Origin of the sequence: Microbacterium sp. LMI13-1-1.1, from assembly GCF_040815625.1 — a bacterium.
Taxonomy (GTDB): domain Bacteria; phylum Actinomycetota; class Actinomycetes; order Actinomycetales; family Microbacteriaceae; genus Microbacterium; species Microbacterium forte.
In genome coordinates this window covers 1-224,945 of the sequence record NZ_JBFPNL010000001.1, presented here as the reverse complement: position 1 = coordinate 224,945, position 224,945 = coordinate 1, and the positions used below count along the sequence as shown (strand labels likewise).

210 protein-coding genes, 2 tRNA genes and 2 riboswitches (1 of these 214 running past the window's edge) are annotated in these 224,945 nt (G+C 68.4%); of the genes, 96 read left to right on the top strand and 116 right to left on the bottom strand.

The annotated features are described in order from the left end of the window. A protein-coding gene (locus tag MRBLMI13_RS01060; RefSeq protein WP_367821052.1) for a glycosyltransferase crosses the window boundary here: on the bottom strand, positions 1-614 show its 5' portion. The gene continues 460 nt to the left of window position 1, outside the view; the window shows 614 of its 1,074 coding nt (coding positions 1-614); it begins with the start codon at positions 612-614; its stop codon lies beyond the left edge, outside the window. A gap of 109 nt (positions 615-723) precedes the next feature. Here MRBLMI13_RS01060 and MRBLMI13_RS01055 point away from each other — a divergent pair, with 109 nt between their 5' ends. Beyond that, the gene (locus MRBLMI13_RS01055) at positions 724-2,484 is read left to right on the top strand and encodes a DUF4012 domain-containing protein (RefSeq protein ID WP_367821054.1); all 1,761 of its coding nucleotides are present in this window, start codon (positions 724-726) and stop codon (positions 2,482-2,484) included. Positions 2,485-2,627: 143 nt separating this feature from the next. Next, entirely contained in the window at positions 2,628-3,209 is a 582-nt protein-coding gene (locus tag MRBLMI13_RS01050; protein WP_367821056.1) for a hypothetical protein, read from the top strand. A 230-nt stretch (positions 3,210-3,439) separates the two neighbouring features. Here the strand turns inward: MRBLMI13_RS01050 and MRBLMI13_RS01045 are convergent, their stop codons facing one another. The 6 genes from MRBLMI13_RS01045 to MRBLMI13_RS01020 all read right to left on the bottom strand — a co-directional run bounded on the left by MRBLMI13_RS01045 (position 3,440) and on the right by MRBLMI13_RS01020 (position 9,341). Next, positions 3,440-4,894 (bottom strand): LCP family protein, encoded by a 1,455-nt coding sequence (locus MRBLMI13_RS01045; protein WP_042541966.1) that lies wholly within the window; start codon positions 4,892-4,894, stop codon positions 3,440-3,442. After that, positions 4,891-5,358, bottom strand: coding sequence for a 5-(carboxyamino)imidazole ribonucleotide mutase (gene purE / locus MRBLMI13_RS01040; RefSeq protein ID WP_367821346.1), 468 nt, complete (start codon positions 5,356-5,358; stop codon positions 4,891-4,893). The genes MRBLMI13_RS01045 and purE overlap by 4 nt, the downstream gene beginning before the upstream one ends. A 109-nt stretch (positions 5,359-5,467) precedes the next feature. Next, the gene (locus MRBLMI13_RS01035) at positions 5,468-6,592 is read right to left on the bottom strand and encodes a 5-(carboxyamino)imidazole ribonucleotide synthase (RefSeq protein WP_042541967.1); all 1,125 of its coding nucleotides are present in this window, start codon (positions 6,590-6,592) and stop codon (positions 5,468-5,470) included. 89 nt (positions 6,593-6,681) lie between these two features. Next, on the bottom strand, positions 6,682-7,236 hold the full coding sequence (locus tag MRBLMI13_RS01030; RefSeq protein ID WP_367821059.1) for a PH domain-containing protein: 555 nt from the start codon (positions 7,234-7,236) through the stop codon (positions 6,682-6,684). Positions 7,237-7,293: 57 nt separating this feature from the next. Next, complete coding sequence (locus MRBLMI13_RS01025; RefSeq protein WP_367821061.1) at positions 7,294-8,055, bottom strand: biotin--[acetyl-CoA-carboxylase] ligase; 762 nt, start codon at positions 8,053-8,055, stop codon at positions 7,294-7,296. A 2-nt stretch (positions 8,056-8,057) separates the two neighbouring features. Then, on the bottom strand, positions 8,058-9,341 hold the full coding sequence (locus MRBLMI13_RS01020; RefSeq protein WP_367821063.1) for a CDP-glycerol glycerophosphotransferase family protein: 1,284 nt from the start codon (positions 9,339-9,341) through the stop codon (positions 8,058-8,060). Positions 9,342-9,492: 151 nt separating this feature from the next. Here MRBLMI13_RS01020 and MRBLMI13_RS01015 point away from each other — a divergent pair, with 151 nt between their 5' ends. Next, positions 9,493-10,518 (top strand): glycosyltransferase, encoded by a 1,026-nt coding sequence (locus MRBLMI13_RS01015; protein WP_042542184.1) that lies wholly within the window; start codon positions 9,493-9,495, stop codon positions 10,516-10,518. 25 nt (positions 10,519-10,543) lie between these two features. Here the strand turns inward: MRBLMI13_RS01015 and MRBLMI13_RS01010 are convergent, their stop codons facing one another. Genes MRBLMI13_RS01010 through MRBLMI13_RS01000 form a run of 3 tightly spaced genes read right to left on the bottom strand, consistent with a single transcriptional unit; the run spans position 10,544 to position 14,903 of the window. Beyond that, on the bottom strand, positions 10,544-11,980 hold the full coding sequence (locus MRBLMI13_RS01010) for a CDP-glycerol glycerophosphotransferase family protein (RefSeq protein ID WP_367821065.1): 1,437 nt from the start codon (positions 11,978-11,980) through the stop codon (positions 10,544-10,546). Next, positions 11,977-13,230 carry a CDP-glycerol glycerophosphotransferase family protein gene (locus tag MRBLMI13_RS01005; protein ID WP_367821067.1) on the bottom strand — a complete coding sequence of 418 codons (1,254 nt, stop codon included), beginning with the start codon at positions 13,228-13,230 and terminating at the stop codon, positions 11,977-11,979. Before MRBLMI13_RS01005 ends, MRBLMI13_RS01010 begins: the two co-directional genes overlap by 4 nt. Positions 13,231-13,283: 53 nt before the next feature. Then, the gene (locus MRBLMI13_RS01000) at positions 13,284-14,903 is read right to left on the bottom strand and encodes a S1C family serine protease (protein WP_367821068.1); all 1,620 of its coding nucleotides are present in this window, start codon (positions 14,901-14,903) and stop codon (positions 13,284-13,286) included. A 100-nt stretch (positions 14,904-15,003) separates the two neighbouring features. Here MRBLMI13_RS01000 and MRBLMI13_RS00995 point away from each other — a divergent pair, with 100 nt between their 5' ends. Further along, positions 15,004-16,203 carry an aminotransferase class I/II-fold pyridoxal phosphate-dependent enzyme gene (locus MRBLMI13_RS00995; RefSeq protein WP_367821070.1) on the top strand — a complete coding sequence of 400 codons (1,200 nt, stop codon included), beginning with the start codon at positions 15,004-15,006 and terminating at the stop codon, positions 16,201-16,203. A gap of 13 nt (positions 16,204-16,216) precedes the next feature. Here MRBLMI13_RS00995 and MRBLMI13_RS00990 read toward each other — a convergent pair whose 3' ends face one another. After that, positions 16,217-17,029 (bottom strand): carbon-nitrogen hydrolase family protein, encoded by an 813-nt coding sequence (locus MRBLMI13_RS00990; protein ID WP_367821072.1) that lies wholly within the window; start codon positions 17,027-17,029, stop codon positions 16,217-16,219. 78 nt (positions 17,030-17,107) lie between these two features. Here MRBLMI13_RS00990 and MRBLMI13_RS00985 point away from each other — a divergent pair. Beyond that, positions 17,108-17,181, top strand: a tRNA-Met gene (locus MRBLMI13_RS00985). A 144-nt stretch (positions 17,182-17,325) separates the two neighbouring features. On the opposite strand, the gene MRBLMI13_RS00980 is transcribed toward MRBLMI13_RS00985, so the two are convergent. Next, positions 17,326-17,793 (bottom strand): hypothetical protein, encoded by a 468-nt coding sequence (locus MRBLMI13_RS00980; RefSeq protein WP_367821074.1) that lies wholly within the window; start codon positions 17,791-17,793, stop codon positions 17,326-17,328. 4 nt (positions 17,794-17,797) lie between these two features. Beyond that, the gene (locus tag MRBLMI13_RS00975; protein ID WP_367821076.1) at positions 17,798-19,117 is read right to left on the bottom strand and encodes a hypothetical protein; all 1,320 of its coding nucleotides are present in this window, start codon (positions 19,115-19,117) and stop codon (positions 17,798-17,800) included. 222 nt (positions 19,118-19,339) lie between these two features. Between MRBLMI13_RS00975 and MRBLMI13_RS00970 the strand changes: the two genes are divergently transcribed. Continuing rightward, positions 19,340-19,930 (top strand): hypothetical protein, encoded by a 591-nt coding sequence (locus tag MRBLMI13_RS00970; RefSeq protein WP_367821078.1) that lies wholly within the window; start codon positions 19,340-19,342, stop codon positions 19,928-19,930. 102 nt (positions 19,931-20,032) lie between these two features. On the opposite strand, the gene MRBLMI13_RS00965 is transcribed toward MRBLMI13_RS00970, so the two are convergent. Continuing rightward, positions 20,033-22,930 carry a UPF0182 family protein gene (locus tag MRBLMI13_RS00965; protein WP_309687253.1) on the bottom strand — a complete coding sequence of 966 codons (2,898 nt, stop codon included), beginning with the start codon at positions 22,928-22,930 and terminating at the stop codon, positions 20,033-20,035. A gap of 46 nt (positions 22,931-22,976) precedes the next feature. After that, entirely contained in the window at positions 22,977-24,071 is a 1,095-nt protein-coding gene (locus MRBLMI13_RS00960; protein ID WP_367821080.1) for a YlbL family protein, read from the bottom strand. Between the two features lie 116 nt (positions 24,072-24,187). Here MRBLMI13_RS00960 and MRBLMI13_RS00955 point away from each other — a divergent pair, with 116 nt between their 5' ends. Further along, positions 24,188-25,603: a zinc-dependent metalloprotease gene (locus tag MRBLMI13_RS00955; protein ID WP_367821082.1), complete on the top strand. Its 1,416-nt coding sequence runs from the start codon at positions 24,188-24,190 to the stop codon at positions 25,601-25,603. Between the two features lie 789 nt (positions 25,604-26,392). On the opposite strand, the gene MRBLMI13_RS00950 is transcribed toward MRBLMI13_RS00955, so the two are convergent. Together MRBLMI13_RS00950 and nudC are read right to left on the bottom strand one after the other, a co-directional pair. Further along, a complete protein-coding gene (locus MRBLMI13_RS00950; RefSeq protein WP_367821084.1) occupies positions 26,393-28,114 on the bottom strand; it encodes an ATP-dependent helicase in 1,722 nt (573 codons plus the stop codon). Further along, positions 28,111-29,010, bottom strand: a complete 900-nt coding sequence (gene nudC / locus MRBLMI13_RS00945) for an NAD(+) diphosphatase (RefSeq protein ID WP_367821086.1) — start codon at positions 29,008-29,010, stop codon at positions 28,111-28,113. Before nudC ends, MRBLMI13_RS00950 begins: the two co-directional genes overlap by 4 nt. A gap of 63 nt (positions 29,011-29,073) precedes the next feature. On the opposite strand from nudC, the gene MRBLMI13_RS00940 reads away from it, so the two are divergent. Next, the gene (locus tag MRBLMI13_RS00940; protein WP_367821088.1) at positions 29,074-30,405 is read left to right on the top strand and encodes a phosphotransferase; all 1,332 of its coding nucleotides are present in this window, start codon (positions 29,074-29,076) and stop codon (positions 30,403-30,405) included. Here the strand turns inward: MRBLMI13_RS00940 and MRBLMI13_RS00935 are convergent. Both MRBLMI13_RS00935 and MRBLMI13_RS00930 read right to left on the bottom strand, forming a co-directional pair. Further along, positions 30,351-33,800 carry a UvrD-helicase domain-containing protein gene (locus MRBLMI13_RS00935; RefSeq protein WP_367821090.1) on the bottom strand — a complete coding sequence of 1,150 codons (3,450 nt, stop codon included), beginning with the start codon at positions 33,798-33,800 and terminating at the stop codon, positions 30,351-30,353. The two genes, MRBLMI13_RS00940 and MRBLMI13_RS00935, sit on opposite strands and share 55 nt — an antisense overlap. After that, the gene (locus MRBLMI13_RS00930; RefSeq protein ID WP_367821092.1) at positions 33,797-37,033 is read right to left on the bottom strand and encodes an ATP-dependent helicase; all 3,237 of its coding nucleotides are present in this window, start codon (positions 37,031-37,033) and stop codon (positions 33,797-33,799) included. The genes MRBLMI13_RS00935 and MRBLMI13_RS00930 overlap by 4 nt, the downstream gene beginning before the upstream one ends. 186 nt (positions 37,034-37,219) lie before the next feature. Here MRBLMI13_RS00930 and MRBLMI13_RS00925 point away from each other — a divergent pair, with 186 nt between their 5' ends. The 3 genes from MRBLMI13_RS00925 (at position 37,220) to MRBLMI13_RS00915 (ending at position 37,987) form a co-directional block, all read left to right on the top strand. Further along, complete coding sequence (locus MRBLMI13_RS00925; protein ID WP_042541981.1) at positions 37,220-37,444, top strand: DUF3107 domain-containing protein; 225 nt, start codon at positions 37,220-37,222, stop codon at positions 37,442-37,444. A gap of 7 nt (positions 37,445-37,451) precedes the next feature. Then, complete coding sequence (locus MRBLMI13_RS00920; protein ID WP_367821094.1) at positions 37,452-37,739, top strand: hypothetical protein; 288 nt, start codon at positions 37,452-37,454, stop codon at positions 37,737-37,739. A gap of 89 nt (positions 37,740-37,828) precedes the next feature. Next, positions 37,829-37,987: a hypothetical protein gene (locus MRBLMI13_RS00915; protein ID WP_367821096.1), complete on the top strand. Its 159-nt coding sequence runs from the start codon at positions 37,829-37,831 to the stop codon at positions 37,985-37,987. On the opposite strand, the gene MRBLMI13_RS00910 is transcribed toward MRBLMI13_RS00915, so the two are convergent. Further along, positions 37,984-38,697 (bottom strand): ferritin-like fold-containing protein, encoded by a 714-nt coding sequence (locus MRBLMI13_RS00910; protein WP_042542188.1) that lies wholly within the window; start codon positions 38,695-38,697, stop codon positions 37,984-37,986. The two genes, MRBLMI13_RS00915 and MRBLMI13_RS00910, sit on opposite strands and share 4 nt — an antisense overlap. 167 nt (positions 38,698-38,864) lie before the next feature. Here MRBLMI13_RS00910 and MRBLMI13_RS00905 point away from each other — a divergent pair, with 167 nt between their 5' ends. Next, positions 38,865-40,388 (top strand): DEAD/DEAH box helicase, encoded by a 1,524-nt coding sequence (locus tag MRBLMI13_RS00905; protein WP_056376187.1) that lies wholly within the window; start codon positions 38,865-38,867, stop codon positions 40,386-40,388. A 97-nt stretch (positions 40,389-40,485) separates the two neighbouring features. Here MRBLMI13_RS00905 and MRBLMI13_RS00900 read toward each other — a convergent pair whose 3' ends face one another. Beyond that, a complete protein-coding gene (locus MRBLMI13_RS00900; protein ID WP_309687219.1) occupies positions 40,486-41,361 on the bottom strand; it encodes a PHP domain-containing protein in 876 nt (291 codons plus the stop codon). Positions 41,362-41,448: 87 nt separating this feature from the next. On the opposite strand from MRBLMI13_RS00900, the gene MRBLMI13_RS00895 reads away from it, so the two are divergent. Genes MRBLMI13_RS00895 through MRBLMI13_RS00885 form a run of 3 tightly spaced genes read left to right on the top strand, consistent with a single transcriptional unit; the run spans position 41,449 to position 44,833 of the window. Then, positions 41,449-42,471: an endonuclease/exonuclease/phosphatase family protein gene (locus MRBLMI13_RS00895; RefSeq protein WP_367821099.1), complete on the top strand. Its 1,023-nt coding sequence runs from the start codon at positions 41,449-41,451 to the stop codon at positions 42,469-42,471. Between the two features lie 37 nt (positions 42,472-42,508). Further along, a complete protein-coding gene (locus MRBLMI13_RS00890; RefSeq protein WP_367821101.1) occupies positions 42,509-43,930 on the top strand; it encodes an aminopeptidase P family protein in 1,422 nt (473 codons plus the stop codon). Between the two features lie 9 nt (positions 43,931-43,939). Continuing rightward, entirely contained in the window at positions 43,940-44,833 is an 894-nt protein-coding gene (locus tag MRBLMI13_RS00885) for a phosphotransferase (RefSeq protein WP_367821103.1), read from the top strand. A gap of 172 nt (positions 44,834-45,005) precedes the next feature. Here the strand turns inward: MRBLMI13_RS00885 and MRBLMI13_RS00880 are convergent, their stop codons facing one another. The 3 genes from MRBLMI13_RS00880 to MRBLMI13_RS00870 are packed head-to-tail and all read right to left on the bottom strand — an operon-like array spanning position 45,006 to position 47,124. After that, positions 45,006-45,659: an alpha/beta family hydrolase gene (locus MRBLMI13_RS00880; protein WP_367821105.1), complete on the bottom strand. Its 654-nt coding sequence runs from the start codon at positions 45,657-45,659 to the stop codon at positions 45,006-45,008. Continuing rightward, on the bottom strand, positions 45,659-46,378 hold the full coding sequence (locus MRBLMI13_RS00875) for a DUF4870 domain-containing protein (protein WP_367821106.1): 720 nt from the start codon (positions 46,376-46,378) through the stop codon (positions 45,659-45,661). The genes MRBLMI13_RS00880 and MRBLMI13_RS00875 overlap by 1 nt, the downstream gene beginning before the upstream one ends. After that, complete coding sequence (locus MRBLMI13_RS00870) at positions 46,378-47,124, bottom strand: general stress protein (RefSeq protein WP_367821108.1); 747 nt, start codon at positions 47,122-47,124, stop codon at positions 46,378-46,380. Before MRBLMI13_RS00870 ends, MRBLMI13_RS00875 begins: the two co-directional genes overlap by 1 nt. 99 nt (positions 47,125-47,223) lie before the next feature. Here MRBLMI13_RS00870 and MRBLMI13_RS00865 point away from each other — a divergent pair, with 99 nt between their 5' ends. The 4 genes from MRBLMI13_RS00865 to MRBLMI13_RS00850 are packed head-to-tail and all read left to right on the top strand — an operon-like array spanning position 47,224 to position 50,630. Further along, on the top strand, positions 47,224-48,489 hold the full coding sequence (locus MRBLMI13_RS00865) for a magnesium transporter MgtE N-terminal domain-containing protein (protein ID WP_042541990.1): 1,266 nt from the start codon (positions 47,224-47,226) through the stop codon (positions 48,487-48,489). Continuing rightward, the gene (locus MRBLMI13_RS00860; RefSeq protein WP_042541991.1) at positions 48,489-49,034 is read left to right on the top strand and encodes a DUF1003 domain-containing protein; all 546 of its coding nucleotides are present in this window, start codon (positions 48,489-48,491) and stop codon (positions 49,032-49,034) included. Before MRBLMI13_RS00865 ends, MRBLMI13_RS00860 begins: the two co-directional genes overlap by 1 nt. Then, entirely contained in the window at positions 49,031-50,149 is a 1,119-nt protein-coding gene (locus MRBLMI13_RS00855) for an Mrp/NBP35 family ATP-binding protein (protein ID WP_309687198.1), read from the top strand. Before MRBLMI13_RS00860 ends, MRBLMI13_RS00855 begins: the two co-directional genes overlap by 4 nt. 7 nt (positions 50,150-50,156) lie before the next feature. Further along, complete coding sequence (locus tag MRBLMI13_RS00850) at positions 50,157-50,630, top strand: YcxB family protein (RefSeq protein WP_367821111.1); 474 nt, start codon at positions 50,157-50,159, stop codon at positions 50,628-50,630. 6 nt (positions 50,631-50,636) lie between these two features. Here MRBLMI13_RS00850 and MRBLMI13_RS00845 read toward each other — a convergent pair whose 3' ends face one another. Together MRBLMI13_RS00845 and MRBLMI13_RS00840 are read right to left on the bottom strand one after the other, a co-directional pair. Further along, positions 50,637-51,209 (bottom strand): hypothetical protein, encoded by a 573-nt coding sequence (locus tag MRBLMI13_RS00845; protein WP_079112538.1) that lies wholly within the window; start codon positions 51,207-51,209, stop codon positions 50,637-50,639. Positions 51,210-51,250: 41 nt separating this feature from the next. Beyond that, entirely contained in the window at positions 51,251-51,637 is a 387-nt protein-coding gene (locus MRBLMI13_RS00840) for a translocase (protein ID WP_042541994.1), read from the bottom strand. An 89-nt stretch (positions 51,638-51,726) separates the two neighbouring features. Here MRBLMI13_RS00840 and MRBLMI13_RS00835 point away from each other — a divergent pair, with 89 nt between their 5' ends. Further along, the gene (locus tag MRBLMI13_RS00835; protein WP_042541995.1) at positions 51,727-52,362 is read left to right on the top strand and encodes an O-methyltransferase; all 636 of its coding nucleotides are present in this window, start codon (positions 51,727-51,729) and stop codon (positions 52,360-52,362) included. Between the two features lie 90 nt (positions 52,363-52,452). On the opposite strand, the gene MRBLMI13_RS00830 is transcribed toward MRBLMI13_RS00835, so the two are convergent. The 3 genes from MRBLMI13_RS00830 to dapE all read right to left on the bottom strand — a co-directional run bounded on the left by MRBLMI13_RS00830 (position 52,453) and on the right by dapE (position 54,995). Then, positions 52,453-52,626, bottom strand: a complete 174-nt coding sequence (locus tag MRBLMI13_RS00830; protein ID WP_079112537.1) for a DUF3117 domain-containing protein — start codon at positions 52,624-52,626, stop codon at positions 52,453-52,455. A gap of 96 nt (positions 52,627-52,722) precedes the next feature. Then, positions 52,723-53,940, bottom strand: coding sequence for a hypothetical protein (locus MRBLMI13_RS00825; protein WP_367821113.1), 1,218 nt, complete (start codon positions 53,938-53,940; stop codon positions 52,723-52,725). Further along, positions 53,922-54,995, bottom strand: coding sequence for a succinyl-diaminopimelate desuccinylase (gene dapE, locus MRBLMI13_RS00820; RefSeq protein WP_367821115.1), 1,074 nt, complete (start codon positions 54,993-54,995; stop codon positions 53,922-53,924). The genes MRBLMI13_RS00825 and dapE overlap by 19 nt, the downstream gene beginning before the upstream one ends. A gap of 65 nt (positions 54,996-55,060) precedes the next feature. Between dapE and dapD the strand changes: the two genes are divergently transcribed. Both dapD and MRBLMI13_RS00810 read left to right on the top strand, forming a co-directional pair. Then, positions 55,061-56,014, top strand: coding sequence for a 2,3,4,5-tetrahydropyridine-2,6-dicarboxylate N-succinyltransferase (dapD, locus tag MRBLMI13_RS00815; RefSeq protein ID WP_309687181.1), 954 nt, complete (start codon positions 55,061-55,063; stop codon positions 56,012-56,014). A 227-nt stretch (positions 56,015-56,241) separates the two neighbouring features. Further along, positions 56,242-57,657, top strand: a complete 1,416-nt coding sequence (locus tag MRBLMI13_RS00810; RefSeq protein ID WP_367821117.1) for a DEAD/DEAH box helicase — start codon at positions 56,242-56,244, stop codon at positions 57,655-57,657. 98 nt (positions 57,658-57,755) lie between these two features. Here MRBLMI13_RS00810 and MRBLMI13_RS00805 read toward each other — a convergent pair whose 3' ends face one another. From MRBLMI13_RS00805 to MRBLMI13_RS00775, 7 genes are all read right to left on the bottom strand, one after another. Continuing rightward, positions 57,756-58,226 (bottom strand): SRPBCC family protein, encoded by a 471-nt coding sequence (locus MRBLMI13_RS00805; protein WP_367821119.1) that lies wholly within the window; start codon positions 58,224-58,226, stop codon positions 57,756-57,758. A gap of 11 nt (positions 58,227-58,237) precedes the next feature. Further along, complete coding sequence (locus MRBLMI13_RS00800; protein WP_153302153.1) at positions 58,238-59,557, bottom strand: citrate synthase; 1,320 nt, start codon at positions 59,555-59,557, stop codon at positions 58,238-58,240. Between the two features lie 144 nt (positions 59,558-59,701). Then, the gene (gene dapC / locus MRBLMI13_RS00795) at positions 59,702-60,814 is read right to left on the bottom strand and encodes a succinyldiaminopimelate transaminase (protein ID WP_367821122.1); all 1,113 of its coding nucleotides are present in this window, start codon (positions 60,812-60,814) and stop codon (positions 59,702-59,704) included. Positions 60,815-60,817: 3 nt separating this feature from the next. Next, entirely contained in the window at positions 60,818-61,138 is a 321-nt protein-coding gene (gene fdxA / locus MRBLMI13_RS00790) for a ferredoxin (protein ID WP_042542002.1), read from the bottom strand. 9 nt (positions 61,139-61,147) lie between these two features. After that, on the bottom strand, positions 61,148-61,624 hold the full coding sequence (locus MRBLMI13_RS00785) for a histidinol dehydrogenase (RefSeq protein WP_367821124.1): 477 nt from the start codon (positions 61,622-61,624) through the stop codon (positions 61,148-61,150). Between the two features lie 35 nt (positions 61,625-61,659). After that, entirely contained in the window at positions 61,660-61,974 is a 315-nt protein-coding gene (locus tag MRBLMI13_RS00780) for an AzlD domain-containing protein (RefSeq protein WP_367821126.1), read from the bottom strand. Beyond that, the gene (locus tag MRBLMI13_RS00775; protein WP_367821128.1) at positions 61,971-62,681 is read right to left on the bottom strand and encodes an AzlC family ABC transporter permease; all 711 of its coding nucleotides are present in this window, start codon (positions 62,679-62,681) and stop codon (positions 61,971-61,973) included. The genes MRBLMI13_RS00780 and MRBLMI13_RS00775 overlap by 4 nt, the downstream gene beginning before the upstream one ends. 93 nt (positions 62,682-62,774) lie before the next feature. Here MRBLMI13_RS00775 and MRBLMI13_RS00770 point away from each other — a divergent pair, with 93 nt between their 5' ends. Continuing rightward, on the top strand, positions 62,775-63,323 hold the full coding sequence (locus MRBLMI13_RS00770) for a helix-turn-helix domain-containing protein (protein WP_367821130.1): 549 nt from the start codon (positions 62,775-62,777) through the stop codon (positions 63,321-63,323). Between the two features lie 3 nt (positions 63,324-63,326). On the opposite strand, the gene MRBLMI13_RS00765 is transcribed toward MRBLMI13_RS00770, so the two are convergent. The 4 genes from MRBLMI13_RS00765 to typA form a co-directional block, all read right to left on the bottom strand. Then, positions 63,327-64,964, bottom strand: a complete 1,638-nt coding sequence (locus MRBLMI13_RS00765; protein WP_367821132.1) for an MFS transporter — start codon at positions 64,962-64,964, stop codon at positions 63,327-63,329. Between the two features lie 28 nt (positions 64,965-64,992). Next, the gene (glsA, locus tag MRBLMI13_RS00760; protein ID WP_367821134.1) at positions 64,993-66,006 is read right to left on the bottom strand and encodes a glutaminase A; all 1,014 of its coding nucleotides are present in this window, start codon (positions 66,004-66,006) and stop codon (positions 64,993-64,995) included. A gap of 172 nt (positions 66,007-66,178) precedes the next feature. Further along, positions 66,179-67,063 (bottom strand): phospholipase, encoded by an 885-nt coding sequence (locus MRBLMI13_RS00755; RefSeq protein ID WP_052493020.1) that lies wholly within the window; start codon positions 67,061-67,063, stop codon positions 66,179-66,181. 163 nt (positions 67,064-67,226) lie between these two features. Further along, positions 67,227-69,140, bottom strand: coding sequence for a translational GTPase TypA (typA, locus tag MRBLMI13_RS00750; protein WP_042542007.1), 1,914 nt, complete (start codon positions 69,138-69,140; stop codon positions 67,227-67,229). A gap of 101 nt (positions 69,141-69,241) precedes the next feature. Between typA and MRBLMI13_RS00745 the strand changes: the two genes are divergently transcribed. Beyond that, entirely contained in the window at positions 69,242-70,027 is a 786-nt protein-coding gene (locus MRBLMI13_RS00745; protein WP_367821137.1) for a CPBP family intramembrane glutamic endopeptidase, read from the top strand. A 15-nt stretch (positions 70,028-70,042) separates the two neighbouring features. Here MRBLMI13_RS00745 and MRBLMI13_RS00740 read toward each other — a convergent pair whose 3' ends face one another. The 13 genes from MRBLMI13_RS00740 to MRBLMI13_RS00680 form a co-directional block, all read right to left on the bottom strand. Continuing rightward, the gene (locus MRBLMI13_RS00740) at positions 70,043-70,606 is read right to left on the bottom strand and encodes a PH domain-containing protein (protein ID WP_367821139.1); all 564 of its coding nucleotides are present in this window, start codon (positions 70,604-70,606) and stop codon (positions 70,043-70,045) included. A gap of 2 nt (positions 70,607-70,608) precedes the next feature. Further along, a complete protein-coding gene (locus MRBLMI13_RS00735; protein WP_367821141.1) occupies positions 70,609-72,282 on the bottom strand; it encodes a dipeptide ABC transporter ATP-binding protein in 1,674 nt (557 codons plus the stop codon). Then, complete coding sequence (locus tag MRBLMI13_RS00730) at positions 72,279-73,223, bottom strand: ABC transporter permease (RefSeq protein WP_309687133.1); 945 nt, start codon at positions 73,221-73,223, stop codon at positions 72,279-72,281. The genes MRBLMI13_RS00735 and MRBLMI13_RS00730 overlap by 4 nt, the downstream gene beginning before the upstream one ends. After that, positions 73,216-74,142, bottom strand: a complete 927-nt coding sequence (locus tag MRBLMI13_RS00725) for an ABC transporter permease (RefSeq protein ID WP_309687130.1) — start codon at positions 74,140-74,142, stop codon at positions 73,216-73,218. Before MRBLMI13_RS00725 ends, MRBLMI13_RS00730 begins: the two co-directional genes overlap by 8 nt. Positions 74,143-74,244: 102 nt before the next feature. Beyond that, complete coding sequence (locus MRBLMI13_RS00720; protein ID WP_309687127.1) at positions 74,245-75,918, bottom strand: peptide ABC transporter substrate-binding protein; 1,674 nt, start codon at positions 75,916-75,918, stop codon at positions 74,245-74,247. Between the two features lie 225 nt (positions 75,919-76,143). Then, the gene (gene gcvP, locus MRBLMI13_RS00715; protein ID WP_414685946.1) at positions 76,144-78,975 is read right to left on the bottom strand and encodes an aminomethyl-transferring glycine dehydrogenase; all 2,832 of its coding nucleotides are present in this window, start codon (positions 78,973-78,975) and stop codon (positions 76,144-76,146) included. A gap of 61 nt (positions 78,976-79,036) precedes the next feature. Further along, positions 79,037-79,414, bottom strand: coding sequence for a glycine cleavage system protein GcvH (gene gcvH / locus MRBLMI13_RS00710; RefSeq protein WP_042542013.1), 378 nt, complete (start codon positions 79,412-79,414; stop codon positions 79,037-79,039). Further along, the gene (locus MRBLMI13_RS00705; protein ID WP_367821146.1) at positions 79,411-80,595 is read right to left on the bottom strand and encodes a glycine cleavage system aminomethyltransferase GcvT; all 1,185 of its coding nucleotides are present in this window, start codon (positions 80,593-80,595) and stop codon (positions 79,411-79,413) included. Before MRBLMI13_RS00705 ends, gcvH begins: the two co-directional genes overlap by 4 nt. Before the next feature lie 234 nt (positions 80,596-80,829). Continuing rightward, positions 80,830-80,924, bottom strand: a riboswitch (glycine riboswitch). A 126-nt stretch (positions 80,925-81,050) separates the two neighbouring features. Beyond that, positions 81,051-81,887 (bottom strand): ATP-binding cassette domain-containing protein, encoded by an 837-nt coding sequence (locus tag MRBLMI13_RS00700; protein WP_367821148.1) that lies wholly within the window; start codon positions 81,885-81,887, stop codon positions 81,051-81,053. Continuing rightward, positions 81,884-82,747: an ABC transporter ATP-binding protein gene (locus MRBLMI13_RS00695; RefSeq protein ID WP_042542016.1), complete on the bottom strand. Its 864-nt coding sequence runs from the start codon at positions 82,745-82,747 to the stop codon at positions 81,884-81,886. Before MRBLMI13_RS00695 ends, MRBLMI13_RS00700 begins: the two co-directional genes overlap by 4 nt. After that, positions 82,744-83,679, bottom strand: a complete 936-nt coding sequence (locus MRBLMI13_RS00690; RefSeq protein ID WP_367821150.1) for an ABC transporter permease — start codon at positions 83,677-83,679, stop codon at positions 82,744-82,746. The genes MRBLMI13_RS00695 and MRBLMI13_RS00690 overlap by 4 nt, the downstream gene beginning before the upstream one ends. A 37-nt stretch (positions 83,680-83,716) precedes the next feature. Continuing rightward, the gene (locus MRBLMI13_RS00685) at positions 83,717-84,712 is read right to left on the bottom strand and encodes an ABC transporter permease (RefSeq protein ID WP_042542018.1); all 996 of its coding nucleotides are present in this window, start codon (positions 84,710-84,712) and stop codon (positions 83,717-83,719) included. Between the two features lie 39 nt (positions 84,713-84,751). Further along, a complete protein-coding gene (locus MRBLMI13_RS00680) occupies positions 84,752-86,446 on the bottom strand; it encodes an ABC transporter substrate-binding protein (protein ID WP_309687114.1) in 1,695 nt (564 codons plus the stop codon). A 245-nt stretch (positions 86,447-86,691) separates the two neighbouring features. Between MRBLMI13_RS00680 and MRBLMI13_RS00675 the strand changes: the two genes are divergently transcribed. Genes MRBLMI13_RS00675 through MRBLMI13_RS00645 form a run of 7 tightly spaced genes read left to right on the top strand, consistent with a single transcriptional unit; the run spans position 86,692 to position 94,025 of the window. After that, a complete protein-coding gene (locus MRBLMI13_RS00675) occupies positions 86,692-87,408 on the top strand; it encodes an NUDIX hydrolase (protein ID WP_042542020.1) in 717 nt (238 codons plus the stop codon). Further along, on the top strand, positions 87,405-88,742 hold the full coding sequence (gene nadA, locus MRBLMI13_RS00670) for a quinolinate synthase NadA (RefSeq protein ID WP_367821153.1): 1,338 nt from the start codon (positions 87,405-87,407) through the stop codon (positions 88,740-88,742). The genes MRBLMI13_RS00675 and nadA overlap by 4 nt, the downstream gene beginning before the upstream one ends. After that, positions 88,739-90,250, top strand: coding sequence for an L-aspartate oxidase (nadB, locus tag MRBLMI13_RS00665; protein ID WP_367821155.1), 1,512 nt, complete (start codon positions 88,739-88,741; stop codon positions 90,248-90,250). Before nadA ends, nadB begins: the two co-directional genes overlap by 4 nt. After that, complete coding sequence (nadC, locus tag MRBLMI13_RS00660; RefSeq protein WP_367821157.1) at positions 90,250-91,101, top strand: carboxylating nicotinate-nucleotide diphosphorylase; 852 nt, start codon at positions 90,250-90,252, stop codon at positions 91,099-91,101. Before nadB ends, nadC begins: the two co-directional genes overlap by 1 nt. A gap of 5 nt (positions 91,102-91,106) precedes the next feature. Continuing rightward, positions 91,107-92,246 (top strand): cysteine desulfurase family protein, encoded by a 1,140-nt coding sequence (locus MRBLMI13_RS00655; RefSeq protein WP_367821159.1) that lies wholly within the window; start codon positions 91,107-91,109, stop codon positions 92,244-92,246. 37 nt (positions 92,247-92,283) lie between these two features. After that, positions 92,284-93,231, top strand: coding sequence for a glycosyltransferase family 2 protein (locus MRBLMI13_RS00650; protein WP_367821161.1), 948 nt, complete (start codon positions 92,284-92,286; stop codon positions 93,229-93,231). A 20-nt stretch (positions 93,232-93,251) separates the two neighbouring features. Next, a complete protein-coding gene (locus MRBLMI13_RS00645) occupies positions 93,252-94,025 on the top strand; it encodes an SDR family NAD(P)-dependent oxidoreductase (RefSeq protein WP_367821163.1) in 774 nt (257 codons plus the stop codon). 7 nt (positions 94,026-94,032) lie between these two features. Here the strand turns inward: MRBLMI13_RS00645 and MRBLMI13_RS00640 are convergent, their stop codons facing one another. Beyond that, positions 94,033-96,078, bottom strand: a complete 2,046-nt coding sequence (locus MRBLMI13_RS00640; RefSeq protein WP_079112518.1) for an ABC transporter ATP-binding protein — start codon at positions 96,076-96,078, stop codon at positions 94,033-94,035. A 171-nt stretch (positions 96,079-96,249) separates the two neighbouring features. Between MRBLMI13_RS00640 and MRBLMI13_RS00635 the strand changes: the two genes are divergently transcribed. After that, a complete protein-coding gene (locus tag MRBLMI13_RS00635; protein ID WP_367821166.1) occupies positions 96,250-97,728 on the top strand; it encodes an MDR family MFS transporter in 1,479 nt (492 codons plus the stop codon). Between the two features lie 28 nt (positions 97,729-97,756). Here MRBLMI13_RS00635 and MRBLMI13_RS00630 read toward each other — a convergent pair whose 3' ends face one another. Next, the gene (locus MRBLMI13_RS00630; RefSeq protein WP_164481686.1) at positions 97,757-97,900 is read right to left on the bottom strand and encodes a hypothetical protein; all 144 of its coding nucleotides are present in this window, start codon (positions 97,898-97,900) and stop codon (positions 97,757-97,759) included. A gap of 97 nt (positions 97,901-97,997) precedes the next feature. On the opposite strand from MRBLMI13_RS00630, the gene MRBLMI13_RS00625 reads away from it, so the two are divergent. Then, positions 97,998-98,579, top strand: coding sequence for a 1-acyl-sn-glycerol-3-phosphate acyltransferase (locus tag MRBLMI13_RS00625; RefSeq protein ID WP_367821168.1), 582 nt, complete (start codon positions 97,998-98,000; stop codon positions 98,577-98,579). A gap of 10 nt (positions 98,580-98,589) precedes the next feature. Here MRBLMI13_RS00625 and MRBLMI13_RS00620 read toward each other — a convergent pair whose 3' ends face one another. After that, a complete protein-coding gene (locus tag MRBLMI13_RS00620) occupies positions 98,590-98,811 on the bottom strand; it encodes a hypothetical protein (protein WP_309687087.1) in 222 nt (73 codons plus the stop codon). Positions 98,812-98,880: 69 nt separating this feature from the next. On the opposite strand from MRBLMI13_RS00620, the gene MRBLMI13_RS00615 reads away from it, so the two are divergent. Further along, positions 98,881-99,414 carry a DUF6328 family protein gene (locus MRBLMI13_RS00615; protein WP_079112515.1) on the top strand — a complete coding sequence of 178 codons (534 nt, stop codon included), beginning with the start codon at positions 98,881-98,883 and terminating at the stop codon, positions 99,412-99,414. Between the two features lie 20 nt (positions 99,415-99,434). Here MRBLMI13_RS00615 and MRBLMI13_RS00610 read toward each other — a convergent pair whose 3' ends face one another. Further along, positions 99,435-99,977, bottom strand: a complete 543-nt coding sequence (locus tag MRBLMI13_RS00610; protein ID WP_042542032.1) for a Dps family protein — start codon at positions 99,975-99,977, stop codon at positions 99,435-99,437. A 97-nt stretch (positions 99,978-100,074) separates the two neighbouring features. Here MRBLMI13_RS00610 and MRBLMI13_RS00605 point away from each other — a divergent pair, with 97 nt between their 5' ends. From MRBLMI13_RS00605 to MRBLMI13_RS00595, 3 genes are all read left to right on the top strand, one after another. Continuing rightward, positions 100,075-100,614 carry a GNAT family N-acetyltransferase gene (locus tag MRBLMI13_RS00605; protein ID WP_367821171.1) on the top strand — a complete coding sequence of 180 codons (540 nt, stop codon included), beginning with the start codon at positions 100,075-100,077 and terminating at the stop codon, positions 100,612-100,614. A 76-nt stretch (positions 100,615-100,690) separates the two neighbouring features. Beyond that, positions 100,691-100,990, top strand: a complete 300-nt coding sequence (locus tag MRBLMI13_RS00600) for a Fe-S cluster assembly protein HesB (protein ID WP_367821173.1) — start codon at positions 100,691-100,693, stop codon at positions 100,988-100,990. A gap of 134 nt (positions 100,991-101,124) precedes the next feature. Continuing rightward, positions 101,125-101,469 carry a LysR family transcriptional regulator gene (locus MRBLMI13_RS00595; RefSeq protein WP_367821175.1) on the top strand — a complete coding sequence of 115 codons (345 nt, stop codon included), beginning with the start codon at positions 101,125-101,127 and terminating at the stop codon, positions 101,467-101,469. Between the two features lie 3 nt (positions 101,470-101,472). Here the strand turns inward: MRBLMI13_RS00595 and MRBLMI13_RS00590 are convergent, their stop codons facing one another. From MRBLMI13_RS00590 to MRBLMI13_RS00580, 3 genes are read right to left on the bottom strand one after another with little or no spacing between them, the layout of a single operon-like run. Further along, positions 101,473-103,137 (bottom strand): ABC-F family ATP-binding cassette domain-containing protein, encoded by a 1,665-nt coding sequence (locus MRBLMI13_RS00590; protein WP_367821177.1) that lies wholly within the window; start codon positions 103,135-103,137, stop codon positions 101,473-101,475. Between the two features lie 49 nt (positions 103,138-103,186). Then, on the bottom strand, positions 103,187-103,723 hold the full coding sequence (locus MRBLMI13_RS00585; protein ID WP_367821179.1) for an isochorismatase family protein: 537 nt from the start codon (positions 103,721-103,723) through the stop codon (positions 103,187-103,189). 5 nt (positions 103,724-103,728) lie between these two features. Continuing rightward, positions 103,729-104,292 (bottom strand): alpha/beta fold hydrolase, encoded by a 564-nt coding sequence (locus MRBLMI13_RS00580; protein ID WP_367821181.1) that lies wholly within the window; start codon positions 104,290-104,292, stop codon positions 103,729-103,731. Positions 104,293-104,540: 248 nt separating this feature from the next. Between MRBLMI13_RS00580 and MRBLMI13_RS00575 the strand changes: the two genes are divergently transcribed. Next, on the top strand, positions 104,541-105,647 hold the full coding sequence (locus MRBLMI13_RS00575; protein WP_367821348.1) for a N(5)-(carboxyethyl)ornithine synthase: 1,107 nt from the start codon (positions 104,541-104,543) through the stop codon (positions 105,645-105,647). A gap of 137 nt (positions 105,648-105,784) precedes the next feature. Here the strand turns inward: MRBLMI13_RS00575 and MRBLMI13_RS00570 are convergent, their stop codons facing one another. Both MRBLMI13_RS00570 and MRBLMI13_RS00565 read right to left on the bottom strand, forming a co-directional pair. Beyond that, entirely contained in the window at positions 105,785-105,940 is a 156-nt protein-coding gene (locus MRBLMI13_RS00570; RefSeq protein WP_153302151.1) for a hypothetical protein, read from the bottom strand. Positions 105,941-105,980: 40 nt separating this feature from the next. Next, positions 105,981-107,747: a GNAT family N-acetyltransferase gene (locus tag MRBLMI13_RS00565; RefSeq protein WP_311879464.1), complete on the bottom strand. Its 1,767-nt coding sequence runs from the start codon at positions 107,745-107,747 to the stop codon at positions 105,981-105,983. Positions 107,748-107,831: 84 nt separating this feature from the next. Between MRBLMI13_RS00565 and MRBLMI13_RS00560 the strand changes: the two genes are divergently transcribed. Both MRBLMI13_RS00560 and MRBLMI13_RS00555 read left to right on the top strand, forming a co-directional pair. Next, positions 107,832-108,611: an alpha/beta fold hydrolase gene (locus MRBLMI13_RS00560; RefSeq protein WP_367821184.1), complete on the top strand. Its 780-nt coding sequence runs from the start codon at positions 107,832-107,834 to the stop codon at positions 108,609-108,611. A gap of 76 nt (positions 108,612-108,687) precedes the next feature. Continuing rightward, positions 108,688-108,978: a hypothetical protein gene (locus tag MRBLMI13_RS00555; protein ID WP_367821186.1), complete on the top strand. Its 291-nt coding sequence runs from the start codon at positions 108,688-108,690 to the stop codon at positions 108,976-108,978. A 63-nt stretch (positions 108,979-109,041) separates the two neighbouring features. On the opposite strand, the gene ychF is transcribed toward MRBLMI13_RS00555, so the two are convergent. Further along, complete coding sequence (gene ychF, locus MRBLMI13_RS00550) at positions 109,042-110,115, bottom strand: redox-regulated ATPase YchF (protein ID WP_042542040.1); 1,074 nt, start codon at positions 110,113-110,115, stop codon at positions 109,042-109,044. A 49-nt stretch (positions 110,116-110,164) separates the two neighbouring features. Further along, entirely contained in the window at positions 110,165-110,914 is a 750-nt protein-coding gene (locus MRBLMI13_RS00545; protein WP_367821189.1) for a class I SAM-dependent methyltransferase, read from the bottom strand. A gap of 59 nt (positions 110,915-110,973) precedes the next feature. On the opposite strand from MRBLMI13_RS00545, the gene MRBLMI13_RS00540 reads away from it, so the two are divergent. Then, the gene (locus MRBLMI13_RS00540) at positions 110,974-111,567 is read left to right on the top strand and encodes an exonuclease domain-containing protein (protein ID WP_367821191.1); all 594 of its coding nucleotides are present in this window, start codon (positions 110,974-110,976) and stop codon (positions 111,565-111,567) included. A gap of 44 nt (positions 111,568-111,611) precedes the next feature. After that, positions 111,612-112,964, top strand: a complete 1,353-nt coding sequence (gene rmuC, locus MRBLMI13_RS00535) for a DNA recombination protein RmuC (protein WP_367821350.1) — start codon at positions 111,612-111,614, stop codon at positions 112,962-112,964. Between the two features lie 4 nt (positions 112,965-112,968). On the opposite strand, the gene MRBLMI13_RS00530 is transcribed toward rmuC, so the two are convergent. Both MRBLMI13_RS00530 and glpX read right to left on the bottom strand, forming a co-directional pair. Next, a complete protein-coding gene (locus MRBLMI13_RS00530; RefSeq protein WP_042542043.1) occupies positions 112,969-113,265 on the bottom strand; it encodes a hypothetical protein in 297 nt (98 codons plus the stop codon). Between the two features lie 157 nt (positions 113,266-113,422). Next, positions 113,423-114,409, bottom strand: coding sequence for a class II fructose-bisphosphatase (glpX, locus tag MRBLMI13_RS00525; RefSeq protein ID WP_042542044.1), 987 nt, complete (start codon positions 114,407-114,409; stop codon positions 113,423-113,425). Positions 114,410-114,591: 182 nt separating this feature from the next. Between glpX and fbaA the strand changes: the two genes are divergently transcribed. Beyond that, positions 114,592-115,620 (top strand): class II fructose-bisphosphate aldolase, encoded by a 1,029-nt coding sequence (fbaA, locus tag MRBLMI13_RS00520; protein WP_042542045.1) that lies wholly within the window; start codon positions 114,592-114,594, stop codon positions 115,618-115,620. A gap of 60 nt (positions 115,621-115,680) precedes the next feature. On the opposite strand, the gene MRBLMI13_RS00515 is transcribed toward fbaA, so the two are convergent. The 3 genes from MRBLMI13_RS00515 to MRBLMI13_RS00505 form a co-directional block, all read right to left on the bottom strand. Beyond that, a complete protein-coding gene (locus MRBLMI13_RS00515; RefSeq protein WP_367821194.1) occupies positions 115,681-116,220 on the bottom strand; it encodes a DUF6264 family protein in 540 nt (179 codons plus the stop codon). Positions 116,221-116,504: 284 nt separating this feature from the next. Continuing rightward, positions 116,505-117,305, bottom strand: a complete 801-nt coding sequence (locus MRBLMI13_RS00510; RefSeq protein WP_367821196.1) for an IclR family transcriptional regulator — start codon at positions 117,303-117,305, stop codon at positions 116,505-116,507. Beyond that, complete coding sequence (locus MRBLMI13_RS00505) at positions 117,298-118,377, bottom strand: 4-hydroxy-3-methylbut-2-enyl diphosphate reductase (RefSeq protein ID WP_197066103.1); 1,080 nt, start codon at positions 118,375-118,377, stop codon at positions 117,298-117,300. The genes MRBLMI13_RS00510 and MRBLMI13_RS00505 overlap by 8 nt, the downstream gene beginning before the upstream one ends. A 54-nt stretch (positions 118,378-118,431) precedes the next feature. Here MRBLMI13_RS00505 and xseA point away from each other — a divergent pair, with 54 nt between their 5' ends. The 5 genes from xseA to MRBLMI13_RS00480 are packed head-to-tail and all read left to right on the top strand — an operon-like array spanning position 118,432 to position 122,734. Further along, positions 118,432-119,724, top strand: coding sequence for an exodeoxyribonuclease VII large subunit (gene xseA / locus MRBLMI13_RS00500; RefSeq protein WP_367821198.1), 1,293 nt, complete (start codon positions 118,432-118,434; stop codon positions 119,722-119,724). Positions 119,725-119,755: 31 nt separating this feature from the next. Then, on the top strand, positions 119,756-119,995 hold the full coding sequence (locus MRBLMI13_RS00495) for an exodeoxyribonuclease VII small subunit (protein ID WP_042542048.1): 240 nt from the start codon (positions 119,756-119,758) through the stop codon (positions 119,993-119,995). Next, entirely contained in the window at positions 119,992-120,630 is a 639-nt protein-coding gene (locus MRBLMI13_RS00490) for a DUF4245 family protein (RefSeq protein ID WP_079112505.1), read from the top strand. Before MRBLMI13_RS00495 ends, MRBLMI13_RS00490 begins: the two co-directional genes overlap by 4 nt. A 2-nt stretch (positions 120,631-120,632) precedes the next feature. Next, positions 120,633-121,322, top strand: a complete 690-nt coding sequence (locus tag MRBLMI13_RS00485; RefSeq protein ID WP_042542050.1) for a carbonic anhydrase — start codon at positions 120,633-120,635, stop codon at positions 121,320-121,322. Next, positions 121,319-122,734, top strand: a complete 1,416-nt coding sequence (locus MRBLMI13_RS00480) for a class II fumarate hydratase (protein ID WP_079112504.1) — start codon at positions 121,319-121,321, stop codon at positions 122,732-122,734. Before MRBLMI13_RS00485 ends, MRBLMI13_RS00480 begins: the two co-directional genes overlap by 4 nt. 64 nt (positions 122,735-122,798) lie before the next feature. On the opposite strand, the gene MRBLMI13_RS00475 is transcribed toward MRBLMI13_RS00480, so the two are convergent. The 4 genes from MRBLMI13_RS00475 to MRBLMI13_RS00460 all read right to left on the bottom strand — a co-directional run bounded on the left by MRBLMI13_RS00475 (position 122,799) and on the right by MRBLMI13_RS00460 (position 127,745). Continuing rightward, positions 122,799-123,005: a YbdD/YjiX family protein gene (locus MRBLMI13_RS00475; protein WP_042542052.1), complete on the bottom strand. Its 207-nt coding sequence runs from the start codon at positions 123,003-123,005 to the stop codon at positions 122,799-122,801. Next, positions 123,005-125,236 (bottom strand): carbon starvation CstA family protein, encoded by a 2,232-nt coding sequence (locus MRBLMI13_RS00470; protein ID WP_367821202.1) that lies wholly within the window; start codon positions 125,234-125,236, stop codon positions 123,005-123,007. The genes MRBLMI13_RS00475 and MRBLMI13_RS00470 overlap by 1 nt, the downstream gene beginning before the upstream one ends. Positions 125,237-125,378: 142 nt before the next feature. Continuing rightward, entirely contained in the window at positions 125,379-126,761 is a 1,383-nt protein-coding gene (locus tag MRBLMI13_RS00465; protein ID WP_309687019.1) for a PhoH family protein, read from the bottom strand. Positions 126,762-126,965: 204 nt separating this feature from the next. Next, entirely contained in the window at positions 126,966-127,745 is a 780-nt protein-coding gene (locus MRBLMI13_RS00460; RefSeq protein WP_042542055.1) for an isoprenyl transferase, read from the bottom strand. 97 nt (positions 127,746-127,842) lie between these two features. Here MRBLMI13_RS00460 and trhA point away from each other — a divergent pair, with 97 nt between their 5' ends. Next, positions 127,843-128,574 carry a PAQR family membrane homeostasis protein TrhA gene (gene trhA, locus MRBLMI13_RS00455; RefSeq protein WP_042542056.1) on the top strand — a complete coding sequence of 244 codons (732 nt, stop codon included), beginning with the start codon at positions 127,843-127,845 and terminating at the stop codon, positions 128,572-128,574. 15 nt (positions 128,575-128,589) lie between these two features. Here the strand turns inward: trhA and MRBLMI13_RS00450 are convergent, their stop codons facing one another. Then, positions 128,590-128,874 (bottom strand): hypothetical protein, encoded by a 285-nt coding sequence (locus MRBLMI13_RS00450; RefSeq protein WP_056376082.1) that lies wholly within the window; start codon positions 128,872-128,874, stop codon positions 128,590-128,592. 69 nt (positions 128,875-128,943) lie between these two features. Between MRBLMI13_RS00450 and MRBLMI13_RS00445 the strand changes: the two genes are divergently transcribed. Together MRBLMI13_RS00445 and greA are read left to right on the top strand one after the other, a co-directional pair. Beyond that, positions 128,944-129,330, top strand: a complete 387-nt coding sequence (locus tag MRBLMI13_RS00445) for a DUF4307 domain-containing protein (RefSeq protein WP_042542058.1) — start codon at positions 128,944-128,946, stop codon at positions 129,328-129,330. Between the two features lie 95 nt (positions 129,331-129,425). Then, on the top strand, positions 129,426-129,914 hold the full coding sequence (gene greA, locus MRBLMI13_RS00440; protein WP_042542059.1) for a transcription elongation factor GreA: 489 nt from the start codon (positions 129,426-129,428) through the stop codon (positions 129,912-129,914). Positions 129,915-130,005: 91 nt separating this feature from the next. Here greA and ilvA read toward each other — a convergent pair whose 3' ends face one another. Both ilvA and MRBLMI13_RS00430 read right to left on the bottom strand, forming a co-directional pair. After that, positions 130,006-131,235, bottom strand: coding sequence for a threonine ammonia-lyase (ilvA, locus tag MRBLMI13_RS00435; RefSeq protein ID WP_079112502.1), 1,230 nt, complete (start codon positions 131,233-131,235; stop codon positions 130,006-130,008). Then, a complete protein-coding gene (locus MRBLMI13_RS00430) occupies positions 131,232-132,428 on the bottom strand; it encodes an AI-2E family transporter (protein WP_079112501.1) in 1,197 nt (398 codons plus the stop codon). Before MRBLMI13_RS00430 ends, ilvA begins: the two co-directional genes overlap by 4 nt. A 79-nt stretch (positions 132,429-132,507) precedes the next feature. Here MRBLMI13_RS00430 and MRBLMI13_RS00425 point away from each other — a divergent pair, with 79 nt between their 5' ends. Together MRBLMI13_RS00425 and MRBLMI13_RS00420 are read left to right on the top strand one after the other, a co-directional pair. Next, complete coding sequence (locus MRBLMI13_RS00425; RefSeq protein WP_367821206.1) at positions 132,508-133,770, top strand: winged helix-turn-helix domain-containing protein; 1,263 nt, start codon at positions 132,508-132,510, stop codon at positions 133,768-133,770. Next, a complete protein-coding gene (locus tag MRBLMI13_RS00420) occupies positions 133,767-134,252 on the top strand; it encodes a hypothetical protein (protein WP_042542062.1) in 486 nt (161 codons plus the stop codon). The genes MRBLMI13_RS00425 and MRBLMI13_RS00420 overlap by 4 nt, the downstream gene beginning before the upstream one ends. 72 nt (positions 134,253-134,324) lie before the next feature. Here MRBLMI13_RS00420 and MRBLMI13_RS00415 read toward each other — a convergent pair whose 3' ends face one another. The 3 genes from MRBLMI13_RS00415 to MRBLMI13_RS00405 all read right to left on the bottom strand — a co-directional run bounded on the left by MRBLMI13_RS00415 (position 134,325) and on the right by MRBLMI13_RS00405 (position 137,537). Further along, positions 134,325-134,891 carry a LemA family protein gene (locus tag MRBLMI13_RS00415; protein ID WP_042542063.1) on the bottom strand — a complete coding sequence of 189 codons (567 nt, stop codon included), beginning with the start codon at positions 134,889-134,891 and terminating at the stop codon, positions 134,325-134,327. A gap of 88 nt (positions 134,892-134,979) precedes the next feature. Then, entirely contained in the window at positions 134,980-136,293 is a 1,314-nt protein-coding gene (locus MRBLMI13_RS00410; RefSeq protein ID WP_367821209.1) for a D-arabinono-1,4-lactone oxidase, read from the bottom strand. Beyond that, the gene (locus MRBLMI13_RS00405; protein WP_367821211.1) at positions 136,290-137,537 is read right to left on the bottom strand and encodes an amino acid deaminase/aldolase; all 1,248 of its coding nucleotides are present in this window, start codon (positions 137,535-137,537) and stop codon (positions 136,290-136,292) included. Before MRBLMI13_RS00405 ends, MRBLMI13_RS00410 begins: the two co-directional genes overlap by 4 nt. A 349-nt stretch (positions 137,538-137,886) precedes the next feature. Here MRBLMI13_RS00405 and MRBLMI13_RS00400 point away from each other — a divergent pair. Further along, positions 137,887-137,959: transfer RNA gene (locus MRBLMI13_RS00400), tRNA-Leu, on the top strand. 13 nt (positions 137,960-137,972) lie between these two features. Here the strand turns inward: MRBLMI13_RS00400 and MRBLMI13_RS00395 are convergent. The 11 genes from MRBLMI13_RS00395 to MRBLMI13_RS00345 form a co-directional block, all read right to left on the bottom strand. Continuing rightward, on the bottom strand, positions 137,973-138,695 hold the full coding sequence (locus MRBLMI13_RS00395) for a DedA family protein (RefSeq protein ID WP_367821213.1): 723 nt from the start codon (positions 138,693-138,695) through the stop codon (positions 137,973-137,975). Next, complete coding sequence (locus MRBLMI13_RS00390; protein WP_367821215.1) at positions 138,692-139,489, bottom strand: cation-transporting ATPase; 798 nt, start codon at positions 139,487-139,489, stop codon at positions 138,692-138,694. Before MRBLMI13_RS00390 ends, MRBLMI13_RS00395 begins: the two co-directional genes overlap by 4 nt. 283 nt (positions 139,490-139,772) lie before the next feature. Further along, entirely contained in the window at positions 139,773-141,242 is a 1,470-nt protein-coding gene (locus MRBLMI13_RS00385) for an NAD(P)/FAD-dependent oxidoreductase (RefSeq protein WP_042542206.1), read from the bottom strand. A 39-nt stretch (positions 141,243-141,281) separates the two neighbouring features. Then, positions 141,282-142,559, bottom strand: a complete 1,278-nt coding sequence (locus tag MRBLMI13_RS00380; protein ID WP_367821217.1) for a S8 family serine peptidase — start codon at positions 142,557-142,559, stop codon at positions 141,282-141,284. Positions 142,560-142,570: 11 nt separating this feature from the next. Further along, positions 142,571-143,113, bottom strand: a complete 543-nt coding sequence (locus MRBLMI13_RS00375) for a DUF501 domain-containing protein (protein WP_042542067.1) — start codon at positions 143,111-143,113, stop codon at positions 142,571-142,573. 69 nt (positions 143,114-143,182) lie between these two features. Then, positions 143,183-143,743: an FtsB family cell division protein gene (locus tag MRBLMI13_RS00370; protein ID WP_309686965.1), complete on the bottom strand. Its 561-nt coding sequence runs from the start codon at positions 143,741-143,743 to the stop codon at positions 143,183-143,185. Between the two features lie 53 nt (positions 143,744-143,796). Then, positions 143,797-145,077, bottom strand: a complete 1,281-nt coding sequence (gene eno / locus MRBLMI13_RS00365; RefSeq protein WP_042542068.1) for a phosphopyruvate hydratase — start codon at positions 145,075-145,077, stop codon at positions 143,797-143,799. Between the two features lie 100 nt (positions 145,078-145,177). Continuing rightward, the gene (locus MRBLMI13_RS00360) at positions 145,178-145,837 is read right to left on the bottom strand and encodes an O-methyltransferase (RefSeq protein WP_079112496.1); all 660 of its coding nucleotides are present in this window, start codon (positions 145,835-145,837) and stop codon (positions 145,178-145,180) included. A 49-nt stretch (positions 145,838-145,886) separates the two neighbouring features. Continuing rightward, entirely contained in the window at positions 145,887-146,819 is a 933-nt protein-coding gene (locus tag MRBLMI13_RS00355) for a CPBP family intramembrane glutamic endopeptidase (RefSeq protein ID WP_367821221.1), read from the bottom strand. A gap of 37 nt (positions 146,820-146,856) precedes the next feature. Further along, positions 146,857-147,876, bottom strand: coding sequence for a DUF1648 domain-containing protein (locus MRBLMI13_RS00350; protein ID WP_367821223.1), 1,020 nt, complete (start codon positions 147,874-147,876; stop codon positions 146,857-146,859). Then, complete coding sequence (locus MRBLMI13_RS00345; protein WP_079112493.1) at positions 147,873-148,223, bottom strand: GntR family transcriptional regulator; 351 nt, start codon at positions 148,221-148,223, stop codon at positions 147,873-147,875. Before MRBLMI13_RS00345 ends, MRBLMI13_RS00350 begins: the two co-directional genes overlap by 4 nt. A gap of 99 nt (positions 148,224-148,322) precedes the next feature. On the opposite strand from MRBLMI13_RS00345, the gene MRBLMI13_RS00340 reads away from it, so the two are divergent. Together MRBLMI13_RS00340 and MRBLMI13_RS00335 are read left to right on the top strand one after the other, a co-directional pair. After that, entirely contained in the window at positions 148,323-148,793 is a 471-nt protein-coding gene (locus MRBLMI13_RS00340; protein ID WP_042542073.1) for a PaaI family thioesterase, read from the top strand. 49 nt (positions 148,794-148,842) lie between these two features. Beyond that, entirely contained in the window at positions 148,843-150,069 is a 1,227-nt protein-coding gene (locus tag MRBLMI13_RS00335) for an APC family permease (RefSeq protein WP_367821226.1), read from the top strand. A 23-nt stretch (positions 150,070-150,092) separates the two neighbouring features. Here the strand turns inward: MRBLMI13_RS00335 and MRBLMI13_RS00330 are convergent, their stop codons facing one another. Together MRBLMI13_RS00330 and MRBLMI13_RS00325 are read right to left on the bottom strand one after the other, a co-directional pair. After that, positions 150,093-150,896: an AraC family transcriptional regulator gene (locus tag MRBLMI13_RS00330; protein ID WP_367821228.1), complete on the bottom strand. Its 804-nt coding sequence runs from the start codon at positions 150,894-150,896 to the stop codon at positions 150,093-150,095. 2 nt (positions 150,897-150,898) lie between these two features. Further along, entirely contained in the window at positions 150,899-151,132 is a 234-nt protein-coding gene (locus MRBLMI13_RS00325; protein WP_042542076.1) for a hypothetical protein, read from the bottom strand. A 102-nt stretch (positions 151,133-151,234) separates the two neighbouring features. Here MRBLMI13_RS00325 and MRBLMI13_RS00320 point away from each other — a divergent pair, with 102 nt between their 5' ends. After that, positions 151,235-151,759: a VOC family protein gene (locus tag MRBLMI13_RS00320; RefSeq protein WP_367821230.1), complete on the top strand. Its 525-nt coding sequence runs from the start codon at positions 151,235-151,237 to the stop codon at positions 151,757-151,759. On the opposite strand, the gene MRBLMI13_RS00315 is transcribed toward MRBLMI13_RS00320, so the two are convergent. The 4 genes from MRBLMI13_RS00315 to MRBLMI13_RS00300 all read right to left on the bottom strand — a co-directional run bounded on the left by MRBLMI13_RS00315 (position 151,728) and on the right by MRBLMI13_RS00300 (position 155,916). Beyond that, positions 151,728-152,540, bottom strand: coding sequence for an SGNH/GDSL hydrolase family protein (locus MRBLMI13_RS00315; protein WP_367821231.1), 813 nt, complete (start codon positions 152,538-152,540; stop codon positions 151,728-151,730). The genes MRBLMI13_RS00320 and MRBLMI13_RS00315 overlap by 32 nt on opposite strands. Before the next feature lie 181 nt (positions 152,541-152,721). Continuing rightward, complete coding sequence (locus MRBLMI13_RS00310; protein WP_367821353.1) at positions 152,722-153,972, bottom strand: histidine--tRNA ligase; 1,251 nt, start codon at positions 153,970-153,972, stop codon at positions 152,722-152,724. Positions 153,973-154,037: 65 nt separating this feature from the next. Next, positions 154,038-154,715: a MazG family protein gene (locus tag MRBLMI13_RS00305; protein ID WP_367821355.1), complete on the bottom strand. Its 678-nt coding sequence runs from the start codon at positions 154,713-154,715 to the stop codon at positions 154,038-154,040. 34 nt (positions 154,716-154,749) lie between these two features. Beyond that, positions 154,750-155,916: a Na+/H+ antiporter NhaA gene (locus MRBLMI13_RS00300; RefSeq protein WP_367821233.1), complete on the bottom strand. Its 1,167-nt coding sequence runs from the start codon at positions 155,914-155,916 to the stop codon at positions 154,750-154,752. 86 nt (positions 155,917-156,002) lie between these two features. Here MRBLMI13_RS00300 and MRBLMI13_RS00295 point away from each other — a divergent pair, with 86 nt between their 5' ends. Further along, positions 156,003-158,690 carry a phosphoenolpyruvate carboxylase gene (locus tag MRBLMI13_RS00295; protein WP_367821235.1) on the top strand — a complete coding sequence of 896 codons (2,688 nt, stop codon included), beginning with the start codon at positions 156,003-156,005 and terminating at the stop codon, positions 158,688-158,690. 150 nt (positions 158,691-158,840) lie between these two features. Beyond that, complete coding sequence (gdhA, locus tag MRBLMI13_RS00290; protein WP_042542082.1) at positions 158,841-160,211, top strand: NADP-specific glutamate dehydrogenase; 1,371 nt, start codon at positions 158,841-158,843, stop codon at positions 160,209-160,211. Between the two features lie 73 nt (positions 160,212-160,284). Here the strand turns inward: gdhA and MRBLMI13_RS00285 are convergent, their stop codons facing one another. From MRBLMI13_RS00285 to MRBLMI13_RS00275, 3 genes are all read right to left on the bottom strand, one after another. Then, positions 160,285-161,718, bottom strand: coding sequence for an APC family permease (locus tag MRBLMI13_RS00285; protein ID WP_367821237.1), 1,434 nt, complete (start codon positions 161,716-161,718; stop codon positions 160,285-160,287). A 158-nt stretch (positions 161,719-161,876) separates the two neighbouring features. Beyond that, positions 161,877-165,011 (bottom strand): aminotransferase class III-fold pyridoxal phosphate-dependent enzyme, encoded by a 3,135-nt coding sequence (locus tag MRBLMI13_RS00280; protein ID WP_367821239.1) that lies wholly within the window; start codon positions 165,009-165,011, stop codon positions 161,877-161,879. Continuing rightward, positions 165,008-165,634 carry a gamma carbonic anhydrase family protein gene (locus MRBLMI13_RS00275; RefSeq protein ID WP_140036551.1) on the bottom strand — a complete coding sequence of 209 codons (627 nt, stop codon included), beginning with the start codon at positions 165,632-165,634 and terminating at the stop codon, positions 165,008-165,010. Before MRBLMI13_RS00275 ends, MRBLMI13_RS00280 begins: the two co-directional genes overlap by 4 nt. A 154-nt stretch (positions 165,635-165,788) precedes the next feature. On the opposite strand from MRBLMI13_RS00275, the gene MRBLMI13_RS00270 reads away from it, so the two are divergent. Continuing rightward, complete coding sequence (locus MRBLMI13_RS00270; protein ID WP_367821241.1) at positions 165,789-166,670, top strand: SDR family oxidoreductase; 882 nt, start codon at positions 165,789-165,791, stop codon at positions 166,668-166,670. 10 nt (positions 166,671-166,680) lie between these two features. Here the strand turns inward: MRBLMI13_RS00270 and mfd are convergent, their stop codons facing one another. Next, positions 166,681-170,244: a transcription-repair coupling factor gene (mfd, locus tag MRBLMI13_RS00265; RefSeq protein ID WP_367821243.1), complete on the bottom strand. Its 3,564-nt coding sequence runs from the start codon at positions 170,242-170,244 to the stop codon at positions 166,681-166,683. A gap of 80 nt (positions 170,245-170,324) precedes the next feature. On the opposite strand from mfd, the gene MRBLMI13_RS00260 reads away from it, so the two are divergent. The 7 genes from MRBLMI13_RS00260 to MRBLMI13_RS00230 all read left to right on the top strand — a co-directional run bounded on the left by MRBLMI13_RS00260 (position 170,325) and on the right by MRBLMI13_RS00230 (position 175,884). Next, positions 170,325-170,888, top strand: a complete 564-nt coding sequence (locus tag MRBLMI13_RS00260; protein WP_056376032.1) for a GNAT family N-acetyltransferase — start codon at positions 170,325-170,327, stop codon at positions 170,886-170,888. 46 nt (positions 170,889-170,934) lie between these two features. Next, positions 170,935-171,798 carry an Fpg/Nei family DNA glycosylase gene (locus MRBLMI13_RS00255; protein WP_079112483.1) on the top strand — a complete coding sequence of 288 codons (864 nt, stop codon included), beginning with the start codon at positions 170,935-170,937 and terminating at the stop codon, positions 171,796-171,798. Positions 171,799-171,852: 54 nt separating this feature from the next. After that, positions 171,853-171,998, top strand: a riboswitch (FMN riboswitch). Between the two features lie 72 nt (positions 171,999-172,070). Beyond that, entirely contained in the window at positions 172,071-173,105 is a 1,035-nt protein-coding gene (gene ribD / locus MRBLMI13_RS00250) for a bifunctional diaminohydroxyphosphoribosylaminopyrimidine deaminase/5-amino-6-(5-phosphoribosylamino)uracil reductase RibD (RefSeq protein WP_367821246.1), read from the top strand. After that, positions 173,105-173,734 carry a riboflavin synthase gene (locus MRBLMI13_RS00245; RefSeq protein ID WP_042542089.1) on the top strand — a complete coding sequence of 210 codons (630 nt, stop codon included), beginning with the start codon at positions 173,105-173,107 and terminating at the stop codon, positions 173,732-173,734. The genes ribD and MRBLMI13_RS00245 overlap by 1 nt, the downstream gene beginning before the upstream one ends. Continuing rightward, positions 173,731-174,999 carry a bifunctional 3,4-dihydroxy-2-butanone-4-phosphate synthase/GTP cyclohydrolase II gene (locus tag MRBLMI13_RS00240; RefSeq protein WP_042542090.1) on the top strand — a complete coding sequence of 423 codons (1,269 nt, stop codon included), beginning with the start codon at positions 173,731-173,733 and terminating at the stop codon, positions 174,997-174,999. Before MRBLMI13_RS00245 ends, MRBLMI13_RS00240 begins: the two co-directional genes overlap by 4 nt. Continuing rightward, on the top strand, positions 174,996-175,469 hold the full coding sequence (ribH, locus tag MRBLMI13_RS00235; RefSeq protein ID WP_056376023.1) for a 6,7-dimethyl-8-ribityllumazine synthase: 474 nt from the start codon (positions 174,996-174,998) through the stop codon (positions 175,467-175,469). The genes MRBLMI13_RS00240 and ribH overlap by 4 nt, the downstream gene beginning before the upstream one ends. A 55-nt stretch (positions 175,470-175,524) precedes the next feature. Continuing rightward, on the top strand, positions 175,525-175,884 hold the full coding sequence (locus MRBLMI13_RS00230; RefSeq protein ID WP_079112480.1) for a Fe-S protein: 360 nt from the start codon (positions 175,525-175,527) through the stop codon (positions 175,882-175,884). 16 nt (positions 175,885-175,900) lie between these two features. On the opposite strand, the gene MRBLMI13_RS00225 is transcribed toward MRBLMI13_RS00230, so the two are convergent. Beyond that, positions 175,901-176,986 carry an ATP-binding protein gene (locus MRBLMI13_RS00225; RefSeq protein ID WP_367821249.1) on the bottom strand — a complete coding sequence of 362 codons (1,086 nt, stop codon included), beginning with the start codon at positions 176,984-176,986 and terminating at the stop codon, positions 175,901-175,903. A gap of 108 nt (positions 176,987-177,094) precedes the next feature. Between MRBLMI13_RS00225 and MRBLMI13_RS00220 the strand changes: the two genes are divergently transcribed. Further along, positions 177,095-178,147 carry a DUF998 domain-containing protein gene (locus MRBLMI13_RS00220; RefSeq protein ID WP_367821251.1) on the top strand — a complete coding sequence of 351 codons (1,053 nt, stop codon included), beginning with the start codon at positions 177,095-177,097 and terminating at the stop codon, positions 178,145-178,147. A 60-nt stretch (positions 178,148-178,207) separates the two neighbouring features. Here the strand turns inward: MRBLMI13_RS00220 and MRBLMI13_RS00215 are convergent, their stop codons facing one another. Further along, positions 178,208-178,585: an SHOCT domain-containing protein gene (locus MRBLMI13_RS00215; protein ID WP_367821252.1), complete on the bottom strand. Its 378-nt coding sequence runs from the start codon at positions 178,583-178,585 to the stop codon at positions 178,208-178,210. Between the two features lie 44 nt (positions 178,586-178,629). Beyond that, the gene (locus MRBLMI13_RS00210) at positions 178,630-178,887 is read right to left on the bottom strand and encodes a hypothetical protein (RefSeq protein ID WP_367821254.1); all 258 of its coding nucleotides are present in this window, start codon (positions 178,885-178,887) and stop codon (positions 178,630-178,632) included. A gap of 206 nt (positions 178,888-179,093) precedes the next feature. Here MRBLMI13_RS00210 and MRBLMI13_RS00205 point away from each other — a divergent pair, with 206 nt between their 5' ends. From MRBLMI13_RS00205 to MRBLMI13_RS00180, 6 genes are all read left to right on the top strand, one after another. Then, the gene (locus tag MRBLMI13_RS00205) at positions 179,094-181,616 is read left to right on the top strand and encodes a LuxR C-terminal-related transcriptional regulator (RefSeq protein ID WP_367821256.1); all 2,523 of its coding nucleotides are present in this window, start codon (positions 179,094-179,096) and stop codon (positions 181,614-181,616) included. A 63-nt stretch (positions 181,617-181,679) separates the two neighbouring features. Beyond that, on the top strand, positions 181,680-182,804 hold the full coding sequence (locus MRBLMI13_RS00200; RefSeq protein WP_367821258.1) for an AI-2E family transporter: 1,125 nt from the start codon (positions 181,680-181,682) through the stop codon (positions 182,802-182,804). A 15-nt stretch (positions 182,805-182,819) separates the two neighbouring features. Further along, entirely contained in the window at positions 182,820-184,277 is a 1,458-nt protein-coding gene (locus tag MRBLMI13_RS00195; RefSeq protein ID WP_367821260.1) for a hypothetical protein, read from the top strand. Between the two features lie 173 nt (positions 184,278-184,450). Further along, on the top strand, positions 184,451-185,698 hold the full coding sequence (locus MRBLMI13_RS00190; RefSeq protein WP_414685940.1) for a DUF2252 domain-containing protein: 1,248 nt from the start codon (positions 184,451-184,453) through the stop codon (positions 185,696-185,698). A gap of 9 nt (positions 185,699-185,707) precedes the next feature. Next, on the top strand, positions 185,708-186,472 hold the full coding sequence (locus tag MRBLMI13_RS00185; protein ID WP_367821264.1) for an ion channel: 765 nt from the start codon (positions 185,708-185,710) through the stop codon (positions 186,470-186,472). Next, positions 186,469-188,091 (top strand): MFS transporter, encoded by a 1,623-nt coding sequence (locus tag MRBLMI13_RS00180; RefSeq protein ID WP_367821266.1) that lies wholly within the window; start codon positions 186,469-186,471, stop codon positions 188,089-188,091. The genes MRBLMI13_RS00185 and MRBLMI13_RS00180 overlap by 4 nt, the downstream gene beginning before the upstream one ends. A gap of 25 nt (positions 188,092-188,116) precedes the next feature. Here the strand turns inward: MRBLMI13_RS00180 and MRBLMI13_RS00175 are convergent, their stop codons facing one another. Then, the gene (locus MRBLMI13_RS00175; RefSeq protein ID WP_414685945.1) at positions 188,117-189,100 is read right to left on the bottom strand and encodes a LacI family DNA-binding transcriptional regulator; all 984 of its coding nucleotides are present in this window, start codon (positions 189,098-189,100) and stop codon (positions 188,117-188,119) included. Between the two features lie 160 nt (positions 189,101-189,260). Between MRBLMI13_RS00175 and MRBLMI13_RS00170 the strand changes: the two genes are divergently transcribed. From MRBLMI13_RS00170 to MRBLMI13_RS00150, 5 genes are all read left to right on the top strand, one after another. Continuing rightward, complete coding sequence (locus MRBLMI13_RS00170; RefSeq protein WP_309686878.1) at positions 189,261-190,178, top strand: sugar ABC transporter permease; 918 nt, start codon at positions 189,261-189,263, stop codon at positions 190,176-190,178. Positions 190,179-190,224: 46 nt separating this feature from the next. Further along, positions 190,225-191,070, top strand: a complete 846-nt coding sequence (locus MRBLMI13_RS00165) for a carbohydrate ABC transporter permease (RefSeq protein WP_056376478.1) — start codon at positions 190,225-190,227, stop codon at positions 191,068-191,070. A gap of 68 nt (positions 191,071-191,138) precedes the next feature. Beyond that, positions 191,139-192,497, top strand: coding sequence for an ABC transporter substrate-binding protein (locus tag MRBLMI13_RS00160; RefSeq protein WP_367821271.1), 1,359 nt, complete (start codon positions 191,139-191,141; stop codon positions 192,495-192,497). Between the two features lie 64 nt (positions 192,498-192,561). Then, entirely contained in the window at positions 192,562-194,304 is a 1,743-nt protein-coding gene (locus MRBLMI13_RS00155; protein WP_367821273.1) for a glycoside hydrolase family 35 protein, read from the top strand. A 36-nt stretch (positions 194,305-194,340) separates the two neighbouring features. Continuing rightward, positions 194,341-194,706: an HNH endonuclease gene (locus MRBLMI13_RS00150; RefSeq protein ID WP_079113930.1), complete on the top strand. Its 366-nt coding sequence runs from the start codon at positions 194,341-194,343 to the stop codon at positions 194,704-194,706. Positions 194,707-194,711: 5 nt separating this feature from the next. Here MRBLMI13_RS00150 and MRBLMI13_RS00145 read toward each other — a convergent pair whose 3' ends face one another. Both MRBLMI13_RS00145 and MRBLMI13_RS00140 read right to left on the bottom strand, forming a co-directional pair. Further along, on the bottom strand, positions 194,712-195,236 hold the full coding sequence (locus MRBLMI13_RS00145; RefSeq protein ID WP_367821275.1) for a GAF domain-containing protein: 525 nt from the start codon (positions 195,234-195,236) through the stop codon (positions 194,712-194,714). Then, positions 195,233-195,730: a metallophosphoesterase family protein gene (locus MRBLMI13_RS00140; protein ID WP_367821277.1), complete on the bottom strand. Its 498-nt coding sequence runs from the start codon at positions 195,728-195,730 to the stop codon at positions 195,233-195,235. The genes MRBLMI13_RS00145 and MRBLMI13_RS00140 overlap by 4 nt, the downstream gene beginning before the upstream one ends. 147 nt (positions 195,731-195,877) lie before the next feature. On the opposite strand from MRBLMI13_RS00140, the gene MRBLMI13_RS00135 reads away from it, so the two are divergent. Next, entirely contained in the window at positions 195,878-197,338 is a 1,461-nt protein-coding gene (locus MRBLMI13_RS00135) for an MFS transporter (RefSeq protein WP_056376002.1), read from the top strand. A 67-nt stretch (positions 197,339-197,405) separates the two neighbouring features. On the opposite strand, the gene MRBLMI13_RS00130 is transcribed toward MRBLMI13_RS00135, so the two are convergent. Then, the gene (locus MRBLMI13_RS00130) at positions 197,406-198,437 is read right to left on the bottom strand and encodes a S66 family peptidase (protein WP_367821279.1); all 1,032 of its coding nucleotides are present in this window, start codon (positions 198,435-198,437) and stop codon (positions 197,406-197,408) included. A 93-nt stretch (positions 198,438-198,530) separates the two neighbouring features. Here MRBLMI13_RS00130 and MRBLMI13_RS00125 point away from each other — a divergent pair, with 93 nt between their 5' ends. Then, a complete protein-coding gene (locus tag MRBLMI13_RS00125; protein WP_079112468.1) occupies positions 198,531-198,737 on the top strand; it encodes a transcriptional regulator in 207 nt (68 codons plus the stop codon). Between the two features lie 78 nt (positions 198,738-198,815). After that, the gene (locus MRBLMI13_RS00120) at positions 198,816-200,699 is read left to right on the top strand and encodes an ABC transporter ATP-binding protein (RefSeq protein ID WP_367821281.1); all 1,884 of its coding nucleotides are present in this window, start codon (positions 198,816-198,818) and stop codon (positions 200,697-200,699) included. Positions 200,700-200,850: 151 nt separating this feature from the next. On the opposite strand, the gene MRBLMI13_RS00115 is transcribed toward MRBLMI13_RS00120, so the two are convergent. After that, the gene (locus MRBLMI13_RS00115; protein WP_367821283.1) at positions 200,851-202,713 is read right to left on the bottom strand and encodes a phosphoenolpyruvate carboxykinase (GTP); all 1,863 of its coding nucleotides are present in this window, start codon (positions 202,711-202,713) and stop codon (positions 200,851-200,853) included. Positions 202,714-202,822: 109 nt separating this feature from the next. Between MRBLMI13_RS00115 and MRBLMI13_RS00110 the strand changes: the two genes are divergently transcribed. After that, complete coding sequence (locus MRBLMI13_RS00110) at positions 202,823-204,265, top strand: XRE family transcriptional regulator (protein ID WP_079112465.1); 1,443 nt, start codon at positions 202,823-202,825, stop codon at positions 204,263-204,265. A 21-nt stretch (positions 204,266-204,286) separates the two neighbouring features. Here MRBLMI13_RS00110 and MRBLMI13_RS00105 read toward each other — a convergent pair whose 3' ends face one another. Together MRBLMI13_RS00105 and MRBLMI13_RS00100 are read right to left on the bottom strand one after the other, a co-directional pair. After that, positions 204,287-205,333: a winged helix DNA-binding domain-containing protein gene (locus tag MRBLMI13_RS00105; RefSeq protein WP_367821286.1), complete on the bottom strand. Its 1,047-nt coding sequence runs from the start codon at positions 205,331-205,333 to the stop codon at positions 204,287-204,289. Positions 205,334-205,367: 34 nt separating this feature from the next. Next, positions 205,368-206,816: a glyceraldehyde-3-phosphate dehydrogenase gene (locus MRBLMI13_RS00100; RefSeq protein WP_042542109.1), complete on the bottom strand. Its 1,449-nt coding sequence runs from the start codon at positions 206,814-206,816 to the stop codon at positions 205,368-205,370. A gap of 202 nt (positions 206,817-207,018) precedes the next feature. Between MRBLMI13_RS00100 and MRBLMI13_RS00095 the strand changes: the two genes are divergently transcribed. Beyond that, entirely contained in the window at positions 207,019-207,390 is a 372-nt protein-coding gene (locus MRBLMI13_RS00095) for a DMT family transporter (RefSeq protein WP_056375989.1), read from the top strand. Then, complete coding sequence (locus MRBLMI13_RS00090) at positions 207,387-207,710, top strand: DMT family transporter (protein ID WP_367821289.1); 324 nt, start codon at positions 207,387-207,389, stop codon at positions 207,708-207,710. The genes MRBLMI13_RS00095 and MRBLMI13_RS00090 overlap by 4 nt, the downstream gene beginning before the upstream one ends. 218 nt (positions 207,711-207,928) lie before the next feature. Here the strand turns inward: MRBLMI13_RS00090 and MRBLMI13_RS00085 are convergent, their stop codons facing one another. Beyond that, positions 207,929-208,459, bottom strand: a complete 531-nt coding sequence (locus MRBLMI13_RS00085; RefSeq protein ID WP_079112461.1) for a hypothetical protein — start codon at positions 208,457-208,459, stop codon at positions 207,929-207,931. A gap of 66 nt (positions 208,460-208,525) precedes the next feature. On the opposite strand from MRBLMI13_RS00085, the gene MRBLMI13_RS00080 reads away from it, so the two are divergent. Both MRBLMI13_RS00080 and MRBLMI13_RS00075 read left to right on the top strand, forming a co-directional pair. After that, the gene (locus tag MRBLMI13_RS00080; protein WP_367821291.1) at positions 208,526-209,110 is read left to right on the top strand and encodes a TetR/AcrR family transcriptional regulator; all 585 of its coding nucleotides are present in this window, start codon (positions 208,526-208,528) and stop codon (positions 209,108-209,110) included. A 136-nt stretch (positions 209,111-209,246) separates the two neighbouring features. Then, positions 209,247-211,268 carry a primary-amine oxidase gene (locus MRBLMI13_RS00075; RefSeq protein ID WP_367821293.1) on the top strand — a complete coding sequence of 674 codons (2,022 nt, stop codon included), beginning with the start codon at positions 209,247-209,249 and terminating at the stop codon, positions 211,266-211,268. Between the two features lie 79 nt (positions 211,269-211,347). On the opposite strand, the gene murQ is transcribed toward MRBLMI13_RS00075, so the two are convergent. After that, positions 211,348-212,283: an N-acetylmuramic acid 6-phosphate etherase gene (gene murQ / locus MRBLMI13_RS00070; protein WP_367821295.1), complete on the bottom strand. Its 936-nt coding sequence runs from the start codon at positions 212,281-212,283 to the stop codon at positions 211,348-211,350. After that, positions 212,273-213,199: a BadF/BadG/BcrA/BcrD ATPase family protein gene (locus MRBLMI13_RS00065; RefSeq protein ID WP_367821297.1), complete on the bottom strand. Its 927-nt coding sequence runs from the start codon at positions 213,197-213,199 to the stop codon at positions 212,273-212,275. Before MRBLMI13_RS00065 ends, murQ begins: the two co-directional genes overlap by 11 nt. 79 nt (positions 213,200-213,278) lie before the next feature. On the opposite strand from MRBLMI13_RS00065, the gene MRBLMI13_RS00060 reads away from it, so the two are divergent. Continuing rightward, complete coding sequence (locus tag MRBLMI13_RS00060; protein ID WP_042542116.1) at positions 213,279-214,133, top strand: MurR/RpiR family transcriptional regulator; 855 nt, start codon at positions 213,279-213,281, stop codon at positions 214,131-214,133. An 11-nt stretch (positions 214,134-214,144) separates the two neighbouring features. On the opposite strand, the gene MRBLMI13_RS00055 is transcribed toward MRBLMI13_RS00060, so the two are convergent. Next, positions 214,145-215,251, bottom strand: a complete 1,107-nt coding sequence (locus tag MRBLMI13_RS00055; protein WP_042542117.1) for a DUF998 domain-containing protein — start codon at positions 215,249-215,251, stop codon at positions 214,145-214,147. Between the two features lie 112 nt (positions 215,252-215,363). Here MRBLMI13_RS00055 and MRBLMI13_RS00050 point away from each other — a divergent pair, with 112 nt between their 5' ends. Continuing rightward, positions 215,364-216,320 carry a helix-turn-helix domain-containing protein gene (locus MRBLMI13_RS00050; protein ID WP_367821300.1) on the top strand — a complete coding sequence of 319 codons (957 nt, stop codon included), beginning with the start codon at positions 215,364-215,366 and terminating at the stop codon, positions 216,318-216,320. A gap of 45 nt (positions 216,321-216,365) precedes the next feature. On the opposite strand, the gene MRBLMI13_RS00045 is transcribed toward MRBLMI13_RS00050, so the two are convergent. Beyond that, positions 216,366-216,758, bottom strand: coding sequence for a hypothetical protein (locus tag MRBLMI13_RS00045; RefSeq protein WP_052493024.1), 393 nt, complete (start codon positions 216,756-216,758; stop codon positions 216,366-216,368). Positions 216,759-216,974: 216 nt separating this feature from the next. Here MRBLMI13_RS00045 and MRBLMI13_RS00040 point away from each other — a divergent pair, with 216 nt between their 5' ends. The 7 genes from MRBLMI13_RS00040 to MRBLMI13_RS00010 all read left to right on the top strand — a co-directional run bounded on the left by MRBLMI13_RS00040 (position 216,975) and on the right by MRBLMI13_RS00010 (position 223,468). After that, a complete protein-coding gene (locus MRBLMI13_RS00040) occupies positions 216,975-217,766 on the top strand; it encodes a MoaF C-terminal domain-containing protein (RefSeq protein ID WP_309686819.1) in 792 nt (263 codons plus the stop codon). A gap of 25 nt (positions 217,767-217,791) precedes the next feature. Continuing rightward, on the top strand, positions 217,792-218,181 hold the full coding sequence (locus tag MRBLMI13_RS00035; protein WP_367821303.1) for a nuclear transport factor 2 family protein: 390 nt from the start codon (positions 217,792-217,794) through the stop codon (positions 218,179-218,181). Positions 218,182-218,219: 38 nt separating this feature from the next. Then, on the top strand, positions 218,220-219,389 hold the full coding sequence (locus tag MRBLMI13_RS00030; protein WP_367821305.1) for an ABC transporter substrate-binding protein: 1,170 nt from the start codon (positions 218,220-218,222) through the stop codon (positions 219,387-219,389). Positions 219,390-219,462: 73 nt separating this feature from the next. Further along, positions 219,463-220,323 (top strand): branched-chain amino acid ABC transporter permease, encoded by an 861-nt coding sequence (locus MRBLMI13_RS00025; RefSeq protein ID WP_042542122.1) that lies wholly within the window; start codon positions 219,463-219,465, stop codon positions 220,321-220,323. Further along, a complete protein-coding gene (locus tag MRBLMI13_RS00020; protein WP_367821307.1) occupies positions 220,310-222,082 on the top strand; it encodes an ABC transporter permease subunit in 1,773 nt (590 codons plus the stop codon). Before MRBLMI13_RS00025 ends, MRBLMI13_RS00020 begins: the two co-directional genes overlap by 14 nt. Continuing rightward, positions 222,079-222,771, top strand: a complete 693-nt coding sequence (locus tag MRBLMI13_RS00015; RefSeq protein ID WP_042542124.1) for an ABC transporter ATP-binding protein — start codon at positions 222,079-222,081, stop codon at positions 222,769-222,771. The genes MRBLMI13_RS00020 and MRBLMI13_RS00015 overlap by 4 nt, the downstream gene beginning before the upstream one ends. A 46-nt stretch (positions 222,772-222,817) precedes the next feature. After that, positions 222,818-223,468, top strand: coding sequence for an HAD-IA family hydrolase (locus MRBLMI13_RS00010; RefSeq protein ID WP_367821309.1), 651 nt, complete (start codon positions 222,818-222,820; stop codon positions 223,466-223,468). A 305-nt stretch (positions 223,469-223,773) separates the two neighbouring features. On the opposite strand, the gene MRBLMI13_RS00005 is transcribed toward MRBLMI13_RS00010, so the two are convergent. After that, positions 223,774-224,945: HNH endonuclease signature motif containing protein (locus MRBLMI13_RS00005; RefSeq protein ID WP_367821311.1), on the bottom strand; the 1,172-nt coding region annotated here is incomplete at its 5' end.

Sequence of the window (224,945 nt, the reverse complement as noted above, 5' to 3'; positions counted from 1 at the left end):
GAATCGGCGGAGCCCGTGAGCACCAGATAGCCCGCGGGCAGAGAAAGGGCGGCTCGTCGTGCGGTCGCGTCGAACGGGACCACGAGGCCGCACGGGGCAGCACCGGGGATGACGCGGATCCGTCCGCTCAGCTTCGCTATCTCCGCCAGGCGCGCGCCGACGGCGTGCGAGGGCACGACGACGGCATCCGCGTGCTTGACGGCTCGCTTCAGCATCGCCCGCTGCCAGGCGACGGCGGACTTCGAGAGAGAGTCCGGCTCTTCCCACGCCTGCAGATCCCACAGCGTCACGGTCGTCTGGTCGTGGTCGTGCAGGCGATCGTGCCGCACCAACGGGGCCATCAGCGTCGGCGAGTGGATGAGACCTCCGCCGACTCCTCGCACGATCCCCAGCTGCCACGATGCCGCGAGCTCGCGGCGCGCGAGCGACAGTCTGCGCACATCCGCGAGACCGGGGATCGGCACCTCGACGCCGGAGGGGACGATAGCCTCGACATCGCACCCGGAGGGGGCTGTCGAGATCAGCGCCGCGGTGAGGTCGGATGCCGCCGATGCGTGATCCGCGTGCACGACATGCGTCAGCTGATCCAGAACCACGCGCAGCCGAGCACCCATGCGATAACAGTAATCGCCCGACCGGCCTGAACCTGGGAGCGTGACCGCGAGCGACGAGGATCGGACAGCTCCGCACCCCCGATATGTCGCTTCGTGCTTGAATGCAGGGGTGAGTGACGGACGCCTGCCTGTACGACGTCGGTGGTTGCGGTGGACCATCGGCGTGATCGTGATCTTCCTCGTGCTCGCGGTCGGCTGGGTCGCCATCCGCGGCATCGGTGCGGTGAACAACCTGCAGGAGGTCGCGGCGTCGTCATCGACGCTCAAGCAGGCGATCGGCCAGGGCGACCTCGAGAAGGCAGCATCGCTGTCCTCCCGCATCGCCCACCATGCGGAGTCGGCCCACGACCTGACGTCCGACCCGATCTGGCTCGGATTCGGCCTGCTGCCGTGGCTCGGTCCGAACTTCTCGGCGGTGAGCGAGGTCGCCGAGATCGCCGACGACGTCGCCTCGGATGCTCTCGTCCCCGTTCTGGAGGCCGCTGATTCACTCGACCTCGCGAGTCTCGGACTCTCGGGCGGCGCCATCGATCTGACGCCTTTCGCGCAGATCGAGCCCTCTCTCGCCGAGGCCAGCACGACGCTGACCTCGGCCGAGACACGTGCCCTCGGCATCGACGCGGACGCGACCCTGCCCCCGCTCGCCGATGCAGTGCGCGAGATGAGGACGACCGTCACGCAGGCCGCCACGGTGGTCGGAGCGCTGCACGGCGCGTCCGCGCTGCTGCCGAGCATGCTCGGCGCGGAAGGACCCCGGAACTACGTGCTCGCGATGCAGAACAACGCCGAGCTGCGATCGTCCGGTGGCATCATCGGTGCGATCGCGCTACTTCACGCCGAGAACGGCCGGATCACACTCGTGCAACAGGCCTCCGTCCCGGACTTCCCCGCCCTCGAGACGCCGATCCCGCTCAGCGAGTCGACCGTCGCCCTCTTCGAGGATCGTCCGGGTCGCTATATGCAGAACCTGACGAGCATCCCCGACTTCACCGAGGCGGGACCCGCGATCGCGAAGCGATGGCAGGACCGCTTCGGTCAGCCGGTCGACGGTGTCATCGCGGTCGACGCCGTGATGACCGAGAACCTCGTCGCAGCCACGGGACCGCTCGCGTTCGGGCCGTTCACCGCCACCGAAGACACCGTGGTCGACCTGCTGCTCTCCGAGATCTACGCCGCGGTGCCCGATCCTCTCGCACAGGACGAGATCTTCTCGCAAGCGGCAGGAGCGCTTCTCTCCGCCGCGCTGACCGAGGCGGATCCGAAGGATCTCGTCGCCGCTCTCTCCGCGTCAGCCGACGAAGGGCGCATCCGCATCTGGAGCGCGCATGAGGACGAGGAGGCGATCCTGTCGGCTTCTTCTCTCGGCGGGGCGCTGCCGGAGGACGACACTCAGACCCATGTGGGCGTCCTGTTGAACGACACCACCGGCGGCAAGATGGACTTCTATGCCGATGCCACCATCACGACCTCGATCGGCACCTGTGATGGCGAGCAGACCACGCAGGTGACTGTGACCTGGACGAACGATGCACCTGCCGACGCCGGGACATCCCTGCCGCCCTACGTGACCGCTGACGGGTTCTACGGAGTACCTGCCGGGTCGACCCGGACGCTCGTGACCGTGTACGGCCCCGAAGGTGCGACTCCGTCTCACATCGACCGCGACGGAGATGAGGTGGGCGTGCAGACCGCTCTGCTCGGCTCCCGATCGGCGGTTCAGCAGGAGGTCCTCCTGGCCCCGGGGGAATCGTCGAAGATCACCGTCGAATTCCAGGGAACCGGGGCTGGAGAACGACTGACGGTGGTCGACCACACGCCCATGGTGAACAGTCCGGAGACAACTCGCGAGCAACTGCGCTGCGCCTCGTGACTTTCCCGATTCCATGATGTAGTGTCAATCCCACTGGGGAATATCTGAGTTCTGCAATTCTGTCGTGGGGACAGGAAGAACTCACGCAGTCGGATGCAGGGGTGTATTCGAAGGCGATTCCGCGTGTATTTCTGGGGAGAATCATGCTGAAGAAACTGGCTGCCATCAGCCTTACCGCTGGCGTACTCGTGCTCATGGCACCTGCTGTCGCCTCTGCCGCGCCGGTCGTTCCGACCGAGTCGGACTCGTACGCGGGCACACCGCGCGTGACCGTCGATGATCCGATCATCGACATCTGCGAAGTGTCCACTGTCGCGTTCGGCGCAGGCTACTTCCTGCCGTCCGAGAACGTCGGCGTGTCCGTCTCCGGCCTCAACGCCGGCGACTCGGCCGTCTCGGGCAACACTGCGGCCGCCGACGGCAGCCTCGTGGTCACGTTCCGCCCGCCGTCCGACGGAGAGGGCTCCTATGCCCTGGCCTTCAGCGGTTCGCGGTCGTACACGGCGACCATCACGGTCTCGCACGGCCATGACTCCGCCGTGAGCTGCGACCACGACCCCGGGGTCGCATCCGCGGGCACAGAGCTTCCGCTCACCGGCGGTGGGCTCGAGCTCGCGCTCACGGGCGGCAGCGTGTCGCCGTGGGTCCTCGGAGGTGGGGCAGCCGCACTCGTGGCCGGTGGAGTGCTCGTCGCGACAGGCGTCACTCGCCGCAAGCGCGCCTAGATCAGATTCCCGCTCTCAGCGGGAGTCGACTGGACGACGGTGATCCCTCCCCCTCCGATCACCGTCGTCTGGTGAATCCGGTCATGCACCGGAGGCCCACGGCCACCACCTTCACTCTCAGGTGGTGGCCGTGGGCTCACTCATGCGTTCCTGAGTGATCGAGCCACGCCGATCCGCGGCATCGCGACCGGCTACCACCGACCACGGGTCGACGATCACGGCACGGCCGATCACGGCGTCGGGGTCGGGGTCTCCGTCGGAGGATGCAGCGTCTGCTGCATCATCTCGTGAATGAACCCGTAGTCCGGAGCGTGCTCGTCTACACCCTGCTCGGGGGTGAGCTCGACCGTGGTGACAGGCTGCTCACGAGCCTTGGTCATCAGGTCGAAGAACTCGGGCAGCTTGTCCTGAGGCAGATCGGTGCTGATCAGCGCTGTTCCCGCAGAAGCCACCTCGTTGAACCGCGTGAGCACGGTCTGCGGTGTGAACTGCGCGAGAATCGCCTCCTGCAGTTCGCGCTGGCGCTTCATGCGGTCCCAGTCGCTCGTCGTGTAGCGCGATCGCGCATACCACTGGGCGGTGTCGCCGTCCATATGCTGCTGACCGACCTCGATCCAGCCGATCGCCCACGCATCCACGTCGTAGGGGTCCGTGCCCTCGGGCGGACCGCCCTTGGGAAGCCGTTCCGTGACATTGATGTCCACGCCGCCGAGCGCGTCGACGAGCGCCGCGAAACCGTGCATGTCGACGAAGACGTAGTACGGGATCTCGATGCCGAGAACGCCCTCGGCCGCATCCTTGGTGGCCTCGATGCCCGCATCGGAACCGTGCGCCGCGGCGTCCGGATACAGCGAGGCGCCGTTGTCGTCGCGGCAGATCTCCGCGGCGTTGCGCACGTGGTTCATCCAGCCGTTCCATCCGCATGAGCTCGAGCTGTGACCCTCGAAGCCGTTCGGGTACAGCGCCTGCATCGGGCTTCCCTCGCTGAAGGGCGCATTGGGAAGCTCACGCGGGATGCCGGTGATCGTGACGGCGCCGGTGGTCGCGTTCACCGAGACCACCGAGATGCTGTCGAACCTCATCGAGTCGCGGCCCTCACCGCTGTCCGCACCGAGCAGCAGGATGTTGTAGTACCCCTCGCTCGGCGGCAGACTCGGCCCGCTCTGGCCGAAGATCGTGTTGATCGTGCCCCGCGCGGTGCCGACATAGGACGCGGCGTATCCGGTGCCCGTTCCGACGAGACCGAGCAGAAGAAGGGCGACGAGAGGGATCGCGAATTTCGAGGGACCGGGGACTCTGATCAGTCTGACGAGACGCAGCACGTCGAAGGTGAGCACCACCCAGAGCACGAGGTAGGCGATCAGCAGCACCTGAACGAGCGTGAGGACGACCGCCGAGAACCAGCCGCCACCGACGGTGAGCCACAGCAGCACCGGCCGCGCGAACAGCGCCAAACCCGCGCCCACGATCACGAGGAACCACGCGAGCAGCGTCGCTCCGAGACCGATGCGCCCGAGCCGGCGATTGCCGGCCAGCACCTGAGCAGAACCGGGCACGAGCAGGTTCAACAGCACCAGCCACCAGCCGCGCTTGGTCATCATCCCTGGATCCGCGGTGTTCGGATGCCGCAGGGGGCGGGTCTCGATCAGCGGTCGCGCCGACCCTCGCGGCGGCGCAAGGGTCACAGGGCCCCCTTCAGCCGATCGTTCTTCTCCTCGACCTGCGCTTCGAGATCGAGCGCGTACGCCTCGATGCGATCGGCGAGGTCGTCGTCGGAGGTGCCGAGAATACGTGCGGCGAGGATACCCGCGTTGCGCGCTCCCGCGATCGACACCGTCGCGACAGGGATGCCGGCGGGCATCTGCACGATCGACAGGAGCGAGTCCATCCCGTCGAGGTAGGCGAGAGGCACGGGGACGCCGATGACCGGCAGCGCCGTCATCGAGGCGAGCATCCCGGGAAGATGTGCGGCACCACCGGCGCCTGCGATGATCACTCGGATGCCGCGACCGCGCGCTTCCCTCGCGTACTGCATGAGCTTGTCAGGGGTGCGGTGCGCCGAGACGACCTCCACCTCGTGCGGGATCGCGAAGTCCGTCAGCGACTGAGAGGCGTCGCTCATCACGCGCCAGTCGGAGTCGGATCCCATGACGACGCCGACGAGGGGCGCGGTGGAGGAGTGCAATGGCTCAGTCACCCACTCAGGCTACGGTCTGGTGCTGGGAGAAACCCCGAACGGCACACCCCTCGACGCACCCTCAGTCGAAGTGAGCCGCTGCCGCACGGGCCACGTACACCGCATCGTCGAGGTCGTCGCCTGTCACGTTCACGTGTCCGACCTTGCGGCCAGGACGCGGGGCCTTTCCGTAGGTGTGGATCTTGGCCGACGGATGCGCCTCCATCGCTCCGGCGAAGCGTTCGCCGAGCGAGCCGCTCTGCGGCCCTCCGAGGATGTTCACCATCACGGACCAGGCGGCGTGAGGCGCGGTGTCGCCGAGGGGCAGATCGGCGACCGCACGCAGATGCTGCTCGAACTGTCCGGTCACGGCACCGTCCTGGCTCCAGTGGCCGCTGTTGTGCGGGCGCATCGCCAGCTCGTTCACGAGGATCCGCTCGTCGTCGGTCTCGAAGAGCTCGACCGCGAGCATGCCCGTGACCCCGAGTCCTTCGGCGATCGACCGCCCGATCTCTTCGGCGACCTGGGCGAGACGGTCGGTCGCATGCGGCGCCGGCGCGATCACCTCGGCGCACACGCCCTCGCGCTGCACGGTCTCGACGACCGGATAGGCGACGATCTGGCCGCTGGGACGGCGGGCCACCTGCTGCGCGAGCTCACGAACGAATCCGACCAGCTCCTCGACCAGCAGAGCCTCGCCGTCGGCGAGCCCGTCGAGCCAGTCCTGAGCCTCGCTCGCCGCACGGACGACGCGCACGCCCTTGCCGTCGTAGCCACCGCGCGGCGTCTTCACGACACCCTGCCCATCGTGCTCATCGAGGAACGCCTGCAGCTCGGACGCATCGCGAACCGGCGCCCAGTCGGGCTGAGGAACGCCGAGTTCTTCGAGCCGCGCCCGCATGAGGAGTTTGTCCTGGGCGAACTGCAGAGCATCGGGTCCGGGGTGCACCGCGACGCCCTCGGCGACGAGAGCCCGCAGCACCTGCTGAGGGACGTGCTCGTGGTCGAAGGTGACGACGTCGACGTCTGCGACGAACGCGCGGACGACCTCGAGGTCGTGATAGTCGCCGACCTCGGTCGCGGCGAGCTGCGCCGCCATCCCCTCGTCTTCAGCGAGCACCCTCAGGTCGAGTCCGAGCTCGACCGCCGGAGCGATCATCATCCGAGCCAGCTGGCCTCCACCGATCACACCAACGCGCAGCGCCATGGGCCGCCTCCATTCGTCCTGACCATTCTCGCGCATCGGCGCGCACGCCGTTCACTCGTCGCGCCTACCACGGCCAAGCGAGGCTCTGCTCAGAACCCCGTGGTCCCGTCGTTGCCCGCCTGCGCATCGCGGTGCGCCAGGATCTGACTGACCTCGATCTGATCGGCCAGCGTCTCGTGCACGAGCGTCACGTTCGGGACGTTGGCGAGGCGCAGCGGCGCGTCGACCCCGTTGGACAGGGTGATCGTGCCGACTCCCCACATCCGCTGGATCACGCCGCGGCGGACGCCGATCGTATAGCCGCGAGCGTGCGACATCTCCTGCCTGTTGCGCGCACCGATGCCGTGGTTCACGATGACCCGCCGCGTGGTGAGCGTCACCGAACGCGAGTACCAGACGACCCAGGGCACGACCACCAGCAGGAGGACGATCGCTGCGGCCGCGCTCAGCAGCATCCAGTTCTCGAACGGCGCCGGGAGATTGTCATAGAAGAAGGTCGTGGCCCCGAACACCGCGACCAGCACCAGCGCGGACCAGAACAGCCTCCGGGCGTGTGCGCGGAACCGAGCGATGAGCAGTTCTTCGGCGGGCGCACCCGGCGGTGGCATCGTCGGCCTTCCGCCGAGAGTCACGGGCTGAGTCACCCCTCCATTGTGCCCGTAACCGCCGACATCGCCGCTCGCGCGCCGGGCGTGTCAGGGTCACGCCGGCCGGACGTGCACCACATCGCCCGCGGAGATCGGCCGCTCAGCGCCCTCCGCCAGCACCAGAAGTCGACCGTCGGCATCCAGTCCTGTGGCTGTTCCGACGAGCACGGAGTCGCCGGGGAGCAAGACCTTCACGTCAAGACCGATCGTCGCGCAGCGCTCGCTCGCCGCGGCATGAAGGCCGCTCGAGACGGCATCGCCCGCTGCGGCAAGGTCGGCGACCAGCTGGTCGAGCGCTCGCAGATAGGTGGCGAGCAGGCGATCGGCGTCGACCTCGACGCCGATCACGGCGAAGGAGGTCGCCGTCGGCACCGGCAGCTGAGACGCTGTCATCGCCGTGTTCACACCCGTTCCCACGACCACGGCATCCTGTGTCGCCTGCGCCAGGATCCCGCAGATCTTGCGACCGTCGACCAGCACATCGTTCGGCCACTTGACTGCCACCGCGTGGTCGGGAAGCTGCTCGGCGATCGCATCCGCCATCGCCACCCCGGCCGCGAGCGGGATCCAGCCGCGCGCATCGGCCGACGGCAACCTCCGCAGCAGAACGGAGACGGCAAGCGACGCGCCCGGCGCGGCCGTCCAGGAGCGGCCGAGTCGACCGCGACCCGCTGTCTGGTTGTCGGTGAGGAGCACCGACAGGTGCGGGCTCGAGAACGACTCGCGCGCGCGTTCGCTCAGGACCTCATTGGTCGAGCCCGCGTCGGTCAGCACCTCGAGATGCGAGGCGACTGCAGCGGTGAGCGGAAGGTCCATCGTCAGACCTCCTCTTCGTCGGCCTCTTCGTCGTCGTCGTCCTCGTCGCCGCGCACCGCCCCGACCTCGTGCGCCTGCCACTGATGCCACTCCTTCATGAGGCGCTCGATCGCGGCGTGGAACTTCTCGGTCGCGGCACCCGGCGTCGTGTCGCCGAAGTAGTGCTGCACCCACATGCGCAGCCTGGCGATGGCCACCTCGTCGGCACGGACGCGTTCGACCTCGGCGACGATGTCCCCCGCAGCGTCCGCGCTGAGCCACTCGCAGTCCGACAGGTAGCCGTTGGTGTCGATCGACGCACGCTCGTCTGCCGGTCGCGTGATCATCAGCGGCTTGCCCACGGCCAGGCGGTCGTAGACCATCGCCGAGATGTCGACGACTGCGACATCGGCGGCAGCCAGCTGCCATCCGAGCTCCGCCCCGTTGTCGTACACGTGCTGGGCCGTGGGGTCGGCGGCGTTCGCCGCCGCGATCGCCGCGATGATGCGACGGTGCGCTGCGCCGTACTCGTCGTCGACGACCCCGCTTCGGGGGTGCGGCCGGTAGATCACGCGGTGACCGCGGGACGCGAGCAGCGTCGTGACCAGGGTCTCGCCATGCGTGGCGATCGACCCGTAGTGCGCGCTCGGGCGGTCGCCTTCCCACGTCGGGGCATAGAGCACGACCGTGCGCTCGTCGGGCACGTACGGGAGCGTCCCCGAGTAGTGGTCGGCCTGCGGGCGGCCGATCTCGATCGTGCGCCGATCGATGTCCCAGTCCCAGAGCGTCCGCGACAGACGGTCGCGTGCGGCCTGCCCGGCGACAAGCGCATAGTCATACGCCTTGTACTGATTCGTGGTCATGTACATCTTGTCGGACTCGCCGTGGTTGATGAACACGTGCCAGCGCCTGCCGTAGCGGAACATCTGGAAGTTGCGGGTGTTCTGGTTCACGTACAGGACGACGCGGATGTCCTGCGATGAGATGAACTTCTCGAGGTCACGGATCGTGGGGACGAAGGCGACCGGGGGGCCGTCCTCGTCGAGCAGCTTGTCGGCACCCGTCGCCGAACGGGACAGCACGACGACCGGCCACCGCTTCGACAGCTCGGCGAGCGGGCGGTACCACTGCCGCATCTGGTACATGTTCACGTCGCCGTCGGCGAAGTACACGGCCACCTGGTAGTGCTCCGGCTGGTGCGGTTCGCGTTCGGCGAGGCGCCGTCGCACTCGCTGTACAGCCTTGCGCGAGGCGAGCGCCCGCTTCAGCAGACGGTAGGCCTTCTTCACGTCGGACACTGCACCCATCCCTCCAGGATACCGAGTACGAGGGGTCGAGCCGACGGCTTCCCCGAGACCCTCGCTGTCTCGAATCAGCGAACGTCCGAGCAGTGCATGCCATGATCGTCATGTGCCTGACAACGACATCGCCACCCCCGAGAACGGAGTGTCGTTCGTCATGCCCGTGCTCAACGAACGCGCCTACCTGGAGCACGCGATCGCCTCCGTGCTGGCGCAGGAGCTGAGCGTTCCGGCCGAGCTCGTGCTCGCGCTCGGGCCGTCCACCGATGGCACGACGGAGCTCGCTCAGCGTCTCGCAGCGGAAGACGACCGGATCCGGCTCGTCGACAACCCCGCCGCGCACATCCCGGTCGGATTGAACGCGGCGATCCGGGCCAGCCGCTTCGCGACGATCGTCCGCGTCGACGCGCATTCCGAACTCGCTCCCGGGTACGCGGCGCTCGCGCTGCAGACCCTCGAGCGCACGGGCGCTGCCAACGTCGGCGGCGTGATGCGCGCTGACGGCCGCACACCGTTCCAGACGTCGGTGGCGCGCCTCTACAACTCGCCGGTCGGTCTCGGTGGCGGCGCATATCACGGTGGCACTCACGAGGGTGAAGCCGAATCCGCGTACCTCGGCGTCATGCGCCGGACGGTGCTCGAAGAAGTGGGGCTCTTCGACGAGTCGATCCGCCGCGGCGAGGACTGGGAGCTCAATCTCCGGATCCGCCAGGCAGGGCACCTCGTCTGGTTCGACCCGAATCTCTCCGTGACCTACTGGCCACGCGAGAGCTGGCTGCGCCTCGCGCGTCAGTTCCGGGCGACCGGAGCGTGGCGCGGCGAGCTCGTGCGCCGATACGGGCGCCGCAACGGCATCCGCTTCTTCGCTCCCCCTGCGTTGGTGGTCCTCGTCGCCGTCGCCGTCGTCACCGGGATCCTTCAGCTCACCGGCGTCCTCACCGGAGTGCTGTCGCTGATCGTCTCGGCCGTCGTCTATCTGCCGCTGGTGGCGTACCTCATGCTGGTGATCGTCGTCGCGTGCCTGCCCGGCGGGGGCGGCCCACGGCAGAGGCTCTGGACGCTGCTCGTGCTGCCGACCATGCACCTCTCGTGGGGCCTCGGCTTCCTCGGCGGCGTGCTGCGCGGTGCTCGCGACACCGTCGACGCATCGCGTCTCGGCACCCGCAACACGCCACTCCCCTAGCGCACCGCCGGCGGTGCGGGTCGAATCACCTGGTGACGTACCCCTGGTCGAGGATGCGCGCGACGACCCGCTCCGCCGAGTGCCCGTCGTCCCGCGAGTTGAACTGCGCCCGCCAGGCGGCATAGCGCTCGGCGTAGACGCTCTCATGCGCGCTGTCGGCGAGCGCGGTGACGAGTTCGTCTTGGGAGTGCACGAGCGGCCCCGGCGCTCGCGTCGCGAGATCGAAGTAGAACCCCCGGAGCTCTCCTCGGTAGTGATCGAGGTCCGGCACGAGGAAGAACATCGGCTTTCCCGTGACGCTGAAATCGAACATCACCGACGAGTAGTCGGTGATCAGGACGTCGGCCGCGAGCAGGAGCTTCGAGGTCTCGGGATACCCGGTGACATCGATGACACGGGCACCGGCTCGATCCCGCCCGGTGTCGATCGTGCGCGAGTGACCACGCACGAGCACGACGGAGTCCGTCTGCCTGGCGAGCTCCTCCGGGTCGATGAAGTCGACCATCTCGGTCAGATCATCGCGCCACGTGGGGGCGTACAGAAGCACCCGCTCGCCGTCGGCGATGCCGAGGTCGCCGCGGATGCCGGCGGCGTCACCGGTGACGAGTGCGTCGTTCCGCGGATACCCCTCGACCCAGATCGGTCGTCCGAAGAACGCGTATGCCTTGCGCAGAATGCGCTCCGAGTAGGTGTTCTGCGCCAGAAGCACGTCCCAGCGGCGCGACTCCTTGACGACGGCCGCCATGCGGCGAGGGTCGAATCCGGGTCGGTGCAGCGCGAGCCGTTTCAGCGGAGTGCCGTGCCAGGTCTGCAGCACCTTCTGCCCCGGCTTGCGGACGAACCTGCGACGCAGCCAATCGTTGACGACCAGCAGCCGCGACGCTGCACGGGCCCGCCACCACTCCGGGCTGCCCTCGACGACCGCGATCGCCCCGTCCGGAACCGCCACGGACAGGTCGACGACACTCCAGTAGCGCACGACATCCGGTGCCTGCGCGAAGAGGGCGCGGTCGATCGCCTGAGGGTTGCAGCCGACGGTGCGGCCGTAGAAGCTCTCGAAGAAGACCGCGTTCTCGGTGGCTCCGGGATGCGCGACATATCGCCCCTCGAGGGTCGCCTGCCCCTCACTCGTCTCATACGCAGGGTCGATCGGCGCAGCGATCCGCACTGTCGCGCCGTCGACGGCGATCCGCACACCCGCCAGCACCTCCGGGGCGATGAGGAGATCACCGAACTCGGCACCCGCGATGCGCAGCTCGTAGTCCCCCGTGGGAAGCGGCAGCTCCGGGCCGCCCCACCGCGACGCGCGCAGCGGGAACGTCGCCTTCCAGGTCTTCCCTCCGCCGGTGACCCGAGCGTCGACACGGGCCCGCGGCCCGATCAGCTCCGCCGTGGTCGGGCGCTGACCGGCGCCTGCGATGACCAGCGTCTCTGCCGCCTCATCGATCCTGGCCGTGGTCATGCTGCTCCCTTCGGCGCGGGGATCCCCCGCGCACGGATTTTCTCGTAGACGCGCCGGGTGTTGCCTCCGTCGCGGAAGGCGTGCATCTCCGCGCTGAGCGTACCGGAACGCTCGGACTGCGCGGCGAAGACGTCGTCATCGTCCAGCAGCGCCGACAGCTGCGGCAGAAGCGCGTCCCAACTCGTCGGGGCGTCCTCGCCCGCGACGTCCTGGAATCGGCCGTAGAAGCCTCTCGTGCGGGCATAGTCCTCGGCGTCAGGGGCGAGGAAGAGCACCGGCATCCGCAGAAGCCCCACGTCATATGCGAGCGACGAGTAGTCGGTGACCAGGACGTCGACCGCCGGCAGCACGGGCGTGACATCGGAGAGCACTCCGGATCCGAGCATCCTGACCCGTCGGCTGGGCAGCGGAGGCGCGTACCCGCCCTCGCCGAGCGGGTGGGAGCGAACGAGCAGCACAGCGTCACTCTCTTCGAGCACCCGGATGATCTGCACCCACTGGGCAGCCGTCGGGACCGCCGGGTCGTCAGCTCCGTCACGCCATGTCGGCGCATAGAGGATGATCCGAGAGCCGGTCGGCAGTCCGCCGAGCGCACGGTCCAGAACGTCGGATGCCTTCGCCCGACGCTCGATCGGGTCACTCGACGACAGCACGTCGACACGCGGCTCGCCGGTGACGACGACTCGGCCGTCACCGAGCGCGAAGGCCGACTCGAGACGCCCCCTCGAACGGTGCGACGCGGCCGGCAGCACTCGGATGCGCTGAGCCGCACGCCGGTAGAGGATGCCGATGAGGCGGCGCAGGACCGGAGCCCCGGGGATGTCCGGGACCTGAGTGGTCGCGGGCGAGTCCAGACCGATGCGCTTGAGCGGGATGCCGTGCCACAGCTGCACGACGAAGGCACCGGACACCGCATAGCGGTTCACGTCGCCGAGTCCATGCGTCACCACGACGACGCCGGCGCGCGCCGTGGCCCACCAGCCTCGCAAGCTGTCCTTGCGCGTCGTGCGGATGCCGAGCGCCGCGGCGTCGCTGTCCTCCCGCTCGGAGGACGTCAGCCACACGGTGTCGTGCCCTTCGGCCGCGACGAGGCGCTGCAGGGCGAGAGCCCCGTCTCCGACGCCGGCCCCGCACCCGAACACCCAGCGCGTGCCACGAGGGATGACGAGCGTGCCGGCGCGCCCTGCGAGGTAGAGCGGTATCCGAAGCAGCTTGGCCGCATTGCCGGAGCCGAAAGAGAAGGACGCCACCCCGCGAGCCTATCGCGGGGTGACGCCCTTCTCGGTGAGCGGGATCGCCCGAGTCAGCCGGCGAGCTCGCCCAGGGTGACCTCGATCTCGTATTCCTTGCCTCCACGGATGTAGGTGACCTTGGCGTCGCTGCCCGCGGCGGCCGCGCGCACCTGCGCCGTGAGGTCGCTGGCGCTCGTGATGGGCACTCCGTTGAAGGCGGTCACGACATCGTCGGCCTTCAGCCCGCCGGCCGCGGCAGCGCCGCCCCCGGTGACCTCGGCGATGTACGCCCCCGAGACGTCGGCGTTCTCGACGCTGGCGGCGTCTCTGACGGACGCTCCGAGCAGGCCGTGGCTGGCCGCACCATCGGCGATGATCTCCTCCGACACGCGCTGGGCGATGTTGGCGGGAATCGCGAACCCGATTCCGATCGAGCCCGACTCCTCCGAGCTCCCGGAACTCGCGATCGCGACGTTGATGCCGATCAGCTCGCCCTTGGCGTTCACGAGCGCACCACCGGAGTTCCCGTGGTTGATCGCCGCATCGGTCTGGATCACGGCGATCGAGATCGATTCCGAGCTCTGCTGCGAGGTGTTGCCAGGCAGGTCGAACTGGAAGGGGCCTTCGCCCTCTTCGGGCGTCTCCTGCTCGTTCTGCGGAGCATCCTCCGACGACGAATCGGGGAGAGCGGACGACGCGATCTGGATGCTGCGGTTCAGGGCGCTGACGATGCCGGTCGTGACCGAGTTCGACAGACCGAGCGGCGCTCCCAGAGCCACCGCGGTGTCACCGACGTTGAGCTTCGACGAGTCGGCGAAGTCGATCGGAGTGAGATCCGTCGCATCCTCGAGCTTGATCACGGCGAGGTCGTAGATCGGGTCGGTCCCGACGACGGTCGCCGAGAAGATGCGGCCGTCAGAGGTGGTGACCCGGATCGTCGGATCGGCCACGGCACCGCCGAGGGTCACCACGTGGGTGTTCGTGAGCACGTAGCCGTCGTCGCTGATGATGACGCCCGACCCGCTGCCACCCTGGTCGGAGCCCGCCACCTCGATCGTGACGACCGACGGGAGTGCCTCGGTCGCGACGGCGGTGGTCTCGTTGACCGACCCGGGGTTGTTGACGGTGATGGTCTCGGGGCCCTGCGCGACGCCCGTCGACCCCTGATCCGAGATCCCGTTGAGGATCGCTCCGCCGCCGAACCCCGCGACGCCGCCGACGAGGGCGGCCGCGAGCACGATCGCGGCGAACTTCACTCCGGCGCGGGGCTTCGTCTCCTTGACCTTCGTGGAGCCATCGACCGGCTGGCCGGGCTCGGCCGCGGTGTGGAGACCGAATGCTGCACCGGGCGACGTCGCGGTCGGGCCGCCGACGGGTGCCTGGTGCTGTCCGGCCTGGGGTCCTGGCTGATGCTGTCCTGCCTGATGTCCGGGAGCTCCGAAGTAGGGCTGGGGCACCGTCTGGGCCGCGGGTGCGACCGGGGCGCTCGGAGCCTCGAATGCCGGTGCCGGCGACGACGCGAACGTCGGGGGGACATGGTGTCCCTGGTACGGCCCCGGAGCGGCGACGGTGCCTGGGGTCTCAGCGGCGGCATCCGTCGTCGAACGGTCGACGACCTCTGCTGCCTCGGTGGACGGCGCTGCGTCATTCGACGCAGGTGCCGAGTGGTCCTGGGTGCTGTCTTCGTTCATGGTGTGTGCTCCTTCAACAACGCCCTCTTAGAGTGACGCCTGTATCTGTGCGTTTCGTATGGCGAAGATGAGTTTCACCTATGGCCTTAGCCTGTTCTTCATGAGTGTCATCCCCGGAGCATGGCGGCGCACGGCAGCGGGAGCCGGTCTGCTCGCACCAGACGGAAGCGTCGCGCCCACCATCTTCGCAGAGATGTCCGCTGCTGCGGCTCGAACCGGTGCGATCAATCTCGGGCAGGGGTTTCCTGACGAGGACGGCCCCGCGGAGGTGCTCGCGGCTGCCAGGGAGGCGATCTCCCGCGGGATGAATCAGTACCCGCCCGGCAGAGGGACCCCCGATCTGCTCGACGCCATCAGCGAGCACCAGCGTCGCTTCTACGGACTGGACGCGGACCCCTCGCGCGAGGTGATCGTGACGGCCGGCGCGACAGAGGCGCTGACCGCGACTCTGCTCGCCCTCATCGACAGCGCGGACGACGAGGTCGTCGTCTTCGAGCCGTACTACGACTCCTATGCGGCCGCGGTCGCTCTCGCAGGTGCCCGACTGCGCACGGTGCCGTTGAGAGCCCCCGACTTCCAGCCGGATCTCGAGCGCCTGGCGGCCACGGTCTCCGACCGCACACGCATCATCCTGATCAACGATCCCCATAATCCCACCGGTGCCGTCTTCGATCGCGAGGTGCTCGCGGAGGTCGTCCGTCTCGCGGAGCTGCACGACGCGATCATCGTCACGGACGAGGTCTACGAGCATCTTGCGTTCACAGGTCCGCACACCCCGATCGCGACGCTCCCCGGCGCCGCAGAGCGCACGCTCACGATCTCGTCTGCGGGCAAGACGTTCTCGGCCACCGGCTGGAAGATCGGATGGGTGCACGGCCCCGCGGAGCTCATCACCGCGGTGCTGACGGTCAAGCAGTACCTGACGTATGTGAACGGCTCGCCCTTCCAGCCGGCCATCGCGGTGGGTCTGCGGCTCGGAGACGACTTCTTCGCGGGTGCCGCGGCGACGCTGGCGCACAAGCACGAGATCCTCGGCGAGGGACTCCGTGATGCGGGGTTCACCGTGTTCGCGCCGCAGGGCGGCTACTTCACCGTCGCCGACGCGTCAGCGCTCGGCGGAGCGGATGCGGCCGAATTCTGCCGCGCGCTCCCCGAGCGCGCGGGAGTGGTGGCGATCCCGCTGACTGCCTTCGTGTCGGAGGCGCACCGAGCGGACTACGCCGGACTGGTGCGCTTCGCGGCGTGCAAACGCGTGCAGATCCTCGAGGAGGCGGCGACGAGGCTCGTGTCGAGCTTCTGACCTCTCGGCCGAGTCAGCGCGGTCCGACGGCGTATCGGCGCACCCGCAGCGAGGGGTTCACAGCGCGCACGTGCTCGATGGTCGCCCGCTCGATTGCCGCGACCGCGATGCCCTCGGTCGTTCCCACCCCGGCGAGCACGACCCCCTGCGGATCGACGATCTGCGAGTGACCGACGCCGATCGGGGTCGGATGGTCGGCGGCGATCACATACGCGGTGTTCTCGATCGCTCGCGCTGCCAGGAGCGTCGTCCAGTGATGCTCCTTGAGCGGACCGCGCACCCATTCGGCCGGCACCACGAGGGCGTCGGCGCCGGCGTCGATCAGGGTGCGCGACACCTCGGGGAAGCGCAGGTCGTAGCAGGTCAACAGCCCGAAGCGGATGCCGGCGAGCTCGAAGGTGGCGGCCCCCAGATCGCCTGCTTCGATCCAGTCCGACTCGGTCTGGCCGAACGCGTCGTACAGGTGCTGCTTTCGATAGCTCGCGAGGATCCCGTCACCGCGCACGGCGACCACGGTGTTGTGGACATGCTGGGCGTCCGAGGCAGTCTCGACGAGACCCGCCACGATCACGACGCCGTGGTCCGCCGCGAGCGCCGTCAGCGTCGACACGAAATCACCGTCGAGACTCTCCGCATTCGCCGCAAGGGACTCGTCCATCGGATCCACGAAGTAACTCGAGTACTCGGGGAAGACGATCAGCCGCGCACCCCGCGCCGCGGCATCCGCCGTCAACTCCGCGATGCGGTCGCGATTGCCTTCTCGCGACGACGTCGGCGCGAACTGGCAGACGGCGACGGGAACGGCGGCGGAAGCGGTCTCGGTCATGCTCACATCCTCCCCCATCGCGCCTGCCGCGCCTCGATTCGCGGACTCCTGATTCCCGTGTTAGGCTATAAAACGTGCCGCGGGGTGGAGCAGTTCGGTAGCTCGCCGGGCTCATAACCCGGAGGTCGCAGGTTCAAATCCTGTCCCCGCAACGAGAATGCGACACAAGAAAAGCCCTTGATCGGGAGAAATCCTGATCAGGGGCTTTTTCGTATGCGTGCATCCACCGGCAGCCCTCGCGGCCGACGCTCATCGAGAGCGATCGGCCGCGAGGCGTCTGCGATGACTACGAGACGTCAGCGGTAGCTGCGCGTGAGTTCGGGACCGGTCGGCTCGACGAACTTCACTCGGATGCTCTCGAGCGCGGGCGCGCCATCCGAGATATAGCTCATCACCACGCGATCCCTATTCGCGGTCCCGCCGTCGGGCAGGATGAGCACACGCGCGACCGAGAGCCCGTCGACGAAGGCGTCCTCCGACCCGCCACCCACCCGGCCCTGTTCCCAGGTGCGGAACACGCCTGCCGCGGGCGAGCTGTCGCGTCGCACTCCCTCGGTGATGGTGGTGCGTGCCATCCTGTCGAGGAACGCGAGATTGTCGAGAACCATGTCGACATCGTTGAGCACGGCCTCGTCGAAGCGGTCCGGGTAGTCGATCTCTATGCGCGCCTGCACATCCTTCCCCTCGAACGGCACCGAGCCGTTCATGGCGCCACCGCCGGGTCCGCCGTCGAGGGTGATCGGGCCGAGATGACGACTCTCCATCAGCTCACACCCCCAGGTTCGCGCTGAGGATCTCTTCGGCGAGGAGGCGCGAGACCTCCTGCGAAGCCGCCGCATCCGACGAGAAGTAGTCCTCGACCGTCGCGTCGAACAGCTGGTGACCTCGGGCATACTCGGCAACGGTGAGGGCAAGACAACGCGCCGTCAGCGCATAGAGATCACTTGCTGCGTAGTGGGTGCCGTTCGAGGAGCGTCCGACCCCGGCGTTGCGCGGAGTGGGGTTCGCACCCGGCGCGCTGCCGAGCGTCGCTGCGGCGCTGGCAAGCTCCGTATCGATCCTGCCCATGCTGTTCGATACCACGGTCGCGTTGCTCCTGTCCATGCTCATGGTGCCGTCGCCGACCGGATACGGCCCGAGCGCGAATGCGTCCAGATTGTACGTGGCGTTGTCGGATCGAATGATGCTCGCGGCTTCGGTCATTGCGTCGTTGAGCTTGTTCTCCTGAGCCTCGAGCGCCTCATCGAGCTTCGTCAGTGCTTCGTCGAGCGACTCCAGGATGTCAAGATAGGTGTTGCCGGAGATGACGACGTCGCGGGCGATCCCCTGCACGCCGCTGCTCACCGCTCCCGCGATACCTGCGAGCACCGCCGCTGCGGCCACCGTCCCCGTACCCGCTGTCACCACCGCGGACACGACCCCCGCTACCGCCCCGACGACCGTGAGCACAAGGGTGCCGTTGGCGGCTGCCGCGTTGCCCGCCTTCTGATCCCAGGCGGCGCGGGCACTGTCGCAGATCGACACCACGTCCTGTCGTGCGGCGGGCCACATGGCGGCCTGAGCACTGTAGTTGAGTTGGAGGATGACGCAGGCGTCGCCCAGACCGTGTGTGACGGACTTGAACTGGATGTAGTACTTGTCTATGAAGGCGGGCTTGAAGCTGCCCTCGATCTTGTTGGCCATCATCTCGTGCACCGAGTCGTTGGCGGTCCCGATCGCGCCGGTGTTCTGAACCGATGCGCCCGCGCCGGATGTGCCGAGGATGGCCGCCGCCGCAGAGGTCGCACTCGCCGGAGCATCGCAGGCGTCGCCTCCGTCGGGCAGGTCCAACCACTTGGAGACCCGCGAGTCGATCGCCGCCCGGATCTCATCGAACGCGGGTGCGACCGAGTGGTTCACGCCGTTGCCGTCGCCGCCGCCCTCCCCAGCGGCGTTCGGCCGATTGTAGAAGTTGAGCATGAAGCCCCACTTCGCGTAGATCTGGTCATTACCCCAGTTCGGGTGAAAGCCCTGATCCGCCATGAAACAGTCGATCGCAGCGCGCTTCATCTTGCCGATGATGTCCGGCAGCTCCGAATAGTCAGGCATGTCTCGATCCCCCCCAGTCTCGATTTCGATGAGTGCCGTCCGTATGTCCCTCTCGAATCATCGGGGCACCTTCTCGGAGAGACCAATCGAATGCCCGGCTGCTTCGCTCGCGGCAGCACGACGACCGCCTCACACGCGGCGCCCTGGTTAGACTGTCCAACCGGACGGCGCGACCATCGATCGCAGTGCGGTCCGCGGACGACAACGACCCGGAGGTCCACAATGACGCAGACGCCCGACAACGCCGCGGGGAACCGTCGCGCGCCCGCATCCGGCTCATCACGGCGCGCGCTCATCGGCATCTGGACCGGTGCCGTGGCGCTGCTGCTCTCTGCCGCGCTGATCGTGCTCTTCCTACCGATCGCTGCTCTGCTCCCCATCGCAGCCGCAGCTGCGTGTCTGGCGATCGCGGCTTTCCTGCTGGGCGTTCGAGGTGCGCGCTCTGCGGTGACCCGCGCGGGAACGGCAGCCGTCATCGTCGCAGTGGTCGCGCTCGTCGTCGATCTCATCCTGATCGTCGTGATGGCCGTCGGCGTCCTCGGCGGCAACGGCCTCAATCAGGTCGAGGTGCGCGCCACAGGCGGACCCACCTTCACGGTCTCGTTCACCGATGACACACAGTCATACAACGAGGAGTGGGCTTCCAGCGGCTGGAAGCAGTACACGACCACCGGGGATTCGGCGGAGATCGCCGTCACCGCTCCGGACGACGACTCCGACTCGACCGTGAGCTGTCAGATCCTCTGGAACGGCGAGCTGGTCGTCGAGCTGAGCGGCACCGGCGCCGTCACATGCCGCTACGACGCGGACTGACCGAGCCGCCTTCTCACGCGGCGACTTCCGAACCGCGGGCGATCTGGCCGGATACGACGGATGCCGCCCCTCGAGAGGAGCGGCATCCGGCACTGCAGAGGGTTACTCCCCCGCGCCCTGTTCCAATCCGAGCAGCGTGTTCACAGCATCCGTGAGCCGCTTGTCGGCCTCGGCGAACTTGGTCAGGTCGCCTTCCTTGAGCGCTGCCTCGCGGTCGGTCAGCGCCTGCTGCGCGGCCGCGAGGGCCTCGGCTTCGGCGTCGGTCGGCACGGTCGGCTCGGTCGGGACCTCACCGGTGTCCGGATCCGGTTCGGTCGGCTCGACCTGGTCGTCTCCACCGGCCGCGCCCGCGTCACCCCCGAAGAGGGTGTCGAGCGCCGCGGTCAGCGTGTCCTCGAAAGCGACCTTGTCTCCGAAGGCCACGAGGACCTTCTGCAGACGAGGAAGCTTCGTGCCCTCGGAGGACTGCACGTAGACCGGCTGCACATAGAGCAGACCGCCACCCACGGGAAGCGTCAGCAGGTTGCCGTAGAGCACCTCGGACTCTCCCTGCTGCAGCAGGTTGAGCTGCGGCACCACGGCGGTGTCGGAGTTGTAGGTGTTCTGCACCTGGCCGGGGCCGGGCACCGTCGTATCGGTGTCGATCTCGAGCATCCGCAGCTGACCGTAGCCTTCGGCCTTGACGCCCGCCTCGGATCCTGCGTCCGAGTCGACGGCGAGGTAGCCCATCAGCACGTCGCGGTTGCCACCGCTTCCCGTCGCCGACGGGATGAACGTCGAGAACATCGAGAACCGCGGGGAGTCCTGCCCCGGCATCTGCATCGTCAGGTAGTACGGCGGCTGCAGGACCGCGTCGCTGCGCGGGTCGTTGGGCGTCTGCCAGCGGTTGTCCTGCTGCGCGAACGAGCCGGCGGTGTCGATGTGGTAGATCCCGAGGATGTCGCGCTGGACCTTGAAGAGGTCGGTCGGGTACCGCACGTGGCTCATCAGATCAGCCGACATGTCGCTCACCGGCTTCAGCGTCGACGGGTAGATGTTCTGCCACGTCTGCAGCACCGGATCCTCGTCGTCCCAGGCATACAGCGTCACCGAGCCGTCGTACGCGTCGACCGTGGCCTTGACCGAGTTGCGGATGTAGTTGATGTCGTCGATCGCGAGCGTGGGCGACGGGAGGTTCGAGTCGGCAATGGCCTCCGACAGGCTCACGTTCGTCGAATACGGGTAGGTCGCGCTCGTCGTGTAGCCGTCGACGATCCAGACCACGCGTCCGTCGACCACGCTGGGGTACGGGTCGCTGTCGAGCTCGAGATACGGTGCGACCTTCTGCACACGCGTCTTGGGGTCGCGGTCGTAGAGGATCTGGGAGTCCTCGTTCACCAGGTTGGAGAACAGGATCTGCTCCGACTGGAACTTCAGAGCGTAGAGCAGCTTCGTGAAGGTGCTGCCGATCTGCGGTCCGCCGTCGCCCTCGAACGTGGTCTTGGTCTCGGTCGAGCCGTCCTTGCCGCGCGGGTAGTCGATCTCGACGGGGTCGGTGCCGTCCGGCGAGCCGACGATCGAGTACTCGGGCGAGTTCTCGCCGAAGTACACGCGCGGCTCGAACTTCTCCTGCTCGGTGAGGAATCCCGCGGACGGGATGCCGCGCTCGAGGAACACCGGCTCGCCGTCGGACGTGCGCTGGTTGCCCGCTGCGACCACCAGGCCGTAGCCGTGCGTGTAGACGGCGGCACGGTTGTTCCAGTTGCTGACATCGACGCCTTCCATGTCGAGGTCACGGACGGACACCACGGTGTCCTGCATCTCGCCGTCGATCTCATAGCGGTCGACATCGAGGTTCTGCTGGAACTGGTAGTACCCGCGGTACTGCTCGAGCTGGCGCACGGCCGGGCTGATCACGGCGGGGTCGACGATGCGGATGGATGCCGTCGTCTCGGCATCCTCACGCAGCTGGCCGGCCTCGGCGTCGGTCTCGGCCTCGAAAGGCGTCGTCTCGAGGTCGGCGACCCCGTACGCCTCCTTCGTGCCGTCGATGTTCCGCTGGTAGAACTCCGCCTGGTACGCGTTCTGGTTCGGCGCCACCTGGAAGGTGGTCACCGCCCACGGGAAGCCGACGCCCACGACGAGCGAGGCGACGATCAGCAGCGCCGTCGCGGCGAGGGGGAAGCGCCAGCGACCGATGATCGCCGTGACGAAGAAGAGGATCGCGACGATCGCCGCGATGATCGTGAGGATCGCGAGACCGGGGATCGTCGCGTTGACACCGGTGTACGCAGGACCGACGATGCGGTCGTCCTGGGCGACGAGGGTCTTGTACCGGTCGAGCCACAGGCTCGCCGCCTGCACGAGCAGGTAGAGACCCGCGATGATCGCGAGCTGGATGCGGGCGGGCTTCGAGATGCGCAGCTCGCCCTGGCCGATCCGGACGGAACCGTAGAGGTACGACACGAGGGCGGTCACGATGAGGGTGAGCAGCAGGACCGCCGACACGAAGGCCAGGAGGATCGAGTAGAAGGGCATCGCGAACATGTAGAAGCCGGTGTCGACGCCGAACTGCGGGTCGACGGTGTCGGTGGCGACGCCGTTCACCCAGAGCCAGACGGTCTTCCACTGGCTGGCCGCGGAGAAGCCCGCGAACAGACCGAAGAAGATCGGCATGCCCCACATCGCGAGGCGGCGCAGCGGCTCGATGACCTCCTGGTATCTGTCCAGCTGCGAGCTGAGCCGCACGTAGACGGGGCGCAGCCGGTACGCGAGCTGGATGGCCACGAACAGGGGCACTGCCATGCCGAGGAATCCGACGACGAACATCACCGCCGTGGCGATCCACTGGGTGGTGAGAACTCCCTCGAAGCCCACCTGGTCGAACCAGAGGTATTCGGTGTAGAGCGACGCGAAGACGAAGAAGGCGGCGATCAGCGCGGCGATGATCGCCAACGAGATGCCGAAGATTCGTCGCGAGGTTCGGGGAGTGGCCGGGTTCGGTGCAGAAGTCGAGGTCACCGTCCCATCCTAGGCACGCCTTACTGTGCTGCGGCTGTCATCCCTGTCACGGGGAGGTCACGACGTCGCATGACGGCAGGGATCCGACGTCACCGTCCTCGGCGATCACATCGAGCGCGGCGAGCGATTCCTCCAGGCTCGACGTGCTGATCACGGTCAGGCCGTCGGGGATATGGCCGGCGACCTCGTCGCAGTTCGTCGACGGTGCGAGGAAGTACTCCGCGCCCGCATCACGAGCGCCGTAGAGCTTCTGCCGGATGCCGCCGATCGGTCCGACCGTGCCGTCGGCTTCGATCGTGCCGGTGCCCGCGACGTTCTTCCCGCCGTTGAGCTCTCCCTCGGTGACGGTGTCGATGATGCCGAGTGCGAACATCATCCCGGCACTCGGGCCGCCGACGTTGTCGAGCTGGAGCGTCACATCGATCTCGAAGTCGTAATCCGTGCGCAGGGTCACGCCGATCAGCCACGTCGTCACGTCGCCGTCGGTCTGCTTCGCCGGCGTCACCTCGACGACCTGCTCTTCGCCGCCGCGCTGCACGGTGAGCTCGACGGGCGCACCGGCAGCATCCTGGATCGCCTGACGCAGTTGCTTGGCCGAGGCCACTGCGGTGCCGTCGACGGCCGTGATGACGTCTTCCGCCTCGAGAGCGCCCTCGGCCGGCGCATCCTCGACGACCTCCTGCACGACGACCTCGGCTCCGGTGTCGTAGCCGAGCTCGTTGAGCGCCGCGGCTGTCGCCTCGTGCTGCGAGTCGACCATGAGCGTCGCGTTGCGTTCGTCCCGCTGCTCTGTCGTGACACCCTCGGGGAACACCGAGTCGAGAGGGACCACCGCTCGGGAGGAGTCCATCCAGGCCAGCGCGAGCTCGAACCAGCTCGGTGTGCGCTCGCGGTTGCCGACGACCTGCACCGTCGTGAGGTCGAGCGATCCGGCGGTCTCGAACGTCTCGGTGCCTTCGACCTGGATGAGGGGAACCTGCTCGCCGTCTGCGCCGGCCGCAGTGCCGAGGGTGTCGTAGACCGGGCCGGGACGCTGGATGACGTACGGCGTCGGGAGGAAGGTCAGCACGACGAGCGCGATCAACGCGACGACCAGCGCCCAGACGCCAAGTCCGAGCCTCACAGGCCGGGTTCGATCCACAGGTTCCTCCGTCGTTCGCGGGCGGCGTACAGCGATCTGCCCGCTTCGGGGTCTCGCGGCCGATCCTGTGACTAGCGTAGATGCCACGGCTTTAGGCGTGCTGAGAGGCGAGCGACATGTCAGACAACGACCCGACCCCCGAGGACTTCCAGGAGTTCCTCCGACGAATGATGTCCGGCCAGGGTGCCGGCGACATCGACCCCGAGGCGCTGCAGAACGCCTTCGCGGGCATGGATGGAATCCAGTTCGACCCGGCGATGATGCAGACCATCATGTCGCAGCTGCAGGGAGCGTTCGGCGGCGACGCCTGGGAGAACGCGCTGCGTCAGGCGCTGCACATCGCCAACCGCGACGGCCTCGGCATCACCGACGGTTCGCGGAGCTCGCTCGTCGACTCGTTCGCACTCGCCGATCTGTGGCTCGGCGAGGCGACGACGATCTCCGAGCTCAGCGAGGCGCCCAAGGCGATGACACGCGGCGAATGGGTCGAAGCGACCCTCCCGGTGTGGAAGGAGATCGCCGGCCCGGTGTCGACGAGCATCGCCGATGCGCTCACCAGCGCCCTCAACACGCAGGTGCCCGAAGAGATGCGCGACGTCGTGCAAGGCGCCGGCAAGCTCATGCGCGGTCTTGGCGGCTCGGTGTTCGCCGCCCAGTTCGGGCAGGTGCTCGGCAACCTCGCGCTCGAGGTGGTGTCGGGCGGAGACGTCGGCATCCCCGTGCTTCCGGCCGGAACCGCGGCTGTCATCCCGCAGAACCTGACGGCGTTCGGCGACGGTCTCGAGATCCCCGAAGACCAGATCACCCTCTACCTCGCGACCCGCGAACTCGCCTACGCCCGGCTGTATCGCCATTCGAAGTGGCTGCACCTGCACGTCATGGCCCAGATCACCGACTTCGCGCGCGGAGTCACGGTCGATGTCGATGCACTCGAAGACGTCGCGAGCCGCCTCGATCCCTCGAACCCCGAGGAGCTCCGCGCGGCCATCGAGGGCGGTGCTCTGCTGCCCACGCAGACGGAGGCGCAGCGCGAGGCCCTCGCGCGTCTCGAGAACCTCGTGGCGACGATCGACGGCTGGGTCGACGTGGTGACGGCTCAGGCCACGTCTCGCCTCCCCGATGGGGCACGGATCGCCGAGGCGGCCCGCCGTCGCCGCGCGGTCGGCGGTCCGGCCGAGGACGCTCTCGGCGCGCTCGTCGGCCTCAAGCTGCGGCCTCGTCGTCTGCGCGAGGCCTCGGCCATGTGGCAGGCGGTGACCGACGCCGTCGGCATCGCAGGACGCGACGCGCTCTGGGACTACCCCGACCTCATGCCCACCTCGGAGGACATCGACGACCCGTCCGCGCTCATCGCGCGACTTCAGGCGAGCGCACGAGGCGAGCAGCCCGTCGCAGATGAGTTCGACGAGGCCCTGGCCCGTCTGCTGGACGGCGACGACTTCTCGAGCGAGCAGCCGGAGAGATCTGACGCCTCGGAGGATGAGCAGGACTCCGACGGCGGTGACGGCCCGGGAGGCGATCGCCCGGTGTGAGCGGGGGCGGGAGCGGGGTGCGCTGACTTTTCCACGGATGCCCGAGACTCCCCCATCGGAAGTTCGGCTTTGCGCAGAATCGAGGGATGTCTCCTCTGACACCCAAGACCATCACCCGCCTGGATCCCGCCGTTCCGCTGCTCTGGCGAGACGGTGAGACACTGCAGATCGGCATCGAAGGCACGCTGCGCATCGCGGCGTCCGAGCCGTGGGTCGAGCGACTGATCGGTCGGATGGCTGCCGGGTTCCGGCGCACGGCCTTCGATGTGGTCGCGCACGCCGCGGGTGCACCGCGCGCGGAGGCACGGATGCTTCTCTCACGACTCGAACCGCTGCTCGTCGACGACGCCCCGGCGCCGAGGGCCGCATGGGTGGAGAGCATCGACGTCGCCGACGCGCGCTGCGACTACCGCATGCGCGAAGCACTTCTCGACGAGGGGATCGCCGCTGGGGCGCGGGAGAACCCCGCCGACATCGGAGTCGTGCTCGTCGAAGGCGCAGCAGCCGCCCTGCACTTCGCCCGCTACCTTCGCGACGACACCTCGCATCTCCCCGTGGCGCTCGAGCGAGGGCGGACGACCGTCGGCCCCCTGGTGGTGCCCGGCGAGACCCCCTGTCTCACCTGCCGCGACGAGCACGAACGCGAGCGCGACGACGCCTGGCCGCGGATGCACGCGCAGCTCATCGGGCGAGCGTCGGGTCCGATCAGCGTCGCTCGGATCGCGGACGCGGCGACGCTCGTCGCGCGGCTCCTTGCGGAGTCGTCATCAGCGGGCTCGTTCGTCGACGTCAGCGGCGATGGCCGGCGCGAGTGGCGTTCGGTGACGTTTCATGCAGAATGCCGGTGCCGCGCGCAGTCGTTCCCATCTCTGCCAGGAACCGCGACGGCGCCCGCTCCCCTCGCCCCGCTGAGCGCGACCACGACAGCGAGAGAGTACGCGCGGCCCGCGTGACGCCGACGTAGGCGAGGCGGCGTTCCTCGTCGATCGCCTCGAAGCCGGTGGCGTACGAGATCGGAAGCGCGCCTTCTGCCCACCCGGCCAGGTGGACGTGCGGCCATTCGAGACCCTTGGCGGCGTGCAGTGTCGAGAGCGTCACGGTGCGCATCGTGGGCTCGTGCTGGTCCTTCGCCCGTGCCATGAGCGCATCGCTGAAGGTGCGCAGGTTCTCGTCCGGCCCCGCATCCTCGGCGAGACGCAGAATCGCGCGGCGAGCCTCCCACCCGTCGCGCTGCGCGCCACCGGCCGCGGGTGGCTCGTCGGAGAGCCCCAGCTCGCGGAGGACTCGCTGAACACCGGGGAGGAACCCCTGCTCCGTCGGGGCGACGGCGGCGGCCCTCAGCGCCAGGATCGCCTGACGCACCTCCGGCATGGCGAAGAACCGCATTCCGCCCAGCACCGAGGTCGGGATCCCCTCTGCGGCGAGCGCCTGCTGCAGCACCGCCGACTGGGCATGGGCGCGATAGAGCACTGCGATCTCCGAAGGCGACGCCCCGGATTCGATCCGCGCCGCCACGGCAGCGGCGATCCCCTCGGCCTCGTCGCGCTCGGAGTCGTAGGCCGTGACCGTGGGTGATTCCGCGTTGAACGTCTCTCTCGCCGGGATGAGCTCGAGCGCGCCCGGCCGCCCCTTCATGAGAGCATTGGCCGCTTCGAGGATCGGCGCCTGCGAACGGTAGTTCGTCTCGAGCCGCACGACCGTGGCATCCGGATGACGTCGCTCGAACTCGAGCAGGAAGCGCTGTTCCGCGCCGGCGAACGAGTAGATGGTCTGGCTCGCATCGCCGACGACGCAGATGTCCTTGCGGTCTCCCAGCCAGAGTTCGAGCAGTCGGTTCTGGAGCGGAGAGACGTCCTGATACTCGTCGACCGTGAAGTGGCGATACTGCTCGTGCACGGAGGCGGCGACGCGCGGCTCCGCTTCGAGCATCCCGGCGCATGCGAGCAGCACGTCCTCGAAATCGAGTTGGCGCCGCTCGTCCTTCAGCGCCTCGTAGCGCTGCTGCAGCTCGACGAACTGCGCGGAGTCGATCCCGCTCACCGTGCGACCGAGCAGCGAGTGCTGTTCGACCGAGAGCATCGACACCTTGCGCCATTCGATCTCGGAGGCGATGTCGCGGAGGGTCGCAGTGCTCGGGCGCAGACGCATCGAGTCCGCAGCCTGGCCGAGCAGTCTCACCTTGTTGTCGATGATCGACGGCGCGGGCGAGCCGGCCAACGTCGGCCAGAAGAAGTTGAGCTGGGCGAGCGCCGCGGCATGGAACGTGCGCGCGGCAACCCCCTCGACACCGAGAGCGCGCAGGCGTCCCCTGAGCTCTCCCGCGGCCTTCGCGGTGAAGGTGACCGCCATGACCCGAGACGGCGAATACGCCCCGGTGTCGACACCATGGGCGATCCGATGGGTGATCACACGCGTCTTGCCCGTTCCCGCGCCGGCCAGCACGGCGACGGGACCACGCAGAACGGATGCCGCCTCCCGCTGTCGATCGTCGAGGGCTTCGAGCGCGCTCACGCGCGCTCCTCGAACCACTCGAGGATGAGTGCGCGCGCGATCGATGCGGGCCCAGGCAGACCGACCGGTCCGTCGCCTGCGAGAGCGGACCCGATCTCGTCGCGAGAGAACCAGCGCACGTCGATGATCTCCTCGCCGTCCGGACGCAGCACGTGGTCGTCCAACGCCACCGCACGGAACCCGAGCATGAGCGAGCGAGGGAAAGGCCAGGGCTGAGACGATACGTAGCGCAGTGAGGCCAGTCGGACGCCCGATTCCTCCTCGAGCTCCCGATGCACCGTCGACTCCAGCGACTCGCCCGCCTCGGTGAATCCGGCGAAGCAGGAGTACATCTGTCCGCCCCAGTTCGCGTTCGCCCCGAGCAGGAGCTGTTCGCCGTCCGAGCTCTCGACCGCGACGATGACCGCAGGGTCCGTGCGGGGGAAGTGCTCGCGACCGCAGACGAGGCATCGGCGCGACCATCCGGCCTGCCGCAGCTCGGTCGCTCCCCCGCAGCGGGGGCAGAACGGCGCGTCGCGCAACCAGCCGCCGAGCGCGAGGGCCTCGATGAGCAGCTCTGTGTCGCCGGAGCCGAGACGCGCGCCCAGGTCGCGAAGGCCCAGCCAGACCTCATCCGGGGCGGTGTCGACGGTGTCGCCCTCCGGCGGCAGCACCGCGAGAAGCACAGCGGTTCCGTCACCGTCGCGCCCGAGGAGCGCCCAGGTGGCGTCGACGATCTCGGAGGCCGGCACCCGCAGCAGGGTGGCCGGATCGAGATCGGCGCCCGAGATGCGCACCCGACCATCGCGCACGGCGATCACCCTCGTCGCCTCCTCTGCGCGGAGTCGATCGAGGATCCCTGGCTCGATGCGCAGATCCGCTGCGCGGTCGAGGGAAGTGCTGCTGTCGGCGATCATCGGCTCCTCTCTCACGGGCGTGGCGGAAGCGGGACCGCCCCCACGTCCACCTACCCTGGAGGCATGGGACGCTCTCCATTCACTCTAGCCGCGGCGGTGACTGCCGCACTGCCCGGCGCCGAGGTGACCGGGGCGCGCGCGCTCAGTGCCGACGGCGACGGCCGCTTCGACTCCGCCGTCGCCACGCTCGCCGACGGACGCGAGCTCGCGATCCGCGTGGCAGACGACGACGAGACCTCTCGGGAGCTCGCCGCCGAGGCCCTCGCCCTCAGAGCACTGACGGCCGGTGCGCGGGCGATGCTGCCCTTCAGAGCTCCCGAGTACATCGGCGAGACCCGGCTGGCGGACGCACACGCACTGGTGACCGAGCTGCTGCCCGGTTTCCAGATCGAAGCCGCGATGGTGCCAGCGGGCCGGGGCGCCGCCGAATCGATGGGCGCGGCGATCGCCGCCGTCCACGCGCTTCCCACGTCGGTCGTGCGCGGCGCCGGTCTGACCACACGGTCTGCTCAGGAGAGTCGCGACGAACTCGCTCGACTGGTCGACGCCGCGGCATCGACCGGGCGCGTCCCCGCTCGACTCACGGTGAGGTGGCGCGACGCCATCGCCGACGACGACCTCTGGCGTTTCGAATCGACGGTCGTGCTGGGTGGAGTGCAGTCCACCTCGTTCATCTTCCGCGACGACCCGGAGCTCGGCCCCGAGGTCACCGGACTCGTCGGGTGGCATTCGCTGGCTGTGGGCGACCCGGCGATCGACCTCTCATGGCTGTCGACCGCCCCTGATGCCGCAGATGACGTCCACGCGTCGTATGCTCGCGCCGCCGATCGCGGCCCGGACGCAGCACTCGAGGTGCGCGCTCGGCTGCTCGCCGAGCTCGAGTTCGCCCGCTGGCTGGTGCATGGGGACTCGCTTCACCGACCCGACATCGTCGACGATGCCGCCGCTCTCCTCGAGGCGCTCGCAGACGGACTGCACAGCGACGATCTCGGCGTGATCGCATCGCGCAACGAGGGTGTCGAGTCTGCTCTCGATGCGCTCGACCGGGTTCCGTCGAGCGCCGTCTCCGGGGTCGACACATCGATGCAGACCGACGCGTACAACCCGGACGACCTCTGGCGCGACGACAGCGACGCCCAGAGCACGAGCGATCTCAGTGAGACGGCGGATGCCGCCCATCGCCTCCAGGTGGGTGGCCTCGAGACCGAGGACCTGTCCGGGGTGCGAGACCAGCGCTCGGAAGACCGCGGTGCGGAGCGGCGCACGACCGGCGATGCTCATCATGCCGACACGCCCGAGAAGGCGGATGGCTCCGACGAGGGGTCGCCGGAAGATGAAGCTCAGCGGGCCGCCCGAGCAGCGCTCCAGCGCTGGAAGAGCTCCGGCTCGGAGTAGACCCGGTCACCGCGGATGACGAGGTCGTCTGCGACGTAGTAGAGCGCGACATCGATCTCATCGAGCGGCACGCCGAATCGGCGGTGATAGGCGAGGCGATACAGCGCGAGCTGCAGCATCCGCTCTTCCCGCTCCTGGGGTGTGCGCGGGGCCTTGCCCGTCTTCCAGTCCACGATCTCGATACGCCCGCCCCGATCCTCGCGTCGGTAGACCGCATCGAGCTTGCAGATGACGATATGGCCCTCATCGCCCGGCAGCGCGCCGCCACCCAGCGCGAAGTCGATCTCGATCTCGACCGCGATGGGCTTGAGGGATCCCCACTCGCTGGCCTCGAAGATCTCCTGCAGAGTCGAGAGGTCTGCGGCGTCGGCCGACGACACCTCCGCTCCGCCTGCGCTCTCCCCGAAGGAGAGGTCGTCTTCGTCTACCTCCCAGAGTGCCTCGTCGACGCGCTGGCCCACGCCGACCAGTTCGCTGCGCCGCTCGACCCAGGCATGGAACAGCGTGCCCAGGCGAGTCTGCCGATAGGGTCGCTCGGGCATCGGGCGGACGAGGGAAGACACCGTGCCGGCGAAGTCGGTGACGTAGTCCTTGAAGCGGGAAGCGGGCACGCGAGTCGGGGGTGGTGCATCGACGCCGCGCACTCGTGCGGCACGCTCGGCGAGCAGACGGACCAGCTCCTGGGAGGCCACAGGTTCGCCCTCGGCGGCAGCGCGCACAGCTGCGGCCGCGGACTCGACGATGCCTCGCCGAGCACCGAGTGGGTCGAGCGGCCAGGTGAGCGTGGCACCCGGACCTTCGTAGGGGTTCTCGTCAGGATCCACGGGCTCGATCGGCCTGCGACCGAGCACCTCCATGGCCTCGATCAGGTACGGGCTCGGCGCCTTCGGCTGCTTCTGCCCCGCCCAGTGCGCTCCGGTCAGGAGCAGGTGGCTGCGTGCCCTGGTGACGGCGACGTAGGCAAGTCGACGCTCCTCCTCTTGCTGATACTCGCGATAGGAGTCCTTGAAGACGGTGATCGCGCCCGGCCCCGTCTTGCTCTTGCTCGTCAGAGATGCGATCCCGGCCTTCAGCCGCTTGGCCGGATCGAGCTCCTCGTCAGAGGGGGCGATCCAACTGAACGTCGGCAGCGCCGCGCTGTCGCCGCGCAACGCGAAGGGCAGCACCCCGAAGCCGAACCACCCCGAGGTGTCCGTCGGTCGCGACGGCAGTTCCCCCTCGACCATGCGCACCACGGCGACCGCATCCCATTCCAGGCCTTTGGAACCGTGGACGGTCAGAAGCTGAACCACTCCCGGCTCCGGCGGCTCCGGGCGCGGCACCAGTTCATCCGTGCTCTCGGCCTTCTCGAGCCAGGCGAGGAGGCTCGAGATCGTCCCGCGCTCGTCGGCGGCGAGGAACGACCTGACCTCGTCGGTGAACGCACGCAGCTGGGTGGCGGCGATACGAGCAGGCCCCCTCGTCTCGTTCGCAGCGAGCTCGATGTCCAGACGCAGTTCGAGCTCGATGAGCCTCAGCATGTCGGGAAGCGGCAGCGACGAGGCTCTGCGAAGACGTTCGAGCATCTCCCCCGCTGCGCGTATGCGAGAGCGACCCTCCGGTGTGATGCCCGACAGAAGGCGGTAGTCATCGCTGAGGCCGCGGAGCACATCGACGGCGTCGATGATGGACAGCGCCTCGTCCGCGCCTCGTGAGGCGCGGATACGCTTTCGGAGTTCGTCGTCCAACGGCAGCAGACCGCTGTCTCTCCGCGAGAGCTCCGCTGCAAGCCCCTGCAGCGCGGCCATGTCGGCGACCCCGACCGAGAATCGAGGGCCGACGAGGAGTCTGATCAGAGCTGAGCCGGCGGTGGGATCGTGCAGCACCCGCAGTGTCGAGACGACATCGACCACCTCGGGCGTGGCCAGGAGACCACCGAGGCCGAGGATCCGGTGGGGAATGCCCTGCGCGGCCAGGGCCGCCGCGAAGGTCTGCATGTGGCGCTTCGACCTGAACAGCACCGCCCCGGTGTGCGGCTTGGCTGGGTCGTCGTGTGCTGTACGACGCGCGGCGAACCACTCGGCGACCGCGCGCGCTTCCTCATCGACCGTGAGCGGGAATTCCACCTCGACCGCCCCGGGGCCCGCGCCCGGGCGGGCCTCGAGGGGTGGCACGTCCAGCCCAGGTCTGCGAAGAGGACCGAGGATGCGGTTGGCGACGCCGAGGATGCTCCGGTCGTTGCGCCAGCTCGTCATCAGACTGTAGTTCCCGACCGTCTCCTGCTCGGAGAAGGTCCGCGCGAAGGCGTGCAGGTTGTCGGCGCTGGCGCCTCGCCATCCGTAGATCGACTGGTGGGGATCGCCCACCGCCATCACGGCGGAGTCTCGGAAGAGCCGTGCGAGGAACTGCGTCTGGATCACAGAGGTGTCCTGGTACTCGTCGAGCAGCACGACCTGATGCTGCTGTCGGAGATCTTCGCGCACATCGGGTGACGACTCGACGATGTCGTAGGCGCCGCTCACCTGGTCGGCGAAGTCCAGCACACCACGTCGCTCCTTCTCGGCGATGTAGTCGCGGACCAGCACCGACAGAGCGGGAAGAGCGCGAAGATTCGCCACCGCGGTCGCGACATCCGCATTGCTCGAGTACGGCTCGAACGCCTCGGCCTGACGCAGCGCGATCCGGTCCGCGCGGTCGAGGTCGACCCTGTGGTCGAGCGAGTCACCGGCCAGTCTCTGCACCGCATCGACCACTCCCGCCACAGATCGGTCTATCTGCTCCAGCTCGGGGAGGTCGGCGCGCAGCACGACGTCGCGCACCAGCATCCAGGACGCCGCCTGACTGAGCATGGCGACGTCGGACTCGCGGCCGATGCGCGCCGCGTGCTCGCGCACGATGCCGTCTGCGAACGCGTTGTACGTCGACACCTTCGGACGGATCAGCAGGTCCTCGGCCGACAGGGGGGCCGAGTCGCCCGCGGTGCCGAAGCGCTGGGCGAGTTCATCGAGCACCTGCGATCGGACGACCTCGCGCTGACGGCCGTTCGCTGCTTTCGACACGCGATCGAGAGCGTGGCTCGCCACGATCTCGGAAAGGTGCGGCAGCAGCCCCCTTCTTCCGTATTCGTCGATGAGCGCCAGCCTGGCGCCGATCCGCTCGGCGAGCTCACCGGCGGCCTTGCGGGTGAAGGTCAGCCCGAGAATCTGATCGCGGCGCACGTGCCCGTTCGCTACGAGCCAGACGACACGACCGGCCATCGTCTCGGTCTTGCCGCTGCCCGCTCCCGCGACCACGAGCGCAGGTGCGGGTGGCGATTCGATCACCCTCTGCTGCGCCTCCGTGGGCGCCGGGAGGCCGAGCGCGGCGGCGACGTCCAGTGCAGAGATCCCGTGCCCCGCTCCCGTCCACGCACTCACGCGCTCACCGCGGCGACGGTGTGGATGCGGCACGGCTGGACCCGCCACTGGGTGTCTGCGCAGTGCGCCTCGACGTGCGCGGTGAAGCTGGACGCCGACATGCCTCGCGCAGCCTCGGCGATGCGTCCGAGGAACTGCACCCGCTCTTCGCCGGCGAGGGTGTGCTGGTGTGCGACGCGGAAATCGCTCCCGGCAAGGGTCTTCGCGACCAGCACGAGCCGCGCTCCGGCCAGCGCCGCCGGATCCGCTCCCTCGATGAGCCCCTCCTGGACAGCCACCTGGTACGCGGCGAGCTGCGCGTGGTCTGCGACCTTCTGCTCGCTCTCCGGCTCGTACTTGCCGGTCTTCAGATCGACCACCACGACGCGTTCTCCTCCCTGCGCATCGGCCATACGCGTCCATCTCTGCCCTCGGGCCTTCGCATGCTCCCCGCCCCCGGCGGTGTACGCCTCGACCCTGTCGATGAAACCGTGGACGATCGCGTGGTGCGGGTGGGGGTCGTCCGGTTCGGTGCTCACCGGGCGGACAGCAGGCGGGACGCCGATCTCCTCCGGAACCTCGACCGCGAATCGGAACTCGACCTCGCCGGCGATCACGCGGCCGCCTTCCTCTGCCACGTCCGAGAGATAGCTGTGCAGTCGATCGATGTACAGGTCGGCTCGACGACGCTCCTTCCTGCCGATCCAGGCCGTCTCGAAGTCGAGCTCGGGCCAGTGCTGGGCCAGAACGTCGCGAAGGCGATCCAGTTCCCCGTCGGGCACCTGCTCCATCGCTTCATGGATGATGGTGCCGATACCCGCCGACGGCGGCATCACGGTGTCGCCGCCGAGCGCGGAGACCGCCCAGTTCAGCTCGCATTCCTCGAACGATTCCATGCGTGACGGCGACACCCGAGCGGCATCGACCGCGAGGTCGTGCAGTGGGGCGTCGGTCGTCGGCGGAGCCACGCCGTACCACTCGGACGGGTCCGCGCCCGGCACGCCCTCTCTCGCGAGCACCGCCAGCTGCGTTGACGCGTGCTCTCGCGCGGCCGGGGAGGTCGAGGTCGTCAGCACCCGGCGATGACGGGCGACGAGCCCGCGCAACGTGAGCGGATGCTCCGCCGATGCATGCAGCTCGGGCGGATCGGGCGGCGGGAGGAAACCGAAGAACGGGCTCGGCGTCAGGTCGTCGTCGTCGACCGCGGTGACCAGGAGCCGGCGGCGCGAGCGAGAGATCGCGCGCACGAAGAGACGCAGTTCGTCATGGAGTGCCGCACGGCGCCGGTCGAGGGTCTCGGGCGGGTGCTCGACGGTTCCGGTGCGGGCGGCGAGCAGCGCATCGGCGAGGCGCCAGGTCTGCAGCATCCCGCCACGCAGACGCACGTTCGGCCAGATGCCGTCCTGCACTCCGGCCACCACGACGGCGTCGAACTCGGTGCCGAGCGCTGTCGCAGGTGTGAGCAGGGTCACCCGTCCCGGCCGATCGGGACTCGACAGGGAGTCTTCGGGCACCTCGCTGTCGAGGATGTCGCGCACGAACGCCTCGGGCTTCTCATTCGGGGTGCGTTCGACGAACCGCTTCGCCGCACCGAACAGGGAGACGAGGGCGTCGAGGGCTCTCGCGGTCTCCGCACCGCTGGGCTGCAGCGACATCTCGCGCCACGCGACCTGGAGCTTGCGCCCGTCGACTGCCCTGGACTGATCCCAGACCCGCCACAGAAGATCGTGGATCGTCTCGCCGTCAGCCGCCGCGGTGGCGACCTCGGCGATGGTCGAGGCGAAGCGCGCGGCCAGGCGGGATTCCTGCGCATCGATGAGAGTGAAGTGGTCGGGCGCGGCCAGCGCCTGGCGCAGCAGCTCCCGAGCCGGCGTGGACCCGCCGAGGTCGAGCTCGATATGACGCAGACGTGCCCGCAGACGCCGGAGACCGATCGCATCCATGCCGCCGAAAGGAGTGCGGAGCGCCTCCTCCCAGTCCTGGGAGGTCCGTTCGTCAGGTGCGGTGAGGGCCAGGCGCACGATGCCGACGATGTCGCGCACGATCGGCTCGGAGCCGAGGGGCCGCTGCACACCCGCGGCTCTCGTCGGGATCTCGCGTGCCGCGAGCTCGGACTCGAGGTGCGTCACCTGCCGGGTGTCGTGCGCGATCACCGCGATGCGATCCCACGAAACACCGTCTGTGAGATGCCATTCGCGCATGACGCCGGCGATGCGGTCGAGCTCTTCGTGCGGCGACGGCGCGATGAAGGTGCTGACGTCGGTGGGGGCGCCTGATTCCTGTGCGTCGAGCGGTTGGGGGGCGCGTCGGTGGTCGATGCGGCCCGACGCCCCGATCGCCTGAGTGACGGTGCGGGTGAGCGCGGTGAGAGCGGGCGCCTGCCGATGGGGCCTGTCGAGGACGTGCACCTCGCCGAGCGCGGCGGCGAGCTGAGCGAACAGCTCCGGGCTCGCACCGCGGAAGGCTCCGGAGGAGATGTCAGGGTCGCCGAACGCGAGCACTGCCGTGCCTCGCGCGCGCAGCGCCTCGACCATCGCGATCCCGCCCCGTGTCAGCTCCTGCGCGTCGTCGATCAGCACCACCCTGAGATCCGCGAGGGGCCCCAGGACAGTCGACTCGGCCGTCTGCAGGATCGTGCGCGCCTCGGCGAGCAGATCTGCGGCGTCACGGTGGGATGCCCGCGCCAGATCGAGCACCGCGCGGTACTCGACGAGGAAGTCGGCGACGGCCGACCAGGCCGCATCGTCGGCCGCGCGCAGCTCCCCGGGGTGCGCGCCGAGCTCGACGCACTCGGCGAGGAACGCACGAAGCTCGGAACGGAAGCCCTTCGATGCGCGAACCGCGGGGCTCAGCGCCTGCGGCCATACGATGCGCTCGTCTTCCGCATCGCCCGCGAGCAGCTCGGCGATCAGACGGTCCTGGTCCGCCCCTGTCAGCAGGGCCGGCGGCTCCGCTCCTGCGCGCACCATCGCTCCGCGCACGACCTGAAAGGCGAACGATCCGAGCGACCTGGCCAGCGGGCCGGGGGTGGCCTGACCGATTCTGACTCCGATGCGGTCGCGCAACGCGGTGGCTGCCTGCCTGCTCGGCGTGAGCACGAGGAGCTGCTCGGGGCGCATCCCGACGGTGTCGAGCAGATGCACCACACGCTCGGTGAGAGTGCGGGTCTTGCCCGTTCCGGGCGCCCCGATGATGACAGCGGATGCCGACGCCTCTGCGCCGATCACGGCGTTCTGCGCGGCGTCCTCTGTCATGTCCTCCACGCTACTGCGGCGCACGGACATCGCCGCTCGCCGCCGTCTCGCGACGCTGTGCGCTCAGGGCGAAACCCACCCGATCGGCGGATCCCGTCGTCTCGCCGCCCGGTAGAGTTGGGCGCAGTCGTCGACCTCCGAGGTCGACTCGACCACAGCATCGTCGACTGGAATACAGGAGTACGCGTGGAAATCCGCATCGGCATCATCAACACCGGCCGCGAGCTCAGCTTCGAGACCGCTTCGAGCGCGGACGAGGTCCGCGCACAGGTCTCCTCGGCTCTCGAGCAGAACACCTCTCACCTGAGCTTCGCCGATGTGAAGGGCAACTCCTACCTGGTTCCGACCGCGAACCTCGCGTACATCGAGCTCGGCACCGAGGAGTCTCGTCGCGTCGGCTTCTTCGCCTGACGCCACGATGTACATCCTCCTCGCTCTCGTCGGAGCGTGCGCGCTCGGCATCGCGGCCCACTACATGATCGGTGGCCGGGAGCTGCGCGGGGTCGCACTGACGCCCGCGATGGCAACGGCCCTCGCCGCGCTCTTCTATACGGGCCTGCAGTGGCTGGGCGTCGGAGAGGACAGCATCTGGCTGTGGCTCGCGAGCGTCGTCGGATCCGTCGCGGTCGCCGCAGGCCTCACGGTCGCGATCGTCGCGTCGCGCCGTCGGTCGGACGCATCGGCCAGGGCCGCGCTCGGCATCTGAGCATTCACGAGCGAACGTCGCACGCTGCGGTGGATCCGCGTCAGCGTCGGCGTGCTGATGCTCGGCCTCGTGGTCAGCGGTGTCATGTCGTGCCGCTCGCGCTCATCGCCGGCAGCATCCGGGGCATCCCGCTCGGCTGGCAGCTCATCGACATCTCGTTCGGCGTGGTGGGCGCAGTCCCCGCCGTCGTCGCCTGGCGTCTGACCCGGCGGCTCGAGCGGATGCGCGCGCAGACCGCTGCGGGCTAGGAAGCCAGCCCCATCGCGTCCATGCGACGCGCGTGCGCGCCCATCAGCTCGGTGTAGACCAGCTCGACGCGGTCTTCGCTCATGGCCGCGAGTTCGGGCTGACGCAGGGCTGAACGGCACACCAGGATCGTGTCGCCGACCAGGCGGCGCGCCCACATCGACAGGAGCGATCGCCACTCCCCGTCGCCGTCGATGGTCTCCTGGATGATCGCGACGATCTCGTGACGGGCATCGTCCTCGCCCAGGATGGCCGCCACCCGCTCGCCGGTCTCCCCGTAGCTCGAGGCGAGCGCGAAGTAGAAGTCGTCGAGCATCCCTGCGGTGATGTAGACGGCCAGCAGCGTCTCACGTGGACGCGCCCCGATCGTCTTGCGACGGAATGCATCGAGATTCTCGCGGAACGGGAGCATGAGCTGCGTCGGATCGTCACCGCGCTCGGCGATCAGGTCGACGATGGCCCGATGCTTCGTGAGAGCGGCGCCGGCCGCGCGAGACAGGGATTCCTTCTCGGAGAGCTCGGGCGTCGCCCTGATCAGTCGGGTGAGCGTCTCGAAGTAGCCCAGCTGCAGGTACGCGGCCTGTCCGAGGAATCGTGGCAGCTCCGGCGCGAGTTCGGCGAAGTCGACGCGCGTCGCTGCGCCTTGATCCCCTCGACTGCGCAACGTCAGTGTGCGCCGGGGCGTCCTTCGCTTCCAGAACCAGTTCACCACGGGGTTCACAATACTCGGACGAGAGGGGCCTTCCGGGCGCCGCCACCCCCTCGGGTAGGCTGTCGGTGTCCCCGCCGTCGGAGCGGGGCCCGCGCCTGTGGCACAAAGACGGCGTGGATCCGTGAACGTGGCGATCCTCGCAGGTCGCCGGACAGGCACTCTGAACATTGACAACCTTCGCTGATCTCGGAATCGATCAGGACATCATCGACGCACTCGCCGCCAAGGGCATCGTCGACGCCTTCCCCATTCAGGAGCAGACCATCCCCCTCGGCCTCCCCGGCCAGGACATCATCGGCCAGGCCAAGACCGGCACCGGCAAGACCTTCGGATTCGGCATCCCTGTCGTGCAGCGACTGGGGCTCAACCCCGAGCACGGCGTCAAGGCGCTCATCGTCGTTCCCACCCGCGAGCTCGCGGTACAGGTGTACGAAGACATCGACCTGCTCACGAGCAACCGCTCGACCAGCGTCGTCGCGATTTACGGCGGCAAGGCCTACGAGGGTCAGATCGACCAGCTCAAGGCCGGCGCGCAGATCGTCGTCGGCACGCCGGGTCGTCTGATCGACCTCGCCGGCCAGCGCCTTCTCGATCTGTCGAACGCGACCGAGGTCGTGCTCGACGAGGCCGACAAGATGCTCGACCTCGGCTTCCTCGCCGACATCGAGAAGATCTTCCAGAAGGTCCCCGCGGTGCGGCACACGCAGCTGTTCTCGGCGACCATGCCCGGCCCGATCGTCGCGCTCGCTCGTCGGTTCATGTCGAACCCGATCCACATCCGTGCCAGCGACCCTGATGAGGGCCTCACCCAGGCGAACATCAAGCACCTCGTCTACCGGGCTCACTCGCTCGACAAGGACGAGATCATCGCGCGCATCCTGCAGGCCGAGGGCCGCGGCAAGACCGTCATCTTCACGCGCACCAAGCGTGCCGCGCAGCGTCTGGTCGACGAGCTCTCCGACCGCGGATTCAACGTCGGCGGCGTGCACGGCGACATGGGCCAGGATCAGCGCGAGCGCTCGATGGCGGCCTTCAAGGCCGGCAAGCGTGATGTGCTGGTCGCGACCGACGTCGCCGCCCGCGGCATCGACGTCGATGATGTCACCCACGTGATCAACCACACGATCCCCGACGAGGACAAGACGTACCTGCACCGCGTCGGCCGCACCGGTCGGGCGGGCAAGACCGGTATCGCCGTGACGTTCGTCGACTGGGAGGACCTGCACAAGTGGGCGCTGATCAACCGCGCCCTCGAGTTCGGCCAGCCCGAACCCACCGAGACGTACTCGTCCAGCCCGCACCTGTTCGAAGACCTCGACATCCCCGCCGGCACGAAGGGCCGTCTGGTGTCTGCGCCCAAGACGCAGTCGGTGAAGACCGAGCGGGCTCCGCGCCCCGAGCGTGCGGCAGACGTGGCTGCAGAGGGCACCGACGAGGGCGGCACCCGTCGTCGTCGGCGTCGTCGGGGCGGTTCGACCCCGGTGGGTTCCACGTTCGCAGAAGGCGCCTCCGAGGCTCCCGCCGACGACTCGCAGTCCACGACGTCAGCCGACCGCAGTGCCGAAGGCGCCGGCACCCACGACGGCGCAGGCAAGGAGCACCACGACGGCAAGCCGGCTCCGGCGCGCCGTCGCCGTCGTCGTCGCGGCGGTTCGGGCGGAGCGGGAGCGGCTCCGGTCTCCGGAGCCTGATCGACCTCAGAGGGGGCGGATGCTGCAGCAGCGGCATCCGCCCCCTCTGCCGTCTCCCCGGGCACACCGCACCAAGCGGTCGACGGAACGCCCGGCGTCAGGCGTAGCGCGGTGCGGTTCCGCTCGCGCGCTCGATGAGCCGCTGCACCATCTCGTCGGAGGTCGTGTTCTCGCCCGGCAGGTTCGGTTTTCCGGTGCCGTGGTAGTCGCTCGAGCCCGTGATGATCAGGTCGTGCTTCGCCGCGATCGCATGCAGCGCCTTCTTGCCCGACGCGGTGTTCTCGCGGTGGTCGATCTCGAAACCGCCCAGACCGGCGGCGATCAGCTGCTCGATGAAGTGCAGGGGCATCATGTGGTCGCGGCCGACGGTCGCGGGGTGCGCGATGATCGCCACTCCCCCGGCATCCGTGATCAGACGCACCGCGGTGAGCGGATCCGGAGCGTAGTGCGGCTCGTAGTAGCCCTCACGCGGATGCAGGATCCCGTCGAACGCCTCGGTGCGATCGCGGACGATTCCCCGAGCGACGAGAGCGTCGGCGATGTGCGGGCGGCCGACCGTCGCGTCGAGCGTGGTCTGGGCGAGGACGTCGTCCCAGTCGAGGTCGTAGTCGCGACCGATGCTGCGGACGATCCTCTCTGCTCGGCCGATCCGATCGCCCCGGATCCGATCGGTCTCGGCTGTGAGCGCCTCGTCGAGCGGGTCGAACAGGTAGCCGAGCACGTGCACGCTGCGCCATTCGTGCTTCGCCGAGAGCTCCATGCCGGGGATGAACGTCATCCCCAGTCCTGCGGTGGCCGCTGCCGCCTCGTCCCACCCGGTGCTGCGGTCGTGGTCGGTCAGCGCCACGGTGCGCAAGCCGTATGCGTGCGCCTGGCGCATGACCTCAGCGGGCGTCTCTGTGCCGTCCGAGTGATTGGAGTGCATGTGCAGGTCGGACGGACCGGCGAAACGGCGTGAGGGAGCGGAGGCCATGCTCCGAGCGTACCGACGACCGCGGACGCCGGTCGCGCATGCCGTCGCTCTAGGGACTTCACAGGGGGGACTTCTAGGCTGGAGGGGATGTTTCGACTACTGGGGATCCTCTTCACCGTGCTGTTCGCGATCGCGACGGCAGTCGTGGTGTGGCCGCAGTTCTTCCATCTCGAGCAGACGTTCCCCTTCGCTCAGATCGTCGCCGCCCGTGGAGTCGTGCTCGCAGCATTCCTCGTCATCGCCGCGCTGTCACTGCTTCTCCTCTTCGCGAAGCCATTGCGTGGCTTCGCGGCATCGGTCCTGATCGTCGCGCTGCTCGGAGCCGGGGCGACCGGAGCCATCGGCTTCCTGCGCGGGTTCGGCGCAGACACGCTCCCCGCCCCCACCGAGTCGAGCCTCCGCGTGCTCACCTGGAACACCGCCGGCGACGAGGTGTCAGCCGAGGAGATCGCCCGTGAGATCCTCGATCGAGGCGCAGATATCGTCGCGCTCCCCGAGACCACGGAGGAGGTCGGCGAACAGGTCGCTGTGCTGCTGCGCGATCAGGACCACCCGATGTGGGTGCACCACGTGCAGTTCAAACCCGACGTCGTCGACGGCCCGAAATCGTGGCACACGACCGTCCTGGTATCCCCCGACCTCGGCGAGTACTCCGTGATCGCGTCGTCGGAAGACGGTTCGAACAACACCGGCTCGGTTCCCAGTGCGGTGCTGATGCCGGTCGATGGCGCAGGTCCGACCATCGTCGCCGTGCATGCCGTCGCACCGCGCATGGACGACATGGCGCAGTGGCAGAGCGATCTGCGCTGGATCGCCGATCAGTGCCCCGCGGGCGACTTCATCCTCGCCGGAGATTTCAACGCGACGATCGACCACATGGCGGGCCTCGGGGTCGACGGCGGCGACATGGGCTACTGCCGCGACGCAGCGACCCGATCGGGCAACGGCTTCAGCGGAACCTGGCCGAGCTCGCTGCCGGCTCTGCTGAGCACGCCGATCGACCACGTCATGGCATCGCCCAGCTGGACGGCGACCGGATCGGTCGTGATCGGAGGCGGGGGTGGCAGCGATCACCGCGGCCTGGTCGTGCAGCTCGAGCCCGCAGGCTGACATCCCGCAGTCGTCACGCAGGTGACAGACTGGAGGGATGAGCACCGCAGAACGCGACACGATCGCAGAGCCGACGACCGAGACTCCCGTCGAAGCCACCACCACGAACCGGAAGCAGCCCTTCCCCCGCGGGTTCCTCGACACGATCTCGACCGGATGGGCCGAGCGCCCCGAGTCGATCCCCGCGCCCCGCGCACAGGCGCCGTTCGCTGCCGTGCGCCGCGCAGCCGTCTCGGCAGCATTCCCCGGCAAGCGCCTGGTCATTCCTGCCGGGTCGCTCAAGCAGCGCAGCAACGACACCGACTATCCGTACCGCGCCCACTCGGCCTTCGCACACCTCACCGGCTGGGCATCGGACGCCGAGCCCGACTCGATCCTCGTGTTCGATCCCACCGACTCAGGCCACGACGTCACGCTGTATTTCCGCGAGCGCGCGGACCGCACCACGACCGAGTTCTACGCGGATGCCACCGTCGGGGAGTTCTGGATCGGCCCGCGCCCCTCGCTCGCCGGGGTCGCCGCAGACCTCGATGTCGCGACCGAGCACCTCGCGGAGTTCACGAGCGCTGACGGCGAACTCGTGCTCGACGAGGACGCCGACCTCACCCGGTTCGTCTCGGAGCTTCGTCTCGTCAAGGACGAGTACGAGATCGCCGAGATGCGCCGGGCCGTCGACATCACCGCCCAGGGCTTCGAAGACGTCATCCGTTCGCTCCCCGACGCGATCGCGCACGCTCGGGGCGAACGGGTCGTCGAGGGCGTCTTCCATCGCCGCGCCCGCGAAGACGGCAACGGCGAGGGGTACGACACGATCGCCGCATCGGGTCCCCACGCCTGCTACCTGCACTGGACCCGCAACGACGGCACCGTGGTCCCCGGCGATCTGATCCTCGTCGACGCCGGGGTCGAAGCCGACAGCCTCTACACCGCGGACATCACCCGCACTCTCCCCGTCTCCGGCACCTTCAGCGAGGTCCAGCGCCGGGTCTATGAGACCGTGCGCGAGGCCGCGGACGCCGCCTTCGCCGCGGCACGGATCGGCGTGCGGTTCCGCGAGGTGCACGAGGCCGCCATGCGCGTGATCGCCGCCCGCGTCGCCGAATGGGGCCTGCTGCCGGTGAGCGCGCAGGAGGCGCTGGACGCAGATGCCGGCGGACAGCACCGTCGCTACATGGTGCACGGCACGTCGCACCATCTGGGCATCGATGTGCACGATTGCGCTCAGGCCCGTCGAGAGATGTACTACGACGGCATCCTCGCGCCCGGCATGGTGTTCACGATCGAGCCCGGCCTGTACTTCCAGATCGACGACCTCACCGTGCCCGCGGAGTACCGCGGCATCGGCGTGCGCATCGAGGACGACATCCTGATGACGCAGGACGGTCCGGTCAATCTGTCCGCCGACATCCCCCGCACCGCCGACGAGGTCGAGGCCTGGATCGCTCGCGTCCAGAGCTGAGCCCGCTGCATGCACGAGGGCGAGCTCGCACTCACCGAGGAGACCGCTGCGCGACTGATCGCGCAGCGGTTTCCCGCGCTCGCCCACCTGCCGGTCGAGCGCATACGCACCGCGGGCACCGTGAACACGATCACCCGGATCGGCGACGAGTTCGCGGCGCGGTTCCCCCTCGTCGTCGAATCGGCAGAGGCACTCGCTGCTGAGGCCGCGGCGATGGAGGAGCTCGCAGACGTCTGCGCGGTGCCTTCGCCTCGCTCTCTCGGCATCGGCATGCCGACGGCAGAGTATCCGTCCGCATGGTCGGTGCAGACATGGGTGCCTGGCGACACAGCGTGCCGAGACCTTCACGCGACTTCTGATGCCCTGGCGCTCGACGTCGCCACGCTGATCGCGTCGCTACGGGCCGCCGATGTGCGCGGGCGCGAGTTCGACGGTCAGGGGCGTGGTGGCGTCCTCGCAGATCACGACGAGTGGGTCGCACTCTGCATCGAGAGAAGCGCTCATCTGGTCGATCCGGCCCGGGTGCGACGACTGTGGCGGGCTCTGCGCGATCTGCCGCGCTCCGGTCAGGATGTGATGAGCCACCGCGATCTCACCCCGTTCAACCTGCTGGTCGCGGGCGATCGCGTTGTGGGCGTCCTCGACGGCGGCGGCTTCGGCCCTGCTGATCGCGCTCTCGATCTGGTCGCCGCCTGGCATCTGTTCGACGCGTCTCGCCGATGCATGGTGCGCGAGCGCGTCGGAGCGTCGGATGTCGAATGGCAGCGGGGCGCCGGGTGGGCGCTGCAGCAGGCGATGGGACTCGGCTGGTACTACGAGGACTCGAATCCCGCGATGAGTGCTCTCGGACTCTCCACGGTGCGCCGTCTGCTCGACGACGCAGAGCTGATGTCGCTCACGTGATGCCTACGCCGGCGGATCCGCAACGATCTCGACCTTGAATCCCTGGTCGTTCTCGACCCACCCGGCGTAGTGATCCGGGCCGCCTGCAACCCCAATCGAGTCAGCAGCCAGTGCCAGCTTCGCGAAGCCTCGTCGAGATCGGGCACCCAGATCTCGAAAGGGTGCAGACCCCTCATCCGGGGTGCACGAACTCCGCGACGAAGGGTGCGAGCGACGCGCCGATCTCCGATGCGGGGCGCTTGCGTCCCTTCACCTCGAAGGTGTGCCCGCCGCCGTCGATCCAGATGATGCGCGCGTTCTGGCAGGTCGCGACGACCTCCTCGAACTGCACCAGCGGCTGGATGAACGGATCGTTCGTGCCCTCGATGAACAGCTGCGGAACGCCGATGGCCGGAAGGTGCTCGGCGCGCGGCTTCTCGGGCTTGCCCGGCGCGTGCAGCGGGTATCCCAGGTACGCGAGACCGTCGACGGAGAGCCCCTGCGCGACGGCCATCGACGCCATCCGCCCGCCGTACGACTTGCCGGTCGCCCAGATGGCCGCATCCGGGTCCTGCTCACGCGCGAACGCGACCACGGCGTTCCAGGTCGCGATCGCATGGGTCGCCGGCCCTGGCATCCGGCGTCCCTGCTCGACGTACGGGAAGTTGAAGCGCAGCGTGGCGTGTCCACGGGAGGCGAGCTCTTCGGCGAAGCCCGTGAGGAAGGGGTGGTCTTTGCCGGTGCCCGCGCCGTGCGCGACGATCACGGTCGATCCGCTGTCCCCTGCCGACCAGTCAGCCGAGATGGCGACCGGTCCGGCGGGCAGATCGACGAGGATCTCGACCATCAGGCGCGAAGGTAGGGAATCGCGAACGGTACGCGCATGACTCTGCCGCCGGACGCCTTCACCATGCCCATGATGACCAGGACGACGTGGAAGGCCGACAGCGCGAAGTAGATCGTGATCGGGATGCCGATGGGGTAGAACCCGCTCGACGGAGAATCGGCCGTGAGTGAGAACAGGATCACGAAGTGCGAGATGAGCAGAACCGTCGACACCAGCAGGTATGTGAGCCCCCAGTTCGCGGCCGCCCGTGCGTTCTCGCCGGCCACACCTCCGAAGCGACGCGATGTCCCGCCGCTGACGGCCATGGCGATCCCCGATGCGAGGCCGCCGACGAACGGGAACGGGATCAGGATCAGAAGGCCGAGAGCCCATGGAAGAAGCCCGCGCGGCGGTACCGCGGCGGGATAGGTCCCCGCGGGGTAGCCCTGTGCCGGATAGCCGGGTGCCGGATAGCCGGGTGCCGGATGCCCCTGGGAAGGAGGCATCTGCGGCGGGGCGTAGCCGACGGGCTGCTGAGGCGCCGGAGCCTGGCCGGGAGCGGCGGGCGGCGCGTACCCCGGTGACTGCGACGCGGGCTGCTGCGCATATCCCGGAGGCTGCGGCGGCGCGTAGCCGTACACAGGCGCCGGTGCAATCGGGCCATGGGCGGGAGGCACGGGAGGTACTGCGGGGTGTGCGGGTGTCGCCGACGGGTCGGACGCGCGGTCTGCGTCGGACATCAGACGGTTCCCGCCGAGGTGGGCGGGAGGCCGGGCTTGCCGGGGTCGGGCGTGTCGATCGGCGGTGCGGCCGGATCTGCGGGGCGCGGCGGAACAGTCGGCTCTTCGGGAGCGGCTTCAGGTCCGCCGAGCGGCGGGGTCGGGCCGGGAGTCGGGTCCTCTGGCGAGACGGGAGGCGCTGCCGGAGGCGCAGGCGCAGGAGCGGGCTGGCCACCCGGAGCGATGCGCTCGCCGTACCTCGGCGGCTCGTCCAGATCGACGGGCGCACGCACCGGTGCAGGCTTGGCCGCCCCCAGGGCGAGACGCGCCTTCGCGAGTGACGTGGCCTGCACCCGCACCTCGTAATGGTCTGCGGCGAACTGCGTGACGCTCGCGAAGTCGCGGCGTCGGCGCACGATCGCATAGGTGACGAGGCTGAGGAGCATTCCGAGCGCGACGCCGATGAAGACGAACCCGACGAAGAGCTGGATCGGCACCTCGGGGTTGCCGATCACGAGGATCGCGGAGAGGAAGAGACCGATGAGCACGCCGTTGATGGCCCCCGATCGTGCCGCGGCGGCATAGCCGAGTCGCCCCGTGATGCGCTCGACCGTCCGGACGCTCTGCCCGATGATCGCGATGTCTCGGGCCGGCACCTCCTGGGCGATCAGTTTCGACACCGTCTTCTGGGCGCCTTCGTAATCGCGGGTGGAGGCGACGATCTCGCCCTCATCGCGGCTGTCGGCTGGACGGTTCAGCATGCTCATCCCGCCATTGTTCCATGCCTTGTGGTGACAGGGCCGGGAGTGTGTCGTGCTGCGGCCCCGCGGGGGCCGCGGGAGGGCCCTGCGCACTACGCTGGACGAGTGAGCACACAACGGGTATTCGCCGCGCGCCTGGCAGGCTGCGCCGTCTTCGATCCCGTCGGCGACCGGCTCGGCAAAGTCCGAGATGTCGTCATCGTGTACCGAAGTACGGCTGCTCCGCGTGTCATCGGCCTCGTCGTCGAGATCCCCGGGCGACGACACGTCTTCCTGTCGATAGGACGAGTGACGTCGATCCGTGCAGGCCAGGTCATCAGCACCGGACTCATCAACGTGCGCCGCTTCTCGCCGCGCGCCGGAGAGGTGCGGGTTCTCGCAGAGCTCTTGGGCCGACGGGTCAGCCTCGTCGACGGCACCGGCACTGCTGTCATCGAAGACGTCGCCATCGAGCCGAACCGCCTGGGCGAGTGGGCCGTCAGCCAGCTCTTCCTCCGTCGCCCGAAGACCAGCGCCTCGCCGTTCGCCAAGGGCCCGACGACGTTCGCCGCCTGGAACGAGGTCACCGAGCAGCACTCCCCCGGCGAGTCCCAATCGGCCGAGCAGCTCGTCGCCTCCTACTCCGAGCTGCACGCCGCCGACCTCGCGAACACCCTGCTCGATCTGCCGCAGCAGCGAATGATCGAGGTCGCAGAGGAGCTCTCCGACGATCGGCTCGCCGACGCACTCGAAGAGATGCCCGAGGACGACCAGGTGCACATCCTCGACCGCCTCGGCGACGAGCGAGCCGCAGACATCCTCGACCAGATGGAGCCGGATGACGCCGCCGACCTCCTCGCCCAGCTGCCGCCCAATCGCCTCGAGCAGCTGCTCGAGCTGATGGAGCCGGAGGAGGCCGAGGACGTCAGGATGCTGCTGCGGTACGGCCCTGACACGGCCGGCGGTCTCATGACGCCCGAGCCGATCATCCTCTCCGCCGATGCGACCGTGGCCGAAGCGCTGGCCCTCATCCGGCGTCACGAGCTGCACCCCGCCCTTGCTGCAGCCGTGTTCGTGACCCTGCCGCCCTTCGAGACGCCGACGGGCAGACTGCTCGGAATGGTGCACTTCCAGAGGATGCTGCGCTACCCGCCGCACGAGCGTCTCGGCGCGATCATGGACGACAGCCTCGACCCCGTGCGCGTCACCGCATCGGCTGCGGAGGTGGCCAGGATGCTCGCGAGCTACGACCTCGTCTCGCTTCCGGTGATCGACGCCGCCCATCGTCTGGTCGGCGCCATCAGCATCGACGACGTCCTCGACTATCTGCTGCCCGACGACTGGCGCACACATGACAGCGACGAGCCGTCGATCCCGAAGGAGGTGCGCTGATGCCCCGCTCCCGCTCGCGCTCCCCTCAGCTCGACGCCCCTCTGGGCCGCGGCACCCCTCGGCAGCGGCCGACATCGCGTGACCGCTTCGGCCGCTTCACCGAATGGGTCGCCCGTGCCATGGGCACCCCGGCGTTCCTGCTCATCCTCACCCTGTTCTGTGTGCTCTGGATCTGCTGGAACACCCTGCTACCCGACCACCTGCGCTTCGACGATGCCGCGCTCGGCTTCACGGCCCTCACCCTCATGCTCTCGCTGCAGGCGTCGTACGCGGCCCCCCTGATCCTCCTCGCGCAGAACCGCCAGGACGACCGCGACCGCGTGCAGATCGAGCAGGATCGCCAGCGTGCCGAACGCAACCTCGCCGACACGGAGTACCTGGCCCGAGAGATCGTCGCGCTGCGGATGTCGCTCGAAGAGCGCAACAACCAGGTCGTGACCCGGGATGTGCTGCGCCACGAGCTCAAGTCGCTGCTCGCCGAGCTCGGCGAGCAGGACGAGGAGCCGAGCGAGCGACGCCCCCGCGGCCGCTCCACATCATCATGAGCTCAGCCGACTCCGTCCGAGCGGCCGTCGCCGCTGTCACCGACCCCGAGCTTCGCAGACCCATCGGCGATCTCGACATGGTCAGGGATATCAGTGTCGATGGAGCACACGCGCACGTCGCGATCGTGCTCACGATCGTGGGCTGTCCCGCAGCGGCTCGCATCGAAACCGATGTCCGCGCCGCGGCCGCTTCGGTGCCCGGCATCGCCGAGGTGGACGTCGAGGTCGGCGTGATGACGCCGTCAGAGCGCAAAGCGCTCACCGAGAAGCTGCGCGACGGGCGGCCTCCTCGCCAGATGCCCTTCGGCCCGGACTCACTCACACGGGTGATCCTCGTCTCGAGTGGCAAGGGCGGCGTGGGCAAGTCCACTGTGACGGCGAATCTCGCGGTGGCGCTCGCGGCTCAGGGCCTCTCGGTCGGCCTCGTCGACGCCGATGTGCACGGCTTCTCGATCCCGGGCCTCCTCGGCATCCCTGCGGGAACACAGCCCACACGCATCGACGACCTCATGCTCCCGCCCGTCGCCCATGGCGTGAAGACCATCTCGATCGGCATGTTCCTCCGCGACGGGGAGGCTGTGGTCGCCTGGCGCGGACCGATGCTGCACCGCACCGTGCAGCAGTTCCTGACAGACGTGTTCTTCGGCGATCTCGACATCCTGCTCATCGACATGCCTCCTGGCACCGGTGACATCGCCATCTCGATCGGGCAGCTGCTGCCCCACGCCGAGGTGCTGGTCGTCACGACGCCGCAGGCGGCAGCATCCGACGTGGCGATCCGCAGCGGGCTGGTCGCTCGCCAGACCGGGCAGCGGGTGATCGGGGTGGTCGAGAACATGGGAGCCCTCACGCTTCCGGACGGCACCGTCGTCGATCTGTTCGGTTCAGGAGGCGGTGCAGCCGTGGCCAGTGCGCTGTCGGAGACGCAGTCCGTGCCGCTGCTGGCATCGATCCCCCTCAGTCCCGCGCTGCGTACGGGAGGCGACGAAGGGGTGCCCGTGGTGCTCAGCGCCCCCGACGATGCGGCGGCCGTCGCGATCCGCGAGCTCGCAGGTTCCCTCGCCACTCAGGGGCGCGGCCTCGCCGGTCGTTCGCTGCCGATGACCCTGGGCTGAGACGATCGTGGCTCTCACCGTCGACGAACAGCTGCTTCGGGGCATGGCACGCGACGCCGCGATCTACGCCCTCACCCGCCCCGTCGCGATCGTGATGTGGATCGCCCTCGTCGCGGCATTCGTTGTCAGCATCCTCAACCTGACCGCCGTGCGCGGCACCCAGGGGCTGGCGGGTCTCCTGCCCGTCGCGAGCATCGCCCTCATGGTCTACGCGGTCGTCATGACTGTCGTCGGCGCCAGACGCGCCGTTCGGGCCGCCACCCCTCCCGGCAGCGCGGTGTGGCTTCGGCTCGATGACACCGCTCTGCACGTCGGCGCCGGCAGTCGGTCGTCGGACATCTCGTACAGCACCTTCCAGAGCGTTCGTGCCGGCAGGCATGCCGTGCTCTTCAAGCTTCGAGGCGCGTCTGCGATCACGGCGATCCCCCGTGCGCTGCTGTCCGATGACGACATCGCGACTCTCCGGGCCAGGATCGGTTGACTGCGATCAGGTCTGGGGCGGCCTCGGAACGCGGCGTGTGATCAGGCGCCTCAGCAGGATCACCAGAGGAAGAAGCACCGCGAGGGGTGGACACATCACCGCTCCGAGAGCAAGCAGAGTCCCCACCGGGTAGTCGTTGCCGCCGGTGCGGCCCAGTCCGATGCTGCCGTCACCGATCGAGTCGCCGGCGACGAGGAATCGCCCGTCGTACGTGTCGAGCGAATCCCGGCAGTCCACCAGGTGAGTGCCCGCCTCGGCCGCGGTGAACTGGGCGGACTGCACGAACCCGGTCCGCGGCGTCATCCACCACAGCACATCGTCCCAGCTCACCGCGGATGGGCCCTGCTGCGGACGCTCGGCGCCGTCCGGCCCGATGACGCTGCAATCCATGGTGCCGAGCGTGGCGGAGATCCCGCTGGTCCAGATGCCGACCCGAGCCCCGGGGTCGAGGTCGACCGTCATCGTCTGCCCGATCGGGAGATCCTCGGCGCTCTCGATCGACCGCACGATCGGCAGCACCCAGAGGGCCCAGATGAGGACTCCGGTCACGGCGCAGATCGCGGCGGCGAAGAACGCCATCCGGTCTCTGGTCCGAAGCCGACTCTCGTCGACCGTCCGCGTCACGTGGCTTCGGGATCGAACGGGGGCGGACTCGCCACCGAGAACTCCGGTCGCACCCTCGGCGTTCGCACCGGCTTCACCGTCGGCTCTGCGACGACCGCTTCGGCCCTGGCGGGCCCGGGCGCCGCGTCGTCTTCGAAGAGAGCGTCGCGGATGATGCGCCTGGGGTCGTACTGCCGAGGATCGAGCTTGCGCCAGTCGACGTCATCGATGTCGGGGCCCATCTCGTCGCGGACGCGCGATTTGGTGTCACGGAGGAACTCGCCGGCACGCCGAGCGAGCTTCGCGACGCTCTCGGCGTAGCGGGGCAGCCGCTCCGGTCCGATGAGCAGCGCAGCGATCAGACCGATGAGCAGCAGCTTCTCGAAGGTGATCCCGAACTGCATGTGTCCAGGCTACCGCCGCGCCTGCCGTTGTGCCGCGCACCGAGCGCATACGCTGGGAGAACACATATCTCAGTCGGGAGAATCAGTCAATGAGCGAGAACGATGCGAACGCACGTTTCATCCGCGAGTCGATCGTGGAGCCTTCGCCGATCGCCCGCGCGCGTGCGCACGCCATCGAACTCGGCGCTTCGCCGATCAGCGCGGCCGTCGGCTCGCAGATCGCGGTGCTCGCCGCGGCGACAGGTGCCAGGTCGATCGTCGAGATCGGCACCGGAGCCGGTGTCTCGGGCCTCTGGCTGCTGCGAGGGGCGCCGCAGGCCGTGCTGACCTCGATCGACAACGAACCGGAGCATCTGGCCGCGGCTCGTCAGGCGTTCTCCGACGCTCGGGTCGCCCCGACGAAGGCTCGGTTCATCACCGGTCGCGCCGCCGACGTGCTGCCGCGCATGAACGAAGCGTCCTATGACATCGTGCTCGTCGATGCGGACCCGGAGAACGTCATCGACTACGTCGAGCACGGGCTGCGGTTGGTGCGCACCGGCGGGATGGTCCTGGTCCCCCGGATTCTCGGTGGCGGCCGCGTGGCCGACCCCGTGCAGCGTGACGAGGTGACCTCGGCCTATCGCTCGCTCGTGCAGGAGACCCAGGAGTCCTCAGCGGTGCTCGCGACCGTCTCGAGCTCCGGTGAAGGCCTGCTGCAGCTGATCAGCGTCGGTGAGGGCTGAGCCGACGACACCCCGCACACACGGAAGAGGGCGACGGATCGATGATCCGTCGCCCTCTTCGTGAATCCGCGTGCGCGAATTCGAGTTCTCTCAGGCGGGCTTCACGACGGCTGCCAGCACGTCGTGGAGTTCCTTCGCCTCTGCGTCGTTCACGGAGACGACCAGACGGCCGCCTCCTTCGAGCGGGACGCGCACGATGATGAGTCGTCCTTCTTTTACGGCCTCCATGGGTCCGTCTCCGGTCCTCGGCTTCATCGCTGCCATCGTGGGCTCCTTTTCCTCCGGTGGTATGCGATCAGTTTATCGGGTGTTACCGGAACCTGGATGTCCCCTATGAAGAAATGCATCAAGCCTTAACATTCACGGCACCTGCCAGAACGTGTTCCCCAACGCGTAGATGTGGTAGATCCAGAGCCACTGACCCAGCAGGCAGACCGCCAGAACCCCCAGCCGCCAGACGCGCGAGCGCGGCACCGCGAGTGCTCCCCAGGCAGGACTCAACGGCAGGAGCAGCCGGAAAGTGCTCGACTGCGGGAAGAAGACGGCGAGCAGATAGAGAAGGTAGCTCACGCTCCAGAGCCTGAGATCGGGTCCGAGCGCGCGCACCTGGGGCAGATAGAGCAGAGCCGCACCCGCCGCCACGACGAGGAGCGCCAGAGCGACGGGGCCCCACGCGCCGGGAAGCCCCCACTGGGCGAACCAGAACTGGGACGCCTGGATCCAGCCTTCGAACGGCACGAAACCCTCGACGCCGCCGACGAGCCAGTTCCTGCGCCAGGCGAGCTCGGTCGCGAGGTACGCGCCGGGGTCTCCGGTGACGATGCCCGCGATGACCTGCCACGAGAAGCCCGCGATCGTGGCGAGGGCGCCGAGCGCCACGATGTGCACGATCTCCCGCAGGGCGAGCGGGTCGTCTCGGCGGTGCCACCAGCGGAGGATGCCGTGCAGACCGAGGTAGAGCGCGAATGCGAGGATCCCCGGTCTCGTGAACGCCATGACGGGGATGAGAAGGTAGAGCCAGACGTAGTTCCTGCGCACCGTCGCGTCGAGCGCCAGGAACAGCAGGAGGAGGAACAGCGTCTCGGCGTATCCGACCTGGAACATCGCCGCGACAGGCCCGGAGGCGAAGAACACCACCGACCACATCGTCGCCCGCGCGCCGATGCGCTCACTCAGCAGTCGGTGCAGCGCGAGGCAGGCGAAGTAACCGGCCACGAACGACAGCAGGAAAGCGCCCATCCCCCACGAGCCGAACACGAACCCGACCGTCTTGGCGGCGAAAGCGAACACCGGCATGAACGCCCAGGCGTTCTCTGCGACCTCACCGGACTCGGTGAGGGGAAGAGAAGACGGATATCCCTCTTCGGCGACGAGCCAGTACCACTGCGCATCCCACCCGACGATGAAGTCGGCGAGCCCCGGCTCCGCCCCGAACCTCGACAGCGACGTCGACAGGGTCGCCGCCGCGATCATCATCGCGGTCGTCACAGCGCGCGCCGCGAGATAGATCAGGGCGATCCGCAGCGCCAGCGGTGCGGCCGCCCACCGACGGGTCGCGGTCAGCGCGAACTGAGCCATGCGCGCAGTCCTCGCTCGACGGCGTCGATCTGCGCGAGCGGAACGCGCTCCTCGTCATGATGCGCGAGGTGCGGGTCCCCGGGTCCGTAGTTCACGGCGGGGATGCCGAGGGCCGAGAAGCGAGCGACGTCGGTCCATCCGTACTTGGGCCGCGGCTCGGCGCCGACGGCAGTCACGAAGTCCCGGGCGATCGCGGCATCGAGACCTGGCCGCGCGCCTTCGGCGGCATCGGTGATCTCCACGTCGAAACCGGCCAGCAGGTTGCGGATGTGCGCTTCTGCATCCGCCGCCGACTTGCTCGGAGCGAACCGGTAGTTCACCTCGACCTCGCACGCATCGGGAATCACATTGCCCGCGACCCCTCCCGTGATCCGGACGGCGCTCATGCTCTCGCGATACAGCAGTCCGTCGACCGCGATCTCCTTCGCACGGTACTCGGCCAGACGCGCGAGGATCGGGGCCGCCCGATGGATGGCGTTCTCTCCTATCCAGGCGCGGGCGGCGTGCGCGCGCACGCCGGTGGTGCGCACGATCGCACGCATCGTGCCGTTGCAGCCGCCTTCGACCTCACCGTTCGACGGCTCACCGAGGATCGCGAAATCGGCCCGGAAGAGGTCAGGCCGCACCGCAGCGAGGAGAGCGAGCCCGTTCTTCGACGCCTCGACCTCCTCGTTGTCGTACCACATCCAGGTGATGTCGACCGTGGGCTCGGTGAGCTCGGCCGCGAGCTTGAGCTGCACCGCGGTGCCGCTCTTCATGTCGACGGTCCCTCGACCCCAGAGGTGGGCGACACCGTCGATCTCGAGGTCCTTCGTCGGCACGTTGCCGTTGATCGGCACAGTGTCGATGTGCCCTGCGATCGCCACCCGCTGGGCTCGTCCGAGGTTCGTGCGGGCGACGATCGTGTTGCCGTGACGGATCACCTCGAGGTGGGAGTAGACGGAGATCGCCTCCTCGATGGCGTCCGCGAGCGTCTTCTCGTCACCCGAGACACTCGGGATGTCGCAGATCGCACGGGTCAGGTCGACAGAGGACGCTGTCAGATCGAGCATCATGCACCCAGCCTACTTACCCCGACATCTGTGCGATCGTCCACGCCCGCTCGCGATACCGTGGAGGCATGACTGAGGCGCGCACCGTGTGGGGTACCGGACTTTCGACGACCGCCGGCGACGGCACAGTTCTCGACGCGTGGTTCCCCGGGGTGCTCACCGAAGCCCCGTCGGCCGAAGACGCCGAGGCCGCACTCCTCGCGCTCGAAGCGCTGGCAGGTCCCGACGAGCGACGCAACGTCACCGTCGAGACCGTGCAGCTGCACATCGATCTGGATGCCGCACCCACGTCGACAGTCGACGCCTATCTGCGACTGCACGCGCTCTCACACCTGGTCGTGCGGCCGAACGAGCTCAACCTCGACGGCATCTTCGCCCACCTGCCGAACGTGGCCTGGACCAACGCCGGCCCCGTGCACCCCGATGATGCCGCACGACTTCGCCCGTTGCTGCAGCGGGCAGGGATCCAGGTGCAGGGGCTCGATAAGTTCCCCAGACTCACCGACTACGTGCAGCCGGCGGGCGTGCGCATCGCTGACGCCTCGCGCGTCCGCCTCGGCGCCCACCTCTCCCCCGGCACGACGGTCATGCATGAGGGCTTCGTGAACTTCAACGCGGGCACGCTGGGTGCGTCGATGGTCGAAGGACGCATCTCTCAGGGGGTCGTGGTCGGCGACGGCAGCGACATCGGCGGCGGCTCGTCGATCATGGGCACGCTCTCGGGTGGCGGCGCACACCGCGTCTCGATCGGCTCGCGCACACTGTTGGGCGCCAACGCGGGAATCGGCATCTCGCTCGGCGATGACTGCGTCGTGGAAGCCGGACTCTACGTGACGGCGGGCACCAAGGTCGTGCTCCTCGACGCTCCGGCAACCCCTGACGGCGGCAGGCAGACCGTCAAGGGCGCTGAGCTGTCGGGCCAGAACGGCCTGCTGTTCCGCCGCAATTCGCTCAGCGGAGCGGTTGAGGCCGTGCGGCGCGCGGGTGTCGGCGTGACACTCAACGAGGCGCTCCACGCCTGAGCGACGCGCTGTGCGGGAGCGCGTCCCAGGCTTCTCCCCCTGACGCGTGATAGTGTCGAATCGACGATCCTCGCACTGCGAGTCGTCTGCGTCGTCGACACGCTCCCGCGCCACTTGCCTGGTTCTGGCCATTTCGAACGGCGAAACGATGCGCGATCCCGCGCCGTCGCCCACCCTTCCGCACCCGGCCCGTTGGTACGTGCGTGCATTCTGACGGAGATACCTTTATGACTTCCTTCCTCGATCTCGGCGTGCCCGCCGACCTCGCCGCCGTCCTCACCAAGGACGGCAAGACCGAGGCGTTCGCGATTCAGCGCGACACGCTTCCCGATTCCCTCGCCGGTCGTGACCTCCTCGGCCGCGGCCGCACCGGCAGCGGCAAGACGATCGCGTTCGCCCTCCCCCTCGTCGCCCGCCTCTCCGCGTCTTCGCGCAGCAGCCGCCCCGGTCACCCGCGTGGTCTCGTGCTCGCGCCGACCAGGGAGCTCGCCACGCAGATCGCAGCGACCATCGCACCGCTCGCCGAGGCCAAGGGCCTGCGCGTCACGACCGTCTTCGGCGGCGTCAGCCAGCGCCCGCAGGAGCAGGCGATGCGCAACGGCGTCGACATCGTCGTCGCGTGCCCCGGCCGTCTGGAAGACCTGATGAAGCAGCGGGTCGTGCAGCTCGACGCCGTCGAGGTCACCGTCCTCGATGAGGCCGACCACATGGCCGACCTCGGGTTCCTCCCGGGCGTCACCCGCATCCTCACCGCCACGCCGGCCGGCGGCCAGCGTCTGCTCTTCAGCGCGACCCTCGACCGCGGCATCGACACGCTCGCCCGCCGCTTCCTGTCGAACGCCGTCAGCCACGAGGTCGACGAAGAGAGCGTGCCCGTCGGCGAGATGACCCACCGCGTGCTGGTCGTCGACTCGACCGACAACAAGACCGAGCTCGTGCGCGAGCTCGCGTCAGGCACCGGCCGGCGCATCCTCTTCACCCGCACGAAGCACCAGGCCAAGAAGCTCGCGAAGCAGCTCACCGCGGCCGGCATCCCGGCCGTCGACCTGCACGGCAACCTGTCGCAGAATGCGCGTGAGCGCAACCTCGGCGCCTTCTCGGCACCCCCCGAAGACGGCGGCGTGCGCGTCCTCGTCGCCACCGACGTCGCTGCCCGCGGAGTGCACGTCGACAACGTGGATCTCGTCGTCCACGTCGACCCGCCCATGGAGCACAAGGCATACCTGCACCGTTCAGGTCGCACTGCTCGTGCCGGAGCCGCAGGAACGGTCGTCACGGTGGTGCTCCCCGAGCAGCGCCGCGATGTGAAGGATCTGCTGCGCAAGGCAGCGATCAGCGCCGCTCTCGAGCCCGTCACGACGGCCGCCGTCAGCGAGCTGGTTCCCGAGCGCGCCGCACACGTGCGTCCTGCTCCCGTCCAGGCGCAGCAGCGCCAGGCGCCCAAGCAGCGTCCCGCGGGCGGCGAGCGCAACTCGGCCGCCAACCCGCCGTCGCGTCGCAGCCGTCGTCCCCGCTCTGGCCAGAGTGGTCAGGGTGCGCCGGCAGCGCAGACCGGTTCGCGACAGGGCGGCCAGGGCGGCTCTCGCCAGGGCGGTCAGTCGCGCAACCAGGGCGGCCGTGGCTGGAGCTCGCAGGGTCGCTGAACCCCGCTGCAAGAGAGGCGGGTGCGCCGATGCTCAGGCATCGACGCACCCGCCTTTCTGCGCCCCGACGAACCCGGAGTGTGCGCAGGCAGCCGTGATCAGCGTCCTATCGCCGCCAGCACCTTCGGATCCGAGCAACCGCGGACGAACCCGGCGAGGCGACGACGGATCTCGAAGCCGAGCACTCGAACTCCGATCCATTCGGCGAACGGTGCGAGCCACGCGGGGCGGCACGAGAAGTTGTACTTCCACACAGCCAGCGTGCCCTCCGGCACCTCGGTGAACCGCCAGCCGCCACCGAGCTTGGTGAAGAACCAGGGCCCCCGCTCCATCACCATGCCCACGTTCGTGGGTGGGGCGTACGACACGTAGCGGCTGACCATCGAGAGACCGAACCGCTGCCGGGTGAAGGTGCGCACACCCTTGGCGGGGGCACCCGCGTCGTCCATGAGGTGCTGCTCACTGATGAAGCGGTCCCAGCGTCGCCGCACCGCTCCCGTCGTCTGAGACACCGCGAACGCCGTCGCGGGGTCCACCGGCACGACCGCTTCGGCGCTGACGACAGGCATCGTGCTCGGCGTCAGCGAGTCTGGAAGGTGCGCTCGGGAGATCCCGTGTAGAGCTGCTGCGGGCGGCCGATCTTGGTCTGCGGGTCGAGCTGCAGCTCACGCCACTGCGCGAGCCACCCGGGGAGACGACCGATCGCGAACAGCACGGTGAACATACGCGTCGGGAAGCCCATCGCCTTGTAGATCACACCGGTGTAGAAGTCCACGTTCGGGTAGAGACGACGCTCCTTGAAGTAGTCGTCGGCGAGAGCGAGCTCTTCGAGTTCCTGAGCGAGGTCGAGAAGCGGGTCCGTGACGCCGAGCTCGGCGAGCACCTCACCGGCTGCTTCCTTGACGAGCTTGGCGCGGGGGTCGTAGTTCTTGTAGACCCGGTGCCCGAAGCCCATGAGCTTCACGCCCTCCTCCTTGTTCTTCACCCGCTCGACGAAGCGAGACACGCTCTGGCCGGAGTCACGGATCTGGCCGAGCATCGTGAGGACGGCTTCGTTCGCACCACCGTGCAGCGGGCCGGACAGCGCCTGGATGCCCGCAGAGATCGATGCGAACTGGTTCGCACCGGTCGAGCCGACCAGACGCACGGTCGAGGTCGACGCGTTCTGCTCGTGGTCCTCGTGCAGGATGAGCAGCAGCTCGAGGGCCTTCGACATGACCGGATTGACCTGGTACTCCTCGGAGTGCACGCCGAAGTTGAGCTTGAGGAAGTTCTCGACGAAGCCGAGGGAGTTGTCGGGGTAGAGGAACGCCTGGCCGATGCTCTTCTTGTGCGCGTAGGCGGCGATGACCGGCAGCTTCGCCAGCATCCGGATCATGTTCAGCTCGACGTGCTCCGGGTTGTGCGGGTCGGTCTGACCCTCATAGTAGGTCGAGAGAGCGGCGACGGCCGACGACAGCACAGACATCGGGTGCGCAGTGTGCGGCAGCGCCGAGAAGAACCGCTTCAGGTCTTCATGCAGCAGCGTGTGCCGACGGATCTTCTCATCGAACTCCGCGAGCTCGGCGGCGGAGGGCAGCTCACCGTAGATGAGGAGCCAGGCGACCTCGAGGTAGCTCGTCGATCCGGCGAGCTGCTCGATCGGATATCCGCGGTAGCGCAGGATGCCCTTGTCTCCGTCGATGAAGGTGATCGCGGACTTGGTGGACGCGGTGTTGACGAAACCGTAGTCGAGCCCTGTGTAGCCGGTCTGCCGCGTCAGCGTCGAGAAGTCGATGCTGTCGGTGCCCGCCGTGCCTCGCACGAGTGGGAACTCAGCGGTCGTATCGCCGATCGTCAGCTTCGCTGTCGCCTGCTGCTCTGCCGCTGCGCTCACGCGGGCCTCCTCATGGATCTTCATCAAGTCGGATGTGGCGATGTCACGGCGCTGAGCACCAGGTCTGTTCGAGATCATCGATACACAACCGAATCGCCTTTACAGCCTAGTAGGCACACAGGCCTACTGTGACAACCGACAAAAGAACCCGCAGTCTGAGGCGAGAACCTACACGGCTTGTTCGCGCAGGCGCCGGGCGCCCTCGGCGATCCGTTCGGAAGGAGCCGTCAGCGCCAGCCGCACGTGCTCGTTCGAGAACGCGCCGTAGAACGGGCCGGGACCCGCGAGGATGCCGAGATCCGCAAGCCTCTCGATGCTCGTCCAGGCATCCTGCCCCTCGGTCGCCCACAGGTAGAGGCCGGCTTCCGATCCATCGATCCGGAACCCCGCAGCTTCGAGCGCCGGCCGCAGGATGTCGCGCCGCCCACGGTAGAGCTCCTTCTGAGCCGCGACGTGCTCGTCGTCACCCAGAGCCACGGCCATCGCGTGCTGCACCGGCTCCGGTGGCATCAGCCCCAGGTGCTTGCGCGCGGTGAGCAGCTCGCCGACGATGCGCGCGCACCCCGCCACGAAAGCGGCCCGGTAGCCGGCGAGATTCGACTGCTTGCTCAGCGAGTAGACGCTGAGCAGATTCGCCCTGCTCCCACCCGTCACGCGCGGGTCGAGGACCGAGGGGATCGGCTCGGTCGCCCACTGGCCGTCCCACCCGAGCTCGGCGTAGCACTCGTCGCTCGCGAGCACGGCCCCCAGCTCCCGAGCGCGCAGAACCGCGGCGGAGAGCTCCTCCACCGTCCAGGTGCGACCGTCGGGGTTGCCCGGCGTGTTGATCCAGATGAGCTTGGTGCCCTCGGGCCAGTCGGCAGGATCGTCGGAAGGCAGCGGCGTGGCCCCGACGACGCGGGCACCCACCTCGTAGGTCGGGTATGCGATTCGGGGATGCACGACGATGTCGCCGGCGCCGAGACCGAGCAGGGTCGGCAGCAGGGCCACGAGCTCCTTCGAGCCGATCGTGGGCAGGACGTTGTCGACCGTGAGGTCGACCACTCCCCTGCGGCGGGCGTACCACGCGACGATCGCCTCACGCAGAGCGGGAGTGCCGACGGTCTGCGGGTACGCGTGCGCGTCCGTCGCCTCCGACAGAGCTCGGCGGATCAGCTCGGGCGTCGGGTCGACGGGCGACCCGACGGACAGGTCGACGATCCCCTGCGGATGCAGGGCAGCGCGCTGACGATAGGGAACGACCGCATCCCACGGATAGTCGGCGAGATCCCGAACGCTCACCGACTACTCGCCCTGTGGCGGGAGAGCGGCGATGATCGGGTGATCGTGCGCGATGACGCCGACCTTGGCGGCACCACCCGGAGAGCCGACCTCGTCGAAGAACTCGACGTTGGCCTTGTAGTAGTCCTGCCATTCATCCGGCAGGTCGTCTTCGTAGTAGATCGCCTCGACGGGGCAGACGGGTTCGCACGCGCCGCAGTCGACGCATTCGTCGGGGTGGATGTACAGCGAGCGTTCGCCCTCGTAGATACAGTCAACGGGGCACTCGTCGATGCAGGCGCGATCCTTGACATCGACGCACGGGAGAGCGATCACATACGTCACTCGACCAGTCTACGACTCGCCGCCGGTCCGATCGCCCAGAGCGGGGGCACGCCGAGCACTAGGCGCTTCGCCGTCGGACGCCGCAGACGACACTGCAGGCGCAGGCGCAGGCGCATCGGTGCGCGCGGGAAGCCGGGAGAAGGACGGCCATGCCACGGCGAGAAGCACGAGTCCGGCGACGAGATAGGTCCAGATGCGACCGCTGAGCGTGTCTTCGACGACCACCGACCCACCAGGGCCGACGCCGGAGATCAGCATCAGCATGCCGAGCATGCCGAGCCCCGCGGCGAGAGTCGCGCCCCGGTCGTGGGTGAGCGCCCGGATCGCGACGAGGATCGCCCCGCACGCGACCGCTCCCACCAGCAGCCCCACGGGCACCGGTCCCCACATCAGGCTGTGTCCGATCGTTCCCGCGACGCCGAAGACGCCGCCGACGAGAGCCGCGGCGATCCAGGAAAGCACCCGGGAGATCCATCCAGTACGCACGAGTCGATCCTACGCGCGCCGAGGATCTGCTCGACTCAGGCAGCGAGGCCGAGAAGCCTCAGGACTGCGGCGACGACCGCAGCGGCGAACACCACGACCAGGAACGACTGACGCAACCACAGGAGACCGGCCGCGACGAGCAGAGCGGGGACCCGTGCATCGACGACCACGGCCTGCCCGGCTCCGAGAGTCTGCACAGCCACGAGTGCGGCGAGGAGCGCCACGGTCAGCAGGTCGGAGATGCGAGCCGGTCGTGGCGCCTCGAGCACGCTCGGCGGAACGAGGTAACCGCTGGCCTTGAGCGCCAGGCAGATCACCGCAGCGAGCAGGATCCCGCTCCACACGCTCATCGGTCGACCTCCCCGGAGCCGGCCGTGGAGCCGTCGACTCGTCCCAGCCAGTTGAACCAGCCGACGACGATCGCGACGACAGCCGCGACCAGCACGGGCAGACCGGGCATGATCAAGGGCGTGAGCGACGCGGCCACGACAGCTGCGGCCACACCGACCGCGATCGCCTGGCGCTCCTTGAGGCGCGGCCAGAGCAGAGCCAGGAATGCAGCGGCAGCGGCAGCATCCAGCCCCCAGGTCTTCGGGTCGCCGAGCACGTCGCCGACCAGAGCGCCGATCAGCGTCGTGATGTTCCATCCGATGAAGATCCCGATGCCGGTCACCCAGAAGCCGACCTGCCTCAGACGAGGATCTCTCTGCGAGATGGCCACTGCGGTGGACTCGTCGATCGTGAAGTGCGCCGCCGCGACTCGGCGGGCGGGCGTGGTTCCGACGATCTGAGACATCCGCATGCCGTAGGCGACGTTGCGCACCCCGAGCAGCGTCGCCGAGGCGATGGCCGAGGGAAGCGCCGACACGCCTCCGGCGGCGAACACGCCGACGAATGCGAACTGCGATCCGCCCGTGAACATCAGCAGGCTGAGCACGCACGCCTGCCAGACATCCAGACCGGATGCCACGGCGAGCGCGCCGAAGGAGACGCCATAGGCGCTGGTCGCGAGAACCACGCCCAGCGCCTCGCGCCAGACTTCGCGCTCAGCGGTCATCGCGAGATCGTTCGCTGCAGTGAACACATGATCATCATTCTGAACAACGCCTCACGGATAGTCAAGCGAACGATCGTTTGACATACTGAACAGATGGAGGATCTCCGCACCCGCATCGCCCGTACCGTGCGCAACGAACGTGAGAGAGCCGCGCTGTCCGTCTCCGAGCTCGCGCGTCGGGCGGGGATCTCGAAGGCGACTGTCTCGCAACTCGAATCAGGCTCCGGCAATCCCAGCGTCGAGACGCTGTGGGCTCTGGGTGTCGCGCTCGGGGTGCCTTTCGCCGTGCTCGTCGACCAGCAGATCAACGCGCCGACGCTCATCCGCGCCGACGACCTCGCCGGTGTGCCGTCGTCAGCGGCGGCGTACAGCGCGACGCTGCTGTCTGCGAGCCCGCCGGGCGCCCGCAGGGATGTGTACCTGATCCAGGCGGAACCCGGTGACCCGCGGCGCTCCGATCCGCATCATCCGGGCACCACCGAGCACGTGGTCCTCATCTCGGGCCGAGCTCTGATCGGGCCGACGGACGACCCTGTGCTGTTGAACCCCGGCGACTACCTCTCGTACGCCGGAGACGCACCGCACGTGTTCGAGGCGATCGTCGCCGGTACACGCGCGGTTCTCATCTCCGAACTCCGCTGAGCATCATTCCGGCCCCGGACCCGAGCCCGAGACCGGTGACGGGTCGGGGATCTCCTCGGGCTTGTACTTCGGAAGCCTCGATGCGGGCAGGATCGCCACCGCGCTGAGGCCGGCGAGCAGGAGCAGCCCGAGTCGCAGCGTGCCCAGGCGAGACTCCTCGTTGACGGCCACCGCCGCGTCGATCTGCTCGGGGGTCGCATCGGTCTGCTCGAGGGCGGCGCGGAGGTCGTCGTTGCTGACGAAGTTGAGGTTGTCCATGTCGACCTGCGCGACGAGCGAGGGCGACAGCTCGGGATGCTCGACGACCGCACGACCGATGCTCAATCCGAGGAGCGATACGAGGAGCGCGCCGGCCAGAGCGGTGCCGACCGCGGAGGCGAGGTTCTGCGTGGTGCCTCGGAGCGAACCGACATCCCCCGCGAGCTCGGCGGGCGCCGAGGTGACGAGCACGTTGAACACGAGCGTCACGAGCGCGCCCTGGCCGATGCCGAAGACGATCAGCCCCAGGATCGTGGGCAGGGTCTCCCAGTTGTTGTTGACCACGACGGACAGCCAGACGAGCGCGACCGTGGTCAGGATGAACCCGAAGACGCCGATCACCCGCGGCGGGTAGCGCTTGTAGAAGCGGACGACGAGGGTGGCCGTGATGAAGACCGTCAGGTTGAAGGGCATCATCGCGAGGGATGTGTCGAAAGGCGTCCTCCCCTGCACGATCTGGATGTACAGCGGGATGGTGAAGTTCACGCACGCCTCGAGAGCCACGACGATGAACATCGCGTAGACGGCCGCTCGCTCCTTCGAGGAGTCCAGGATGCTGAGGTCGATCAGCGGCACCTTGCCCTCGGCCATACGCCTCCGCGTCCACACGAAGAAGCACTGCCCGAGCACGATTCCCACGACCACGAAGGCGGGAGCTGGCGAGAGCCCCAGGATGCTGAAGGGCGCAGCCTCCGTCGCGGCGACGGCACCCCACCCGTTGAGGTTGTTGAAGCCGAGGGTGAGGAGGACGATCGCCGCACCGATGAGCAGCGACGCCACGAGGTCGATGCGGATCGACGCGTCGCCGCGATCGCCGCGAAGCGTGAAGCTGAAGGCGAACACCACGACCGCGATGCCGAACACGATGAAGAACATCGGACGCCATCCGACGAGCGTTCCGAGGGTGCCGCCGATCAGGAAGGCCGTGACCCCCGAGATGGCCCTGGCCGAGCCGATCGCACCGATCGCGGTCGCCTGTTGCGCTCCGCGATAGTTCTCGGCGATCAGCGCCACGATCGAGGGCACGATGATCGCCGCAGCAGCGCCGGCGACCGCCTGCCCGGCGATGGCCCAGCCCACGCTCGGCGACACGATCATGAGCACCGAGGATGCGGCGAAGAGGCCGATCACGATCCGGAAGATGAGCACCCACCCGATGCGCTGGCCGAGCTTCGCGCCGGTCATCACCAGTGCGGCCACGGCGAGCCCGTACATCACGATCGTCGTGCTGGCGACAGTCGGCGGCACGCCGAACTCGCTGACCATGCCGCCGAGCGAGATCGGAAGGGCGGCCACGTTGAACGACATGAGCACCTGGGCGAGGAAGAGGCTGACGAGCGGCATCCAGGAGGTCTTCGTGGGAGCCGGAGCGGTGTGTGTCATGACAGGGTCCTCCGAACGGTGAGAGGGGTCAGTCCGTCGAGCGAGGGGTCGCCGACGGCGCGGAAGCGAACAGGTTCAGGCCGAGTGCGCGCGAGAGGTGGCCGATCGCGAGCTGCGACCGCACAGAGTTGCCGGCTCGGTCGAGGCGAGGTGAGAATCCGGCGACCGCCCCCTTGCCGGGGGCGACAGCCACGATGCCTCCGGCGACCCCCGACTTGGCCGGCAGGCCGATCTCGAACAGCCACTCCCCCGAAGTCTCGTAGAGGCCGGTCGACGCCACCACGGCGAGAGTGTCGCGACAGACGTCCGCCGAGACGACGCGCTCACCCGTGATGGGGTTCACGCCGCCGTCTGCGAGCGTCGCGCCCATCACCGCGAGGTCATGAGCGGTGACGCTGAGCGCGCACTGACGCGTGTAGACGTCGACCACGTCATCCGGGTCGCCGGTCAGCCGTCCGTAGCTTCGCAGCAGCCACCCCATCGCTCGGTTCCGCTCGTTCGTCTCCGCCTCGGACGCATAGACGACCCCGTCAAGACTCAGCGGGCGTCCGGCGAAGGCCGACAACCCCTCCCGGACGCGCTCCCACTGCTCGACGGACGTCTGCCCCGGCATCAGCGCCGTGGTGGCGATCGCACCGGCGTTGACCATCGGATTCATCGGATGCCCCGCGTTGAGCTCGAGCGCCATCAGCGAGTTGAAGGCGAGCCCCGTATTGTTGACCCCCACGATCTCGCGCACCCGCTCGTGGCCGTGCTCCCGGATGGCCAGCGCGTACACGAACATCTTCGAGATCGACTGGATCGAGAACGGATGCAGCGCGTCTCCGGCGTCATGCAGGCCGCCATCGACCTCGATGACCGCGAGACCGAACAGCTCGGGGTCGGCCTCCGCGAGCACGGGGATGTAATCGGCGACTGCACCCGTGCGGTCGTCCGCATAGCGGCGGTGGGCTTCGCGCACGAGCTCGTCGACGCGGTCCCACCCCGGCAGGGCGCCGGTCGACACCTGCTGTGGGATGTCTGTCAATGCCGCGACGTCCATGCGTTCTCCTCCGAGTCCACGACCCCCCAGCCGTCACCGCTCACCGTAGTGGCAATGCCTCGCTCTGCCTAGAGCACGGAGCGCCGGTTTCAGGCTGCGCCCTGAAACGCCGAGACCCACCGCCGCACGCATGCGGGGTGGGTCTCGGTGGTGCCGGTCGGGCGGCGGAGGCTCAGTACCAGTTCACGGACTGGGAGTGCCCCCACGCGCTGCAGGGGGTGCCGTACACGGAGGAGATGTATCCGAGACCCCAGCGGATCTGCGTGGCCGCATTCGTCTGCCAGTCGGATCCGGCAGACGCCATCTTGCTTCCGGGCAGAGCCTGCGGAATCCCCGTCGCGCCGCCCGAGGCGTTGTACGCCTGGTAGTTCCACCCGGATTCTTTGGTCCACAGCGAATCCAGGCAGGAGAACTGGTCGGCGCCCCACCCGTACTGACCTGACGCGATGTCGCGCGCCGCGGCCTTCGCGCCGTCGACGGTGTTCGTCTGAGCGAGTGCGGCGGCTTCAGCGGCCGCCTGCTCGGCAGCCGCATCCGCAGCGGCTTTGGCCTGCTGAGCCGCCACGTAGGATTCCTGCAGGGCGGCCGTCTCAGCGACGATCTCGTCCGTGCCGGTGACTGCATACGCAGTGAGGCTCGTGAGCTGCCTGTTCGAGAACTCATCGCGGTCGGCGAGCTGATCGACCCAAGCGGTCACGTCGGAGGTATCGACCGAGGAGGGTGCCGCGCCGAGGTCGAGGCCCGATGCCGCGACCTCGGCGTTCAGCGCCTCGGCTGCAGCAACGGCGTCCTGAGCGGCGACCATCGTCAGGGCTGAGTCGTCGGCGCTCTTCGCCGGCTGCTCGGTCTCGCCGGTGACGAAGGACGTGACGCCGGCGACGGCGTCCGGCACCTCGGCGCCAGCCGCGGGCGCCGACACCATGCCGACGGTCAGGGCGAGGCCGAGCACACCGCCGGTGATCGTTCCGAGAATCAGCTTGGGGCGACGTGCCGTGATCGCGTTGCGGGCTGACGCCGCCGCGTGGGCGCGCCGAAGCGCACGGGTGTTCTGAAGCATGGGTTCGACTTTCGGGTCGTCGTACGCCCGTCACAGGACACTCATCGGGAGATTGCCCCAGGCGCAAGGTAACGATTCTGCAACGGCCCGCCTGGACGTTTCGTGAGAAAAGGGCCCTGTACAGCCGTTTTCGGCGGTACAGGACCCTTCTCTTAGACGATTCTCAGGAGCCGGCGTCCTGACGCTTCAGGCGCGCGGTGTCGCGAGCACGCGTGTTGGCGTCGAGGTTGACCTTGCGGATGCGGACGACCTCGGGCGTGACCTCGACGCATTCGTCGTCACGCGCGAACTCGAGGCTCTCCTCGAGGGTGAGCTGGCGCGGAGGGGTCATCGACTCGAAGGTGTCGGAGCTCGCCGCACGCATGTTGGTGAGCTTCTTCTCCTTCGTGATGTTGACGTCCATGTCGTCGGCACGCGAGTTCTCGCCGATGACCATGCCCTCGTAGACCTCCTGAGTGGGCTGCACGAAGAACGACATGCGCTCCTGCAGGGCGATCATCGCGAACGGGGTGACGACACCCGAGCGGTCGGCGACGATCGAGCCGTTCTGGCGGGTCGTGATCGACCCTGCCCACGGCTCGTAGCCGTGCGAGATCGCGTTGGCGATTCCGGTGCCGCGGGTCGTGGTGAGGAACTCGCTGCGGAAGCCGATCAGACCACGAGACGGGACGATGAACTCCATGCGCACCCAGCCGGTGCCGTGGTTCGTCATGTTCTCCATGCGGCCCTTGCGGTTCGCGAGCAGCTGCGTGATCGCGCCGAGGTGCTCCTCAGGAGTGTCGATGGTGAGGTGCTCGAACGGCTCGTAGGTCTTGCCGTCGATCTTCTTCGTGACCACCTGCGGCTTGCCGACGGTGAGCTCGAAGCCCTCGCGACGCATGTTCTCGACCAGGATGGCGAGCGCCAGCTCGCCGCGGCCCTGGACCTCCCAGGCGTCGGGGCGTCCGATGTCGACCACCTTGAGCGAGACGTTGCCGATCAGCTCCTTGTCGAGACGGTCCTTGACCATTCGAGCGGTGAGCTTGTGGCCCTTGACCTTGCCCATCAGCGGCGATGTGTTCGTGCCGATCGTCATCGAGATGGCGGGGTCGTCGACCGTGATCGCGGGAAGCGGGCGGACGTCCTCGGGGTCGGCGATGGTCTCGCCGATCGTGATGTTCTCGAAACCGGCGATGGCGACGATGTCGCCGGGGCCGGCGGACTCGGCGGGGTAGCGCTCGAGCGCGCGCGTCTTGAGCAGCTCGGTGATACGTGCGTTCTGGTGCGTGCCGTCCGCACGGACCCAGGCGACGGTCTGGCCCTTCTTCAGCGTGCCGTTGAAGACGCGGAGAAGCGCGAGACGGCCGAGGAACGGGCTGGAGTCGAGGTTCGTGACCCAGGCCTGCAGCGGGTGCTCGTCGTCGTACTCCGGAGCGGGAACATGCTCGAGGATCGCCTCGAAGAGCGGCTCGAGGTCGTCGTTGTCGGGCAGCGATCCGTCGGCCGGACGGTTGCGCGACGCGGCGCCGGCACGGCCGGACGCGTAGACGACGGGGACGTCGAGCAGAGCGTCGACGTCGAGGTCGGGCACGTCGTCGACGAGGTCGGACGCGAGGCCGAGCAGCAGGTCGTGCGCCTCTTCCTCGACCTCGGCGATGCGAGCGTCGGGGCGGTCGGTCTTGTTGACCAGGAGGATGACGGGAAGCTTGGCCTCGAGAGCCTTGCGCAGCACGAAGCGGGTCTGCGGAAGCGGGCCCTCGCTGGCGTCGACGAGCAGCACGACGCCGTCGACCATCGACAGGCCGCGCTCGACCTCTCCACCGAAGTCGGCGTGGCCGGGCGTGTCGATCACGTTGATCGTGATCTCCTTGCCCTGAGCATGCTTGCCCTTGTAGGTGATCGCCGTGTTCTTGGCGAGGATCGTGATGCCCTTCTCACGCTCCAGATCGTTGGAGTCCATCGCGCGTTCATCGACGTGCGCGTGTTCGCCGAAGGAGCCCGTCTGACGCAGCATGGCGTCGACGAGGGTGGTCTTACCGTGGTCGACGTGAGCGACGATAGCGACGTTGCGGAGGTCAGAACGGAGGGCGTGCGCCATGCAGATGTCCTAAAGAGTGTGGGGTTTTGTCGAGAAGCCGACGTTCCAGACTACCGTATGCCGACGACTCGTTCCTGAGCGCTCGAAGTACGATCGGGAGCGTGACCGTCGTCGACCTCTCTCCCCCGCCCTCGCGCGCTCGTCTGTGGTGGGAGATCGCCATCGTCCTCGCCCTCGGACTCGGTCAGTCCGCGGTGTATGCGATCGTGCAGCTGGCCTACCGGCTCACCGACGAGACGCCGCTGGCCGATCAGACCGCGACCCTGAATCCGTCCCGGAGCGACAGGGAGATCTTCGACCTGATCTACCAGGTCCTGTCGATCGGGTTCTCCCTCGTCCCGGTGCTGCTCGTCTGCTTCCTGCTGTGGCAGTCGTCCAGACCGCATCTGAGCAGGCTGGGTCTCGACGGCACCCGGGTCGGAGCGGATGTGGGCCGCGGGATCCTCCTGGTGGCAGCCATCGGCATCCCCGGTCTCGGTCTGTATCTCGCCGGTCGTGCCCTCGGACTCTTCGTCGCGGTGAACCCCGCGGGGCTCGACAGTCACTGGTGGACCATCCCGGTCCTTCTCCTCGCGGCAGCGCGCGCATCACTCCAGGAGGAGTTCGTGGTGCTCGGCTACCTCTTCGCCCGACTCCGGCAGCTGGGCTGGGGGTCGTGGGCGATCATTCTCACCACCTCCGTGCTGCGGGCGAGCTACCACCTCTACCAGGGTCCCGGAGCGTTCATCGGAAACCTCGCCATGGGGCTGCTCTTCGGATGGCTGTTCCAGCGCAGCGGACGGCTCATGCCGTTCCTCGTCGCGCACTTCCTGATCGACGCCACGGTGTTCGTCGGCTACCCCTGGGCGGCGGCCACCTGGCCGACGCTCTTCGGGCTTCCCGGCTGACGCAGCTCCGCGCGATCAGGCGTTCGCGATGAGGATCGACGTCACGGCCCAGATCACGATGACGCCGAGCGCGATGAGCGCCTGAGAGTCCCAGGTGCGGCGGATCGGCGCGTCCGCTGTCGAGGGGGCCGCCTGCCAGCGGTCACGGATGTCGGTGAGCTCGCGGAGGCCGGCCGGCGCCTTGGCCTCGTCGTCCTCGCGCACCTGGCGCCGAATCGGACGCGCTCTCGCAGGCCCCCCGTAACTCGAGAGCTCCGTGCCGTCCTCGAGCGAGAAGACGAGCTGCCAGCGCAGGTCGATGTCGCGGACGCGGCTCCAGCCGAAGGACGTCCGGCGCAGCATGTTCTGCACCATCGCTCCCTCGCCGTCGACACGCACGACCGAGACGAAGGCGATCTCGTACACGACCCAGAGACCGAGCAGCACCCAGGGGGCGAGCAGCAGCATCTGCCCCCATCCCGCGCGCACGACCGCATCGCCGAGCAGGAAGATCGCGAGCAGCGAGCAGAGGACGAGGGAGACAGGCCCGGAGGCCGCACGGAATCTCCGTGCGGCCTCCGGTCGAGGTTCGGTGCTCACTCTCAGTGACCGCCGAGGGTGATCGATGCACCCGGGATCGCCTTCAGCAGGCGATCCGTGTACTCCTGCTGCGGGTTGGCGAAGATCTCGTCGACGGTGCCCTGCTCGACGATCTTGCCCTTCTCCATGACGCACACGAGATCGCTCGAGACACGGACGACGGCGAGGTCGTGCGTGATGAACAGATACGTGAGCCCGAGCTCCGACTGGAGTTCGGCGAGCAGCTGCAGCACCTGATCCTGCACCAGGACGTCGAGCGCCGAGACGGCCTCATCGAGGACGATGATGTCGGGCTTGAGCGCCAGCGCACGCGCGATGGCAACACGCTGACGCTGTCCGCCCGAGAGCTCGTTCGGGTACCGGGTGGCGAGCACGCGGGGCAGCGAGACCTGGTCGAGAAGCTCCTCGACCCGCTCACGCTGAGACGCGCGGTCGCCCACGCCGTGGATCTGCAGCGGTTCGGCGATGGTGTTGCCGATGTTGCGCAGCGGGTCGAGCGAGCCGTACGGGTCCTGGAACACCGGCTGCATACGCCGACGCAGACCGAACGCCTGGGCATTCGACAGCTTCGACACATCCTGGCCGTCGATCTCGATGGTTCCACTGGTGGGTTCCTCGAGCTTCAGCACCATCTTGGCGACGGTGGACTTGCCCGACCCCGACTCGCCGACCAGCGCGAGCGTCTTGCCGCGAGGGATGGCGAACGACACGTCGTCGACCGCCCGGAACGCCTCGCTGCGGAAGCCGCCCTGACGGATCCGATAGTCCTTCGTGAGCCCCGCGACCCGCACCGTCGGCGGGATGTCCGCGAGATCCTCGAGCGTCTCGATACCCCGGTCCTCCACCACCGCCTGGATGCGCTGCGACGCGACACTCGGCGCGGCAGACACCAGGCGCTTGGTGTACGGGTGCTGCGGGTCCTCGAGGATCTGCCTGCTGGGTCCTGCCTCGACGATGTTGCCGCCGTTCATCACGATGATCTTGTCCGCACGCTCGGCCGCAAGGCCCAGGTCGTGCGTGATCAGGAGCACCGAGGTGCCCTTGTCGCGTGTGAGCGAGGCCATATGATCCAGGATCACGCGCTGCACCGTCACATCCAGAGCCGAGGTCGGCTCGTCGGCGATGAGCAGCTTCGGATCGGCCGCGAGGCCCATCCCGATCAGCGCACGCTGACGCATGCCTCCCGAGAACTGGTGCGGGAACTGGTGCAGACGCTTCTCGGCATCCGCCAGCCCGGCCTGCTGCAGCACCTCGACCGTGCGTGCCTTCGCGGCCTCGCGCCCCTGGGCGATGCCGTTCGCACGGATCGCCTCCTTCACCTGGAAGCCGATGCTCCAGACAGGGTTGAGGTTCGACATCGGGTCTTGAGGCACGAAGCCGATGTCGCGTCCGCGGACGGCCTCGATCTCGCGACGGTTGAGCGTCGTGAGCTCGCGACCTTCGAGGGTGATCGACCCGGCGGTGACCTCGCCGGTTCCCGGGAGCAGGTTCACGATGGCCGTGGCCGTCGTGGACTTGCCCGAGCCCGACTCGCCGACGATAGCGACGGTCTCGCCTGGCATGACGTCGAAGCTGACTCCGTGGAGCACTTCGCGCAGGCCGCCCTGCGTGCGGAAAGCGACCGTGAGGTCGCGGATGCTCAGCAGCGGGACCTGCTCGGTGATTCGCTCGCTCATCGGCGTGCCCTCGCCTTCGGGTCGAGGGCGTCTCTGATGAGCTCGCCCAGAGTGACGAACGCGAGCACCGCGAGGGTGAGCGCGATCGACGGATAGATGAGCGCCATGGGAGCCACTCGCAGCGAGGCCTGGGCCTTGCCGATGTCCAGCCCCCACGACATCACACCGCTGCCGAGGCCGACCCCGAGGAACGACAGAGTCGCCTCCGCGACGATCGCGGCCGCGAGGCCGAGCGTCGAGACCACGAGCAGGGGCGCGATCGCGTTCGGGACGACATGATTCAAGAGGATCTTGAACTTCGACTGCCCGAGGGCCTGCGAGGCCATGACGAAATCGGCCTGGCGTACGCGGAGCACCTCGGCTCGCACGACACGGGCGGTGGATGCCCACGCGAACCCTCCGATCGCGAACGCGAGCGTCCACACCGAACGGGAGTCGCGGAACACGGTCATCACGACGACGGCCGCGAGGATGTACGGGATCGCGAAGAAGATGTCTCCGATGCGCGAGAGGACCGAATCGAGCCATCCACCGTAGAAGCCCGCGAGTGCGCCCATGATCAGTCCGAGGATCGACGAGATCACCGTGGCGATCAGGCCGACCGCAAGAGAGGTCTGCGAACCCCAGACGATGCGGGCGTAGATGTCGCAGCCCTGGAACGTGAACCCGAGCGGATGCCCGTCGGTCGGCCCGCCGTTGCTGTTCGACAGGAAGCAGTCGTCGTTCGGCGGCGTGGACGTGAAGAGCGTCGGCCACAACGCCATCACGAGGAAGAACAGCGCCAGCACGATCGAGAACCAGAACAGCGGACGGCGACGCAGATCGAGCCAGGCGTCGCGCCAGAGGTTGCTGGGCTTGTCGGAGATGCGGACGGCGTCGACCGCGATCGACTCCGTCTCGATGGGGGCGACGTAGTGCTTCTGAGAGATGGGATCAGGCATAGCGAATCCTCGGGTCGAGCAGACCGTAGAGCAGGTCGATGAACAGGTTCACCAACACGTACAGGATGACGAACACGGTCACGAACGAGACGACCGTGGGCCCCTCACCGCGCTGGATCGCCTGGAAGAGCGTGTTTCCCACACCGGGGACGTTGAAGATGCCCTCGGTGACGGTGGCACCCACGAGCAGCACACCGAAGTTGGTGGCGGAGTTGGTGATCACCGGGATCAGGGAGTTGCGCAGCACGTGCACGGGCAGCACGCGATTGCGCGAGAGTCCCTTGCTGTAGGCCGTGCGAACCCAGTCCTGGTTCAGGGTCTCGATGACCGAGCTCCGCATCAGACGCATACTCACCGCGTAGAGACTGAATCCGAGCACGATGGCGGGGAGCCAGAGCCCACCCCAGTCGTTGTCGGCACCGACCGTTGGCTTGAACCAGCCCCATTGGATCGCCAGGAAGTACTGGGCGAGGAACGCGACGACGAAGATCGGAATCGCGATCGCGACGAGAGCGATGATCAGCGAGACGTTGTCGAAGAGCTTGCCCTTGCGCAGCGCCGAGATCGTGCCGATGATGATCGCCAGGGTGAACTCGATGCCGATCGCCATCACAGCGAGACGCCCCGTGACGGGCAATGTCGCGGCGAGCACCGCAGAGACGGGGCGACCGGAGTAGGTCATGCCCAGATCACCCTGGAACACACCGGTGATGTAGTACCAGTACTGCACGAGGAACGGCTCATTCAGGTGGTACTGCTCGCGAAGCTGTGCCACGACCGCCGGGCTCGGCGTCTTGTCGCCGAACAGGGCGAGGATCGGGTCGCCGGGCATGGCGAACACCAGGAAATAGATGAGCAGGGTGGCTCCGAAGAAGACCGGGATCACCTGCAGAAGACGTCTCAGAATGTAACCGAGCATCCGCTTGTCCCTTCTTTGAGGGGTGAGAAAGTCGCGTGGACACAAGCCTGTGAGGCGGTGACGAAGAATCGTCACCGCCTCACAGGTGAAGTGCCGTCAGACTTACTCGCCGGCCTTCGTGATCGCGTAGTACAGCGGAACCGAGTTCCAGCCGAACGTGACGTTGTCCACGCTCTCGCCGAAGCCGCCGGTCACGTTCGAGTACCACAGCGGGATCGCGGGAAGATCCTTGAACAGGACCTCCTGCGCCTTGGTGAAGTCCTCGATCTGCGCGTCGGCGTCGGGGTTGCTGATACCGGCCTTGATGAGGTCGTCGAACTCGGGGTTCGAGTAGTCACCGTCGTTCGAGCCGGCGCCGGTCGCGTAGAGCGGTCCGAGGAAGTTGTACAGACCCGGGTAGTCGGCCTGCCAGCCCGAGCGCGCAGCCGTGGTGATGCTGCGGTCGTTGATCTTCGTACGAAGATCCTGGAAGGTCGGGTACGGGTCGCCCGATGCCTCGATGCCGAGCGTGTTCTTGATGCTGTTGCTCACCGCGTCGACCCAGGCGTCATGCCCACCGTCGGAGTTGTAAGCGATCTTGAACTCGCCGTCCCACGGCGAGATGGCGTCGGCCTCGGCCCACAGCTTCTTCGCCTCGTCGGGGTTGTACTCGAGGACCTCGCTGCCGGGAACCGAGTCGGACCAGCCGTCGATCACCGGGGAGGTGAAGTCGGCTGCCGGGGTGCGGGTGCCCGAGAAGATCGTCTCGGTGATCTCTTCGCGGTTGATCGCCATCGACAGCGCCTGACGACGCAGCTGGCCCTCTTCGCCGCTGAAGTGCGGGAGGAACTGGCCGATCGTGAACGACTGGAAGACCGCAGACGGCTGGTTGACGGCGCGATCGCCGAGCTCGTCCTGGAAGACAGGGAGGGAGCCGGTCGGGATCGCGTCGATCACGTCGACGTCTCCACCCTGCAGGTCGGCGTATGCCGCTTCCTGCGTGGCGTAGAACTTGATGGTCAGACCGCCGTTGGCCGCCTTGCGGGGGCCGTCGTAGTCGTCGTTGCGCACGAGGTCGATCTGCACGTCGTGCTGCCACGCGTCTTCGCCGTCGATCATGTACGGGCCGTTGCCGATCGGGAACTGGCCGAAGGCCTCCATGTCCTCGAAGGCGGCGTCGGGCAGCGGGTAGAAGGCCGAGTATCCGAGACGCAGAGCGAAGTCGGAGGCCGGCTTGTTCAGCGCGATCGTGAAGGTGTAGTCGTCGACCTGCTTGAGGCCGGCCATGTCGCCCTGCGCGCCGAAGACATCGTCATCGGGGTTCGCGGGGTCACCGGCGTCGTTGATGAAGCCCTCGATGTCCTCGAAGAAGTAGCCCGAGAGCTGAGCGTTCTCAGCCTGAGCGCCGTAGTTCCACGCCTTGATGAAGTTGTCGGCGGTGACTTCTTCACCGTCGGTGAAGGTCAGGCCTTCCTTGATCTTGACGGTGAGGTTCTGCGGGTCCTCCGTGGTGATCTCCTCAGCGACGTCGTTGACGGGCTTGCCGTCGGCGTCGTAGTAGATCAGACCGGCGAAGATCTCGTCGAGGATCTTTCCGCCACCCACCTCGTTGGTGTTGGTGGGGATCAGCGGGTTCTCGGGCTCCGAGCCGTTCGTCGTGATGATGGCGTCCGCGTCACCGGTTGCACCGGATCCGCCGTCGCCGTCGTCGCTTCCACCGCTCGCGCAGCCCGCGAGCGCCAGGGCGCCGATCGCGAACAACGCAGTGCCCGCAAGGGCGATCTTGTTGCGCTTCACTTTGTGTCCTCCTGTGGACGGGTATTCATCAGACTGCGCGCTCATCGTCGAACGCGTAGGGATAGTTGACTGTAACCCGCGATTCAGGGGACTCCGCTCTCGGCTAATGAACCGTTACTGAGTGGTGATCAACTGAAACATCCCTGAAACACGCGGAAATGCACGGAAACGAGCGACGGCGTCGCGTCCGGATGGACGCGACGCCGTCGCTCGTCAGGATTCGTCTCAGGCGAACGCCTCGATCGGCGGGCAGGCGCACACGAGGTTGCGATCGCCGTACGCCTGATCGATGCGGCGCACCGGCGGCCAGTACTTGCCTGCCACGAGAGCGTGCACCGGGTAGGCCGCGTCCTCTCGCGTGTAGGCGTGGTTCCACTCCCCCGCGATCAGCGAGACCGCGGTGTGCGGAGCGTTGACCAGCGGGTTGTCGTCCGCGGGCCAGCGCCCGGCGGCGACGGCATCCGCCTCGGCCTTGATCATGATCATGGCCTCGATGAACCGCTCGATCTCGCCGAGGTCCTCGGACTCCGTGGGTTCCACCATGAGCGTGCCCGCGACGGGGAACGACATGGTCGGTGCGTGGAAGCCGTAGTCGATGAGTCGCTTCGCCACATCGTCGACCGTTACTCCGGTCTCCTCTCGGAGGGGCCGCAGGTCGAGGATGCACTCGTGCGCCACCCGACCGTCTTCTCCCGCGTACAGCACCGGGAAGTGCTCGCCGAGGCGCGCTGCGATGTAGTTCGCCGACAGCACGGCCGCTGCGGTCGCATGGCGGAGGCCGTCCGCCCCCATCATCCGCACGTACGACCAGGAGATCGGCAGGATGCCGGCCGACCCGTACGGCGCGGCGGACACGGCGCCACCCTCGAAGACGAATCCGCCCGCATGCTCCGCGCGCTGAGCGAGCGGGTGCGACGGCAGGTACGGAGCGAGGTGCGCCTTCGCAGCGACGGGGCCGACGCCCGGGCCCCCACCGCCGTGCGGGATCGCGAACGTCTTGTGCAGGTTGAGATGTGAGACGTCGCCGCCGAGATCGCCGAAGCGGGCGTAGCCGAGCAGCGCGTTGAGGTTCGCGCCGTCGACGTAGACCTGTCCGCCGGCGTCGTGCACGGCGGTCGTGATCTCCACCACGTCCTGCTCGTACACGCCGTGGGTCGACGGGTAGGTGATCATCAGAGCGGAGAGCTCGTCGGCGTGCGCCGCGATCTTCGCCCGCAGGTCGCCGAGGTCGACGTTGCCGAGCTCGTCGCAGGCCACGACGACGACCTTCATTCCGGCGAGCACCGCCGACGCCGCGTTCGTGCCGTGCGCGGACGACGGGATCAGGCACACGGTGCGCTGGGTGTCGCCGTTCGCGAGGTGGTAGCCGCGGATAGCGAGCAGGCCCGCGAGCTCACCCTGCGAACCCGCGTTCGGCTGCAGCGACACGGCGTCGTATCCGGTGACCTCGGCGAGCCACGCCTCGAGCTGCGTGATCATGTCGAGGTACCCCTCGACGTCGGATGCCGGGGCGAACGGGTGGATGCCCGCGAACTCGGGCCACGTGATCGACGCCATCTCGGTCGCCGCGTTGAGCTTCATCGTGCACGAGCCGAGCGGGATCATGCCGCGGTCGAGCGCATAGTCGCGGTCGGCCAGGCTCTTGAGGTAGCGCATCATCGCGGTCTCGCTGCGGTGAGCGTGGAAGACCGGATGCGTGAGGTAGTCGTCCTGACGGAGCAGGTCGGCGGGAAGGCCGCCCTGCGATCCTGAGCCGAAGAACCCGAAGGCGCGCTCCCGTGCTCCACCGAACACCTGAGCCACCTGGTGGAGCTCGGCGACCGTCGTGGTCTCGTCGACCGAGATCCCGATCGTGTCGTCGTCCGCGGCGTGCAGCAGGATGCCGAACTCGTGGTGAGCCTGCTCCGCATACTCCGCCGCGCGCCCGGGCACCCGCACCTGCAGGGTGTCGAAGAACGAGTCGTGGACGATGTCAGAGCCTGCGTCGACGAGCCAGTCGCGCAGCATCACGGTCTTGGCCGCGACCTCCCGAGCGATCGCCTTGAGCCCGTCGGGTCCGTGGTACACCGCGTACATCGATGCCATGACGGCGAGCAGCACCTGCGCGGTGCAGATGTTGCTGGTCGCCTTCTCCCGGCGGATGTGCTGCTCGCGGGTCTGCAGAGACAGTCGGTACGCCGGCTTGCCGTCCGCATCGACCGAGACGCCCACAAGGCGCCCCGGCAGCTGCCGCTCGAGTCCTGCACGCACGGCCATGTAGCCCGCGTGCGGCCCTCCGAAGCCGATCGGCACGCCGAAGCGCTGCGTGGTGCCGACCGCGACATCCGCACCGAGCGAACCGGGCGACGAGATGAGGGTGAGAGCGAGCAGGTCGGCTGCGACGACGGCGAGCCCGCCTGCGAGGTGCGCGGCGTCGATCACGGCGCTCGGGTCCCAGACGCGCCCTGAGGCGCCGGGGTACTGGACGAACACACCGAAAAGCTCGGAGGGTAGCTCCTCGCCGGCGGCGAAGTCGACCGTCACGAGCTCGATGCCCACGGCCTCGGCGCGGGTCTCGAGCAGCGCCTTGGTCTGCGGGAACGCATCTGCGTCGACGGCGAAGACGTTCGACGCCTTCTTGGATGCGCGACGTGCCAGCAGCATCCCCTCGACGACAGCGGTCGACTCGTCGAGCATCGACGCGTTGGCCGTGGTGAGACCGGTGAGCTCGGCCACCATGGTCTGGAAGTTGATGAGCGCCTCGAGACGACCCTGCGAGATCTCCGGCTGGTACGGCGTGTAGGCGGTGTACCAGGAGGGGTTCTCGAGCACGTTGCGCTGGATCACCTGAGGGGTGACGGTGCCGTAGTAGCCGAGGCCGATCATCGGCCGGTTCACCGTGTTGCGAGCGGCGATCGCCCGCAGCTCGGCGAGCGCCTCGGTCTCGCTCGCCGCGCGCGGGATGACCGAGTCCGTGGAGGCGGGGGTGAAGATCGAGGCGGGTACGGCCTGGCGCATCAGCGCCTCGACGGGGCTCCAGTCCTCGAGCTCAGACTCGACGCCGAGGGCATCGAGCATCTGACGCTGGGCGGCGGCGGTGGTTCCGATATGACGATCGGCGAAAGAGACCACTGGTCGATCAGCCCTCCGTGAGAGCGACGTACGCGTCGCGGTCCATCAGGCCGTCGAGCGCACCGGCACCGACGGAGACCTTGATGAGCCAGCCTCCGGCGAACGGCTCGGCGTTCACGAGCGAGGGGTCGTCGACGACGGAGTCGTTGATCTCGACGATCGTGCCCGTGACCGGGGCGTAGAGCTCGCCGACCGACTTGGTCGACTCGATCTCGCCCACGACCGAACCGGCGGTGACCTCGGTGCCGACAGCCGGGAGCTCGACGAAGACGACGTCTCCGAGCTTGTCGGCCGCATAGTCGGTGATGCCGATGGTCACGGTGTCGCCGTCAGCGGCGATCCACTCGTGCTCGTCGGTATAGCGCAGTGCGTTGAGGTCGGTCATTTGGTCCTCCGGTAGAAAGGCAGAGCGGTCACGGTCGCGGGGATCCTGGTTCCCCGCACATCAAGGAATACTGCGGTTCCCGCCGCAGCGGAAGAAGGGGCGACGTAGGCCATTGCGATCGGATGGCCGAGTGTCGGGCTCAGGGCGCCACTCGTGATCTCACCCAGGACGACACCGTCTGCGTCGACCACGGAGTAGCCCGCCCGTCCGGCGCGCTTGCCCTCGGCGACGAGACCGACGAGAACCGGAGCGTCGGATGCGGCATCCACCGCTCCCTTGCCGATGAAGTCCTCTTTGTCGGACACGACGACGCGACCGAGCCCGGCCTGCGACGGCTTCGTCTCGCGGGAGAGCTCGTGGCCGTAGAGCGGCATGCCCGCTTCGAGTCGGAGAGTGTCGCGCGCGGCGAGGCCGGCGGGCACGAGTCCGTGCTTCTGTCCGGCTTCGGTGAGTGCGTCCCAGAGTGCAGGGGCATCGGCGACACGCACGAGCAGTTCGAAGCCGTCTTCGCCGGTGTACCCGGTGCGGGCGAGGAGAAGCGGCGCCCCCAGGAACATCGCGTCGGCCCACGCGTAGTACTTCTGCTCCCCCCACGGAGTACTGAGGTCGGTGATGCCGGCCGTCGACGAGACGATCGCCTCGGATGCGGGGCCCTGCACGGCGAGCAGCGCGTACTCGTCGGAGACGTCCTCGACGTCGACCCCGCGATCTCCGAGGAAGCCCTCGAAAGTGCGGTCCTCCCCTGCGGCGAGCGGCGCACGTTCACGTTCGATCCGCGAGGGGAACGAGCGCACTCGTGACGCGAACGCCGAGTCGACGAATCCGCGGTTGCCCGCGTTCGCGATCACGAGGAAGCGGTCCTCGGCGAGCCGGTAGACGATGACGTCGTCGATGATCCCGCCGTCGTCCGCGAGCATCAGCGAGTACTTCGCCTTGCCCACGGGCATCGCGGAGAGTCGTCCGGCCAGGGAGTAGTCGAGGAACTCGCCGGCGAAGTCGCCGGTGACCAGGAACTCGGCCATGTGCGAGATGTCGAAGATCCCGGCGGCCTGCCGCACGGCGTGGTGCTCGGCGAGGTCGGATGTGTAGCGCACCGGCATCTGCCAGCCGCCGAAGTCGGTGAACGAGGCGCCGAGCGCCTCATGGCGCTCACGGAGCGGGGTGTAGCGAGGGTCGGACATGGAGTTCTCCCGGGCTGGGTCGGGCGGAACAGCGCAGACGCCGTTCCTCGGAACTCCCCCTCTGTCATGGGCCTGAGAGCTTCGCCCAGAGACTGGGCTTTCACCGTCGGCGGACCGCCGGCGAAGAGACGGAGACGCGCAGAATGCATGTCGCCAGGGTTTCGACTCGGGCGCCTCCGGCGGCCTCGCTCAACCCGATTTCTCGCTTCGCTGGAAATCGCTTTTCAGAGTGGCCGGAACCGCGCGGTACGCGTACCTGAGAGATTGGCGGGGAGGCTTGCTCCTTCGGTGCCCGGCTGCGTTCGCCGGGGCTCTCCCGCGTGGGTCATTCGGCCTGTCTTCACTTGTGGGATCAGTCTAGCGGGTCGTGTGCTCCGAGACGGATGCCGTTCCGGTCGCCCTTCGTGCCGCGCGAACGAGTGGCCGGCGGCACGAAGGGGGACCGGGACGGATGCTCAGCGACCGGCGAGCTCCGCCCTGACCTCATCCCGGAGGCGGCCGAGGTTCTCGGGCTCCGGCGCCGCCCCGAGGAGCGTCTTCGTGTACTCGTGCTGCGGATTGAGGATGACCTCGTCAGCGGGCCCGCGCTCGACGACGTCGCCCTTGTAGAGCACCATGATCTCGTCGCTGAAGTGCCGAGCCGTCGCGAGGTCGTGCGTGATGTAGAGCACGCCGAGATTCTCCTCCCGCTGCAGGTCGGCCAGCAGGTTGAGCACGCCCAGCCGGATCGAGACGTCGAGCATCGAGACGGGCTCATCGGCGACGATGAAGCGTGCCCCCGGCGCGAGCGCCCGCGCGATCGCCACACGCTGACGCTGACCTCCGGACAGCTCATGCGGGCGGCGCTCGGCGAAGCTCTCGCCGGGTGACAGCCGCACGCGCTCGAGCAGCTCGATGGCGCGCGCACGCACTTCCCCACCGGAGAGCTTGGGGTGGTGGAGCCTGATCGGGCGCTCCAGGTGGTGGACGATCGTGTGGAAGGGGTTCAGCGAGGCGAAAGGATCCTGGAAGACCATCTGCACCTGCGAGCGGTAGTCCTCGACTGCGCGGCCCCGCATGCCCGCATCCTTGCCGTCGAGCAGGATCTGCCCGCTGGTCGGAGTCTCGAGCTTCATCAGCATCCGCGCGATGGTCGATTTGCCCGACCCCGATTCGCCCACGAGGGCGATCGTCTTGCCCGCTTCGATCGTGAACGAGACGTCCTTGACCGCGTGGAGGGTCGATGTCTTGAGCCCGGATCGCAGGGTGAAGTCCTTCACCAGGTTGCGGGCTTCGAGGGTGGGAGCACTCATCGGATCTCCTCCTGACTGGGCTGGTTGCCGGTGCGGACGAAGTCTCCGCGCTCGCCGGTCAGACTCGGGAAGCTCGACAGCAGCTTCTTCGTGTACTCGTGCTGAGGCGTGCGGTAGATCTCCTCGGCGGTGCCCTCTTCCACGATCTGGCCCTGCAGCATCACGGCGATGCGGTCGCTGATCTCGATCAGCATCGGCAGGTCGTGCGTGATGAAGATCACTGCGAACCCGAGCCGCTCGCGCAGCCGCATGATCTCGCGGATGATCCCGCGCTGCACCACGACGTCGAGCGCGGTGGTGGGCTCGTCCATGATCATGACCTGCGGATCCAGTGCGAGCGCCATGGCGATCATCATGCGCTGACGCATGCCGCCGGAGAGCTCATGCGGGAAGCTCGTGAGCCTCGACGGGTCGACCCCGACCAGAGTCAGCAGCTCTTCGGCCCGAGCCTGCTTGTCCTTCTTGGACATTCCGGGACGATGCGTGTCGAAGATGTCGAAGATCTGCGCCTTGACGCTGATCACCGGGTTGAGCGAGTTCATCGCCCCCTGGAACACCATCGAGATCTTGTCCCAGCGGAACGCGCGCAGACCGTCGCCGTCGAGCGCGACGATATCGATGTCGTGCCCGTCGCGGTCGTGGAACACGATCTCGCCGCTCGTCATGAGCGCTGGCGCCTTGAGCAGCCGGTTCATGCCGTAGGCGAGGGTGGTCTTGCCGCAGCCCGATTCGCCGGCCAGCCCCAGGATCTCTCCTCGGTTGAGAGTGAGCGAGACGTTGCGAACCGCCTTGACGGGCGGGTCCACCTCGTACTCGATCGACACGTTGCGTGCGGTGAGCACGGCATCCGGAGCGCTCATACAGCGACCCCTTTCGTCTTGGCCGCCTTGCGCACGCGTCGAGCGGCGTCGGGTGCATTGCGCAGCTTGGGGTTGATGACCTCGTCGATCGCGAAGTTGATCAGGGCGAGACCCGCACCGAGCATCGCGATCATGACACCCGGAGGCACGAACCACCACCACGCACCTCGTCCGAGCGCCTGACCCGACTGCGCGTCGTTGAGGATGGTGCCCCAGGTGATCGAGGAGTTCGGTCCGAGGCCGAGATACGAGAGGCCGGCCTCACCGAGGATGGCGAAGATGATCGCGAACAGGAACTGGGCCGTGAGCAGCGGCAGCAGGTTCGGCATGATCTCGACCAGGATCACCCGGAAGGATCGCTCCCCGGCGACTTTGGACGCGTAGACGTAGTCGCGGGTGCGCAGCGATCGCGTCTGCAGCCGGAGCACGTAGGCGGCCCCGGCCCAGGAGGTGATGCCGAGCACGAAGGCGACGAGCTGCCAGCTTCGCTGCGGGACGAAGGACGAGATCACCATCACGAGCGGCAGGCCGGGGATCACGATCATCACGTTCGTCAGGAGCGCGAGAGTGTCTTCACGCCATCCGCCGAGGTAGCCGGCGAGAACGCCGAACAGCAGGGACAGGATGATGGCGATGCCGCCCGCCACCACGCCGACCAGGAGCGAGCCCTGGGCGCCGATGGCGAGCTGGGCGAACATGTCGTTGCCGAGCTTGGTGGTGCCGAGCCAGTGCTCCGGCGACGGCGGGAGCAGAGCCGGGTTGTCGGTGCTCCGCGGGTTCTGCGAGAACATCGGCGCGATGATCGCGAACAGGACGATCGCGATCACGATCGTCGCCCCGGTGATGAACTTCGGCGAGGTCGTCGGGAGCACCCTCCGGCGCTTGCGTCCCCGCTGCGTGGCCAACGAGATCGTGCTCGCAGGCTGGGTCATGGGCTGATCCTTGGTGATCAGGACTGCGTTCTCGGTGTCAGACATTCTGGCGCGCCCTCGGGTCGATGAATCCATAGACGAGGTCCATGATGAAGTTGGCGGCGAGCACCGTGATGGTGATGACGAGGAAGAGCCCCTGCATCAGCGCATAGTCGTTGTTCGTGACCGCCTGGAACATCAGCTTCCCGATGCCCGGGTAGGTGAACACCTGCTCCATGACGATGGAACCGGCCACCACGAAGCCCAGGGTGATCGAGAAGCCGGCGATCGACGGGATCGCGGCGTTGCGTGCCGCGTAGGTCGTCATGATGCGACGAGGACGGAGCCCCTTGGCCTCGGCCGTGAGCACGTAGTCCTCGGCCATGGTCTGCACCATCATGTTGCGCATGCCGAACATCCACCCGCCGACCGATGAGATGACGATGGTCAGCGCGGGCAGGATCGCGTGCGAGAGCGCGTCCGTGAAGAACGCCCAGGTCGGTTCGGGGCCATCCGGGAAATCGAACACGTCGTAGCCCCCGAAGATCGGGAACCAGCCGAGCCCGACGGCGAACACCGAGACGAGGAGCAGCGCCATCCAGAAGTACGGGATGGACTGCAGCACGGTGGTCGCCGGGATCAGGTGATCGACCCAGGTTCCGCGCTTCCATCCGGCCCAGGCGCCGAGCACGACGCCGAGGATGAAGGAGATCACGGTCACCGTGCCGACGAGGATGAGCGTCCAGGGCAGGGCCTGCCCGATCAGCTCACTCACCGGGGCCGGGAACTTGGTGACGGAGATGCCCAGGTCGCCCTGGAACATGCGTCCCCAGTACGCGATGTACTGCTCCCAGAGAGACGAGTCGTCGCCGCCGAGCAGCAGCTTGATGTTGCGGATCGTGGTCTCGGAGACCTCGCCGCCCGCTCGCTGCATCTTGGCGATCATGATGTCCGCCGGGTTCCCCGGCATGAGCCGGGGAAGCAGGAAGTTGAGTGAGATCGCGGCCCACAGCGTGAACGCGTAGAACCCGATTCTTCGTGCATAGAACTTCATGTCACTGACCGTGCTTCCTGCTCCCCCGTCTTCATGTGCTTACTTGACCGGCTCGAGCTGCGTCAGGACGTAGCCCGCCGCGATCGCTCCCCAGGACGGCGGGAAGGCGTAGAGGTCCTCCTCCGTCGGCCATCCCGTGAAGTCCTTCGTGTTGTAGAAGGTCTGGGTCGCGTTGATCACGAGCGGGATGTAGGGCAGGTCACGGACGATCTCGGTCTGGATCGTGCCGTACAGCTCCTTCTTCTCCGCCTCGTCGTTCGTGCTGACGGCGGCCTGGATCGCCTGGTCCACGACCGGGTTGCTGTAGCGGCTGAAGTTCCAGCGGCCTGCCGGCACCTCAGTGCCGACCGCAGCCGTCGACTCGACGGCCGTGCCGCCGAACCAGTCGCGGTAGATCTGGAACGGGTCGGCGACCGAGGTGCCGATGACTCCGCCGACGATGAGCTGGAAGTCGCCGCCCTGACGGGCGTCGGAGAACTCCTGCCACTGCACGGTGGATGCCGTGACCTTGATGCCGGCCGCCTCCGCCTGCTCGGCGATCAGCTTGGCGGCGTCGTTGTAGTCGGTCCATCCGTCGACCGAGATCAGGCTGAGCTCGACGGGCACGCCGTCCTTCTCGTAGATGCCGCTCGATCCCTTGGTGTAGCCGGCGGCCTCGAGGATCTCGCCCGCCTCATCGGCGTTCGCCTCCTGAGGGCTGACCTCGTTGGCGGAGTCCGCGACCCACTTCTCGTCGCGCGGCAGCAGTGCGAAGGTGGGCGAGATGTCGCCGGTCAGGCCGACGAACGCCTTGTCCTTGATCGCGGTGCGGTCGATCGCGACGTTGAGCGCCTGGCGAACGGCCACGTCCGTCTGGGGACCGGTGCAGCCGAGCTCGGTGTTCGAGCAGGTGTACAGCACGGTCGGGTCCTGCGGGGTGTTGATCCAGTCGATCGCTCCGTTGCCCGTCACGTCGTCGGGGTTCGGGATGAACATTCCGGTCCAGTCGAGCTTGCCCGCGGCGAGCAGGTCCTGAGCGGTCTGGTTGTTGTCGACGGCGATGTACTGGACCTTCTTGACGCCGAGCTCGTCGGCATCGCGGAAGTTCTCGTTGGCCACGAGCGTGTACGACTCACTCGTCGTCTTGTCGACCACGTAAGCGCCCGAGCCGACCGGCTCCTCGTTGGCGAAGTTCGCGAAGTCGGTGACCTCCGACCACACGTGCTCGGGGAGGATGTAGGTCGAGCCGAGTCGCTGGAACTCGGTCGTGTACTGCGCGGTCGTGTAGGTGAGCACGACGGTGGTGTCGTCGGTCGCCTCGGCGGAGACGAGGCCGTTGCCCTCGGGGTTGTTCGCCTCGTAGGTGAACGAGAACGCGACGTCGGCCGCGGTGAGCGGCTCTCCGTCGCTCCACTTGAGGTCGGGCTTGATCGTGATCGTGATCGCCGTGCCGTCCTCGTTGTACTCGAAGGAGTCGCCGATCAGGCCGACCGGTTCGGCATCCGCCGTCTTGTTGTAGAAGAACAGCGGCTCGTAGATCGGCCCGAGCGCACCGTGGAGCACGGTCGGTGCGAACGGATTGTAGTTCGCGGTGATGGGGGTCTGACTGCCGGCCCACACGCGAAGAGCCCGGTCGCCGTCGCCACCGCTCCCCTCGTTGCCGCCGCCTGCGCCACAGGCTGTCAAACCCAGGGCGAGGACGGATGCCCCCGCCACAGCGGTGAGCGCGATCTTGCGCCTTCCGTTACGGATCATTCTGTATTTCCTCTCGGTGCTGCACTGCAGGAGGGATCTCCGGGATGGAGCCGAGTCCCAGATCGGAACCCGCGACAGATCCCCGCGAAGGGATTTGTTAGGACAGTAACCTAACAAATCGCTTTCATAGCGACAAGAGGTCAGAACGCTGGTATATAACGTTTCGGCCTCAGGAGTCATCGGGTCACGGAGGTGCACTAACAGTCCCGATGACACTAAGATCGGATCAGGAGGTTAAGGTACTTATGACCCAAAGCGGAGGGATCGACGTCGCCGTGTCGACAGTGATCCTCACTCTTCGGCGCACCGATGACGGTTCGGCGGTGCTGGCGCTGCCTCTCGTGCTGCGTACGCGCGAGCCCTTCGCCGACCAGTGGGCCCTCCCCGGAGGGTGGCTCACCGAGACCGAATCACCCGTCGACGCCGCAGCTCGAACCCTTGCGGAGACCACCGGACTGACCCCGAGCTATCTCGAGCAGCTCTATGCGTTCGGGGCGGTCGACCGCTCCCCCACGCGCGTCGTGTCGATCGTGTACTGGGCGCTGCTCCGCCAGGACGACGTCGACGCGCAGAGCTCGGCACACCGCGCATCGGGTCGCGCCCCCGAGAACGTGCGCTGGTTCGGGCTCGACGAGCTGCCAGCGCTGGCCTTCGACCACGCGAAGATCGTCGAGTACGCCCTGTGGCGGCTGCGGAGCAAAGTCGGCTACAGCCGTGTCGCGCATGGTTTCCTCCCCGCCGAATTCACTCTGGCCGACCTTCGCGAGGCCTACGAGGCGATCCTCGGCAAGAACCTGGATCCCGCCAACTTCCGCCGTCAGGTCGAGTCGGCCGGCAACCTCCTGCCCACAGACCGCTTCCGCACCGGCAACCACCGCCCCGCCCGCCTGTACCGCTACAACACCGATGTCGAGCTCGCCGATCACGGCCCGCTCGGCCCTGAGGAGACGAGCACCCGATGAGCATCACCTTCGTTCCGACACCGGCCGTGCAGCCGTTCGACGCCTCCGTCGACCACGCGATCCAGTCGATCGTGTCGGGCGCTTCGACCGACGCGACGTGCACGACCGACCTCGCCGCCGGCCCCTGGGACTTCGACTCCCGCCCCGGCTACGGCCCAGGGTCGTCGATGGGCGACGTCATCCCGACCGGAGCACCGCGTCAGGGCGAGCTCCCCGCCGCGTACCGGGAGGCGAGCGAAGCCGAGATCGACGAGCGCATCCGCACTGCGAAGGCGGTGCTGGGCGACCGCGCCGTCATTCTCGGGCACTTCTACCAGCGCGAAGAGGTCGTGCGTCACGCCGACTACGTGGGCGACTCCTTCCAGCTCGCGACCGCGGCGAAGGAGCGGCCGGATGCCGACGCGATCGTCTTCTGCGGCGTGCACTTCATGGCCGAGACGGCCGACCTGCTCTCCGGCCCCGACCAGGCCGTGATCCTGCCGAATCTCGCAGCCGGATGCTCGATGGCGGACATGGCGGACATCGACCAGGTCGAGGACTGCTGGGAGCAGCTCGCAGAGGTTCTCGGCGACCTCGACGCGCAGGACGAGGACGGCCGCGTGCCGGTCATCCCCGTCACGTACATGAACTCCTCCGCCGCGATCAAGGGCTTCGTCGGCCGACACGGCGGAATCGTCTGCACCTCGTCGAACGCGCAGACCGTGCTCGAGTGGGCATTCGAGCGCGGGCGGCGGGTGCTGTTCTTCCCCGACCAGCACCTCGGACGCAACACCGCGAAGGCGATGGGCGTGCCTCTCGAGCAGATGCCGATGTGGAACCCTCGCAAGGCTCTCGGCGGCTCCTCCGCATCCGAGCTCGTCGACTCCCGGGTGATCCTCTGGCACGGGTTCTGCTCGGTGCACCGTCGGTTCACCGTCGACCAGATCGACCAGGCGCGGGCCGAGCACCCCGGTGTGCGAGTGATCGTGCACCCGGAGTGCCCCATGGCGGTCGTCGACGCGGCCGACGAGGCGGGCTCGACCGACTACATCCGGAGGGCGATCGCCGCTGCGACCACGCCGACGACCTTCGCGATCGGCACCGAGATCAACCTCGTCCGCCGCCTCGCCGCGCAGTTCCCCCAGCATGAGATCTTCTGCCTCGACCCGGTGGTGTGCCCCTGCTCGACGATGTACCGCATCCACCCCGGGTACCTCGCGTGGGTGCTCGAAGAGCTCGTCGCGGGTCGCACGCCGAACCGGATCACGGTGACGGCTGATGTGGCCGACCCCGCCCGCATCGCTCTCGAGCGGATGCTGGCGGCGAAGCCGCCCGTGGTGACGAGCGCACGATGAACGTCGTCGTCGTCGGCTCGGGGATCGCCGGATTGACCGCGGCGCTGCATGCGCGAGAGGCAGGGCACTCGGTCACCCTCGTGACGAAGGGAGCGATCGGCGACGGCTCCACGGGGTACGCGCAGGGCGGCGTCGCCGGGATCTACGGCACCGGCGACTCTGCGGCGCAGCACGCGGCCGACACGATCGAAGCGGGGGCAGGCCTCTCGGATGAGATCGCCGTCGGGGTTCTCGTGCGCGACGGCGCGGCTCGGATCGCCGAGCTGATCGCCCGAGGCGTCGCATTCGACCGGTCGCCGGACGGCGAGCTCCTGCTCGGACGCGAGGCTGCTCATCGTCACGCCCGAATCGTGCACGCCGGCGGCGATGCCACCGGAGCGGCGATCGCCCAGTCGTTGGTGGCTGCTGTTCGCAGCACCGACGTCACCGTGGTCGAGGGCGCCTTCCTCGCCGACGTGCTCGTCGAAGACGGCATCGCGCGCGGCATCCGCGTGGTGGTCGACGGCGTGGCCTCCGACCTCTCAGCAGATGCGGTGATCCTCGCGACCGGCGGTGCCGGTCACCTCTATGCGCACACCACGAACCCCCTGGGAGCCACCGGCGACGGCATCGCTGCAGCTCTCCGTGTCGGCGCGGCTGTCGCGGACCTCGAGTTCGTCCAGTTCCATCCGACGATCCTGGGCGAAGGCCCCGCCTTCCTCGTCTCCGAAGCCGTCCGCGGCGAGGGCGCGACCCTGATCGACGCGGCCGGTCGTCGGTTCGTCTTCGACAGCCACCCCGACGGGGAACTCGCTCCGCGCGATGTCGTCGCACGCGCGATCGCCCGCCAGGCAGCCTGGCAAGGCTCCCCCGTACGTCTCGACGCGACGATGATCGGAAGACTCCGGCTCGCACATCGGTTCCCGACGATCGATCGGGTGACACGCGAACGCGGTTTCGACTGGGCTTCCGAGCCGATTCCCGTGACACCGGCAGCGCACTACCTCATGGGCGGCATCGTCACCGACCTCGACGGCCGCACATCCATCCGGGGCCTCTTGGCCGTGGGCGAGGTGGCGCGCACGGGCGTGCACGGAGCGAACCGCCTCGCTTCGAACTCCCTGCTCGAGGGTGCCGTCTTCGGCGCTCGCGCGGCAGCGGCACTCGAGGCTCCCTGGCAGCATCCTCCGATGACCGTGCGTGGCGGACAGGCGAACGGCCCGACGCACGGCAATGGCCGCGGCTCAGACGTGGACGATCACGGCACTGCATTCAGTCGGGCAGCACTCCAGCGACTGATGTGGGACCACGTGGGTCTGCTGCGCTCGGAAGACGGTCTCCGGTACGCCCTGATCACGCTGCGTCGCTGGCTCGCCACCGCTCCCGATCCGACCACCGTCGCCGAGCGCGAGGACGCGAACCTGCTCCTGCTCGCCGACGCGACGGCATCCGCAGCTCTCGCTCGCACCGACTCGATCGGTGCGCACTTCCGCGAATCCGTCGCCGCACCTCTCCTGGAGACCGTCTGATGCTCACTCCCGCCCACATCACCCGCGTCGTCGGCGCTGCGCTCGAGGAGGATGCTCCCTGGGGCGACCTCACCAGCACGACTCTGCTGCCCTCGGACGCCACCGCCACCGCCGACCTGGTCGCTCGAGAAGCAGGGATCTTCAGCGGGGGCGAGGTCTTCGCGACTGCGTTCCATCTCACCGATCCGAGCATCTCGGTCGATGTGCACGTGGGCGACGGCGACGCGTTCGCGGCGGGTGACGTGCTCGCCTCGGTGTCGGGACCCGCCCGCGGAATCCTCACCGCCGAGCGCATCGCACTCAACTTCACTCAGCGGATGAGCGGCATCGCGACGGTCACGGCCGCATACGTGCGCGCGATCGAGGGAACGTCGGCACGCATCGCCGACACCCGGAAGACGACCCCGGGGCTCCGCGCCTTCGAACGACATGCCGTGCTCTCGGGAGGCGGACACAACCACCGCCACTCCCTGTCCGACGCGGTGATGGCCAAGGACAACCATCTCGCGGTACTGAAGCGCTCGGGAGTCGACCTCGCCACCGCCCTGCGCGACGCCCTCTCGCGCCTGCCCCACACCACCCACGTGGTCGTCGAGGTCGACCGGCTCGATCAGATCACGGCTGTGCTCGACGGCGGCGCGCACACCGTGCTGCTCGACAACTTCTCGGTCGACGATCTGCGCGCAGGAGTGACTCTGATCGGCGACCGCGCGCAGGTCGAGGCCTCGGGCGGGGTGAATCTCGACACGGTCGGCGGCATCGCGGCGACGGGAGTCGATGTGATCTCGGTCGGCGCATTGACGCACTCGGCCAGGGCGCTCGACCTCGGCCTGGACGTGCGGATCGACTGACGCAGATGCTCTATCTCGACCACGCCGCGACCTCCCCGGTCCGTCCGGAGGTGCTCGACGCGATGCGGCCGTTCCTCGCCGGGGTGTTCGGCAACCCGTCGAGCCATCACACATACGGCGAGGCTGCGGCGAGCGCGCTCGACGAGGCACGCGCACGGGTCGCGCGGGTGCTCGGGATGCGCTCCGGAGATGTGATCTTCACCTCCGGAGGAACAGAATCGAACAACCTCGCGGTGAAGGGAATCGTGCTCGCGGCTCTCGCGCGCGGCCGCGGGCATCTGGTCGTCTCGCCGATCGAGCACGAGTCGATCCTCGAGTCCGCCGACTATCTGCATCGCTTCCATGGGGTCGAGGTGTCGGCCGCTCCGGTCGACGCCCTCGGCAGGATCTCCGCTTCTGCACTGACGGAGACCATGCGTGAGGACACCGCCCTGGTGGCGATCGGACACGCCAACAACGAGATCGGCACGATCCAGGACGTGCCCTCACTCGCCGCGGTGGCCCGTGATGCCGGCGTACCGCTGCACGTCGACGCCGTGCAGTCGGCGGGGTGGCTGTCACTCACCGATCTCGGGGCGGATGCGATAGCGGTGGCCGGGCACAAGCTCGGGACCCCCAAGGGGATCGGAGTGCTCGGCGTGCGCGGGCGCGTCGCTCTCGAACCCCTGATGCACGGTGGCGGGCAGGAACGGGGTCGCCGATCCGGCACCGAGAACGTCGCGGGGGCGGTAGCACTCGCCACGGCGCTGGAGCTCGCCGAAGCGGAGCGCGACGAGGTGAACGCCCGGCTCAGCGCATCCACGGGACGATTCATCGAGGTGGTTCAGTCGCTCGTGTCGCAGGCGTCGCTCACCGGTGATCCGGTGGCACGACTTCCCGCGACGGCGAGCTTCACGTTCACCGGTGTCAGCGGCGAGGCCGTTCTGCTCGAGCTCGAGCGGCGGGGAGTCGTGTCGTCGAGCGGCTCCGCCTGCGCTGCCGGAAGCGACGAGCCTTCGCATGTGCTCCTCGCGTGCGGGGTGTCTCCTGCGGTCGCACAGACCTCGGTGCGCTTCACCTTCGGACGCGAGGCGCTGCCCTCCGATCTGCCCGAGCGACTCGGCGCGCTGGTGGCCGAGTCGGTGAGGGCGGTCGCCCACCCCTGAACGGCGAGAGCTGCGCGTGCGGCCATAGACTCGGCTGGTGACCGCCACCGCCCCGATCGTGACTCTGATCGTCCCCGGCCGCGACATCGGCGCCTTCGCTCTGGCCGCACTCGACTCGCTGCGCGCGCAGTCCGAGACGCGGTGGCGCGCTCTCCTCATCGACGACGGCTCCGTCGACGACACCGGCGAGATCTTCGCCGCAGCCGCCGCGTCGGATCGGCGGTTCCGAAGCCTGCGGCACGAGGCGTCCCGGGGGCTCGGCGCTGCGCGCAACGTGGGCCTCGAGCTGGTCGACACCCCCTTCGTGGGGTTTCTCGACGGCGATGACGAGCTCACCTCGACGGCGCTCGAGCGCCTCCTCGGCACCCTCGCCGAGACCGGCAGCGATTTCGTCGCGGGCGCGTATGTGCGATCGCGCTTCGACGGCGAGAGCTATGTCGCCGGGCGGGTGCAGCCATGGGTGTCGGCGGCGACGTCTCCTGCACGGCTGGGCACCACGATCATGGAGCACCCCCGCGCGAGCGCCAACATCGTCGCGTGGTCAAAGGTCAGCCGCACCGACTTCTGGAGCGACCTGAGGTTTCCCGAAGGCGTGGCGTACGAAGACCAGGTGGTCGCGCAGCTGATGTACACCCGCGCCCGCGCCTTCGATGTCATCCCCGACACCGTCGTGCGGTGGCGTCTGCGGGCCGACGGCACCTCGATCACGCAGAGCCGAGCGCAGCTCCCGGTGCTGCGCGACTACCTCGACGCTCTGCGCGGGGGAATCCGCGTGCTGCACGAGGCGGGCGCCCGCGCCGCCGTCACGGCCCGACTCGAGCTGATCCTCGCAATGGATGTGCCTCCGCTGGTCGAGATCGCGCGCACTCACGCCGATCCCGCGTACTCGGCGGAGATCGACGCGTTCGTCGCCGAGATCGAAGCGCTCCCCGAGCACGCCGACGTCCGCCCCGACCCCGCCCTCACCGCCGCCCTGGCGTGGTGAGGCTCGCCACCAGGAGACCGATGAACCAGTACCTCGCCGACCTCTTCTCGCTCGAGGGCCGCACCGCCGTCGTCACGGGCGGCAGCTCGGGCATCGGACGCGGCATCGCGACCGCACTCGCGAAGGCCGGGGCCGCCACGGTGATCGTCGCGCGCGGCGAAGCCCGGATCGCCGAGACCGTCGCCGAGCTCACGAGCGCCGGATGCCGGGCGGCCGGAGTCGTCGGAGATCTCGGCTCCCGAGAAGGGATCCGCGCCCTCGCCGAGGCCGCCACCGAGCCGTTCGGCGAGCCGGACATCCTCGTGAACTCCGCAGGGATCAACATCCGCCCGCCGTTCGCCGAGATCACCCAGGACGACTGGGATGCGACGATGACCGTCAATGCGCTCGCCCCGTTCCTGCTCGGACAGCGCTACGCCACGGGCATGGCCGAGCGCGGCTTCGGGCGCCTGATCCACATCAGCTCGCAGCAGGCGCATCGTGCCTTCGTCGGCAGCGGCGTCTACGGAGCGTCGAAGGGAGCGGTGGAGTCGCTGATGCGCTCGGAGGCCGAGGCATGGGGCGGCACCGGAGTCACGAGCAACACCCTGGTTCCCGGATTCGTGCTCACTCCGCTCAACGCACGCTTGCAGGAGGATCCGGAGCAGATCGCGGCGCTGGCGGCCCGGACGATGATCGGGCGCAACGGACTGCCCGCCGACTTCGCGGCGGCCTCCGTGTTCCTCGCGGGCGTCGGCTCGAGCTATGTCACCGGGCAGTCGCTGTTCATCGACGGCGGCCTGTCGGTGCACTGACCGCGTCTCACCCTTCGGCCGGGTACACCCGCTCGTCCGCGCGAGGCATATCGAGCAGCGGAACCGGCGCGGTGAGCGCATCGACCGCATCCGCTCCGGCCGAATCCTCCGGCGCCCGGTCCGCTCTGCGGTCGGCCAGAGCGGCACGCATGCCTCCCGTGACCGCCGTCTCGATGACCATCTCCGTGTCGAGCACGCGTGATGCGGCGACCTGCTGCGCGGCGAGCTCGGCATAGAGACCGCCCAGAGCGAGGAGTTCGGCATGCGTTCCCGACTCCACGATCAGACCCGCCTCGACGACGTGGATGACATCTGCGCCCATGATCGTCGAGAGACGGTGCGCGATCGTGAGCGTCGTGCGCCCCTTCGCGGCCTCGTCCAGTGCCTCCTGCACGACCCGCTCCGACACGGTGTCGAGAGCGGAGGTGGCCTCGTCGAGCAGAAGCACTGGCGGATCCTTCAGCAGCACACGCGCGATCGCGATGCGCTGCTTCTCACCGCCCGAGAGACGGTATCCCCGTTCCCCGACCACCGTGTCGTAGCCGTCTTCGAACCCGCTGATGATGTGGTGGATGTTCGCCGCGGTGCAGGCCGCGATCATCTCCTCGTCGGTCGCCTCCGGGCGGGCGTAGAGCAGGTTCTCGCGAATCGTGGCGTGGAACAGGTAGGTCTCCTGAGACACGATGCCGACCTGATCGATGATGGACTCCTGCGTGAGGGTCTTCACGTCCGCGCCCGCGAAGAGCACGGCGCCCCCGTGCGCCTCGTACAGCCGCGGAGCGAGGTACAGCACCGTCGTCTTGCCGGCGCCGGACGGACCGACGAATGCCACGTGCTGTCCTGGTTCGGCGACGAATGACACGCCCTGCAGAGTGGGTCGAGCGTCGGGCGCCGCATCCGGGTAGCGGAAGACGACATCCGCGAACTCGATCCGTCCGCGCGGCCCCGGGGCTTCGGCGACGGTGATCGCATCCGGAGCGTCCTGGATCTCGGGGACGAGGTCGAGGTATTCGAAGATGCGCGCGAACAGCGCGGATGATGTCTGAAGGTCGAGCGACACCCGCATGAGTCCCATCAGCGGCTGCAGAAGACGCGCCTGGACGGTCGTGAAGGCCACGACGGTGCCGGCGGTGATGGCGCCGCTGCCGCCGGCGATGAGGTAGCCCGAGACGAGGTAGATGACGGCGGGCACGCTCGCCATCAGCACCTGGACGACGGCGAAGAAGCCCTGGCCGCTCATCGCTCGCCGCACCTGCAGCGTGACCTGATTGCGATTCTCGGCCTGGTATCGCTGGGACTCCGTGCGCTGGCGGTTGAATGCCTTCGACAGCAGCATCCCCGAGACGCTCAGCGTCTCCTGCGTGATGGAGGTGAGCTCCGAGAGGGACTCCTGCGTCTCTCCCGCGATGCGCGCACGCACCTGGCCCACGCGGCGTTGGACGATGATCAGGAACGGCATCAGCACGACGGCGATCAGGGTGAGACGCCAGTCGATGAGGATCATCGCGACGAGCGACGCGATCACGGTGACGACATTGCCCAGGATGCTGGTGACGGTGTTCGTCAGCACCCCTGAGACGCCCCCGACGTCGTTCTGCAGGCGGGACTGGATCACGCCCGTCTTCGTCCGGGTGAAGAATCCGAGTTCCATCGCCTGCAGGTGCTCGAACAGGCGCACACGGAGGTCGCCGGTGACGCTGTTGCCGACCGTCGAGGTGAGCCAGGTCTGAGCAACACCGAGCACGGCCGAGACGAGGAAGAATCCGACCATCGCCGAGACGAGCCAGATCAACAGCTGCAGCTGCGGACCCCCGCCGTCGACCGGGAAGAGGGCGTCGTCGAAGATGCGCTGGACGATCAGCGGAGGGATCACCGCGATCGCGGCGCCGATGACGACCAGCACGCCGGTCCAGAAGATGCGCCATCGGTAGGGCCGGAAGAGGGCGATCACTCTGGCGCCCAGGCCGCTGATCCGCGGCGCCTCTGCGTTGAGCCGACGCTGCGCGGTCTCATCCACCCCGCGGAATCCACCGCGTCCGCCACCCATGCTCATCTCGCCAGCGTAGTCAGCGAGGTCGACATCGGGACCGATCCGGCGCGGCTGAGCCTCCGCTGAGAGCGGATTCGCCCGGATCCGGAATGGAATGTCCGAAGCTGTGGTTACGCTGAATGTCCAACGCGCACTCGCGCGCCTTCCCTCTTTCTCTCGTGCCCAGGAGGCCGTATGTCTGCCGTCGACACCGGTTCGATCACCACGCCCCCGGCTGCGGCGAGCGGTGAGATCGCTCGCAGCGACATGCGCGTGATCTGGCTGCTTCTCGTCGCCGCGTTCGTCGCCATCCTCAACGAGACGACGATGGGGATCGCGATCCCGCATCTGAACGCCGATCTGGGCATCCCGCCCGAGCTCGGCCAGTGGCTGACGAGCGCGTTCATGCTGACCATGGCCGTCGTGATCCCGACCACCGGGTTCATCCTGCAGCGCTTCACGACCCGCCAGGTCTTCATCGCGGCGATGGTCTCGTTCTCGCTCGGCACGCTGGTCGCCCTCGTGGCGCCCGGCTTCGGCGTCCTGCTCGTGGGTCGAGTCATCCAGGCCGCCGGCACCGGAATCATGATGCCGCTGCTCATGACCACGATCATGAACGTGGTCCCTCCGCAGTCGCGCGGTCGCATGATGGGCCGGGTCGGCCTCGTCATCTCGCTCGCTCCCGCGATCGGCCCGACGCTCGCCGGCGCGGTCCTCGAGACGCTCCACTGGCGCGCGCTGTTCGCGATCATCCTGCCGATCGCCCTCATCTCGCTCTTCATCGGGGTCAAGTGGATGACGAACCTCGGAGAGACGCGCAAGGTTCCCCTCGACGTGCTCTCCATCCCGCTCGCGGCACTCGGCTTCGGCGGCATCGTCTTCGGTCTCAGCCAGTTCGGCGGCGAGGGCGGATCCGGCGAGACCAGCGGCGTGATCGCACTCGTCGTGGGTGCCGTCGCCCTCGCGCTGTTCGTCTGGCGTCAGCTGGTGCTGCAGCGCATCGATGACGCTCTGCTCGATCTGCGGGTGTTCCGCTCCGTCAACTTCACGTTCGCTGTCATCATCATGGCGATCCTCGCGCTGTCGATGTTCGGCACGCTGACGCTGCTCCCGCAGTACCTGCAGAACGTCGCCGGACTCAACGCTCTCGAAGCAGGTCTCATCCTGCTTCCCGGCTCCGTGCTGATGGGTCTGCTCGGCCCCGTCATGGGCCGCGTGTACGACGCTCGTGGAACGCGCCCGCTGCTGATCCCCGGAACGATCCTCGTGTCGGCAGCGCTGTTCTACTACTCGACCGTCGGAGAGCACACCGTGTGGTGGGTGCTGATCATCGTGCAGGCCGCGATGTCGATCGGGCTCGCGATGTCCTTCACGCCCCTGTTCTCCGCATCGCTCGGATCACTGCCGCGCTCGCTGTACTCGCACGGCTCCGCGGTGCTGAACACTCTCCAGCAGGTCGGCGGGGCCGCCGGCGTCGCCGTCCTCACCGTCACCTATTCCGCCATCCTGCACGCAGGAGAGGCCGAGGGACTGGAGACGGCCGCGGCTGGAGCACCTGGCGCTCGGATGGCGTTCCTCATCGCCGCGATCATCTCGCTCGCCGCCGTCGCGCTGAGCGCGTTCGTCCGCAAGCCCGCAGACGATGTGGCCGACGCGATGCATGGCGGGCACTGACCGTCGCCGCTGCGGCGGCGTCTGATCGCTACTGCGTCTTCGGCGCAGGGAAGTGGCAGACGCCGCCGCTGCAGTACCCGGCGGCGTCGTCATCGAGAAGGTTCGGAGTTCCGGTCAGCGGCTGAAGCACGGTCGGTGCGTCCTGCTCTGCGGAGTCCTGTGTCTTGGCCATCATTCGATCGTACGCCCGTGGCGACGAGATGGCGCGAAACGGCCCTCCTTCGCCCGACGACAGTGGCTCACCAGGAGTTCTGCCCTACGGTTGAAGAGTGCTCAAACGACTCCTCGCCCGCCTCTTCTGGGCAGTCAGCCGCTGGACCCTCACGGCCGAGGCAACGCCTGTGCGACCCACCATCCTGATCGGTGCGCCGCACACGTCGAACTGGGACTTCGTCCTCATGCTGGCGATCGCGTGGCGGCTCGACATCGAGGTGCATTGGCTCGGCAAGAACAGTCTGTTCCGGGGGTGGCGGGGGCCGATCATGCGGAGCATCGGCGGCATCCCAGTCGATCGAGCCGACCCGGCACGAGTGGTCAACGACGTCGTCGCGCAGGTGCATTCCGGCAGCGTCTTCGGTCTCGTCATCACGCCCGACGGCACTCGCGGGGGCAACGAGTACTGGAAGTCCGGCTTCTACCGCATCGCAAGTGAGACCGGGATGCCGGTGACGCTCGGATTCGTCGACCGCACCACGATGACCACCGGTCTCGGGCCCACCCTCGAGCTGACGGGGGACGTCGCCGCCGACATGGACAGGATCCGCGCGTTCTACGCCGACAAGGCAGGTCTGCGTCCGGAACGCCGAACCACACCCCGACTGCGCGAGGAGCAGGCCGCCGAAGACAGCTGAGTGCGTCGAGTCAGTCGGAATCCTCGTCGGCGATCTCCGAGCGCGTCTCGGAGCGGGCGTATTCGAGGTCCTCGTCCGAGAGGGTCTCCTTCATACCGACCACCGCACCCGTGATCGTCCGGATCTCCTCTCGAGTCCGTTCGTTCAGCTGCGGCGCCGACTCGCCGAGCACGTCGACCCGCGCCTCGAGCGACAGCGCTGACCACCATTCCCGGATCGGGGGAAGCGTCATCATGGTCTCCTTCTCGGTCGACACACAAGTGGCTGGACAGGATCCGAGGCCTCCCGCGAGACTGGCCGGATGGAACCCGATGACCACCCCACGCGCTCCGCGGAGCTCGACGACCGCCGTGACGGGCGCGATGAGACGCGCAACGAGCGAGCAGACCGCAACTGGGAGGAGCTGCTGCAAGAACTGCGCGTGATGCAGACGGGCACCCAGATCCTCACGGGGTTCCTGCTCGCCGTGGCATTCACTCCTCGATTCGAGGACATGGACGAGTTCCAGCGAGACGTGTACGTGGTGCTGGTGGGGCTCGCCGCGGTGGCCACGATTCTGGCGCTGGCACCGGTGGGGATGCATCGAGCGCTGTTCGGCCGCCGCCGCAAGCCCGAACTCGTGCGGGTTGCCGCTCGCATCGTGAAGATCGATCTCGTGGCGATCGCCGCGCTCACGATCGGCGTCACGACCCTCATCATCGATTTCACCGTCGACCGCTCCGCGGGGCTCATCGCGCTCGTGTCCTCATGCGTGGCTGTGCTCCTCCTGTGGCTCGTCCTCCCCCGCCTCGTGCGGCGCGAGGCCGAGCGAGGCGGGGAAGGCGACGAGACCTGACACGAGGTTCCCCGCAGAGGTCAGCGGCCGGCCGGGGTGCGGTTCTCGGCGCTGACCATCCATGCGAACTGCTCGAGGCTCTCGAGCACCGCGTGCAGGATGTCGGCGGATGTGGGGTCTTCTTCGTCGACCGCGTCGTGCACGTCGCGGATCGTTCCGACGACGGCATCCAGACGCGCGGTCACGAGATCGATGGTGTCGGTCGTCGAGACCTCGCCCATCGGGAACGCAGGAAGCGACGTCGACTCGGCGATCGTGTCGGTGCGCCCGTCGGGCACGGCGTGCAGCGCGCGCATGCGCTCCGCGACCGTGTCGCTGAACGTGCGCGCGGCGTCGATGATCTCATCGAGCTGTCGGTGCGTGTCCCGGAAGTTGCGGCCGACGACGTTCCAGTGCGCCTGCTTGCCCTGCAGCGAGAGCTCGATCAGGTCGACGAGCACGAGCTGCAGATTGGCGGCGAGCGTCGTGGATGCCGTGAATCCCTTCTCGGCGTTCTGTCGTCTGGTCGTCTTCGCTCCGCGCTTGGATGCGGTGCCGGTCTTGGACGCGGTCTTCTCAGCCATGGAGTCCTCCTGGGGTTGGGAACTGCGAGGCTAGCTCCGCGGCGCGCCCGGATCGAGGGGGTTGACAGTCTCCCCGGTCTCATCAGATCGTGGCGCAGTGACGAAATCAGAGAGAGCACAGACGGACTTCGACGAGAACGCATCGGACGTGGTGATCGGGCCCGTCTCTGAATCGGATGCGGGCGAGGTGCTCACCCTTCAAAGGGCGGCGTTCGTCTCGGAGGCGCAGATCTACGGCAGCGCCGACATGCCTCCGCTGACCCAGACCCTGCCCGAAGTCGAGGCCGAGCTGCGGTCGAGCAGGGGGCTGACAGCCCGCCAGAACGGCCGTCTGGTGGGAGTGATCCGATTCGTCGAAGCCGACGGAGTGCTGCTGATCGGCCGGATAGCGATAGCCCCCGACATGCAGGGCGAGGGCATCGGACGCACGCTGCTCGACGCGGCCGAGCGTTCGTCGACGGCCCGTGAAGCCGAGCTCTTCACCGGCAGCCTGAGCGAGGCGAACATACGTCTCTACAAGGCGTGCGGCTATGAAGAGGCGGAGCGGGTGCCCCAGGGCGACGGAACCGAGCAGGTGTTCCTGAGAAAACCTCTGCATCAGGTGGGAGACCCCTCCGAACCGGGCGCGTCGGGTTGAATCGCCCCAGGGTGTGCGGAATCGTAGCCCGGACACGTCGCACCCGCGGCGTGACCGCAACCGGAAGGAGAGTCTCGTGCTCACCCTCACCGATAACGCCACCGCAATCGTGAACACCCTCGTCACCCGTCAGACCGACGCCACCGACGCAGGCCTTCGCATCCATTCCACGCCTACTGCCGGCCCGGACGGGGGCGCACGCCTAGCGGTCCTCGTGACCCCGGACCCCGAGCCCGACGACCGGGTGGTCGAGGTCGCCGGCACCCGACTCTTCCTCGACGAGGCCGCTGCCGCAGCGCTCGATGACAAGGTGCTCGACGCCGGTGTCGACGACGAAGGCTCTGTGTCCTTCGCGGTTCTCCCGCAGGTCGCCTGAACGACAGGATCACCGGATGCCGCGGCTCATCGAGCCGCGGCATCCGTGTACGTGTGGGGCGGCCGCGCATCCGCCTCGCGTAGGTTAGGTGGGGACCCGCGACCGTCGCGGATTCAGAGAGATCGTTCACCCGCATGAAGCTGGCATTGCTCCGTCGCTACGTCGTCGCCGCCGAGACGCTGCACTTCCCCCGAGCCGCCAAGCAGCTGGGCATCCCCCTGGCATCGCTCTACACCTCTCTCGACAAGCTCGAGGACGAGGTGGGACACACCCTGATCAATCGCGAAGGGACACCGAGGCTGACGAGCGTCGGCGAGCTGTTCCTCGTCGCGGCTCAGGCGACTGTGGCCGCTGCTCCCCCGCCCGCGCCGAAGACGGTGGGCCCGGCCGGCGGCAAGGCCAAGGCGTCGAAGGGCAAAGGCCGTGCGCCCGTCGTGAAGGGGCAGCCGAAGCCCTACAAGAAGCGTCAGGGGCGCTGAGCCTCAGACCTCGCTCACCTGGCCGTTCTCGACGCTCCATCGACGGTTCGTCTGCACGGCCTCCAGCATCCGCCGGTCGTGAGTCACGAGCAGCAGCGTGCCCGTGTACGACTCGAGCGCCTGCTCGAGCTGCTCGATGGCCGGCAGATCGAGGTGGTTCGTGGGTTCGTCGAGCACCAGCAGGTTGACTCCGCGCGCCTGCAGCAGCGCCAGCGCCGCCCGGGTGCGCTCGCCCGGAGACAGGGCGCCGACGGGGCGGGTGACGTGGTCGGCTCTGAGGCCGAATTTGGCCAGCAGGGTGCGCACCTCCGCCGATGTCAGCTCGGGAACGAGAGCCTCGAACGCGTCCGCGAGCGCCGCGTCACCGGTGAGCAAGGATCGGGCCTGATCGATCTCGCCGATCTGTACGCTGCTCCCGAGACTCGCCGTCCCCTCGACCGGCTCCTGCCGCCCGAGAAGAGCTCGCAGCAGCGTCGACTTGCCGGCACCGTTCGGGCCGGTGATGCCGATGCGGTCGCCGGCATCGATCTGCAGCGAAAGCGGCCCCATGGTGAAGGTCCCCTGCCGGAACACCGCACCGCTGAGCGTGGACACCACACTGCTCGATCGAGGCGCCGAACCGATCGTGAACTCCAGCTGCCACTCCTTGCGGGGCTCCTCGACCTCGTCGAGGCGCGCGATCCGGCTCTCCATCTGACGCACCTTCTGCGCCTGCTTCTCGCTCGACTCGGCTGACGCCTTGCGCTTGATCTTGTCGTTGTCCGGCGACTTCCTCATCGCGTTGCGCACACCCTGGCTCGACCACTCGCGCTGGGTGCGGGCACGCGAGACGAGGTCGGCCTTTTTGTCGGCGAACTCGTCGTACTTCTCCCGCAGGTGCCGGCGCACGACGGCTCGTTCTTCGATGAAGGCGTCGTAGCCGCCGCCGTAGAGGCGATTCGATCCCTGTGCGAGATCGAGCTCGAGCACACGAGTCACGCTGCGCGCCAGGAACTCGCGGTCGTGGCTGACGAGCACGACACCGCCACGGAGTCCGCGGACGAACGACTCGAGTCGATCGAGCCCATCGAGGTCGAGATCGTTGGTCGGCTCGTCGAGGAACACGATGTCGAAGCGCGACAGCAGCAACGCCGCGAGCCCGACGCGAGCAGCCTGACCACCCGACAGCCCCGTCATGAGCGCATCAGCCGCGACACCGCTGCCGCTCGGGAGCCCGAGGTCGGCGAGCACGGCAGGGATGCGGTCGTCGAGATCGGCCGCCCCGCTTGCGAGCCACCGGTCGAGCGCCTGAGAGTAGGTGTCGGCCGGGTCTGTGCCCGCCGGCGCGAGCGTCGGGTCTCCGAGCGCCGCCGCAGCCGCATCCATATCTCGCGTCGCCGCCGCGCACCCGGTGCGACGCGCGATGTACTCCGCGACCGTCTCACCTTCCACTCGCTCGTGCTCCTGTGGCAGCCACCCGACGAACGCGTCGGTGGGTGCGAGCGAGATCGACCCTCCCATCGGCGCGTCCACCCCGGCGAGAAGGCGGAGAAGCGTCGATTTGCCCGCTCCGTTCGCCCCGACGACGCCGATCACGTCGCCAGGAGCGACCGTCAGATCGAGCCCCTCGAAGAGGATGCGGTGGCCGTAGCCGCCTGCCAGGTTCTGGGCGACGAGGGTGGCGGTCATCAGACCATCATCTCAGGCGGCGAGGGAATCTCAGACTCGGGTCGGGTCGTCAGAGAACGACCTGATCGTGCGTCGCGATCCCGAACTCCTGCTCCGGATACCGCAGTCCCGAGAAGTACATGTTGGTGTGTGCGACGATCTGCTCGCCCGAGATCGGCACGCCGTCCCATTCGGTGTCGACCGTGGTGTGCGCGTCGCTCACGAGCGTGACGTCGTACCCCTCGGCTGCTGCGCGCTGCATGGTGGTGCGCACGCAGAAGTCGGACTGCGCGCCGGTGATCACCAGACGCGTCGCACCCAGCTCGTCGAGCGTCGCTCGCAGGGTCGTGTCGGCGAACGAGTCCCGGTATTCCTTGCGCACCAGGGGCTCGCCCTCTGCGCGATGCAGCGGAGCCGCCAGCTCCCATTCAGGCGTGCCCACGCCGACGGGGTCGTGATGCACCCAGACGACGGGCACGCCGGCTGCGCGAGCTCTTTCGACCAGGGCTGCGGCGCGGGAGAGCACCCCCTGTTCGTCGAAGCACCCGGGGGTCACTCCGGCCTGCAGATCGATCGCGAGGACGACGGTGCGGCCAGATGCTGCCATCGGAGTCAGTCCCAGTCCAGGTATTCCTCGATGATCACGCCGGTCTCGATCGGGTGGTGCATCGGGAACAGGTGGTCGCCCGCGATCGTCTTGATGCTCGACCGGTCAGGGATCGTCGCCTGCAGTGCTTCTGCGTTCGCTGCGGGGGTGTCGGTGTCTTCGGTCCCCTGCACGATGAGCACGGGGATCGCCGGTGCGACCGCGATGTCGACGTCCTCGACACCGAGCAGCAGCAGGCCGTTGGCCCGGTCGCTGTGCGCTGACACCAGCGCACGTGCGATCGTGCCGCCGAAGCCGTGACCGCCGACCCAGGTGTCTTCGATGCCCACGTGATCGATCACGGCGATGGCGTCCTCGACGCGCTCGTCGAGCGTCGCCTCGGACTCCGACCGGTGTCCGATCCGCAGCACGTGGAAGCCCGCCTCCTCGGCGAGGTAGTGCGCGGCGACGCCCAGAACGTCGGCGGCGAGCCCCTGCTCCTGGATCAGAACCAGCTTCACGGGGCCGTCTCCCTCGTCCACGAAGGGGATGGCGCGGCCCTCTGGATCGAAGATCTGGGTATCGGTCATGGGCGCGCGGCTCCTCGTTCGAGTGTCAGGGATCGACATCAAGCGTAGCCCGAGCAGGATGCGGAGATCGGCCCCGCGCGACGCCCCGCCGCCCAGGGGCATAGAGTCAGGGCAGGAGCTGACCCTGGTTCCCCGAAGATGGGAACCCGTTGTCCGACACGACACGCTCGTCCGCAGTTCGCACGTCACCCTCGACTTCGACCGCGACCCAGGGGCTTCTGACCCTCGGTGTGCTGGCGAACTCCTCGATGGAGAACGAGCGGCGCCTCCCCCTCCATCCCCGCCATCTCGACCGCATCGACGCAGACATTCGTGCTCGCATGATCGTCGAGCGCGGCTACGGCACCGACTTCCAGCTCGAGCCCGGCTACGTCGAAACCCGCGTGGGACGCGTCGCCGATCGCGCCGAGGTGCTCGCCTCCGCCGACGTCCTGCTGCTGCCCAAACCGCAGCTCGCAGACGTCGCCGAGCTCGCCGAGGGGCGGATCCTCTGGGGCTGGCCGCACTGCGTGCAGGATGCGGCCCTCACGCAGACCGCGATCGACAGCCGCCTCACACTGATCGCGTTCGAGGCCATGAACCACTGGACCTCACAGGGCGACATGAGTCTGCACGTCTTCCACAAGAACAACGAGCTGGCCGGTTACTGCTCGGTCATCCATGCTCTGAGCCTCGTCGGTTCGACCGGCGACTACGGGCCGCGACTTCGCGCCGTCGTCATCGGTTTCGGCGCGACGGCACGAGGTGCAGTGACCGCACTGAACGCGCACGGAGTCCACGACATCGAAGTCCTCACGCAGCGCGGGGCAGCGGCGGTGGGCTCCCCCATCCACAACTCTCATCTCACTCAGCTCAACACCGACGACGGGCCCACGCACCTCAGCACAGTCGAGACGGAGGACGGCCCCGTGCTCCTCCCCGATTTCCTGGCGACCTACGACATCGTCGTCAACTGCACCCTGCAGGACGTCGCAGCGCCGTTGACGTATCTGCGGACCGAGGACCTCGACCGATTCGCATCGGGCAGCCTGATCATCGACGTCTCCTGCGACGAGGGCATGGGCTTCGAATGGGCCATCCCGACGTCGTTCGAGGCGCCGATGTTCACGGTGGGTCAGGGCGTGAACTACTACGCCGTCGATCACAGCCCGTCATACCTGTGGAATTCCGCCACGTGGGACATCAGCGAAGCGCTGCTGCCCTTCCTCCGCACCGTGCTCTCGGGTCCCGAAGCATGGGCTGAGAACTCGACGCTCACACGCGCGATCGAGATCCGCCAGGGAGTGATCCAGAACCCCAGCATCCTGAGCTTCCAGGGCCGAGACGCCACATACCCGCACCCCCTCGTCGCGTAGCAAGGGTCCGAGCTTCGCAGACGGCGACGGCAGCCGCCGTCACCGGCCCGAGGCGAGATCAAGACGGTGCGCGTGGCCTTGCGCGACTACGCGTGCCAAGCACGCGCCACGGCCTCACCCCAGCCTCAGACGCCTTCTCACTCGGAGTGATCGCTGCGGTCTTCGAGGTCGGGTTCCGTCCGCAGCACATCGGCGATCTCCTCCTCCGGTCGCGGCGCGACGGTCTCGTCGAGTTCGAGTTCCGGGACCGACGGCTCGTCCGGGGCGGGTATGTGCACGTTGTGATCAGACACGGCGAAGTCCTTCGGTCGGCAACACGGCTAGCGTACGCCGCTAGATGTGCCGTTTCAGCCCGACGTGGGCAGTCTGATATCCGAGTCGGGTATAGAAGGCGCGAGTCCGATCCCGTGCTTCGTCTGTGGTCACCTGCGCCAGTCGCGCGCCCCGCGCGCGACCGAATTCGTGTGCCCACTCGAGCATCGCCGTGCCCAAGCCCCGTGACCGCTCCCCCGGCGCAACCCGCAGTCCCTCGATCTGCAATCGGGTCGAACCACCGCGCGAGAGGCCGGGGATGACGGTGAGTTGCATCGTGGCGACCATGTGGTCGGCACTGTCGCGGACAACCCCCAGATAGTGGGAACTGTCGCGAGCGACCGCGCTGAAGGCGGCTTCATATCGCTCGAGCTCGACGCTCTCACGGTCCGAGCCGAATTGATCATCGAGCAGCAGCGCAGCGATGGCCTCGATGTCATCGCGGCTCGCACGCTCGAGCCGGAAGGTCCGGTCGGCGACCTGCAGTCGCCCACGGACAGAGGACCGCGCGTCCGCCTGCAGTCTGGCCACAAGCAGGTCGAGCCACCCGCCGACGTTAGCGCGAGCCTCAGCGGTATCGGGATAGCGGCATCGCAGGTGCAGGCCCGACTCATCGAGGATGAACCACAGCATGACGCCGTCGGTGTCGGTCGCCGCGCTGACATACTGGGCGTCGAGCGCGACGGAGTCGATTCGCACAGGCAGCCTGCGCAGGTCCAGCCATGAGATCGCGAACATCCCAGGCGCTACGGGCATGCCACCCCACGGAGCGAGTACGTCGGCGAGCGGCCACGCACCGAGTTGCACCGCCTCTTTCACCGCGGCCGCCGCCGCGCGCGGCTCGGCGACGTCCGACTCGAGGACGGAGTTGGTGATGAACCAGCCGACCGAGTCATGCCACGTGTCCTCGAAGCGGCTGTGCACGGGAAACACGGCTCGAAGCGGGGTGCCCGCCAACTCGCGCGTCACCGCGGTCATCGCGACCACCGCGCGTGCGAGGGTCGAGACGCCGTCGTCACGCGCCTGCACGGCAAAGGCTGCGGCGTCGTCGACGTCGAACACATCGCGCACTTCCACGCGCTCACGATGCGGCTCGGGCGTGCCGAGCGGCAACGGGAACTGCGGCATCACACCGCCGCTGTCCTCGATGATGGCTTTCCATCGCTGACGAACGTGGTCCGGCGCAGCATCCCGATCGAGCAATGCTTGCGTGTGTTCGACGAACGCCGGCGCCGCCCCCGGCATCGGTGTCGCGCCTGCCCTCTCGGCGTCGAGCGCAGACAGCAGGTCGCGCGCGATCACCAGCATCGACCACATGTCGACGTGCGCGTGGTCCGCCGCGATCACGACCGTGAGCCCCGCAGCGGTCTCCAACACGCACAGGCGATGCGAAGGATGCTGGTACGGCGAACATGCCGCGTCGAGGATGTCCCGCAAGGCATCGTTGACAGCCTGGCCGGGGGCCACCTGATGCTCGACCCAGCTTCCGGGGCCGATCTCGATCTCGTGAAGCACGGGATCGCCGTCAGCACCGGGCGCGAATGCCGATCGCAGCGTGCCGTGGCGAGCGACGACAGCCAGCCAGGCATCGGCGATCGACTCGCGTCGAGTCGCTGCAGGCAGCCGGAAGGACAATGCCATCCACGAGCCGGATCGGTCGCCTGCTCCGACATGGAGTCGCTGATCGAATGACACGGGGATGCGTCGCCCGAGCCCAGACGCGCTCACGTCGTACCCCCAGAGCCGTCCGAACGGGAGGCGGAGGTGCGTGACGTTGGTCAGTCGCATGGGCAGTACCTTAGCGGCCCCAGATAACCTGAAAACTCCACGACTGCCCGAGCCGACGCGGTGAGTCCCCGATCGAGGAGCCCGATGCCCACTTTCGAGGTGCCCGGAGCCGAGCTGGCTGTGTCCTTGAGCGATGAAGGCGGACACCCGGTGGTCCAGCTGCACGGTCTCACGTCGAGCCGTGCCCGCGATCGAGTGCTCAATCTCGATCTGGGTCGAGGGCTCAGCGGAACACGACTGCTGCGATACGACGCACGCGGCCACGGCAGGTCGACGGGGCGAAAGGTCCCCGAGGACTACCGCTGGCACAACCTCGCCGAGGATCTTCTGCGATTGCTCGATCACTGGTTCCCGGGCGAACGCGTCCATGGAGTCGGCCCGTCCATGGGCGCCGCGACTCTCTTGCACGCCGCGTCGCTCGAGCCTGACCGCTTCACCGGGCTCACGCTCATGGTGCCGCCCACCGCGTGGGACACCAGACCCGATCAGGCCGCGAACTACCGAGCAGCGGCTGCGCTCATCGAGTCTGACGGTGTGGAAGCATTCCACGCCGCCACGCGGGTATCAGTTCCGCCCCCGGCCACCGTCGGCGCCCCGGAGACATGGCCCGACGTCGCCGACGCTCTGTTGCCGTCGTTGCTGCGCGGCGCGGCCCTCAGCGACCTTCCTGCCCCTGAGGCCGTCGCGCAGATCGATGTGCCGACGACGATCTTGGCGTGGGTCGATGATCCCGGCCACCCGTTGTCGACCGCCGAATTTCTCGCCGCACTGCTCCCGAATGCAACTCTTGCGGTCGCTCGCACCCCGGGAGATGTCGAAGCGTGGCCCGAGGTCTTGCGTCAGGACGTCGAGCGTCGCGGCTAGACCAGCTGTTCGCGCCGAGTGATACCTTCATGCGGTGAGGCCAGAGTTCCGGGATACCGCAAACGCGGCTTTCGTCGTGACCATCGTCGTGGACATGCCGATCACCAAGCTCCATGCGCTGGACGTCATCGCTTTCGCGTCGGACAGTGCCATCAGAGACGCACGCACCGCGTCCCCTCGGGTGCCGCTTTCGCCCGACGCCTGGGCGGAGGTGCAGATACCACGCTTCGCCGATCCGCCGCCGATCGCCGTCGACGTCTGCTCCGATGCGAGCTTCGACATCGCGCGGGCTGCCGCCGACCGCCTTGCGGAGGCATTGGTGCAGGTCGGCTGGACCGTGCGCGCTCTGCGTGGCGACGAGATCTGATTCGCGACGCGCGGCGTCGTACGAGCCGCCCTCAATCTCCTCAGCACTCGGGCCGGACCCCGCTCAGTTATTGAAGCGGAACTCCACGACGTCGCCGTCCTGCATGACGTAGTCCTTGCCCTCGAGGCGGGCCTTGCCCTTGGATCGGGCTTCGACGACGGAGCCGGTCTCGACGAGGTCGTCGAACGAGACGATCTCGGCCTTGATGAAGCCCTTCTCGAAGTCGGTGTGGATGACGCCGGCAGCCTGCGGCGCCTTGGATCCCTTGGGGATCGTCCACGCGCGAGCCTCTTTGGGGCCAGCGGTGAGGTAGGTCTGCAGACCGAGGGTGTCGAAGCCGATGCGGGCGAGCTGGTCGAGACCGGACTCGTCCTGGCCGGTCGACGCGAGCAGCTCTGCGGCATCCTCGGGGTCGAGGTCGATCAGCTCGGACTCGATCTTCGCGTCGAGGAAGATCGCCTTCGCCGGAGCGACCAGAGCGGCGAGCTCCGCCTTGCGGGCATCGTTCGTGAGCACGCCCTCGTCGACGTTGAAGACGAAGATGACCGGCTTGGCCGTGAGAAGCCCGAGCTCGCGGATCGGGGTCAGATCGATGCCGGCGACAGACAGCAGCACACCGCGCTCGAGGGCGTCCTTGGCCGCGTGGGCGGTCTCGAGGACGACGGGCTCGATCTTCTTGCCGCGCACCTCCTTCTCGTACCGCGTGATCGCCTTGTCGACGGTCTCGAGGTCGGCGAGCATGAGCTCGGCGTTGATGGTCTCCATGTCGGATGCCGGGTTGACCGCGCCGTCGACGTGCACGACATCGTCATCTGCGAAACCGCGCACGACCTGAGCGATCGCATCGGCCTCGCGGATGTTGGCGAGGAACTTGTTGCCGAGTCCCTCGCCCTCGCTGGCACCGCGCACGATACCGGCGATGTCGACGAACGACACCGCTGCGGGCAGGATGCGCTCGCTGCCGAAGATCTCGGCGAGCTTGTCGAGACGCGGATCGGGAAGATTCACCACCCCGACGTTCGGCTCGATCGTCGCGAACGGGTAGTTCGCCGCGAGCACGTCGTTCTTAGTGAGAGCGTTGAAAAGGGTGGACTTGCCGACATTGGGCAGGCCGACGATTCCGATAGTGAGAGCCACGGGGGTCGAGTCTACCTGGCGCAGATGCGCAGCCCCTCCGGGATGCCGGTCAGGCGCGCACGGCGCGGAACGCGTGCGTCACGTAGGGGAGGTCGATCGTCGACTCGTCCTCGAGCCCCAGCTCGTCGAACAGGTCGTCCATCTGTCGCGTGATCTCCGCGCGTTCGTCGGCGGGAGCGGTGATGAGGTAGCTGCGTGAGAGCGCCATCTGGTGCAGCTTCGTCCTGCTCATCGGGCGGGTCCACTCCCACTGCTGCTTGTCGACGTGCGTGAAGGGAGCCTCGATGCGCGGACCATCGGACCCGGGGCCGTTGACCATGCTCTCGGCCGGGCTGCTGTGCATGATGTCCGTCAGGCGACGAACCCACTCCACGCGCTCGTCGCGGATGTTCCAGATCAGCCCGAGGACTCCCCCGGTGCGGACGACTCGTCCGAGCTCGGCAGACGCGGCTGCCGGCTGCACCCAGTGCCACGCCTGACCGAGCACGACGGCGTCGAGGCTCGCGTCGGGCAACGGCATCCGCTCGGCGGTCCCTTGGAACGTGGGAACACCGGGAACGCTCAGACGCAGGGTCTCGAGCATGGTGGCGTCCGGGTCGACGGCCACGACCTCGGCGTCCGGCGCCTGAGCGAGCACGCGAGTGAGCTTGCCCGTGCCAGCGCCGACATCGGCGATGCGACGAGAACCGTGCGGCATCGGCTCGAGCATCCACGCGACCGCTTCGAAGGGATAGTCGGGTCTCCCGGCCTCGTAGTTCGCGGCTTCGGCGCCGAAGGATGTCGCTCGCTCGGTACTCATGTCGCCAGCCTACGGCGAGTCATCCGGGAGCGTCTCGGATGCCGGGAGAGAGTGGGGATGTGCCACTGGACTTCACCGCTATCGACTTCGAGACGGCGAATTCCAGCCCCGCCTCCGCCTGCTCCGTCGGCCTCGTGCGTGTGCGCGATGGCCGGATCGTCGCGACGGCCGGATGGCTGATCCGCCCGCCCGCCGGGCACGACGAGTTCCAGGAGTGGAACACGAAGATCCACGGCATCCGGGCGCACGATGTGCGGGACGCCGCGAGCTGGGCGGATCAGTTCGACCGCCTGTGCGCCTTCGCAGGTGCAGACGTGCTCGTGGCGCACAACGCGGGCTTCGACCTCAATGTGCTCCGCCGCGCGTCGGAGGCCACGGGTGGCGATTGCCCGCCGTATCGCTCGCTGTGCAGCCTGCAGGTGGCGCGCAAGACCTACGAGCTCGAGTCGTACCGTCTTCCGAAGGCCGCCGAGGCCGCCGGCTTCACCGGATTCTCGCACCATGATGCGCTCGCTGACGCGCTCGCCTGCGCGCACATCATCATCGATGCCGCCCGCCGGCACGGCGCGTCCGACGTCTTCTCCCTGGCCGATGCGCTCGCGCTGCGTGTGACCGATCCGGTCGTCGCCACTCCGGAGCGCGCGGTCGCCTGAGTCGCACCGGACGAATGTCCGTGGCCGAGCGCATCATGGAGCACATGGATGCTCTCACGCTCGTTCTCCTCCTGGCCGCGCTCGTGGCCGGCGTCGCAGTGGGCTGGTTCCTCCACGGCTCGCGCGGTGCGGCGGATCTCGCCCGCATCGAGGCGGAGCTCGCCGCCGCCCGAGACGATCGCGACCGGCAGTACGACCTGTATCGGGATGCCGTCGAGCACGCGCGACTCGAGCAGCGCGCCGAGGCGCAGCGTGTGCAGCAGCAGAATGCGGTGCTCACGGCGCTCGCCCCCGTTCGCGAGAGCCTGCAGCAGATGCAGCAGAAGGTCTCGGCCATCGAGCAGGAGAGGCATGCGCAGTTCGGTTCCCTCGCGGAGCAGCTCAGGCGCGCGCAGGAGTCCGACGAGGCGCTGCGATCGACCACCGAATCGCTCGCCGGGGCGCTGCGGTCGACAGCCACGCGCGGCGTCTGGGGCGAGACCCAGCTGCGCCGCGTCGTCGAGGCCGCAGGGCTGATCCGTCACGTCGACTTCGACCTGCAGTCGACCATCTCGTCAGACCGCGGCCAGGGCCGCCCCGACATGGTGATCCGCCTGGCCGGCGGCACGTCGATCGCGGTCGACGCGAAGGTGCCGCTCGACGCCTATCTCGAGGCCTCGGCGCTGCCGGTCGGCGATGCGCACGAGGCCCAGCGACGCGCGCACATGCAGAAGCATGTGAAGGCGGTGCGCGCACACATCGACGCACTCGCGAAGAAGGCCTACTGGTCGGGTCTCGACGCGAGCCCCGAGTTCGTCATCTGCTTCCTGCCGAGCGAGTCGCTCCTCGCGGCGGCCATCGACGAAGACCCGACGCTGCTGGACTACGCCTTCAGCAAGCGGGTGGCGCTCGCATCGCCCGTGAACCTGTGGGCGGTGCTCAAGACCGTCGCCTACAGCTGGACGCAGCAGGAAGTGTCGACCGAAGCACGAGCGCTGTTGAACCTGGGAACGCAGCTGTACGACCGGCTCGGGGTGCTCGCCGGTCATGCCGATGATCTTCGCCGCGCGCTCGAGCGCACGGTCGACAGCTACAACAGGTTCGCCGGCTCACTCGAGAGCCGGGTGCTCGTGACAGCTCGGCAGTTCCCGGGCATCAGCTCGTCGACACTCGACTCGGTCGCACCCGCGGTCACCGCGCAGACCCGACGCTTCACCGCGCCCGAGCTCATGATCGACTCGGAGAAGGAACTCGACTCGAACGTCGGCATCCGCAACGCCGACGGCGAGGCATCCGAGGAGCCGGGTTCACCGATTCAGGCCGACGTCGGAGACGTCCGCTCTCGTCTCGGCAACGGAGAGTCGGTGCAGACGGGCTCGGCCTTCGGAGCGATCGACCCCGAAGAGCCCCGGAACTGAGAAGTCAGGCGACGCCCGGCACGCCGCTGAGAAGAAGGATGACGAGACCGCTGGTCACGACGAAAGCGCCGATCATCCACCAGGAGCTGACTTCGTGCCCCTCATCGAGGCGCTTTCGGAACAGCACGTCAGCGCGACGAGCGGGGTCTGCGACAGCGGTCTTGACCACAGGCGGCGCCGGAGTCCCCGTCGGAAGAGGCACACCGGCCTCATCGACATTGATCCGCATGATGCGACCGGTGGGCGTCGTCACGATCTTGGTCGGCGCGGCCTTGGAACCATTCGTGTGCTGCGTTGTCATCGGTCTGCCCTCCTGTGCCTGCGGTGCCTGGCGGCTCCGTCGACGGCGACAAATCCAGTGACAATTGTGACACGGACGCGCGAGAAACCTCGGCTCGGCGCTGCGCACGGCGGTACCGGGTCGGTAACGATGACCGGTTCCGCTCAGATCTCAGAGATCAGAGCCACTTCGAGACGAGGTGCTCCGAGGCGATCCTCCGAAGGGTTCCCGACGCACCGCGCAGCACGACGCTCTCGGTGTAGATGTACCCGTGCTCACGGCGGACGCCGGCCACGAGCTGCCCATCCGTGACACCCGTGGCAACGAAGATCGTGTTGTCTCCGCGCACGAGGTCGTTGGCTTCATAGACCTTGTCCATGTCGAGTCCGGCATCGATGCCGCGCTGGCGCTCGTCGTCGTCGCGAGGCCAGAGTCTCCCCTGGATGTGCCCGCCGAGCGCCTTGATGGCACACGCCGTCACGATTCCCTCAGGGCTGCCTCCGACGCCCACGCACATGTCGGTGCGGGCGGCGTGCCTGGCCGCGTTGATGCCACCGGCGACGTCACCGTCGCTCATCAGTCGCGTGCCGGCCCCGGCATCCCGGATCTCCTGGATCAGCTGCTCATGACGCGGGCGGTTCAGCACCGATACGACGATCTCGTCCACCGGCTTTCCGAGGGCCCCCGCGAGCTTGCGGATGTTCTCACCGATCGGAAGACGGATGTCGACCACTCCGACGCCGGCGGGTCCCGTGACGAGCTTGTCCATGTAGAACACGGACGACGCGTCGAGCATCGAGCCCCGGTCGGAGACGGCGATGACGGAGAGCGCGTTCTGGCGCCCCGCGGCTGTCAGCGACGTGCCATCGATCGGGTCGACCGCGATGTCGCACTCGGGGCCAGTGCCTGTGCCGACCTCCTCGCCGTTGAAGAGCATCGGCGCGTTGTCCTTCTCGCCCTCGCCGATCACGACACGACCCTGGAAGGCGACGGTTCCGAGGAACGCACGCATGGCATCGACGGCTGCGCCGTCGGCCGCCTCCTTCGCGCCACGACCGATGAAGGGGACGGCACGGATGGCGGCTGCCTCAGTGGCCCGCACCAGCTCCATCGCGAGATTTCGATCGGGACGAAGGGGGCTCAGATCCGCTGTAAGACTAACCATGCGGTCAGCCTAACCATCGGGCGGGCGTGAAACGCCTGTTTTCGGTCAGGCGGCGACGAAGGAAGTGCGATTCTTAACGTGGGCGCAGGAGGAGGTGGTCGGCCGATCCGCTCCGACAGCATCCGACAGTCAGCCCCGATAGAGTGACTGCTGTCCCGGCTTCCCAAATCGCAGGAGTTCTCATGCCCGTCGCCACCCCGGATCAGTACGCCGAAATGCTCGACCGCGCGAAGGCCGGCGGCTTCGCGTACCCGGCTTTCAACGTCTCCAGCTCGCAGACGATCAACTCGGTCCTCCAGGGCCTGACCGAGGCAGGTTCCGACGGAATCATCCAGGTCACCACCGGTGGAGCGGACTACTTCGCCGGCCACACGGTCAAGGCACGCGCGACCGGCGCACTCGCCTTCGCCCGCTTCGCGACCGAGGTCGCGAAGAACTACCCGATCACCGTCGCGCTCCACACGGACCACTGCCCGAAGGATGCCCTCGCCGGCTTCGTCGAGCCGCTGATCTCCGCCTCTGAAGAAGAGGTCAAGGCCGGACGCAACCCGATCTTCCAGTCGCACATGTGGGACGGCTCGGCTGTCCCCCTGGCGGAGAACATCGAGATCGCCAAGGATCTCCTCCCCCGCATGAAGAACATCAACGCGATCCTCGAGGTCGAGATCGGCGTCGTCGGCGGCGAGGAAGACGGTGTCGCGCACGAGGGCTCCAACGACGCGCTCTACACGACCTTCGCGGACGTCGACCAGGCCGTGCAGGCTCTCGGCCTCGGCGAGCAGGGTCGCTACATCGCCGCTCTCACCTTCGGCAATGTCCACGGTGTGTACAAGCCCGGCGGAGTGAAGCTGCGCCCCGAACTCCTCGGCGAGATCCAGCAGCAGGTCGCCGCGAAGTACAACACCGGCCCGAAGCCGCTCGACCTCGTCTTCCACGGCGGCTCGGGCTCGACCGATGACGAGATCGCCCTCGCGGTGGCCAACGGCGTCATCAAGATGAACATCGACACCGACACGCAGTACGCGTACACCCGTGCGATCGCGGACTACATGTTCAAGAACTACGACGGCGTCCTGAAGGTCGACGGCGAGGTCGGCAACAAGAAGCAGTACGACCCGCGCGCCTGGGGCAAGATCGCCGAGACGGCCATGGCCGCTCGCGTGGTCGAGTCCACGCGTCAGCTCGGCTCGTACGGGCAGTCGAAGAGCTGATCCGTCCCGAATGACAGATGCCCCCGGCCGATCGGCCGGGGGCATCTGTCATTCAGACGGTCACTGGCCGGCTGTCCTCGCGACGAAGTCGATGAAGGCGGGATCGTTCATCAGCGGGATCGAGGCGCAGACGGACGCCACGAGCAGAGTGATCGCCGCGCCGGCGAGCGGCACCCACCAGGAGCGCTTGCCGGTGCGAAGCCGACGGATCGAGAAGAACGCGGTCAGCGACCAGCCGACCGCCAGGACGATCGCCGCGATCGTGCCCCAGGTCCTGCCCTGCGCGAAGTTCGTGAACTCTCCGTCCACACCGAGCACGCTCATCATCTGATTCATCGCCGTGGAGAAGTCGAGGTACGACAGGCCTGTCATGACGACGTTCACCAGGCCGTAGGCGAGCAGGGCGATCGTCACGAATCGGTCGACCGGACGCGGACGCGCGGGGGCCGAACCGGTCGGGGCGCTGCCAGTCTGAGCGGGCCGGCTCGAGGGTGCACCGACCTCGGCGGTCGGAACCTCGCCCAGCGGAGGCAGCCCGGCTGCCCTGCGCTGCTCGTCGAGGGTCGCGATTTCGCCGTACTGGGGCCGCTGGTCCGTCATCCCAGCATGCTAGTCCGATCGACTAGGAGGTGTTCCCAGGGAGCGTCTGAACCGCCCGCACATGATGGCGGCCCCGGAGGAGTGGGGACTCCTCGGGGCCGCGGACTCGGAACGCTGGGGACGTTCGTCATCCAAGTGGATCGAGGAACGCTGGGGACGTTCCACCACCAGTAGCGCCGATTGCACAGACGACTACTTCTCACATGTTATGGAAAGCGTGTGCCCGAGCACCAGTGGCACTTCTTCAGATAGTGAAGAGACGCAGGCGCTGTAAGCGGCGAGCGTCAGAACGACGTCGCGAGACGGGAGGCACTGCCGCCCAGCGCTTCTGCACCCAGCTGGAGCGACAACCGCCGTGCCACCAGTCGGAGCTTCTCGACGAGGCCGCGATCGAGCCGCGGATGGCCTACCGGAAGCGAGACGGCGAGCGACGCTCTGATGTTCGGAGCGGTCACCGGAACGGCGACACAGGCATTTCCGATCGCGTACTCCTCACAGTCCACGGCGAATCCGCGGGAACGCTCGAGCGCCGTCAGCAGAGCCTGTGGGTCCCGTATCGTGCGGGGCGTGAGCTGCTCCAGCGGGTGGCGCGAGAGATAGTCCATCCGCTCATCGCGACTCAGGTCTGCGAGGATCTGCTTGCCGAGCGCTGTCGCGTGCGCGCTCGAGTCGAGACTGACCGACAGGTCGATCCGCGGGCTGCGAGCAGCATCCACGATGTCGACGAGGTGCAGCTCACCATTCTCGTAGCGGGAGAGGTAGGCGGTGGCGCCCACCTCTTCGGTGGCGCGGCGCAGCGCCGCGCGGACATGGGCGAAGAACACCCCGCCCGCATCGGACCGCGACCGGAATGCGGGAAAGTTCTCGCCGAGGACCAGTCCGTCGGGCTCGCTCACGAGATACCCCTCATGCACCAGCGTCCGCACGAGGTTGTACGTCGTCCCGGGAGTGAGACCCGTTCGCGCCGCGAGACTCTTGACCGGCACGGGTCGTGGCGAGTTCGCCACGATGTCGACCAGCCGGAGCGCACGCTGAACCGAGCCGATCAGCGTCGGTGCCGCCTCAGTGGCGCCACTGTCACGCATTCCCACCGGAGGAACGACCTCCCAGCGCACGCGCATCGCGCTGGCCCGCGGCATCCTGCCGCAGTTCCTTCGGCAGCGAGAACATCAGGTCCTCTTCCGCCGTCTTGACCTCTTCGACGTCGCGGTAACCGGCTCCTTCGAGCGCCTCGAGCACCTCGTGCACGAGAACCTCCGGAACGGAGGCACCGCTGGTGACGCCCACCGTGGCGACGCCGTCGAGCCACTCCTGCTTGACCTCTTCGGCGTAGTCCACGCGATACGCGGCCTTCGCGCCGTACTCGAGTGCGACCTCGACCAGGCGCACCGAGTTCGACGAGTTCGACGAACCGACGACGATCACGAGGTCGGCGTTCGCCGCGACCTTCTTGATGGCGACCTGACGGTTCTGCGTCGCGTAGCAGATGTCATCGGACGGCGGGTTGTGCATCTCGGGGAACCGCGCACGCAGGCGATTCACCGTCTCCATGGTCTCGTCGACCGAGAGCGTGGTCTGCGAGAGCCAGACGACCTTCGAGGGATCCTTCACCTGCACGGTGTCGGCTTCGGCCGGCGAGTTCACGATGGTCACGTGCTCGGGGGCTTCACCCGCAGTGCCTTCGACCTCTTCGTGGCCCTCGTGGCCGATGAGCAGGATCTCGAAGTCGTCGCGGGCGAAGCGGACGGCCTCGCGGTGCACCTTCGTGACCAGAGGGCAGGTCGCGTCGATCGCATGGAGTCCGCGGTCGGATGCCGCCTCGACGACGGCAGGTGAGACGCCGTGCGCGCTGAAGACGACGTGCGCACCCTCGGGAACCTCGTCGACCTCCTCGACGAAGATCGCACCCTTGTCCTCGAGCTCGGTCACCACGTGGATGTTGTGCACGATCTGCTTGCGCACGTAGACAGGGGCGCCATAGCGCTCGAGCGCCTTCTCGACGGCGACCACGGCGCGGTCGACCCCGGCGCAGTATCCGCGCGGAGCGGCGAGCAGAACGCGCTTGTTCCCGACGACCGGGTTATCCTGAAGCCGCCCGGCCGCCCCACGTACTCGTGGAACGCGCGGAAGGGGCAGATGAACGGCAGTCGAGGTCACTCTTGAATTCTACCGTCGACAACCTGAGCAGGAGCGGGAAGGTGCACTGAGCGGATGACGGTCTTCGAAGCCTCGACGGGATCCGGCGAGACTCCCCCGGCGGATGCGGTCGCTCCGCGCGACTCATCGGCCGATGCTCCGACATCGGTCGCACGCCTCAACGCCACGATCCGCGACTTCGTGGCCCGGTGGAACACCGTGTGGGTGGAGGGCGAGATCACGTCCTGGAACGTCCGCGGCGGCAACATCTTCGCCCGTCTCAAGGACACCCGCTCGGATGCGCAGATCTCGATCCGGGTCTGGTCGAGTGTGCGCCCGCGGATCCCCGGTGACCTGGCAGTGGGCGATCATGTCGTGGCCGCGGTCAAGGCCGACTACTTCGTGAAGGCCGGCGACTTCAGCTTCGCCGTCTCCGCGATGAAGCACGTCGGTCTCGGCGACCAGCTCGAGAAGCTCGAGAAGCTCCGTCTGCAGCTGCGCCAGGAGGGACTGTTCGATCCGGCACGCAAGAAGCGCCTGCCCTTCCTCCCGCACGTGATCGGTCTGATCACCGGCGAGAAGTCCGATGCCGAAAAGGACGTGCACCGCAATGCGGAGCTCCGCTGGCCGCAGGTGCGGTTCCGCACCGAGTACGCCGCCGTGCAGGGCGACCGGTGCGTGCCGGAGACGCTCGCGGCGCTGGCGCGTCTCGACGCCGACGCCGATGTCGACGTCATCGTCATCGCCCGGGGCGGTGGCGACCCGCAGACGCTTCTCGGATTCAGCGACGAGCGTCTCGTGAGGGCCGTGGCGGCAGCATCCACGCCGATCGTCAGCGCGATCGGCCATGAGAACGATCACCCGCTGCTCGACGACGTCGCCGATCTGCGCGCCTCGACTCCCACGGATGCCGCGAAGCGCATCGTCCCCGACGTGAGCGAGCAGCGGGCGTTGATCGCGCAGCTGCGCTCGAGAGCGACGACGAGGCTCACGCAGCGGCTCTCGCACGACATCGCGCAGCTGGAGCAGTTGCGCTCGCGCCCCTCTCTGCGCTCTCCCGACCCGATCATCGAGTCGCGTTCCCAAGACGTGTGGCTGCTGCTCTCGCGCGGCCGCGACACGATCAGGCGCCAACACGATGCGGCCGGTCGCGCGACCAGCGAACTTCGGGCCTCGCTGAGGGCGCTCTCTCCTGCAGCCACTCTGTCGCGCGGCTACGCGATCGCCCACCTCGACGGCGGAGTGATCCTCCGAGACGCCGCGGACGCGCCGGCAGGCAGCGGCCTGACGATCACCGTCGACCGCGGCTCGATCGCGGCGCGCTCCGAAGGCGAGATCGAGGAAGCGCCGGTGCCTCGTTCCGGCTGAGGGTGTCGTGCGCACCGCGTAGGATGGAGGCGTGAGTGCGCTGAATGACACCCCCGTGGACACCCTGTCATTCGAGGCCGCTCGCGATGAGCTCGTGAAGGTCGTCTCCGAACTCGAACAGGGCGCTCCGACGCTCGAACAGTCGCTCGCACTCTGGGAGCGCGGCGAGGCGCTCGCTGCTCGCTGCGAAGAGTGGCTGCTCGGAGCGAAGCGCCGCCTCGAGGCCGCGCGCGCCACGTCGACCGGCACCGCCGAGGGAGACGAATCGTGAACAAGCCGGCTCCCATCGTCGCCGAGCTCGGGCGTCCGGAGACTCCCGAGGAGACCGCCGCACGCAAGGCCGCCTCGAGCAAGGCCTACCGCTCGAGTCAGACCGTGCGCAGTCTGGTCGCCGCGCTGATCGTCACCCTCGCCATCGTCGCGGTGATCGTGCTGGCCGTTCCGCGCGGAGAGCCTGCGACCACGCAGAAGATCGACGTGGTCGGCATCGCCGCCGACGTGGAATCCACCATGGATCGCCCGGTGATCGTGCCCGATCTGGCGGACTTCTGGCGGGTCAACACCGCCGAGCTCACGAGCGCCGCCACCGTGGTCTGGGACGTCACCCTGGCGCCGTCCGCCGAGGACGAGCGCGGATTCATCAAGCTCGCGCAGGCCTTCGACGCCGACTCATCATGGGCGCCTCAGCGTCTCAACGGCACCGCGCCCACCGACACGACGTCGATCGGCGGACTGGAATGGGATGTCTACGACCTCGGCGATGCCGGCGCGAAGCAGAACATCACCTACGCCATCGGCACCCAGGCGGGTGACGACTACCTGCTGCTCTACGGCTCGCGTTCCGCCGATTCCACCGCGGAACTCGCCGAGTCTCTCGTCCCCCAGATCCGCGACCTCTCGGAGTGACCATGACCCACGCGCTCACGCCCGCTGCTGCCTGGAAGCAGATGCAGGACGGCAATCGGCGATTCGTCGCCGACGCACCTCAGCACCCGAACCAGGACGTGGCTCGACGCAAGCACCTCGCTGAGGCACAGCATCCGGTCGCGACGCTGTTCGGCTGCTCGGACTCGCGCCTCGCCGCAGAGATCATCTTCGACCTCGGACTCGGCGACCTGTTCGTCGTGCGCAACGCCGGCCAGGTGATCGGCGAGTCCATCGTCGCGAGCCTCGAGTATGCGGTCGCCGTGCTGAACGTGCCTCTGATCGTCGTCCTCGCGCATGACTCGTGCGGTGCCGTCCGCGCTGCCATCGACGGAACGGCCATCGACGCCGCGCCCCTGCCGCCGCACATCTGGAAGCTCATCGCCCCGATCGTCCCGGCGGCCCGCAAGGTGCTGGCTGAGAGCGGCGGCACCACCGTCGCCGAGATCGACGCGGAGCTCGTGGGCGAAGAGCACCTGCGCAACACGGTCCGGGACCTGCTGCAGTCGTCCGAGGTGATCTCGCAGGCTGTCTCCGACGGCCGTCTGGGCATCGTGGGCGCCAACTACCGTCTGGCCGAGGGCACTGCGGTGCCCGTCATCACGGTCGGAATCGACACAGACGGAAACGACACCGAGGGGCACGGCCCCGCAACCAAGGAGGGTTCGGAATGACCGACCAGCACAGCGGCGCAGACGCGCAGGGGTACCGCATCGAGCACGACACCATGGGCGAGGTGCGGGTTCCCGTGAACGCGCTCTATGGCGCACAGACGCAGCGCGCCGTCGAGAACTTCCCGATCTCGGGCAAGGGCCTGGAGTCCACGCAGATCGCCGCGCTCGCGCGCATCAAGAAGGCCGCTGCACTCGCGAACAAGGAGCTGGGAACCCTCGACGGGGCCATCGCCGACGCGATCGCCCAGGCCGCCGACCAGGTGGCCGCCGGTGCCCACGACGGTGAGTTCCCGGTCGACACCTACCAGACGGGCTCCGGCACGTCGTCGAACATGAACATGAACGAGGTGCTCGCCACTCTCGCCACCCGCATCCTCGGTGCGAACGTGCACCCGAACGACCACGTGAACGCCTCGCAGTCCTCGAACGACGTGTTCCCGACCTCCGTGCACATCGCCGTCACGCAGGCGCTCATCGACACGCTCATCCCCGCGCTCGACCACCTCGCCGTCGCCTTCGAGGCGAAGGCCGAGCTGTGGAAGGACGCGGTGAAGTCCGGCCGCACGCACCTCATGGACGCTACCCCGGTCACGCTCGGCCAGGAGTTCGGCGGCTACGCCCGTCAGATGCGCCTCGGCATCGAGCGCGTGCAGTCTGCACTCCCCCGCGTCGCCGAGGTTCCGCTGGGCGGCACCGCCACCGGCACCGGCATCAACACGCCGCTCGGATTCCCGCAGAAGGTCATCGAGCTGCTCGCCGCCGAGACCGAGCTGCCGATCACCGAGGCGAAGGACCACTTCGAGGCGCAGGCCAACCGCGACGGACTCGTCGAGGCCTCGGGCGCGCTGCGCACGATCGCGGTCTCGCTGACCAAGATCAACAACGACCTGCGCTGGATGGGCTCGGGCCCCAACACGGGTCTCGGAGAGCTGCACATCCCCGACCTTCAGCCCGGCTCGTCGATCATGCCGGGCAAGGTCAACCCGGTCGTCCCCGAGGCTGTGCTGATGGTCTGCGCGCGAGTGATCGGCAACGACGCGACCGTCGCCTGGGCCGGCGCGTCCGGGTCCTTCGAGCTGAACGTCGCCATCCCGGTCATGGGCACGGCGGTGCTCGAGTCGATCCGTCTGCTCGCGAACGCCTCGCGCGTGCTCGCCGACAAGACCGTCGACGGACTGCAGGCGAACCTCGACCGCGCGGCGGCATTTGCCGGCATGAGCCCGTCGATCGTCACCCCGCTCAACAAGCTCATCGGCTACGAGGCAGCGGCGAAGATCGCCAAGCACTCGGTCGCGAAGGGCATCACGGTGCGCGACGCCGTGATCGACCTCGGATACGTCGAACGCGGCGACCTGACGCTCGAGCAGCTCGACGAGAAGCTCGACCTGCTCTCGATGACCCACCCCGGTTGATCGTCAGGCTCTGAACACGGATGCCGCAGGGACTCGGTCCCTGCGGCATCCGTCGTCTACGGCGTCAGCAGCAGCGGGCACCCGGGTCGGCATCCTGCTGCGCGTAGTGCGCCCTCCAGAACTCCCGCTCACTGAGCGGCTCTCTCTCGGGATGCCGCTCGCGCTCGTGCGCGACGTAGGACGCGTACCGCGACTGCCCGGTCACGCCGTTCACGTACCAGGCGACCGCGTGCCAGGCCCGCCGAACATGGTCGGATACCACGGCGGCCATCAGTGCCCCCTCGTGGGCTGAGCGGACGCAGGGAGGGCGTTCCACTGCTTCTCGACGGCGCGTTCCTCCGACGAGGCGATGAGACCGGCCGGTGCGAAGCGGTGCGACGGCACCTCCGGGTCCTCCTGGTCGATGACGGGCCCGGGGCGCACGGCCTGAATGACCTTGATGATCGAGATGGTGATCACGATCACCGACAGCACGAGGAACGTCACCGACAGGATGCCCTGGATCATGGTGTTGCGGACGACCGCTTCCATCGCGGCGACGCTGGTCGCCGTGCCGAAGGAGGTCTCCCCCGCCGCGAGAGCGTCGCGGAAGGCGACATGGTTCGCGAAGTAGCCGACCTGCGGCACGGTCGAGAAGATCTTCTGCAGCGAGGCCGTCACCGTCACGACCGTGACGAATGCCAGCGGCAGCGCCACCACCCAGAGAACCCTGAAGGTGCGTCTGCGCGCCACGATCGTGAGCACCACGGAGAGGGCGATCGCCGCCAGCAGCTGATTGGCGATGCCGAACAGCGGGAACAGGGTGTTGATGCCGCCGAGAGGATCCGTGACCCCCATGATCAGCACTGCGCCCCACCCCGCGACCATGACGGCCGTGCAGATCCAGGCGCCCACCCGCCACGAGGTGTCCTTGAAGCGAGGGAAGACGTTGCCGACCGAGTCCTGCAGCATGAAGCGCGCGACGCGGGTGCCGGCGTCCACCGCAGTCAGGATGAACAGCGCCTCGAACATGATCGCGAAGTGATACCAGAACGCCATCATCCCGGTGCCGCCGATCCACTGCTGCATGATGTGTGCGAGGCCGAGAGCCAGCGTCGGCGCGCCGCCCGTGCGGGAGACGATCGATTCCTCCCCCACCGCCTCTGCCGTGCTCGTGAGCATCTCGGGTGTCAGGTTCACCCCGGTCAGGCCGAGACCGTTGACGAACGCGACCGCGCCCTCGACCGTGCCGAGCGTCGCCGCCGGCGAGGAGTTCATGGCGAAGTACAGCCCGCGGTCGATGGAGATCGCGGCGACGAGCGCCATGATCGCGACGAACGACTCCATGAGCATCCCGCCGTAGCCGATGAAGCGCGTCTGCTTCTCCTTCTCGATCATCTTCGGCGTCGTGCCCGACGCGATGAGCGCATGGAATCCGCTCAGCGCCCCGCAGGCGATCGTCACGAAGAGGAACGGGAAGAGCGCCCCTGCCCAGACCGGCCCCGTCTCGCCCGCGGCGAACTCGCTGAAGGCCGGGACGGTGATCTCGGGCCGCACGAACAGGATCGCGACGGCGAGCGCCACGATCACGCCGATCTTCATGAACGTCGAGAGGTAGTCGCGCGGAGCCAGCAGCATCCACACGGGCAGCACCGCCGCGATGAAGCCATAGACGATGATGCCCCACGCGATGGTCGTCCGGTCGAGCGTGAAGATCGCCTGACCCCAGTCGGTCTCGGCGACCATGCCGCCGCCGATGATCGCGGCCATCAGCAGCACGAAGCCGATGATCGACACCTCGGTGATCTTGCCGGGGCGGATCCATCGGAGGTACGCCCCCATGAACAGGGCGATCGGGATCGTCATCGCCACGGAGAACACGCCCCACGGGCTCTCCCCGAGGGCGTTCACGACCACGAGGGCGAGGATCGCCGTGATGATGATCATGATGAGCAGCGTCGCGATGATCGCCGCCGTTCCACCGAATCGGCCCAGCTCGTCGCGGGCCATCTGACCGAGAGAGCGTCCGCCTCGCCGCATCGAGAAGAACATCACGAGGTAGTCCTGCACCGCACCCGCGAGCACGACTCCGACGATGATCCAGATCGTGCCGGGAAGGTAGCCCATCTGGGCGGCCAGCACCGGACCTACGAGTGGACCGGCGCCCGCGATGGCGGCGAAGTGGTGGCCGAACAGCACCCGACGATCCGTCGCGACGTAGTCCTTGCCGTCCGCCTTGTACTCGGCGGGAGTCGCTCGCCGGTCGTTCGGCTTGACCAGGTTCCGCTCGGTGAACTTCGAGTAGAAGCGGTAGAACACGAGGTAGGTGCAGACCGCCGCGAACACGAACCAGATCGCGTTCACCGTCTCGCCCCTGACGATCGCGAGCATCGTCCAGGCGATGCCGCCCAGCAGCGCGATCGCCACCCAGAGCACGATCTTCAGCGGTGTCCACCGCGGCTTCTCGTCCACCGCCACGGGCGGCAGCTGGTCATCTTCCACGGTCTTCGTCGCATCACTCATCGCGCATCACTCCATCGTCTGCGTTCGGTGCCACGAGCGTATGCCGACGTCAGCGCGGAGGGAAGCGAATCGCCGACGCGTCCTCCGGAATACACGACAGCGGATGCCGTGAGACCACGGCATCCGCTGTCGAAGAGTCAGCTCAGCTGAGCTCGCCTCCCTCCAGAAGCTCAGTCACGAGGGCGGCGATCGCGGAGCGCTCCGAGCGCATCAGGGTCACGTGGGCGAAGAGGTCGTGTCCCTTGAGCGTCTCGATGACGCTGGCGATGCCGTCGTGGCGTCCGACGCGGAGGTTGTCGCGCTGACCGACGTCGTGGGTCAGGATCACTCGGGAGTTCTGCCCCATGCGGCTGAGCACCGTCAGCAGCACGTTGCGCTCGAGCGACTGCGCCTCGTCGACGATCACGAACGCGTCGTGCAGCGACCGACCGCGGATGTGCGTGAGCGGAAGCACCTCGAGGATGCCCCGTTCGACGATCTCCTCCATGACGTTGCCCGAGACCACCGAGCCGAGCGTGTCGAAGACCGCCTGCCCCCACGGGCCCATCTTCTCGCCCTGGTCGCCGGGGAGGTACCCGAGCTCCTGGCCCCCGACGGCGAACAGCGGTCGGAACACGATGATCTTCTTCTGCTGCTGCCGCTCGAGCACCGCCTCGAGACCCGCGCAGAGCGCCAGTGCCGACTTTCCGGTGCCCGCACGCCCGCCGAGCGAGACGATGCCGATGTCGGGGTCGGTGAGCAGGTCGATCGCGATCCGCTGTTCGGCGGATCGCCCGTGCATCCCGAAGATGTCGCGATCGCCGCGCACGAGCTTGTACTCGCCGTCGCCGGTCACCCTGCCGAGGGCGGATCCGCGCTCGGAGTGGATGATGAGCCCGGTGTTGACCGCCAGGCCTCTGGCGTCTTCACTGATGCCCACCTCGCTCTCGTACAGGTCGCTGATCTCATCGCCCGACAGGTCGAGCGTGGTGATGCCGGTCCAGCCCGAGTCGATGGCCTGCTCGGCGAGGTACTCCTCGGCGCGAAGTCCGAGGGACGCCGCCTTGACCCGCATCGGAAGGTCTTTCGAGACGATGGTGACGTCCTGCCCGTCCTGCGCGAGGTTCATGGCGACGGAGAGGATGCGGGTGTCGTTGTCGCTCAGCCGGATCCCGGCGGGGAGCACCGACGAGTCGGTGTTGGCCAGCTCGACGCGGAGCGTGCCGCCCTCGCCCACCTCGACCGGGAAGTCCAGACGACCGTGCTCGATGCGCAGGTCGTCGAGGTGACGCAGCGCCTGACGGGCGAAGTAGCCGATCTCGGGGTCGTGGCGCTTGCCCTCGAGCTCGGTGATGACCACGACCGGGACGACCACCGAATGCTCGGCGAACCGGAAGAAGGCCTGAGGATCACTCAGCAGGACGGACGTGTCGAGCACATACGTCCGGAGATCCTGATCAGGATCAGCGGACGCTGCTCGCGTCGTCGTCTTACGGGTGGACTGCTGCGCTGTGCCTGTGGACTGCTGCGCTGTACGTGAGGTCACGACCCACTCCCGACCCGGGGAATCCCGGTTTGTTCGAACGAGTCGACCAGGGGGTCACGAGTCGTCAACCTGAGGCCGACCCGACGGGCGCCTTGCCCGATGCCTAGAAGCTACGACCAGGTGCCGACATTCGCCTGGCTCGACACGCCACCAGTTCGTTACGTGTTGATTAACGGGACGTGACCGACCCCCCGATGCACCGTCTCAGCGGCCGAAGCGCCGATCGCGGTCGGCGAAGTCGCGAATCGCTCGCAGGAAGTCGACCTGGCGCAGATCCGGCCCGAGCGCCTCGACGAAGTAGAACTCGCTGTGCGCGCTCTGCCACAGCAGGAAGTCGCTCAGTCGCTGCTCGCCGCTCGTGCGGATGACGAGATCGGGATCCGGCTGGCCGCCGGTGTAGAGATGTTCGCCGATCATCTCGGGTGTGAGATGCGCGGCGAGGTCTTCGATCGTCCCTCCGGACGCCTGATGCGCGGTGACGATGCTGCGCACGGCGTCGACGATCTCGTTGCGGCCGCCGTAGCCGACCGCGAGGTTGACGTGCAGCCCCGTGTGGTCGCGCGTGCGCTCCTGTGCGTCGTCGAGCACTCTCGCGAGCTCCGCGGGGAGGATGTCCGAGCGGCCGACGTGCTTCACTCGCCAGTTGCCCTCGCGCGACAGAGCCTCGGCGAGCTCCGCGATGATCTCGATCAGGTCGGCCAGCTCTGCCGAGTCGCGCTTGAGCAGGTTGTCACTCGACAGAAGATAGAGCGACACGACGCGGATGCCGAGCTCGTCGCACCATCCGAGGAACTCCCGCATCTTGGCGGCACCGGCCCGATGCCCCTCAGCCGGAGTGTCATAGCCCAGCTGACGCGCCCAACGCCGATTGCCGTCGATCATCATTGCGACGTGGTGCGGAACCGACTCGGGGTCGAGGTGTCGGCGAAGCCTGCTGGTATAGAGCCGGTACAGCGGCCCCCGCCCCTGAACATCGCGTGACATCACCTCCCTACGCTATCGTGTCGGCGGTCTGGGGACCGAGGATCGATCCTCAGGATATGTACGCTCGGCTGCATGATCGCCCGCATAGAGTGAGGGCGTGAGCACACCCGACTCCTCGGTACCCGACGTCCCCCAGCTGCCCCTCCTGGAGGATGCCGCGCACGACGTCGCCGCTGCCGAGATCAAACCCACCTGGCGAGGCTGGCTGCATGCGGCCACCTTCCCGATCGCCATCGTCGCCGGTGTGGTGCTGATCGTCGTCGCCCAGGGTGGCGCCGCGAAGTGGGCTGCGGCGGTGTTCATGGCGTCATCGCTGCTGCTGTTCGGCAACTCGGCGCTGTATCACCGGATCGACTGGAGTCCGAAGGTCAAGATGATCCTCAAGCGGATCGACCACGCGAACATCCTGCTCCTGATCGCCGGGACGTACACCCCGCTCGCCGTGCTGGCGCTCCCCCCGGGCAAGGGCGCGCTGCTCCTCGTCTTCGTCTGGTCGGGTGCGCTGGTCGGCATCCTGTTCCGCGTGTTCTGGATCAATGCCCCTCGGTGGCTGTATGTCGCGCTCTACCTGCTGCTCGGATGGGCGGCGGTGATGTACCTCGCCGACCTGTTCGTCGCGAACGCGACCATGATGGCGCTCGTCATCGTCGGCGGCCTGCTCTACACGGGCGGCGCGATCGTCTACGCGCTCAAGAAGCCCAACCCATGGCCGGGCCATTTCGGCTTCCACGAGATCTTCCACCTGTGCACGGTGCTCGCGTTCCTGTGCCACTGGGTCGCGTGCCTGCTCATCGCGCTGGCGCCGCTGTCCCCGTCGCTCGGGGCCTGAACCGCTCCGGTCCGGTCAGCGCTTCTCGGGGTCGTCGTCGCCCTCGCGGACGATCGGCAGATCGGCATCCGTCTCGGTCGCCTCGTCGGCCGCGAGCGCGGCCTCTTCGGCATCGAGCTCGTCCCTGACCTCTTCGCGGTAGCGCACCCGACGGATCCGACGGTTCATGTCGAGGATCAGCAGGATCACCGCGATGAGGATGATCACCACGGCGGCGAAGCCGACGAATCCGGGCGTGACCAGCTCCGGTGCCACGGTCATCGTGGGCGTCGGCATCGGGGTCTCGGTCAGAGCAAGCATGGAGTCTGCCTTTCATGCGCAGGTCGCATAACCTGGAGTTACCAGCCTAACGACCGGAAGACCCACCCCGTGACGACCGCACAACAGCTCGACGACCGCTATGGCCGCACCCGCACCCGACGGGGTCCGTGGATCATCGTCATCGCCATCGCCGCGCTTCTCGTCGGCGCGTTCGGCTGGATGATCGTCACGTCGCAGATGAACGCCGTCGACTCCGACGACCTCGGCTTCGACCTGGTCGACGAGCACAGCGTCACCGTGCGCTTCCAGATCACCGGAGTGCAGGGCAAGGACGTGGCCTGCGTCGTCGAGGCGCTCGACGAGGAGTTCGGAGTGGTCGGCTGGAAGGTCGTCGAGATCCCTGCGGGAGACACGCATTCGCAGGCGCTCTCGGCCACGGTTCCCACCGTCTCAGCCGCGACGACAGGTTTGGTGAACAGCTGCTGGGTCGCCTAGACTCGTGCCAGACAGATGACGCCCTGGCACGTGCCGGGGCGTCTTGGCATATCCCCCGCGGAACGTCGCCGGGTACCTACCGAAGGAGCTTCGTCATGTCTACTGACGCTCAGGTTCCCTTCCTCACGCAGGAAGCGTATGACCGGCTCGTCGCCGAGCTCGAGCACCTCTCCACCACCGGTCGCGAAGAGATCGCCAAGCGCATCGAAGCGGCCCGCGAAGAGGGCGACCTCAAGGAGAACGGCGGCTACCACGCCGCCAAGGACGAGCAGGGCAAGCAGGAGGCGCGGATCCGCACCCTCGAGAACCTCCTCAAGACGGCCAAGGTCGGTGAGGCGCCCGCGAGCCGCGGCATCGTCGAGCCCGGCACCGTCGTCACCGCGATCGTCGCCGGCGGCGAAGAGGTCTTCCTGCTCGGCAGCCGCGAGATCGCCGTGGGCAGCGACCTCGACGTCTACAGCGAGGCCAGCCCGCTCGGACAGGCGATCCTCGGACTCAAGGTCGGCGAGAAGTCGTCCTACGAGGCTCCGAACGGCCGCGCGATCTCGGTCGAGATCGTGAACGTCGACACCTACACGGGCTGACACCGGTCAGCATCGGGCTCGTGCCCTGACATGCAGATGCCCCGTCCGACTGGACGGGGCATCTGCATGTCAGGGCTGAGTGCGCGTCGCGTCAGTCCGGCACGACGATCGGCTGGAAGCCGGCGTGACGGAGCGTGTCCAGGGTGTGCTCGGAGTGCTCGGCACCGCGCGTCTCGACGCTGAGCTCGAGGAACACCTCGCTGATCTGCAGGCCGTGCCCGTGCCGGGTGTGCATGGCCTCGATGACGTTGGCTCCCGCCTGGGCGATGAGCTCCGAGACTCGCGCGAGCTGACCGGGGCGATCGGGCAGCGGGATGCGGATCGTGAGATAACGGCCCGAGGCCGCGAGGCCGTGGGAGACGACACGCTGCAGCAGCAGCGGGTCGATGTTGCCTCCGGAGACGACGGCCATGGTCGTGCCGCTCGCCTTCACCTTGCCGGCGAGGATCGCGGCGACACCCACCGCTCCGGCGGGCTCCGCGATCACCTTGGACTGCTCGAGAAGAACCAGAATGGCGCGCGCCAGGTCGTCGTCGGTCACGGTGACGACCTCGTCGACGAGGTCCTTGATGATCTCGAACGGTATGGCTCCCGGTCGCGCGACCAGGATTCCGTCGGCGATCGTCGGCTTCGTCTCGATGTCGACGGGGTACCCGGCCTCCAGCGAGGGGATCATCGCCGCGGCGTTCTCGGCCTGTACGCCGATGATGCGCACCGTGCGCCCGAGTTCGGCAGCCTTAGCCTTCACCGCGGCCGCGACGCCGGCGATGAGGCCCCCGCCGCCGATTCCCAGCACGATCGTGTCGACATCGGGAGCGTCCTCGAGCAGCTCGAGTCCGAGTGTGCCCTGCCCGATGACGACGTCGCGGTGGTCGAACGGATGGATGATCACTGCCCCCGTGCGTTCGGCGAACTCCGCGGCGAGTCGCAGCGAGGTCGCCACGGTCTCTCCCTCGAGCACGACCTCGGCACCGTAGCTCCTCGTCGCCAGCAGCTTGGGCACCGGAATGCCCAGGGGCACGAAGATGGTCGCCTGGATTCCGAGCGTCTGAGCCGCGAGGGCGACGCCCTGTGCATGGTTTCCGGCGGACGCTGCGACCACGCCGCGTGAACGCTCCTCGGCGCTCAGCTGCGAGAGGCGGTATGCCGAACCACGGATCTTGAAGGATCCCGTTCGCTGCAGGTTCTCCATCTTGAGCACCACCGGTGCGCCGAGCACGTCCGACAGGGCGCGCGAGGGCAGGGTCGGCGTTCGCGTGATCACCTCAGCCAGACTCTGAGCGGCGTTCTCGAACTCGGTCAGGCTGGGGACTGCGCTCATCGATTCCTCCGTGTGCGCTCGCGCGGCACTGTGCTCCAGATAAGGTCTGCGTTCGGTTTATCGCCGGTGCGCCAGGCGCCGGTGCTGACTGTCACCGCGGCGACGTTGACGAAGGCCGCGAGAGGCACCGCGAACAGCGCGCCGGGGATGCCGCCGACCATCGAGCCCCCGGCGACCACCAGGACGACGGCGAGCGGATGCACCTTCACTGCCGAGCCCATGAGGATCGGCTGCAGGATGTGACCCTCGAGCTGCTGCACGCCGAGCACGACGGCCAGCATCGCGAGCGCGATCCAGGGGCCGTTGTAGACCAGCGCGAGCAGTACCGCGATCGCGCCGGTCACGACGGCACCGACGATCGGCACGAACGAACCGAGGAAGACGAGCACGGCGACGGGGATCGCCAGCGGTACGCCGAGCAAAGCGGCGCCGACGCCGATGCCGACCGCATCGATCGCGGCGACGAGCAGTTGGGTTCGGGCGTAGTTGACGATCGTCGCGAAGCCGTTGCTCGCGGCGGCGTCGGCGGCGGGGCGCGCAGCGCGCGGGAAGAGGCGCAGCGTCCACTCCCAGATGCCCCGGCCGTCGGCGAGCAGGCAGATCAGGATGAAGAGCGAGAGGACCGCACCGGTCACGACGTGCGCCGCGGTCGTGCCGACTGCGAGCGCACCGTTCAAGAGCGTCTGAGTCTGCTCGTTGACGACCTGGAGGGCCTGGTCGATGTATCCCTGGATCTGCGAGTCGCTGAGGTGCAGCGGTCCGGTGAGCAGGAACTGACGGAACTCGTCGACCGCCTGCGCACTGCGCTCCTGCACGTCGGGCAGCTGCGCACGGACCTGCCAGATCACGAGCCACATGAGCAGGGACACGATCGCGAGCGTGCCGATGATCGAGAGGGCGACGGCCAGCCAGCGCGGGAAGCGGTGGCGCAGCATCCACTGGAATCCCGGCCACAGCAGGGCCGTGATCAGGATGCCGACCATGAGCGGGATCACGAGGAGCTTCAGCTCGATGACGAGCCAGATGAATCCGGCGACCACCGCGGCGATCAGCAGAATCCGCCACGAGTATGCCGCCGTGACGCGCAGCCCTCGGGGGACCGCCTCGTCGGCCTCGGTGGTCACCGTGCGATCAAGGGAGACGGGGCGCGGACGGAAGAGGTCTCTCAGCCGCGGACGCTGCTCTTCGCTCATCGCCCAAGTCTACGGCGCAGCCGCCGACCGTCGTGACGGGCCGGGCGCGGATGTCGGCGCTCGGCGCTACCCTGACGAGGTGACCGACACCCTCAGCGCCGCCCAGGCCCGTCGCATCGCGCTCGCCGCGCAGGGCTTCTCTCGTGCACGCCCGGCCTCGGTGTCGGCCCGGCACATCCACCGCGTCATGGATCGTCTCGGAGTGCTGCAGATCGACTCGGTCAACGTGTTCGCACGGTCGCACTACATGCCGCTGTTCTCGCGCCTGGGTGCCTACGAACCGGCGCTCTTCGATCGCGTCTTCCATTCGCGCACGACCCATTACGTCGAGTACATGGCTCACGAGGCGACGTTCATCCCCATCGAGGACTGGCCTCTGTGGCGATTCCGCATGGATCATTTCCGCGCCAGGTGGGCGGCGCCCGACTCATGGATGAGCACCAACACGCGCACCCTCCGCTGGGTGCAGGACGAGCTCCGAGCCAGGGGGCCGCTGCGACCGGCCGACCTCCGCGACGACGCTCCTCGCGAGCGTGGCACATGGTGGGATTGGGATGACGTGAAGCTCGCCCTCGAGCACCTGTGGCGCACCGGCGACGTGGCGATCAGCGGTCGAAAGGGCTTCGAGCGCACGTACGCGCTCGCCGAGCAGGTGATCCCCGACGCCATCCTGTCGCAGCATGTGCCCCGGGAGGACGCGATCCGCGAGCTCACCCGGCGCGCGGCACGATCGTCGGGGGTCGCGACCCAGTCGGACCTCGCGGACTACCACCGCATCCGCGACCGAGCGGCGGTGTCGCAGTCGATCGCGGATCTGGTCGACTCAGGCGAGATCCTCCCGGTCTCCGTGCGCGGCTGGGACCGCGGCGGTTGTCCGCTGCCCAGCTGGAGGCACCGCGACGCCGTGCTGCCGCGCAGGATCGACGCCGCCGCGCTCCTGACGCCTTTCGATCCCGTGGTCTGGTTCCGTGACAGGGCTCTGCGCGCCTTCGAGCTCGATTACCGGATCGAGATCTACGTTCCTGCCGAGAAGCGGCGATACGGGTACTACTCGCTGCCCGTGCTCGTCGGCGACCGCATCGTGGCGCGTGTCGATCTCAAGGCCGACCGCGCGACGTCGACGCTCCAGGTGCAATCGGCCTGGTGGGAGCCTCAGGGCCAGCCGGGCGCGGATGCCGAGAAGATCGCCGCTGAGCTCGCCCTCGCGGCGGCATGGCAGGGACTGGCGCACGTCTCCGTCTCGCGCTGGGGCACCGCGTCCGAGGCTCTGCATGCGGCGCTGTCCGGTCGCGCAGACGCATCCGTGCGTCGCCATGTGCACGCCAGAGAGGCATCCGGGTGAATCGCCGCCTCGCGTGGACGATCGGGGGCGGTGTCGCCGCGCTCCTGGTCGCGGGGGCAGCCGTGTGGCTCTGGCAGGCGTCGAGCGACATCCCCTCGGCACGGACCACGCCGACCGCGACGAGCTCGCCGACACCCGATGCCGATCCGCGGGCTCTGGCGCAGCGGGCGCTCGACGATCACCTCGAGGACTGCACCTCTGCCGAGCTCACCGACGGCGTCGTCCCCGAGGGGTGCGGGATCAGGATCCCGTGGGGCACCGAGTTCGCCGCGGTCGACGACGTCCGCTTCCGCGTCGAGCGGATGCCGGTGCTGGAGCTGACCGATGACGGATTCATCGCCGAAGGCGGCATCCTCGTCGCGACCGTGTCGGGCACCGGGCAAGACGGCAGTCCGCGAACCGAGACCTATCGCACGGACTCGTGGACGCTCCGCGGCGACGCGAGCGTCGAGGATGGGGACGTCGATCTCGACGTGTGGTGAGCAGCGCTCCGAGTCAGCGTCCGAATACGCAGAAGGCCCGATGCGACGATGCGCATCGGGCCTTCCCGCGGGTCAGAACTGCACGCGCGGCGGCTCGGAGATCGCGCCGCTGTCGGCGACCTCGAAGAACTCGCGTTCGGTGAATCCGAGCCCCTTCGCGAAGAGGTTGTTCGGGAAGACCTTGATCTTCGTGTTCAGCTCGCGGACCCCGCCGTTGTAGAAGCGGCGCGCGGCCTGGATCTTGTCTTCGGTGTCGACGAGCGCCTGCTGCACCTGCAGGAAGTTCTGGCTCGCCTGCAGCTGCGGATAGGCCTCCGCGACCGCGAAGAGGCTGCGAAGCGCCTGCTGGAGGTGCCCCTCTGCGATTCCCGCCTCACCCGGGCTGCCGGCCGAGAGCGTCTCCGCTCGCGCACGAGTGACGTTCTCGAAGACCGCCTTCTCATGCGAGGCGTAACCCTTGACCGTCTCGATGAGGTTGGGTATCAGATCTGCCCTGCGCTTCAGTTGGACCGTGATGCCACTCCACGCCTCGTCGACGCGGACGTTCAGCTGCACCAGCGAGTTGTAGGTCGCCCAGAGGTAGATTCCGATGAGCAGAATCACACCGACGACGATCAGTACCGGCACGAGCCATTCCATCAGAGGCCCACCCTTCCTCGTGTTTGTCTCATCCTATCGGCGCAGCCTGCGCGTCGACTGGGTGCGGCGGTCAGGCGCATAACCCGGATCATGCGCCGAGAACCCGATCGAGGTATCGATTGGTGAACCGACGCTCGGGGTCGAGCCGGTCGCGCAGCGCGGTGAAATCGCCGAAACGGGGATAGCGCTCCTGCAGCTGCTCGGCTGTCTGCGTGTGCAGTTTGCCCCAGTGCGGGCGCCCGCCGTGCTCGAGCATGATCTGCTCCACGGCCTCGAAGTAGGCGGACGGGTCGGCGCGCCAGTAGCGGTGGACCGCGATGTATCCGCTCGCCCTGCCGTATGCCGTCGACAGCCACCTGTCGTCCTCCGCCGCGAAGCGCACCTCGATCGGGAACTCGATGCGCCACCCGCGTCGCTCGATGAGGTCGCGGACCGCGCGGAACGCCGCCACCACGTTCTCGGCGGGCACCGCGTATTCCATCTCACGGAACCTGACAGTACGGCTCTGGGTCAGGACTCGATGCGAGAGCTCTGTGTACCGCCGGTCGCCCGTGAGCTTCACCGCAAGCCTGTTGAAGGGCGGGGTGATGGCCGGCATCGCCTGTCCGGTCGCGCACACCGCTCGGTACACGCCGTTCGAGAGCACCGTCTCGTCGATCCAGCGCCCCAGGACGGGAAGCGGCTGCCGCCTCGTCGACTCCGGCACCCTCGTCTGTCTCTTGGTCAGGGCGATGTCGGTGTGCGGAAACCAGTAGAACTCGAAGTGGTCCGATGCCTCGACCCTGTCGTGCAGGGCCTCGAGAACGTCGTCGAGCGGTTCCGGCTCATCGATCGCCTCCATGAGGAAGATCGGCACGCACTGCAACGTCACCTCGACCAGGATGCCGAGCGCGCCCAGACCCAGCGCGATCGCGGGGAGCAGGTCTGCGTTCTGTCCCTCGTCCACCCGGAGGAACTCCCCTGCGGCGGTCACCAGCGTCGCGCCGACGACCTGCGTCGCGAGGCCGCCGAAGCCGGCGCCGGTACCGTGCGTCCCCGTCGAGATCGCACCCGAGATGGATTGCCGGTCGATGTCGCCGAGATTCTCCATCGCGAGGCCGAACGGTGCGAGGAGCGACGGGATGCGGTGCAGTCGTGTGCCCGCGAGCAGCGTCGCTCGTCCGGTGGCCGCGTCCGCCGACACCAGGCCCTGCATGTCGTCGAGCTCCAGGAGCACGCCGGGAGCGACGGCGATGCCCGTGAAGCTGTGTCCCGCGCCGACCGCCTTCACCGTGAGCCCCTGCGCGACCGCGGCGCGGACCGCGCGCTGCACGCCTTCAGGGGTTCGCGGGCGCTCGACGCGCAGCGGTGTGACCTGCGCAGACCTCGCCCAGTTCTGCCAGGTGCCCCCGATCCGGGTCACAGGAACGCCTTCCCCTCGCCGCGATACGTCGGAAGCTCGTCGACGATCTCATCGCCCGAGACGAGCTGGTAGCTGTCGATGCGCTCGGCAGGCTCGCCGCTCTTCGCGTGGCGGAACCAGACACGGTCGCCCACCCCGAGCCGCTCGGCCTCGCGGCCCTGCAGCGGTGTCTGCACCTCGCCCGCGGCCTCGCGGGACAGCGTGCGCAGCCCCTGCGGCCAGACGGGCAGCGGTTGCCGCGACGCGACAGCGGGGCCGGAAGCGATCCATCCGCCGCCGAGCACGGTTGCGATGTCGGCCGCGGGGCGCCGCACCACGTCGAACGCGAAGGCGGACGCCGGTGCGGGGCGGAATGATCGATAGCCGTCGAAGAGATGCCCGCCGAGCAGTCCGCTGCCCGCGCTCGCCTCGGTCAGCGATTCGTCGCTGCCGGTGAACTCGAGCGAACCGGTTCCGCCTCCGTTGAGGAATTCGAGCGATGCGACCTCTGACAAGGCGCCGACGATCGCGGCTCGACGCTCACGCAGCTCGGATCGGGAACGCGCCTGCATGAGACGGATCACCGGCGCATCCGCTCCGGCGTTGTCCCCCTGGCCCGCGATCTGAGCCTCGTACATCTGAAGTCCGACGAGCCGGAACCCGGGGCGGCGCACGATCTTGCGTGCGAAGGCGGCGACCTCGCCCGCGGTGAACAGAGCAGACCGTCGCACCCCGATATGGCCGAGCGTGACGGATCGCAGTGATGCGTCGGCGTCGACCGCGACCCGGATGTCCGGGCGGCTGCCTGCGGGCGCGACGCTGTCGATGATGTCGAGGTGCGCCGGATCGTCGACCATCAACGTGATCCGTTGCGCCGCCTCCTCGGATTCGAAGAGCTGTGCGAGTCCCGCACGGTCGACCGTCGGATAGCCGACGACGATGTCATCGTGCGTCTCGGCGAGCCACAGAGCTTCGGCCAGCGTGAAGGCGAGGATCCCTCTGAACCCGGGCAGCTGCAGCACGGCGTCGAGCACCGAGCGCACCCGCACGGACTTCGACGCGACGCGGACCGGCAGTCCGCCCGCGCGAACCAGCAGATCCAGGGCGTTGTAGCGCAGAGCTTCTCGATCGATCACCGCCACGGGAGCCGGCAGATGGCCGGTCGCCGCAGACAGGCGCGGCCAGTATCGTGACGGGTCGAGCCACTCGGGGGAAACGGCGTTTCGTTCCTGATCGGGGCTCAGATCGGCGGTGAGGTCGAGCACTCCCCCACCCTATGGGGTGGGCGGACTCGGATTCAGTCTTTCTGAGATCGAGTTGCACTGCCTGTCGCGACCCGTATCTGGAAATCCCGATACATCAGCGGCGATCGTCGTAATGAACAGCATGGATCGCCGTCTTGATCTCTGAGGCCGCCATTCGCGGCGGTCTCACCGGCCATGCCCGGCCGGTCGCCGGGGGGCGGCGATGCTGTCTGATCAGCATCACGGGGAGGCGGGTGCGGGGGGCGCCCGCCTCCCCTCGCGCGGCTCGGGCAGCACGGCGAGCGTGGCACCGCGTCTGTCGTGCACCCAGATGCGACCCCCGTGTACTCTGAGCCAGTCACGGCATGAAGCCCCCGTAGCCCAATGGCAGAGGCAGGCGACTTAAAATCGCTTCAGTCTGGGTTCGAGTCCCAGCGGGGGCACGTCGTGCTCTGCTCAGTCCTCCACGAGCCGGTCCGCGAGATCGCGCGGATGCGTGCTCCGCGCCTTCGAGGCACGTGCCTCACGGACGCGTCGGACGATGAGCACGGCGAACGCGATGGCGAGCGCGGAGTACACGGCGTAGTCGAGGTAGCCGAGCAGGTGCTCCAGCTGTTCGTGCTGAGTGCCGAGCAGCACACCGACCCCGATGAGCAGCGTGTTCCACAGGCCGCTGCCCACGATCGTGTACACGCTGAAGCGGGTCAGGTTCATGCGAGTCGCGCCCGCGGGAATCGAGATGAGGCTGCGCACGCCGGGAACCATCCGCCCGACGAGCACCGTCCACCCGCCGCTTCGCCGGAACCAGTGCACTCCGCGATCCAGGTCCGCACGGCTGACCAGCTTGGTGGCGGAGAGGAGCCGTACCGCCCGATCGATGCCGATCGCCGCACCGAGCCAATAGAGCAGGAGTGCGCCGATCCACGACGCCACAGTGCTCCAGACGATCAGCCATCCGAGGGTGAGCTCGCCGCTCTGGCTCAGATAGCCCGCGAAGGGCAGGATCACCTCGCTGGGAATGGGCGGGACGAGCACCTCGAGGAACACCAGCACACCCACCCCGATGTCGCCGAGCTGGGTGAGAACGTCAGCGGCGAATCCGGTGAGGCCGGAGAACCCGTGATCCGACGCCGACGGGGCGGCGGTCATGCTGGCGGCGCTCATGCCGGCGGTGCTCATCGACCGAACAGATCGCCGATGCCCGGAATGCCGAGATCACCGAGCCGCTGTCCCCATTCGCTCGCCGTGTCGCCGAGGCCCGAGACGGTCTCGCCCGCCGACCCGAGAACCCCTTCCGCCGCTCCCGCAAGCTCCTCGCCGCCGAGGCCGCTCGCGATCGCCTCGACGTCGACGCCCTGAGCGAGGGCGTCGAAGTCGACTCCGAGACCGGCAGCCTGCTCGAGGAGAGGAGCGGCGACGGCACTGCCGACCGCGCCCACCGCGACGACCCCCAGCGCGCCCACCGCGGCTCCGCCGACCGCACCGGCAGCACCGAACCCGCGCACGCGCGAGAGGATGCCGCGCATGCGCCCCGGACGCGCCGCCTCGGACCGACCGGCGGCGCGGGCGAGATCATCGGCCGATGACGATGCCGGGCGCTCGCCCGGAGCGAGTTCTGCGTTCATGCGCTCCTGCACCTGCGCCCGCTGCGCGGGAGTCAGGCGCGCGAAGGCCTCGCGATGGATCTGCTCCACGCGGTGCGGATCAGCAGTCTCGAGCAGGTAGTCGTACCGCGCGATGGCTGCCCGGTCGGCATCCGACACTGCACCGCGCGCGCCGGCCGCAAGCGGCGAGTAGGGATCCCGGCCCGACGGACGCGCGGGCGGGGGCGAGTAGCGATCGGTTCCGGCCTGACGCCCGACCGGTGAAGACGGCGTCGCTGCCTGCGAACCGGTGCGATCCGTGCGGGATCCGTTCTCGTCGAGATCGAGGGCGCGAGCGGCCATCCCGAGCAGTCGGTTGAGTTTTCCCATGGTGACGGTTCCTTCGTGGGTGTGGACGACCACGGAACTCGACAGCGGGGCAGTGAGGGTCCATGGTCGTCCGCGGATACGGACGCCAGGTCTCCTCCACCCTCACGGGCCGGTGGGCCGGAACACGACTTCGTGTCCGTAATGACGACGCCACCGCAGACGGGAGTACTCCCCTTGCGCTGCCGAGGCTAGCAAGCGCGCCTATGAGGCCGGTGCAAGACACGCCCTCGCGGGAGACGACGAACGCCCCGACTCCGAAGAGTCGGGGCGTTCGAGGGGATGACTACTTGGCGGCAGCCGTCGCAGCGGTCTTCTTCGCGGCCGGCTTCGTGGCGGCGGTCTTCTGACCTGCCGGCTTCTCGTCGGCGGCCTTGTCGGAGGCAGTCGCCTGAGCGGCCGGAGCCGTGACGGCGGGAGCCGGAGCGTCAGCGGCCGGACGCGGGCGTGCAGCGAACTCCTCGAAGACGTAGCGCGGGTTCTGCACCGTCTCGAGGTTCACCAGGTCGCGGCCGAGCCACAGGTTGTTCCACCAGCCCCAGACCACGCGGAACTTGCGCTCCCACGTCGGCATAGCGAGACCGTGGTAGCCACGGTGCGCGACCCAGGCGACGAAGCCCTTGAGCGCGATCTTGCCGGACTGGAAGACACCGTTGTAGAGCCCGAGGCCGGCGACGGCACCGAGGTTCTTGTGGAAGTACTCCTTCGGGTCCTCACCACGCAGCACGGCGACGAGGTTCTTCGCGAGGAGCTTCGCCTGACGCACGGCGTGCTGCGCGTTCGGCACGCAGAAGCCGCCGACGCCACCACCCGAGAGGTCGGGAACGGCCGAGACGTCACCGGCGGCCCAGGCGCCCTCGACGAAGGCCTCGGGCGTGCCGACACGGAGGTCTGCGCGGGTCTGGATGCGGCCGCGCTCTTCGATCGGCAGATCGCCGCCGCGCACGACGGTCGGGTTCGCCATGACACCGGCGGTCCAGACGATCAGGTCGGTGGGGATGACCTCGCCGGTCGACAGCTCGACGTTGCCGTCGACGGCGCTGGTGAGCTGCGTGTCGAGGTGCACGTTGGCGCCTCGCTTCGCCAGGTCCTTGAGGACCCACTCGCTCGTCGGCAGCGACACCTCGGGCATGATGCGGCCCATCGCCTCGATGAGGTGGAAGTGCGTGTCTTCGAAGCTGATCTGCGGGTACTTGCCCACGAGCGACGACGCGAGCGAACGGAGCTCTGCGAAGACCTCGATGCCGGCGAAGCCACCACCGACGACGACGACCGAGAGCAGACGATCGCGCGCGGGTCCGGCGGGCAGCGAGGCCGCCTTGTCGAAGTTCGACATCAGGCGATCGCGGATCGCGACCGCCTCTTCGATGGTCTTCAGACCGATCGCGTTGTCGGCGATGCCGGGGATCGGGAAGGTGCGGGAGACCGCGCCAGCGGTCACCACGATCTGGTCGTACGAGAACTCGTACGGCTCTCCCACCGGAGGGGTGATCGTCGCGACCTTCTCAGCGTGGTTGATGCCCGTCACCTTGGCGGTGAGCACGTTCGTTCGCTTGAGGTGACGACGGTGCGCGACCACCGAGTGGCGGGCTTCGATCGAGCCGGCGGCGACCTCGGGAAGGAACGGCTGGTACGTCATGTACGGCAGCGGGTCGACCATGGTGACGTCTGCTTCACCCTTGCGAAGGTGCTTCTCCAGCTTCCACGCCGTGTAGAAGCCTGCATAGCCTCCACCGACGATCAGAATCTTGGGCACAGTGCTGTTCTGAGGCACAGGGGGACAACTCCTCGGGAGTCAGGGATGTGGCGTGCGAGCGCGCGCCGATCGGATGCGCCGGGCAGCTGCGGTGAGGCCAAGCGCTATCAGGATACCAGGGACTGTGAGCGCGATGAGCGGCAGGGTACCGTAGCGCAGCGAATCAGCGCTGGGAAGCAGCGGTGAACCGGGCTCGGTCGGCGCGTCGGCATCGGGCAGGGGCGGCACCTCGACCGGCGCGGCGGTGGGTTCGGGCTGCGGAACGCTCTCTGCGCGTCGGAACAGGCGGACCCACTCGGCGAGGTCGCCCATCGGATTCTCGGAGACCTTCGGCACGTCCGCGGTGATCGCCGCGTCGGCATCCACCAGCCCGTAGCCGTAGAGAGGATCGGGGAGGTCAGCCATGCCCGGCACCTTGATCGCGGTCTTGATGATGCGATTGATGACGTTGGCGGCATCGAGCTCGGGGTGCGCAGACCGGACGAGCGCCGCGATGCCCGCGACGATGGGCGCCGCACCGCTGGTGCCGCTCCAGGGCACGACGGTGCCGTCGGCCGAGACGCCCCGCAGCCCCTCACTGGGCGCGGCGATCCCGATGGTGATCCCCTGGGTCGACGCCTCGATGCTCGCTGTCCCCGTCTGGTCGACTCCGCCGACCGTCAGCACGCCGGGTATCGTCGCGGGAGCGCCGATGATGTTGGTGCCGCTCCCCCGGTTTCCCGCGGCGACGACCACCACCACGTCATGCTCGAATGCGTAGAGGAACGCGTCGTCCCAGCTCCTGTCCCAGTCCAGCGTGTTCGTGGTGAACGAGAGGTTGATGATGTCGGCCCCATGGTCGACCGCCCACCGCATGGCCTTAGCGACCTGCTCGGTGAACGGCACTGCGGCGGCGGCGCCGAAGCCCACGGAGATCGACAGCAGATCGGCCTCGGGGGCGACTCCGATCATGCCCTTGCCGTCGGCGGAGCCGCGTCCGGCGGCGAGCGAGGCCACCCACGAGCCGTGATTGCCGTCGATGGCACCCACCGGGGTGCGGCCGTCGGGGGTTCCGGTGCCGGACACGTCGGTGCCACCGACGACGGCGTCATCGAACACGCCAGGGACCTTGCCGATCCCGGTGTCGATGACGGCGATCGTGACCCCGTCGCCGCGAGTGGTCTGCCAGGCGTCGCGGATGCCGGCTCCGTCGAGCCAGTACTGAGCGGCGCGATCCGGATCTGCGGGGTCGTCCGGCACCGGCGGCGGGGTCGCTGCCGCGCCGAGGAGCAGGACGGATGCCACGATCGTCGCCATCGCGACGCCGTTGCGCAGCATCCGCGGCCGCCTCATGCGGTCGATGCCTCGACGTCACGCAGGGCCGCACCAGGGTCGTCGCACCGGCACTTCTCCGGCGACCACGTCGAGCGCTCGAGCGCCGCGTCGCCGATCGGGTTCACGCCGGGACCTGCCGCGAGAGCGTGACCGGCCAGAGCATGCAGGCACTTGACGCGCGACGGCATGCCGCCGGCGGAGATCCCATCGATCTCGCCGACCTCGCCGAACTGCGCCCGGTCGGCGAGGTACGCCTCATGCGCGGCGAGGTACGCCGCGGCGACGCCCTCGTCCTCGGCGAGCAGCGCGGAGAGCTCGGGCATGACCTGCGTGGCCTCGAGGGTCGACATCGCGGCCGTCGCGGCCGGATGCGTCAGGTAGTAGAACGTGGGGAACGGTGTTCCGTCCGGGAGCCTGGGCGTCGTGGCGACGACCGTGGGGTTGCCGCACTCGCAGCGGGCTGCGATTCCCACGACGCCACGGGCGGTCCTGCCCAATTGGGCCGACACCACGGCGAGCTCGGCGGTCGTGGGGGCGGGGAATGGCGGCGTGGTCACCTATCCAGCGTACGGGAGCCGACCGGGAGGATGCTCTGAGCGCGCTCCCCGCTCGGCGGCGCCCGACGGTCAGCGGCTGACGGCGGCCGTGTCGCTCAGCCCCGCGGACGTCAGCGTGCGCAGCAGCTGCGGCATCCAGTCGGAGGGCGTCTCTTCGAGGGTGTCGCTGACCGGCCCCTGCTGCTGCGGGAGCGCTGCGGGGTCGAGATCGTTGTCGATCAGATACACGACCTCGCCGGGCTTGACGTAGTACAGGCGCTCGCGCGCCTGGGTGGTGATGTAGGCCGGGTCGCTCCAGCGCTCACGCTCTTTCTCGAGCGCCGCGATCTGGTCTTCGGAGACCTGGATCGACTGCTCCAGAGCCGAGATCTTCTGCCGCTGGTCGATGAAGGTGCCCAGCGTCGGCACCAGCACCCATGCCCCGAGCACGACGAGCGACAGCATGATGACCGAGAACGCCGAGAGGCGGATGCCGGAGGCCCACTCGCGCACGTCGACCCGACGCTCCTGGGAGCCTCGATTCGCGGCTCCCCTGGGCCGACGGGCGGACGGACGCGGGGTCGACTTCGCCGCCTGCGTGGTGCGGGATGCGCCCGAAGACGCCGAAGGAGGAGCCGGTCTTCGTGCCACGGCTCCTCCTCCGTACGTGCCGCTCATGCGGCGTGTGTCTGTCTCTGCTGTGTTCAGCCCTGGTAGCGCGGGAACGCGGAACGGCCGGCGAAGACAGCCGCGTCGCCCAGCTCCTCCTCGATGCGCAGAAGCTGATTGTACTTCGCGACGCGCTCGCTGCGAGCAGGCGCACCAGCCTTGATCTGACCCGCGTTCGTCGCGACCACGAGGTCGGCGATCGTGGTGTCCTCGGTCTCACCCGAACGGTGCGACAGCATGGCGGTGTAGCCCGAGCGCTGCGCGAGGCTGACCGCGTCGAACGTCTCGGTGAGCGTTCCGATCTGGTTGACCTTGACGAGCAGCGAGTTGGCGACGCCGCGCTTGATGCCGTCGGCGAGACGGGTCGGGTTCGTGACGAACAGGTCGTCGCCGACGAGCTGGACCTTCGAGCCGAGAGCGTCGGTGAGGAGCTTCCAGTTGTCCCAGTCGTCCTCAGCCAGCGCGTCCTCGATCGTGACGATCGGGAAGTCGTTGACCAGGCCCTCGTAGTACTCGATCAGCTCGGGGCCGCTCCAGTCCTTGTTGTCGAGGCGGTAGACGCCGTCCTTGAAGAACTCGGTGGCTGCGACGTCGAGGCCCAGCGCGATGTCGGTGCCCGGCGTGAAGCCGGCCTTCTCGATCGCCTTGACGAGGAAGTCGAGACCCTCGCGGTTGCTGGGCAGATCGGGGGCGAAGCCGCCCTCGTCGCCGAGACCCGTCGCGTAGCCGGCGGCCTTCAGCTCGCCGCGCAGCACGTGGTAGGTCTCGACGCCCCAGCGGAGCGCCTCGGAGTAGGTCTCGGCGCCGATCGGGGCGAGGAAGAACTCCTGCATGTCGATGCCGTTGTCGGCGTGCTCGCCGCCGTTGATGACGTTGAAGAGCGGAACGGGCAGCAGGTGCGCGTTCGGGCCGCCCAGGTAGCGGAACAGCGGCAGGTCTGCGGAGTCGGCCGCGGCCTTGGCGACCGCGAGGCTGACGCCGAGGATCGCGTTGGCGCCGGTGCGCTGCTTGTTGTCGGTGCCGTCGGTCTCGATCAGGATCGCGTCGACGATGCGCTGCTCGCTCGCCTCGACACCCTCGAGCGCCGGGCCGAGCTCGTCGATGATGGCGTCGACCGCCTTGAGGACGCCCTTTCCGCCATAGCGGCTCTTGTCGCCGTCGCGGAGCTCGTACGCCTCGAATGCGCCGGTGGATGCACCGGACGGGACGGCCGCCCGCTGGACCACACCGTCGTCGAGGAGCACCTCCACCTCAACGGTCGGGTTACCGCGCGAGTCGAGAATCTCGCGTGCGCCTACAGCCTCGATCAGTGCCACTGATGTGCTCCTTGCTCAGAGAAAAGGTTGTGTGGAGCGTCGTCGATCCGCGCCCAGTCTAGCCCGCCCGCGCTCGACCTCCCGGGTCCGTCTCGGCGGCTCACACCACGACGGCGAGGGCGAAGCCGTCCCAGCCCTTGGCGCCGACCGTCTGCAGGGCGGTCGCGTCGAAGCGGGGATCCTCCCCCAGCATCCGCAGCGCGTCTCTGGTGCCGACGACCTTGGAGTCGGTCGAGTCCGCACGGACGATCTCGCCCTCCCGTCCGATGTTGTCGAGCACGATCACGGTTCCCGGATGCCCCAGCTTCGCCGCCCAGTCGAGGTAGACGGTGTTCGACTCCTTGTCGGCATCGATGAAGACCAGGTCGAAGCCGCCCACCAGCGTCGGGAGCACGTCGGCACCCCGGCCGATCCGGATGTCGACACGCTCTCCGACCCCGGCGGCATCGATGCTCGCCCGCGCGACGGCGGCGTTGTCGGCTTCGGCCTCGACCGTGACGACGCGGCCTTCCGGCCCCACGGCCCGAGCGAGCCAGATCGTCGAATAGCCCCCGAGCGTGCCGATCTCGAGCACGCGGCGAGCGCCGCTGATGCGCGCGAGGAGGTTGAGCATCTTGCCGCCGACGGGCGCGACCTCGATCTCGGGGAGACCGGCGTCGCGCTGGGCCGACAGCGCCGACTCGAGGTGCGGATCGTGACCCACGAGCAGCTCGGCGAGATAGGCATCGGCGTTCGACCAGGCTGCGGGAGTGGAATCCATGCCCTCAGCAAACCGTGACGATTCGGGAGCGTCAAGAGGGTTGCGGAGGCTACCCCGCGCGCGGAGCGGACAGCAGTCGGCCGGGTGCGTCCGCGAGCTCGGGCTGTTCACGGAACTGCCCGGTGACGACGAGGACGGCGATGACCGCTGCCGCGACGATCCACCCCGCGAGGCCGAGCGGACCGGCGAGCGCGAGATCGGGCTGCGATGCGGCGAAGATGACGATCAGCCCGGCGGCGGCGTTGAGGGAGCCATGGGCGAGCACAGCCGGCCAGACCGAGGCGGAGCGCAGGCGCAGCCAGCCCAGGAGGACACCCCAGGCCATGCAGCCACCGATCATGAAGAGCACACCGGTGATGTCTGTGCGTCCGAAGTTGTAGCCCAGCAGGATCAGCGGGCTGTGCCAGGCGCCCCAGATCGCTCCGCTGAGGAGCAGCGTGGGCCAGGTGCCGAGCGGACGCAGCGCGGGCACCAGCCATCCGCGCCATCCGAGCTCTTCGCCGAACGCCAGCACGCTGTTGAGGAGTGCGCCGAAGGGGATCATCACGATCTGCGAGATCACGACGACCTCGATCGGCGGCATCGGCGCACCGGCGGGGAGCGCCTTCGCGACCTCTGCGGAGAACGCGGCGAAGGTCAGGTCGAGCTGCACGAACCCGAGCGCTGCCGCGAGCACGATGCCGAGGGCGACGAGAAGGGGCGGTACGAGCCAGCCGGCCACCATCAGCCAGACGACCCGCTTCGCCGGATGCAGCGGCCACAGCCCGAGGAATCGCGCCCGCTCGCCCCTCGACGGGATTCGCATCGTGAAGGTGACCACCAGTGCGGCGATCGCGGGGGTCAGCATCATCACCGGCAGGAGGAACCAGGTGCTCGGCTCGGCGAGTCCGTCGCCCAGCCAGAGAGGGAGGGCGACCACCCACGCGAGTCCGCACGCGAGTGCGACGAAGACGATGATGGCTGCGGCTCGGATGCGAGTCATGGGTTCTCTCCCTGTTCGGGTTCGCCGAGGGGCGTGGTCATCGGGATGCGGCCGAGGCCAGGACGGATGCCGCAGTGGCCGCGTCGTCGACGGTGACGACGAAGACGCGGCCGTCGGTGCGAGTGACTTCGAGGGCCTCTCCGGTGCGCAGGACGAATCCTCGCCGCCCGTCCGTGCCGAAGCGGTAGCCCCAGCCTCCGAACTCCGCGAAGGGGTTGACCTGAACCGCCCGGGTGCTCGCGATCTCCGTGGCGGGGATCTCGAGTCGTGGCCAACCCGCTGCCGAGCGCACCCGGAGACCCGCGGCGCTCGCGCGGACCCGGAACGAGAGACCGCTCGCCACGAGGATCACGAGGATCAGCGCGATGACCGCGACGATCCATCCGGCAGCCACGCCCCGTGCAAGGAGCAGCACGCTCATCGCGATCGTGAGGAAGACGCCGATCCCCAGGACCACCTGACCGCTCCGGGCGATGCCGACGGTCTTCATCCATACGGCGCGTTCATGATCGGCGAGCGGCAGGGGCTCCGCCGGTGGCTCGGATGCTGCGGGCGCGAACTGCACCTTCGGCTGCAGGAACCACCCGGCGGCGGCCAGCCCGGCTGAGACCACGAAGAAGACCGGGACCCACGGCGTGATGTCGGCGGCCTCGGCCGCATCCGAAAGGCCGCGCTGAGCGGCGGTCGAGACGACGGCGAGCATCGACATCATGCCCGCGATGCCGAGGCTTGCGGCTCCGAGCAGACGGGCGGTCGTCGACCACTGCGGTGGTGCACTCGACGTCGATGCACCGTGCGCGGGCAGTCTGTGCGAGAACAGGGCGATGATCGCGAACAGCACGATCGTCCCGCCGCCCAGACCGATGAGCAACGCCAATGGCGTCCACCGCGGCCCGAAGCCGTCGACCCCGTCGAGGCCCCAGTGGACCGCGGCCGGATCGGGGATCTCGGGCAGCCAGGCGACGACGACGACTGCGGCGAGCGCGATCAGGGCCGCGGGGACGATCACCCCCACCCACCAGAACGCGGTGCGGGCTCGGCGGATCTCGGCGGTCATGCTTCGGTCTCCTTGATGAGGGCGGCCAGGGTGGGGGGCGAGAGGCCGAGCGACGCCGCACGGGCCACGAGGGCGGCGATGTCGTGGGAGAGCTCGGCGAGTGGGGCGGCGGCCGGGGACACGACGGCTCCCCTGCCCCGTCGCAGATCGATCAGTCCTTCGTCTCGCAGCTGCTGGTAGGCGCGGAGCACCGTATGCAGGTTGATCTCGAGCGCATCCGCGAGCTCGCGGGCGGAGGGGAGTCGGTCGCCCGGCGTGAGCCGCCCGGCGAGGACGTCGGCGCGGACGGACGCCGCCACCTGATCGAAGAGCGGCCGAGCACTGTCGGGATCTATGCGGATCAGCATCCCGCCTCCTCTCTTCTACTAGTTCTACACAAACTATAACAACTGTTCGAACCCTCCAGTGATCTTTGTGGCGATCCCGGCATCATCCACACTGACTTCATGCGCATCACTCCCCGACGCCTCGCCATCGGCATGAGCCTGTGGATACCCAATCTCTTCAGCGGCATCCGCATCCGCCGATTCAGCGAGGACTGGACCCACGCGACCGTCGAGCTGCATGTGAACGTCTTCACACGCAACTACGTCAAGACGGCGTTCGGCGGCTCGATGTCTGCGATGACCGACCCGTACTTCTTCATGCTCGTGATGCACCAGCTCGGACGCGACTACGTGGTGTGGGACACCCGCGGCGAGATCGAGTTCCTCAAGCCCGGCCGCGGGATCCTCACCGCCGAGTTCGAGGTCAGCAGGGAGCGGGTCGAGGAGATCCGCGAGCGCGCGCACGGCGGCACGAAGGTGCTCGAGTGGTTCGAGACCGTGATCACCGACCGCGACGGCGATGTCGTCGCGAAAGTGCGACGCGAGGTGTACATCCGCGAGAAGAAGCGTGTGACCGCGGCTCGCGGCTGAGCAGCGAGGAAGTCACCGCGAATTCACCCTCGCATGACACGATGACGGGATGCCCCTCGCACGCCGCCTGAGACTCGGCGACGCCGTCGCCATCGGACTCGGCTCGATGATCGGTGCGGGCGTGTTCTCGGTGTGGGCGCCCGCGATGGGCGTCGCCGGCAGCGGCATCCTGATCGCCCTGGCGATCGCCGCGATCGTCGCCTACTGCAACGCCACCGCGTCGGCACAGCTCGCCGCAGCGCACCCCGTTGCCGGCGGCACCTATGCGTACGCCAGGGCAGAGATCGGTCCGTGGTGGGGTTTCGTGGCCGGCTGGAGCTTCGTGATCGGCAAGATCGCGAGCTGCGCCGCGATGGCCATGACCTTCGCCGCCTACGCGGCACCCGAGGGCTGGCAGGTACCGGTGGCCGTGGCAGCAGTCGTCGCGCTCGCAGCCGTCAACTGCTTCGGCGTCACGCGAACCGCGCTCGTCACCCGGGTGCTCGTCGCGTGCTCCCTGCTGGGGCTCGCGCTCGTCGTCGCGACCGGACTCGGCGGATCGTCTACGGCGACCCCCGCCCCTCTTCCCGATGCCAGCGCGTACGGCGTGCTGCAGGGCGCAGGACTGCTCTTCTTCGCGTTCGCAGGGTACGCGCGCATCGCGACCATGGGCGAAGAGGTCGTCGACCCTGCCCGGACGATCCCGCGCGCCATCGCCCTCGCGCTGGGCGGTGCGGTCGTCGTCTACACGCTCGTCGCGATCACGGTCGTCCTCGTCCTCGGTGGCGACGCGGCGACGAGCACGACGCCTCTGGCCGATGTCGCAGCGTCCACCGGGTGGCAGGCTCTCGCTCCGGTCATCCGCATCGCGGCGGCGGCGGCCTCGCTCGGCGCTCTGCTCGCGCTGCTCACCGGCATCGGGCGGACGACCCTGGCCATGGCCCGCGAGCAGGACCTGCCGCGGTTCCTCGCGAAGGTCGACGAGCGCTGGCAGGTGCCGCGTCGTGCCGAGATCACGATCGCGCTGATCATCGTCGGGATCGTGGTCATCGCCGACCTTCGCGACGCGATCGGGTTCTCCTCGTTCGGGGTGCTGCTGTACTACCTCATCGCGAATGCCGCGGCGTTCCGACAGCAGGCGGCTGCTCGCCGCTATCCCCGCGCGTTGCAGGTCATCGGAGCTCTGGGCTGCCTGCTGCTCGTGAACACGCTGCCCGTCGTGGCCTCGGCGATCGGAACCGCGGTCGTGCTCGTCGGCGTGCTCTACCGGATGACTCGCCTCAGACCGTCGCGGTGATCACATGCGCGCTGTCGCGGTGATCACATGCGCGCAGTCTCGTCCGGGGACTGCTCGGACGCTCCTGCACGGTAGGTGCGAGGGGCCATGCCGAGGATGCTGCGGAAGTCACGTGTGAGGTGCGCGTGATCGGCGTATCCGAGGTCTGCCGCGAGGCCCGACAGCTCGATCCCCGGATCGAGGCGCAGCCGCTCGGCGGCCTCCTGAAGGCGACGCCGGCGGATCATCGCCGCCGGTGAGACGCCCACGTGTCGGTGGGCCATCCGCTGCAGTGTGCGCACCGACACGGCCAGGCGCATCGCCGCCTCTTCGACGCTGTCGGCGGCATCATCACCCATGAGCACGTCGACGAGCGCGTTCGCGTGCCGTGCGGATTCGTCGACAGCCCCGACCCGGCGCACGAGCCAGTCGGAGAAGACCGCGACGGCGCGTTCGCGGCGCCCCTCCCCTGTGCTCATGGCGGCACCGATCGCATCCGCCAGGTCAGGCGCGTCGATGATCGCCTCGGTGTCGACGAGCGCAGCCGGGTCGTCGACGAGCGCTGCCACAGCCGCTGGCCGCAACAGTGCGCCGACCGCCCAGCTGGTTCCGCGCAGGTCGCGATGCGATGCCCGTGTCGTCGCGCCCGACAGAGTGACCACGCCCTGCTCGACCACGAGGTTGAGCGCCGGGTAGCCGACGATCTCCTGCCGCGATGACCGGCCGGGCTCTATCGACCACTCCGGGATCCAGAACCACACGGCGAGATCCCGCGCGCCCGCCGCGGGCGGCAGCCGATGGAACTCGGGCAGCCGGGCCGGGTAGAGCACTCCACGCGTCGGACGCATGTCTATTCGTCGCTCGGACGAGCTGTGGGAGGCCCCGCGACACGCGGGGCCGGCGCCGGGACCGGGTCGGCAGACGGCCACACCACGAGCAGGAACGCCGCGATCGGCCCGAGGAACACGGTCAGCACGAACCATGCGAGCGCAGACCTGTTCCGCGTTCGGGCGAACCCGCCGGCGAGGATCGCCACGGTCAGCCACATCGCGGACACCGTCGGTCCGAGGTATTCGACATCCATGTCTTCGACCCTACGACCCTCGCGCCACGCGCAGAGGACGCGCTCCGCAGTCTGTCGTCGATGTTCAAGCGCACACCCCCGAGGGCTCCGTACCGTGAACGCATGACCACCGAGAACACGACCGGCGTGACCGGCGACCACACCACCGACGGCCGCCCGCACAGCGCGACCTCGCTCACTCCGTTCCTCGCGATCGCCGGAGCCAGAGAGGCGATCGACTTCTACCGAGACGTCTTCGGCGCCCGCGTCGTCGACGTCACGGAGTTCGGGGGCGTCGTCGCCCACGCCGATCTCGACTTCGGCCTCGGTCGCCTGCAGCTGGGCGAACCGAGCCCCGAGTATCACCTGGTTCCCGCGCCGTCGGGTGACGACGACTGCTACTCGATGGGCCTCTACGTCTCGGACGTCGACGCCGTGGTCGAGCGGGCAGTCGCCGCGGGAGCCACCGTGCGCGAAGCTCCGTCTGCCTTCGTCTCGGGCGACCGATTCGCGAGCATCCGCGACCCCTTCGGCGTGAGGTGGTCGGTGATGACCCGCGTCGAAGACCTCTCGGACGACGAGAGCGCGCGTCGCGTCGCCGACTGGGCCGCGTCGTTCAGCGCGGCACCGTCTGACGACGCGAGCTGAGAGCCGCCTCCGCCGCGAGGCACGCGGCGGGGAGCAGCACCTCGGCCGTGCGCCGGTAGCCGAGCGGGCTCGGATGGAAGCGATCCAGGCTGAACATGGCATCGGGATCGTCGAAGAACATCGGGCCCACGGCTCGGCGGAGATCGACGGACCGCGCCCCGGCCGAGCGTGCGGTCTCGGCCTGCGCTTCTGCCAGCCTGCGCGACACGCTCGAGATCAGCCTCCGCAGCGGCTGTGGCACGGGGCGCAGAGCGCCGAGGTCGGGGCATGTGCCGACGACGACCTCGGTGCCCTGGCGGCGCAGGTGCAGGATCGTGTCGCGTAAGTGCTGTGTGGAGACGGCGATCGGGAGGCGGTGGGTGACGTCATTGCCTCCGACCACGATCACAGCCACGTGCGGTGCGTAGCCATCGGGCAGACCCGCGAGCTGAGCGGCGAGATCGGGCGACTCCGCACCGACGACCGCGGCGGTGCGCAGGCGCACGGGCCGCCGCATCCGCCGTGCCATTCCTTTCGCGAGCCGTCCGCCGAGCGTCTCCTTGCGGCGCTCGGCGCCGAGACCCGCCGCCACCGAGTCGCCCAGCACGAGAAGCTGCACAGGATCGCCGTCGAGCGCACGGCGCCAGACGCGATCAGCATCGATCGACTGCTCGCCGAGCGGTTTGCCGATGCGCCGACGCGCGATCGCCGCCTGACGCGTGAGCACGAACCGGATGCCGACGGCGGCCGAGACCGACGCGGCACCGATCGCGGCGAAGGCGACGAAGTACTGTCGACTCATGCCCTGATTCGATCCGACCCGCGTGAACACCGAGTGAACGGCGTCCGCAGTGTCCGTCTGCAGGACCGGGGCACGTCCGCAGGACGAAACCAGCCGTCTGCCCCTGCATCCCGCGCGGTCTTCCTGCAGACGGACCCAGAGTTCGAACGCCGTGCCCGGAATGCGAAGGAGGAGCCGCGCCTCAGGCCAGCGGCTTGAGCTCCAGCTCGGCGGCGCCCGCCGAGACGGTCGCGAACTCGGTGTATCCGTCGGCGGCCGAGCGCTCGAGCAGTGCCTTCACGTTCTTCGTGCGCCGCTCGAGCCTGACCCTGGCCCCGGATGCCACGAGCCCCGCCTTGTGCGTGACGAGCTCGGCGACCGGCACGTCGGAGTCGTGGATGAGCACGACGGCGCGTTCGCCGGCATCCGCTCCCGCCGTCACGAGATCGACGAGCCTCTCGAAGCCGAGGGAGAAGCCCACGGCCGGGACCTGCTGACCGAGGAACCGCCCGATCATGCCGTCGTAGCGGCCGCCGCCGCCGAGCGAGTACGACACAGACGGATGCGCGAGCTCGAAGATCGTGCCGGTGTAGTAGCCCATGCCGCGCACGAGGAACGGGTCGAAGACCAGCGGGATGTCGGTCGCGCCTCGCCCCGCGGCGACGGCCTCGCCGATGCCGACGAGGTGTCCGACGATCTCCTCCGGAGCGTTCTCGGGGAGCGCCTTGCGGATCTGCCGCTCGCCGAACGGGTTGTACTCCATGGTCTGCGGACGAAGGAGGAACGCCTCGAACGCGTCGACCGCCGCTGCTGCCGAGCCGCGCTCGCGCAGTTCGGCGGCGACGCCGTCCGGACCGATCTTGTCGAGCTTGTCGATCGTGATCAGAACGCCGGGGCGCTCGTCGCCGGTGAAGCCGAAGCTGCCGAGCATCCAGTCGAGCGCACGTCGATCATTGATGCGAACGGTCGCTCCTTCGAGGCCCAGCGCGTCGACCGCGTCGAGCGAGGCGACCATGAGTTCGGCCTCTGCGCGCGAGGAGTCGTCGCCGATGATGTCGATGTCGCACTGCACGAACTGGCGGTAGCGGCCCTTCTGGGGGCGCTCGGCGCGCCAGACCGGCCCGATCTGGATGGCGCGGAACACACCGGGGAGCTGCCCGCGGTTGCTCGCATAGAAGCGCGCGAGGGGAACCGTGAGGTCGTAGCGCAGACCCAGGTCTGCCAACGCGCTCTGATCGCCGGCGGCGTCACGGATCGCCTCGGCGTCGAGGCCGCGTCGCAGCACGTTGTATGCGAGCTTCTCGTTGTCTCCGCCGATGCCGGCGTGCAGTCGCGAGTACTCCTCGAGCGCGGGGGTCTCGATCTCGTCGAAGCCATGCGAGCGGTATCGATCGCGGATGACGGCGAGGACTCGCTCGCGGCGGGCCTTGTCGGCGGGGAGGATGTCGCGCATTCCGCGCGGCGGGTTCACAGTAGCCACGCCTCCATCTTTCCAGGTCGGCGGGGCGGCCTGCGGCCTCAGGCCCCCGATTCCGCCTCGCGGACCTCGGCCTCGACCGCTCTGAGCCGTTCTCGCAGTGCCCGTTCCGCATCCCAGCCCTCGGCGCGGGCGACCGCGACGAGGGCGAGCAGAGCGTCGCCCAGCTCGGTCTCCGAGGACGGCCTCGCGTCACCTGACGCCGCATCCGCCCCGGCGACGACACCGGCCCCCGCCGCCCGACCGACGATCTTCTGCGCCAGGGCGAGCGCCGGCATCCCGCGCGGGATCCCGTCGAGGACGCTCCGTCTCGTGCGCTTCTCCGCCGCTTTCGCGGCGTTCCAGTGCAGGAGGACCTCCTCGGGCGTCGTCGCGACCTCTCCGGCGAAGACATGAGGATGCCGCCGCACCATCTTCTCGGTCAGCGTGGCGGCGACATCATCGATGTCGAACGGGTCGTCCGCATCCTGCGCAGCGATCGCGGAGTGGAACAGCACCTGCCAGAGCAGGTCGCCGAGTTCTTCGCGCAGATCGTCTCTCGTGCCGTTCTCGACGGCGTCGATCACCTCGTGCGACTCCTCGATGAGGTACGGCACGAGATCGCGGTGGGTGATCTGCTGCGACCAGACGCAGCGCTCTCGCACCTCGCGCATCGTCTCGGCGGCGGCGCGCAGCGGGTCGCGGTGCGACTCTGCGCTCACTGGCCCTTCCTCGGACATCACCGTGCCTGCTCTCTTCGTCCCTGCCTCGTGATCACGATGTCACGACGCCCTGGCGTCGGTACGCGCGTGCACGCAGCGAGACGATGATCCCCGACAGCACGAGCGCCACGAGCGAGCCGACGAGCACGCCCAGGATCGCCTGGTCGCGGATGCCCGCATCGGTCGCGAAGGCGAGGTTCGCCAGCAGCAGCGAGACGGTGAAGCCGATGCCGCCGAGTGCGCCGGCGGCGACGAGGTCGGCGAACGGCAGGGCGGGCGCCGCGCCCCGGGGGCGGATCCGCATCGCCAGCCACCCGAACAGGGAGATGCCGATGATCTTGCCGACGGGCAGTGCGACGGCGATTCCCCAGAAGGCGGGCGACAGTTCTGTCGGCGAGAGCGCGGGGATCACCACGAAGGCGGCGACGAACGCGAAGATCGGCAGGATCGCGCCGTTCACCGTCGGCTCGAGAGCGTGTCGGGTGCGTGCGGCGGGAACGGGCGACATCACGAGCCCGAGCATCACGCCCGCGATCGTGGCATGGATCCCCGAGGACGCCACCAGGCCCCAGGCGACGATGCCGACCACGACCATCGCGACGGCGACCGCCGGATGCCCCTTGGCATGCAGCAGCCTGCTGAGCAGCCAGAAGGCGACGACGGCGGCGACGGCGAGCGCGAGGAAGAGCCACTGCACATCGTGCGCGAACAGCACGGCGATGAAGATGATGCCGATGATGTCGTCGAGGATCGCCAGCGCGAGCAGGAACACCCGGACGTTCGACGGAAGCCCCCGGCCGAACATGGCGAGGACGCCGAGCGCGAAGGCGATGTCGGTCGCGGTCGGGATGGGCCAACCGGTCGCGGTCGCCGAGTCGCCCGCGATGAGGAGATAGACGGCGATCGGCACCAGCACACCACCAGCGGCGGCGATGGCCGGCTGCACGGCCTTGCTCGGCGAGTCGAGCTCACCGTGGGTCAGCTCATGCCGCAGCTCGATCGCCACGACGAGGAAGAACACCGCGAGCAGCCCGTCGGACACCCAGTGCTCGACCGAGAGGTCGAGGACGGTGCCGGGGATCGCGATATGGAAGTCGAGGACTGCGGCGAGCGCATCGTGCGAAGGGAGGTTCGCCAGCAGGATGCCCAGTCCTGCCGCGACGAGCAGGAGGACAGCGGGGAACTGCTGACCACGGAGGGGGTTCGCGGAGATGCGCATCGCCCCCATGGTAGTTGCGGCTGCCTCGCGCGTCTCACATCGTCATGCGTTCAGAGCACGGCCCCGAGCCGGGATACTCTCGAACGGTGACCCCCGAACACGCCTTCCCCGAGCCCACTGACACCTCGGCCATCCGCATCATCGGCCGTTTCGAAGCAGGCCGCGGCATTCCTGATGCCATGCGCACCGATGTGAGAATGCTCGGCGCCCTTCTCGGCCAGGTTCTGCGCGAGTCGGGTGGTGACGACCTCTTCGAGGACGTGGAGCGACTGCGACTGGCGACGATCCAGGCCTATGACGAGGAGACGTCCGACGCCTTCGACCGCGCTGCGGCGATCGCCGAGTCGTTCACGATCGCACGCGCCGACGAGGTCGCCCGCGCGTTCACCTGCTACTTCCACCTCGTCAATCTCGCCGAGGAGCACCAGCGCGTGCGGGTTCTGCGCGAGCGCGCCGGCCAGCCCGGTCGCGAGGATGCCGCAGACACGGTCGCCACCGCGTACGCGCGGCTGAAGACCGAGGTCGGCGATGACGAGGCTCGCCGTCGTCTCGAGGGCCTCCGCTTCCACCCGGTGTTCACCGCCCACCCGACCGAGGCGCGCCGTCGCGCCGTGTCGTCGAGCATCCGCCGCCTCTCCGATCTACTCACGCAGCACGACGCGGCGAGCGAGGGCGGGTCCGAGGAGCACCGCGCCCGGCGTCGGATGCTGGAGGAGATCGACACCCTCTGGCGCACGGCACCGCTGCGAGCCGAGAAGCCGTCGCCGACCGACGAGGTGCGCACGGCCATGGGCGTGTTCGACGAGACGCTCTTCACCACCGTGCCGCACGTGTATCGCCGCATCGACGACGCACTGCGCGGTGACGACTCCGGCTCGAGTGCACCGGTCGTCCCGGCCTTCGTGCGCATCGGCTCCTGGGTCGGCGGCGACCGCGACGGCAACCCGTTCGTGACGGCATCCGTGACCCGAGAGGCGTCGCAGATCGCCTCCGACCATGTGCTGCGCGGTCTCGAGCGCGCGCTCGAGCGCATCGGCCGCACGCTCACCCTGAGCGCCGAGGACACTCCCCCGAGTGACGCCGTCTCGGCGCTCTGGGATTCGTTCGCGGCCGCCGAGCCGCGGGTCGCGCACGAACTGGCCGCCCGCTCCCCCGGCGAGCCCCACCGACGGGTGCTGCTCGCCCTGGCACATCGCGTCGCAGCCACCAGGCACGGCGACGAGGAGGGGTATGCCCGCCCGGAGGAGCTGCTCGAAGACCTTCGCGTGGTGCAGTCGTCGCTGTCGGATGCGGGTGCGAAGCGCCACGCCTTCGGAGGCGTGCAGCACCTGATCTGGCAGGTGGAGACGTACGGCTTCCACCTCACCGAGCTCGAGGTGCGCCAGCACTCGCAGGTGCACGCGAAGGCCCTCGCAGAGCTCGAGAGCGGCGAGGCGATCAGCACGCAGACCGAAGAGGTGCTCGAGGTCTTCCGCGCGATCGCCGAGATCCAGCGCGACCGCGGACTCCGTGCCGCCGGTCGTTACGTCGTGTCGTTCACGCAGGCCGCTTCCGACCTCGCGAACGTCCACAGGCTCGCGGCGCACGCGCTCGGCGACGATGCGCCCGTGCTCGACGTCGTGCCCCTGTTCGAGACCTTCGCCGACCTCCAGGCGGCTCCCGGCATCCTCGCCGAGGCGGTGACCTTCCCCGAGTTCCAGGCTCGCCTCGCAGCGACCGGGAACCGACTCGAGGTCATGCTCGGCTACTCGGACTCGTCGAAGGACGTCGGCCCGGTCGCCGCCAACCTCGCGCTGTACGAGGCGCAGGAGAAGATCGCGCAGTGGGCACAGGAGTCGGACATCGAGCTGACGCTGTTCCACGGACGCGGCGGCGCCCTCGGACGCGGCGGCGGACCGGCCAACTCGGCGATCCTCGCGCAGCCGCCGCACTCGGTCGACGGGCGCTTCAAGCTGACCGAGCAGGGCGAGGTCATCTTCGCCCGTTACGGCGAGCCGGCCATCGCCATGCGGCACATCGACCAGGTCGCCGCGGCGACCCTGCTCGCGTCCTCGCCGAGCGTCGAGAAGCACACGAGCGACGCCGCGGCGCGTTTCTCCGACATCGCCGCCGTCATGGACGCCTCGTCACGCGAGCGGTTCTTCTCGCTCGTGAAGGCCGAGGGCTTCGCTCCCTGGTTCGCCACGGTGACTCCTCTGGAGGAGATCGGTCTGCTCGCCCTGGGCTCGCGTCCCGCCAGGCGGGGGCTGTCGGTCGAGTCGCTCGAAGACCTGCGTGCCATCCCGTGGGTGTTCGCCTGGACCCAGGCCCGCATCAACCTGGCCGGCTGGTTCGGCCTCGGCACGGCTCTCGCCGCCGTCGGCGACGATGCACGACTCATCGAGGCCTACCGCGATTGGCCGCTGCTGCGCACCATGATCGACAACGTCGCCATGAGCCTCGCGAAGACCGACGAGCGCATCGCCCGCCAGTACCTCGCACTCGGTGACCGCGACGATCTCGCCCAGCTCGTGCTGGACGAGCTCGCGCTCACCCGCGAATGGGTCATCCGCCTCACCGGTGGCGTCGGGCTGCTCGAGAACAAGCCGATCCTGCAGCGCGCGGTGCAGTTGCGCACGCCGTACGTCGACGCGCTGTCGCTGCTGCAGCTGCGCGCACTGCGCGCCCTGCGCGACCCCGGTGAGGCGACCGGATCCGGAGCCGACGACGAGCAGAAGCGCCTGCTGCTGCTCTCGGTCAGCGGCGTCGCGGCCGGTCTGCAGAACACCGGGTGATCGACGCCCATCGCGCCTGAACGAGCGCATGCCGGTGCGAAGGTCCTCACATCGGCGTGCCCGCTAGAGTGAAAACTCCGCCCGATCCGGCGTACCCTCACGCGACACGATCGCACGCAGCACCATCCCCCGATCAGAAAGCTCTTTCGCGTGACCTCTTCGCCATCCGCCGACTTCCACCCGCTCGCAGAGTCCGTGCAGCCCGTGTTCGACACGGTGCTCGTCCGCAGCCCGCACGAGCCCGAATTCCAGCAGGCCGTGCACGAGGTGCTGAACTCGATCGCCCCTGTGCTGGCACGCAACCCGCAGTTCGTCGACGGCGGCATCCTCGACCGCCTGGTCGAGCCGGAGCGGCAGATCCTGTTCCGGGTGCCCTGGGTCGACGACGCCGGTCGCCTGCAGGTCAACCGCGGCTACCGCATCCAGTTCTCCTCGGTTCTCGGCCCGTACAAGGGCGGACTGCGCTTCCACCCCTCGGTGAACCTGTCGATCATCAAATTCCTCGGGTTCGAGCAGATCTTCAAGAACGCGCTGACCGGTCAGGGCATCGGCGGCGGCAAGGGCGGCTCCGACTTCGACCCGCACGGCCGATCGGATGGCGAGATCATGCGCTTCTGCCAGTCGTTCATGAACGAGCTCTACCGCCACCTCGGCGAGCACACCGACGTGCCCGCGGGTGACATCGGCGTCGGCGGCCGCGAGATCGGGTATCTCTTCGGGCAGTACCGCAAGATCACCAACCGTCATGAGTCGGGCATGTTCACCGGCAAGGGCACCGGCTGGGGTGGCGCCGAGGTGCGCACCGAGGCCACGGGCTATGGCGCCGTGTTCTTCGCGCAGGAGATGCTCGGAGTCCACAACGACTCGCTCGACGGCAAGCGCGTCGGCGTCTCAGGCTCGGGCAACGTCGCGATCTACGCGATCCAGAAGGCATCGCAGCTCGGCGCGACCGCCGTCACCGCATCCGACTCCTCCGGATACGTCGTCGACGACGCCGGGATCGACGTCGACCTGCTGCGCCAGATCAAGGAGGTCGAGCGCGCCCGCATCGTCGAGTACGCGAACCGTCGCCCCGGCGCGCGCTTCGTCGAGGGCGGCAGCGTCTGGGAGGTCCCCGTCGACATCGCCGTGCCCTCTGCCACGCAGAACGAGCTCGACCTCGACGCTGCCGAGGCGCTCATCGCCAACGGCGTGCGCGCCGTCTCGGAGGGCGCGAACATGCCCTGCGTCCCCGCCGCCGTCGAGGCGTTCCAGGGCGCCGGCGTGCTCTTCGCGCCCGGCAAGGCCGCGAACGCCGGAGGCGTGGCGACCTCCGCACTCGAGATGAGTCAGAACGCCTCGCGTCAGCGGTGGAGCTTCGACGCCAGCGAGAACAAGCTGCGCGAGATCATGGCCGACATCCACAGCGCCGCGTTCGACGCCGCAGAGCGTTACGACGTCGCGGGCGATTACGTGGCCGGGGCGAACATCGCCGGCTTCGAGCGCGTCGCCGGCGCGATGCTCGCGCAGGGCGTGATCTGAGCCCACTCGCGTCCCGCACACAGGTGAAGAGCCGCCTCCCTGACGGGTGGCGGCTCTTCTGCATCCCGCGTCGTCAGCTCTCGTCGACCGGCACCTTCACGACCTTGTTGAATCCGGTCACCGCCTGGTTCTCGTCGAACGCGACGACCTTCTTGCGGAATCCCCTCGTGATCACAGCGAGGTAGATCAGTCCGAGCGCCGTCCAGATCAGACCACCCGTCAGGGCGTCCGCGTGCAGGTTCGCCCACAGCAGTCCGGTGAGCAGCATGCCGATTCCCGGCATCACGATGTAGGAGAGGATGTCGCGCGGCGTGTGACGTCGACCCTTGCGGATCGCGAACCAGGCGATCACCGAGATGTTCACGAAGGTGAACGCGATCAGCGCGCCGTAGTTGATCCACGCCGCGATCAGCTCGAGCGTGAAGGGGATGGCGAGCAGTGAGATGGCGCCGACCAGCACGATGTTGAAGGTCGGCGTGTGCGTGCGGGGGTTGATGTAGCCGAAGGCCTTCTGCGGCAGCACGTTGTTGCGTCCCATCACGAGGAGCATGCGCGACACCGATGCGTGCGAGGCGAGCCCGGACGCCAGGGTCGCGCAGAAGCCCGCAGCCGTCAGCACGGCCATGAGCACGTTGCCGCCGACGAGGTTGCCGATGATCGGCAGGGTCGAGTCCTCGACGTACTGCATGTCGCCACCGGGAGCGAACTCGTTCCAGTCTGGGAACCGCAGCTGCGTCACGTACGCGGCCACGAGGAAGATCGCTCCGCCGAGCAGCACCGTGAGCAGGATCGCCTTCGGCATGATCTTCGGGTCCTTCGCCTCCTCGGCGTACATCGTCACGGCGTCGAAGCCGATGAACGAGAAGCAGACGATCGTGGCGCCCATGAGCACCGCGCTCATCGTCGCCCCGTCGTGGATGAACGGAGCTGCCGACGCGATCGTCCCCGCACCCTCGCCACGCATCAGCTGGGCGACGACCATGACGACGAACACGACCATCACGACGATCGAGAACACGAGCAGGATCATGTTCATGTTCGAGGTGCCGCGCATGGTCATGTAGATGATGCTCGTGACGAGGATGCAGTACAGCACCACCCAGATCCAGCCGGGGATGTCGGGGAACAGCGCCTCGAGGTAGCTGCGGATGATGAGGCAGTTGACCATCGGGAGAAGCACGTAGTCGATGAGCGAGGTCCAGCCGACCATGAAGCCGAGGTTCGGATGGATCGACTCGCGCACGTAGGTGTAGGCGGAACCGGCGCTCGGGATGGCACGGGAGATCTTGCCGTAGCTGATCGCCGTGAAGACCATCACGACGAGGGCGACGAGGTAGGCGGCGGGGACGACGTTGTCGGTGTCGCGAGCCACCATGCCGAAGGTGTCGAAGACGACGGTCGGCGTCATGTAGCCGAGACCGAGACCGACGATCGCCCAGAGACCGAGGTTGCGTCGCAGTCTTCCGCCGCCCTGCGCGAGCGGCTTCGTCTTGATGGGCGTGGCCATGAGTACTCCTTCGGGAACAGCGCATGGGTCGGACTTCGGGCGATCCGACGCTGACGCTCAGTATGTACCCGGGATATTCCTCAGCGGAAGAGCAGATCTGATTCGAAATACGCATTTAACATGCCGCGAACCGACTCGATTCGAAGATCCGCCCCCGATCACCACCCGTCGGTGAGCACTCGATCCAGCATCGCGATCACGTGGTCGGCGCTCTCGATCGTCAGACAGAGCGGAGGCTTGATCTTCAGCACGTTCGATCGCTCGGAGGTCGTGAGCACGATCACGCCCAACTCCCGCATCCGCTCGCAGATCGCTGCGGCCTCGGCATCCGCCGGCTCCATCGTCTCGCGATCGCGCACCAGCTCGACGCCGAGATAGAGCCCCTCGCCGTGCACGGGACCGATCAGCGGATGCCGCTCCGCGAGCGCACGAAGAGCGTCTGCCAGATGTCCACCGACCTCGAGGGCGTTGCGCTGCAGATCGTCCTCGACCATGGCGTCGAGCACGGCGAGGCCGACGCTGCTGCTGAGGGTGCTGCCACCCGCAGAGGAGAAGAACTGCCCCTGGCTGCTGAGCGCGTCGGCGATCCGCTTCGATGTGATCACGCCCCCGATGGGGAAGCCGTTGCCCATCGGCTTGGCGATCGTGACGATGTCGGGGACCACTCCGGACTGCTCGAACCCCCAGAAGGTCGATCCCATGCGACCGAAGCCCACCTGCACCTCGTCGGCGACGCAGAGGCCACCCCGCGCGCGCACGAGTTCGTAGGCGCCCGCCAGGTAGCCGTCGGGCAGGAGCACTCCCCCGGCGTTTCCGAGCACGGACTCGCACAGGAAGGCTGCGGGCTCTCGGGCGTCCGCGACGAGACCGTCGAGGTCTGCGGCGAGATCGGCGAGGTAGCGGCCGGCGGTGTCCTGTCCGCGGTAGGTACCGCGGAACGGGTTGGGCACGTCGGCGACGTGCACCCAGTCGGGCCGCGTCTCGAGAGCATGCGGGTTGTCGTAGGCGCTGGTCGTGACCGCATCGCTTGCCATCGTCCACCCGTGGTAGGCCTCTCGGAGCGCCACCACCGTGCGTCGTCCGGTGGCCGCCTGCGCCAGACGGATGCCGAGATCGACCGCCTCCGAGCCGCTGTTCACCAGCAGCACCGTGTCGAGACCGCTCCCCTCGGGCATCAGCGCGATCAGCCTCTCGCTGTACTCGGCGAGATCGCGGAACAGGAACCGCGAGTTGGTGGCGAGCGTCTTCAGCTGCCGGTTCGCGGCCGCCGCGACTCCGGGATGACCATGGCCGAGTCCCGCGACGTTGTTCACCATGTCGACATAGCTGCGACCGGTCGTGTCGACGAGATGGTGCCGCCAGCCGCGTTCGATCTGCGGCGGATGCTCGTAGTAGCGCTCCTGAGCGGTCGCGAAGATGCGCTCCCTGCGCTCGAGCTCCTGGGCGGCCTCGTCGTGCTGCGCGTGGGAGGGAAGCCCGAGCAGCGCAGCCGGGTCGGCGGTGAAGCGGCGCCACGCCGCGACGCGATCGGGTGCCACGAGATGCGCGGCGACTGACGTTTCGGGCCGCGGCGCCGGAAGCGGCGGAGCATCGGCTCGCCTGAGGCCGATGACGATCGTCCTGTTCGCGAACGATGCCGCGAGCCTGCCGATGCTCTCGCCCCGCTCGACGCGGCCGCTGCGGTTCGGCTCGAGGTCGGCGCCCCGGAGCTCGAGCACCCACCCGGTGTCGAGCGCGATGCGCACCCCACCCTCTGTGATCTTGAGCTCGCCCTCTGCCGGCGCGATCATCCGCGACGACGGCCCAGGGGCGACGTGCACTTCGGTCTCGATCGGCCAGGTGGCCGCAGCGCTCGCGGTGTCGACCGCCGTGCGAGTGAGCCGGAACACGCCGTACGGAACGACGGCAGCTCGAGCACCCCTCGCGTGGGCCTCGGCGACGAGGAGCGCCTCGGCGTCGGGATGCGCCCACCGGCCTGCGTCCAGCCCCTCAGCCTCGACACCGGGGTCGACCACGACGACGCGACCGTCGAGCTCCGGAAGAAGGGTCGACAGCTCGCGGCGTGCATCGTCAGCAGCGGCGAACGGCGAACGGCCGGGCTCAGGAGTCCCGGGCTCAGGAGTCTCGGGCTCGGTCTTCTCGGGCTCGGGAGCCTGCGCCACTGCTGCCTCGGGCTCTTGCGCCTCGGGCTCTTGCGCCTCGGGCTCCCGGGTCTCCGGCTCCGGCACCGCCGTGTGCGAGTCGGTCGGCGTCGGCGCCTCGAACTCCGGCGACTCGAACCCGAGGCGGGCGAGCACCAGCTCGGTCGCCTCGGCGAGCGGAACGGCAGTCGCGGCATCGAAGATGGCCTGCTCGCCCGCGATCCGCTCGCGGGCGTAGTCATTGTCGCCGTCGATCTCGAGCTGCCTCCAGCCGCTGGCGACGAGCAGTGCGGCTCGCAGCACGACCAGCGGCCATACCGCGAGCGCCTCGTCACGGGCGAGCGGTGCGTCGGCATGGAACGCGGCGACGGTGTCGAGAGCACGGAGCGGACGCTCGGGCTCGTGGTGCAGCATCGACGAGACGCATACGGCCAGTTCGGCGACCCGCCAGCCGAGCCCCAGATCGCCCAGGTCGAGCACGGTGAGCGGGTGCAGTCGGGAATCGTCACCGCGCGTCCCGGTGACGTTGTCGTCGGTGAGGTCGCCGTGGATCGGCTGAACCGGCAACGCAGCAGCCACGATCGACAGCGCCTTCTGCGCGTCGTCCGCGGCCGTGCGCACACGCGAGCGCAGCTCGGCATCCGTCACCGCCGGGGCGAGCACCTTGATCTGCTCGTACGCGACGCGCATGTCCCACATCTGGTCGCGCTCGAGCCCCGGGTGCGCGAGATCAGCGAGCGCGTTCACGGATGCCGCTGCCAGGGCTCCGAACTCGGCGAGCACGACGGGTGCCAGATAGCCCGCATCGACCACCGGCTCACCCGCGGCGAACTCACTGCGGCGCACGGCGAATCCCCGCCAGCGCTGCGTGAGCTGACCGTCGAGTCCGGGGAGCACGGCGGGAACCCGCACGCCGGCCGCGCGATAGGCGTCGAGCGCCGCATGCTGCGCGGCTCTCGCGTCGTCACCGAAGACGGGGTTGTCGACACGCAGCACGCTGCGCGATCCGTCCGGCTCGACCAGCACGAAGTTGCGGTCCTGATTGCTGCCGAGCTCGGTCGCCACCGCCTCGACTGCGTAGCATTCGCGAGCGATCAGCGCGGCGTCGTCCGTGCTGACGTCCGGTCGGACGAGCCCCGCGCCGTCACTCACCCGCGACCCGCCGCGCGGCCGTCGGCGTCGAGACGCACATCGTCGGCGTGCCGGGCCAGCGAGCTGCCGTAGCGCTCGGTGAGCTGCACCATGAGGTCGGGGGTGTCGCGGTCCACGCCGAAGACGTGCCCGGGGAAGTCGAGTTCGGGTTGCGCGGCAGAGATCTCCGCCTCTCGGTCCGGAGACAGGAGCTGCACGGGGTCTCCGACCGCGACCCAGCCGATCGGCACGACCGTCCCGGCCGGCAGCACGGCTCGTCGGTGCACGATGGCGTTCACCCGGACCTCGCATCGATCGCCCACCAGCGCACCGTTGAAGATCCGTGCGCCGGACGCGAAGAAGACCTCTTCGCCGACCGTCGCCCCCGCGATGCTCGCAAGGGTTCCGACGAGCGTGTGCGAACCGATGTGCACGGCATTCGCGGCCGTGGCCCTGATGAGCGCGTTCTCCATCACGATGACGTGCTCGCCGATCGTGATCGGCCCTCCTTCTGCGGTGATCACGGCGCCATGGAGCACCTGGCAGTCAGGGCCGATCGTCACGTCTCCGGAGATCACGGCGGTGGGAGCGACGACGGCGGTGTCATGGATCCGGGGCCGAGCCCCGAGGTGCTCGTACAACATGACGCCAGCGTAGCGCCGCCGCGGACGTGTCGAGAAGGCTGACCGAGCCTCCTGCTACGCTGACGCCCATGAAGTGCAGCTGACTCGATCCCTCCCCCGCCTCCGACCGCCGTTCGGCGTGCCCGGGGCTCCATCGATCGAAAGGCGCATCGCCATGCACTCCCACGACCTTCCCCTGTTCGGACGCACTGCTCTGGTGACCGGCGTCTCCCGCAGACGCGGCATCGGATTCGCGACCGCGACGACTCTCGCGTCCCTCGGCGCGAACGTGTTCTTCCACCACTTCCGCCCCCATGATCTCGACCACCCGTGGGGCGGGGACGACCTGGACGCGGTTCGCGCCGGCATCCACGACTCCCTCGCATCCGGGGCCGTGATGGGCGACGCCCAGGCGGATCTCCGCGACCCGGCCAGCATCGACCCTCTGCTCGACGCGGCGTCAGCGCTCTCGGGTCGGCTCGACATCGTCATCTGCAACCAGGCGATGAGCGGCGGCGACGGCACGATCTTCGACATGACCGCCGACCGACTCGACGCGCACTGGCAGGCCAACACCCGCGCCTCGCTGCTGCTCACAGCCGGGGTGGCGAATCGAGTACGCCGAGAACTCGGCGGCGCAGAGACTCCGGTCGGTCGTCCCGGCGACAGCATCCCGTCGCTCGGCCCCTTCGAGAAGCCGACCGCTCACGTCGTCTGGATGACCTCGGGTCAGGGGCACGGGGCGATGCGCGGCGAGATCTCGTACGCGACGAGCAAGGCCGCGCTCGCGGGGATCACCCGTTCGACTGCCGCCGAGCTGCTCGATGTCGGGATCGTGCTGAACACCGTCAATCCGGGTCCGGTGAACACGGGCTACCTCGATGCCGACACCACGGATCGCGATCTGTCGGGCGTCGAGGACTGGATCGCGGGCACACCGTTCGGCCGTGTCGGTCGCCCCGACGACCCTGCCCGCCTGATCGGCTGGCTGTGCACGGACGCCGGCTCGTGGGTGGTCGGTCAGGTGCTGACCACCGACGGCGGATTCTCGCTGTAACGGGTTCCCGTCACTCGACCTTCGCCGGCTCGGGGAAGATCGCCGTGAAGAGCTGGTCGACCCAGTCGAGCAGCTCGGCCGCCTGCAGCGGTTCGAGTCCCACTCCCACGGCGGCGGGCACTGTCGGCATCGGCACGACGAGCGCCTCGCCCCCGCCGACCAGCTTCGCCTTGGGGTACAGCCGCTGCAGGCGCACCTTGATCGAGTCCTCGAGTCGAGCCGGTGCGATGCGCAGGTTCGAGCCCATGACCACGACGTCGGAGAGTCCGGCTCTGGCTGCACGCCGGCGAAGGCGGGAGACCGCGATCAGGCCAGTGACCTCGTCGGGAGGGGTGCCGTAGCGGTCGGTGAGCTCGTCGATGACGAGATCGATCGCGTCGTCCTTCGCCGTCGCCGTCGACGCCGCTGACAGCTTCTGGTATGCCTCGAGACGAAGTCGCTCGCTGTCGATGTAGTACTCGGGGATGCGCGCGTCCAACGGCAGCTCGAGGCGCAGCTCCTGACCCGACTCGACGTCTTCGCCACGGAACGTCGCGACGGCCTCGCCGATCATCCGGAGGTAGAGGTCGAATCCGACCCCGGCGATGTGTCCGGCCTGTTCACCGCCGAGCAGGTTGCCGGCGCCTCGCAATTCGAGGTCTTTGAGCGCGACCTGCATTCCCGACCCCAGGTCGTTGTTGACGGCGATCGTCTGGAGGCGGTCGGCCGCCGTCTCGCTGAGAGGCTTCATCTCGTCGTAGAGGAAATACGCATAGGCGCGCTCGCGACCTCGACCGACACGTCCGCGCAGCTGGTGCAGCTGGCTGAGCCCGTACTTGTCGGCCCTGTCGATGATGATCGTGTTCGCGTTCGCGATGTCGAGACCCGTCTCGATGATCGTGGTCGAGACGAGCACGTCGAACTTGCGCTCCCAGAAGTCGTCGACGACCTGCTCGAGCGCGTGCTCGCCCATCTGACCGTGCGCCACGGCGATGCGCGCCTCGGGCACGAGCTCGGCGAGCTGCGCAGCGACGCGCTGGATCGACTGCACGCGGTTGTGCACGAAGAAGACCTGGCCCTCGCGCAGGATCTCTCGACGGATCGCCGCCGCCATCTGCTTGTCGCTGCGGGGTCCGACGAACGAGAGGATCGGATGCCGGTCCTCCGGCGGCGTCGCGAGCGTCGACATCTCGCGGATGCCCGTGACCGCCATCTCGAGCGTGCGCGGGATGGGCGTCGCGCTCATCGCGAGGATGTCGACATTCGTCTTCATCTTCTTGAGGGTGTCCTTGTGCTCGACGCCGAAGCGCTGCTCCTCGTCGATGATCATCAGGCCGAGGTCTTTGAACATGACCTGATCGGTGAGGATGCGGTGGGTGCCGATCACCATGTCGACGGTGCCGTCGAGCAGGCCGTCGAGAGTGAGACGCGCCTCCTTGTCGGTCTGGAAGCGCGACAGCGGACGCACCTTGACGGGGAATCCGGCGAAGCGCTCGGTGAACGTCTCGAGATGCTGCTTGACGAGCAACGTCGTCGGCACGAGCATCGCGACCTGCTTGCCGTCCTGGATCGCCTTGAACGCCGCGCGCACGGCGACCTCGGTCTTGCCGAAGCCGACGTCGCCCGACAGCAGCCTGTCCATCGGGATCGGCCGCTCCATGTCGGCCTTGATCTCATCGATGGTCTGCAGCTGATCGAGGGTCTCGGCGAACGGGAACGCCTCTTCGAGCTCGCGCTGCCAGGGCGTGTCCGGGCCGAACGCGTGACCCTTCGCGCTCATCCGCGCCGAATACAGCTTGACCAGCTCGACGGCGATGTCGCGCACGGCCTTGCGGGCCTTGCCCTTCGCCTGCGACCAGTCGCTGCCGCCCATCTTCGACAGGGTCGGCCCCTCGCCGCCGACGTACTTCGAGAGCAGGTCGAGCTGATCGGTGGGCACGTAGAGCTTGTCGCCGGGATAACCGCGCTTCGACGGGGCGTACTCGAGCACGAGATAGTCGCGCACGGACTTCGTCGCGTTGCGCCCGCCGGTCGACACCTCGCGCTGCGTCATCTCGACGAATCGGCCGATGCCGTGCGTGTTGTGCACGACGTAGTCGCCCTGCTTGAGCTGCAGCGGATCGACGACGTTCTTGCGACGCGACGCGAGCTTCTTGACGACGCGCTGGTCTCCGCCGATCGTGCGCCCGTAGAACTCGTTGTCGGTGAGGACGGCGAGCTTGGCCTCGGGGATCTGGAATCCGGCCTCGACCGAGCCGGTGACGAGAGTCGCGACGCCGGTGTCGGGCGCGTCGGTCAGCTCGGACACGGTGCGAGCGGCGATGCCCCGGTCGGACAGCACGTCGCGGGCACGGTCGACGAGGCCCGCTCCGGCGGCGATCACGACGACCCGCCAGCCGTCTGCGACCTTCGCCTCGACGAACGAGATCGCACCGTCGACGTTGCCGTGGAACGACGGGATGACCGAGGCGTCGATGGTCTCGGCGTCCTCGCCGCCCATCGAGAACGGGCTCAGTCGCCACCAGACGCCGCCGCGATCGCGGACGACCTCGCGCAGCCGGGCGATGGTGAGGAAGTCGCCGGCACCGAGATCGATGGGGGCCGACGCGCCGGAGGTCGCCGCGCTCCAGGCCGCGTCGAGGAACTCGCGGTTGGTCTCGCCCAGTGTGATCGCACGGGCGCTCGACCGCTCGGGGTCGACGACGGCCGTCGCGACGCCCTCGGGCAGGTACTCCGCGAGCGACTTCAGCGGACCGGAGACCGCCGGAAGAAGAGACTCCATGCCCTCGACCGGGATTCCCTCGGCCATCTTCTCGAGCATCCCCGCGATCGCCGGGAACCCGCCGATCAGCGCTCGCGCGCGATCGCGAACGTCAGGAGTCAGCAGCAGCTCGCGGCTCGGCGGCAGATCGACGCCGTCGACGTCGCCCGGGAGCGAGCGCTGATCAGCGACGGAGAACGAGCGGATCTGGTCGATCTCGTCGCCGAAGAACTCGACGCGGAACGGATGCTCCGAGATCGGGGGGAAAACATCGAGGATGCCGCCTCGGACGGCGAACTCGCCTCGGCGCGACACCATGTCGACGCGCGAATAGGCGCGCTCGACCAGCTGCTCGACGACGTGGTCGAGTTCGTGACCGCGGCTCGCGGTGCGCAGCTCGAGAGGTGCGATCTCACCGAGGTTGCCCGCGATCGGCTGGAGGGCGGCTCGCACGGAGGCCACGACGACGAGGGGGTGATCGCCCGACCATTCCGCGATGCGACGCAGGGTCTGCAGTCTCTGACCCACCGTGTCGGTGCTGGGGCTGAGTCGCTCGTGCGGCAGCGTCTCCCACGCGGGGAAAGTCACGACCTCGGCATCGGGGATGTACGCGGTGAGCGCGGCAGCGAGACTCTCGGCCCGCCTGCCCGTCGGGACGACGGTCAGGAGCGCGGCGGGATGCCCCGCTGCCCGGCGCTTCTCGAGCAGACCCGCGAGCGCCGGAGCGTCGAGTCCGTCGACCAGGCCGAGATCGGCATCGGTCTGGGCCCACGTCAGGGCGTCACGAAAAAGAGATGCCTCTTCCAAGGCGCGCAGAATCCCCGGCACAGTCACCGGACAAGCCTAGCCGCGGCCGCAGACACCGGCATCGGGATCGTCCCGGGCCCGCGCTGCGAGACCCGTAGGATGCCGGGATGGAACCGGTCACTCTCACCACCGAGCGCCTCGTCCTGCACGTGCCGGACGAGTCTGACATCGACGCGATCACCGCGGCCTGTCAGGATCCGGAGATCCCTCGATGGACCACCGTGCCGAGCCCGTACACGCGCGAGCACGGCGAAGGGTACGTCCGCCTGATCGGCGAGTGGTGGGCCGATGGCAGTCAGGCGATCTGGTGCGCCTATCGCGACGACGAGCTGGTGGCCTCGATCGGACTGCACCGCATCGTCGAGCACTCGACCGGCGGGGACGCCGAGATCGGCTACTGGGTCACGGCATCCGCCCGCGGCAACGGCTACCTCGTCGAGGCTGCGCGCGCCGTCGTCGACTGGGCGTTCGACGAGCTCGGCCTCGCCCGCCTCGGCTGGCGTGCGGTCGCGGGCAACGTCCCGTCGGCCCGAGCCGCCCGCGCCCTCGGGTTCCGGTATGAGGGTCTGGGGCGACAAGCGCTCACGAGCGACCGCGGGCGTGATGACGGATGGTTCGGCGGGCTCCTCGCGACCGACGATCGCACCCCGGTGGACTGGCCGATCCTCTGAGGAAGCGCCCTAGCCGCGTGTCCGACGTCGGTGGCAGGATGAGCGCATGCCTGAGATGCCGGAGGTCCAGGGCCTGACAGCCTTTCTCGCCGAACGCACGGTGGGGCGCACGATCGTCCGGACGAGCGTGGGCGCGATCGCTGCTCTGAAGACCTACGACCCGCCCAACACGGCTCTGCACGGGGCAGAGATCACCGCAGCATCTCGCCGAGGCAAGTTCATCGTGCTCTCGTGCGGCGACGACCTGCACCTCGTGTTCCATCTCGCCAAGGCAGGCTGGCTGCGGTGGTACGAGACACTGCCGACGACGCTCATCAAGCCCGGCAAGTCACCCATCGCCGTGCGGGTGGGCCTCGACGACGAGAGCGGCTTCGACCTCACCGAGGCGGGCACGAAGAAGTCGCTCGCCGTCTATGTCGTGCGCGACCCGGAAGAGGTGCCCGGCATCGCCCGCCTCGGCCCGGATCCACTCGAGGAGACCTTCACGCGTGATGTGTTCGCCGGGCTGCTCGACGGCCGGCGGACGCAGATCAAAGGGCTGCTGCGCGACCAGAGCGTGATCGCCGGGATCGGCAACGCCTACTCCGACGAGATCCTGCACGCCGCGCGCATGTCGCCGTACGCGATCGCCGCCACGCTGAGCGGCGACGAGATCGATCGGCTGTACGCCGCCATGCGGACGACGCTGACGGATGCCGTGGCCGAGGCCTCCGGCAAGCCGCCGGCCGACCTCAAAGACGCGAAGCGCCGGGGTATGCAGGTGCACGCCCGTCGCGGCGAGGCGTGTCCGGTGTGCGGCGACACCGTGCGCAGCGTCTTCTTCGCCGACCGCTCGATGGAGTACTGCCCGACCTGCCAGACCGGGGGCAAGCCGCTCGCCGATCGCCGCCTGTCGCGGCTGCTCAAGTAGCACTTCGACGCGGAATGAAACGCAGTCGGATGTGTTGAGTACACTCAGAGCATCAACGTGCTCCGGGGTCGGTGAGAATCCGAACCGGCGGTGACAGTCCGCGAGCGTCTCGGTTCTCCGAGATGCCGATCCGGTGGAATTCCGGGACCGACGGTGGTGCGAGGCCCAGCCTCGCTAGTCCGGAAGGGAGGCAGCACGGTGCGCCGCCGCGCGCGCGTTCTGCCGACGTCTCCTCCCGAGGAGAATCCCCGGAGCCTCAGAGAGGACCACGGATGGCAGTGAACGAGGCGGAACGGCGGGCGATGACCCGTGCGCTCGAGCTCGCGACGCTCGGCCCACGGGGCGTGAACCCTCAGGTCGGCGCCGTCATCCTCTCCCCCGAGGGCGAGATCATCGCCGAAGGCTGGCACCACGGCGCAGGCACGCCGCACGCCGAGGTCGATGCGCTCTCGAAGCTCGCACCCGGCGCGGCCGACGGCGCGACCGCTGTCGTCACCCTCGAACCCTGCAACCACACCGGGCGAACCGGCCCGTGCGCCGTCGCGCTCATCGACGCGGGCGTCTCGCGCGTCGTCTACGCACTCGACGACCCGGGCGAGGTCTCGGGCGGCGGCGGCGAGCGTCTCCGCGCCGCGGGGGTGAGCGTCGACTCGGGCGAACAGGCCGATGCCGCGCACGCGATCATCGGGGACTGGCTCACCGCTCAGCGTCTGGGGCGCCCGCACGTCACGGTGAAGTGGGCCCAGTCCCTCGACGGTCGGGCTGCGGCATCCGACGGCAGCAGCCAGTGGATCACCGGACCGCAGGCCAGGGCCGATGTTCATCGACGTCGAGCCGCTGCGGATGCGATCGTCGTCGGAACCGGCACCGTGCTCTCTGACGACCCCTCGCTGACGGCCCGCGACGGCGACCTGCTCTACGACCGGCAGCCGATCCCGGTCGTGATCGGCTCGCGCTCGACCCCCGACGACGCGTCGATCCGTCGGCACCCGAAGACACCGCTCTTCTTCGACACGCACGACCTGAGCGCCGTGCTCGCCGACCTGCATTCACGCGGCGTCCAGAGCCTGTTCGTCGAAGGGGGTCCGACCCTGGCGAGCGCGTTCATCGCAGCCGGACTCGCCGACCGCGTGCTCGCCTACGTCGCTCCCGTGCTGCTCGGCGGCGATCGACTGGCGCTCACCGACATCGGCGTCGACACCATCGACGCCGCCCGACGCCTGACGATCGAGGAGTGGCTGCCCCTCGGTGCAGACCTGCTCGCCGTCGCACACCCCGTGCTCACCACTGAAGAAGGAGCCGCCTGATGTTCACCGGAATCATCGAGGAGATCGGCGAGATCACCGCGATCGCGCCCGCCGGAGACGGGTGGCGTCTGACGGTCAGGGCCCCCAGAGCTGTGTCCGACGCCGTGCACGGCGAATCCATCGCGGTCTCCGGCGTCTGCCTCACGGTCGTCGATTCGACAGCCGACACGTTCGACGCCGACGTGATGAAGCAGACCCTCGACGTCGCCGCCCTCGGCGGAGCGACCGTCGGCACTCGCGTGAACATCGAGAAGGCGATGCCGGTCGGCGCCCGCCTCGGCGGCCACATCGTGCAGGGTCACGTCGACGGTGTCGGCAGCGTGCTCGAGGTGCGCCCCGGCGAGCAGTGGAGCGTGCTGCGCATCTCGCTGCCAGACGACCTCGCGCCGCTCGTCGTCGACAAGGGCTCCATCTCGGTCGACGGCACCTCGCTCACGGTGAGCGCGGTCAGCCCCGTCGACGTCGATGTCCACTGGTTCGAGATCTCGCTCATTCCCGAGACTCTCGCCGCCACCACCCTCGGCTCGCGTGCGGTCGGCGACCGCGTGAACCTCGAGACCGACATCCTCGCCCGGCACGTCGAACGTCTGCTGGCGTTCAGGGCAGCACCGGAAGGAGGCTCGCGATGAGCCTTTCCACCATCCCCGAGGCCCTCGAGGCCCTCCGCGCCGGGCGACCGGTCCTCGTCGCAGACGACGAGAACCGTGAGAACGAGGGCGACGTCATCCTCTCGGCAGAGCTCGCCACGCCCGAATGGGTCGCCTGGACGGTTCGCTGGTCATCCGGCTTCATCTGCGCGCCGATGCCCGCCGACCTCGCCGACAACCTCAACCTGCAGCCGATGGTCGCGGCATCCGAGGACGCACGCTCGACCGCCTACACGGTGAGCGTCGACGCAGCAGAGGGCGTGACCACCGGCATCAGCGCTCACGACCGCGCCCACACGCTGAACGTCCTGGCGAACCCCGAGTCGACCGCGACGAGCATCATCCGCCCCGGACATGTGCTTCCTCTCCGCGCGGTCGACGGCGGCGTGCGCGAGCGCAGCGGTCACACCGAGGCCGCTGTCGACCTGATGAAGCTCGCGGGTCTGCGCCCGGTCGGCGCGATCGCCGAGGTCGTCGCCGAGGACGGCAGCATGATGCGGCTTCCCGGGCTCATCGAGCTGGGTGCGCGCGACGGCGTGCCGGTCATCACGATCGAGCAGCTCATCGCGCATCTCAACGAGACCGACCCCACCGGCTGGTCTCCCGAACGAGCCAGCAGGCGAGTGAGCCTGCGCGCGGATGCGACCGTGCCCACCACGCACGGCACGTTCCGCTTCCTGGCGTACAAAGACAGGGTGACCGGCACCGATCACATCGCCGTCGTGTCGGGCGAGCTGAGCGAGACCGCTCTCGTGCGGGTGCACTCGGAGTGCCTGACGGGCGAGGCGTTCGGGTCGCTCAAGTGCGAATGCGGCCCCCAGCTCGACGCCGCTCTCGACGCGATCGAGCAGGATGGCGGCGTCGTCATCTACATGCGGGGCCATGAGGGCCGGGGCATCGGGCTGATCAACAAGCTCCGCGCGTACAGCCTGCAGGAGGAGGGCCTCGACACGGTCGACGCGAACCTCGCGCTGGGGCTCCCGGCCGACGCCCGCGACTATGCGGCTGCGGCGGGAATCCTCGCCGACCTCGGTGTGTCGAAGGTGCGCCTGCTGACGAACAACACCGACAAGGTGAACCAGCTGCGCGGCCTCGGGCTCGATGTCGTCGAGCAGGTGCCGCTGATCGTCGGCGTCGGACCCAACAACCACCAGTACCTCGAGACCAAGCGTGACCGGATGGGTCACATCATCGGAGAGGCGGAGCTCGCAGAGGCTCTTGCCGACGGACGGAAGGACGACGCATGAGCGGCGCAGGAGCACCCAAGACCGAGAAGATCGACGGACGCGGACTGAAGGTCGTCATCGTCGCCGGCACGTGGCATGACGTGATCACCGACGGCCTGATCGCCGGTGCGCAGCGCGTCCTCGACGAGGCCGACGCCGCATACCGGCTCGTGCGCGTGCCGGGATCGTTCGAGCTCGCTCTCGCCGCGCAGGCCGCGTTCGCGGGCGGGGCGGACGCCGTCGTCGCCCTCGGCGTGATCATCCGCGGCGGAACCCCGCACTTCGAGTACGTCTCGGCCGCGACGACCGACGGACTGACCCGCGTCTCGCTCGATGCGGGCAAGCCCGTCGGCTTCGGCGTGCTGACGCTCGACGACGAGAAGCAGGGCCTCGACCGCGCGGGTCTCGAGGGCTCGAAGGAGGACAAGGGCGCGGAGGCTGCGGATGCCGCGCTGCGCACCGCGCTCCTCGTGCGCGCACTGCGGGGCTGAGAGGTCAGCCTGCCCTTGCTGGCGCGCGCACCCCGCGTGCTCCTAGCGTGAGGATATGGAGACTCTGCGTCACGTCGTTCTGTTCGTCCACCTGATCGGCTTCGCCGTGCTCTTCGGCGCCTGGGCGGTGCAGGCCTTCGGCGGCAAGCGCGAGTTCACCCGTCTGATGAGCATCGGCATGACGATCGCCGCGGTCGCGGGCCTCGCACTCGCAGCACCGTGGGGTCTCCCCGAGGGCGTCGAGATGAACTACGCCAAGATCGGCACGAAGCTCGTCGTGCTCCTCGTGATCGGTGCGCTCCTCGGCATCGGCACCTCGAAGCAGCGCAAGTCCGGATCCGTGCCCGTCGCGATGTTCTGGCTCGTCGGCATCCTGACGGCGCTCAACGCAGGCATCGCGGTCATCTGGCGCTGAACCGCGGATCACTCGGTTACGAGCGCAGCGGTACTCGCACGTCTGCGCCCGCTTCCTCGGTCAGCCGCTCCCCCATCTGCGCGAACGTCGGCTGCGCGATGAACCCACCGGCGAACAGCGCCTGTCCCTGAGCGAATCCCTGGGCCCGGCGGATGTCGTCCTCCCCGACGAAGCCGAACACGTCCGCCAGTTCGGCGATGTCCCGCGGGGCGTTCACGCGCATGAGGCCGAGGTTGTCGCACTGCGAGAGCACGTTGGGGTGGATCTTGGTCGGGCGCTGCGTCGACAGGAAGAGCCAGAGGCCGAACTTGCGTCCCTCGGCCGCGATCTGAACGAGCCTCTCGGTGACAGCCTTCTCGACGGCGGTGCGCGGCTCGGGTGAGCAGAGGTTGTGCGCCTCGTCGATCACGATGAGGAGCGGCCGACGGCTCTCTCGCTGCATCCACAGCGCCTCGAGCACGGCGAGCGCCGCCACCTTCGGCTCCGCAGGGTGGTCGAATCCCCCGAGGTCGAGGACGGTGGCGCGCGGCCGCTCATCGATCACATCGACGACGGACCCGGCTCCTCTCGACCAGAGGTCCCACTCGAGCACCTGCAGGTTCTCCATGCGATTCGCGAGCCGGATATGCGCCGGGTCTCCGGTCGCGCGGAACTGTCTCAGCATGTCGTCGGCGTCGAAGTCCGTGGTGCTGACGGGCCAGTGGAGCAGAACGTTGTACTCCTCCGCATCGGCGATCGGGTCGATCTGCAGAACCGCGGCCTTGGCGGCCGGAGACAGATCGATGTATCGGGCGTGCAGCTTGTCGCCCTCTCCGTGACCCGATCGGAACACGCGGATGTCGGTCTGCGCGATGGCGGCCGCATGCTCGGTCGAAGCGCCTGCTCTCGTCTCCGCCAGCCTCACGAAGTCGGCATTCGGATCGAGGATGAGCATCGGCAGTTCGGTGTGCAGCAGGAGCTGCTCGAGCACGACGCCGAGCGCGTATGTCTTGCCGCTGCCGCTCTGGCCGCACCAGAACGTATGTCGGTTGAAGCGGCGTGCGTCCAGCTGCACAGACGTTCCCGCATCATCCGTCATCGTGCCTATGGTCAGTTCGGTCATGCCCGGCCTCCAGCCCTCTTCGGCCTCCAGCTTGCCTCGGACTCTCGACAGGATCATCACACTTCTCGGGTGACGCGGCTCGTCGGAAGCGGAGTCAGGATGTGCGGCATGACGGACCGACTGCCACTCACCGCCGTGTTGCGACACCCGCTCGCGAGCGCCGGGTCGCGCGAATCCGCGGCGCTGCTCGTCGGCGCGGCCACGCTGATCATCGGATCCGGCGTCGCGCTGCTGGCTTTCTGGGGACGCACGATGCCGATCTCCGGCCCCGGTTCGATCGGCCAGTTCGCCGCCATCGGCTCGGCGATCACTGCGATCGTGGTGTTCGTCGCAGCGCGTTCGCTCGCCCGCGTCCGGCCCGCAGAGGGCACCTCTCGCGGGAGTATGCGGTGGTTCGACATCGCGGCTCTGGCGCTCGCCCACGGCATCATCGCCCTCCTCGGATGGATCGCGATCGCCGACATCGTGGAACGCAGCTTCGTGGGTGCCGAGGTCTTCACCTTCGCCGGCGCCGTGCTCGCCGGTGCCGCGATGGCGTGCACCGCCTACATGGTCGCTCTGTCAGCGGCGAACATGAGACCCGGAACCCTCTCGGTGCTCCTCATGCTGTTCCTCGTCGTGGGCGCCTTCGCGAGCATGCTGAGCGCATCGGACGAGCAGTGGTGGAAGCTGCACCTCAGCAGTCTCGGAGTGACGGACGACGTGTCCGCTCTCACCTTCAACGTCACCCTGATCATCGCGGGCGTCATCGTGACCACCGTCGCCCACTTCGGAACCGCATCGATCCCTGCACATTCCGACCGCGCCGCGCGGGGGCGGCGCGTCGTCCGGCTCGAGCTGACCGCCATGGGGGTGCTGCTCGCCGGTGTGGGGCTCTTCCCCGTCGACAGGTTCCTCGCGCTGCACAACCTGTGCGCCACCGGCATGGTGGTGGTGTTCATCGCGATGGTCATCGGGCTGCGCCGCACGGTTCCGGGAACCGCCCAGGTGTTCCTGACCCTGGGCTACGTGTTCGTGGCGTGCATCGTCGTGCTCGCCGTCTTCTTCGCCACCGGGTACTACAACCTCACGGCTGTCGAGCTCGTCGCCTTCCTGATCATCTTCACGTGGCTGCTGCTGTTCCTCCGGAACACCGAAGGGGCCACCGAGGCGGTCGACTGAGCCTGCAGATGCAGAGCGGTCGACGGGCGTCCTGCGCCCGTCGACCGCTCCCCGGATCGGCTAGGACGCGAGCGCCTTCGCCTTGAGCGTCTCGAACTCGGCCTGGGTGATCACACCCGAGTCGAGCAGACCTCGTGCCTTCGTGATGTCGTCGGCCGGCGAAGACCCCGCGGTCTCCCGGATGTAGGCGGTCTGAGCCGCATGCAGTTCGGCGATCTGCTCGCCGCGACGCTGCGCCATGCCCTGCCCGCGGGCGATGAGGTACACGAGTGATGTCAGGAACGGGAGGAAGACGAGGAAGATGATCCACACCGCCTTCAGCCACCCGTTGAGAGAGCTGTCTCGGAAGATGTCTCCGATGATCGTGAAGACGACCATGAGGTAGGAGATGAAGACGAAGGACCAGAAGAACCAGGCCACGAGATCCCAGATGGACATGCGCGATCCCTTTCGATCGGAGGTGGTGAGTACCAGCTCCGAAGCTAGCCAGGCGCGGATGCGCCCGCGTCACCCTGCCCGGGTGACCCGGCGTCCGGTGCGGGGACGGGATTCACCGAGATGACCTCGATGTGGAGATCGTCGAAGGCCCCCAGAAGGCCCAGCAGCCGCGGCTGGTCATCGACCGGTCCGAGGATGCTCGTCAGTCCCCCAGGACGGGCCTGCACCGTGAAGCCGTCCAGCGCCTGTGCGAGCTGAGGGCTCATCCGCCCGCGGACGAGCACTTCGAAGACCCGGGTCATGGGGCAGCCTCCCTGGGGTGCACGGGCAACGTGGACGCGCGAACGCGACGGTCCCATGATGGACGCGCGGATCACGGCCGTCCTCATCCTCTGCGGATGATCTGAAGTGGCTGTGGATGATGAGACGCCTCCCTGCCATACTGACAGCGGATTCGCCGATGACTGCCATACCTCCCCCGCCGGCTCACGCCGTCGAGCGTCCACGATTGCGTAGCCGACTCGACGCGGCGCTGAACGCGCCCCTCAGCGTGGTCGTCGCCCCGGCCGGGTCCGGCAAGACGGTGCTGCTGTCGCAGTGGGCGGCATCGCACCCCGACGTGCGTGTCATCTGGATCGGGCTTGAGCCGGCGGACAGCGATCCACGCCGTCTTCTCGACCATCTGCTGAGCGCGGTGCTGCCTCCCGGCCATAGGACGACGGATCTCGGACGACCGCACGCAGTCACCGCGCGAGCCTTCGGGCGCCCCGTCCTCGAGTCTCTTGTCGGAGTCTTCCGCGAGCATCCCCCGGTCGTGCTCGTGCTCGACGACCTGCAGCACCTCGCCGGGTCGCCGCTGCTGCCCGACCTCTGGTGGCTCGCCGACAACGTTCCCGAGCACACCCACCTCATCTTCTCGTCACGTATCGACTACGGCCTCGGCTGGGGGCGTCACCGGCTGAGCCACTCGCTGATCGAGCTGCGACAGAGCGACCTTGCGCTCGATGAGGCCGCGAGTGCGACGCTGCTCGAACGGATCATCGGCGCTCCCGTCAGCCCCCGCACTCTCGCAGCGATCATGGAGCGCACCGAGGGGTGGGCCGCCGGAGTGGTGCTGACCGGTCTAGGTCTGCGCAGCGAAGCCGATCCCGAGCAGTTCGCGAGGGAGCTGCGCGGCACCGATCGCCTCATCTCCGAGTATCTGAGCGAACAGGCTCTGGCCCAGCAGCCTCCCGAGCGCCGATCGCTGCTGTTGCGGCTGTCGGTCCTCGACCGGATGTCCGCAGAACTCGTCGAGTCGATCCTGTCCGTCGACGACGCGACGTCGCTCTTCGAGGAGCTCGAGAGAGAGTCGATGTTCCTCGTCGCCCTCGATCGGGATCGGGAGTGGTTCCGCTTCCACCCGATGTTCCGAGAACTCCTGCGCTACCGCTTGAAGGCCGAGCGCCCCGGAGCGGCGACCGAGATCCTCACGGCCGCGGCCGACTGGCATCTCGCGCGGGGCGATGCGTCGTCGGCCATCGCCTACCTCCTCGAAGCCGGATCGTGGGAGCGCGCGGCGGCCGTCATCTCCGGACGCGGCCGCGAGATGCTCGAACGCAACGACACCGTGTCGGTCAGCCGGTGGCTGGATGCGCTGCCGGGAGAGTTCCGTGCGACCCGTCCTGACGTCGAGATCCTGCGCGGGATGCTGATGATGATGAACGGGGATGCGGCCAGAGCCGAGGACGTGCTGCGCGAACAGGCCGATCGGCCGACCCTCGCACCGGGCCGATCGGCGATCATCCACACCTATCTCGCCGCGCGGGTGCAGTTCCGGCCTGATCCCCGCGTCGCACTGCAGGCCGCCGAATCGGCGGTGACGCTGCTCGGCGAGAATCCGGATCTGCGCCCGCCCGAGCTGCTGGGCCTCACGCACCCGCACCTGCTGCGCACGAGTTCGCTGACCTCGGCGGGCCGCGCGCTCTTCCTCTCCGGCGATCTCGGCGCCGCGCGACGACGATTCGACGAGGCGCTGGCCGAGCCAGGGGCCCAGTACAGCCTGTACCGCATCCATCTTCTCGGCTCGCTCGCGCTGCTGGAGGCGTGGGCCGGACGTCTGCGTCTTGCCGCGGCGATCTCGGAGGAGGCACTGGATCTCGCCGCCGAGACCCGCCTGCTCGCACATCCGTCACCGGCAGACGCCTTCCTGGCCGCGGCGCTCGCAGCGATCGAGCGGGGCACCCCGTCCGCGTCCGCCACACCCCTGCACGAGGGCGCACTCCGCGCCGCCGCGAACCACCGCACTCAGCTCATGTGGATCGCGCACCTCACGAGGGTTCTCAGCGAGGGAGACGTCGTCGACCCGGTCGATCATGTTCCGTCGACGCCGCCGCCGATCGTCGCGGCGGCGCTCGAGGCCGAGCAGGCTCGCACACTGCGCCTCGCACATGCGTCGAACGGTGGATTGCGTCATCCGTCGGCAGGACGCTGGTCTCCTCTGGTGTTCGAGGCGATCGCCACCGCACTCACCCGCAACCGTCCCGACCTCGCTCGCGCCCACCTCGATGCGGTCTCCCCGGAGCCGCCTGAGTCGGTGCCTCTCGCCGGCGTGGAGCAGCGCATCCTCCGCTCGTGGCTCGACGCCCGCGAGCGCGGCACCGGCGCGGGCGCCGACGCCATGCACCGGGCCCTCGAGCTGGCCTCACAGCACGATCTGGTCGCCGTCTTCGTGCGAGCCGGCCCCGAGGTCATGCGTCTGATCGCCGACCTCCCCGGCACCTCGACGCCGTTCCGCGCCAGCGTGCTGGAACGGGCGAGCCTGCTCCGTCGCGCCCGCTCATCCTCGCCCGAGCTGGCCGAGCAGCTCACGGATCGCGAACTCGAGATACTCGCGTACCTGCCGACCCGGATGACCAACATCGAGCTCGCGGCCCGCTGCTACGTGTCGCCCAACACCATCAAGACCCACATGGCTCACATCTACCGAAAGCTCGCGGTCCCCAACCGCAACTCCGCCGTCGCGCGCGCCCAGGATCTCGGACTGATCTGACGACGCGGTATATCGCCCTGAAAGGGTGACGCGGCCGTGCGCCCTGCGCCCGAGAGTGGCACCGTGAGCGATGCGAGCGTGCCCGAGGAGTCACCCCCTCAGCTTCGGCGCGCGACTCGTGGGGCGCGACCGCGCAGCATCCAGATCACCGTGACCCGCCCTCTGCTGTTCGGCTTCGCGCTGGTCCTGGGCGGTCTCGGCGCGTTCGTCCTCGGCGTCGCCGCGAGTTCGGGCGCCACGATCCTCATCTACATCGCCATCGCCATCTTCGTCGCGCTCGGCCTCGACCCGGTGATCCGCTGGCTGGAAGCGCATCGGGTGTCGCGAACGCGCGGACTGCTCATCGTCTCGGGCGGGTTCCTCGTCTTCCTCGCCGTCGTGATCGGGCTCATCCTCCCGCCCGCCCTGGTGCAGCTGGGCGAGTTCGCCCGCTCCATCCCCGCGGCCATCGCGGACTTCCGCACCTCCGAGGCGTACACAGCCTTCGAGGCGCAGGTCGGAGACGTCCTCGGAACCGCACTCGATCAGATCGCGGCGTTCTTCGCGGATCCTGGCAACCTCCTCGCCGTCGGAGGCGGGGTGCTCGCCGTGGGGTTCGGTGTGGGCAACGCCGTCTCCGGCGTGATCATCGTCGTCGTCCTCACGCTGTACTTCCTCGCCTCGCTGTCGTCGATCAAGTCCGCGTTCTACTCGCTCGCACCCGCACGTGATCGCGCGAGACTCCGATCGCTCACGGAGCAGATCACCGACTCGGTGGGCGGATACCTCATCGGGATGGTCGTGCTCGCCGCCTGCAATGCGGTGTTCGCGACCCTCCTGCATCTGATCCTGGGACTCCCGGCCCCGGCTTTCATGGGGCTGGCCGCCTTCCTGATCACCCTGATACCCCTCATCGGTCCGGTCACGTACTGGATCTTCGCCTCGGTCGTCGCGCTGCTCACGGATCCCCTGCTCGCGCTGATCTTCTCGGTGCTGTATCTGATCTACATGCAGTTCGAGGCATATCTGCTGACTCCGCGGATCATGAACAGGGCGATAGCGGTGCCGGGATCGCTCGTCATCATCGGGGCGCTCGTCGGCGGGGCCCTGCTCGGTCTGCTCGGCGCTCTGGTGTCGATCCCGATCACCGCAGCGATCCTGCTGGTCATCACGCAGGTCCACATCCCGCGTCAGAACGCGAAAGTCTGAGGAAGGAGAACCCCCATGGCATGGTCCACGGTCCAGGAGCTGCAGCGGCGCCTCGCTGCCCTCGAAGCCGAGAACAGCGCGCTCCGCGGCGGCATCCCGGCGGTCTCCCCCGCCCCGACGCCCGGTCCGGTCGAGTCGCGCCGCCGATCCCGCGGGTGGGGACGCACCCTTTCGGCGACCGTCCTCATCGTGCTGGGTGCGCTCATCGCACCCGTCGCCCTGGTGGCCGCCTGGGGCAACGTGCAGCTCACCGACACCGACCGGTTCGTCGCGAGCTACTCCGTGCTCGCGAGCGATCCTGCGGTGCAGTCCGCGGTCACCGATCAGGTGGTCGAGGCGATCGAGGGGCAGGTGGACATACCGACCCTCACCACGGACGTGATCGACGGCGTCATCGAGCTCGGCACCGGCCCCGCGGCGACTCGTGCGCTGGAGCTGCTCAAGGGCCCAGCCGCACAGGGACTCCAATCGCTCGTGGGCACCGTGGTCGAGCGCTTCGTCGAGTCCGAGGCGTTCGCGAACGTCTGGGCATCCGCGCTTCGCATCAGCCACTCGCAGGTGGTGTCCGCGCTGCAGAACGATCCCGATGCGGCCATCGCACTCGGGTCCGACGGCACGATCGGGATCCAGCTGGCGCCGATCATCGACGCCGCGAAGGACGTGCTCGTCGACCAGGGCGTCGGGTTCGCGGCATCGATCCCGACGGTCGATCGCACCATCACCGTCGCACACGTCGACTCCCTCGCCTCCGTCCAGCTCGCCTACGAGCTGGTGGTGGCGGCCGGGCTGTGGCTGCCCTGGGTGGCGATCCTCTTCCTCGCCGCCGGGGTGGTCGTCGCGCGACGACGCTCGGTCGCGCTGGTGACCGCGGCACTCTCCCTCGGTCTCGTGATGCTGATCGTGCTCGCAGGCCTCGCCGTCGGCAGGGTGTTCTTCGACGCAGCCCTGCGCAGCAACGGCATCCCCGCGGATGCCGGCGGCGCGATCTACGAACTGGTCGGCGGCGCCATGCGCGACACCGCCGTGGCCGTGCTCGTGCTCGCGCTCGTCACGGCCGTGGTCGCGTGGTTCGCCGGCCCCTCCGACGTTCCTCGACGACTTCGAGCCGTCGTCCACGGTGGCGCCGCCTCGCTACGCGGCACCCTGGAGCGGCGCGGCCTGAGCACCGGGCGCGTCGGCGCGTGGCTGTACTCGCGACGCTCTCTTTTGAGGGGCGTGATCATCGTGGCGGGTGCGGCGGTCGTGTTGCTCGTGCGGCCGCTCAGCCCCGCGCTCGTGCTGTGGACACTGGCGCTGTCGCTCCTCGCCGTCCTGATACTGGAGGTGGTCGAACGTCCGCCGTCCGCTGATGCCGATGCCGATGCCGATGCCGATGCCGATGTCGTGCCGTCCGAGGACGACGCGCTCCACGACGTCGCGGGTGAGAAGGCGGCCCTCGCCCCCGCCGACCCCCTTGGTCCGGCCAGCTCATGACCCGGCCGGCTGAGGTCGCGAAGCCGTTCGCAGAGCGACGCGAGAAAGGACGCGCCGCTCGATCGCGGGTGCCTCGGGCGCATCTCGGTGCGTGGTCACCGGCCCCGGACCGGCCGGACCCCGTCGCGCTGCTGGAGGAGCAGGGACGGTCACGGGTTCAGGAGCTCACGCCCGTGCGGTACGCACGGATGGCGGTGTCGCCGCTCGCCTTCTACCGCGGCGCGGCGCTGCTCATGGCATCGGATCTCGCCTCATCCGAGCACACCGGGATCATCGCGCAGCTCTGCGGAGACGCGCACCTGTCGAACTTCGGCCTGTTCAGCACCCCGGAGCGGCACCTGATCTTCGATATCAACGACTTCGACGAGACGCTCCCCGGCCCGTTCGAATGGGATGTGAAACGGCTCGCCGCGAGCTTCGCGGTGGCCGGCAGGCAACGCGGATTCAGCGCCGAGGAGGAGCGCGCCTGCATCGTGGCCGCGGCGCACGGCTACCGGACGGCGATGAGGAGGGCAGCGACGTCGAGGGTGCTCGATGCCTGGTACGACCGACTCGACGCAGAGCGTGCGAGAGCGTCGATCCGCCAGGCGCAGCTCGACCAGCTGGTGGGAGACGAGGAGGTGCGTCGGCTGGACGCGACGATCGAGAAGGCGCGAAAACGCGATCATCGGAAGGCCTTCAAGAAGCTGGTGCGCATCGTCGACGGCCGCCTGCGCATCGTCGCGGCGCCGCCGTTGATCGTCCCCGTCGAGGATCTCATCCGCGAAGCGGGGCGTGCCGCAGACGAAGCGGATGTCATGCATCAGGTGCTCGGCGCGTATCGGACGACGCTCGTCGGCGAACGGCATCCGTTCGCCGAGTACCGGTACCGTCATATGGCGCGAAGGGTGGTCGGGGTCGGAAGCGTCGGGACGCGAGCCTGGGTGATCCTCTTCAGCGGACGCGACGACGACGACCCGCTGCTCCTTCAGGCCAAGGAGGCTCAGGCGTCCGTCCTCGAGCGCTTCCTCGGTCCGAGCGAGTTCGACGACCACGCAGAGCGCGTCGTGCGGGGGCAGCGGCTGATGCAGGCATCCAGCGACATCTTCCTCGGATGGCAATCCGTGGTCGGCCTCGACGGGCAGCACCGTGACTTCTACATCCGGCAGCTGCAGGACGGGAAAGGGGGCATCGACCCGGAGACGATGACCGTGCGGGGTGCGACCCTGTATGCGCGGATCTGCGGCGAGACGCTGGCGCGAGCCCACTCCCGATCCGGAGACCGGGTGCAGATCGCGGGGTATCTGGGGCGGAGCGACACGTTCGAGGAGGCGATCGCGGACTTCGCCGTGGCCTACGCCGAGCAGAACGACAGCGACTTCCGTGCCCTGCAGGCGGCGCTGGCGTCGGGGCGGCTCCCGAGCGAACCCGGACCCGCGTGAGGCGCCTCCATGGGACCCCGAGACACGATGCGTGAGCCCGCGACTCTCGGGGCGCACGTCGCGCGATCAGTGTCCGGATGGCCGTCCGGGTACTGGCTCGTGCTCGCGCTTCTCGCGCTCACCTACGTGCTGTGCGCCGCTCAGGGGATGACCGACCCGAGCCCATGGGCGTTCGTGGTGCAGCTGGTCACCGTCGCCGTCGTGCTTCGCGTGACCGAGGCCCACGCCCGGGTGCAGCGCGTCGCCTGGATCGTGCTCTCGGTCGCGGGCATCGCTGCGATCGTCGTCGCGGTTCTCGATCTGCGGGGGCAGGCACTCGACATCTCGCTGTCCGCCGCATCGATGCTCGCCTTCCTCATCGCGCCGGTCGCGATCATCCGACACCAGGTGCGGCGCCGGGGCCTGGACACCGAGGCACTGCTCGCCGCGATCTCGGCATACGTCCTGGTGGGCATGTTCTTCGCCCTGGTCTACAACCTCGTCGCACTTCTGACCATCGCACCGACCTTCGGTGCGGAGGTCGTCGACTCGCTCTCGAGCCAGCTGTTCTTCTCGTTCACCACCCTCACCACCACCGGCTACGGCAACATCGTCCCGGTGAACCCCGCCGTGCAGGGGATCGCCGTCGCCGAGGCGATCACAGGGCAGCTGTTCCTGATCACGGCGGTGGCGCGGATCATGCGCGGCAACCGCCGTCCCGCGTACGAGACAGGTCCCGCACCCGCACCTGCCCCCGCTCCCGCACCCGCACCCGCACCCGAGGAGACCTCGTGAAGAAGTGGAACGTCGTCATCGTCCTCGGCGCCGCGCAGTTCGTCATGGTGCTCGACGGAACGGTCATGAACGTGTCGATCTCGACGGTCGTGAGTGATCTCGACACGTCCGTGACGGCGATGCAGGCGGCGATCACGTTCTACACCCTGACCATGGCGGCGTTCATGCTCCTCGGCGCCAAGCTCGGCGATGTGTGGGGACGACGCCGCGCCTTCGTGATCGGCTCGTGCGTCTATGCCGCAGGCTCCCTCATCACCGCGCTGAGTCCGTCCGTGGGGTTCCTCTTCCTCGGCTGGTCGATCATCGAGGGGCTGGGCGCGGTGCTGGTGATCCCCGCGATCGCCGCACTCGTCGCCGACAACTACCGAGGTGCTGAGCGCGTCACCGCTTTCGCCGTCATCGGCGCCGTGTCGGGTGCGGCGGTCGCGGCCGGTCCGCTCATCGGCGGGGCGGTGACCACGTACTCCAGCTGGCGGTTCGTCTTCGTCGCCGAGGTGGTGATCATGCTGGGCGTCGTCCTGAGCGCTCGTATCATCACCGACTCGACCCCACGGCAGAGCATCCGCATCGATATCGGCAGCGTCCTGCTGTCTTCGGCCGGCCTCGTCCTGATCGTCTTCGGCATGCTGCAGAGCAAGACCTGGGGATGGGTGGTCCCTCTGTACACGCCGGAGATCGCGGGCGTCCCCATCGCGCCCCTCGGAGTCTCTCTGACGACCTGGTGCATCGCGCTCGGAGCCGCTCTGATCGCGCTCTTCATCAGTTGGCAGCGACGGCTGATACGCGACGGCCGCTCTCCGCTCATGCAGCCGGATCTGTTCTCCATCACGACTCTGCGCAGCGGGCTCTCGGTGCTCGGCGCCCAGTACGCCGTGACGGCCGGGCTGTTCTTCATGGTCCCGGTGTACCTGCAGATGACGCTCGGATACGACGCGCTCGAGACGGGCCTCAAGATCTTCCCGCTCTCGGTCTCGCTGATCCTCTTCTCGATCGTCGGCACCGCGCTGTCCCGCAGGTGGTCCCCTCGCCGCATCGTGAGAGTCGGGCAGTCGACCCTCGTGCTCAGCGCCGTGCTGCTGCTCGGTTCGGTGACCGAGGACCTCCGCGGCGGTCTGTTCGCGGCCGGCATGTTCCTCGCCGGCAGCGCCCTGGGGCTCCTTGCCTCGCAGCTCGGCAACGTCAACATGTCGAGCGTGAGCGAGAAGGACACGAGCGAGGCCGGCGGACTGCAGGGCGTCTTCCAGAATCTCGGCTCATCGCTCGGAACGGCCCTGATCGGGTCGCTGCTGATCGGCGCGCTGTCGACCTCGTTCGCGTCGGGAGTCGCTGTGAGCGATCTTCCGAGTGACGTGCGCGAGACCGTGAGCGCTGCGACGGACCGCGGCGTCACGGTGGTGCCCGCAGCCGACGTGGCCGGGATCGGCGAGGCGGCCGGCCTCAGCGACGACGACTCGAGCGAACTCGCCGACATCTACCGAGAGTCGCAGCTCTCATCACTCCGCGTGTCGTTCGTGGGGCTGATCCTGATCAGCCTGCTGTCGATCCTGTTCTCGCGCGGCATCCCGGCAGAGGTGTCGATCCGGCGAAGAGACAGCGCCGACGCGGCCGAGAAGTCCTGACCGCCGGCGCACCCGCTGCCTGCGGTCAGGCGTGAGGCGGGGCCGTGCTCTCGCGGACGACGAGCTCCGTGCCGACGAGCGGGGTCTGGATGCGCTCTCCCCCGTCGAGCTCGGCGAGCAGCGCGTCGACCGCGAGCGCGCCGACCTTCTCAGGATGCTGCTGCACGGTGGTCAAGGGCGGCCACAGCTGCGCGGCATCCGGCAGGCCATCGAAGCCGACCACGCTGACGTCCCCCGGAATATCACGGCCGGCTTCACGGAAGGCCCGCACGACGCCGATCGCCATCTGGTCATTCGCGGCGAAGACCGCGGTGACGGCGTCGTCGTCACGCAGCCGGAGCCCCGCGCGGTAGCCCGACTCGGCGGACCAGTCGCCCTGCAGCGGCTCGGGCGCGACGACCCCGCGGGATTCGAGGGTGCGCCGCCAGGATTCGCGACGACGTTCGGCGGAGTACGACTTCGCCGGACCCGCGATATGCCAGACGGTCCGGTGTCCGAGGTCGAGCAGATGCTCGGTCGCGAGCCGCGCGCCCTGCGCCTGGTCGGTGTCGACGAAGGGATGACTCGCTCCACGGTTGGAGTCGACCAGCACGACGGGAAGCCCGTCGGGGATCTCGACCTCGGCCTCATCGAGCTGGTGCGCCTCGATCACGATGATGATGCCGTCGACCGCATGCTCCTCGAGGCGGCGGAAGGCGCCTGCCACGGTGTCGCGAGCGCTGGACTCCACGGGGATCAGAGTCAACGCGTATCCCATCTGCGACGCGCGCACCGCGATCGCGTCGAGCGTGCGCTGATTGCCGTATGAGCTGAAGGAGAACATGATCACGCCGATCGCGCGGAATCGGCCGGAGCGCAGGGCGCGGGCTGCGCTGTTGGGCCGATAGCCGAGCCGTTGCATGGCGTCCTCGACGCGCTCCCTGGTGGCGGCGCCGACGTAGCCGCGCGCGTTCACGACCCTCGAGACGGTCTGCCCGGAGACTCCGGCCTCTCGGGCCACGTCCTCCATGGAGGGGTCTCGCCGCCGTTGCGGCGGCTCTGCCGACTGTTCCGAGGTCACGAGCACTCATCCATTCATGTGTTGACGTTGACACACTAGCAGCGCATCGAATATGTTGACGTTGACACACGGCGCGGTGAGCGCCCGATCTCTAAGAAGGTTCTCGTCAATGACGACTCAAGATTCCGCAGCCCTAGCGGACCACGGCATCCGCCGGCGTGAAAAGCGCGACTGGAAGGGATGGGCCTTCGTCGGCCCGTTCATGGTCGTGTTCGCCCTGGTGTTCCTCACACCGCTCGCCTACGCGCTGTACCTCAGCTTCTTCCAGGAGAAGCTGATCGGGGGCACCGCGTTCGTCGGGTTCGACAACTACGTGCGCGCCCTCACCGACCCGCAGTTCTGGGAGGCGTTCGGCCGCGTCGTGCTGTTCCTCGTCGTGCAGGTGCCGATCATGCTGGTCCTGGCCCTCGCCGCGGCCCTGGCACTCGACAGCGCGCGCCTGCGCGGAGCATCCTTCTTCCGCATCCTGATCTTCCTGCCCTATGCGGTGCCCGCCGTCGTGGCGGTGCTCATGTGGGGTTACATCTACGGCGACCAGTTCGGTCTGACATCGAACTTCAACGATCTGCTCGGCAGCGACCTCATCACCCCGTTCGCGCGGGAGTGGATCCTGGTCTCGATCGGAAACATCGTGACGTGGCAGTTCGTCGGCTACAACATGCTGATCTTCTACTCCTCGCTGAAGACGATCCCGACCGACATGTACGAGGCGGCGTCGCTCGACGGAGCCGGCGCCTGGCGCACGATCTTCTCGATCAAGATCCCCAACGTCCGCGGTGCTCTCGTGATCGCCACGATCTTCTCGATCATCGGCAGCTTCCAGCTCTTCAACGAGCCCAACATCCTGCGACCTCTGGCACCGAACGTGATCACGACGTACTTCACACCCAACATGTACGCGTACAACCTCTCGTTCGCCGGACAGCAGTTCAACTACGCCGCGACGATCGCCATCATCATGGGCGTCATCACCGCAGTGATCGCCTACGTCGTGCAACTGCGCGGCTCGAAGTCGGAGGTGCGCTGACATGGCACTCCCCCTCGCCCGCCCCTCGCAGAAGCGCCACGATCTGATGAATCCGCGCAAGTCCAAGACGCTGCTCATCGTGATGGTCGCTTACGCGCTGTATACGCTCGTGCCGCTCGTCTGGCTGCTGTTCAGCTCGACGAAGACGCAGTCGGGACTCTTCAGCTCGTTCGGTCTGTGGTTCTCCGACGACTTCGCGTTCTTCGACAACCTCGTGGCCACGTTCTCGTACCAGGACGGCATCTTCCTGCGCTGGCTCGGCAACACGCTGCTGTACGTGGTCGTCGGAGCCGGTGGTGCGACCCTGCTGGCGACCATGGCCGGCTACGGACTCGCGAAGTACCGCTTCCCCGGCCGCCGCGCCGTGTTCGCCGTCGTGCTCGGTGCGGTCGCCGTGCCCGGCACCGCACTGGCCGTGCCGACCTTCCTGCTCTTCAGCGAGCTCGGCCTCACGAACACGCCGTGGGCCGTGATCATCCCCTCGCTGATCAGCCCGTTCGGCCTGTACCTGATCTGGGTCTTCGCCTCGGATTCGGTGCCGACCGAGCTGCTCGAGGCGGCGCGCATCGACGGTGCCGGCGAGTTCCGCACGTTCTTCACGATCTCGATGCGACTGCTCGCACCCGGAATCGTGACGGTCACCCTCTTCACCGTGGTCGCGACCTGGAACAACTACTTCCTGCCGCTGATCATGCTGTCCGACCCCGACTGGTACCCGCTCACGGTCGGCCTCAACCAGTGGAGCAACCAGGCGATCGGCGCAGGGTCGCAGCCGATCTACAACCTCGTGATCATGGGTTCGCTCCTCACCATCATCCCGATCGTCATCGCCTTCCTGCTGCTGCAGAGGTTCTGGCAGTCAGGTCTCACCGCCGGAAGCGTCAAGCAGTAGCCCCCGGCATCCCTCCGCACCGCACACGTCGGTCCGATGCTGGACCGCACCCCCGAAAGGACACAGCAATGAAGCACCTTCCCTCACCCGCCGCACGGCGCACCCTCACGGTGCTCGCGGCCGGAACCGTGGCAGCGCTCGCGCTGGCCGGCTGCAGCACCGGCGACACCGGCTCAGGCGGCAGCGCTGCCGGCGACGGCTCGTTCGACTCCGTGGAGGCCGCGCTCGAGAAGGGCGGCGAGATCACGTACTGGTCGTGGACCCCTTCGGCCGAAGCCCAGGTCGAGGCCTTCGAGAAGGAGTACCCCAACGTCACGGTGAACGTGGTCAACGCGGGCACCAACAACGAGGAGTACACCAAGCTGCAGAATGCGATCAAGGCGGGCTCCGGCGCCCCCGACGTCGTGCAGATCGAGTACTACGCCTTCCCCCAGTTCGCCCTCACCGATGCGTTCGTCGACCTCTCGCAGTACGGCTTCGCCGACTTCGAGGACGACTACACCGCGTCGACGTGGAACTCCGTCACCGACGGCGACGCCATCTACGGGCTGCCGCAGGACTCCGGCCCCATGGCGCTGTTCTACAACAAGGCCGTGTTCGACGCCGCGGGCGTCACGGTGCCCACCACCTGGGACGAGTACTACGAGGCCGCGAAGGCGATCCACGCCGCGAACCCGAACGCCTACATCACGAACGACACCGGCGACGCCGGCTTCGCGACCTCGATGATCTGGCAGGCCGGCGGCAAGCCGTTCGAGACCTCCGGCACGGATGTCACGATCGACCTGCAGGACGACGGCTCGAAGAAGTGGACCGAGAACTGGAACCGCCTCGTCGAGGAGGATCTGCTCGCCCCCTACGGCAGCTGGAGCGACGAGTGGTTCCGCGCCCTCGGCGACGGCAGCCTCGCCACCCTCGTGATCGGCGCCTGGATGCCCGGCAACCTGATCACCGGCGCTCCCGACGGAGCCGGAGACTGGCGCGTCGCGCCGATGCCGACCTACGACGGCACCCCTGCGACGGCGGAGAACGGCGGCGGCGGCCAGGCCGTGACGACGCAGAGCAAGAACCCGGAGCTCGCAGCCGGATTCCTGTGGTGGCTGAACAACTCGGAGGACAGCATCTCGACCTTCCTCGAGTCGGGCGGCTTCCCGTCGACCACCGCGGAGCTCTCGAGCGAGGAGTTCCTCGCCGACGCTCCCGAGTACTTCGGCGGCCAGAAGATCAACGAGGTCCTCGCGGCCGCGGCCGACGACGTCGTCGAAGGCTGGAGCTACCTGCCCTACCAGGTCTACGGCAACAGCATCTTCGGTGACACCGTGGGCCAGTCGTACCAGAACGGCACCGACCTGAACGAGGGGCTGGTGACCTGGCAGGACGCGCTGGTCGAGTACGGCAACTCGCAGGGCTTCGCCGTCAACAAGTAATCGCACGTCCGGGCCGGACGGGGACTCCCTCCCCGTCCGGCCCTCCCATCGAAAGCACCACATCGTGACCTCCTTCTCCATCGGCGAGACCGACTTCCTCCGCGCGGGGCTCCCCCACCAGGTGATCGCCGGCGCCATCCACTACTTCCGGGTGCACCCCGACCAGTGGCAGGACCGCATCCGCAAGGCCCGCCTGATGGGGCTCAACACGATCGAGACGTACGTGGCCTGGAACGCCCACGAACCCCGCCGGGGCGAGTGGGATGCCACGGGGTGGAACGACCTGGGGCGCTTCCTCGACCTGATCCAGGCAGAGGGCATGGACGCGATCGTCCGCCCCGGCCCCTACATCTGCGCCGAGTGGCACAACGGCGGTCTGCCGAACTGGCTCACCGCCGGCGAGCGCGAGCTGCGCTCCTCCGAACCCGCGTACCTCGCCGACGTGAGCGAGTACCTGCGACGTGTCTACGAGATCGTCGCTCCGCGGCAGATCGACCGCGGTGGCTCGGTCGTGCTCGTGCAGATCGAGAACGAATACGGCGCGTACGGCTCCGACAAGGCCTACCTCCAGGCGCTCGTCGCGCTGACCCGCGAGTCGGGCATCACGGTGCCCCTCACCACCGTCGACCAGCCCACCGACCAGATGCTCGACGACGGCAGCCTTCCCGAGCTGCACAAGACCGGTTCCTTCGGCTCGCGCAGCGCGGAGCGCCTCGCGACCCTGCGCAGCCACCAGCCCACGGGTCCGCTGATGTGCTCGGAGTTCTGGGACGGATGGTTCGACTGGTGGGGCGGCGTGCACCACACCACCGAGGTCACGGCGGCGGCCGCCGACCTCGACGAGCTGCTCGCTGCCGGCGCGTCGGTCAACATCTACATGTTCCACGGCGGCACGAACTTCGGCCTCACGAACGGCGCCAACCACAAGGGTCGCTACCTGCCGATCGTCACGTCGTACGACTACGACGCGCCTCTGGACGAGGCCGGGAACCCGACCGCGAAATTCTTCGCGTTCCGCGACGTCATCGCGAAGTACGCCCCGGTGCCGGATGAGCTTCCGGCCGCGGCCGACCCCGCGCCGGTCTTCTCGGTGCCGCTGAGCGCGGCGGGCGCATGGACGGATGCGGCGGCGAGCGCCCCCGCATCATCAGAGCCCCTCACGTTCGACGAGCTGGAGCACCTGAGCGCCCTGGTCCGCTACGACGTCTCCCTGCCCGAGGGGCAGGGAGGTCAGCTCGTTCTCGAGGAGGTTCGCGACCTCGCCTGGGTGAGCGTCGACGGTCACCCCGTCGGAACGCTCTCGCGCACCCGTCATGACCGTTCTCTGCGGATCCCCGCGGGGCGTACGCTCAGCATCCTCGTCGAAGAGGGCGGCAGGGTGAACTACGACCACCGGCTCGGCGAGCAGAAGGGCCTCATCGGCGCTCCTGCACTCGACGGTGTCGCGCTGACCGGCTGGCACTCGACACCGCTCGACGTCGCGGCCCTGGCTGCGGAGATCGGATCCCGCGCCGCAGAGGCGTCTGCCGCGGCGACGACCGGTCCGTCGGCATGGGTGGCGGACTTCGACCTCGACTCCCCCGCAGACCTGTTCCTCGACACCGCCGCCTGGAGCAAGGGCTACGCGTTCGTCAACGGCTTCTTCCTCGGTCGATACTGGCGAAACGGCCCGCAGCGCACCCTTTTCGTGCCCGCGCCCGCCACGAAGACAGGAGCGAACCGACTCGTCGTCCTCGAACTCGAGCACCTGCTCGACGCGACCGCCGATTTCGTCCCGTCGCTCGACCTCGGCGACACCGAGGAATAGCCCTCCGGGGGCGACTCGACCCGGTACCGTGTGTCTGTGCCGCGTAGAAGGTTCTCCACTCCCTCACCTGCCGCTCGCGCGCGCTACGCCAAGCGGCGCCAGGGCCGCGTGGCGCGGGCGGACAACGACCTCACCGTCGAGCAGTGGGCTTCGCTGCGAGAGGCCTGGGGAGGATGCGCGTATTGCGGAGCGGGCGACATCGCACTGCAACGCGATTGCGTGATGCCGATCTCGCGAGGCGGGCGGTACACCGTCGAGAACGTCGTTCCTGCATGCGGGTCGTGCAACGCGAGCAAGCGCAACGACGAGGTCACGTCGTGGATGCGACGCAAGCGACTCGACGAACGGGCGTTCCTCACCCGATACGACGCGATCGTCCGCGATCTGCGCCAGGCCGACTGAACGGCTCACTGCCGGCTGCGTCGGGACTTCCAGACGGCTGCCGTGAGACGAGCGGCGTCGGCTTGGGTGATGCTCTGCCAGTTGCGACCGCCGCGCGCGAAGGCCTCGTGCACTCCGGGAGGCACCGCGGCCGCCTCGATCGGACGATCGAGCCAGTCGCACGCGCGCACGTGCACGAGGTCGACATCCCACGCGTCGGCTGAGGCGTCGTAGCGCCACGGTCCTGTGATCCGTCCCAGCCAGAGGAGGCCATCGGCGTCGCGCGTCCAGACGAACACGCCCTCGGCGACCGATGCGAACCGCTCGAGTCGGCGTGCCATCCGTTCTCCGTAGACCGCGTCCACCGCGGCGAGCGCATCGGCGATCGAGTGCGGTGCGTCGTCGAGTCTGCCGCCCATTCCGCACACGCCGAGCTCCAGTGCCCGCTCGACAGCCGGGCCGTCGCTCACGTCGTCGTCGCGCGAGCGCATCGGAGCGCGGTACGCCGAGGGCACCTCTGCGTCGTCGCTTCCGCCAGGTGAGGCGTTCATGCGAGCGGCACCAGCGTGGCATCGATCCGCCGCTCGTCGATCGTGACCCGCATCATGGTGCAGACCGGCTGACGGCGCCGGTCGGTCGGCGACCCGGGATTCACCAGGCGCATCCCGGAGGGGGCGACCGTGTCCCACGGGATGTGCGAGTGCCCGAACACGAGCAGATCCACGCCGGGGAACGCGACATCCATCCGCTCCTCGCGCTTCTGCCGCTGGCCGGTCTCATGCACCACCGCGACGTCGACCTGTTCGACGGTGAAGCGAGCGATCTCGGGCAGGCGCTCGCGCAGCTCGGGGCCGTCGTTGTTGCTGTAGACGCCATGCAGGACCCGCGAGCGGGATTCGAGCAGATCCAGCGTCGCGAGGTCGACCCAGTCCCCCGCGTGGATCACGATGTCGGCGTCGTCGACCGCCCGCAGCACGGCGTCGGGGAGCCGCTTGGCCCGCTTCGGAACGTGGGTGTCGGCGATCAGCAGCAGTCTCGTCGTCACGGTCTTCCCCTCGCCCCGGGCATCAGCATCCGTCTCCGACTCTACGCACGCGCGCCCCGCGGACGTCACACGCACCCAGCAAACGTTCAGGAAGGCGTAGGATCTCTCGGTGCCTTGGTATACCGGGCCATGGATCTAAGGAGCAGCATGAGTACGACCACAGCGCCCGCGAATCCGCGCTCGCGCGTCATCACGGCGAGCCTCGTCGGCACCACGATCGAGTTCTACGACTTCTACGCCTATGCGACAGCGGCCGTGCTCGTGTTCCCGGTGCTCTTCTTCCCCACGGGCAACGACACCACTTCGCTGCTGTCGTCGTTCGCGGTGTTCGGTGCGGCGATGGTCGCCCGCCCGATCGGCGCGGTGGTCTTCGGTCACTTCGGCGACAAGTTCGGCCGCAAGGCCACGCTCGTCGCCTCTCTGCTCACGATGGGCATCGCGACGTTCATCATCGGGCTTCTGCCCACGTTCCAGCAGATCGGCTGGTGGGCAGCTCTCCTGCTGCTCATCCTGCGTCTCGCTCAGGGTTTCGCGCTCGGCGGCGAGTGGTCGGGGGCCGCGCTGGTCGCCACCGAGAACGCACCCCGGGGCAAGCGCGCCTGGTACGGCACGTTCCCACAGCTGGGAGCGCCGCTCGGCTTCATCATCGCGAACTTCCTCTTCCTGGGCATCAACTGGCTGCTGCCGCACTCCGAGAACCCCGCGCTCAAGTCCGAAGCCTTCCTGTCGTGGGGCTGGCGCATCCCGTTCCTCTTCTCTGCCGTCATGGTCATCATCGGCCTGTGGGTCCGACTCAAGCTCGTCGAGTCCGACACCTTCAAGAAGGCCGAGAAGAAGGGTGCGATCCGCAAGCTGCCCCTCGCGACCGTGTTCCGCCACCACTGGAAGCAGCTGATCCTCGGCACGTTCATCATGCTGGCGACCTATGTGCTGTTCTACCTGATGACCAACTTCACCCTGGCGTACGGCACCAAGCCGGCCACGCTCGAGACGGCGTCCGCCGCCGCGCAGGCCGCTGCCGAGGCGACGGGCAAGGACTTCGACGCGTCGGCCTTCGCCGCGCAGTTCTATCCGGGTCTCGGGTTCGCCTACACCGACTTCGTGCTGATGCAGATCGTCGGCGTGGTGTTCTTCGGCATCTTCACCTTGCTCTCCGGGCCGATCGCCGATTCGATCGGCCGACGCAAGCTGCTCCTGTGGGTCACCGGGCTCATCATCGTGTTCGGCTTCACGTTCAACGCCTTCCTGCTGCCTGCGATGGACCCGAAGTTCACGGGCGCACTCGCGCAGGCGTTCCTCGTGTTCGGGTTCATGCTCATGGGCGCGACGTTCGGTCCGATGGGCGCGCTGCTTCCCGAGCTGTTCCCGACGAACGTCCGCTACACGGGCTCCGCGATCTCGTACAACGTCTCGTCGATCCTCGGCGCCGCCGTGGCCCCGCTCATCGCGCTGTGGCTCTGGGAACTCGGCGACGGCGCCCCGTGGCTCGTCGGTCTCTACCTGTCGGCGATGGGAGTGCTGACGTTCATCGCGCTGCTCCTGTCGAAGGAGACGAAGGACAACGACTACGAAGAGGACCTCGGAGTCGCGGCAGCCGTCGAACTCTGACACGTCACCTCACGCGAAAGGGCGGCACCTCCTCGGGGGTGCCGCCCTTTCGGGGTGGTCGTCGGGCTCAGTAGGAGGCGGTGATCGTCCGCGTCGACCCGTCGAGCGCCATCGTCCCCCCGTAGGGAACGATCCACTGGGGCCGCGTGTGACCGAACGGCACGCCCACGCAGACGACCGCGTCGGGGTTGTACCGCGAGACCGTCTCGATGACGGCGTCTCGCTGCGCCGCGCGCAGCGCATCGGCCTCTGCCGGCGACGGCAGGAACTCGAAGTCGCTCACCGGCGGACGCGCGACGACCACGCCCGCGACGGCATCGAGGATCCCGCGCTCTCCCAACCCGCGCATCCAGCGTGCCACCCAGCTCGCCGGCGGACGCTCCTCGCTGGTCTCGAGCAGCAGGATGCCGCCGCGCAGGTCGTATGTCGTGGGCAGCCGGTCTGCGAGCGCGAGCTCGTCGATGCTCTCGAGGCACCCGCCCCACGTGCGTCCCTCGACGCGCGATGCCGGCCCGGCCCAGGCCCACTCATCGGTCGCGATCCGGTCGCCGTACTCGGTGAGCGATAGGGGGTCTGTCCAGCGCCTTCCCACGTCCTCCGACTCGCCTGGCTCGGTGATCTCGATCGTGCCGCCGTCGAGCAGCGCAGCGCGCAGTGAGCGCAGATGCACGTCGTCGACCGCCGGCCCAGGCCCCAGGTGCACCGCCGTGGACCCTCCGTAGTAGCCGCGGATGCCGAGCCCCCACAGCCAGTTGAGGATGTTGGTGTTGTCGCTGTAGCCCAGGAACGGCTTGGGATCGGCCTGAGCGAGTGCGGCGTCGAGGTGCGGCAGCACCAGGATCTGGTCATCGCCCCCGATCGTCGCGAGGATCGCGCGGATGCCGGGGTCGGCGAAGGCCGCGTTGACGTCGGCGGCCCGGGCTTCAGGGCTCGCGTCGAGCTGCCTGGTGGTCGGATACTCCACCGGGATCAGTCCGGTCAGCTGCTCGAGTCGTCGGAGAGCCTGCTCGTGGATCTCAGGGGCGACCGCAGGAGCGGCGAAGGCGGGCGACAGGACGGCGACTCGGTCGCCGGGGACGGGTTTCGATGCAGACAGCATCGGTCCAGTCTCGCATCGCACACGCCGCGAGATCCGTCAATTTATGTTGACATCTCTCGAAGCGTCAACCAATATTGACGCAGGAGGTTCACGATGACCATGAAGACCGCGATCGCCCAGGATGACGGCGGCGAGCCACTGTCCGAGCTCCACCGCCTCGCCGCCCTGCGCAGTGAACTGGCCCGCGCCGAAGAGACCCAGGTGAGACGCGCGCGCAATCTCGGGTACTCGTGGCAGGCGATCGCGAGCTCACTCGGTGTCTCGAAGCAGGCGGCGCACCGCCGATTCGGCAAGCACTGAAACGCATACAGCCCATCCACAGAATCCGTCCTCGCACGAAGTACGGTCGAACTACCCCCTTTCAGAACGAGGTTCCGCATGTCCAGCACGGCGACATCACGCCGACGCGGACGCGGCGCGCAGCACGACGGTCCGCGCGCCACCTTCCGCCAGCTCCTCCCCTTCCTCTTCGAGCACAAGCGCACGCTCATCGTCGTCGCGGTGCTCAGCGTCTTCGGAGCCGCCACGTCGCTCGCCCAACCACTGCTGGTGGGTCAGCTCATCGAAGCCGTGCAGTCCGATCAGGGACTCGGCATCCTGGTCTGGGCCCTCGTCGGTCTCGTGATCGTGTCCTCGATCATCTCCGGCTACCAGCACTACCTGCTGCAGCGCACCGGCACCGCGGTCGTGTACTCCAGCAGGCGCAAGCTGATCTCGCGCATCCTGCACCTGCCGATCAGCGAGTTCGACGCCCGACGCACCGGCGACCTGGTGTCGCGCGTCGGCACCGACACGACGCTGCTCTACGCCGTGCTCACGCAGGGACTGGCGGATGCCGTCGGCAGCGCGATCCTGTTCCTCGGCGCTCTCATCGCGATGCTCGTGATCGACCCCGTGCTGCTGCTGCTCATCGTCGTCGTGATCGGAGCCTCGGTCGTCGTCGTCACCGCGCTCAGCGGCCGCATCCGCACGGCATCCACCGCCCAGCAGGAGAAGGTCGGCGAGCTCGCCTCGGGCGTCGAGCGCGCGGTCGGCTCGATCCGCACCGTGCGCGCCTCCGGGGCGACGGAACGCGAGACCGAGACGGTGTCGGCCCTCGCCTCCGAGGCCTACGGCATCGGCGTGCGCATCGCCAAGATCTCCTCGCTCGTGGTTCCGATCGCGGGAGTCGCACTGCAGGTCTCACTGCTCGTCGTGCTCGGCGTCGGCGGCTTCAGGGTCGCGGCCGGCACCATCACCATCGCGTCGCTGATCACGTTCATCCTGTTCCTGTTCATGCTCGTGATGCCGCTCGCGACCACGTTCGGCGCGATCACCTCGGTGAACCAGGCGCTCGGTGCTCTCGGTCGCATCCAGGAAGTGCTGAACCTGCCGATCGAGACCCAGCACGATGCGGAGATCGCCGCGTCCTTCCCGCGCGACACCGCCGACCCCCTCGCCCCCGCGATCGAGTTCCGCGACGTGCGCTTCCGCTACCCCGAGAACGTGGTCGCCGCACGCCTGGCGGCCGCGAAGGAGGCGCAGACGCTTCTCGCCGATGCGCACCTCGAGCCGACGGACGACTCGGCTGTCACGGCAGAGCGTGAGGTCCTCCGCGGAGTCTCGTTCGCAGTGCCTCGCGGTGCTCGCGTCGCGCTCGTCGGCCCCAGCGGTGCAGGCAAGAGCACCATCCTCTCCCTCGTCGAGCGCTTCTACGACCCGACGGGCGGGTCGATCCGCCTCTACGGCCACGACTCGCGCACCTATCCGCGCGACGAGCTGCGCGCGCAGTTCGGCTATGTCGAGCAGGATGCCCCCACGCTCGCCGGGACCCTCGGCGACAACCTGCGTCTCGCCTCGCCGAACGCGTCGGATGAGGACTGCGAGCAGGTGCTTCGCGCCGTGAACCTGGGCGACGTGCTCGAGCGCGACCCGCTGGGACTCGAGGCCGCCGTCGGAGAAGACGGCGTGATGCTCTCGGGCGGAGAACGTCAGCGTCTGGCGATCGCCCGCGCCCTGCTCACCGATGCGCCGATCCTGCTGCTCGACGAGTCGACGTCGTCTCTCGACGGCGTGAACGAGCAGCGCATGCGCGAAGCCATCGACGCGGTGTCGACCGATCGCACGCTCATCGTCATCGCTCACCGGCTGTCGACCGTCATCGACAGCGACCTCATCGTGGTGCTGCAGGACGGCGCCGTGGTCGGTCAGGGCACTCACGCCGAGCTGATCGAGTCGACGCCGCTCTACCGCGATCTGGCGCGGCACCAGCTCCTCGCCTGACCAGGGTCACCTCGCGCACACACATGCGCGAAGGCGGGATGTCAGAGACCACTCAGCCATGGGTTCGCCTCAGCCATCCCGCCTTCGCGGTCTGGGGGTAGGGGGATCTGGGGTATAGAGCGCCGGCTCCCCCGAACCGGCGCCCGGTCTGTCAGGCCTTGTCGAGGCGGTAGCGCAGCGAGGCGAGCTCGGCGCGCAGCGCGGCAGGCACCTTGTCTCCGAAGGTGTCGTAGAACTCCTCGGTGAGGTCGGCCTCGGTCTTCCAGGCTTCGGTGTCGATCGAGAAGAGCTCCTCGAGGTCGGCCTCCGGCACGTCGATGCCGTCGAGATTGAGGTCCTCGATCAGCGGCAGGCGACCGATCGGGCTGTCGACGGTCGACACCTCGCCGGAGACTCGACGGATGATCCAGTCGACGACACGCGAGTTGTCGCCGAACCCGGGCCACAGGAAGCGACCGTCCGAGCCGCGACGGAACCAGTTGACCTGGAAGATGCGGGGTGCGCGGTCGAACCGCAGACCCCGTCCGACCTTCAGCCAGTGGCCGAAGTAGTCGGCCATGTTGTAGCCGCAGAACGGAAGCATCGCGAACGGATCGCGACGCAGTTCGCCGACCGTTCCCTCGGCCGCGGCCGTGCGCTCGGACGAGATGTTGGATCCGAGGAACACGCCATGAGTCCAGTCGGTCGCCTCGACCACGAGCGGAACGTTGGTCGCGCGGCGTCCTCCGAAGAGGATGACATCGAGCGGCACCGCCTCTTCCCAGTCCTCCGAGATCTGCGGGCACTGGGCGGCCGAGACCGTGAAGCGCGAGTTCGGGTGCGCGGCGGGGCGGTCGGAGTCCGGCGTCCAGTCGTTGCCCTCCCAGTCGACGAGGTGCGCGGGGGCCTGATCCGTCAGGCCCTCCCACCACACGTCTCCGTCGGGGCGCAGTGCGACGTTCGTGAAGATCGTGTTGCCCCAGAGCGTCTCGACGGCCGTGACGTTGGTCGACTCGCCCGTGCCGGGTGCGACGCCGAAGAACCCTGCCTCGGGGTTGATCGCCCAGAGACGACCGTCTTCGCCGGGCCGGATCCACGCGATGTCGTCTCCGAGCGTCTCGACGCGCCATCCGGGGATGGTAGGGCGCAGCATGGCGAGATTCGTCTTGCCGCACGCCGACGGGAACGCCGCAGCCACGTGGTAGGCCTTGCCCGCCGGATCGATCACGCGGATGAGCAGCATGTGCTCGGCCAGCCAGCCCTCGTCACGGGCGATGACCGAGGCGATGCGCAATGCGAAGCACTTCTTGGCGAGGATCGCATTGCCGCCGTAGCCGGAGCCGAACGAGTAGACCTCGAGCGTCTCGGGGAAGTGCACGATGTACTTGTCGTCGTTGCAGGGCCACTCGACATCGGGCTCTCCCTCGGCGAGCGGTGCGCCGACCGAGTGCACGGTCTTGACCCAGGGCGCGCCCTCGGCGATCTGACGGGTCACCGCGTCACCGACCCGAGTCATGATGCCGATGGATGCCACTGCGTAGGCGCTGTCGGTGACCTGGACGCCGATGTGCGAGAGCGGCCCGCCGACGGGGCCCATCGAGAACGGCACGACGAACATCGTGCGGCCTCGCATCGAGCCCTCGAAGATCTCGGTCATCTTCTCGCGCATCTGCGCAGGAGGCGCCCAGTTGTTGGTCGGACCGGCATCCTCCTCGTTCTCCGACGAGATGTAGGTGCGGCCCTCGGTGCGGGCGACATCGCTGGGGTGCGAGCGGGCGAGGTACGAACCGGGACGCCACTCGGGGTTGAGCTTGATCAGCTTGCCCTCGTCGACGAGCCCCCGCAGCAGCCAGTCGTTCTCGGCTCGCGAGCCGTCGACCCAGTGGATGGATGCCGGCTGCGTGAGAGCGGCGATCTCATCGACCCAGGCGGCGAGCTCAGCCATCGCAGGGGTGTCATACGTCGGAGCCGTCCCGAAGGTGCGCACAGGTGCGACAGATGATGCTCGGGGGGTGAAGACTTCGGCGATCGCCATGACTACTCCTTTGAAGTGAGGGGCGTTTCCTCCATCTTCCTCTGGTTCACACCCGACTTTTCGTCATCTTGTGCGATAAGAATTGCAGTTCTTTCGATAGGATCAAGGAATGGCTCCTTCCGGCATCCACCTCGCGACCCTTGGCCACCGAATCAGGCACCACCGCCTCGACAAGGGGTTCACGCTCGATGAGCTGGGCGCGCTCGTCGGCGTCGCGGGATCGCAGCTGAGCCTGATCGAGAACGGCAAGCGAGAGCCGAAGCTCTCTCTGCTGCAGGCCATCGCGCTGGCCACGGGCACCGAGGTCACCGATCTCATCTCCGGCGAGCCGCCGAACCGACGCGCCGCTCTCGAGATCGAGCTCGAGCGCGCGCAGGAGAGTCCGGTGTTCCGGCAGCTCGGCATCGCCCCGGTGCGCGTCACGAAGGGGATGAGCGACGAGACGATCGAGTCGCTGCTCGGCCTGCACCGCGAGCTGCAGCGCCGAGAGCGCGAGGCGATCGCGACTCCCGAAGAGGCCAGGCGCGCGAACACCGAACTGCGCCTGCGGATGCGCGCGCAGAACAACTACCTCGCGGACATCGAGAGGCTCGCTGAGAAGCAGCTGCGGTCGGCCGGTCACGTGCAGGGGGCCCTCACCCACCGCACGGTGAGCATCATGGCCGAGAAGCTCGGCTTCGAGCTGATCTACGTCAACGACCTGCCGCACTCGACGCGCTCGGTCACCGACCTCGAGAACGGGCGGATCTACCTGCCTCCGGCGTCGATCCCGGGGGGCCACGGCCTGCGCTCCATGGCGCTGCAGGCCATGGCGCACCGCCTGCTCGGCCACACGCCGCCGACCGACTACGCCGACTTCCTGCAGCAGCGGCTCGAGATCAACTACTTCGCCGCCTCGTGCCTGATGCCCGAGACGGCCTCGGTCGCCTTCCTGCAGCAGGCGAAGAAGGACCGCAACCTCGCAGTCGAGGACTTCCGCGATGCGTTCGGCGTGACCCATGAAGCCGCCGGGATGCGGATGACCAATCTGCTCACGCAGCACCTGGGGATGTCGCTGCACTTCCTCCGCGTCGATGCCACCGGCGCGATCACACGCGTCTACGAGAACGACGATCTGCCCCTGCCGATGGATGTCACCGGCGCCGTCGAGGGGCAGCGGGTGTGTCGCAAGTTCCAGGCACGGGCGGCGTTCACGCAGCAGAACCGCACGAACGAGCACCATCAGTACACCGACACGCCCTCCGGCACGTTCTGGTGCTCGACGCAGACCGGCGCATCGACCGACGGCGAGTTCTCGATCACGGTGGGCGTGCCCTTCGATGACGCCCGCTGGTGGCGCGGGCGCGAGACCGCCGACCGCGCGGTCTCCACCTGCCCTGACGAGGCATGCTGCCGCCGCCCCTCCGCCGACCTCACCGACCGGTGGAACGGCAAGGCCTGGCCCAGCGCCCGCGTGCACACGCACATGTTCTCGCCGCTGCCCCGTGGGGCGTTCCCCGGCGTCGACGACAACGAGGTCTACAACTTCCTCGGGCGCCACGCGAGCGAGTGAGCTGAGCCGCGGCAGGCCGGATCAGCCGTCGAGGAATCGGGTGAATCGCGCGAGAGCGCTGCGCACCGCTTCGTCGTCGGCGTCCGCCACGAAGAGTTCGGGGGCCGAGCCGAGCGAGGCACTCGCGTGCGTCCAGCATCCGATCACCCGACCGTCAGCGATGATCGTCGCCCGCACCATGCCGTTCTTGCCCGGTCCGACCAGCGCGAGATGCTCGGGCGCGCAGACCGCCGTGCGGTCGGCATACGAGATGTAGTACTCGTCGAAGGCTCCGAGCGCGAGCACGTCGGCGACGAAGGGCGAGCGACGGGGGCGAGCGCCCGACACGAACAGGCCCTCCTCGATCTCGACCACCCTGCCCGCGGCTCTGTCGCGCGCTTCTCGCGACCGGCCGAGCGTGAGCCCCGACCACCACGCGAAGTCGGCGACCCCGACCGGCCCGTGCCCGTCGACGTAACGCACGAAGAGCTCGGCGAGTGGGTCGTCCGGCGCCGCGTGCTCGCGGATGTGCTGTTCGACGAGCACGAAGCGCTGCTCGCGGCTCACCCGCTCTCGAGTGACGACCGGTCCCTGGCAGATCAGGCCGTCGAGGGTCAGTTCGCTCAGCAGGTGGATGCCGCGCTGCCCGCTCGGGTCGATGCCGATACCGGAGAAGACCTCGAACATCTCGGCGCGCGTGAGGCCGCCGTCGCTCAGCCGCGGCACCACTGCAGCCACGGCGGCGTCGACCATCGTCCGGTCGATCCCGAGATCGCGTCGCCTGCCTGCCGCCTGCTGGCGCTGTCGGTCGCCGGTCACCGACAGCACCCAGCGCAGATCGCGGGCCGGGATGATGTGCAGGGTTCCGCGCATCGTCCACGCCCGCACCAGGTCTCCCCTGTCGAAGGCGCGATCGACCAGGTGCAGCGAGGGCTCTCTGCGTGTGCGCGCAGCGAGCGCCCAGCGTCCGGCGGTGAAGTCCTGGCTCTGCACCGCGAGCATGTGCGCCGCGGCGTCGGTCACCGAGGCCGCGGGAGCCGTGAGTCGATGCGAGCGCAGACGCTCGGACAGAAGGGATGCGGACTTCATGCCCTCATCATGCCCGGTGCCGCCGACAGCGCCGTCACCCGTGCAGCGTCACCTCTCGGCGCTCGGGGAGCACGATCGGATGCGAGCCGGCCATGACCTCGAGCACGCGGATCACCTGGCACGAGTATCCGTACTCATTGTCGTACCAGACGTAGAGGACGACGTCCGTCTCGTTGGCGATGGTCGCGAGGCCGTCGACGATGCCCGCGCGGTGCGACCCGACGAAGTCCGTCGACACGACCTCCGGGCTCTCGACGTAGTCGATCTGCTGACGCAGCTTCGAGTGCAGAGAGACCCGACGCAGGTAGTCGTTGAGCTCGTCCTTGACCGCAGGGCGCTCGAGGCTCAGGTGCAGCACGGCCAGCGAGACGTCGGGCGTAGGCACCCGGATCGCGGAACCGGTGAGCTTGCCCTCGAGCTCGGGGAGCGCTCGTGCGACGGCCTTCGCTGCTCCGGTCTCGGTGATCACCATGTTCAGCACCGCAGAGCGCCCCCGGCGATCACCGCTGTGGAAGTTGTCGATGAGGTTCTGGTCGTTGGTGAACGAGTGCACCGTCTCGACATGTCCACGGACGATTCCGTACGCCTCGTCGACCGCCTTGAGCACGGGCGTGATCGCGTTCGTGGTGCACGAGGCCGCCGTGATGATGCGGTCGTCGGGCTCGATCGTGCCGTCGTTGATGCCGTGCACGATGTTCTTCAGTGCGCCCTTGCCCGGGGCGGTGAGCAGCACCCGTGCGACGCCCGTGGATTCGAGGTGGCGGCTGAGACCCGCCTCGTCGCGCCAGCGCCCCGTGTTGTCGACGACGATCGCGTCGTGGATGTCGTATGCCGTGTAGTCGATCGTCGCGGGGTCGTCGGAGTAGATCACCTGGATGCGGGTGCCGTTCGCGATGATCTGGTCGGCGTCCTCGTCGACCGTGACGGAACCGGCGAAGCGGCCGTGCACCGAGTCGCGCAGCAGCAGCGATGCGCGCTTGACGAGGTCGTTCTCCGAGCCTCGGCGCACGACGATGGCACGCAGCCGCAGACCGCTGCCGCCGCCGTTGTGCGCGATGAGGATGCGGGCGAGCAGGCGCCCGATGCGTCCGAAGCCGTAGAGCACGACATCGGTGGGCGCCGCGGCGACCGCACCGACCGCGGGCGCGAGGGCGTCGGCCAGATAGACGTCGAGAGGCAGGTCGCTGTCGGCGTGACCTGCGACGAGGCGCGCCAGGTCGAGCGACGATGCACCCGGGGCGAGGTCATGGACACCCTCGAGCACCGCGAGGGTCTCATCCACCGCGAGCCGTTCGTGCCCGAGCTGCGCCACCCTGTCGTGCACCTCGACGATGCCGGTGGCGGAGAGTCCCAGCAGTCGGTGTCCGTGGAGCGACGTGACCACGTCACGCTCGCGCTTGAGTGCGCCGATGAGCGGGATCATCCGCTCGGCCAGCTCTTCTCTCGCCGTCCAGTCGTCATGGGGTGCGGCGGTTACGTTCATCTGCGTCCTTGCATGTGTGAGCGCGCCGAGGTCGCCGGCGCGCGAGATTGCCGGGTGAGCTTCGGGGGATGCCTCCAGGGTACGCGCCACGCTGCGGGGTTCAGAAATCGCGGCCTCCGCCCGCCGTTCACCTGCGCGACAGGGAATCCTGCGAGCATCTGAGGCGTTCTCCCCGGGCATGCCCCGCGTCGAAAGGCTCCAGATGACCGCCCCCTCCCGCCCGTCGGCGTGGCCACCGCTGCTGATCGCCATCGTCCTCGAGGTGACGGCCACACTGTCGCTGCGCGCCGCCGAGGGATTCACTCACCCGCTGTGGCTCATCCCCGTGGTCATCGGCTACACCGGATCCCTCTGGCTGCTGTCGATCGTGCTCGATCGAGGGATGCCGGTAGGCGTGGCATACGGCATCTGGGCGGCGATCGGCGTCGTCCTCACCGCCGTGATGGGCACGGTGCTGTTCGGCGAGCTGCTCGGGCCGGTGCAGATCGTCGGAATCGGCGCGATCGTGGTCGGCGTGCTGCTCGTCGAGCTCGGGTCGCACAAGCGCGAGACATCCGCGGAGGTCGGAGCATGACCTGGCTGCTCCTCGCCCTCGCGATCGCGAGCGAGGTGACCGCGACTCTCAGCTTGCGGGCATCGGAGGGTCTCCGTCGCAGGCGGTGGATCCCCGTGATCGTCGTCGGCTACCTCGCCGCCTTCACCCTGCTCGGAACCATCCTCGCCATGGGCATGCCTGTGGGCGTCGCCTACGGCGTGTGGTCAGCGGCCGGCGTCGCCATCACGGCGATCCTCGGCCGTGTGATCTTCAAGGACCACTTCTCGGTGCTGATGGCGATCGGCGTCGCCCTGATCGCTCTGGGTGTGCTGCTGATCGAATTCGGCGGATCGCACTGACGCTTCCCGCCTGCGGCGTTGCGCGTCAAGACGGCGGTCGATGATCAGGTACCACGTCACGAACACCGCGATGATTCCGAGGAAGACGCCCAGCACCGCAGCCATCAACAGCCCGCTCGCGGTGCCATCGGCGGCAACCGCGAGGATGCCTGTTGCGAATTCTGCAGCGGTGGGCAGCGATCCGTCCATGGTGCGAGGCTAACGGAGCATCTACGACGTCAGAACCCCACGCACATCACGCTGACTCCCGCCGCCATCGCCCACGACTCGACCGTGAGCAGGCGGGCGGTCCGACCCTGATGCACGGGCAGGATCACCCACTCGGATACGACCGTCCAGAGCACCACTCCGATGACCCCGGCCACCACGAGCACCGAGAGGACTCCGTCGAGACCGTGGCCGCCGTGGCCGCCCGACTCGACCAGCGCCTCGCCCGTCGACAGGCTCTCGAACGAGCAGATCGCCATCACAAGCGACACCAGCGCGCGGTGGCAGCAGGTGGCCGCCGCCGGCGTTCCCCGCACGCCTGCCGTGCCGAGCATCGCAGACGCGAGAAGGACGATCCCGAGCACGAGACCGATCATCGCGTCGCCGCCGCTCACTGCGATGACGATCATCGCGCCGGCCATGATCAGCGCGCTCTGCCTCCCCTGCCACGGCACGGCCCGCCAGACCGCGACGCACGCCGCGGCCGAGACGACGGCGGCGAGCGCCATCAGCCACGGTGCTGCGGGGAGGAGGTGATCCACACACGCATCATATTGATCAACTGCTCAAAATAGCGATACCTGCGTCGGATGCGCCAGGATGGGCGTGTGCCCCGCGTCGTAGACCACGATGAGCGCCGCCGGCAGATCGCCGAGGCGCTGCTCGCCGTGGCCGCCCGCGACGGGCACGAGGCGGTGTCGTCTCGCGCCGTGGCCAAGGAGCTCGGTGTCGCGACCGGCTCACTCTGGCACTACTTCGACGGATTCGACGACGTGATCCGCGCGGCGGCGGCGGAGATCACACGGCGCACGGACGAGCGCATCCGATCGGTGACTACGGGGCTCCGCGGGCTGACCAGACTCGACGCCCTGATGCGGGAAGTCCTTCCCGTCGAGGCGGAGACACGCACCGAGGCGCACGTGGTCGTCGGATTCTGGGGACGCCTCGCGACGCTCGCGTCCTCCCCGGACGCCGGCTCCCCCACGCTCGCGACCTGGCAGGACCGCATCAGCGAGGCCATCGATGAGGCGATCGTCGACGGCGAGCTGTCGGATGCCACGCCGAAGCAGGCGGTGATGTCGCTGCTCCGATCGATCACGTACGGGCAGCAGGTGCTCGAGGTCACCGAGCCGCGCGGCGCCGAGGCGCATCTCGCAGTGCTCGACAGCATCCTCTCGCCCTGGCGCGCCTGAACCCCTCGCGCCCACCCCGCGCTCCGCACCCTGCGCAGAGTCGATCGTCAGCAGGCTCTTGTGCACCCCGCCACACCGTCGTACCATCGAGCCAATCCGTTTATTGAGCGCTCGCTCGAAATAGTGAGGTACGACGATGTCCCACCCCCAGCCCGTCTCCATCGACCGGATCCCGGCGCCACACCCGCTCGACCCGCTCACCGGCGCCGAGATCGCCGCAGCCCGCGCCGTGCTCGAATCCGCCGGGCTGCTCGGCGAGATGGTTCGCGTGCCGATGCTCCTGCCGGACGAGCCCACCAAGCAGGAGCTCGCCGCGTGGACGCCCGGCTCCCCCATCGACCGGCGGGTCGACGCGACCCTGCTCGACACCGCGACCGGGGTCGCCACCGAGGTGGTCGTCTCGATCACCCGCGGTGAGGTCCTGCGCAACGAAAGGGTTCCCAACGACGCGCCCCCTTACGGCCAGCCGCAGTACCTCTTCGAGGAGTACGAGCGCGCGGAGGCGATCGCGAAGGCCTCGCCCGAGTGGCAGGCGGCGATGACGCGCCGCGGACTCGCAGATCACATGGAGCTCGCGTTCTGCGGCCCGCTCGCCCCGGGCTACACCGGCCGTGCCGACGAGGTGGGTCGCCGCGTCATCCGCTCCCTCACGTTCCTGAAGTACGACGAGAACGACTCCCCCTGGGCGCATCCGGTCGAAGGCCTCGTGGTGCACATCGATCTGACCGCGGGCAGCGTCATCCGCATCGACGACGAGGGCGATGTGCCGGTGCCCGCGGGTCACGGCAACTACTACCCCGAGGTGCAGGGCGCGGCGCGCACGACGCTCAAGCCCATCGAGATCACCCAGCCGGAGGGTCCGAGCTTCGCCGTCACCGGATCTCTCGTCGAGTGGGAGAACTGGTCGATGAGGGTCAGCTTCAACGCGCGCGAGGGGCTCGTGCTGCACGACGTCGCGTTCGACGGACGCTCGGTGCTCGGCAGAGCGAGCGTGCCCGAGATGGTCGTGCCCTACGGCGACACCGCGCCGGGTCGCTTCTGGATCAGCTACTTCGATGCCGGTGAGTACCTGCTCGGCAAGAACGCGAACCACCTCGAGCTGGGTTGCGACTGCCTGGGCGTGATCCGCTACCTCGACGGCTACGTCGCCGATGATCACGGCCACCCCGTGCGCATCCCCAACGTCGTCTGCATGCACGAGGAGGACTACGGCATCCTCTGGAAGCACACCGACCTCGCGGGACGCTCGGATGTGCGCCGCTCGCGACGCTTCGTGGTGTCGTACTTCTCGACGATCGGCAACTACGACTACGGCTTCTACTGGCACTTCTATCTCGACGGCTCGATCGAGGTCGTGGCCAAGGCGACGGGAATCGTGTTCGCAGGTGCCGGCGAACCCGGCGTGCGGCAGAAGCACGCCACCGAGCTCGCCCCAGGGGTGTTCGCCCCCGTGCACCAGCACCTGTTCTGCGCTCGACTCGACGTCGCGATCGACGGCGACGAGAACCGCCTGTTCGAGATCGACGCTCAGCGCATCCCCATGGGGCCCGACAACCCGTTCGGCAACGCGTTCACCTGGTCGGAGACTCAGCTCTCCACCGAGTCCACCGCTCAGCGCGACGCCGACTCGTCCGTCGCGCGCGCCTGGGAGGTGCAGAGCACGTCGCGCACGAACCACGTCGGACGCCCGACCGCGTACCACCTGATCCCCCAGCCGACCGCACTGCTGATGGCCGACCCCGAGTCATCCGTGGCGGCGCGAGCAGCCTTCGCGACCAGGCACCTGTGGGCGACACAGCACGAGCAGGGGCAGATCTGGCCCGCCGGCCGGTATCCGAACGCGCATCAGGGCGGCTCCGGCCTGCCCGAATACACCGCCGGAGACCGATCGCTCGACGGCGAGGACATCGTGCTGTGGCACACGTTCGGCCTGACGCACTTCCCTCGCCCCGAGGACTGGCCGATCATGCCCGTCGACTACGCCGGATTCTGGTTCAAGCCCAACGGGTTCCTCGATCAGAACCCCGCGATGGACGTCCCGGAGTCGTCTCAGGCGCACGTCTCTGCGGATGCAGGATGCTGCGGAGGCGGCGGATCCTGCACCTGCGACCACTCACCGTCGGCGTCGCTGTCGGAGGTCAGCGCGTCGTCGTCGTAGGTCAGCGCGTCGTCGTCGGAGGTCAGCGCGTCGTCGTCATCCGGCAGCCCCTGGCGGAAGCACGCGGCGAACGTGCCCCTCAAGAGAGTCGGGCGATCGCGACGCGCAGGATTCCGTCGGCCTCGTCGAGCGCCTGAGCCGAGTCATCCGCCGATGCCCCCGTGGAGATCATCAGGATCGCCAGCTTGACGGAGCCGCCGGCCGCGTCCAGCGCGGCCGAGGCTTCGTCGACCCCGGCGCCGGTGAGCTCGGTCACCGTGCGGATCGAGCGCGCGTGCAGCTTCTCGTTCGTGGCCAGCAGGTCGACCATCACGCCGTGGTGCGTCTTGCCGAGCTTGATCATCGACAGGGTGGTGAGCATGTTCACGACGAGCTTCTGCGCGGTTCCCGACTTCAGACGCGTCGACCCCGAGATGAACTCCGGCCCGGTGACGACCTCGATCGCGATCTCGGCGACAGCCCCGATCTCGGATGCCGGGTTCGAGGCGATCGCGACGGTGAGCGCGCCGACTTTCCGCGCGAACTCGAGGCCGCCCACGACGTAGGGGGTGCGACCGGACGCCGAGATGCCGACGACCGTGTCGCGCTCGGTGAGCCCGAGCTCCTGCAGCGAGGCCGCCGCGGCTCCGTCGTCGTCCTCGGCGTTCTCGACCGCAGCGCGGATAGCCGTCTCCCCGCCGGCGATCAACCCCACGACCATCGAGGGGTCCGTACCGAAGGTCGGCGGGCATTCGCTGGCGTCGAGCACTCCGACGCGGCCCGCGGTGCCCGCCCCGAGGTAGATGAGGCGCCCGCCGGCGCGGAAGCGTTCGGTGATGCCGTCGACGGCTGCAGCGATCTCCGCGCTGCGCTCTCCGACCGCGGTCGGGACACTGTGATCCTCGGCGTTCATGCGCCGCACGAGCTCGGCGGTCTCGAGCAGGTCGAGATCGCCCCGCTCCGTCGTCGACGCCTCCGTGCCGAGCGTCGAGAGGACGTCGAGGAGGGCGGTCAGTCTGGCGTGTTCATTCGGCACGATGCACGAACCTTTCATGGGGAAGATCAGTGCGCTCCGCGAGCAGGAGCGCTCCGTCGATGGCGTCACCGGCTGAGGCGGCGACAGCGCGGCCCGCGGCGCCCAGCGCCCGGTCGAGTGCCGAGCGGAACCAGACATGTGCGGTGAGTCCGCCGTGGAGGGCGACATCTCGGCTGCCCGCAGACGCGGCGACCGCCGATGCGACCAGGAGACGGACGCCCTCGGCGACGATCTCCACCGAGACGGGGTCGCCGCTCTCTGCCGCATCGAGCACCAGCGGCGCGAGTGCCGCGAGGCGACGGGGCAGCGGGCCATCGGTCGCGAGCCAGGCGGGGATCGCCGCAGGGCCGCCGATCGTCGCGCCCACGGCATCCGTGAGCACTGTCGTGGGTGCGAGGCCGACCGAGGCACGCAGGACAGCGCGCAGCGCCTCTCGCCCGAACCAGGATCCGCTGCCGAGATCCCCCAGCTCGGGTCCCCACCCGTCGACGAGGGTGGCCACCTCGCCGTCGATGCCGAGGGCCGCTGCGCCGGTCCCGGCGATCAGGAGCACGCCTGCCCCGCCACCGAGCGCTCCTGCGTGGGCGGACACGACGTCAGAGGTCACGGACACCGGCACCTGCATCGCTCGGGCGAGCCTGTGTGCGAACTCGGATGCGGCCTCGGGGGCCGCCCAGGCTCCCGCAGCGCCCACCGAGACGTCTGAGATCGGCTCATCGAGTCGCTCTCTCAGCGGGAGGATCGCGGCGAGTGCTGCGGCGACGCCGTCTGCGGCCGCAAGACCCGGTGCCCCGATGCCGTCGTACACGGGCCGGCGCTGAGGGCGGAGATCGTCCGCGCCCCACGGCCCCGAGATCACCGCACGGCATCGCGATTTGCCGAGGTCGACGGCGACATGGGCTCGCGAAGAAGACATGGAAATAGTCTACGCACCAGCGGCCGGGCATGAAAGAATTGTTCACACGACCGAAACCCGCCCCCCCGCCAGGAGAGCCATGAGCATCCAGACGACCATCGCGACAGCGGCCGAGAAGCTGCCGCCGTCGCTGGCCCGCATCGCTCGGACGATCGCCGACGATCCCACCCTCGTCGTCGACAGCACGATCACCGAGATCGCTGCGAGGTGCGACACCTCGGTGGCCTCGGTCGTCCGCTTCTGCCGCACGATTGGGGTGAACGGCTACGCCGCGTTGAGAATGGCGCTGGCCACCGAGCTCGGCCGCGAGTCGGTGCAGTTCCCTGCGGCATCCGGTTTCGGTTCCGAGATCTCTGCGGCCGACACGCTGCGCGAAGCGACGGCGAAGCTCGCGGCGCTGGAGCTGCTGGCCATCGAGGAGACGATCGCGAACCTCGATTACGACAGCCTCGCCGCTGCGGTCGAGGCGATCGACGACGCCGATCGCGTGCTGCTCTTCGGCATCGGAGCGAGCGGGCAGGCAGCTGCCGACCTCGGCCGCAAGCTGCTCCGCATCGGACACGCGGCGATCGTGCTCACCGACTCTCACGAGGCGAGCGCCGCCGCATCGCTCGGAGCGAGGAAGACGGTCGCCATCGGCTTCTCGCACTCGGGGACGACCCGCGAGACCGTGCACTTCCTGCAGACCGCGCGCGCCGCGGCCGGCGTCACGATCGGTGTCACGGGGGGATCATCATCACCCGTCACCGAGAGCTGTGATCACGCCCTGCTGACTCGTGCCCGCGAGCCGCGACTCCGCGCCGGGGCGATGGTCAGCCGGATCGCGCAGCTCGCCGTCGTGGACTGCCTGTTCGTCGGCGTCGCGCAGCGCCGACATGCGCACACGATCCACGCCCTCCAGCGCACCGCCGACGCCACGCAGCCGTTGCGCTGAACAGGCGGCTCTCAGGCCGGAACCGGCTCGTGCCGACGCTCCGGATCGACCGATCCAGCCGTCCGCAGGAACACGATGATCCAGCTGAAGATCAGCACGGCGGCGATCAGCTCGACCGCTGTGAGGTTGTAGTAGCCGACGGCGAAGAACGACGCGAGCAGGATGATCACCAGCACGTAGGCCCAGCCGAACGCCACGAAGACCCGAGGGATCGTGCGCAGGAACCACGGAAGACCCACCACGACGACCGCGAACACGACGACCATGCCGGTGGCCACCGTGTTGTGCACGAGGAAGAACTCGTCGACGGGGAAGATCCCGACGCACGCGAGGAAGATGCCCATCAGGATCAGACCGCCGCGCACGATGAAGCGGCCGCGCCGATCGATCGGGTCGTCCACCGGCAGCCCCGCCGTGGCGTAGCGCGCGATCGTCGTGACCATGACGCCGGCGATGATCAGTGTGATGTTGAAGGCGGCCGAAGCGCTGTTGGTGCTCATACCGAGCGCCGAGAGGTTGTCCTGCCACCAGTGCACATCGCTGGAGGCGAGCATCGCGGCGAATGCGCCGACCACGAGGAACACCGCGAGCACGAGCGACAGCACTGTCGGCGTCAGCGCCACGGCGCTGAGGAACGTCACATAGGCGGTGAGGGCGAACGCCACAGCCACCAGGACCGCGCCCGGAAACGCGAAGACCGGGGCGTCGGTGAAGCTGCGCTCGAGCAGCTCGGCGATGCCGAGCCACCCCAGGTAGGCGATGGCTGCATGCGCGAAGGCGATCGCGGCCAGGTCGTACCAGCGCAACCGATCCCCCGGAACGCTGAATCCGTCGCGGGTGCCGTCCGGCGCGATCGTCGCGGGCCTGACGACGAGGCGGCCGAGCGCGAAGGCCAGCACCGCGGTGATCGCACCCCCATAAGCTGCGAACGCCCCGATCGAGCCGGTGCCGCTGATCGCCATCTCCTGGCCCCAGAAGACCGGCCACCCGATCGCGAACCCGAGCACGAAGAACACCGCCCCGACGATCAGCGCGGTGGCTTCGAACACCGCATCCGCCGTGTCGGGTCCCCGCAGCTGACGCAGGACCTGCATGACCTTGTCGCCGAGATATCGCATCGCTGGCCTCCGCCCACATCATAGAAGCCTCGCCCTCTGGACGGTGCCAGTGATAACATCACGGCACGGATCGTATACAACGTCGTCGTTCCACCACCCGAGGTGATCAGTCATGAACGGTGCACTCGCCGCCCCCGCCGAATCGGTGTCGACGCTCGTCGCGCGCAACATCAGCGAATTCCGCGCCGCCGTCTCGGAGTCCTTCGTGCCGCTGCAGGTCTCGACCGCCGGGCCCGACCACTTCCGCGGGATCATCCGCGGCGCGTCGGTCGATGAGGTGCACGTGAACGAGGTGCGCGCCACGTCCCACGTCCTGGAGCGGACGCCCGAGCTCATCGCGCGCAGCGACCGGTCGTACTTCAAGCTCAGCCTCATGCTCGCAGGCACCGGGATGCTGATCCAGGACGACCGGGAAGCCGTGCTCCAGGCCGGGGATCTCGCCGTGTACGACACCGATCGTCCCTACTCCCTGGTCTTCGACGACGACTTCCGCACGATGGTCGTCATGTTCCCGAAGCATCTGATCAGCCTCCCCTCCGACATGATCGGGCAGCTCACCGCTGTGCGGATCTCGGGTCAGGGCGGTCTCGGCGGGATGGTCGTGCCCTATCTCACGCAACTCGCCGGCAACCTCGATCAGCTCGCCGGAACGACGGGAGCCCGGCTGGCGCACAGCGCGCTCGACCTCGTCACGATGGTGTTCACCCGCGAACTCGGCCTCGACGAAGTGTCGGCCGATCCTCATCGCGCTCTCGTGCAGCGCATCCGCTCGTACATCGACCGCAACCTCGCCTCGACCGACCTCGGACCTGCGACCATCGCGTCGGCGCATTTCATCTCGACCCGCCACCTGCACGGACTGTTCCAGGAGCAGGGCGTGACCGTCTCGACGTGGATCCGCACGCGCCGCCTCGAGCAGTGTCGTCGTGATCTGCTCGACCCGATGCTCGCCGATCGTCCCGTCGCCGCGATCGCCGCCCGGTGGGGCTTCGTCGATGCGGCGCACTTCAGTCGCGCATTCAAAACCGCCTTCGGCATCTCCCCCAGCGAGTACCGCGCCGCGCACTGACCCGGGACCGTTCGGCCCGTCGAACGGCGCTCGGCGTATGGCCTGTCAGGGAACGTAGACCGGCGGTGCGAACATCGTGCCTCCGTAGAGCAGCTGCACCGCGACGAAACCCGGCAGCGATACCGCAACGACGAGCACCACCGCCAGCGCCAGACTTGCCGGCACTCCGCGCCGTCCACCGTCGTGGACGGCGAAGAACGCTCCGATCGCGACCAGGGCATGGAACACCAGCACCGGCACGAGGCCGACGGTGAATCCCCAGCCCTCCATCGTCGACCCGGCGCTGACGGCCTTGGACTGCTCGCTGAACTGCTCCTCGTAGGACATTCCGCACCACACCCACGCCACGGCGAAGAGGAGCAGAGCGAAGAAGACGGATGCCGTCCAGGCGACTGCCTTGACCGCCGGCGACAGGGCCGGCCGAGGTTCTGTTCGCATGCCTCATCCTGACAGCCGAGAGCGCGGCGAGGACGACGGCACGGCAGACTCCCGCCTCATCCTTGCTCCGCAGGGCACGCCGGTTGACTGTCGGCGCGCGATGGCGCCGCCTCTCTTGAGCGGATGCCGTGCCCGGCCGGAGCATGGGGCAAGCGCACCGCGATGACGCGATGCCCGGAGCGACGATGCTCCGCTGGATGCGACGTCAGGAACCCCATGATCGCCCCTGTCACGACCGATTCCGCCCTCGACGAATGGCGCACCTACGACGAGTTCGCCGCGGGCATCGACACCTTCCGACTGCCGAACGCCTCGCTGTCGGGCACCGCGCTGACGCTCGCCCTCGATGACGGCTCGACGCTCTCGTTGACGTTCGACGCGATCGCCGTCACCTGGTCGGGCCTCGGAGCAGACGGCACCGACCCGTACGACGCCGTGGCCGTGCGCGACGACGTGGTGTTCGTGAACATCCCGCTCGAGAGCCGCGAGCGCGAGGCCATCACCGTCGTGTACTCGACGACGACGCACCGGGCGACCGTCGTGCGGTCGCGGATCGCGGCCGAGGCCGTCGAGGGCATCCCGCAGGTCGGGCAGGACTTCTGGGCGGCGACCACCGACGGCGGCACCGCCACGGGCTCAGTGCCCGGGCCGAGCCGAGACCTCATCGGCAAGCGCAACGTCTACCGATACAGCCCGCACCACCTCTACGAGCACGTGTACATCTCGAGCCGCCGCTATGCATGGCAGTGCCTGGAGGGTGTGCAGCGCGGGCACGGCGACATGGACCTCTCGACGGTCTGGAAGTTCGCCGACGGGCTCTACCTGTTCTGCTTCCGTGAGTTCCGCATCGCGGTCGCGAGTGTCTGGCTGCACGACCTCGGCTACCAGCTGATGACGACCGGGATCTTCCTCGGCCTGAACGGCGACGGCGACGCCGAGCACTCACGAGGCGGCGGCCACATCTATCCGCTCGGGTCCGTCGAGTACCCCGACGCTCAGCCCGTCTGACCGACGACTTTCAGGAAGGACTCCGATGAGCAACGCAGACATCATCACCGCGCACTACGCGGCGAGCGACCGCGGCGACCTCGACGGCATGCTCGCACCGCTCGCCGACGACGTGAGCTGGACCGAGGCCGCCGGCTTCCCCTACGCCGGCACATACCTGGGACCGGATGCGGTGGCTGCGGGTGTCTTCCAGCGCATCCACGACGAGTGGGACGACTACACGGTCGCCATCGACGAGGTCATCGACGGCGGAGACGTGGTCGTGGGCATCGGCACCTACTCGGGTACGTACCGAGCGACCGGCCGATTCTTCGCCGCCCGCGTCGCGCACGTCTGGCGCCTGATCGATCACAAAGTCGTCGCTTTCGAGCAGTTCACCGACACCGAACTGGTCAACCGCGCGCTGCGCGACTGACCGCAGCAGTCCCGAAGCACACGAGAGGCAGGAATCACATGAACAAGCGAGTATCCGGCACTGCGGCGCTCATCGCCGTGGCGGCCCTCACCCTGGCCGGCTGCGCCGGCGGAGACGGCAGCGGGGGCGGCGAAGGCTCCCCCATCGTCGTCGGTTCCGTGAACACGATCAGCGGCCCGGCGACGTTCCCCGAGGCATCCCTCGCGGCCGCCGCCGTGTTCGACGCGTTCAACGAGGCCGGCGGCCTCGACGGACGCACCATCGAGTACAAGACCCTCGATGACAAGGGCGACCCGGCGACCGCCACGGCATCCGCCCGCGAGCTCGTCGGCAGCGACGGGGCCGTCGCCCTGGTCGGATCGGCGAGCCTGATCGAGTGCGAGATCAACGCGAAGTACTACGAGCAGGAGGAGATCCTGTCCCTTCCCGGCGTCGGGGTGGACACCGGCTGCTTCGCCAGCGACAACATCTCGCCCGCGAACGTCGGCCCGTTCAACGACATGACCCTCACCCTGCAGTACGGCTCCGAGGTGCTCGGGCTCGATGACATCTGCATCCTGCTGGAGATCGCAGGATCCACGCGCCCGACCTACCAGGCCGCGATCGACAGATGGACCGAGATCACCGGCAAGGAGCCGAAGTACGTCGACGACACCGTGCCCTACGGCGCATCGGACTACACGCCCTACATCGTGAAGGCCCGCGAGCAGGGGTGCAAGGCACTCGCGATCAATCCGGTCGAACCCGACGCGATCGGCCAGGTCAAGGCTGCGAACGCCCAGGGATGGGACGACGTGACCTGGCTCTACCTGACCAGCGTCTACAGCGAGAACTTCGCCGACGCGATCGACGATGCGGGCGCCGGCATCTACGTCCCCGCCGAGTTCTACCCGTTCACGGACGACGACGAGATCAACGCCGACTGGCGGGAGCTGATGGAAGCGAACGACATCCCCCTCACCTCGTTCAGTCAGGGCGGATACCTCGCGGCGACCTACTTCATCGAGGTGCTCGAGGGCATCGACGGCGACATCACGCGCGAGACCGTCACCGAGGCGCTGCGAGGGATGGAACCGATCGAGAACCCCATGGTCGGAACGCCCTATGCCTTCGGCACGCAGAACACCGCCGGCTGGCCGATCATCCTCGAATCCGGCACGAACGCCTGGGAGAAGGTCGCCGACGACTGGCTCCGCATCGGCGAGTAGCCGCCCCTCGCCTGCCGCCGAGCGCATTCTCGGCGGCAGGTCCTCCTCCCCCTCACACCAGAAAGGACGCCTCATGCTGCAAGGCGCCATCGCCGGTCTCGCCGCCGGCGGTCTCTACGCGGTCCTCGGAGTGTGCCTGACCCTGATGTCACGCCTCGTTCGTGTCGTCAACTTCGCCCAGGCCGCGACCGGGATGTTCGGCGCCTTCAGCGCCGTATGGTTCGTCAGCGAACTGGGGCTGCCGATCTGGCTCGGCTCCGTGCTCGGCGTGCTCATCGGCGGGGTGCTCTCCGCCGCGATCGGATGGATCGCCGCGACCTGGCTCTCCGAGGCCTCCACCACCACCCGATCGGCGATGACCGTCGGTCCCCTGCTGCTGCTGATCTCGATGTCGTTCATCCTGTTCGGCAACAAGCCGCAGCCCTTCACGCCGATCATCGCCGGTCCTGCGTTCTCCTTCGGCGGGGTCGTGATCAGTCAGGTGACGATCGCCACAGTCGTCATGGCGATCGTTACGGCGGTCGCGGTGCGGATCGTCCTGCGCCGAACGAGGGTCGGCACGCAGCTGCGCGCGCTGTCGGAACGCCCGACGACCGCCGAACTCCTCGGCATCCGATCGCGCCCGCTGTCGATCGCCGTGTGGTTCGTCACCGGCGTGATCAGCGCGATCGCGATCATGATCGTCGCGCCGTCGCAGTCGAACGACGCGACCAGCCTCGCGATGCTCATCGTCCCCGCCGCAGCCGCCGCGCTGCTCGGGGGTTTCCGCCGACTCGATCTCGCCGTCGTCGGCGGAGTCGTGCTCGGTGTGCTCGGCGGTCTCGTCGCGCAGATCGACGAGGTCGCGCTCGTGCGCAACTTCCTCCCGTTCCTGTTCATCGTCGTCCTGCTCCTGTGGACGCAGCGCAAGGAGGTGTGGGATGCCGCTCGCTGATCGTCCCTGGTTCCGTCTGTCCTGGCCTCTCGCCGTCGCCGCCGTCGCGGTCGGGGCGGGTGCCGTCCTGAGCACGGCGCTTCCCGGCTACTTCGTCTTCCTCGCGATCAGCGCGGTCGTCGCGGCCATCGCGATCCTGGGACTCGGCATCGTCACCGGGTCTGCCGGAATGATCGCGCTGTGCCAACTCACCTTCGCCGCGGTGGGCGCGTGGATCGTGTCCCTGCTGAACGTCATGCAGGCCCCGGGCGGTTTCGTCGTCTGGCTCGTGGTGGGCGGCATCGCGGCGGGCCTCGTCGGCATCCTCGTCGGTCTTCCGGCGCTGCGGCTGCGCGGTGTCAACCTCGCCGTCGTCACCCTGGGCTTCGCCGCTGCCGCAGACGTCACCCTCGTGCAGATCCAGTTCCCCGGCTCCGCCGACGGCACGGCCGTCGAGCGCCCCACGTTGTTCTCGAACGACCGCGAGTTCTTCTTCCTCTCGGTGGTGGTGCTCGCCGTCTGCGCATTGGGCGTGTTCTTCCTGCAGCGCGGACGCTGGGGCTCGAGCTGGAAGGCCGTCGCCTTCTCGGAACGCGGCACCGCGGCTGCCGGCCAGAGCGTGCAGAGCGCGAAGCTCACCGCGTTCGCCGTCTCGGCCGCACTCGGCGGCATCGCCGGCGGGCTGCTCGCCGGTCAGGTGCAGCTTCCGTTCGCATCGAGCTTCACCCCGCTGCAGTCACTCGCCCTCTACGTGCTCGCCGTCATGTCGGGAGCGCATCTGATCGACATGGCGATCCTCGGTGGCATCCTCTGGGTGCTCGTCCCCGAGCTGCTGAAGCGCTGGGGCGTGCCGCAGGACTGGGCATTCGTCGTCTTCGGAGTGCTCGGTGTACAGGCGATCACCAGCGGAACCAACCTCGGGCAGGGCATCCGCACCCTCCTCTGGAAACGCGCGGATCGCAAGACGGCGTCGGCGACCCTGACGGCGCTGCCTCCGAATGCCGAAGCGGGCGAGACGGTCATCACGACCACGACCACCGCGACCGTCGACGAGCGCGCGCTGGACGGCGCACCCGTGTTGACGGTCGAGGGGCTCACGGTGCAGTTCGGCGCGCTCAAGGCACTCGACGACGTGTCGTTTGAGGTGCCCGCGGCGTCGATCATGGGGCTCATCGGCCCGAACGGAGCGGGCAAGTCGACCTTCGTCGATGCGATCAGCGGATTCCTGCCGAAGCACGGAGGGCGGGTGCTGCTCGGAGATCGAGACCTGGCCGGCCTTTCACCCACGCGTCGCGCACGACTCGGTCTGCGCCGCACCTTCCAGCAGGACAGGGTGCCGCCGGCGCTCACCGTCGGCGCATACGTCAGGTTCGTGGCGCGGCGGCGACTGGCCGCCTCCGACATCGACGAGGTGCTGGAGTTCTTCGGATGCCCCCCGGCGCGTGCGCGTCTCTCGAGCGTCGATGTCGGCACCAGACGGCTCGTCGAGGTGGCGGCGAACGTGATCTCGCGGCCGCGACTGCTGATCCTCGACGAGCCGGCGGCCGGCCTGTCGCACGATGAGCACCTCGCTCTCGCCGCGAGACTGCGTGAGCTGCCCGCTCGCTACGGCGTGGCGCTGATCATCATCGAGCACGATCTGGATCTGGTGCGCTCGGTGTGCCCGACGCTCACCGTGCTCGACTTCGGTCGGGTGCTCGCGAGTGGGCCGCAGGCAGAAGTGCTCGCGAACCCCGAGGTCGTGAAGGCATACATGGGAGAGACGGAGCTGCTGAAGTGAGCGAACTCGTGCTGAATTCGGTGACCGTGAGTCGCGGCGCAGGACCCGTGATCTCGGATGTGAGCCTGACGGTCAGAGGTGGAGAGGTGCTGGCCCTGGTCGGACCGAACGGAGCGGGCAAGACGAGCCTGATCGAATCGGTGTCCGGCGTGACCCCGCACTCCTCGGGGTCGCTGATGCTCGACGGCGAGCCGATCGACAAGCTGTCCCGGGTGTCGAGGGCGCGCCGCGGGATCGTGCACATCGAGCAGGGGCGAGCCGTGTTCCCGTCGCTGACCGTGCGCGAGAACATCTCGCTCACTGCGCGGACGCCTGCGGAACTGGATGCTGCGCTCGCGCAGTTCCCCGAACTCGAGAAGCGCATCGACTCCCCCACCGCTCTGCTGTCCGGTGGCGAGCAGCAGATGGTGGTGCTCGCCCGTGCGTTCGCCGCGAAGCCCCGGATCCTGTTGATCGATGAGATGTCGCTCGGGCTCGCGCCGGTGGTCTTCATGCGACTCATGCCGATCGTGAAGTCGATCGCCGAATCCGGCGTCGGCGTGCTGCTCGTGGAACAGTTCACGCAGCTCGCCCTCGGGCTCGCTCGGGAGGCCGTCGTGGTCGCCGGCGGCCGCGTCTCTTTCCAGGGCACCGCCGAGGAGTTGAAAGAGGACTCGCAGCTGCTGCATCGCGCGTACCTCGGTGGGTGATGGTCGGTCGCCTCGGACTCCGGCTGCTGCGCAGTAGCCTGAGGGGATGACTGAGACCATCAGCGCCCGCGCCGTCCTGCTCGACATGGACGGCACTCTCGTGGATTCGACCGCCGTCGTGGAACGGCTGTGGCTGGAGTGGGCCGCGCCGCACGGAATCGACCCGGCGACGGTGCTGCATGTCGTGCACGGTCGCCAGGGACATCAGAGCATGGCGATCATGCTTCCGGAGCGGGATCACGAGATCAACATCCGAGAGAACGCCGTGATGCTGGCGAACGAGAGCAAAGACGTCGATGGCGTCATCGCGATCGAGGGCGCCGACGTGCTGCTCGAGGCTCTGCGCCCCTATCCGCACGCGATCGTGACGTCCGCCGACGTGACGCTGATGAACGCCCGCATGGGCCAGGCGGGGCTCACGGTGCCGTCGCTGACCGTGACCGCAGAGAGCGTGTCGGCATCGAAGCCGGACCCTGAAGGGTTCCTGCTGGGTGCGAAGCTGCTCGGCATCGACCCCGCCGACTGCGTCGTGTTCGAGGACTCCGGCGCGGGTATCCAGGCCGCCCATGCTGCAGGGATGCGGGTCATCGGCGTGGGCTCTCACGCGACGTCTCACCAGCCGACCTTCCACGTCGACGACCTCACGCAGGTGGCCGTGGTTCCGACCGCTGACGGGTTCGAGCTCACCGTTCGATGATGCGGTGGCGTGGGCACGGCGGTGACGCAGTGACCCGCTGACGCTGCTGCGGCGACTGCAGGACTGCGGGACTGCCGGACTGCGGCGCTGCGGCGCTGCGGCGCTGCGGCGCTGCGGCGCTGCGGCGCTGCGGCGCTGCGGCGAGACCATCGCATCGGGAGATCATCGCATCGGCAGTGCGGCGTGACACCGCTCCGACGACGCGCTGAGACCCGACCCGTCGGAGGCTCGCGAGTAGCCCCTCGGCTGAGCACCGTTGAGGCGTGCTCTGACCGGTCGTGGCGGTGTGGTTGATTTTGCCCATGTCATCCGGTGCGGGCGAGGCGCGCGGGAACTTCGAATTGCGCGGCGCTGAGTCGTGGGGTGCGCCAGTGCTGGGCGGGGTCCCACCATGCCGGGCCGCGCACCTGTGGGAGGCCGTCGTTCATGCGGATCTCCCACCCGGAGGTGCCGAGGGAGCGGTGGTGCCACCAGCACAACGGCACACCGTTATCCGTATGCGTCGGGCCGCCCCTCGCGTGTTCGGTGACGTGGTGGATCTCACACCACGATGCGGGGACGTGGCATCCGGGGATCAGGCACTCCTTGTCGCGGGCGATGATCGCCCGACGCTGGTGCACGGTGAAGATCCGATCCGTGGTCGTGATCCCGATGATCCGACCCTCGTCCATGAGCACGCGCTGAATCGCTCCCGAGCATGCGACCTGCGCCGCGACAGAGACGGGAACATGAGCACCGGAACCGGGGATCGTCGCCCACCCACCATTGCCGCTCGCTCCAGACGCAGCACCGGCACCCCCGAACGCGGCGCCTCCGAACGCGGCGCCTGTGGGGCCGGAGGCATAAGTAGCGTGGGTGGCGAGGTCGTTCGCGTCGACAGTGACGACGACGACCGGTGACGCCCCACCGAGGGTGGGCATGTCCTTGTGCCGGGCCGCGATCCCGAGAGCTGCGGTCAGGGCGTCGTGACGTTTCTGCGCCGCGGTGCGGTCATCGAGCACAGACCGCGGGTCGGAGTTGAACGGGTCCTCCCCAGCATCCGTGTCAGCGTTCGGGCTCGCACCAGCATCAGCATCAGCACCAGCACCAGCATCAGCACCAGCACCAGCACCAGCACCAGCACCAGCACCAGCACCAGCGTGTGAAGAGTCCGTGTCCGAAGAATCAGTGCCCTCACCGGAGCCCCCGGTCGGGGCGAAGAACACCCCGGGCATCGGCGGCCCGTCGCCCTTGGGGTTGAGGATCGCGTCCAGGATGAGCTGCAACTGGGCCGCGGCATCCGGGGTCAGGTAGCCGCGGATCGCATGCATGCCATCCTTCACCCGGCCGATCGTGATCCCCCGACGACGACGCGCGTCCTCGTCTTTCGGTTCCTCACCATCCGGATCGAACATCGACGCGAGATCCTCCGCCAGAGCCTTCAGATCCTGCGCCGTCGGCGACGGACCCGCCGCATGCTCATCCACGTCCGCGTCGT

What these genes read in the sequence shown, in the direction of transcription:
- MRBLMI13_RS01050 (WP_367821056.1), top strand. Translation starts at nt 2,628, where the DNA reads ATGCTGAAGAAACTGGCTGCCATCAGCCTTACCGCTGGCGTACTCGTG.
- purE (WP_367821346.1), bottom strand. Translation starts at nt 5,358, where the DNA reads ATGGGATCCGACTCCGACTGGCGCGTGATGAGCGACGCCTCTCAGTCG.
- MRBLMI13_RS01035 (WP_042541967.1), bottom strand. Translation starts at nt 6,592, where the DNA reads ATGGCGCTGCGCGTTGGTGTGATCGGTGGAGGCCAGCTGGCTCGGATG.
- MRBLMI13_RS01025 (WP_367821061.1), bottom strand. Translation starts at nt 8,055, where the DNA reads ATGGACCTTCCGCTCACCGCTGCAGTCGCCTCGCATCTCGAGGTGCTG.
- MRBLMI13_RS01020 (WP_367821063.1), bottom strand. Translation starts at nt 9,341, where the DNA reads ATGGGTGCAGTGTCCGACGTGAAGAAGGCCTACCGTCTGCTGAAGCGG.
- MRBLMI13_RS01015 (WP_042542184.1), top strand. Translation starts at nt 9,493, where the DNA reads ATGCCCGTGCTCAACGAACGCGCCTACCTGGAGCACGCGATCGCCTCC.
- MRBLMI13_RS01010 (WP_367821065.1), bottom strand. Translation starts at nt 11,980, where the DNA reads ATGACCACGGCCAGGATCGATGAGGCGGCAGAGACGCTGGTCATCGCA.
- MRBLMI13_RS01000 (WP_367821068.1), bottom strand. Translation starts at nt 14,903, where the DNA reads ATGAACGAAGACAGCACCCAGGACCACTCGGCACCTGCGTCGAATGAC.
- MRBLMI13_RS00995 (WP_367821070.1), top strand. Translation starts at nt 15,004, where the DNA reads ATGAGTGTCATCCCCGGAGCATGGCGGCGCACGGCAGCGGGAGCCGGT.
- MRBLMI13_RS00990 (WP_367821072.1), bottom strand. Translation starts at nt 17,029, where the DNA reads ATGACCGAGACCGCTTCCGCCGCCGTTCCCGTCGCCGTCTGCCAGTTC.
- MRBLMI13_RS00980 (WP_367821074.1), bottom strand. Translation starts at nt 17,793, where the DNA reads ATGGAGAGTCGTCATCTCGGCCCGATCACCCTCGACGGCGGACCCGGC.
- MRBLMI13_RS00975 (WP_367821076.1), bottom strand. Translation starts at nt 19,117, where the DNA reads ATGCCTGACTATTCGGAGCTGCCGGACATCATCGGCAAGATGAAGCGC.
- MRBLMI13_RS00970 (WP_367821078.1), top strand. Translation starts at nt 19,340, where the DNA reads ATGACGCAGACGCCCGACAACGCCGCGGGGAACCGTCGCGCGCCCGCA.
- MRBLMI13_RS00955 (WP_367821082.1), top strand. Translation starts at nt 24,188, where the DNA reads ATGTCAGACAACGACCCGACCCCCGAGGACTTCCAGGAGTTCCTCCGA.
- nudC (WP_367821086.1), bottom strand. Translation starts at nt 29,010, where the DNA reads ATGATCGCCGACAGCAGCACTTCCCTCGACCGCGCAGCGGATCTGCGC.
- MRBLMI13_RS00940 (WP_367821088.1), top strand. Translation starts at nt 29,074, where the DNA reads ATGGGACGCTCTCCATTCACTCTAGCCGCGGCGGTGACTGCCGCACTG.
- MRBLMI13_RS00930 (WP_367821092.1), bottom strand. Translation starts at nt 37,033, where the DNA reads ATGACAGAGGACGCCGCGCAGAACGCCGTGATCGGCGCAGAGGCGTCG.
- MRBLMI13_RS00920 (WP_367821094.1), top strand. Translation starts at nt 37,452, where the DNA reads ATGTACATCCTCCTCGCTCTCGTCGGAGCGTGCGCGCTCGGCATCGCG.
- MRBLMI13_RS00900 (WP_309687219.1), bottom strand. Translation starts at nt 41,361, where the DNA reads ATGGCCTCCGCTCCCTCACGCCGTTTCGCCGGTCCGTCCGACCTGCAC.
- MRBLMI13_RS00895 (WP_367821099.1), top strand. Translation starts at nt 41,449, where the DNA reads ATGTTTCGACTACTGGGGATCCTCTTCACCGTGCTGTTCGCGATCGCG.
- MRBLMI13_RS00890 (WP_367821101.1), top strand. Translation starts at nt 42,509, where the DNA reads ATGAGCACCGCAGAACGCGACACGATCGCAGAGCCGACGACCGAGACT.
- MRBLMI13_RS00885 (WP_367821103.1), top strand. Translation starts at nt 43,940, where the DNA reads ATGCACGAGGGCGAGCTCGCACTCACCGAGGAGACCGCTGCGCGACTG.
- MRBLMI13_RS00880 (WP_367821105.1), bottom strand. Translation starts at nt 45,659, where the DNA reads ATGGTCGAGATCCTCGTCGATCTGCCCGCCGGACCGGTCGCCATCTCG.
- MRBLMI13_RS00875 (WP_367821106.1), bottom strand. Translation starts at nt 46,378, where the DNA reads ATGTCCGACGCAGACCGCGCGTCCGACCCGTCGGCGACACCCGCACAC.
- MRBLMI13_RS00870 (WP_367821108.1), bottom strand. Translation starts at nt 47,124, where the DNA reads ATGAGCATGCTGAACCGTCCAGCCGACAGCCGCGATGAGGGCGAGATC.
- MRBLMI13_RS00860 (WP_042541991.1), top strand. Translation starts at nt 48,489, where the DNA reads ATGCCCCGCTCCCGCTCGCGCTCCCCTCAGCTCGACGCCCCTCTGGGC.
- MRBLMI13_RS00855 (WP_309687198.1), top strand. Translation starts at nt 49,031, where the DNA reads ATGAGCTCAGCCGACTCCGTCCGAGCGGCCGTCGCCGCTGTCACCGAC.
- MRBLMI13_RS00845 (WP_079112538.1), bottom strand. Translation starts at nt 51,209, where the DNA reads ATGGCGTTCTTCGCCGCCGCGATCTGCGCCGTGACCGGAGTCCTCATC.
- MRBLMI13_RS00840 (WP_042541994.1), bottom strand. Translation starts at nt 51,637, where the DNA reads ATGCAGTTCGGGATCACCTTCGAGAAGCTGCTGCTCATCGGTCTGATC.
- MRBLMI13_RS00835 (WP_042541995.1), top strand. Translation starts at nt 51,727, where the DNA reads ATGAGCGAGAACGATGCGAACGCACGTTTCATCCGCGAGTCGATCGTG.
- MRBLMI13_RS00830 (WP_079112537.1), bottom strand. Translation starts at nt 52,626, where the DNA reads ATGGCAGCGATGAAGCCGAGGACCGGAGACGGACCCATGGAGGCCGTA.
- MRBLMI13_RS00825 (WP_367821113.1), bottom strand. Translation starts at nt 53,940, where the DNA reads ATGGCTCAGTTCGCGCTGACCGCGACCCGTCGGTGGGCGGCCGCACCG.
- dapE (WP_367821115.1), bottom strand. Translation starts at nt 54,995, where the DNA reads ATGATGCTCGATCTGACAGCGTCCTCTGTCGACCTGACCCGTGCGATC.
- dapD (WP_309687181.1), top strand. Translation starts at nt 55,061, where the DNA reads ATGACTGAGGCGCGCACCGTGTGGGGTACCGGACTTTCGACGACCGCC.
- MRBLMI13_RS00810 (WP_367821117.1), top strand. Translation starts at nt 56,242, where the DNA reads ATGACTTCCTTCCTCGATCTCGGCGTGCCCGCCGACCTCGCCGCCGTC.
- MRBLMI13_RS00805 (WP_367821119.1), bottom strand. Translation starts at nt 58,226, where the DNA reads ATGCCTGTCGTCAGCGCCGAAGCGGTCGTGCCGGTGGACCCCGCGACG.
- MRBLMI13_RS00800 (WP_153302153.1), bottom strand. Translation starts at nt 59,557, where the DNA reads ATGAAGATCCATGAGGAGGCCCGCGTGAGCGCAGCGGCAGAGCAGCAG.
- MRBLMI13_RS00780 (WP_367821126.1), bottom strand. Translation starts at nt 61,974, where the DNA reads ATGAGCGTGTGGAGCGGGATCCTGCTCGCTGCGGTGATCTGCCTGGCG.
- MRBLMI13_RS00775 (WP_367821128.1), bottom strand. Translation starts at nt 62,681, where the DNA reads ATGACCGCTGAGCGCGAAGTCTGGCGCGAGGCGCTGGGCGTGGTTCTC.
- MRBLMI13_RS00770 (WP_367821130.1), top strand. Translation starts at nt 62,775, where the DNA reads ATGGAGGATCTCCGCACCCGCATCGCCCGTACCGTGCGCAACGAACGT.
- MRBLMI13_RS00765 (WP_367821132.1), bottom strand. Translation starts at nt 64,964, where the DNA reads ATGACACACACCGCTCCGGCTCCCACGAAGACCTCCTGGATGCCGCTC.
- glsA (WP_367821134.1), bottom strand. Translation starts at nt 66,006, where the DNA reads ATGGACGTCGCGGCATTGACAGACATCCCACAGCAGGTGTCGACCGGC.
- MRBLMI13_RS00755 (WP_052493020.1), bottom strand. Translation starts at nt 67,063, where the DNA reads ATGCTTCAGAACACCCGTGCGCTTCGGCGCGCCCACGCGGCGGCGTCA.
- typA (WP_042542007.1), bottom strand. Translation starts at nt 69,140, where the DNA reads ATGGCGCACGCCCTCCGTTCTGACCTCCGCAACGTCGCTATCGTCGCT.
- MRBLMI13_RS00735 (WP_367821141.1), bottom strand. Translation starts at nt 72,282, where the DNA reads ATGAGCGAGCGAATCACCGAGCAGGTCCCGCTGCTGAGCATCCGCGAC.
- MRBLMI13_RS00730 (WP_309687133.1), bottom strand. Translation starts at nt 73,223, where the DNA reads ATGCCTGATCCCATCTCTCAGAAGCACTACGTCGCCCCCATCGAGACG.
- MRBLMI13_RS00725 (WP_309687130.1), bottom strand. Translation starts at nt 74,142, where the DNA reads ATGCTCGGTTACATTCTGAGACGTCTTCTGCAGGTGATCCCGGTCTTC.
- gcvP (WP_414685946.1), bottom strand. Translation starts at nt 78,975, where the DNA reads ATGCTCGATGCCCTCGGCGTCGAGTCTGAGCTCGAGGACTGGAGCCCC.
- gcvH (WP_042542013.1), bottom strand. Translation starts at nt 79,414, where the DNA reads ATGACCGACCTCAACGCACTGCGCTATACCGACGAGCACGAGTGGATC.
- MRBLMI13_RS00705 (WP_367821146.1), bottom strand. Translation starts at nt 80,595, where the DNA reads ATGTCCGACCCTCGCTACACCCCGCTCCGTGAGCGCCATGAGGCGCTC.
- MRBLMI13_RS00700 (WP_367821148.1), bottom strand. Translation starts at nt 81,887, where the DNA reads ATGAGTGCTCCCACCCTCGAAGCCCGCAACCTGGTGAAGGACTTCACC.
- MRBLMI13_RS00695 (WP_042542016.1), bottom strand. Translation starts at nt 82,747, where the DNA reads ATGAGCGCTCCGGATGCCGTGCTCACCGCACGCAACGTGTCGATCGAG.
- MRBLMI13_RS00690 (WP_367821150.1), bottom strand. Translation starts at nt 83,679, where the DNA reads ATGACCCAGCCTGCGAGCACGATCTCGTTGGCCACGCAGCGGGGACGC.
- MRBLMI13_RS00685 (WP_042542018.1), bottom strand. Translation starts at nt 84,712, where the DNA reads ATGAAGTTCTATGCACGAAGAATCGGGTTCTACGCGTTCACGCTGTGG.
- MRBLMI13_RS00680 (WP_309687114.1), bottom strand. Translation starts at nt 86,446, where the DNA reads ATGATCCGTAACGGAAGGCGCAAGATCGCGCTCACCGCTGTGGCGGGG.
- MRBLMI13_RS00675 (WP_042542020.1), top strand. Translation starts at nt 86,692, where the DNA reads ATGACCCAAAGCGGAGGGATCGACGTCGCCGTGTCGACAGTGATCCTC.
- nadA (WP_367821153.1), top strand. Translation starts at nt 87,405, where the DNA reads ATGAGCATCACCTTCGTTCCGACACCGGCCGTGCAGCCGTTCGACGCC.
- nadB (WP_367821155.1), top strand. Translation starts at nt 88,739, where the DNA reads ATGAACGTCGTCGTCGTCGGCTCGGGGATCGCCGGATTGACCGCGGCG.
- nadC (WP_367821157.1), top strand. Translation starts at nt 90,250, where the DNA reads ATGCTCACTCCCGCCCACATCACCCGCGTCGTCGGCGCTGCGCTCGAG.
- MRBLMI13_RS00655 (WP_367821159.1), top strand. Translation starts at nt 91,107, where the DNA reads ATGCTCTATCTCGACCACGCCGCGACCTCCCCGGTCCGTCCGGAGGTG.
- MRBLMI13_RS00645 (WP_367821163.1), top strand. Translation starts at nt 93,252, where the DNA reads ATGAACCAGTACCTCGCCGACCTCTTCTCGCTCGAGGGCCGCACCGCC.
- MRBLMI13_RS00640 (WP_079112518.1), bottom strand. Translation starts at nt 96,078, where the DNA reads ATGAGCATGGGTGGCGGACGCGGTGGATTCCGCGGGGTGGATGAGACC.
- MRBLMI13_RS00635 (WP_367821166.1), top strand. Translation starts at nt 96,250, where the DNA reads ATGTCTGCCGTCGACACCGGTTCGATCACCACGCCCCCGGCTGCGGCG.
- MRBLMI13_RS00630 (WP_164481686.1), bottom strand. Translation starts at nt 97,900, where the DNA reads ATGGCCAAGACACAGGACTCCGCAGAGCAGGACGCACCGACCGTGCTT.
- MRBLMI13_RS00620 (WP_309687087.1), bottom strand. Translation starts at nt 98,811, where the DNA reads ATGACGCTTCCCCCGATCCGGGAATGGTGGTCAGCGCTGTCGCTCGAG.
- MRBLMI13_RS00615 (WP_079112515.1), top strand. Translation starts at nt 98,881, where the DNA reads ATGGAACCCGATGACCACCCCACGCGCTCCGCGGAGCTCGACGACCGC.
- MRBLMI13_RS00610 (WP_042542032.1), bottom strand. Translation starts at nt 99,977, where the DNA reads ATGGCTGAGAAGACCGCGTCCAAGACCGGCACCGCATCCAAGCGCGGA.
- MRBLMI13_RS00595 (WP_367821175.1), top strand. Translation starts at nt 101,125, where the DNA reads ATGAAGCTGGCATTGCTCCGTCGCTACGTCGTCGCCGCCGAGACGCTG.
- MRBLMI13_RS00590 (WP_367821177.1), bottom strand. Translation starts at nt 103,137, where the DNA reads ATGACCGCCACCCTCGTCGCCCAGAACCTGGCAGGCGGCTACGGCCAC.
- MRBLMI13_RS00585 (WP_367821179.1), bottom strand. Translation starts at nt 103,723, where the DNA reads ATGGCAGCATCTGGCCGCACCGTCGTCCTCGCGATCGATCTGCAGGCC.
- MRBLMI13_RS00580 (WP_367821181.1), bottom strand. Translation starts at nt 104,292, where the DNA reads ATGACCGATACCCAGATCTTCGATCCAGAGGGCCGCGCCATCCCCTTC.
- MRBLMI13_RS00575 (WP_367821348.1), top strand. Translation starts at nt 104,541, where the DNA reads ATGGAGAACGAGCGGCGCCTCCCCCTCCATCCCCGCCATCTCGACCGC.
- MRBLMI13_RS00565 (WP_311879464.1), bottom strand. Translation starts at nt 107,747, where the DNA reads ATGCGACTGACCAACGTCACGCACCTCCGCCTCCCGTTCGGACGGCTC.
- MRBLMI13_RS00560 (WP_367821184.1), top strand. Translation starts at nt 107,832, where the DNA reads ATGCCCACTTTCGAGGTGCCCGGAGCCGAGCTGGCTGTGTCCTTGAGC.
- MRBLMI13_RS00545 (WP_367821189.1), bottom strand. Translation starts at nt 110,914, where the DNA reads ATGAGTACCGAGCGAGCGACATCCTTCGGCGCCGAAGCCGCGAACTAC.
- rmuC (WP_367821350.1), top strand. Translation starts at nt 111,612, where the DNA reads ATGGATGCTCTCACGCTCGTTCTCCTCCTGGCCGCGCTCGTGGCCGGC.
- MRBLMI13_RS00530 (WP_042542043.1), bottom strand. Translation starts at nt 113,265, where the DNA reads ATGACAACGCAGCACACGAATGGTTCCAAGGCCGCGCCGACCAAGATC.
- glpX (WP_042542044.1), bottom strand. Translation starts at nt 114,409, where the DNA reads ATGGTTAGTCTTACAGCGGATCTGAGCCCCCTTCGTCCCGATCGAAAT.
- fbaA (WP_042542045.1), top strand. Translation starts at nt 114,592, where the DNA reads ATGCCCGTCGCCACCCCGGATCAGTACGCCGAAATGCTCGACCGCGCG.
- MRBLMI13_RS00515 (WP_367821194.1), bottom strand. Translation starts at nt 116,220, where the DNA reads ATGACGGACCAGCGGCCCCAGTACGGCGAAATCGCGACCCTCGACGAG.
- MRBLMI13_RS00510 (WP_367821196.1), bottom strand. Translation starts at nt 117,305, where the DNA reads ATGCGTGACAGTGGCGCCACTGAGGCGGCACCGACGCTGATCGGCTCG.
- xseA (WP_367821198.1), top strand. Translation starts at nt 118,432, where the DNA reads ATGACGGTCTTCGAAGCCTCGACGGGATCCGGCGAGACTCCCCCGGCG.
- MRBLMI13_RS00485 (WP_042542050.1), top strand. Translation starts at nt 120,633, where the DNA reads ATGACCCACGCGCTCACGCCCGCTGCTGCCTGGAAGCAGATGCAGGAC.
- MRBLMI13_RS00480 (WP_079112504.1), top strand. Translation starts at nt 121,319, where the DNA reads ATGACCGACCAGCACAGCGGCGCAGACGCGCAGGGGTACCGCATCGAG.
- MRBLMI13_RS00475 (WP_042542052.1), bottom strand. Translation starts at nt 123,005, where the DNA reads ATGGCCGCCGTGGTATCCGACCATGTTCGGCGGGCCTGGCACGCGGTC.
- MRBLMI13_RS00470 (WP_367821202.1), bottom strand. Translation starts at nt 125,236, where the DNA reads ATGAGTGATGCGACGAAGACCGTGGAAGATGACCAGCTGCCGCCCGTG.
- MRBLMI13_RS00460 (WP_042542055.1), bottom strand. Translation starts at nt 127,745, where the DNA reads ATGTCACGCGATGTTCAGGGGCGGGGGCCGCTGTACCGGCTCTATACC.
- MRBLMI13_RS00450 (WP_056376082.1), bottom strand. Translation starts at nt 128,874, where the DNA reads ATGCTTGCTCTGACCGAGACCCCGATGCCGACGCCCACGATGACCGTG.
- greA (WP_042542059.1), top strand. Translation starts at nt 129,426, where the DNA reads ATGTCTACTGACGCTCAGGTTCCCTTCCTCACGCAGGAAGCGTATGAC.
- ilvA (WP_079112502.1), bottom strand. Translation starts at nt 131,235, where the DNA reads ATGAGCGCAGTCCCCAGCCTGACCGAGTTCGAGAACGCCGCTCAGAGT.
- MRBLMI13_RS00430 (WP_079112501.1), bottom strand. Translation starts at nt 132,428, where the DNA reads ATGAGCGAAGAGCAGCGTCCGCGGCTGAGAGACCTCTTCCGTCCGCGC.
- MRBLMI13_RS00415 (WP_042542063.1), bottom strand. Translation starts at nt 134,891, where the DNA reads ATGGAATGGCTCGTGCCGGTACTGATCGTCGTCGGTGTGATTCTGCTC.
- MRBLMI13_RS00395 (WP_367821213.1), bottom strand. Translation starts at nt 138,695, where the DNA reads ATGAGCACCGCCGGCATGAGCGCCGCCAGCATGACCGCCGCCCCGTCG.
- MRBLMI13_RS00390 (WP_367821215.1), bottom strand. Translation starts at nt 139,489, where the DNA reads ATGGGAAAACTCAACCGACTGCTCGGGATGGCCGCTCGCGCCCTCGAT.
- MRBLMI13_RS00380 (WP_367821217.1), bottom strand. Translation starts at nt 142,559, where the DNA reads ATGCTGCGCAACGGCGTCGCGATGGCGACGATCGTGGCATCCGTCCTG.
- MRBLMI13_RS00360 (WP_079112496.1), bottom strand. Translation starts at nt 145,837, where the DNA reads ATGGATTCCACTCCCGCAGCCTGGTCGAACGCCGATGCCTATCTCGCC.
- MRBLMI13_RS00355 (WP_367821221.1), bottom strand. Translation starts at nt 146,819, where the DNA reads ATGACTCGCATCCGAGCCGCAGCCATCATCGTCTTCGTCGCACTCGCG.
- MRBLMI13_RS00350 (WP_367821223.1), bottom strand. Translation starts at nt 147,876, where the DNA reads ATGACCGCCGAGATCCGCCGAGCCCGCACCGCGTTCTGGTGGGTGGGG.
- MRBLMI13_RS00345 (WP_079112493.1), bottom strand. Translation starts at nt 148,223, where the DNA reads ATGCTGATCCGCATAGATCCCGACAGTGCTCGGCCGCTCTTCGATCAG.
- MRBLMI13_RS00340 (WP_042542073.1), top strand. Translation starts at nt 148,323, where the DNA reads ATGCGCATCACTCCCCGACGCCTCGCCATCGGCATGAGCCTGTGGATA.
- MRBLMI13_RS00335 (WP_367821226.1), top strand. Translation starts at nt 148,843, where the DNA reads ATGCCCCTCGCACGCCGCCTGAGACTCGGCGACGCCGTCGCCATCGGA.
- MRBLMI13_RS00330 (WP_367821228.1), bottom strand. Translation starts at nt 150,896, where the DNA reads ATGCGTCCGACGCGTGGAGTGCTCTACCCGGCCCGGCTGCCCGAGTTC.
- MRBLMI13_RS00325 (WP_042542076.1), bottom strand. Translation starts at nt 151,132, where the DNA reads ATGGATGTCGAATACCTCGGACCGACGGTGTCCGCGATGTGGCTGACC.
- MRBLMI13_RS00320 (WP_367821230.1), top strand. Translation starts at nt 151,235, where the DNA reads ATGACCACCGAGAACACGACCGGCGTGACCGGCGACCACACCACCGAC.
- MRBLMI13_RS00315 (WP_367821231.1), bottom strand. Translation starts at nt 152,540, where the DNA reads ATGAGTCGACAGTACTTCGTCGCCTTCGCCGCGATCGGTGCCGCGTCG.
- MRBLMI13_RS00310 (WP_367821353.1), bottom strand. Translation starts at nt 153,972, where the DNA reads ATGCGCGACATCCTCCCCGCCGACAAGGCCCGCCGCGAGCGAGTCCTC.
- MRBLMI13_RS00305 (WP_367821355.1), bottom strand. Translation starts at nt 154,715, where the DNA reads ATGTCCGAGGAAGGGCCAGTGAGCGCAGAGTCGCACCGCGACCCGCTG.
- MRBLMI13_RS00300 (WP_367821233.1), bottom strand. Translation starts at nt 155,916, where the DNA reads ATGCGCATCTCCGCGAACCCCCTCCGTGGTCAGCAGTTCCCCGCTGTC.
- MRBLMI13_RS00285 (WP_367821237.1), bottom strand. Translation starts at nt 161,718, where the DNA reads ATGGCCACGCCCATCAAGACGAAGCCGCTCGCGCAGGGCGGCGGAAGA.
- MRBLMI13_RS00275 (WP_140036551.1), bottom strand. Translation starts at nt 165,634, where the DNA reads ATGTTGTACGAGCACCTCGGGGCTCGGCCCCGGATCCATGACACCGCC.
- MRBLMI13_RS00270 (WP_367821241.1), top strand. Translation starts at nt 165,789, where the DNA reads ATGCACTCCCACGACCTTCCCCTGTTCGGACGCACTGCTCTGGTGACC.
- MRBLMI13_RS00260 (WP_056376032.1), top strand. Translation starts at nt 170,325, where the DNA reads ATGGAACCGGTCACTCTCACCACCGAGCGCCTCGTCCTGCACGTGCCG.
- MRBLMI13_RS00255 (WP_079112483.1), top strand. Translation starts at nt 170,935, where the DNA reads ATGCCTGAGATGCCGGAGGTCCAGGGCCTGACAGCCTTTCTCGCCGAA.
- ribD (WP_367821246.1), top strand. Translation starts at nt 172,071, where the DNA reads ATGGCAGTGAACGAGGCGGAACGGCGGGCGATGACCCGTGCGCTCGAG.
- MRBLMI13_RS00245 (WP_042542089.1), top strand. Translation starts at nt 173,105, where the DNA reads ATGTTCACCGGAATCATCGAGGAGATCGGCGAGATCACCGCGATCGCG.
- MRBLMI13_RS00240 (WP_042542090.1), top strand. Translation starts at nt 173,731, where the DNA reads ATGAGCCTTTCCACCATCCCCGAGGCCCTCGAGGCCCTCCGCGCCGGG.
- ribH (WP_056376023.1), top strand. Translation starts at nt 174,996, where the DNA reads ATGAGCGGCGCAGGAGCACCCAAGACCGAGAAGATCGACGGACGCGGA.
- MRBLMI13_RS00230 (WP_079112480.1), top strand. Translation starts at nt 175,525, where the DNA reads ATGGAGACTCTGCGTCACGTCGTTCTGTTCGTCCACCTGATCGGCTTC.
- MRBLMI13_RS00225 (WP_367821249.1), bottom strand. Translation starts at nt 176,986, where the DNA reads ATGACCGAACTGACCATAGGCACGATGACGGATGATGCGGGAACGTCT.
- MRBLMI13_RS00220 (WP_367821251.1), top strand. Translation starts at nt 177,095, where the DNA reads ATGACGGACCGACTGCCACTCACCGCCGTGTTGCGACACCCGCTCGCG.
- MRBLMI13_RS00215 (WP_367821252.1), bottom strand. Translation starts at nt 178,585, where the DNA reads ATGTCCATCTGGGATCTCGTGGCCTGGTTCTTCTGGTCCTTCGTCTTC.
- MRBLMI13_RS00210 (WP_367821254.1), bottom strand. Translation starts at nt 178,887, where the DNA reads ATGACCCGGGTCTTCGAAGTGCTCGTCCGCGGGCGGATGAGCCCTCAG.
- MRBLMI13_RS00195 (WP_367821260.1), top strand. Translation starts at nt 182,820, where the DNA reads ATGGCATGGTCCACGGTCCAGGAGCTGCAGCGGCGCCTCGCTGCCCTC.
- MRBLMI13_RS00185 (WP_367821264.1), top strand. Translation starts at nt 185,708, where the DNA reads ATGGGACCCCGAGACACGATGCGTGAGCCCGCGACTCTCGGGGCGCAC.
- MRBLMI13_RS00175 (WP_414685945.1), bottom strand. Translation starts at nt 189,100, where the DNA reads ATGGAGGACGTGGCCCGAGAGGCCGGAGTCTCCGGGCAGACCGTCTCG.
- MRBLMI13_RS00170 (WP_309686878.1), top strand. Translation starts at nt 189,261, where the DNA reads ATGACGACTCAAGATTCCGCAGCCCTAGCGGACCACGGCATCCGCCGG.
- MRBLMI13_RS00165 (WP_056376478.1), top strand. Translation starts at nt 190,225, where the DNA reads ATGAATCCGCGCAAGTCCAAGACGCTGCTCATCGTGATGGTCGCTTAC.
- MRBLMI13_RS00160 (WP_367821271.1), top strand. Translation starts at nt 191,139, where the DNA reads ATGAAGCACCTTCCCTCACCCGCCGCACGGCGCACCCTCACGGTGCTC.
- MRBLMI13_RS00145 (WP_367821275.1), bottom strand. Translation starts at nt 195,236, where the DNA reads ATGAACGCCTCACCTGGCGGAAGCGACGACGCAGAGGTGCCCTCGGCG.
- MRBLMI13_RS00135 (WP_056376002.1), top strand. Translation starts at nt 195,878, where the DNA reads ATGAGTACGACCACAGCGCCCGCGAATCCGCGCTCGCGCGTCATCACG.
- MRBLMI13_RS00130 (WP_367821279.1), bottom strand. Translation starts at nt 198,437, where the DNA reads ATGCTGTCTGCATCGAAACCCGTCCCCGGCGACCGAGTCGCCGTCCTG.
- MRBLMI13_RS00125 (WP_079112468.1), top strand. Translation starts at nt 198,531, where the DNA reads ATGACCATGAAGACCGCGATCGCCCAGGATGACGGCGGCGAGCCACTG.
- MRBLMI13_RS00120 (WP_367821281.1), top strand. Translation starts at nt 198,816, where the DNA reads ATGTCCAGCACGGCGACATCACGCCGACGCGGACGCGGCGCGCAGCAC.
- MRBLMI13_RS00115 (WP_367821283.1), bottom strand. Translation starts at nt 202,713, where the DNA reads ATGGCGATCGCCGAAGTCTTCACCCCCCGAGCATCATCTGTCGCACCT.
- MRBLMI13_RS00110 (WP_079112465.1), top strand. Translation starts at nt 202,823, where the DNA reads ATGGCTCCTTCCGGCATCCACCTCGCGACCCTTGGCCACCGAATCAGG.
- MRBLMI13_RS00105 (WP_367821286.1), bottom strand. Translation starts at nt 205,333, where the DNA reads ATGAAGTCCGCATCCCTTCTGTCCGAGCGTCTGCGCTCGCATCGACTC.
- MRBLMI13_RS00100 (WP_042542109.1), bottom strand. Translation starts at nt 206,816, where the DNA reads ATGAACGTAACCGCCGCACCCCATGACGACTGGACGGCGAGAGAAGAG.
- MRBLMI13_RS00095 (WP_056375989.1), top strand. Translation starts at nt 207,019, where the DNA reads ATGACCGCCCCCTCCCGCCCGTCGGCGTGGCCACCGCTGCTGATCGCC.
- MRBLMI13_RS00090 (WP_367821289.1), top strand. Translation starts at nt 207,387, where the DNA reads ATGACCTGGCTGCTCCTCGCCCTCGCGATCGCGAGCGAGGTGACCGCG.
- MRBLMI13_RS00075 (WP_367821293.1), top strand. Translation starts at nt 209,247, where the DNA reads ATGTCCCACCCCCAGCCCGTCTCCATCGACCGGATCCCGGCGCCACAC.
- MRBLMI13_RS00065 (WP_367821297.1), bottom strand. Translation starts at nt 213,199, where the DNA reads ATGTCTTCTTCGCGAGCCCATGTCGCCGTCGACCTCGGCAAATCGCGA.
- MRBLMI13_RS00060 (WP_042542116.1), top strand. Translation starts at nt 213,279, where the DNA reads ATGAGCATCCAGACGACCATCGCGACAGCGGCCGAGAAGCTGCCGCCG.
- MRBLMI13_RS00055 (WP_042542117.1), bottom strand. Translation starts at nt 215,251, where the DNA reads ATGCGATATCTCGGCGACAAGGTCATGCAGGTCCTGCGTCAGCTGCGG.
- MRBLMI13_RS00050 (WP_367821300.1), top strand. Translation starts at nt 215,364, where the DNA reads ATGAACGGTGCACTCGCCGCCCCCGCCGAATCGGTGTCGACGCTCGTC.
- MRBLMI13_RS00045 (WP_052493024.1), bottom strand. Translation starts at nt 216,758, where the DNA reads ATGCGAACAGAACCTCGGCCGGCCCTGTCGCCGGCGGTCAAGGCAGTC.
- MRBLMI13_RS00040 (WP_309686819.1), top strand. Translation starts at nt 216,975, where the DNA reads ATGATCGCCCCTGTCACGACCGATTCCGCCCTCGACGAATGGCGCACC.
- MRBLMI13_RS00035 (WP_367821303.1), top strand. Translation starts at nt 217,792, where the DNA reads ATGAGCAACGCAGACATCATCACCGCGCACTACGCGGCGAGCGACCGC.
- MRBLMI13_RS00030 (WP_367821305.1), top strand. Translation starts at nt 218,220, where the DNA reads ATGAACAAGCGAGTATCCGGCACTGCGGCGCTCATCGCCGTGGCGGCC.
- MRBLMI13_RS00025 (WP_042542122.1), top strand. Translation starts at nt 219,463, where the DNA reads ATGCTGCAAGGCGCCATCGCCGGTCTCGCCGCCGGCGGTCTCTACGCG.
- MRBLMI13_RS00020 (WP_367821307.1), top strand. Translation starts at nt 220,310, where the DNA reads ATGCCGCTCGCTGATCGTCCCTGGTTCCGTCTGTCCTGGCCTCTCGCC.
- MRBLMI13_RS00010 (WP_367821309.1), top strand. Translation starts at nt 222,818, where the DNA reads ATGACTGAGACCATCAGCGCCCGCGCCGTCCTGCTCGACATGGACGGC.